Source organism: Arthrobacter sp. QXT-31 (genome assembly GCF_001969265.1).
Classification (GTDB): domain Bacteria; phylum Actinomycetota; class Actinomycetes; order Actinomycetales; family Micrococcaceae; genus Arthrobacter.
In genome coordinates, this window is record NZ_CP019304.1 from 1,708,516 (window position 1) to 1,933,867 (window position 225,352).

Here is a 225,352-nt window from a genome sequence, read left to right on the forward strand (position 1 = left end):
CCCGCACCTACTCTTTCGAGGCGATCACCACGGCCATCCGCCTGATCCTCGCCGGGGCCCGCTTCATCGCCACCAACCCGGACGCCACCGGGCCGTCCAAGGAGGGCCCGCTACCGGCAACCGGCGCCATCGCCGCGCTCATCACCAAGGCCACCGGCCGGGAACCGTACGTTGTGGGCAAGCCGAACCCGATGATGTTCCGCTCGGCCATGAACCAGATCGATGCGCACTCGGAAACCACGGCGATGATCGGCGACCGCATGGACACCGACATCATCGCGGGCATGGAGGCCGGGCTGCACACGGTGCTGGTGCTCAGCGGCATCACGCAGCGGGACGAAATTTCCTCCTACCCGTTCCGCCCCAACCAGGTGCTGGCCTCCGTCGCGGACCTCAAGAACCAGATCTGACCAAGAACCAGCTCTGACACAGGCCGCGGCTGGCGGCATCAGAACGGGGTCATCTTCCCGCCGCCTCCGGGCAGCGGGAAGATCTCGTTCTCCAGGTCCTCGAGGATGGGCCGGTACACGAACGGGTTCCAGCCCGGACTCGCGTGTGCCGGCAGCGCCCCTGTGGTCTGCCGGTCGGACGAGACCATGTTGGCGGCGAACGTGCGCGCCCACGAATCGCGGGCTGTCCGGTAGTTGACGGTCTGGTCCCGCTGGTTTCCGATGTAGGCCATCCGGGTGTCGCCGATTTGGCCGGCGAAGCGCGTGGCATCGAAGTGATAGATATAGGCCGATTCCGTCTGGATCAGCACGCTGGAGGGGGCGAGCGGGGACAGCTGCTCCAATGTCTGGTTGAGGATCTGGCGCCAGGTGCGCTCGTCCTTGTGGGCCACCCTCTCCCCCAGCTCGTAGCCACCGCGCAGCACCGACGGGATCCGGAAGCCGCTTTCATAGAGGAAGACCACGCCGTCGAACCAGCTCTGGTCCAGGACGTCGAACTTGCTGTAGGGGCTGCAGTCGAGCACGATCAGTTCCACCTTGACGCCGTGCAGCTCTAGCAGCCGGGCGGCCACCTGGGTGGCCACCATGCCGCCGAAGCTGTGTCCGTAGAAGTAGAGCGTGCTGAGGTTGTTTGCGCGGACGTGCTCGATCACCGCGATGACCAGCTGGTCGATGTCAAGTCCCAGGTTGGAGTATCCGGCCGCCGCGAGCTGGCCGCGGAGCCTTAGGCTGCCGCGGAGCGAGTTGAGGATCCACTGGGCCTCTTCCCAGCTGGTCTTGTAGCCGGGGAACAGGATCCAGCTGGCGTTCGGGAAGTAGCTTTGCGCGAAGTCGTCCTCGACCACGAGGATCTTGTGGACCTGCCGCTCCTCCTGCACCCGCTTGGTGAACAGCATGTCCGCGGCGAGGACCGTGGAGGCGCCGGCTCCGGTGAGGAAAGTCCGGCGGGAGAACCGCTTCAGGTCCGCGGCGCGCCGAAGCAGCCGGGCTGCGTCCCCGCCCGGCGCCTGATGCTGGCCCGTCTGGCCGGCGGCCCCTTCATATGGCACTGAACTACCCTAGGCACAGGCCGGCGGGGCAACACAAGCGGGCGTGTCCCCTGCTGACGCGGGTGGGCAAAAAGCGAAGCGGACGACGGCGGGAGGTCCCGCCGTCGTCCGCTGCAGTTCCGCTCCGGCCAGTTCAGTTCCGGACGGTTCCGTTCCGGATAGTTCAGTTCCGGACGGTTCCGTTCCGGCCGCTAAATTAGCTCAGTCCAGGCCGAGCTCGTCCTTGCTGAAGGCGTAGAGGTACGGCACGCCGGCTTCGGCTTCGATCTTTTCCTTGGCGCCGGTGTCGCGGTCGACGATGACGGCAACAGCCACGACGTTGCCGCCGGCGTTGCGCACACCCTCGACGGCGGTCAGGGCTGACCCGCCGGTGGTGGAGGTGTCCTCGAGCACCAGGACCTTCCGGCCCTCGACCGAGGGGCCTTCCACCTGCCGGCCCATGCCGTAGGACTTCTGGGCCTTGCGGACCACGAACGCGTCGATCGCCCGGCCGGCGTTGGCGGCGGCGTGCATGACGGCGGTGCCCACCGGGTCCGCCCCCATCGTGAGGCCGCCGGCGCACTCAAAGTCGATGCCGGCGTCGTCAATCAGGGACAGCATGACCTGGCCCACGAGCTTGGATGCCTCGTGGTGAAGGGTGATGCGGCGCAGGTCGATGTAGTAGTCGGCTTCCGCGCCGCTGGACAGGATGACCTTGCCGCGGACAACCGCGAGCTCCTTGATCAGTTCCAGAAGTCGGGCACGGGCAGCGGCATTGGACAGCGAGTCCGGGGTGGCAGTCATGGGTTCCAGTTTAGTCGGGCCGGCCACCTCCCCTGGCTTCGCCCCCGGACGGCGGGCGAAAGCAGGCGCGTGCTCGGGCAAGGGTCCGTGCGCGATCAGCCGGGGCAGCAGGCGCGTCAGCACGGGAAGGTGCTGGACCGCGTACAGCACCGCCGCCGGAGGCCCGGACCTCTTGCCGGTAAACAGCGGAACAAACACCCCGCGGTGCATGAGGCGCTGGACGGACTGGATGATGACGGTGGGCAGTTGCCGCCGCCGCTGCACCGCGGCAAGATCCTGCACCGTGACGTTGCGGCGCAGCAGGGCAGGCGCCAGCCGGGCGGCCGCGGCCACGGCGTCCTGGATGGCAAGGTTGATTCCCACCCCGCCCGCCGGGGACATCGCGTGAGCGGCATCGCCGATGCACAGCAGCCCGTCAACGTACCAGCGCCGCAGGCGGTCCAGGCGGACATCCAGCCAGTGCAGGTCGTCCAGGGACCGGATAGCGCCGACGCGGTCGGCGAGGTCCGGGCGCAGCGCGGCGATCCGATCCCGGAACCGCTCCACACCCTCGCTCTTGATCCGGGCGTCGGAGCCTTTCGGGGCGAAGTAGCCCATCTGGTAGTACGTGTCCCGGAAAAGGGCAATGACGGCGTCGCGGTCCCCGAACGCCGGAACGATGCCCGCCACCTCCCCCTTCTCCGATTCCGCCCGGGGCAGCTTGAACCACCAGGTATCGAACGGCACCGGGTATTCCTTCGACCTCAGGCCGGCCCTCTGGCGCAGCACCGAGTGCCGGCCATCGGTGGCCACCACGAGGTCTGCCCGCAGTTCACCCTCTGTCCCGTTCTTGGTGACGTACCGGATTCCGGCGACCCGGCCGCCGTCGGACATCAGGGAAGTTGCCTTGTGCTCCATCAGAAGCGTGAACGTGGGCTCCTGCTCAGCAGCGCGGGCGAGGAAATTCAGGAAGTCCCACTGGGGCATCATGGCGATGTAGTTGTAGGGCGGACGGAGCCCGCCGAAATTGCCCAGCGTGACCAGGCCGCCTCCGGGGCGCGGGAAGGCGACGTTGCGCAGCCGGCTCTGCGGCAGTTCACGGAACTCAGCGCCGAGCCCGAGTTCGTCGATGAGCCGGACGGTGGAGGCGTGGACGGTGTCGCCGCGGAAGTCCCGGAGGAAGTCGCCGTGTTTTTCGAGGACGGTGACCCGGACGCCGGCCCGTGCCAGCAAGAGTCCCAGCATCATGCCGGCGGGCCCGCCGCCCACCACCGCGCATCCTGTGCTCTCCATGAGCCATACGGTACGCCTCCCGCTGCACCCCGGAACAGAGACTCACAGCACAGAGCGCCAACAGAGACTTAAGCCCCTGATCCCGGGCGGAAACAGTTGAGCCTTGCTAATCCTGCTGACTAGTGTGGACCACATGCGCAAACTCCAGGCCAAGATCATCGAAGAAATGGGCGTTCAGCCCCAGATCGATCCCGCAGAGGAGGTGCGCAAGCGCGTCACTTTCCTGAAGGAGTACCTGAAGGCCACCGGCACCAAGGGCTTCGTCCTGGGCATTTCCGGCGGCCTCGACTCCACACTGGCCGGGCGCCTGGCACAGCTGGCCGTCGATGAGCTGCAGGCGGAGGGCACGGATGCGCAGTTCGTGGCAGTCCGCCTCCCCTACGGCGTCCAGCACGATGAAGAGGACGCGCAGGCAGCCCTGGACTTCATCAGGGCCTCCAGGGAATGGACGTTCAACATTTCCGCCGCCGTGGACGGCTTCGAGGACGAGTTCGAAAAGACTGTCGGCAACGGGATTTCCGACTTCCACAAGGGCAACACCAAGGCCCGCACCCGCATGATCGCGCAGTACGCCCTGGCGGGCGAGCACAACTACCTCGTCATCGGCACGGACCACGGCGCTGAATCCGTCACCGGGTTCTTCACCAAATACGGTGACGGCGGCGCCGACATTCTGCCGCTCTTCGGCCTGAACAAGCGGCAGAACCGCTCCCTCCTGGAACACCTCGGCGCTTCGGAGCGGCTATGGAAGAAGGTGCCCACCGCCGACCTCCTGGACGACAAGCCGGGCCGGACGGACGAGGACGAACTCGGCCTGACGTACGACCAGATCGACGACTACCTTGAGGGCCGCGAGGTGACCGAGGGCGCAGCGGCCCTGATCGAGGAGAAGTACCTGCGGACCCGGCACAAGCGCACTGTCCCGGTCAGCATCTTCGACTCCTGGTGGAAGGGCGAGGGCCCGGAGGAGCCCCGGGCGGGACTCTAAAACCCGCCGGGGATCCGGTGCGGCGGCGCCCGTTTGGGTCAGCCGTCCCTGGGCAGTCCACCTAGGGCAGCAGCAGGATCTTCCCGCGTCCGTGGCCGCCGCGGCTGATGTCCAGGGCGTCGGCGGCCTCGATCAGCGGCATGCGGTGCGAGACCGTGAAGGTGATCTGGCCTTCCGCGGCGAGCGTCGCCACCTCCGCCACCCGGTTTTCCAGCTGCTGGACGGCCGCCAGGCCTGCCGCCGCTGACTGCTCGCCCGGAACTGTCGTGACTGCACGGCCGTTCCCCTGGAGCAGCTCGGCGGTTGTCGCCAGCGAATCCTCGCTCCCCACCGTGTCCAGGACTGCCGTGACGGTGCCGGCGTCGTCAGAGACTGAACGCACCCGGTCCGCAAGCCCGGAACCGTATACCACCGGTTCGGCACCCAGTTCCCGCAGGTACTCCTGGTTGGCCTCCGACGCGGTGCCGATCACCCGTGCACCGAAGGCCTGCGCAATCTGGACCGCGGCCGAGCCAACCCCGCCGGCGGCTCCATGGATCAGCACCGTGTCCCCGGCTCCCAGCGCCAGCTGCTTCAGGGCCGAATACGCCGTCCCTCCGGCCACCGGGATGCACGCCGCCTGTTCGAAGTCCACCCCCGCCGGCAAGGGGGTCAGCTGGTCGGCCGGCACCACGGCTTCCGTCCGGTAGCCGCCGAGGAGTCCGTTCCAGATGACCTCGTCACCCACGCCGAATCCCTCAAAAGCGGGCCCGACGGCGGTCACCACACCGGCTGCCTCGCTACCGGGCACCACCGGAAAGTCCAGGGGGACCCACTTTTTCAGGTAACCGGCCACCAGTTTCCAGTCCGCGGGGTTGACGCTTACCGCCCGGAACTCCACCCTCACCAGGCCATCACCTGGCTCGGGGAGCTTTTCGGTACCCACCTTCAGGACCTGCGGATCACCGTACTCCTCAAAGTAGACCCGTGTGCTCATGGCTCTGGCTCCTTCGATGCTGTCCAGGCTTTACGAGGGGAGGAACTCTTCTGCAAGGGTAGGCATGCCCGGCAGGCACCACAACAGTTTTTGCACGGCTTCGAGGGAGGCGGCCGTCCGACGGCGGCCTGCGGCTACTGCCGCTGGTTCGGCCGCCGGCGATCGCCGCCCGCGCCCAGCCGGACTGTGAGCCGGTGGGCCTCCTCCAGCAGAAGCCGCCCCAGCAGTTCGCGCCGGTCCTCCCGGAACCGGGGCTCAATGCCGGTCAGCGACAGCGCCCACGACGGCCGACCGGCCTGGTCGAAGACGGCCGCACCCATGCCCCAGCTGCCCTCCAGCACCAGGCCCGGGTTCACTGAGTAGCCCCGCCGGCGGGTTTGCTGCAGGTTGTTCCGGACCACGTCTTCCGGGTGCCCGCTGGCGTATTTGCCGGCGTGGACGGCCCAGTCACCCAGGATCTGCTCCTGTTCGGGTTCGGGCAGGAAGGCCATTATCGCCGTTCCGGCCGAGGCTACGCCCAGCGGAAACCGGACGCCCTCATGCAGCACGAAGGATCGGACGGGGAAGCTGCCTTCCTCCCGCAGCAGGCACACGGTCTCGGCGCCGCGCCGGATGGAAAAGAAGGCGCTCTCACCGGTTTCCTCGGCGAGCCGGCGCAGGCTGGGCCTGGCGAGGTCCTCCAGCGGAAAGCGCGCCGCGGCCACCGATCCCATCAGCAGCGCTTCGGGACCCAGCACCCAGTTCCCGCTCAGGGGGTCGTGGTCGAGGAGGCCCTCGGCCGCGAGCGACGTGAGCAGGCGGTGCACGGTGGGACGGGTCAGCCCTGAGTCCCGTACCAGCTCCACGAGCGGGCTTCCCTCAGGCTTGCGTCCCACGATGCGCAGAAGGCCTGCAATGCGGCTCACGACCTGTGCGCCCTGGACTGGTGCCTGGTTCATGATCACTCCCGATGCTCCATATTGTGGACACTTCCCAGCCTACCGTCCACAGTGTAAAAGGGCGACGGTCCCGGGCTCCTGAATCCTTGACACCCACTCCGGCACCCGCATACGCTCCACAGGCAGAAGCAGCGTCCACAAAGTGGACTGCGCCACAGCTCAACGAGGAGATGCGATGTCCAAACTTAAATCCGGTGCCGCCGATGCCCTGAGCGATGTCCTGAAGGACGGGATCACCCTTGCCGTGGGCGGGTTCGGGCTGAGCGGCATTCCGGCCGATCTGATCGAGGCCGTACGGGATTCCGGGGTGCGGGACCTGACCGTGGTGTCCAACAACATGGGCGTTGACGGCAAGGGCCTGGGCGTCCTGATCGAGGCGGGCCAGGTCCGCAAGGTGATCGCCTCCTACGTCGGCGAGAACAGGCTCTTCGCCGAGCAGTACCTCGCCGGGGACCTCGAAGTGGAGTTCACCCCGCAGGGCACTCTGGCCGAGCGGCTGCGCGCCGGCGGCGCCGGCATCCCCGCGTTCTACACGAAGACAGGTGTGGGCACGCTGGTCGCAGAGGGCAAGCCGCTGGCGGAGTTCGACGGCGGGACGTACGTCCAGGAGCGGGCCATCCGGGCTGACGTCGCCCTGGTCCACGCCCACACCGCGGACACGGACGGCAACCTGATCTACCGCTACACCGCTCGGAACTTCAACCCGGTGGTTGCCACCGCGGGGGCCGTCACCGTCGCGGAGGCGGAGGTCATCGTCGAACCCGGCGCCCTGGATCCAAACCACATCGTCACGCCGGGCGTCTACGTCCAGCACCTGGTCCAGGCCAGCAACAGGGTCAAGGACATCGAGCAGCGCACCGTCCGCCCTGCTGGCGACCGGATCAGCGCTGAACTCGTCAACAACTAAGAAGGAGATTCCCGTGGCCTGGACCCGGAATGAAATGGCTGCCATCGCGGCCGAAGAACTGAACGACGGCGACTACGTCAACCTCGGCATCGGCATCCCCACGCTCGTCGCCAACAACCTGCCCGACGGCGTCCGGGTGGTCCTGCAGAGCGAGAACGGCCTGCTCGGCATGGGCCCGTTCCCGTACGAGGGCGAGGAGGACGCCGACCTCATCAACGCCGGCAAGCAGACCGTCACGGTCCTGCCCGGCGGCAGCATTTTCGACTCCGCCACCTCCTTCGGCATGATCCGCGGCGGGCACGTGAAAGTCGCGATCCTCGGCGCCATGCAGGTCTCCGGCACCGGGGACCTTGCCAACTGGACCATCCCGGGCAAGATGGTCAAAGGCATGGGCGGCGCCATGGACCTCGTGGCCGGAACCCCGCGTGTGGTGGTCCTCACCGAACACAACGCCAAGGACGGCTCAGCCAAGATCGTTTCCGAATGCACCCTTCCGCTCACCGGCGTCGGCGTCGTGGACCGGATCATCAGCGACCTTGCGGTTTTCGATCTGGAAAAGCGCGACGGCGGCCGGCAGCTCACCCTCACCCGCCTCGCCCCCGGGGTCACGGTTGAGGAGATCCGGGAAAAGACCGAAGCCGGGTTCAGCGTGGCCGCGGAGCTGCACGCCGAACCGGCCCGGCAACAGGGACGGCCGTAATTACCTTCGGCTGCTGAGTACTCTCAGCCCCGCCCGCGGATCAGCCGGGCGATCCCGGTGAAGCCCAGCCGCTCGGCGTTCTCCAGCGCGGTCCTGCCCTGCGGGTCGCGGATGTTGGGGTCCGCCCCGGCGTCGAGCAGCTGGCGGACCACGTCCTGCTGCCTGGGCCCGCCATTGTTCAGGAGGATGGCTTCCTGCATGGCGGTCCAGCCGAGGTTATTGACGTGGTTCACCGGGACCCCGGCCTCGATCAGGATCCGGACTGTTTCCACGTGTCCGTGCTCGCTGGCCGGGATCAGGGCGGTCCCGCCGAAGCGGTTGGTGCTCCTCACGTCCGCCCCGTTCGCAAGGGTCAGCCGCAGAACCTCATTGAAGCCCTCGGCGCCCGCGTACAGGAAGGCCGAATCCTGGATGGAGTCCTTGGCGTTCACGTTGCCGCCCTCGCGGATCAGCTGCGCCACGAGGGCCACGTCGTTGGCCTTCGCAGCCCGGACCAGCCGCTGGTCCAGCTTCTGCTGCTCGGCCGGGGACAAAACAGGACGGGTGGTGGGCGCGGAAGCCGGCGGAGCCGGCGTGGCATTGGCGGCAGCGGACGACGGCGCCGGGCTTGCGGTGCCGCTGCCCGGGCCGGTCCCGGTTCCCGCCGCCGGATTTTCCGCCGTCGGACTCACTGACTGGGGGCTGGCGGCACTGGAACTGCCGGCGGAGGGTGCCCCGGGGGCGCACCCCGCCAACAGAACAGCCGCTACCGCCAGGCCGGCGAGGGGAAGTGCGGCACCCGCCCGCCCGCCGTCGTACACGTCCCTTGCCACGTGCCGCAGCCTACTTGGCGGCGATCACGGCGGCGCCGGCCTCGGCGCACGCTTCATCCAGCTTGCCGTCCGGGGCGCCGCCGACGCCGATGCCTGCCACGGAGACGCCGTTCACCTTCAGCGGGACGCCGCCGGGGAGGAAGAGGGTGCCGGGAAGGTCAGCGATGCTCGGACCGGTGCCGCTGATCCGCTTGGCGAGTTCGCTCGTGGGGCTTCCGAAGGCAGCGGCCGTGTACGCCTTCTGCTTGGCGGATTCGATGGTGTGCTCGGCAGCGTTGTCACCGCGCAGGAGTGCCTGCACGGTGCCGAACCGGTCCACCAGGGCCACCGTGACGAACGGCAGCTTGTCCGCCTGGCACTTGGCAAGCGCCGCACCTACCGCCTTTGCCGACGCGCCGACGGTGATCCGGTTCTGGGCGACCACATTCTCATCGATCGGCTGGACGTCCGCGGCCGGCACGGCCGCCGGGGCTGCTGCCGGCTGCGCAGCAGGCTGGGCAGCCGCGGCTGAAGACCCTGATCCGGCGTTGGCGACGGCGGTGGCACCGGCGGTGATGACGAGGGCTCCGGCTGCCGCGGCGGCAAAAATCTTCTGGGACTTCTTCACGGTGGTTCTCCTTCAATGAGCGGCTTCTTGTGAGCGATCGGTGTGCCAAACAGCTACATATCCATGGTGGCCCCGTGCCGGTCCGGGCACATCAGGCCATCAGTTGGGGCTGGCTGGTCCTTTCAGCTGCCGCTATCAGCCAAAAGGTTGAGAGACCAGCAACGGCGCGGGCAATAGCATGGTTCGTAGCACGTCACCACCGGAACCGGACCCGCCATGCCCTCCCCAGCCCCTCCCGCCGCACCGGACCTGCCTCCCGCCGCCACCGGCCCTGCTCCCCCCGCCGCAGGCAGCCGGCTGGGACGGATCGACGCGGCGGTCCACCTCGGTTTCGCCGTCCTCATCGTGGCCTCCGCGGTGCGGTACGTGATGCGGCACGGCCCCGCGGACAACCTGCTGGTGCTCGCGCTGGCGGCCGCGGCCTGTGCCCTGTACGCCATCATCGCCGTGCTCGCCCAGCGCCGACGCCCCTGGGCGCTGTGGATGTTCGTCCTCGTGGCGGTCTGGGCCGTCCTGGTGGTCTCCGCGCCCAGCTTTGCCTGGTGCTCGTTCGCACTGTTCTTCCTGTGCCGCATCGCCTTTACCGGGGCAGTCGCCTATGCGGCGGCAGGAGCGACGGCGGCAGCCACCGCCGCGGGACTGTTCCGGCTCAGCGACGGCACGGACCTGGCCATGCTCCTGGGCCCGCTCGCCGTCGGCGTCCTGCTGACGCTCATCTACGACCGGATTGAGCACGACGCCGCCGAGCAGCGGCGCCTGCACCACGAGGTCTCGCTCGCCCAGGGACAGCTGGCCGCCAGCGAGCGCAGGGCCGGCACCATCGCGGAGCGCGAGCGCGTCTCGCGGGAAATCCACGACACCGTGACCCAGGGCCTGGCCAGCAGCCTGCTCCTGCTGGAAGCCGCAAACCGCGCCTGGCCGGAACCGGCGTCGCGGCGGGATCTCCGGCAGGCCAGCGAACTGCTGCGCCGGAACCTGTCCGACACCCGCAGTCTGGTCCACGAACTGGCTTCCCCGGGCCTCGACGCCTCGCCGCTGCCGGACGCCCTGCGGCAGGCCGCCCTCCAGTACGTGCCGGGCGCCAGGCTGCTGGTCACCGGCGAGCCCCGGCAGGTGGCGGCGGAGGTGCGCCATGCGCTCCTGCGGGTGGTCCAGAGCGCCGCCGCAAACATCAAGCTGCACGCTTCCGCCAGCACCGCCACGATCACGCTCGGCTTTCTTCCGGACGCGGTTACGCTGGACATCTACGACGACGGCACGGGCTTCGATCCGGCAGCGGTAGCACCGCCGTCGGACGCCGGAGGTTACGGCCTGCGGGCCATGCGGCAGCGGGTTGAGCAGCTCGGCGGCGCCTTCTCGGTGGAAAGCGCCCCGGGCGAGGGAACTGTTGTGGCGGCACAGCTGCCGGCACCGCCGCCAGTCAAGCTGCCGGCCAAGGGGGAAGAATGAGCGTCATCACCGTGCTTTTGGTGGACGACCACCTTGTGGTCCGAAGCGGGCTGAAGGCCCTGCTGGGCACGCAACCGGATATCGATGTGGTGGCGGAGGCATCCTCCGGCGAGGAGGCCCTGGCGGCCGTGGAGGAGCACTCACCCAACGTCGTGGTGATGGACCTGGCCATGGGTCCGGGCATGGACGGGATCGAGGCGATCAGGAAACTCCGCGAGCGCAACCGCCGGCAGGCTGTGCTGGTCTTCACCACCTACGATTCCGACGCCGACATCGTCCGTGCCGTGGACGCCGGGGCCATGGGGTATCTCCTCAAGGATGCCGCCCCCGAGGAGATCTTCGCTGCCATCCGCGGCGCCGTCCAGGGAAAGAGCGTCATGAGCCCGCCGGTGGCCTCGCGCCTGTTCCAGCAGCTGCGCAACCCGGACGAGGTGCTGACGCCGCGGGAGGCCGAGCTCCTGAGCCTCCTCACCGAGGGTCTCAGCAACCGGGAGCTGGGGCAGCGGCTCTTCATTTCGGAAGCCACGGTCAAGACCCACCTCGCCCACATCTATGCCAAGCTGGGCGTGGACACCCGGGCCGCGGCTATCGCCACCGCCATCCGCCGCGAGGGGATGCGCTAGCAGCGGGGGCTAGACTCGACCCTGTCCCAGCCCCCCTGCCCTCCGAGAGGAACAGCCATGCGCGCCACCATCATCCACGGCCCTGGAGACATCAGGGTGGAGGACCGCGACTATCCGGCCGTCCAGCTCCCCACGGATGCGGTGGTCCGGGTGACGGCTGCCTGCGTCTGCGGCTCGGACCTGTGGCCCTACCGCGGGGTGAAGCCGGTCCACCGGCCAACCGCCATCGGCCATGAGTTCGTCGGCGTGGTGGAAAGCACGGGCACCGACGTGTCCGCGCTCCGCGCCGGCGACTTTGTCATCGCCCCCTTCGTGGTCAGCTGCGGCCAGTGCCCGCAGTGCCGGAACGGGGTCACCGTGGCCTGCGAGCGCCTCGCCGGCTGGGGCGGAAAGGACGACGCCGGATTCCCGGTCAGCGGCGGCCAGGGCCAGGCCGTGCGAGTCCCCCTCGCCGAATCGACGCTCGTCAAGGTGCCTGGGGTCCGCGAACCGGACCCCAAGTTGCGCAACAGCCTGCTGACCCTCTCCGACGTCATGGCCACCGGCCACCACGCCGCAGTCAGCGCCCAGGTGGGCCCGGGCCGGACCGTTGTGGTGGTGGGCGACGGCGCGGTGGGGCTGTGTGGCGTCCTGGCCGCCAGGCGGCTCGGGGCCGAGCGGATCGTCGCAATGTCCCGCCGCGCGGACCGGCAGGCCATCGCCCGCGAGTTCGGCGCCACGGATATCGTGGCGGAACGCGGCGACGACGGCGTTGCCAAGGTCCGCGAACTGCTCGGCGGTGTCCTGGCCGACTCCGTGCTGGAGTGCGTGGGGACCAAGGAGTCGATGGAACAGGCGCTGCACTCCGTCCGGCCCGGCGGCGCCCTGGGCTTCGTCGGTGTTCCGACGGGCGGCGCGGAGATCCCGCTGCGCTATCTGTTCGACAAGAACATCACCGTGGCCGGCGGTATGGCCCCGGCCCGCACCTACATCCCCGAACTGCTCAAGGACGTGCTGTCCGGCGCCATCAATCCCGGGCGGGTGTTCGACGTCGAGATGCCCCTGGAGGACGCTCCGGAAGCGTACAAGGCGATGGACGAACGCCGGGCCATCAAGGTGCTGCTGACGCCGTAAAAAACGGTTGCGTACCCACGGGACCGGGTCTACCGTGATGCGCATCAGTTCCCACCGCCGTCGAGGAGCCGTCATGGCAGGGTTTGTGCAGATCATCGAATTCCAGACCTCACGCATCGAGGAGATCGAAGCGCTGGGCCGCCCGTCAAGAACCGAGGGAACCACACTCCCGACGTTCCGGCGCATCAGCGCCACAGCGGACCGCGACCGTCCCGGGACGTACTTCACCATCGTGGAATTTGATTCCTACGAGTCGGCGATGGAGAACTCCAACCGGCCGGAAACCTCCGACTTTGCCGCGAAGATGGCCGCCTTGTGCGATGCTCCCCCGGTGTTCCGCAATCTGGACGTCATGTGGGAGGACACCGGACAGAAGCAAGGCAGCACAACCTAGGCCGGGACGGTCCGCAGCGTCTCCGACGCATATTAATCGGCAGATTCTCCCGTTACAGCTGGGACTCCTGATGACGGCAGCTATTGCACGCCCGGCGGATGGCCCATAGGTTGGAGACAGCGGACAACAGTTTCCGTCTCTGCCTGCTGTCGGAGCAGGACCAGAAAAGGGTTACAAAGGAAGTAGCAATGGCAACAGGCACAGTTAAATGGTTCAACGCCGAAAAGGGCTTCGGCTTCATCGCTCCGGATGATGGATCGGCAGACGTATTCGCCCACTACTCGGCAATTGCCTCCAGCGGCTACCGCTCCCTGGATGAAAACCAGAAGGTCGAATTCGAAGTGACCCAGGGCCCCAAGGGTCCGCAGGCAGAGAACATCCGCCCGCTGTAACGGCTTTCCAAGACTCCCCTGTCCGTGCCTGGCACGCACAGGGGAGTCTTTGGTTTCTGCCCGGTAGAGTGCCGCCATGGATGAAAAAGCGACCCTGCACCACTACCTGCGGACCCGACGCGCCCAGCTCCTCGCCAAGCTCGACGGCCTGGGTGAATATGACATCCGCCGGCCAATGACGCCCACGGGAACGAACCTCCTGGGACTGGTCAAGCACGTGGCCAGCGTGCAACTGGACTATCTCGGCGAGGTGTTCGGACGGCCGAGCGGCCGGGTACTGCCCTGGTTCGCGGACGGCGCCGAGCCCGATGCGGACATGTGGGCCACCGCTGAGCAGACCCGAACGGAAATCGTCGAGCTCCATCACTTCTCGGCGGCGCACACCGACGCCACTATCGAAGCGCTGCCCCTGGACGCCCCCGGCGTTGTGCCCTGGTGGCGGGAGGAGCGCCGGAACGTCACCCTGCACCAGATGCTGGTGCACATGTGCGCCGAGACCTCCCAGCATTTGGGGCACGCAGACATCATCCGCGAATTCATCGACGGCTCCACCGGGCAGGGGCCCAACGACCCCAATCTGCCCGCGCGGGGCGCCGCGGAGCAGGCCGGCTACGTGGAGCGGCTGGAAGCGGCGGCACGGGAAGCCGCCGCACTTGCAGGGTGACCCGGCCCGGGTGGAACGCCCTAAACGAAGGCTGATTTTCCCGTCACGGCGCGTGCCACAATCAGCGAGTTGATTTCGTAGCTGCCCTCGTAGGTGTAGAGAATCTCCGCGTCCCCGAAGAGCTTTCCCATCTCGAAGTCGCTGCTGATGCCGTTTCCGCCCAGCAGCGACCGCCCCAGCGCTACGGAGGCGCGGGCCAGCCGGGTGGTGGTGGCCTTCGCCATGGCCGCCTGGGCCATTTCCAGCCTGCCCTCTTCCTGGATCCGGGCCAGCTGCGCCATCAGCGCCAGCGAGGCCGACGCATTGCCCAGGATCTCGGCGAGCTGCTGCTGGATGAGCTGGAAGCGGGCCAGCTCCTTGCCGAACTGGCGGCGCTGCAGTGAGTAGGACCGGGCGACGTCAAAGGCGGCGAGCTGAATGCCGGCGGCCTGCCAGCCGACCCAGGCCCGGGAATCTCTCAGGAGCTCGTTGGCCTTGGTGAAATCCGTGGCCCCCGGGAGCAGGTTGGCCTCCGGAATGCGAACGCCGTCCAGTTGGATGTCCGCGTTCTGCATGATCCGCAGCCCGATCTTGTTGCTGATCTTGGTGGCCGTGTATCCGGGGCGGTCCGTCTCAACGATGAAGCCCTTGATCTGCTGGTCGGCGGTGTCCCGGGCCCACACCAGCGCAAAGTCGGCGATGGTCCCGGCGCCTATCCACCGCTTGGCGCCGTCGATTACCCACTCGCCGTTCTCAAGCCGGGCCGTCGTGGCCAGTCCGCCTGCGATGTCCGAACCGTGCTCCGGCTCGGTCAGCGCGAAGGCTCCCAGCTGCGTGAACGCCCTCAGGCCCGGAAGCCAGCGCTGCTTCTGCTCCTCCGATCCCAGGGCGTCGATCATGCCCACGATCAGCTCGTTATGGATGCCCACCAGCGCTGACAGGGACACGTCGGCACGGGCCACCTCAACGTACATCAGGCCCTTGAACAGCGTGGAGGTCCCGTCCGTCTGCAGCCCGCCAAGTCCGTGCTTGCCCATTTCCGCGAGGAGACCGAACGGGAACTCCTCCCGGTTCCAGTACTCGATGGACTGGGCCCGGACCCTGGACTGCAGGAAGTCCCGGATTTCGAGGTAGCGGGTCCGTTCGGCCGGCGGAAGCAGATCCACAACATACATGAGGTCCGCATCGGCAAACGGCAGCGGCACACTAGCGGCGTCTTCAGTCGTGGCCATTGCGGGCTGTCCGTTGTCACGTCGTTGTGGCTGCACGGGCATACATCCCTTCGCTCTTCCAAACCCTTGGATGTCCTAGTATATATAGCACAGCGATGTGGATCACTAGGACGTGAACCCCCGGGTGAAAGGTGCCCCATGACAGTCACCGACGACTTCCGCGCCGCACGCGACCAGCTGCTCGCCTTGCGCCAGGACTACCGCCAGGCGAGGAGCCGCTTCGAATGGCCCCGGCCCCAGGAGTTTAACTTCGCACTCGATTGGTTCGACGCCATCGGGGCCGATCCTGCCACCGGCGGCAACCCTGCACTGGTGATCGTGGAACAGGACGGCTCGGCCACCCGCCGCAGCTTCACCGATCTGTCCGCACGGTCCAGCCAGGTGGCCAACTGGCTCCGCAGCCAGGGCGTGAAGCGCGGCGACCGCATGATCATCATGCTCGGCAACCAGGTGGAACTGTGGGAACTCGTGCTGGCCGGGATCAAGCTTGGCATCGTGCTGATCCCCACCACCACCCTCATGGGACCGGCGGACCTGAAGGACCGGGTGGAGCGCGGGGAAGCGGGCTGGGCCGCCGTCGGCAGTTCAAACCTCGGGAAGTTTGCCGAGGTGCCCGGCAGCTACCGGCTCATCGAAATCGCCGACGCCGGCAGCAGTGCCGCCAGCGCCCCCGCCAGCAGCGCTCTGCGGTACGCGGATTCTGCCGCCTCCCCCGCCGAGTTCCACCCGGACGCCCCCACCCAGGCGGACGATACCCTGCTCCTCTACTTCACCTCAGGCACCACTTCCAAGGCCAAGCTCGTGGAGCACACGCATACGTCGTACCCCGTGGGCCATCTGTCCACGATGTATTGGATCGGGTTGGAGCCGGGCGACGTGCACCTGAACGTGGCGTCCCCGGGCTGGGCGAAACACGCCTGGTCCAACCTGTTCGCCCCGTGGATTGCCGAGGCCTGCGTCTTCGTCTACAACTACGAACGCTTCGACGCCAAGGCCCTCATGGAGCAGATGGACCGCGAGAAGGTCACCAGCTTCTGCGCTCCGCCCACGGTCTGGCGGATGCTCATCCAGGCAGACCTTGGCCTCCTCAAGAACCCTCCCACCAAGGTTGTTTCAGCCGGCGAGCCGCTCAACGCCGAGGTCATCGGCCAGGTCCAGCGCGCCTGGGGCCAGACCATCCGCGACGGCTTCGGCCAGACCGAGACAACGGTGCAGGTCGCCAACACGCCCGGCCAGCCCGTGAAGATCGGCGCCATGGGCCAGCCCCTGCCCGGGTATGACGTGGTCCTCGTCGATCCGGCCACCGGGGAAGAGGCCGACGACGGCGAGCTGTGCCTGCGCCTGGACCCCCGCCCCGCCGGGCTGATGAAGTCGTACTACGGCGATCCGGAGAAGACGGCCGAGGCCTTCCGCGGCGGCTACTACCACACCGGCGACATGGCCAGCCGGGACGAGCACGGCGTCATCACGTATGTGGGCCGGGACGACGACGTCTTTAAGTCCTCCGACTACCGGCTGTCCCCGTTCGAGCTGGAGAGCGTGCTCATCGAGCACCCGGCCGTGGCGGAGGCCGCCGTCGTCCCCTCCCCCGATCCGCTCAAACTGTCCGTACCCAAGGCGTTCGTGGTGCTGGCGGCTGGCCACGAACCGGGGCCGGAGCTCGCCGAGGAGATCCTGCGCTATTGCCGCGACCACCTGGCGCCGTTCAAGCGCATCCGCCGGTTGGAGTTCGCCGAGCTGCCGAAGACCATCTCGGGCAAGATCCGCCGGGTCGAGCTGCGGCACAGTGAGGAGATCCGCCACGCGGACGGCGCCCGGCCCGGCCCGGCCGGCGCTGCCCGCGGCCTGGGCACGGAATACTCCGAGACGGATTTTCCGGGCCTGAAAAGCCAGGGCTGAGCCGTGGGCTCTCCACTGCCCCGTGACCCGATTGCCGCCGCGCAACGCAACTGGGAAATCCACGGCTGGGGTGACGTCGCCGCACCGATGGCCGCCATCACGGCAATCATGCGCACCCAGCAAATCCTGATGGCGCGGATTGAGGGGGCGCTGAAGCCGTTCGGGTTGACCTTCGCACGGTATGAACTGCTCGCGCTGCTCAGCTTCGCCAGGAGCGGCGCGCTGCCCATGAACAAGGCGAGCGCCCTGCTCCAGGTCCATCCCACCTCCGTGACCAACGCCGTCGACCGGCTCCAGACAGCGGGACTGGTGGTGCGGTCACCGCACCCCACCGACGGGCGCACCACCCTGATCGAACTCACGGCCGAGGGCCGAACGCTGGCAAAAAGGGCGACGGCGGTGCTCAACAGCGAGGTATTCAGCCAGTCAGGTTTCGGCGAACAGGATCTCCACCAGCTGATCCGGATCCTGCGCGACTTCCGCCACGGCGCCGGGGATTTTACCGACTGAGCGGGATTACGGAACGGCCGGCCCGGTCTTGCGGGCCGGCCTGATCCTGAGACTAACCGGCCCCTGGGGCTGCCGGTCCCCCTGCGGCTAGCCGCTCGGCACGCCATCCTTGTCCGCCCGGCTCTGCGCATGGTCTTCCGACCGCCGCTGGAGCTCCTGGACGAACGCGTCCAGCAAGGCCGCCTGCTCCGGGCTGTTGGCCAGCCGGATGAGGTCGGCTGCCGTGCTGGCCACCTTGATGTTGGTGTGCTGGCTGTACTGGGCCAGCAGCTCGAAGGCCGCCTCGGAGCCAATCCGCAGGATCCCCATCAGAATGCCCTTGGCCTGCTCGATGGTGCTCCGCGTGCCAAGCGCGCCTTCAACCGCTTCCCGCGCCGCCCGTTCGGTTTCCCAGTGCAGCGTGCTGGTCAGGTCCACGATGAACCCTTCAACAGCAACGAGCCCTCCGTTACCCGTGAGCGCCTCGCCGGCGGTGAGGACACGGTGTTCCCGCAGGCGCGCATCAATGATGCGGTGGTAGCTGCAGAAGAATCCGCCCGCTTCGCAGGCTGCCATGAAGATGTCGTGGCAGCGCTCCCTGTCATCGGGGTGCTTGTGTGCATAAAGAAGCTCCACGGTGGGCACGATCTCGCCGCGGCGGTACCCGTGGAGCGCGTACAGCTCGTCCGACCATTCAAGCCGGCCTGAAATGGCGTCGTAGTGGAACGTGCCGGCAACACAATCGGCTGGCCCGAGGGCACTCGAGTAGGCACGGACGGTTTTCGGAAGACTCATGGGACTCCCTACCCGGCCATCCCCTGGCACTGAACGGGCATGCGCTTGGGCAGCGGGTGCACGGCCGCGCGGGGGCGGGAGCCGGGGAGCCGCTCCGCCGGTGCCGCGGCCAGCTCCTTCACGTGTCCCATGCCCGCATATTCACGGACGGCGGCAATGCCCTCCACCGCGGCGGCTTTGCTGGGAAAAGGGCGGGACACGGCCATCACGGTGCCGTCCGGGGCGGTGAGCTGGAATCTGAATGAAGCGTCTGCGTCGGTGAAGAGTTCGAACATGCCAGCCATTAGCCCTCCTGGATCCGGGAACACGGCGTCCGGGACGCCGTCGTGCCGGAAGCAGCTGAAGTTTTTTCTCGGTTCCGCACCCGCGGATGAGCAGGGGCGGAAATTGAAGAATTTATGAAATTGTGAACTACTTCCCGCGCGTTGGCAAGGGTCCGCCCGGCCTCCGGCGCGCCTCCGTCCCTGTGCAGGACAGGTTCGCCAACAAAAGTTGATCCCGTTCGTCTGAGACAGACCGTTCTGTCTCTATACTTAGATCTGTACGTCTTGGGGGCATCAGTTTGGCGGGACGAGCAATGCCTGGCAAGGAACACTGGAAGGAATCCACAATGGGTGACATGCCCGACGGCGTGATCCACACCGAGGTGAAGGCGGACCTGTTTAAGTCCATGGGCCACCCTGCGCGTATCCTGGTCCTGGAAATGCTTGCCAGCGGTCCGGTTACCGTGAGCAGCCTCCGGGACGGCACCGGCCTCGAAGCCTCGAACCTTTCACAGCACCTTGGCATCCTGCGGCGCCAGCGGCTGATCGTCCCGTCCCGCAAGGATGGCCGCCTCTTCTACGAACTGACGTCCCCCGAGGTGCGAGAAGTCCTCGACGCCGCCCGCGGCCTGCTGGGCGCTATCCTCGACGGCGGCCTGCGCCAGAATGGCGGATCCGGTGCCGCCCCAGCCACGGCACCGGCGCCGTCACTGACGTCCGCGGCACAGGCCGCAGGCTAGCCGGAGACTTTTGCGCCGGAGGCTTTTAGGCGGGGTCGGCGACGGCGGCCGGTGCGGAATGCCCGAAAAGCCAGGCCGCGACGTCGCTCCTCAGCACGACGTGCGGGCTGCCCGTTCCGCTGACACTTCCGGCCGGAACATAGTAGCCGCGGCCGCCGCCGGGACCGCCGGCGGCACGGTCCAGTGCCTCCACGATCCTGCGGCTCAGATGCCCCTGCGGGCCGGTGGCGTGGATTTCTTCAAGCTCAGCGGCTGTGAGCCGTCCCAGTACAGCAGCGATATCGGCCACGATCGTTCCCCTTTGCGCGTTGCCTCGATTGACAGGCCTGCCTGCAATAACAGGGTGCCTGAAGTGCAACGCTAAGGCATGGCGATTAACGGCGGGTGAATTCGTGGCGGCAATTTGGTCAGTAAGGGCGATTTGGTCAGTACAGGAAGATATCGATCCACGTCCGGTTGTGCGCGTGGAGCAGCACCAGGAACAGCACGAAGTCGAAGAGCAGGTGCACGCTGACGATGTAAGACAGGGACTTCGTTACGGTGAAGATGCGGGCCTGCAGCAGTGCGAAGGGGTAGATGAAAAACGGCGCCCACGACTTGAATCCCAGTTCCCACAGGAACGAGGTGAACAGCACCGCCTGCAGCAGGTTGGCCTGCCAGTCGGGCAGGTGGCGCCGCAGCAGCGCGAAGCAGGTGCAGATGAAGAACAGCTCATCCCAGATGCCCAGGGCGTTGGTGCCGATGAAGAGCCGTGCGATGCCCTCGGGGTCGTGCACAGCAGGCCAGTTCATGTAGACGCCGGTCCGGATCATGTACACGGGCAGCAGGGCATAGCCAATCACCACGACGGCGGGCAGGTACCACTTCTCTGCCCGTGTCCACTTCTGCCCGGTCAGGACCGGGAACACCACCGCATGCTCTTTGGTGACGAACCGCGACACGGCGTAGGGAATCCCGACGGCCGCGATCATCGCCGAACCCATGACGAGCATGTGGGACGTGCTGACGTCGGTGGTGATGGGCACGGCACTGATGATGGCCACTCCGGCTGCAATCAGCGCGAGGTCGCGGCACAGCAGCCGGTCCACCAGCGCCGCAACCGCGAGTGCTGCGGCGAGCAGGGCGTAGCCCGGCAGGGGCTGGTGCAGGACGAACAGGACGAAGCCGGCCGCCGAGACCATGGCTGCCGGGACGACGCGCAGGGAGGTCCCCTGGGCGGTTCGTTCCCCGGTTAGCGGAGTGCTCACCGGTGCCTGAACTCCGGCTGGCGCTTCTCCGTGAAAGCAGCCATGCCTTCCTTCTGGTCTTCCGAGGCGAAGAGCGAATGGAACAGCCGGCGTTCAAACAGCACGCCCTGCGCCAACCCCGTCTCGAAGGCCGCGTTGACGGCTTCCTTTGCCAGCATGGCGGCCGGCTTCGACTTGGAAGCGATGACCTCCGCGGCCTTCAGAGCCTCCTCCACGGTGTCCGCGGCCGGCACCACCCGTGCCACCAGGCCCGAGCGTTCCGCCTCGGCCGCGTCGATGAACCGGCCCGTGAGGATCATGTCCATGGCCTTGGCCTTGCCCACCGCGCGGGTGAGCCGCTGGGACCCGCCCATGCCGGGAACCACTCCGAGGTTGATTTCCGGCTGGCCGAACTTGGCGTTATCCCCGGCAATGATGAAGTCGCACATCATGGCCAGCTCGCAGCCGCCGCCCAGAGCGAAACCTGACACCGCGGCGATCAGGGGGATGCGCAGGCGGGTGAGGTCCTCCCACCCGCGGAACCAGTCGGCGTCGTACATCTCCAGGTAGCCCTTGTCCGCCATCTCCTTGATGTCGGCACCCGCGGCGAAGGCTTTCCCCGAGCCGGTAATCACGACGGCTCCGACGCCGGGGTCGGTGTCCATGGCTGAAACCGCCGCCACGAGTTCTTCCAGGGTCGTCCTGTCCAGGGCGTTCAGCGCCTCGGGCCTGTTCAGGGTAACGAGGCCGACGCGCCCGCGGCGCTCCACCAGAATGTTCCCGTACTCGTGCGTCATCCATGCCCCTCACGTGGTTGCTACGTCCTGAAACTAAGCCTACTGTCCTGACTTGTCCCTGATGTCGGTGATGATGCCGGAAAAATCCCGGCCCGCCCCGCCCTCCGCCGCGAAGGCGTCGTAAATTTCGGAGGCCAGCGGCCCCATCCGCGCAGCCACGCCGGTGGACCGGAGGGCGTTCAGCGCCAGCCGGAGGTCCTTGGCCATCAGTGCTCCGGCGAATCCGGGCTGGTAGTCGCGGTTGGCCGGGCTGGTGGGAACCGGTCCCGGGACAGGGCAGTTGGTGGTGAGGGCCCAGCACTGTCCAGACGCGGCGGACGCGACGTCGAAGAGGGCCTGATGGGTCAGCCCGAGCTTCTCCCCGAGGACGAACGCCTCACTGACCGCGATCATCGAGACACCCAGGATGAGGTTGTTGCAGACCTTCGCTGCCTGGCCGGCGCCGTGCTCCCCGCACAGTACGGCGCGTTTGCCCATGACGTCGAACAGGGGCCGCACCGTTTCAAAGTCCTCCGGCAGGGCACCGACCATGAACGTCAGCGTGCCGGCCTCCGCCCCCACAACCCCGCCGGAAACCGGCGCGTCCACGGAGCGGTGCCCGGCGTCGAGGGCCAGCCTGGCGGCTTCGCGTGCTTCGTCGACGTTGATGGTGGAGCAGTCCAGGAACATGGTGTTCGGTGCCGCGGCGGCCAGCAGTCCCTGTTCCCCGCCGTTGCCCTGGTAGGCGTCCAGCACGTGCTGGCCGCTCGGGAACATCGTGAGCACCACGTCGGCTCCGGTTACGGTCTCCACCGCAGTCGCCGCGGTGGGGATGCCGTGCTCACGCGCAGCGTCCAGTGCGGCCGGCACCACGTCGAAGCCGATGACCTCGTAGCCTGCCTTGACCAGGTTGACCGCCATGGGACCGCCCATGTGGCCCAATCCCAGGAAGGCAACCCGCGGTTTGGCTGTATCAGGCCCGTTCACTTCATCAGGCATGGTCCGACTCCTTTTCCCACAGAACCAGTTCCCGGTCCCCCAGCGGCGCAAAGTACCGCTCGACGTCCTCTGTGCGCACCTCCTGCAGTGTGGCCGGCCGCCACTGCGGGTTGCGGTCCTTGTCCACGACCTGTGCCCGGATCCCCTCCCGGAAGTCAGGGCCGCCGAGGCAGTGCAGTCCCACCCGGTATTCCTCCGCGAGCACTTCGTCCAGGCTCAGTCCGCGTGACCTGCGCAGCGAGGCAAGGGTGACCTTGACGGCGGTGGGCGATTTCGCCTCGATCGTGTCTGCGGCGGCCGCGGCATCCCCGCCCGCGGCCCGCAGCCGCCGGACGATCTCCTCGGCGTCGTCGGCGGAATAGCAGGCGTCGATCCAGTCCCGCTGTGCTTCCAGTTCCGAGGGGGGAGCCGTTTCGGCAAAGCGTGCGACGGCGGCTTCCGCGCTTTCGTGTTCCAGCGCCGCCGCGAGCTCCGCGAGCCTTCCGGACGGGACGAAGTGGTCGGCAAGCCCCAGGAACAGCGCGTCCGCCCCGCTGAGGTGGGCGCCTGTGAGGGCGGCATGCGTGCCCGTCTCCCCCGGTGAGCGTGAGAGCAGGAGGGTCCCGCCGACGTCGGGCACAAACCCGATGGTGGTCTCCGGCATCCCGCTCCGGGTGCGTTCGGTGACGATGCGCAGGGAGCCGTGCGCGGAGATGCCCACGCCGCCGCCCAGCACCAGCCCGTCCATGAACGCGACATACGGCTTGGGGAACCGCGCAATCAGCGAGTTCATGCGGTATTCGTCCGCCCAGAAGCGTGCCGTTTCGTCGCCGCCGGCAAGAATGTCCCGGTAGATGGCCACAATGTCCCCGCCCGCGCACAGGCCGCGGTCGCCCGCGCCCTGGACCAGCACGGTGGCCACGGAGTCGTCGTCGGCCCAGGCGGTGAGCTGCTCCAGGATGGCGGCGACCATGCCGGCCGTGAGCGCGTTGACTGCCCTGGGTCGGTTGAGCGTGACCACCCCCAGCCTGCCCCGCTGCTCGAAAAACACGTCCTGGTCGAACAATCCGTCTTCTTCAGGAAGCTCCCCTTGTGCAGAGGTCGCTGCCGGGTCTGCCGGCATTCCGTTCGGGGCAGGTTCAGTCATCAGCTTCCTTCCGGCATGATGAAGCTGGCGCCCTGCCGGATGCCGGAGGGCCAGCGCGAGGTCACGGTCTTGGTCTTGGTGTAGAAGCGGAAGGCATCGGCGCCGTGCTGGTTGAGGTCCCCGAACCCGGATGCCTTCCAGCCACCGAACGTGTAGTAGGCAATGGGCACCGGAATGGGGACGTTGATGCCCACCATGCCCACCTGCACCCTGCTGGCGAAGTCACGCGCCGCGTCGCCGTCCCGGGTGAAGATGGCCACCCCGTTGCCGAACTCGTGCTCGCTGCAGAGCCGGAGGGCCTCGTCGTAGTCGGACGCGCGGAGGACGCTGAGCACCGGGCCGAAGATCTCCTCGCGGTAGATCTTCATGTCCTTGGTGACGTTGTCGAACAGGGTGGGGCCAATCCAGAAGCCGCCGTCATAGCCGTCCACGGTCAGGCCGCGGCCGTCCACCAGGAGCGAGGCCCCGTCCTCTTCGCCGGACCTGATGTAGCCCTCGATCCGCTCCTTGGCCGCCGGCGTCACCACCGGACCGAAGTCCGAGTCCTTGGCCAGGCTGTGCCCCACCTTCAGGGACTTGATCCGCTCCTGCAGCCTCGCCACGAGGTTGTTCGCGGTTTCCTCCCCCACAGGGACAGCCACGGACACCGCCATGCAGCGTTCCCCGGCCGAGCCGTAGCCGGCGCCGATCAGGGCGTCGGCGGCCATGTCCAGGTCCGCGTCCGGCATGATCACCATGTGGTTCTTGGCGCCGCCGAAGCATTGGGCCCGCTTGCCGTGGGCCGCCGCCGTGGCGTAGATGTACTGGGCGATCGGGGTGGAACCCACGAAGCCGATGGCCTGGACACGCTCGTCCTCGAGCAGCGCATCCACGGCTTCCTTGTCGCCGTTGACCACATTGAAGACGCCGTCCGGGACCCCCGCCTCGGAGTAGAGCTCCGCGAGCCGCAGCGGCACGGACGGGTCGCGTTCGGACGGCTTGAGGATGAAGGCGTTGCCTGCCGCCAGCGCCGGTCCGGACTTCCACAGCGGGATCATGGCGGGGAAGTTGAACGGCGTGATGCCGGCGACCACGCCCAGTGGCTGGCGCATGGAGTGGACGTCGATGCCTGCGCCGGCGTCATCGGAGAACTCGCCCTTGAGCAGGTGCGGGGCGCCGGCGGCGAACTCCACCACCTCGATGCCGCGCTGGATGTCGCCCCTGGCGTCCGCGAGGGTCTTCCCGTGTTCGGAGGACAGGAGGGCGGCGAGCTCATCCATGTTCTGGTTCACGAGGTCCACGAACCTGAGCAGGATGCGGCCGCGCCGCTGGGCGTTCATGGCACCCCACTCCGGCTGGGCTTTTTCGGCGTTGGCGACAGCGTTCCGGACCTCTTCCGCGCCGGCCAGCGGCACCTTGGCCTGGACCTCTCCGGTGCAGGGATCATAGACGTCGCTGTACCGGCCGGACGTGCCATCGACCCGCCGGCCGCCAATGTAGTGGGAAAGTTCGCGAACCATGGATGCTCCTTTGCATGACCCCGGTCATCTCTGGTGCTGAATCTACTCGGACTTCCTACTAAATTCCAGAGTCCCGGGGCGAGTGTGGGCAGCCGTGGCGGGCGTTTGCCGGGAGTCCCATCGGCGTCCAAGTTCGGTAAGTTAGGACTGTGAAGATAGCTACCTGGAATGTGAACTCGCTGCGTGCCCGTGCCGACCGTGTGGAGGCGTGGCTGCAGCGCTCCGACTGTGATGTCCTGGCCATTCAGGAAACCAAGTGCAAGGACGACAACTTTCCGTGGGAGCTCTTCGAGCGCATGGGCTACGAGGTGGCGCACTACGGCGTCAACCAGTGGAACGGGGTGGCAATCGCCTCCCGGGTGGGCCTGGACGACGTCGAACGCGGCTTCACGGACCAGCCGCATTTCGGCAAGGCGGGCAAGGATCCCGTCCAGGAAGCCCGCGCCATGGCCGCCACCTGCGGCGGCGTCCGCGTCTGGAGCCTCTACGTTCCCAACGGCCGCTCCCTCGACGACGAGCACATGCCCTACAAGCTCAAGTGGCTTGATGCCCTCAAGAACCACGCGGCCGGCTGGATTTCGGAGGACCCGTCCGCTCAGGTAGCGCTGATGGGCGACTGGAACATCGCCCCCACGGACGACGACGTGTGGGACATCGACCTCTTCCTCACCCAGGGCTACACTCACGTCAGCGAACCTGAGCGCGCCGCGTTCCACGCCTTCGAGTCCGCCGGGTACTCCGACGTCGTCCGCCCCCACACCCCGGGTCCGGGCGTCTACACGTACTGGGACTACACCCAGCTGCGGTTTCCCAAGAAGGAGGGCATGCGGATCGACTTCGTGCTCGCCTCGCCCGCGCTCGCCTCGCGGGTTTCCGGAGCATCGATCGACCGCGAGGAACGCAAGGGCAAGGGCGCGTCCGACCACGCACCGGTGATTGTGGAACTGACCGACTGATAGGGGCTGACGGCTGATGACAGGCAGGCATTCATGACGGGCAACCTCTACCGCGGCCAGGCCGGGTTGCCGTTTTCCTCCACGCTGCGCGTCTATGAGCCACTGGACGCGTTTCCCGAGGACCAGCGCGCCGCCATCAAGTCAGCCGGCGAGCGCGCGGTGTCCCGCGCCGCCGTCGAGAACGCGGAGCTGCAGGCTTCGCTGGGACGGATCACCCGGCCCGGCGGTGATCCGTTCCCCACGGGCCGGACCGATCTGGTGCGGGTCACCCGTGCCCCCGGGGTCCCCGTGGAGGGTGCCGCCAAGGAAGGCGAGGAGGAAGCGGCCGACGGCGTGGCGCTGCTTTACTGCCCCAGCCAGCTGGTGCTTCGGGCCGGGCTGGCGGCCAACGCCCTGATCGAAGGCATCCACGGGCCCCTGGCCGAGCTGCTGATCCCCGAGGAGCAGCGGGACAGGCACCAGGAACGCATCGACCAGGTCAACGCGCGCGACGGGATCACCCGGGTGCACACCCGCGCCTCCACCTGGGGCATCCCGTTCAGCTGGTTTTCGCTGTTCCTCGAATCAGACCCACAGGACGTCGTCGAGGCAGGCGGCAAGATCCTCACCGTGCGCGTGTGGGCACCGATCTCCGACGCCCTCGACCGGGTGCGCTACGCCGTCGCGAACCTGGCTCTCGCCGCTCCGGACCTGGACATGCTGGACGACCTCACGCAGCTCACCGAATGGCTGGAGCTCTTCCATGCCGACTCCATGGTGGAGCTGGACTACGGCGCGGTGGCGGACAAGGTCTACCCGGACGACTCCCCCATGGACGTGCGGCTGGGCATCGAGTGCCTCGCCGAAGGGGACATGACGGGCGCTGCCGCCGCCTACCGCCGGCTCGCTTCGCGCTGGATCCCCATCCGCCAGCTGGCCCGCGCATCCTAAGCCCCGACGGTCAGGAAGAGCGGGGCGGCGCCGTCGTGCGCCTGACGATCAGGCGGTGGGGCGCGACGGAGGACCGCACCGAATCGGGGATACCCAAGAGTTCGTCCAGCAGCATCTTGGTGCCAAGCTCGGCCTGCTCGTCCGGCCGCTGCCCCACGGTGGTGAGGCCGATGGCGTCGGAAAAGTCGTGGTCGTCGATGCCGATCACGGACAGGTCCTCGGGAACCCGGACACCGACGCGGTTCGCTTCGAAGATGACGCCCATGGCCATTTCGTCGGACGCGCAGAAGATGGCTGTCGGCTTGGCGCCGGGCTGGGCCCAGAGCCGGCGGAATGCCTCCTGGCCGCTGCGGACGGTGAAGTCACCCCACTCGTCCCACTCGGGCCGGACTTCCAGGCCCGCAGCCGTCATCACGTCCTGAAAGGCAAGAATGCGGACCCGGGGAACGTCGAAGTTGAGGTCCGTTTCGTCGTCGCCGTGCAGCAGTGCGATGTCCCGGTGGCCGAGTTCGATCAGGTGCTTGACGGCGGTGGAGGCCGCCGCGTAGTCGTCTATGCCTATGTAGGCACATTCCTCCACGTGGCCGCCCACCACCACCAGCGGAATGTCGATCTTCTGCAGGTGCTCGAGCTCGTCGCGGGTCAATGCCATACACAGGACCAGGAGGGCGTCGATCTGCTTGTAGACCATGGTCTTGCTGAAGAGCCGCTCGCGGTGGCTGCCGTGGCCGCCGAGGTTGAAGAGGGAAAGGTTGTACTGCCGGGCGTGCAGTTCACGGTCCGCGCCCTCGATGGCTTTCGAGAAGAACCACCGGCTCACAAACGGGGCCAGCACGCCGATGGTCTTGGTGCGGCCGGTGGCCAGGCCCGACGCCGAGGACGAGGCGACGTAGCCCAGCGCGGTGGCCACCTCGAGGATCCTTTCCCGGGTTGCCGGCGACACGCGCGGCAGGCCGCGCACGGCGCGGGACACGGTTGCCGTGGAAACACCTGCGGCCGCGGCCACGTCCTCGATGCTGACTCCTGAGTGGCCACCGCGCTGTGCCCTTTCAGTAGTGCGCGCCACGATGTCCTCTCTATGTCCTCATGCGGATTTCCGCCATATTCTCCCGGCGGCAAGAATCCATTTTAGTCCGGCCGGAGTCACTTGCGGCGGGTGGCCGTGCGGGCGGGGAGGCGCCGGCGGAGCCTGACCATTCCGTACAGTGCAAGCAGTGTGGCCAGCAGCCCCAGCGCCCAGCCGAGGGCGGGCTGCGCCGTCACCTCCATCCAGACGGTGACGACGAGCAGCACCACGGCCCAGAAGCCGAGGAATCCGATGATGATGTCGAAGTCCTCACCCGACCGGGCGCGCTTGGGTGCGGCCCGTTCCGGCTCCCGGTGCTGTGGTGCTGCTCCGTGTGTCACTTGACGGCGCCCGCCGTCAGGCCAGCCACAATCTTGCGCTGGAACACCAGCACCAGGATGACCAGCGGAATGGTGACGATGGTGCCGGCAGCCATGATCGCCGTGTACGGAATCTGCTGCGGCTGCGCTCCGGCGAAGTTGGCGATGGCCACCGTCACCGGCTGGGTCGCATCGCTGGAGAGCTGGCTGGCGATAAGGAATTCATTCCAGGAGGAGATGAACGCCAGGATCGCCGTGGTGAAAATGGCCGGCGCGGCAAGGGGCATGATGACCTTGCGGAACGCCTGTCCCTGCGTGCAGCCGTCCACGCGGGCAGATTCCTCCAGCTCCCAGGGCATTTCACGGAAGAAGGACGTCATCGTGTAGACGGTCAGCGGCAGGACGAACGAGATGTTCGGGATGATCAGCGCCTGGTAGGTTCCCATCCAGCCGATGTTGGTGAACAGCTGGAACAGCGGGGTGATCAGGGCAACGCCGGGGAACATGGAGGCGCCAAGGATGAAGCCGAGGACCATGTACTTGAACCGGAAGTTCAGCCGGGCGAGCGCGTAGGCCGCGAAAACACCGATCAGCAGCGAGATGGCGGTGACCACCACGCCGATGAAGATGCTGTTCAGCAGGGCCTGGCCGAAGCGGTTGCCGAACGAGGTGTCAAAGGCCGTGATGAAGTTGTCCAGTGTCACGTGGCTGGGCAGGATCGAGGTGTCGTACGTGAAGCCGACTTCACGGAACGCCACCACGACCATCCAGTACGCAGGTGCCAGGCACCAGATCAGGATTACCGCGGCGCTGATATAGGTGCGGGCATGCGCCAGCTTCTCCTTGTTCTGGGCCTTGCGGCGGCCCCTGTCCTGCGCCTCACGCAGGCTGGTGGCGGAGGATGTCGCGGCGGTCATTTCTTCCCCTTACCGGTGGCGCCGCTCTGCTCAACAACATTTGCGCCGAGGAAACGGACAAAGATGAAAGCGACAATGAAGATGATGATGAAGGTGATGGTGGACAGCGCCGCCGCCGAGTTGAATCCTTGCCTGATCTGGTTGATGACCAGGATGGACAACGTGGTGGTGTTGTTCGCGCCGCCCGTCAGGATGTACGGCAGGTCGAACATGCGCAGGGCATCCAGGGTCCGGAACAGGATGGCCACCATCAACGCGGGCTTGACCAGCGGGAGGGTGATCATCCGGAACCGCTGCCACGCCGACGCACCGTCCACCTTGGCAGCCTCGTAAACCTCGGCCGGGATCATCTGGAGCCCGGCGAGGATCAGCAGCGCCATGAACGGAGTGGTCTTCCAGGTGTCGGCGATGATGACTGCCCACTTGGCCGGCCACTCGCTTCCGGTCCAGAGGATGCTCGTGTTGAAGATCTTGTTGGCGATGCCCTGGAAGTCAAAGATGAACAGCCACAGCTGTGCGGTCACCGCGGTGGGAATGGCCCACGGCACCAGCACCGCAGCACGGACCAGGCTGCGGCCCTTGAACGTCCGGGCCATGATCATCGCCATCCAGAAGCCGAGCACGGTTTCCAGGGTGACGGTGATGATGGTGAAGATGAACGTGGTGCCGGTGGCGGTCCAGAACTGCGCGCCGAGGGTGCCGGGCGGGCATGCAATGGTGCCGCCGGCGGGGGCGGCACACTGCTGGCCGAGCCAGTTCACGTAGTTCTGGATGCCCGCGGGTCCGCCGGCCGTGAAGAGGCCTGTGGCAGGGTCCAGGCCGGCGTCCTTCTGGAAGGACATCACGATGGCGCTGATGATCGGGTAAACGATGACGACGGCGAGGGCGATGATGGTCGGGGCAAGGAGCCATGCGGCCCACTTTCCCTGGCTCAGGATCTTGTTGTCCTCGCCGACGCCCTTGGGACCGTGGTGGATCGGGGTGCCGCCCGACGCCGGTGCCTTGACCGGCGTCGAGCCTACTTCGGTAGCCATGGCTGAACTACGATCCTGCACCGGCGGTCTCGATGGACTTCTGCATATCAGACAGCGCCTGATCCACAGACTTGTCGCCCTTCAGGGCAGCGTACGAGTTCTCCTGGATCGCCTGGGTGACGGCCGGGTAGAACGGGGTTACCGGCCGCGGCACGGCGTTTTCGATGGAGGTCTTCAGGACCGGCAGGTACGGAAGCTTCTTCACCAGTGCGGCGTCGTCATACAGGCTCGTGAGGACCGGAGCGAGCGAACCCTGGGTGGCGTAGAAGCGCTGGGTCTCCTCGGAGGTGATGAACTTCAGGAAGTCCAGGGCCGTTGCCTTGTTCTCGGAATAGACGCTCACGCCGACGTTGTGCCCGCCGAGGGAGGAAGCACCGGGCCCGTCCTTGCCGGGAAGTGCAGCCATGCCCAGCTTGTCCTTGACCTTCGACGAACCTTCCGTGACGGCCAGGTTGTAGACGTACGGCCAGTTGCGGTGGAACAGCAGGTTACCGGACTGGAAGGCGCGGCGGCTCTCCTCTTCCTGGTAAGTGATCGCTTCCTTCGGGATGCTGCCATCCTTGAAAGCGTCAACGAGGTTGGACAGGCCTTCCTTGGCCTCAGGCGTGTTCAGGCTCGGCTTTCCGTCCTTGTCCAGCACGGACCCGCCCGCGGAGTTGATGGCCTCGGAGGCATTGACCGTGAGGCCCTCATACTGCTTGAACTGGCCGGAGTAGCAGCCGATGTTGTTCTTCTTGGCGATGTCGCACATCTGCATCATCTCGTCCCAGGTCTTGGGCGGAGTGGGAACGAGGTCCTTGCGGTAGTAGAGGATGCCGCCGTCGGAGTTCTGGGGTGCTGCGTACAGGGTGTCCTTGTAGGAAGCGCCGGCCACCGTGGACGGCAGCATCGCTGAAGTATCGATTGCCATCTTGTCCTTGAGCGGCTGGAGCCAGCCCTTCGCCGCGAACTCGGCGGTCCACACGAGGTCAACGGACATGACGTCGTAGCCGGCGTCCTTGGCCTGGAAGTGCTGCACGAGGTCATCGTGCTGCTGGTCTGCCTGGTCCGTCTGCTCCTTGAAGGTCACCTTCTCGTTCGGGTGCGCGGCGTTCCACTTTTCCACCAGCGGACGGACGACGTTGCTGTTGTCCTTGCCCTGGACGTAGGTGATGGGACCGCGGCCATCCAGGTTGTTGGCAGCATCGCCGCCGCCGGCACCGCCGCCCGTGGTGCCGCCCCCGCCGCCGCCACAGGCGGACAGTGTCAGGGCAAGCACGCCGGCGGTCGCGACCGGAAGTAAGAACTTTGGCGTTTTCATGGGCTGGAGACTCCTCGCTGAGTGACATGGAAATCAATCGTGCGGTTGATGTGGTGACTGTCACACTAGTAACGTTGCCCGAAGATATGCAAGCGTTTACACAGAATTGTTACCGGAGAGGCAACCATGACCCATCGCCCGATCAGCACACCGGCTTCCGAGACAGCAACGTGGTGGGCCAACGCCGTTGTCTACCAGATCTATCCGCGCTCCTTCTCTGACGGGAACGGTGACGGCATGGGTGACCTGCCCGGCATCACCGCACGCCTGCCCTACCTGCAGCAGCTCGGGGTCGATGCGGTCTGGCTTTCGCCGTTCTACAAATCCCCGCAGGCCGACGGCGGATATGACGTCGCCGATTACCGGCAGGTGGATCCGGCCTTCGGCACGCTCGCGGATTTCGACGCCATGCTGGACGAAGCCCACAGCCGCGGCCTGAAGGTGATCGTCGACCTGGTGCCCAACCACACCTCCGATGAACACGTGTGGTTCCGGGAAGCCCTTGCGGCGGAACCCGGCTCGGCCGCCAGGGAGCGCTACATCTTCCGGCCGGGGAAGGACGAGGTTGCCGGCTCCGGCGACGGAAACATCGCCCCCAACAACTGGAAGTCCATCTTTGGCGGGCCGGCCTGGACGCGGACCACGAATGCCGACGGCACGCCCGGGGACTGGTACCTGCACCTGTTCGACACGAAGCAGCCGGACCTCAACTGGGAAAACCCGGAGGTCTGGGAGGAGATGCGTTCCGTGCTCCGCTTCTGGCTGGACCGGGGTGTGGACGGCTTCCGGGTGGACGTGGCCCACGGCATGGTGAAGGAAGCCGGCCTTCCGGACTGGGAGGGCGTTGCGGCCATGGTGGAAGGTTCCGCTGAAGCAGCCCATTTGACGGATCCTCCGGGCGCGCACGGAGAGGCCGTTGAACCGCATACGGCGCACGTGTCCCCGGCCCCTGTGTCCCAGTCCACGCTGTCCCCGGCCCCTGACTCCGGTGGCGCCGGGCACGAGCCCGTATCGCCGCTGTATCCGCCGTCGCCCTTCTTCGACCAGGACGGCGTCCACGACATCTACCGGGACTGGAACCGGGTCCTGGCCGGGTACGACGGCGACCGCATGCTGGTTGCGGAGGCCTGGGTTGAACCGGCTGAGCGGCTGGCGCGGTACATCCGTCCGGACGAGATGCAGCAGGCCTTCAACTTCGACTTCCTCCTGGCCGGCTGGGACGCGCAGCGGATGGCCGTGGCCATCGAGGATTCCCTTGAGGCGGCCGCATCCGTCGGTGCGCCGTCCACCTGGGTCTTGAGCAACCACGACACGGTGCGCCATCCGACCCGCTTCGGATTGCAGGACCCCACCACCTTCCCGAAGGGCATTGCCGCGGAGGACGAGCAGCCGGATGCCGCACTCGGACTGGCCCGTGCAAGGGCGGCCACGCTTGTGTCCCTCGCCCTCCCCGGCTCCGCCTACATCTACCAGGGCGAAGAGCTTGGCCTGCCTGAGCACACCTCGTTGCCGGCAGAGGCCCGCCAGGACCCGTCATTCTTCCGGACCAACGGCATCGAGCGGGGCCGCGACGGCTGCCGGGTGCCGCTGCCGTGGAAATCCGCGGCCCCCGGCTACGGCTTCGCAGCGTCCTCCGCGGTGCCGGCCCCGGCCGCCCCATGGCTGCCCCAGCCCGAGGTGTTCGGGGATCTCGCTGCGGACCGGCAGGAAGGGGTCAAGGGCTCGACGCTGGAGCTGTACCGCTCCGCGCTCACGGCGCGGCGGAGCCACGGACTGGGATCCGGAACATTCTGCTGGGCGGACAACCACGACCCCGAACGGGGCGTACTGGCCTTTCACAACCGCGATGTCCTGGTGGTCGCCAACACGGGCGCGGAGCCGACGCCGGTCCCCGACGGTTACCGGGTGGCGCTGTCAAGCGCTGAAGAACGGCCTGCCGGGGAACCTGGTGGCGGCGAGGCAGTGGTTGCCCCCAACAGCACGGCGTACCTGGTGGCCGGCTAACGCAGCCCAGGCCAATGGACCCGGCTAGCGGACCCGCTCAGCACGGCTGAAGCGGGTCCGCGCGCCTGCCGCGATGTGCACCAGGACCGGCGTCCGCTGGCCCACGACGGCACTCAGTGCGTCAACGAGGTCGGCCGCTTCGGCGGCGACAGCCTGCGGAGAAACACCGGGCCGCGGGTGCAGCCGGAGCTTCAGCGCCGGCTGGCCCTTGACGTCGTAGATTGCCACCGTGGCTCCGGCGAGGTCGGGACGGTCGGCCAGTGCGTTCTTCAGTGCCTGCTCGGCCACTCCCCCGCCGATCCGGATGTCGCCGGGAACCCCGCCGGGATCCTCCGCTGCCAGCAGGAGGTCGGTGCGGCCCTTGCCCTGCTGGGCGATCCAGGCAACCATGAGGCCGATCAGCAGCACCACGGCCAGGGCAAGCACGATCCACAGCCAGCTACCCTGCCGGCCGGGGAACTGCGTGCCTTCGAAGACCCCTGTCACGGTCTCCGAAACCCCTCTGGACCAGGAGTGCCACCACGCGGCGACAGCGGGGACGGCAGCCAGAAGCATCAGCAGCACGCCGATCACCAGGAGTTTGAAGCCCAGGATACCGAGGAGGATCCGGTTGAGAAGCCTGGGTGTGCCGGTCATGCGCCCACCACCCCGGAGGTGGACAGGTTGACGGTCACCTGCGGCATGGGCGTGGGTCCCATCGCCTGCAGTTCGTCCTCCACTGCCTGCAGGATGGCATTTTCGCTGACCGGACTGCCGGAGGTGGGACGGACATTCACCACCACCTGTCGCTGGGAGACCACCACCATGACCTGTTCCTGCGTGACGTTGGCCGCGATGCGGGCGCTCCGGGCGAGTGCCGCGGCGATGACTTCGTCATCAACAACCACGGCAATCCGCCGGTTATCCAGCAGATGCCTGGCCCTGCGCCCGGGCAGGACCGCACTCAGGAAAAAGAACAGGCCTGCTGCCGCAATGACGGCACCGGCGGCTCCGAGCAGCAGCGGCGGCACGCCCGCCGGGAGCGCCGTGATCCGTTCCGCAGCCGTCTGCGGATCGATGAGCCAGGGCGGCTGGCCGATGGCGCGCACGGCAAATTCCAGGAGCGCGTAAAGGCAGAGCGCGATCACCAGGGCTCCGGCGATGACTGCCGCGACGGCACGTGAGGAATGCGTCTCCCGGTGCAGGACGCGCCTCATGTCAATGGAGGCGGCGTGCGCTGCGGCGGAGCCGCCCTGTACCGGCTCCCCGCCGGCCTCGTGGTGCTGTTCGACGACGGAACTCACTGCACCCTGCCCCCTTCCGTGACGTGCGCCCCGCTGATGCGGATGTCCACCCTGCTCAACCTTGCACCGCTGAGCTCGGTGACCTTGGTGAGGATGTCCGTCCTGGCGTGCACGGTCCTTTCCCAGATGGAGCCGCCCAGGACCTGGATGCGTCCCGGGTCGCGGAGGACGGCGGAAAGGCTGGGGACCCTGATGGGGGCGACGAGCGACAGGGCCAGCAGGCCGTCGTCGTCCGCCCAGTCAGCCCGCACGTCATGGGCGTGGATGCCCAGGGCCTCGGCCGCGGCAGCTTTGGCCAGGCTGGTGAGCGCCTGCGTGCTGATCCTGTTGTGGCCGCTGTACTGGCGGCTGGGCGTGGGTAATTCGGCTGCCTGGCTCATGTCGGCTGCACCGTTCATGCGGGCTGCACCGTTCATGAGGACGAGCGCCGGCCGCTGATGGCATCAATGACGCTGCGCAGGTCCAGTTTCCCTTCTGCGGCGCGGCCGAGGAGCGCACCGATACCCATGAACAGCAAGGAAATCAGGAAGCCCCAGAGGCCGAACTGTAGTGACATGAACGCCACAAAGGCGCCGACTGCGATTCCAACCACCGTGGGGCTCACAGGACCGCCTCCCGCTCAGAGACCGCGGCGGGCGCACCGGTCGGCTTCACCGGCGGTGCGATGTAGACGTCGTTGATCTCGACGTTCACCTCGATGACCTGCAGGCCCACCAGTTTCTCGACCGCCGAATAAACGCTGGCCCGTACCTGGTTGGCCAGGGCATGCAGTGGGGTGCCGTAGACGGCCACAAGGGTTATGTCTACTGCCACCTGGGTCTCGCCGACCTCGGCGTGCACGCCGGCGGCATGATCGGAGCTGCCGACCGCGTCCCGAATGGCACCGAGCGCCCGTGAGGAGCCGGTGCCCAGGGAGTACACACCGGGCACGGCCCGGGCCGCGATCCCGGCAACTTTGGCCACGGCGGTCTCGGAGATGACGGTCCGCCCGCCGGCTGCGGCCGGCGTCAGGGCAGGGTCCGCGCGAACGGCGGCGGTTTGTGGATTCTGGTATTCCATCAGCACTCCCCTTCTGTTGAACACAACCCTATCCCTTAGGCCGGACAACGTCAGGGGCCCCCGCCGCAGCCCGCACCCGGGGGCCGCGGCCGGGCCCGTTGCCCGGGACCCTGCGGCCCAGCTAGTGGCAGTTCGCGGACAGCCAGCTGGTCACGGGGGCCATGGCGGCTTCGAACTGGCCGTTGGAATACACGCTCTGGTCGGTGAGGCCCGCCAGCGCCACATCCTTCAGCTGCGTGAAGTCCGCCTTCAGCGCTTCCGGCGCCCGTTCCGCGGTCTCGGCCAGTTCCGCCTTCTTCTGCTCCAGTTCTGCAGTCTTGCCCTGTGCAGCGGAAAGCGGCAGCAGGGACGCGCCCGTGGCCTGGGTGGAGATGGCGTCGCACGCCTCGGCCGCCGAGGCGTAGCCGCCATACGGACCGGACGCCGCGCTGTCCGACGCCGTGGGGGCGGCGCTGCCGGCCGCCGTCGTGGTTGGTGAAGATGCCGACGGCCCATTGCCGGAGGCAGGCGCGGAGCAGGCGGTAAGTGCCGCTACGGCAAGAAGGGCGGTGGCGTACAGCGGGCGGGCAAGATGTTTCACAGTTTCCATTCCTGGAGTGGTTTCGCCGCCTTCGGCGGCCTGGCTGGGCAGCCGAAGAACGCCTGCCCCCGTCCCCCGGCGTGCGAGTCTAGCCCGGCCGGCTGGCCTCTTTCCAAGTTGACAGGCCGGGTGCACTTTGCAGTCGGTTCAGGTTTTGGCCCCGTATATATGGAATGCAGACGCAGCAGAAGGCGCCCGGACCGGGTCCGGGCGCCTTCCGTCATTGCTTCAGCCTGTTATTGCTTCAGCACGGTCTACTTGTAGAGGCCGTTGCCGCCAACGTGGACGTTGGTGGGCAGGTAACCGAACGGGCCGAGGCCGTTCTTGCCGAAGGTCCGGTCAACCTTGGTGACGCCGTCCCGGAAGTTGATCTTCACGGTGGGCGACAGGGAGCCGCCGCGGACGCCGTTCACGTTGTCGATGAAGGACTGGACCAGGCCGCCCGGCTGCACGTAGTGCGAGTAGGCCTGGAACTGGCGGCCGTTCTGCTGCTGGGAGATGGTTCCGCTCGGGTTGTTGGCCGGCAGGTTCAGGTCGGTCGGGGACCCGAGCGCCAGGCCCGAGTTGTTCACCGGAAGGTAGTCGGAGCGGACGCCGTCGCCGACGAAACCGTAGACGCCGTCCGGGCCGCGCATGCCGTCGGCATAGGTGAACTGGTGGCTGATCGTGTACAGGTAGTACTTGTTCTTGCCATCCTCGTTCTGGATGAAGATCTGCGGGCGCTCAGTCTGGTCGTTCACGCAGTTCGCGGAGAGGATGGGCGGCAGGAACTTCCACTTGGTCAGGTCCTTGTTCTCGGCGACAGCCAGGCCCACGTTGCCGGTCTGGTAGTAGGCACCGGAGGAATTGACCTCGTTCAGGGACTCCGCGTTCGGGTCGCCCGGCCGGTAGCCCAGGTCCTCCTTCGTGCAGCGGTGCGAGCCGCGGTTGCCGGCGGTGTTGCCCTCGAAGACCATGAAGGTCTTGCCCGGATGCGCCGGATCGGCGAACGTGTACGGGTCGCGGAACGCGAAGCCCGGGTTCTGCTCCTTCGTCTGGTACATCTTGCCGTCCGGTTCGAGCAGCTTGGTGTGCTTGAAGCCGTCGAAGGTCACGCCATTCTTGTCGGCGTGGATGTTGCCCAGTGCCTTTGCAATCGCGGCATCGGGGGCAATCCCGCCACCGCCGGCGTTGCGCTCGGCCACGTCATGGAAGGTGGTGGCCGTGTAGAACACGTTCACCTGGTTCCCCTGCATCAGGCGCGTGGAACCGGACCATTCGGTGTTGCCCACTGAGGCACCGTCCACGAACAGGTGTCCGCCGTAGTTCCACTTATCCTTGGCCGGGTCAGCGTTGGTCTTGCGGTAGAAGAAGCCGATGCGGGCGTTCCAGTGGCGCTGGTCGAAGTTGTATCCGGCATGACGGTCCGCGACGAGGGAGAAGATGACATCCCAGCCCTTGTAGCTGATCTGGTTTGCATGTTCGTCCGTGAGGGACCAGGTGTCCCAGACCCAGACATCCTCGTTCATGGTCGGGAAGTCCTCAGGGATCTCCGGCATGGTGACGTCGGGGCTCATGGAGTTCTGGCCCGGCGTTACGGTCGGGTCGCTCTGCGCCATGATCTGCTTGGCGTCCGCACGGGTCCATTTGGACGTGAAGTCCGACGCCGGGTCGTAGGCCTTCTGCGTGTGGGGCGTCGGCAGGGGGAAGCCCGGAGTCGGCGCCGGCAGCTGGCTGCTCGACGGCGGATCAGACGGCTCGTTAGCCTGCGCCGAGGGAACGGCGAGGAACGCCGTGGCGGCGACAGTGGCCGCCAGAGCTGCGGCGGCGGGTCGCCACCGCAGCATCCGGGGGGTGTTGGGGTGCTTGTGCATGTTGTGCTCTTCTCGCGGAGTTATTTCGTGGAAGACGGGCAGCTGCCCTTTCCCCCGCACTCCGGAGACCCCGCTGACACGGCAGGCGTCATCGAGGACGCCGTTGTGTCGAGGGAAAAGCAGGGTTTGGGTAGGACCCCGCATTGGGCGAGTGGAAATGTCATACATTTCGCGGCCCACACTCAACGCTAGACAACGTTGTCAGCCGAGTTCAACACGGTTTTGGGCAGAAGCCCCCGGGAGGTGCCCATCTGATGCAAGCGCTTGCATCTCGTTTGCGCGCGCGTGCCTCAGTTCAGGTTTGGAATCAAATGGGCCTTCATCAACGCGTCATCAATGGCCTTGGTCACACGCTTCCGGCCGTACCCTCCCCGGCCAAACGGGGCACTATGACACGGAACACGCCAGCCGCCGTCGTGATTTTCGGCGCGGCGCCCCAGAGTGACACGACGGCCCGCCGCCGGCAGCCAGGGTCCAGCAGACGGGCGCCGCCCGGCCGAACAAAACGGGGCACTCCGACACAAACACGCCGGCGGCCGTCGGAATTTACGACGGCGCTACCCCCAAAGTGCGTCAGGACGGCTCGCCGGGGGCAGAGAAAGGCGGAACGGGAAGAAAAGGAGGATACGAAAAAACCCCGCTGTTCCAAGTGGAACAGCGGGGTTTAGCTGGTGGCTCCGACCGGCGTCGATCCGGTGACCTTTCGATTTTCAGTCGAACGCTCTACCAACTGAGCTACAGAGCCTAGGTGACGTGTCACCATGACGGCCGGAATTTCTTCCGGCAATCAAAGCGACCCTGACGGGACTTGAACCCGCGACCTCCGCCGTGACAGGGCGGCGCGCTAACCAACTGCGCTACAGGGCCTTGCTATTTCTTGCTTTCCGCGGTATCTCTACCGCGTTTTTTCAAGGACTCCAGCCTACCAGACTTTTTTGCCTGCTTTGACCACTTCCTTGCGTACCCCCAACGGGATTCGAACCCGTGCCGCCGCCGTGAAAGGGCGGTGTCCTAGGCCGCTAGACGATGGGGGCTTGGACTCGATCTGGCTGAACAAGGGCAAAAATAAAGGGCCGAAGCCTTTCGTTCTTGTCCTTTCGTGTTCCTCCGAACCGGACGTCTAAAACTATAGAGCCTAGGCAGGGAATATCCAAAATCGGGGCTACGGCCACCCAAACGGCAGGCGAATGCAGGCCCGCCAGAATGGCAGTTTCTTGGTGAGACATGACCGATTTCCGCCAGCCATGGGACGGGCAGCGGAACTAGATTGGCACCATGGCATCTTCCGCCGGCACAAGCCCCCTGCAGCCCCACTCCGAACTGAACACGCACCAGCCCCGGGGGCGCGTGAGCCCGCTGGGGGTCGCCGCCGTCGTGGTGACCGTGGTCCTCTGGGCCTCAGCCTTCGTGGGCATCCGCGCCGTGGGCCCAAGCTTCTCCCCCGGAGCCCTGACGCTGGGGCGGCTGGCGATCGCCGCCGTCGTGCTGGGCGCGGTGGTGCTTCCCAAGCTGCGGGTGCTGCCACGGGGACGCGAGTGGTGGCCAATTCTCGCCTACGGCGTCATGTGGTTCGCCGGGTACAACGTGGCGCTCAACGCCGCGGAGCATTCGCTCGACGCCGGAACCAGCGCGCTGCTCATCAACGTGAACCCCATCCTGGTGGCCGTGATGGCAGGCATCATCCTCAAGGAGGGTTTCCCGCGCTGGCTGATCATCGGCAGCCTGGTGGCATTCGGCGGCGTCGCGGTCATCGCCTTGGGTTCGGGGACGCGTTCGACGGCGGACGTGGCAGGCGTGCTGCTTTGCCTCCTCGCTGCTGCACTCGCCGCCGTGAGCGTCATCATCCAGAAGCCCGTCCTGCGCAAGTTTCCGGCGGGGCAGGCCACGTGGTTCGGAATCATGGTGGGCCTGATCTGCTGCCTTCCCTTCGCCGGTCAGCTGGGGCAGGAACTGCAGGCCGCCCCGCTGCCGGCCACCCTTGGCCTGGTCTACCTGGGCATCTTTCCCACTGCCATCGCCTTCACCACCTGGGCCTACGCCCTGTCATTGATTGATGCCGGCAAACTCGCCGCCACCACGTACCTCGTGCCTGGCACCACGGTGCTGATCTCATGGCTGGTGCTCAGCGAAATCCCCAGCGCCTGGGGGCTCGTGGGCGGTGCCATCTGCCTTCTCGGCGTGGGCCTGACCCGGCGCAGATCCCGCTAAAGTTTTGGTATGCCCGCAAACCTGCCACCCGGCCTCCCGATCGTGCCGCAGGGAGACGGCGAACCTTCGGGTTTCGACATGTCCGAGGCCGACTTCGAAGCCGCCGTCAGCGACGCCCTGGAGCAGCTTCCGGCCGAGGTGGCGCGGGCCATGGACAACGTGGCGGTGTTCATCGACGACGACTACGTTCCGCAGCCCGGCGAGGACCCGGACACCGTACTCCTGGGACTGTACGAGGGCGTTCCGCTGACCGAGCGCGACTCATGGTGGGATGCGGGTTCCCTGCCCGACCGCATCACCATCTACCGCCAGCCGATCCTGGACATCTGCTCCTCGCGCGAGGACGTGGTGGATGAGGTGGCGGTCACGGTGATCCACGAGATTGCCCACCACTTCGGAATCGACGACCAGCGGCTTCACGAACTCGGTTGGGACTAGCCTTGTAGGCATGGGACACGACCACAACCACGCCCACAGCCTTACGGCCACGGGGAGGCATCGCAGCCGGCTGATGGCGGTCCTGGCCATCACCCTCTCCGTGATGGTGATCCAGGTGGTCGGGTCCCTGTTGTCAGGTTCCCTCGCCCTGCTGGCCGACGCGGGCCACATGCTTTCTGACGCTGCCGGTGTCTTCATCGCCCTGATGGCCGCTTGGATCGCGGCGCTGCCGGCCAGCCATCTGCGGACCTACGGCTACCAGCGGGCGGAAGTGCTGGCCGCGCTTGCCAACGCCCTGATCCTGGTGGTCGTGTCGGCAGTCATCTTTACCGAGGCGATCCGGCGCATTGGCTCTGCGCCCGAGGTGCACACCGACATCATGCTGTACGCCGCCGTCCTGGGCGCGGCCGCGAACCTCGTTTCCCTGCTGATCCTGCGCAAGGCCCAGCAGGAAAGCCTCAACGTCCGCGGCGCCTACCTGGAAGTGCTCGGCGACCTGCTCGGCTCGTTCGCCGTGATTGCCGCTGCCCTTGTAATCAAGTTCACCGGCTATCTGGCAGCGGACACCATCGCGTCCGTGATCATTGCCGCGATGATCCTGCCCCGGGCCTGGCACCTGCTCCGCGATGTGGTCGATGTCCTGCTGGAGGCCACCCCGAAGGGCGTGGAAGTCAGCATGATCCGCGAACACATCCTTTCGGTGACTGGCGTGGTGGCCGTCCACGACATCCACATCTGGACCATCACGTCAGGCGTGCCGGTGTTTTCCGCCCATGTGGTGGTGGAGGACGAGATGCTGAACGCCAAGGGCACGGACCAGGTCCTGGACAAGCTCACCAGCTGCCTGGGCTCGCATTTCGACACCGAACACTGCACGTTCCAGCTGGAACCCGCCAGCCACTCAGAGCACGAATCGCGCCAGCACGCCTGACGTTTCGCTGGCGGTTTGCGCTTTAGCCGTATTGCAACACGCCCAAGCGCCTCCCGGCGAATGACACTGCTGTTGTTTATGTTATTGATGTGACCAGTGTTGCCAAAGTGGCAATTGGGCACCTAACCTCAGAGGGCTGGGCATCTCCTGGGGCGCATTTCCGTGCTGCCTCCCGTTCCGTTCGCCCCGCCCTGACTTGCGAGGTTACGAATGGGTTTGACCGGCTCTGGCCGCACGACGGCGGTCCTGTGCACCGCCGTCGTCCTCTTTGGAACCCTTGCGGCACCCGCACGCGCTGACCGGGCACTTGCAGTAACGCCCTCGTTGGTCCTTGCGGCAGCAGCCCTGACGGTTCCGGCAGCGCCGGAGACACCCTCCCCCGCGGACATCGCTGCCGCCAAGTCCAGTGAAAGTGCGACGGCGGCAAAGGTTTCCGACATTGAGGGCATCCTCGCCGACGCCGCGGCGGCGCAGGAGGTCACGTTCGCGCGTACCCTCGAAGCCAACAACGCCTACAGCAATGCCCTCGTTGAGCTGAAGACGAGGTCCGAGGCCGCCGCGGTGGCCACGGCAAGGGCCGCTGCCGCGGACAAGGAACAGTCCAGGAGCCGGAAGGCCGTGGGGCAGCTGGCCGGGGACCTGTACCGGAACGGCGGCCTCAATCCGGAGCTGAGCGGACTGGTCACCGGAACGGGCGACGTGCTCGCCAAGGCTGCAACGCTGCAGGCCCTGACCGCCGGCCGAAGCAGGGCCTTCGCAGAAGCCGAAACCACCGCCGCCGCTGCAGAATCACTCACCGCCGCTGCCGCCGACGCGCAGCGCGCGGCAGACGACGCCGCAAAAACCGCCGAGACCCTCAAGGCCCAGGCGGACCAGGCCAATGCAGCCCAGGCGAAGGCGGTGGCGGATGCCAGGGCACAGCGGACTGTCCTCGTGGGGCAGCTCGCCACGCTGCGCAACACGACGGCGGCACTGGAGTCCGCCCGCGTGGACGGCCTGGAGCGCCAGCGCCAGCAGGCCCGCCTTGCCGCCGTGACTGCTGCCGCCGAACGTGCTGCCGCAGCCCAGGCCGTGGCGGACAAGGCAGCTGCAGGAAGCGCTGAGGCGTCCGGCGGCGGGACTGCGCCGTCGGTGGACCGGGCCGCTTCAGCGCCTGCAGCGACGCCGGCCCGGCGGGATCCTGCCCCTGCCGCTCCGGCCCCAGCCGATCCTGCCCCGGTGCGCCCGGCTCCCGCGCCTGCGGCTCCGGCCCCGGCTCCCGTACGGCCGGTCCCGGCTCCCGCGCCGGCACAGCCGGCACCCGTACGGCCAGCACCTGCCCCGGCCCCTGCTCCGGTTCAGCCGGCTCCTGCTCCGGTTCAGCCCGGCCCGTCTCCTAGCGGCTCCAACCAGGCGGCCATTTCCGTGGCCATGGCCAAGGTGGGCTCGCCGTACTTCTACCAGTACGGCGGCAACGGCGCGTACGGTTTCGACTGTTCGGGCCTGGTCCAGAACGCGTTCGCAGCCATCGGAAAGCAACTTCCGCGCACCGCTGCGGAGCAGTTCGCCCAGGCGCCCGTCCACGTTCCCCTGTCCCAGGCCCAGCCCGGGGATCTCCTGGTCTGGGGATCCGCCCCGGGTTTCTACCATGTGGCGATTTACCTCGGCGGCGGCAAGGTGGTCCAGGCGCTGAACCCGTCCGCGGGCATCACCGTCACGGAACTGAGCATGATGGCCGGCATGCAGCTGCACCCGGTCGCTGCACGGTACTGATCCCAGCCGGGCTGATCCCGGCCCGCTGATCCCGGCCGGACTGATCCCGGCACAAGACGGAAAACCCTAGGACAGCACGTCCTTGCTCACGAACCTGCCGTACGCGAGTGCCCCGAAGGCCGCGATGTAGCCGGCCTGCAGGAGCGCGTTGTCACCGAACGAGTCCCAGCCGATGGGCTGGCGGAGCAGGTCTGCGAAGCCAAACCAGTAGTGCGTGAACAGCCACGGGTGCAGCCACTCCAGCTGCGGCAGCTGGTCGAGCACCTGGGAAACAACAGAGAGAACGATGGTCGCGGCCATGGCGCCCACGGGCACGTCGGTCAGCGTGGACAGGAACAGCCCGATGGCCGACAGCCCCAGCAGGGACACGGCCTGATACGCGGCGATCAGCAGCATCCTGACCAGCGCCTCCTCCGGTTCCACGAGGTCGCCCGAGAGCAGCGCCACCGGCCCCACCGGGAAGAGCGCCCAGCCGATACCCGCGCCGGCGAGCGCCACGGCCAGCGGGGCGGAAAGGCAAAACACCGCCGCCCCGGCATATTTGACCAGCAGCAGCCGCACCCTTCCGGCCGGAGCCACCAGCAGGTACCGCAGCGTGCCCAGTCCTGCTTCCCCCGCAATGGTGTCGCCCGCGACCACGCCGATGGTCAGGGGCAGGAACAGCGGAACAGATACCAGCATCGCGGTGACGGCCACGAACAGCCCGTTTTGGCTGATCCGGTCCAGGAAGGCCGGCCCCCTCCCCGGGGGAACAGTTGAAGAAACACGGACGACGACGGCAATCACCACCGGGATGGCAGCCAGTGCCAGGAGCATCGCCTGCGTCCTGCGGCGGCGGAACAGCTGCTTCAGCTCCGAGGCGAGCAGCGAGCCGCTGGATGCCCGGCGCCGGGTCCCCGGCGCGGGCACGTTCCGTACCGGCAGTTGCTCGGCTGCCGGTTCCTGTTCCGCCGGACGGTCACTGTGCGACATCGAAGCCCTCCCCCGTCAAAGCCACGAAGCGGTCCTCCAGGCTGCCGCGCTCCACCATGAACCCGCGGACACGCACGCCGTCCGCCACAAGGGCAGCGACGATGGCTTCCGGTGCCACGCCTCCATTTGCGGGCGGTTCGCCGGCCGGCCCCGGGACTTCTCCGCCTACAGGCAAGCTGGAGGTGATGACGGCGTCCGCGCCGTCCGGATGCCCCACCACGGGGGACAAACCAAAGTGCGCCAGAACGCCCGAGGCTGTACCGGCGTCGGGCGTCACCAGGCGGAGCTGCGCGGTACCGGCCTGCCGCAGTTCGGGCAGCGGCCCCTGGGCCACCAGCCGGCCGGCGCTCATGATGGCCGCATGCGTGCAGATCTGCTCCACTTCGGCGAGCAGATGGCTGGACACGAACACGGTGGCGCCGTCAGCGGCGAGGGACCGCACCAGGTTCCGGACCTCCCGCGTGCCCTGCGGGTCCAGCCCGTTGGTGGGTTCGTCCAGGACCAGCAATTCGCGCCGTGCCAGCAGCGCGTTGGCGATTCCCAGCCGCTGCTTCATGCCGAGCGAGTAGGCCCGCACCTTCTTGCGGGCGGCGTGGGAAAGCCCTACACGTTCCAGCGCTTCAGCCACCCGTGCCCGGCGCGTGGCCGGTGCCGCATGGCGGTCTGCTGCATCCAAGCGGTGCAGATTTGCCGCGCCCGACAGGAACGGATAGAAGGCCGGGCCTTCCACCAGAGCCCCGACCCTCGGCAGGACCTCATCCAGCTGACGGGGCATGTCCAAGCCGAGGACCCTGACCTCCCCGGCAGTCGGGGCGGCGAGGCCGAGCATCATGCGGATGGTGGTGGTTTTGCCGGAACCGTTGGGGCCCAGAAAGCCGAACACGGAACCGCGGGGCACAGCGAGGTCGATGCTGTTCACCGCCAGCTGGTGGCCGAAGCGCTTGCTCAGCCCCTGCGTTTCTATGGCAGTTGCGGAACCCGGACCGCGGCCAGCGGCTGTCACTTCGCAGCTGCGGCGGCCTGGAGCCGCTCCAGGGGGACGGAACCGACAAAGGTCCGGCCGTCGTCGGTCAGCAGGACGTTGACCAACGACGTGGAGATCGCCCGGCCCCCCTCGACGGTCACGGTGGCCTGGCGCAGCAGCGGATCGTTGAGCAGCTTGCCCACCGACTGCCTGCCGGAGTCAAGGGACGGGGAGGACACGGGCGGGGCCGGGATTCCGACGATCCGTTCCCAGCCGGTGCCCGTGACGGTGGGGGTGTGCTCGCGCAGCTCCTTGTCAGCCGGGTCCTTGTGTCCCCGGTTCCTGTTGGCCGGATCCCTGTCAGCCGGATCCTTGTGGCCCATGTCCTTCTTGTGGGACGGCACTGCAAGTTCCTTCACCGAGGCACCCGGCGGAGGAGAGAAGTTGAAGAGGCCTGCGTCGGGAGCCCCAAGCGTCAGGCTGGAGAACGCGGTCCGGAAGGCAGGCTCCTGTTGCCCGCGCGCCCGTACCTCCACGCTCAGCGGCATGCCGTTCTCACCGTCCACGGCGAGGGCCACGGAGCCCACCAGGGTCACATCCGAGCGCGGCGTGAGGACCAGGTTGTATGCCGCACGGCCTGCCACCTCGGTGTCCTCGGCCACCGCCACTTCGGTGCTGCTGTCCAGCTTTTCAAGCATTTTCGCGGCCAGTTCCTCCGGCGTTGCCACGCCCGCCGGCATGTCATGCTTGCGGGATTCCTTCGACGCCGCTGCCGGAAGCGTGACGTGTGTGGCCGTGTTGTCCTTGGAGTTGTACAGCCACAGCTCGTTGCCCTGGCGGACGGCGTCGCGCTCAGCCATCCGGTCCATCACCTGGATGCGCACCTTGGTTGGTCCGTCGACGTAGACCCTGGCGCTGTGCGGCCCGGTCAGCAGCTCAGCGAGGGAACCCGTGGGGGCGCCTGAAGTGGGCCCTACCTGTGGAACATCGGGCAAGCCGAGTTCGGAGGACTGCTCCAGCGTGCCGGAGAAGGACGTGGTCTTGTGTTGTTCGATCATCGCCAGGACCTGGGCCGGCGTCTTCTCCGGCAGCGGGTCGCGGGCACTCGCAGGCAAGGACCCCGCCAGGACTCCGGCAGCAATAACAGCAGGTACGGCCACGGCAGGCGCCCACCGCAGCCAGATGGCAGTCATGTCAACTCCGCTCCGACGTCGCAGGTCATACCCTCAGGTTACGCCTCGGCACCTCCTGTGGCAGCCCCGCGGCGGAGTGTCCGTTTCCCCATGCAGCCGCCGGTGGGTCAGACTGGGTATGACGCCGTCTTCCAGCTTCCAGGAGCCCGTAGCCAATGCGCATTCCCGGTGCCACATCCAGTCCCGCCGATGAACTGACAGGCATCGTGGGCTTCGCCGCCCAGTCGATCGAATCGCTCGGGGAATGGGGTGTGGGCCTCTTTACGCTCCTCGAGACGGTGTTCCCGCCGATTCCCAGCGAAGTGATCCTTCCGCTGGCCGGGTTCCTGACCCGGCAGGGATCCCTGAACCTGGCCCTGGTCTTCGTGACCAGCACGCTGGGGGCTTATCTGGGCGCCCTGGCGCTGTACTTTCTTGGCGCGAAGGTGGGTCTTGAACGTTCGATCAGGTGGCTGTCCAAGCTGCCGCTCATGGACCGGGAGGACTTCGAACGCGCCGAGGACTGGTTCCGCCGCCACGGCAGGTCTGCAATTTTCTTCGGCCGGCTGCTGCCGGGGGTCCGCAGCCTCATTTCGCTGCCGGCCGGTGCCGAAAGGATGCACCTGGGCACCTTCAGCCTCTTCACCATCGCGGGCACCGCCATCTGGAACGGGGCGCTGATCGGCCTCGGCGTACTGCTGGGGCGGCAGTACGCGATGGTTGAGCAGTACTCCCGCTACCTCAACTTCGCCGTCTACGCGGGGCTGGCCATCTTCGTGCTGTGGCTTGTGGTCCGGCGCATCCGCCGCGGTAAACCGGCGCCGGACCGGCAGTAGCCGCGGTTCACAGCACCGCCTTTTTGGGGCCGCCACCCTGTTCAGTTGCCCGGATCAGTTGCCCAGAGCCGCTGCTCACTTGCCCGGCACTGCAGCGTCCGGTACGACGGTGCCCGGCACCGCAGCGCGCGGCACCACGGTGCCGGCGCCGCCGTCGACCGTCACTTCCTGGCCGGTGCTGAGCAGTGAGGTGGCGTCAGCGACACCCACTACAGCCGGAATGCCATACTCCCGCGCCACCACGGCACCATGGGAATTGGGGCCGCCCATCTCCATCACCAGGCCGCCCGCCGTCAGGAACAGCGGGGTCCAGCCCGGATCGGTGGACGGCGCCACGAGGATCTCCCCGGGTTCCAGGTGGGCGCCCACGGGGTCCAGGATGACGCGGGCCGGCGCTGTCACTGTTCCTGCCGACGCCGGGCTGCCGGACAGTGCCCCGGCGGCGGTTCCGCCGTCGGTAAGCAGCGTTTCGGGTTCCGTTCCGTCGGAGAGCAGCATGCGGGGGATGTGGCGCCGCTCCAGTTCCAGATAGTAGGGGCCCTGCCGCTGCGCCACGAGATCCTGCATGTCGGCCCCGTCCAGCGCCTGGTGGGCTTCGGCAAAGTCCAGGAAGAAGATGTCGTCCGCCCGGGCGAGCCGCGTCTGCTCCGCCAGGACCGCGCCCACTTCGGCCAGCTGTTTCCGGACTTCGGCCAGGGCGAGGACGATCTGGAACTTGGGAAGTTCGCGCAGCCCGGCGAAAAGCCGCGCACGGCGAAGCGCTGCCCTGACCGTCACGGCGCGGAGGCGTCCCCTGGAACGGGCCTCGGCCACCAGCCGCTCGATTTGCGCCTCCGCTTCGGCTGCCGCCTTGCTGAACTGGCGGTCGGGGGCACGCTCGGGATCCTCCAGCCGGAGGTAGTTGGCCAGGACACCCAGGATATGCGCGGGGTCGTCCCGCCAGCGGGGCATGCCGACGTCGATCTCGGCCACCGCCCGGTGCCCGTACCGGGCCAGGAACCCGGCCAGTCCGGCCTGGGCCGCGGCGGGCAGCTCGCCCGCGGCGAAGCGGTGGGCGAGCACGGCAGGGGCATGTCCGGTGAGCACGGCCACCGAGTCCGGGTCGGACTTAATGCTGGTCGCGACGCGCCACAGCTCGAGGTCCATCTCGGTTGTCACGTTGTTGGGCAGTCCGCGGAGCACGGGCTGGAGGTCAGTGTTGCTGTTTGACCCGGCACCATCTTTGCCCGCACCAAAGAGTTTGCCCGCTCCCAGGAGCTTCCCGGCCAGGCCCAGCATGGCGAAGCCGAGGCCGGCCAGCGGGAGCACGGCCGGAAGGTTGGGAAACAGCCGCGAGAGTATGTCCTCGGCGTGGTCCAGCCGTTGGCGCGGGGAAGCGCCGCGGGGCAGTTCCAGCGTGGCGTTGAAATCGGCGGTGAAGCGGTTCAGCCGTTTAAGCGCCGCCTCCGGACGGACCAGCGCCCGCAGCGCTGCCTCCGGGATGCGGAACCGGACAGCGACGGGGACTACGTGCCTGAGCAGGTCCCATGGCGTACGGCGGGTGATGGAGAGGCGGGGATCGTCGAACACGCTGCGGAGGACTTTGGCGGAACGTGCCTCCATGATGTCAAAGACGCTGGGGATGATCCGGCGGCCGACGGTGCTCCGCGCGGCGGCCGTCAGGTCGACAAAGATGCGCTGGCCGGCTTCGACGTAGGGCGGCGGCCCGCCGCGGCGGTCCGGGACGTCAAAGCCCGCGGCGGCAGCAACCGAGGAGCCGATTTGCCGCAGGGCGGCAAGTCCCATCGGGGTCAGCGGCCGGGTGAGGCCCTGGGCGAGGCTGAAGCACAGGTAGACGCGCAACTCATCCCCCGGGCCGCGCCGGGCCGGGGCCTTCGACGGCACGGGGTAAAGCGTGGTGATCGGCCTGGACTGGGTCAGCCAGAGTCTTCCGCCGCCGTCGAGCGCCCATTCCGTGTCCTGCGGGGCGCCGTAGTGCGCCTCGGCCTTGCTCCCCAGCGCAGCCAGCTCCCGGATCTGCGCGTCGGTCAGGCACGGTGTGTCCGCCCGGGCCTGGTCTGCCCCTGCGCCATGGTCAACGTGCTCGGTGCCTCCCCCGGGCAGCGGCCGGACAACCGTCCGTTTATCCCCCAGCCGGCGCTGCAGGATGGCTCCGGAGGCGGTGTCCACCACGAAATGGTCCGGGTTGACGGCGCCCGACACCACCGCCTCGCCGAGCCCGGGGCTGGCGTCGATCACAGCCTCCCGGCGCCTGCCGGTTACCGGGTTGGCAGTGAACATCACGCCCGCCGCCTCCGCATCCACCATGCGCTGGACGACGACGGCGAGGGCTACCGTTGCGGGGTCGATGTTTCGGCTGGCGCGGTACGCCACCGCCCGGTCAGTCCACAGCGACGCCCAGCACTTCCGGACAGCGTCCAGCAAGGCAACAGCATCGATGACGTTCAGGTACGTGTCCTGCTGGCCGGCAAAACTGGCGAAGGGAAGGTCCTCGGCCGTGGCCGAGGACCGCACTGCGACAGGAACGCCGTCCAGCGCCCGGTAAGCCGCCAGCACTTCCCCGGCGACCGCCGTCGGCAATTCCGCCGACGTGATCAGGCTGCGGGCCCTGGCGGCCAGGCCCGCGAGGGCGTCCAGGTCGTCGGCCGGCGTGTCCCGCAGGGCTTCATGCACCTCGGCGAGCCCGAGCGGCCCGACTGCCTGGACGTAGGCCTCGGTGGTCAGGCAGAACCCCCCGGGCACGGGGAGGCCAGCCGCCAGCAGCTCGCCCAGGTTGGCGGCCTTCCCGCCAACCTGCGGCAGCATGGAGGCGCTGAGGTCCCCCAGGCCGAGCACCAGCCCGCTCATGTGTTACGAAGCGCCGAGCATTGGTCCGAAGCTGGCACGGTCGGCGAGGCGCGGGTCTTCCCGGTCCGGAACCACCATCACCGGGCTCTTGGCATGATGCAGGACGCCGTCCGACGTCGAACCCAGGAGCATGCCGGTGAAGCCGCCGCGGCCACGGGTTCCCACCACTATCAGCTCAACGTGCCGGCTGGCCTCCACCAGGACATCCACGGGCGAACCGTCCAGCAGCCGGGTCTCGATGGCCAGGCGCGGGAAGTGGCTCTGCAGCCAAGCCACCCCGGCCTTCAGCTGGACCTGGATATCGGCGAACAGCGCTTCCCGGTCCAGCGGGGCGGGAACCCACGCAAGCGATCCGCTGTATTGCGGTACAGCGCAGATCACCCGCAGCGGCGCTCCCAGGCGTTCGGCCTGCTCGGCGGCTTCCAGGACGGCGACGCGCGCCTGCTCGGACCCGTCCACGCCCACCACTACTGTCTTTTCCACAACGCCGTGGCCGGCCTTGGCCTGTTCCGCCCGGATATGTTTGTCCTGCGTCGTCTCGCCCAGCCGGTCAGAGCAGATCAGCGGAACCGTCACCGTGGGGCACTTGGCATGGGCCGGAAGCGCGCTGCTGACGGAGCCGAGGAGCCGCCCTACGAATCCTCCCCGCCCGCGCGTCCCGAAGACCAGCAGTTCGGCGGTTTCAGAGAAGTCGAGCAACACGCCTGAGGCGTCTCCGTTCTCGACCGAGGCGCTGACGTCGATGTTGTAGCCGGAGACCTTGTCCACGGCATGCTGCAGTATGGCCTCGGCCCCCTCGCGGATCACGGAGTCGTCCACGGTGGCGTAGCCGCCGTCGAGCCCGGATGCGGCGAAGATGGGCACTGAATAGGCGGTGACTATGTGGAGGGGGCGACGGCGGCGTTCGGCTTCCCGGGCAGCCCATACGAGTGCGCACTGGCCGTGGTCCGAACCATCAACGCCGACGACGATTCCTTCGGGTCTCGCGTGCCGGGCACCGCCATCCCGTGCCGGGTCGGGATGCAATTCGTGTGCGTCCATTCGGTCCGCCTCCTCGCGATACTGCCTGATGATGCGGCTAGTCTGCCAGAAGCGGCCTCGCTAACCGTAACCGGCAGGCCGTCCGGATCCCGGTTTCGCACCGCCTGCCTTAATGCCAATAATTCTCGGTTGGCGACTTCTTAGCAAGCGGGCCCGGCATGGCTCCGCCGGGCCTCCCGAAAGACCTTTTTCCGGTGCTTCCGCGCGCATGTTCCGCGGGACTTTCGATGGGCGGATGACGCCGTGCAAAGCCCTGCAAACCAAAGTTTCCGGAGGGGTATCCAGCGACCAAAAAATTCTGTAGTGTCGAGGCACCATCCATCCGGATTGTCCCTCGGGGGCCGTCCGGAGATGTCGTGTGTCTGCTTGCTGGGGCAGTGGACGGTGCATGGGCAATGATGCCCTGCGCTTCGAAATTCTCGAGGAGGAAGTTGTAGTGTCAAGCATGCCTGGTCTCAGCGGCGCAGAACGGACCACCACTGTGGTCATCGGTACCGGACTTCCCGGTTTGGCCATTGCCACCGAACTCCGGCGACGGGGTGTTGATTCAATCATCGTCGACCGGCTTGAATCCCCCGGAATCGGCCAATCGTTCCAGAAACCAGCGCCGCAGCGGCGTGACGACACCGAGGCAGCGTCGATCCAGGAGCGGAACGAAATCCTCCGGCACCTTCGCAACTACGCCTCGAGCCACCACCTGGACATCCGCAGCGACACCTCGGCCGTAATGCTGGACAAGATGGGGCCAGATGCGGAGGCCTCACTCCACCGCTGGGCCGTTCATACCCCGGACGGCGTGCTGCTGGCCGACCACATTGTGCTTACCCGCTGTGCCCACAGCCAGCTGCGTCGCATGCTGACGGACCTCGGCATCTCCATCGGCACCAACCTGGTCGCCACCATGCGCGCCATCGGCATTTACCTGGTCGGCGTGGGTGAGCTCATCACGCCCACGCCGAAGGAAGTGCTGCGGCAGGCCAAGGTGGTGGGCCGCGCCATCTCGGCGAAGGTCTACCCGGATAGCGTGCCGTCAGTATTGACCGGAAGCTTCCCGGCGCTGCCCGCCGCGGCCATCTGAGGCGCTGAAAGCCCGACGGCGGCCGGGTCCGGGTGCGGCGGGGCCTACGCCCCGCGCCCTCCCGGGCCGTGCGCGCCGTCGTTGTCGCCGGCGCTGAGCTTCCGGCGGGCCAGGACGCCCAGGATGACGAGCAGGCCGAGGGCCACGGCGGCGAATATGACGATGCTCCAGGGGAAAGGCTCCGCGGAATCCGGGGCTGTCTCGGTGGCCTGGGTCTGCCCCGGCTGGGGTGTGCCGGCAGTCGCGACCGGCGCCGTTGTCGCGGCTGGCGCCGTCGTCGCGCCTGCGGCAGCGGCCGTGGCGGTGAAGGCAAACGTGCCCTCGATCGGATGGGAGTCCGAGCTCACCACACGCCACACCACCGTGTATTTCCCGGCAGGTGCACCCTCCCGCAACTTCTGCGAAGCGACGTTGTCCACGATCTCCACCTTGCCGTCAGCCCAGTCGGTTCCGGCGGCATCGGTCACCTTGACCTGGGAGCCGAGGCCCAGCGGGATGTTGTTGAACGTGATCGAGACCTTGTCAGGAGCCGTTGCCACGGTGGCGCCGTCAGCCGGGCTGCTGGATTCGGCGGCATCGTGCGCCGAAGCGGGCACCGCCGTCAGGAGCCCCGCCGTCAGGAGCAGGGAAACGGACGCGAGCGCGCCAAGGAGGGCGGACAGCAACTGGCGGGTGAAACGCATGGGCAGACTTCTCCTAGTGTTGACTTCCTTACAGACTAGGCGAATTTGCTGGGTCGGCACCTGGCAACCTACTAGGATTCAACTAACCCCCACACTCTCACCGGAGGACTAATGCTTAAGCAGGGCTCTGCACTGGACCGGTATTTCAAGATCACAGAAAGGGGGTCCAACCTCTCCCGCGAGATCCGCGGAGGTTTTGCCACCTTCTTCGCCATGAGCTACATCGTGGTGCTGAACCCCCTCATCCTGTCCGTCGCGGACTCCTCCGGCACCACACTCGGTTTCCAGGCGGTGGCTGCCGTCACCGCCTTTGCCGCCGGCATCCTGACCATCCTCATGGGCGCCTGGGCCAAGCACCCGTTCGCCATGGCCACGGGCCTCGGCGTCAACGCCTTCGTGGCCGTGACGGTGGCCACCAACCCCGGCCTGACCTGGCCGGACATGATGGGACTCGTGGTCATCTCCGGCATCACCATGATGATCCTGGTCCTGACCGGTTTCCGGACCGCCGTGTTCCGGGCCGTTCCGGACGGGCTTAAGACCGCGATCGTGGTGGGCATCGGGCTGTTCATCGCCCTCATCGGCCTGGTCAACGCCGGTTTCGTCCGGCGCGTTCCGGACGCGGCCGGCACCACCGTTCCGGTGGGGCTCGGCTTTGACGGCAAGCTCCTGGGATGGCCGACGCTGGTGTTCGTATTCGGCCTGATCCTGACCATCGCCCTGCTGGTGCGCAACGTCAAGGGCGCCATCCTGATCGGTATCGTCGCCTCCACCATCCTGGCGGTCATCCTCGAGTTCACGCTGCACATCGGCCCCAGCTTCGACGGCAAGAACTTCAACCCGCAGGGCTGGTCCCTGGTGGCCCCCCAGTTCACCGAATGGGCGGCCCCCGACCTGTCCCTGATCGGCAAGGCCAACCCGATTGGCGCCTTCGACAACCTCGGCGTGGTGGCCGCCGCCCTGCTCGCCTTCGTAATCCTGCTCAGCATCTTCTTCGACGCAATGGGCACCATGGTGGGCCTGGCCAACGAGGCCGGAACCGTGGACAAGGACGGCAACATCCCCAACGTTGACCGCGTGCTGCAGGTGGACGCGCTTGGCGCCATCGTCGGCGGCGGCGCCTCAGTCTCCTCCAACCAGATCTACGTCGAATCCGGCGCAGGCATCGGTGAGGGCGCGCGGACCGGCCTCGCCTCGATCGTCACCGGCCTGCTGTTCCTCGTGGCCATGTTCTTCACCCCGCTGATCAACCTCGTGCCGTTCGAGGCCGTGGCCCCCGCCCTGGTGGTGGTCGGCTTCATGATGGTGGCCCAGGTCGGCAAGATCCATTGGCAGGACTGGGGCATCGCGCTGCCCGCCTTCCTCACCTTCACGCTGATGCCGTTCACCTACTCAATCGCCAACGGCCTGGGCGCCGGCTTCATCTCCTACGTCCTCATCCGCACCTTCCAGGGCCGGGCCCGCGAAGTGCACCCGCTGATGTGGGCCGTCGCGGCGGCGTTCGTCCTGTTCTTCGGCATCGGACCGATCGAGCAGGCACTCGGCATGGAATAGTTCCTCCCCTTTCGCCCAGATGGCACCTGGCGGCGGTGTTTCTTCCAGACACTGCCGGCAGGTGCCATCTCGCGTTAAGGGGCGTTTCCGGCATTCCAGACATCACGACGGTGGCGCTGCTGGCTTTCGCTGTGTCCGTGCGGTGAGCTTGAAGCATGGACTTTCCCGCGCTCTCAGTTGACGTTCAACCCCGCCCCTGGACAGGCCGCTACGACGGCGACGGCGAAGCCCACCTCCGGTGGTGGCAGGCCGTCACCCCTCATTCACAGACCCGGCAGGACGGCAGCCCCTTGCGTGCGGATCCGCCCGTCAGGGTGACGCCGTCGGCTGACGCTGACGCTGGCATTGGCGCTGCTGCCCGCCCCGCCGCGATCCTCGGCTTCTGCAGCGACGAGGGCGTGCGCCGGAACAAGGGCAGGACCGGGGCCGCGGCCGCCCCGGCGGCCATCCGCAGTGCGCTCGGCCCCCTCGCCTACCACTCCGGGCGCCCGGTCGCTGATGCGGGCGACGTGGTGGTCCGCGGCGGCGAACTGGAGGCCGGCCAGGCCCGTGCGGGCCTCGCCGTTGCGGCGCTGCTCGACGGCGGCCGCCTCACCATGGTGCTCGGCGGCGGCCACGAAACCGCGTACGCAAGCTACCTTGGCGTGGCAGGGTCCCGGGCGGTCCGTGACGGCCAGAGGCTCGGCGTGCTCAACCTTGATGCCCACTTCGACCTCCGGGATGAGGCGGCCCCAAGTTCGGGCACGCCGTTCCTCCAGATGGCCCGCGCGGAAGCGGCCGCAGGGCGCGAACTGAACTACGCCGTCGTCGGCATTTCCGAACCCAACAACACCCGTGCGCTGTTCAGCACCGCCGACAAGCTGGGGGTGAAGTACCTGCTGGACGAGGAGTGCACCGCCGGCGCGGCCGAGGCGTTTGTGGCGGATTTCCTCAGCGGGATCGACGTCCTCTACCTGACCATCGACCTGGATGTGCTTCCGGCTGCGGTGGCCCCGGGGGTCAGCGCCCCGGCCGCGTACGGCGTTCCGCTCCCGGTGATCAGCGCCGTGTGCCGCCAGGTGGTGGCCAGCGGCAAGCTGCTGCACGCGGACGTGGCAGAGCTGAACCCGGCCTTCGACATCGACAACCGGACCGCCCGGGTGGCCGCGCGGCTGGTCAGCATCCTGCTCGGCTAGGGACAGCCGGCCAGCGCCTAATCCATGGGGCGCCTAATCCCTGGGCCACGCCTAATCCCTAGGCACGCACCTAATCCCTGGGTTTGGGCTTAGGTGTCGGCTTGGCGGGCGCCTTGGGCTTCGCCGCGGGCTTGCTGACGATCGACGCCGGCGGCTTCGGGAAGGCCTCTGCGGGGTACAGCCGTGCCACCTGGAGCATGTAGTTCGCCCACTGCGGCCCCGCGATCATGTAGCCGTCCACTCGGTCGTAGCGCTTGCCGTTGATGGTGATGTTCCGGCCCGGCCGCTGCTGGCCCTCGAGGGCGTCCCCGAAGAACGAGGCCGTGGCCAGGCCTGTGGTGTAGCCCAGCACCCAGGTGGCACCGTTGCTGTTGTTGGTGCCCGTCTTGGCTGCCGCCGGCACGGTTCTCTGCACCTTGGGGTTGATGTAGATGCCGGAGCCCTTGGTGAGCATGTCCTGAAGGGCCTTGTTCACGCCGCGTACCACGTTCTTGTTCACGGTGTTGCTGCACTGCTGGGCTTCGGCAGGAAGCTTCTTGCCGGCCATGTCCGTCACCCCGGCGAGCACCATCGGCGCACAGTACCGGCCGTCGGCGGCGAAGGTGGCGAAGGCGTTGGCCATCGTCAGGGGGGCCACTCCGGTGCCGCCGAGGAGGTTGCCCAGCTGGTGCATGTTGACGGGCGTCCCGTCCAGCCCGCTGCGGAGTCCGACGGCGTTGACCATGTTCTGGATTCCGCAGAAGTCCAGCTGGGCGGCTTCGGCGAAGGTGGCTGTGTTGATGGAGTTGTAGAGCCCGTAGTCAGCCGGCATCTTGCGGTAGTAACCCGCCGAGGCGTTTTGGAGGTCGTCGGCCGTTTCAAGCCCTGCCCGGCGCTGCTTAGTGCTGTAGCCGCCAGCCACCTTCCCGCACGAGGACCGCCAGCGGAAACCCAGCGGGTACTCGCGCTTCGAGGCGTCCACCACCGTGGTCATGGTCTTGCCCTGGTGCAGCCACTCGGCGAAGGTGAAGGGCTTCATGGTGGATCCCGGCTGGAAGCCGCCGGCACCATTGAGGTCGTTTCCGTTCGCGTCCTTGGCATCCACGTTGAAGTTCAGCTGGGTGTCGAACTTCCCCGGCTGTGGCAGGTACACGGTGTTCTGCGCCATCGCCAGGACCTTGCCTGTGCCCGGCTGAACCGTGACCAGCGAAGCACCCCACTTGTCCGGGTTGGCGCCGGCGGTGGCGTTCACCTGCGCCTGTGCCTTGGCCTGCAGCCGGCTGTCCAGCGTGGTGGTGATGGTCAGTCCGCCGCGGAAAAGCCGCTGTTCGCGTGCCTCGGTGTCCGCGCCGTAGGCCGGGTTGTTCAGGAAGAGCCGGGTCACGTAGTCGCAGAAGTACGGGGCCATGGTGGCCGCGGCGCATCCCTGCCGTGAGGGCTTGACCTTCACCCCGACGCCGGAGGCCGCGGCGGCCGCATGCTGCTTCTTGGTGATCATCTTCTGCTTGAGCATTTCACCCAGGACCTGGTTGCGGCGCACAAGGGAGTTCTTGGGATTGGCCACGGGATCATAGAAGCTGGGGCTGTTCACCAGTCCCGCGAGCAGTGCCGACTGGGGCAGGTTCAGCTTGCTGGCGGGGACGCTGAAGAAGTACTGGGCCGCTGCCTCGATGCCGTAGGCGCTGCGGTTGAAGAAGACGATGTTCAGGTAGCCCTCGAGGATCTGGTCCTTGGTGAACTTCTTCTCCAGGGCCATCGCAAGCCGCATCTCGCGCAGCTTGTCCCCCATGGTCTTCTGCCCGCTGAGCACCACCTGGTCCTCACGGCCCTCGGAGATCAGGGACTCGTTCACAATGTTGGTGACGTACTGCTGGGTCAGCGTGGAGGCGCCCTGCCGCTCGCCGCGGGTCAGGTTGCTGGTGAGCGCACGCAGCACGCCCTGCGTGTCCACTCCGCTGTGCTCATAGAAACGGCTGTCCTCGATGGCGACGACGGCCTTCCGGACGAACGGGGACATCTGCTTCAGGGGCACGCGGACCCGGTTCTCAGCGTAGAACGTGGCGAGGAGCTTGCCGTCGGCCGTCAGCATGCGGGTGGTCTGCGACGGGGCAGGCACCGCGAGCTCGGTGGGCAGGCTGTTGAAGTAGGAAATCGACCTGCTGACCGAGGTGCCGGCCAGGGCAGCTCCGGGCACCAGGAAGCCGGCCACGAGGACCCCGCACAGGCAGCTGACAATCACGAACCCCAGCAGCTTCGCCAGGGCAAGGGCCGTACGGGATATCAGTCTTCTGCCTGCCATGATCCAAGCTCACCACACGACGGGACGGAAAGCAGAATATTTGCAGGCTCCGGCTGCGGTCCGCAGGTAGTCCATCAGACAGGGGTGTGCGGGGCTTTTCCCTCGTCGCCGAATTTCTCGGCCGCCTTGCGCTCCCGGAGCCGGTCCAGGCGATTCATAACGGGCGCAGTGGTGGCCCCGTGCAGCACCACGGACATAGCCACAACCAGCCCGATGATGCCCCACAGGTACTCCGCCTGGTCGCCGAAGCCGCCATGGGCGAGCGCGTAGGCAAGGTAGTACAGCGACCCGATGCCCCGGATGCCAAAGAAGGAAATGGCGATCCGTTCCCGGGGACCGGTCTTGCCGCGGGCCAGCGCCAGCCAGCCGGACAGCGGACGGACCAGGACCAGGAAAACCAGCGCCACGCCCACCTCGGCCCAGCCGACCTCGGCCAGCAGGCCACGCACTATCGCTCCGCCCAGGAGGACCAGGATGACCACCGTCAGGAGCCGTTCGAGCTGTTCCACGTAGGAGTGCAGGATGCGGTGATAGCCGTGGGTCCGTTCTGCCGCCCTGATGGTGACCGCGCAGACGAACACAGCGATGAAGCCGTAGCCCTCGAGCATTTCCGTGACGCCGTAGGCCAGGAAAGTGGCGGCCAGCGCAACGAAGCCTTCGGAGTGGTTGGACAGCCTGATGCTGTCGTGCCGGGCGGAGAAGAAAAGCCGGGCCAGCGCCTTGCCCGTGCCGTAGCCCAGGAGTACGCCCATTCCGATGCGCCACAGGACGTCCACGCCGAACCACTCCGGAAACCAGGCTGACGGCGCCGTTCCCACGAGGCTCATGGCAATGGCCAGGTACACAAAGGGAAAGGCGAGGCCGTCATTCAGTCCCGCCTCCGAGGTCAGGGCAAACCTGACCTCGTCCTCCTTGTCGGTGTCCTCCTCCTCGTCGGCCGGCTCACCGACCTGAACCTCGGAGGCGAGGACCGGATCGGTGGGGGCCAGGGCGGCGGCCACGAGGAGCGCGGCGGCGAGTCCGAGTCCCAGCAGCCAGAGCCCCAAAAGCGTCAGGCCGAGGATGCACAGGGGCATGGCGATGCCGAGCATCCGCCACGTGGTGGCCCAGTTCCGCCGGCCGACCGCGCGGTCCAGCGCCAGCCCGGCACCCATCAGGGAGACGATCACGCAGATTTCAGTGAGATGCAGCGTCAGGTCCGGGTGGGAAAGGGGGCTGGGGTTGGGAAGATCCCGGAGCAGGCCGAAAGCGGCGGCCCCGGCACCGAGGAAGACCATCGGCATCGAAACGGGGAGGTTCCGCAGCGCCTTGGGCAGGATGGCGGCGACGAAAACGGCCACGCCCGCCGCGGCGAACATGATGCTGGCAGCTTCGAACACGGTCACCTCCTGCGCCGTCGGTCTCACAGACTTGACCCACATTAGCGCGCGGAGCAGGAAAGAGGGCGCCCTTTCTGCTGCCAGGACACAAGGGCGCGCTGCAGCGGAAGGCAGAATGGTTGATACGACAACTATCGTCAACTTTCCTGTCAAACGACAGTCATCTGACCTTTCCGAGCGTCGGCGGTAGAATGGGTTACTGCCCCCCGGCAAGAATCAAAGAAAGTCAGTACATGAGCACAGCAACCATGGAGCGCCCAACCGCTCCGGCGAACGTGATTCGCTCCGCGGATGTCCGGTCCATCGACCTGGCCTTTACCAGTGCCGACCAGGTCCACGATGGCCTGGAAAGCGCGGTGGAGACGCTGATCGCCACGGCCGCCCAGGAAGGCACCTGTGGCATTAAGGTCACGCGCCTTGAGCCAGGCCGCTACACGGTGGCCCTCGACGAGTCTGTTCCCTTCGGTGAAACACACGAGGACATCGCGGCCTAACACGCGAAAAAGCCCCCGATCCTGGAATCAGCCGGCCGTAAGGCCGAATGATCCAAGGTCGGGGGCTTTTTATGTTCGCGTACCACCGCGCGGCTTAGCCAGCGGATTACATCCGGCGCACCTGCACGCCGTCGGACTTCATGAAGAGCTGCGACTCATGTGCCCCGGCGGAGACGAGCCACAACACGTTTCCGCTCCGCGAGACCTCCTCCACCTCGCCTGCAGCAATAACGTGCGCATGCTTGATGATCTCGACCCGCTCGCCCACCTGCAGCGCTCCCCAGTCGGAAACCGTTGCTGCGTGTGCGATACGTTTGGACAGGACTGCCCCGCGTGCTTTCATTTGAACTTCTACCCCTTTGTGGATGTTCTTTTTACGCCACAGCATCTTTGATGTGACTTTCACTACACCATTAGTTCTACTACACTCGCAGATTCTCTGCCCGGCGCATTGCGCAGTATTTCGGCACCGCCGGCAAATGTTTGCCGGCGGTGCACATTGTTCACCGTCAGGCGAGATTTCCGACGGCGAATTCGGCTGCCGTCCGCACGGCACCGGAAGCAACCAGCAGGTCGGCCGCCTCCAGCTCGGGTGAAAGGAACCTGTCCGTGCCGGGACCGCCGACGACGGACCGCAGCGCTTCGAGGACCGCAGCCCCTGCGGGCCCGGGCGTCAGCTCTCCCCCGGACAGCTGGGTGCGCAGGTCGATCGCCCGTGCCGAGGTCACCAGCTCGATGGCGAGCACGCGGCGCAGGTTCTCCACGGCCTTCCGGAGCTTGCGGGCCGCGTGCCAACCCATGGACACGTGGTCCTCCTGCATGGCAGAGCTTGGGATGGAGTCGACCGATGCGGGGACAGCCAGCCTCTTGTTGTCCGAGACCAGCCCGGCCTGCGTGTACTGGGCGATCATGAGGCCCGAGTCGACGCCCGGATCGGCGGCCAGAAACGCCGGCAGGCCGTGGGAGCGTGCCGGATCCAGCATGCGGTCCGTCCGCCGTTCGGCGATGGAGCTGAGGTCGGCGACGGCGATGGCCAGGTAGTCGAGGACATAGGCCACCGGGGCACCGTGGAAATTGCCGTTGGAGCTGACCCGGCCGTCCGGCAGGACCACCGGGTTGTCGATGGCGGCCGCAAGTTCACGGGATGCTACGAGTTCGGCGTGGTCGACGGTGTCCCGGACGGCGCCTGCAACCTGGGGGGCGCAACGCAGCGAGTATGCGTCCTGGACCCGGGAGTCGCCCACGCGGTGTGAGGCGACGATGGCTGAGTCGGACAGCACGCGGAGCATGTTGTCGGCACTGGCCGCCTGGCCCGGGTGCGGCCGCAGGGCGGCGTGCAGTTCGGGCAGGAACACCTGGTCCGTGCCGAGCAGCGCCTCGACGCTGAGCGCAGCGGTGATGTCCGCCGTCGTCAGCAGCTGCCGCAGGTCGGCGATGGCCATGAGGAGCATGCCCAGCATGCCCTCGGTGCCGTTGACCAGTGCCAGCCCTTCCTTTTCAGCCAGGGTGACCGGCTCGATGCCGTGCGCGGCAAGCAGTTCGGCAACTGTCCTCTGACCGGCGCCGCCGTAGAGTTCGCCGTCGGGGCCGGTTGCTTCACCCTCGCCCATGAGGACCAGGGCACAGTGCGACAGCGGTGCGAGGTCGCCGGAGCAGCCCAGCGAGCCGAATTCCCGGACCACCGGGGTGATGCCGGCGTTGAGCACGTCCACCATGGTCTGCAGCACTACGGGCCGGACACCGGTGCGGCCGGATGCCAGCGTCTTGGCGCGGAGGAACATGATGCCGCGGACAACTTCGCGTTCCACCGCGGGGCCCATGCCGGCGGCGTGGCTGCGGATCAGCGACTTCTGCAGCTGGGTGCGCAGCTCACCGGGAATGTGGCGGTTGGCCAGTGCACCGAAGCCCGTGGAGATGCCGTATGCCGGCACGTCGCTGTGGGCCAGTTCGTCGATGTGCGCGCGGACTTTGGCAACGGTGCCCAGGGCTTCCTGGGAGATGGTCACCTTGGCGTCATGGCGTGCGACGGCGACGACGTCCTCGGCCGTGACACCGCTGGCCCCGAGGGTGACGGTGAGCGGTTCGTGGGTTGGGGCCACGCGAACAGGGTTCCCTGGCCGAGCGTACGAGGTTAGGGAGTTCGTGGGGATAGTCATTGTGATCTTCCTAAATCTGAGGGTTTGAGCCGGGTCCCCTCATCGATTGCTCCGTTATGGCCCTTTTCCGGGCTCAAAACGGCGGCTACGGAGCAATCGATGGGGGTGGGCTTGTTTAGCGCGACTCGTTCATGGGGATGCGGACGCCGCGTTCCTTCGCGACCTCGACGGCGCGGTCGTAGCCGGCGTCGACGTGGCGGATGACGCCCATGCCGGGGTCGTTGGTGAGGAGCCGCTCGAGCTTCTCGGCGGCGAGGTCGGTGCCGTCGGCGACGGAGACCTGTCCGGCGTGGATCGAGCGGCCGATGCCCACTCCCCCGCCGTGGTGGATCGAGACCCAGGTGGCGCCGGAGGAGGTGTTGATCAGGGCGTTGAGCAGTGGCCAGTCGGCGATGGCATCGGAGCCGTCGGCCATGGCCTCGGTCTCTCGGTACGGCGAGGCGACGGAGCCGGAGTCCAGGTGGTCGCGGCCGATCACGATGGGGGCCTTGACCTTGCCTTCCTTCACGAGCTGGTTGAAGAGCAGGCCGGCTTTGGCGCGTTCGCCGTAGCCCAGCCAGCAGATGCGGGCCGGCAGGCCTTCGTATTCCACGCGCTCCTGGGCGGCATCGATCCACTTGTGCAGGTGCTTGTTCTCCGGGAACAGCTCCTTGATGGCTTCGTCGGTGACGCGGATGTCCTCAGGGTCGCCGGACAGTGCGACCCAGCGGAACGGGCCGAGGCCCTCGCAGAAGAGGGGGCGGATGTAGGCCGGGACGAAGCCGGGGAACTCGAATGCACGGCTGTAGCCGCCCTTGCGTGCTTCGTCGCGGATGGAGTTTCCGTAGTCGAAGACTTCGGCGCCGGCGTCCTGGAACTCGACCATGGCCTGGACGTGCTTGGCCATGGAGGCCTGGGCCTTCTTGGTGAAGCCTTCGGGGTCGGCCTCTGCCTCGCGGTGCCATTCGTCCACCGAGATGCCCTCGGGCAGGTAGGACAGGGGGTCGTGGGCGGAGGTCTGGTCGGTGACGACGTCGATGGTCAGCTCGCCGGCCTTGTGGCGGCGGAGCAGCTCGGGGAAGACCTCGGCCGCGTTGCCCACGTAGCCGACGGACCAGCCGCGGCGCTCTTCCTTGGCTTTCAGGACCTTGGCGATGGCGGCGTCCAGGTCGGTCTCGACCTCGTCGAGGTAGCGCTTGCCGGCGCGGCGGCGCAGGCGGGTCTCGTCGACGTCGACGATCAGGCAAGCGCCGTCGTTCAGGGTAACGGCGAGCGGCTGGGCGCCGCCCATGCCGCCGCAGCCGCCGGTCAGCGTCAGGGTGCCAGCCAACGGGCCCTCGGTGGAGCCTTCAACGGCAGGAGCCGGGTGGCGTCCGTCTTCGGTGAGTTTGCGTCCGACAGCGGCGAAGGTCTCGTACGTGCCCTGCAGAATGCCCTGGGTACCGATGTAGATCCAGGAACCGGCCGTCATCTGGCCGTACATCATCAGGCCCTCGGCCTCGAGCCGGCGGAACTCGGGCCAGTTGGCCCAGTCCCCGACGAGGTTGGAGTTGGCCAGCAGCACACGCGGGGCCCATTCGTTGGTGCGGAAGACACCCACCGGCTTGCCGGACTGGACCAGCAGGGTCTCGTCCTTCTCCATGGTTTCCAGGGTGCGGGTGATTGCGTCGAACGCTGCCCAGGAGCGCACGGCCCGGCCGGTTCCGCCGTAGACCACCAGGTCATCGGGGCGTTCGGCGACCTCGGGGTCGAGGTTGTTCATGAGCATGCGCAGGGGCGCCTCGGTCTGCCAGGACTTGGCGGTGAGCTCGGTGCCGCGGGCTGCTTTGACCGGGCGGGCACCGGTGGTGAAATCGGCGGGTGCCATGGTGGCTCCTTCGTGTTGCGGGAATCTGGTGGTTCGCTGTGGTGTGTTGCGGATTCTTCGTTGAGCGGGAAGTGCTTCTGTATCAACTAAAGCCCCTCGGGACGGGGCCAGACAGGGGTTTCAAGGGGGTGCTGTCCGGTATCCCAGACTCATACGGCTTACCTCGGATGCCGATGGCGAAGCCTATTTCGCCGGACGCCCATGGATGCGCACGGAGAGCTCATCGGCGACCTTCTGGACCCTGGTGGCGAGCACCGGCCACTGGTCCTCCGGCAGCTTGTCCTCCAGAAACGTGACGGCTACTGCCGCCGTCGGCCATCCCAGGTGATCCGTGACGGCGGCGGCGATGGAACCAAACCCCGGCGTCACCTCCCCGTGTTCCGTGGCGTAGCCGCGCTGCCGCACCTGGTCCAGGTGCGAGGACAGTGCGGAGTACTTCATGATGGCGCCCTCCACCTCATGCCGGGCGGTGAAGGCGGCGGCGTTCGGATACAGGGCACGGACCTGGGATTTGGGCAGCGCGGCAAGGATGGCACGGCCGCTGGCCGTGAGGTGGCTGGGCAGCCGGACGCCGACGTCGGTCACCAGGGATGGCCGGTTCTTGGCCCGCTCCTCCACGATGTACAGCACGTCCCGTCCGTGCAGGACGGCCAGATGGGCACTTTCGCCAAGGACGTCAACGAGTGATGCCAGCATTGGCCGCCCCAGCCGGGACAGTGGCTCCTGCCGCGAGTAGGCGGAGCTGAGTTCGAAGGCGCTGATGCCGAGGCCATAGCGCTGCTCCTCATGCAGGTGCAGGACAAAGCCGTTCGCCTCCATCACGCCCAGGAGGTGATAGACGCTTGAGCGCGGCAGCCCGAGTGCCGCGGCGATGTTCGACGCCGCCATCGGGCCCCGTTTGGAAGCCAACAGTTTGAGGATCCGCAGCGTGTTTTCGGCGGCCGGAACCTTCGCTTTGACCGCTGATTCCGGCCGTTTTGCCGCCGCTGCTGTCAGCGTGCCCGCCATGTGCCCTCCAGGCCTTGTTGGTGACTGTCTTTGCGGATCTCACCGGAAAGGTGTCCGGTATCCCGTACTTAAGCTTGCGCCACTTTCTGCCTCACTCACCCGCCGCTGCACAGAGGCCTGTCTGGGATACCGGACATTCCTCCGCTGATGATCCCGCTTACTCCCGTGCAGCGGTAGCGTTTGCGCATGGGATTTCCGCTCGAGGGCAAAATAGCTCTGGTCGCAGGGGCCACACGAGGGGCAGGACGGGGAACCGCCGTGGCCCTGGGCGAGGCCGGTGCGCTGGTGTACTGCACTGGACGCACTACCAAAAGCCAGGCCTCGGACTATCGCCGGCCGGAGACCATCGAAGAAACCGCAGCCATGGTGACTGCGGCCGGCGGGACCGGGGTCGCAGTGGCCGTTGACCATCTCAGCGCCGCGGAGGTGGAAGCGCTGGTCCGCCGCATCGATGACGAGCATGGCCGGCTGGACATCCTCGTGAACGACATTTGGGGCGGCGAGAACCTTGTCGAGTGGAACAAACCCCTGTGGGAACACGACCTCGAGGGTGGCTTGCGGATGCTGCATGGCGCCGTCGACACGCACCTGGTCACCAGCCACTTCGCACTGCCGCTCCTTACCCGGAGGCCGGGAGGACTGGTCGTGGAAATGACCGATGGAACGCGGGAGTACAACGCCGCGCACTACCGGCTCTCCGTGTTTTACGACCTCGCCAAGTCCGCCGTCCTGCGGCTCGCCTTTAGCCAGGCCGAGGAGCTGAAGCCGTTCGGCTGCACGGCTGTGGCACTGACGCCGGGCTGGATGCGTTCGGAAATGATGCTCGAACACTACGGCGTGACCGAAACGAATTGGCAGGAGGCTTCCGCCACGAATCCGCACTTCGCAGCCATCTCGGAAAGCCCCCGCTTTGTGGGGCGTGCGGTCGCCGCCCTCGCCGCCGACCCCGAAGTACACCGCCGAACCGGCGGTTCCTTCTCCTCCGGCGGGATTGCACAGGAGTACGGCTTCACCGACGTCGACGGCTCGCGGCCCGACTGCTGGCGCTATCTGGAGGAGATCCAGGAAGCCGGGCTGCCGGCGGACGCCACGGGCTACCGCTGAGGGGGGTGGGGTCCAGCCGGGCGGACCTTCCCAACCCGACAGTCTGAAATCAAAGACACCAACAGCCCGTGAGTCTCATCACAGCCTCCTCGGGCATGGTCTGCTGGATAGCGATCCCCCTCCCCAATGACGAGAAGGTATTGGCATGCAACAAGCCCAACCCACAGACGAAATGGTGCCCGAAAGCGGAACCAGCCCCGCCGCCGGAACGGCGCGCGCCGCCGTCGCCACCGCCGTAGGAACCGCGGTCGAGAACGTCCTGAACCGCGGGCTCAACGTCCGCCACATCCGCTTCATGGCGCTGGGCTCCGCCATCGGCACCGGGCTGTTCTACGGCTCGGCCTCGGCCATCCAGAAGGCGGGACCCGCGGTGCTGTTCGCTTACATGATCGGCGGCGCCGCCGTCTTCATGGTGATGCGCGCCCTGGGGGAAATGGCTGTTCGGCACCCGGTCTCGGGCTCCTTCGGGCAGTACGCGAGCCGCTACCTTGGGCCCCTGGCAGGCTTCGTCACGGGCTGGACCTACGTCTTCGAAATGGCAATCGTGGCCATCGCCGACGTCACCGCGTTCAGCATCTATATGGGCTTCTGGTTCCCGGAGGTGGAACGGTGGGTCTGGATCCTGGCCATCATCTTCCTCCTCGCGGCGTTGAACCTCCTGAGCGTGAAGGTGTTCGGCGAACTCGAATTCTGGTTCACGCTGGTCAAGGTCGCGGCCATTATCGCCATGATCGCCGGCGGCGCAGCCATCCTTGCGTTCGGCTTCCAGAACGGCGACGCCTCAGCCGCCCCGGGCCTAGGCAACCTGGTGGAACACGGCGGCCTGTTCCCGAACGGCTTCGAGGGGCTCCTGGCCTCGTTCGCTGTCGTCATGTTCGCTTTCGGTGGGATCGAAACCATCGGCATCACGGCCGGCGAGGCCGCCGACCCCAAGAAAGTGATCCCGAAGGCCGTCAACACGGTGCCGGTCCGGGTCCTGCTCTTCTACGTGCTCACCCTCGGGGTGCTCATGAGCCTCTTCCCGTGGAATGAGGTGGGCAGCAACGGGAGCCCGTTCGTCCAGATCTTCAGCGGCCTCGGCATCCCGGCCGCGCCGCACATCCTCAATGCCGTGGTGATCACCGCCGCACTTTCCGCCATCAACAGCGACATCTTCGGGGCCGGCCGGATCCTCTTCGGCCTGGCCCAGCAGGGGCACGCACCGCAAAGCTTCGGACGCGTCTCACGGCATGGCGTGCCGTGGATGACCGTGGTGATGATGGCCGGAATCCTGCTCGTGGGAGTGGTCCTGAACGCGGTCATCCCGGAAAATGTCTTCCTGCTCATCGCCTCGATCGCAACCTTCGCGACTGTCTGGGTATGGGTCATGATTCTTTCCTCCCACGTGGCGATGAAACGGGAGATCTCCCGCAACGGCCTGCCGGCGTCGGACTTTCCCTCCCCGCTGTGGCCTGCCGCTTCCATCCTCGCCATCGCCTTCATGGGGCTCGTGATCGGAGTGCTGGGCTTCTTCGAGGACACCCGCGTGGCACTCTACGTGGGGGCTGCGTGGCTGGGACTGCTGGTCGTCGCCTACCGGCTCTGGGTCAAAGGGAACGGACGACGGCGGGCCCACCTTGAGGATGAGACCTCACCGCTGCCGGTGGTCGCCAGCGGCCAAAACTGAGTAGCATTTTCGTGAAAAATGCCGCAGAGGGCTGAAATCGGCAAAAACAAGTAGTAAAAAGGGAACAAGACAGGTACTTAATGTTTGTTACAAGAGTGACCCATGTGATAAATGAGGTAGATGTTACGCATGTGACGCATGTGATTCCCTCCTACAGTGGACTACACGGTGCCAGCCGGCTGGGGACCTGACCCCGGATGATGAACCGGACCCGCGCCGCCAGTGATTCGACGATTGGTCACACTGTGAAGGAGTGGTCCTCATGTTGGAAATCCAAGCCGGGGCGCCGGCACAAACTGCTCACTCCGGGAAGTCGCCCGGCATCCTGGCCCAGACTCTGAAATGGGCACGCACGGCCGCCGTCCCCTACAGGATTGGCGACGTCCTGGTGGGTGACGACCCGTTCAACGGCAGGCGCGAAGGCACCGTCGTGGTCAAGAACGGGCGGTCGATCGGAATCCGTTCCTCCGGCCGGGTGTACTTCTACGATTACCGGCAACTGAGGCGGCCGGACTAGGCGGGGCATCCCGCCAGTCCAGCCAAGCACCAAGGAGCCGATCCCATGTCCATCGCCAACCTGCCCACCGCGTACCTCACCATCGCCGAGGTTGCCGAAGCCCTGCGGCTGTCCAAAATGACCGTCTACCGGATGGTCCGCGCCGGAACGCTGGCGGCGGACCGGTTCGGCAAGTCCTACCGCGTACCGGAATCAGCTGTGGAGGAGTACATCCGGGTCTCAGGCAACCCGCTTACGGAAAACCCGCCGGGCCCACGCAGCTGATGCGCCGCGCGTCCTGAACGCCGCGGAGCGGATTCTGAATACAGGAGCGAATTCTGAATACAGCGTCTCGGGTTCGCCAACGGTGGCCCGCCGCCAGCCACGGCGCTACCATCAGGCATGCTTCCGCTGCAGAACCTCTTGGCCTTTGCCCTGGTCTCCGCACTGCTGATCTCCGTCCCGGGTCCCAGTGTCCTGTTCGTCATCGGACGCTCGCTGGCCCTGGGGCGGCGGGGCGGGCTGCTGAGTGTCCTGGGCAATGCGGGCGGGGAGCTCGTGCAGATCGCAGGAGTGGCACTTGGACTCGGCGTCATAATGGCGGAGTCAGTACTGCTGTTCACGGTGGTGAAGTTCGCCGGCGCGGCCTACCTCATTTACCTGGGAATCCAGGCAGTTCGGCACCGTCGCGGCAGCCCGGCAGGGCCTGACCCGTCCCGGTCCGCGACCACCCGGCGGATTCTGGGTGAAGGCTTCATTGTCGGGGCCACGAATCCGAAGTCCGTGGTGTTCTTCGTGGCGGTCCTCCCCCAGTTCGTCGACCATGGCGCAGGAGCCATCCCCGTCCAACTCGCCCTGCTGGGCGCCACCTTCCTGGCCATCGCGCTGGTCTCGGACAGCATCTGGGCCCTCGCCGCCGGAACGGCCCGGCAATGGTTTGCCCGTTCACCCCGCCGGGTGGCTGCTGTCACCACCACGGGCGGGGTGATGATGATCGGTCTCGGCGGCACCCTCGCCCTGACGGGGTCGAAGAGCTGACGGGTGGGGCGTCACCGCGCCGACCAGCCCCCGTCCATCGTGTAGCTGGCCCCGGTGACCATTCCGGCGGCGTCCGAGGACAGCCACCCAACCAGCGAGGCCACCTCCTCGGGCTCCACCAGCCGTTTCACCGCGGACTCGGTAAGCATCACCTTCGCCAGCACCTCCGACTCCGGAATCCCGTGGACACGCGCCTGGTCAGCGATCTGCTTCTCCACCAGCGGGGTGCGCACATAGCCGGGATTGATGCAGTTGGACGTGACGCCGTGTTCGCCGCCTTCAAGTGCCGTCACCTTGCTCAGCCCCTCAAGGCCGTGCTTCGCCGAGACGTAGGCGCTCTTGAACGGGGATGCCCGGAGGCCGTGGACCGATGACAGGTTGATAATGCGCCCGAAGCCGTTGGCGTACATGTGCGGCAGCGCGGCACGGATCAGTAGGAAGGGCGCCTCGAGCATGAGCGCCAGGATCCGCCGGAACGCCACGGGATCGAAGTCCTCGATGGGGCTGATGCGCTGGATCCCGGCGTTGTTCACCAGGATGTCGCAGTCCAGGCTCAGCGCGGCCAGCGCCTCGACGTCCAGGAGGTCAACAGCCCAGGACGTGCCGCCCACCTCATCGGCAAGGCGTGCCGCGCCGGCATCGTCGACGTCGGCCACCACTACTTTGGCTCCCCTGGCCGCCAGTTCCCGCACGCATGCCGCGCCGATGCCGCTGGCACCGCCGGTGACCAGGGCCTTGCGGCCGTTCAGGTTCTTTTCTATGTCCGGACCTTGTGCGTCCACAGTCTGCTCCTCCAAGTGTCCACGTTGACACGTGCCGCACGCCGTCTGCTTCCAACGCGTGCAGCACTTCCGATTCACCCGAGTATTCCTGCAGAAGGAACGCGGTTCAATGACTAATCAGGCACTGGATTCGTGCAAAATTGCAGACATGGATGCCAACCCGGACGACCTGCTGGTGCTGCTCGCCGTCTCCCGCTCCGCAAAATTCACCACCGCCGCCCAGGTCCTGGGCCTGAACCACACCACCGTTTCCCGCCGGATCGCCGCACTGGAAAAGGCCCTGGGCGGCCGTGTCCTCGCCCGCGCCTCCGGGGGCTGGGAGCTGACCGAACTCGGCGCCCAGGCCGTGCTGGTGGCTGAGCAGGTGGAGACTGCGGTGCGCGCGCTGGGACCGTCCGGCCGCCCGCCTGACCCGATTACCGGCGTCGTACGCATGACCGCGACCGACGGCTTCAGTGCGTACATCGCCGCTCCGGCGGTGGCAAGGCTGCGGAGGGATCATCCGGGGCTCAGCGTGGAGATCGTCACCGTCACGCGGCGCGCGCTCCAGCAACGCTCGGGGCTGGACATCGAGGTGGTGGTGGGTGAGCCGCAGGTGCACCGCGCCGAAGCGTTCCGCCTGGGCGAATACGAGCTCGGGATGTACGCCTCACGTTCCTACGTCGAGGCCAACGGAATGCCGGAGTCGGTGGAGGCCCTGACCTCCCACCCGCTCGTGTACTTCGTGGACTCCATGCTGCAGGTGGACGACCTCGATGCGCCGCGGCGGCTGGTGCCGGCCATGCGCGACGGTGTCAGCTCCACCAACGTGTTCGTGCACGTCGAGGCCACCCGGGCCGGTGCCGGGGTGGGGTTCCTCCCCTGCTTCATGGCCGACCGGCACGCGGACCTGGTCCGCCTGCTGCCCGAAAAAATCGCCGAACGCCTGCCCTACTGGATGGTCCTGCGGCCCGATTCGATGCGCCGCCCGGCCGTCGCTGCCGTGGTGTCGGCGCTGCGCGATCAGACCAGAGCGCACCGGGCGTGGCTGCTGGGGCAGGGACGCGGCAGCTCAGCCGCTGAATGAAGCCGGCGGCCCGGGCTCCGTGCCGGGCCCGGTATCAGCAGGAGGCCGGGGATCGTGCCGGACCGGGGCTCCGGCGGCGAAGGCCCGTACCTTGGCGTCGTTCCAGATGTGCGCAGGCACGGCGCCGCCGAGGAGCCGCCGCACGAGCCGGGGATCGTCGTCGAACGGCTCGTCGCTGCCGGCCATGATCATGTTGCCGTAGCGGCGCCCCTTCAGCATGGCCGGATCCGCGATGATGATGGTGTGTTCGAACGCGGCCGCGATGGTGGCCGCATCCTCCCGCGCATTCTTCAGGTCCGGGCCGTCCCCCGAATTCACCACGTACATCCCGCCGGGGGCGAGCACCCTCCGGACATGCCCGTTGAACTCGGCCGTGGTCAGCGGAAAAGGCGTCACGGCGCCGGCGAACACATCGCGGATGATGAAGTCGCGGGTGTCCGGGGTCAGGGTTTCCGTCACGGCGCGGGCTTCCCCGACGCGCAGCCGCAGCAGCGGGGCCTTGGGCAGGTCGAACCAGCCCCGGACGTATTCGGCAAGCTTCCCGTCCAGTTCCACCACCACCTGCCGGGCGTCCGGATAGGCGGCATGGAAGTAGCGGGCCAGTGAACAGGCTCCGCCGCCCAGGTGCAGGCCCCGCAGCCTGGGCTTGGTTTCAGGAGCCCAGCGGGATTCGATGAGGGCGGAGATCCAGCGCATGTACTCGAAGTCCAGGAACAGCGGATCGGCAAGGTCGATGTGCGAACTCATCACGCCGTTGATGCGCAGGAGCCAGCCTGTGGAGTTGTCCTGGTCCGCGATGAGCTCGCAGTCGCCGGTGTCGATGTAGTACACGCCCTCAACCGGGCCGTCTGCGCGCGCTCCACCGGGAGCCTCCAGCACAGCGGAGGGCGCCGCGCCCTTCCTGGAACCGGACCTGCTGCCTGACTTGGTGCGCCGTGCCATCAGTTCTCCGCCGCTTCCGTCATGCCTTTAAGCCTAGTTGACCGCAGACTGCCGGACGCCCGGGTGCTAGGCCTCCGGCACGGGCGCACCCTGGCCGTTGCGGATGCGCTGGACCATGGCCGTGGTGGAGCGCTCGGCGACGTAGTCGAGGATGGTGACTGTGCCGCCGTAGGCCTCCACCGCTTCGGTTTCGGCCAGCATCTCCGGCGTGTAGTCCCCGCCCTTGGCGTAGATTTCCGGGCGCAGCTGCTCGATCAGGGGAATCGGCGTCGCGGTATCGAAAACCGTGACGTAGTCCACGCAGCTCAGGGCGGCGATCACGGCGGCCCGGTCTGCCACGCTGTTGATGGGACGGTCCGGCCCCTTGAGCTTTCGTACTGAGTCGTCACTGTTGAGTGCCACCACCAGGATGTCACCCAGCTGTTTGGCCTGGTTCAGGTACCGGGTGTGCCCCCGGTGCAGCACATCGAAGCAGCCGTTGGTCAGCACCACGCGCTGGCCGTCGCTGCGGTGCGCGCGGATGTGGCGTTCCAGTTCATCGGCGGCCAGCGCGGTGTCCGCGAAGCTTTCCAGGTAGCGGCCCAGTTCGTCCGTGCCGCAGACCGATGTCCCCGGAAGGTGGACCACCACGTCCGCGGCAGCCTGCGCCAGGTCCAGGCTGGCCGTCAGCGGCAGCGACGCGGCCCGCGCGAGGGTCAGGGCCGCCACGAACGTATCGCCCGCGCCTGAGGCCTGCTTCTCGGTGGCGGGCCGCGCCCAGGTCCGGTGCGGGTTTCCGGCGGACGGAATCAGGACGGTCCCGTCCCGGTCCAGTGTGACCACGACGGCGCGTGCACCGGTAGCCTGCAGCAGCTCGCTGCTGTGCTGGGTCACCACTGCCGCACGTTCGGGTCCGTTGCCGAGCCGGAGGTCCAGCATCCTGGCCGCCTCCTGCGCGTTGGGGGTGACCAGGTCCGGCGCCAGCGCTGCCCACGGGCGCGGATCGTGGGCGTCCACCACCACCAGGGTGTCCTCCCCGCGCCGGGCCAGGGTTTCAATGAGCCGGTTCCGGACCGGCTCCGCAAGGACGCCCGTTCCGTAGTCACAGATCACCACCGCGTTCTGCTGTCCGACGGCGGCCGGAACGGCCGCCTCGAACGCCGCCAGGGCGTCGGCCGGGACAGTTGCCGCGGAGTCGTCGAAGCGCAGCAGGACCTGGCCGCCGCTGCTGATCCGGATCTTTGTGGTGGTGACCATGTCCGGGTGCTCGGCCAGCAGCGCCGTGTCCACACCGGCCGCGTCCAGTTGGCGCCTGAGCTCCGTGCCGGCGTCGTCCGTTCCGACGATTCCGGCCACGCTGACGCGGGCCCCCAGGGCAGCCAGGTTCATGGCGGTATTGGCCGCACCGCCGGGGGCAAAGTCCCGCCGGGCGATGTCCACCACGGGAGCCGGAGCCTCACGGCACATCCTGTCGATGGTTCCGCTCCACCAGCCGTCGAGCATGAAGTCGCCCACAACCGTGATGGCCGGAGCCTCCTCCGCCAGCCTGCGGGGAAGCCAGGCTGCCAGGCCGCGCTGTTCTGAAAGCACTGGTTCTGGGAGCACTGGCTCTGACAGCACCGGTTCAGAATGCGTTGTGGTGCTGTCGTCCCCGGCGGCTCCCCCGGTGCCGGGTGCCGTGGCGGTCATGATGCTGCCCCGGCTTGCACGGCACCGGCTGAAGAGCCCGCTGCCGGCGGGGGTGGCGCAATGTGCACCACCTTGACCCGGGTGAATTCGTCCAGGAGCTCGGGTCCGTAGCCGAAGCCGTGCCCGCTCTCCCCGCGGGGCTGGGCAGAGCCGCCGGGCGCACCGCCAAATACCTCGTTGACCTTGATGGTCCCCGCCGGCAGTGCAGCGACGGCCTGCTGGGCGTGGGCGATGCTGCCGGTCAGGACGGTGGCAGCCAGTCCGTAGCGGCCGGCGGCGGCGAGGGCGAGCCCCTCCTCGAAGCTGTCCACCACGCGCACCGGGGCCACCGGGCCGAACGTTTCCTCGGCCATGACGTCCATGGTGTCGGTGCATTCCACGAGGACTGTGGCCGGGTAGAAGGCGCCCGGCCCGTCCGGAACGGAACCGCCCTCCACGGCCCGCGCCCCAAGGCCCAGCGCCTCGGCCACGTGCCGCTGGACGGCGTCCCGCATCCGCGTGTCCACCAGCGGCGCGAGCCGGTTTCCGCTGTTCCGCTCCCGGGCCTGCCCCGCGAGGGCCTGGCAGAACTGTTCGGCAATGGACCGGTGGACGTAGATCCGCTCCACCGACGTGCAGATCTGTCCGCTGTTGCTGAAGGCCCCGATCGCCGCCTGCTCCGCTGCCCAGGCCGGATCCACATCCGCATCCACCAGCAGCGGATCGTTGCCCCCGTTCTCCCTGATGACATAGGCGCCTGTCAGCACCGCGGCCCGCGCAATCCGTTCCCCCGTCTCGCTGGATCCGACGTGGGCGAACATATCAACGTCGGGCTGCTGGGTGAGGAGGGTCCCGACGTCGGCGCCTCCGGTCAGCGTGACCAGCACGTTGGGCGGAAACACCGGTGCCAGCGCCTCCCCCAGGCGCTTGCCCACATGGGGGCAGCGCTCACTCGGCTTGTGGATCGCGGTGTTTCCGGTGACCAGGGCAGCGCCGATGAGTCCGCACGCCACTGCCACAGGATCGTTCCATGGCGTCAGCAGGACGGCCATGCCGCGGGGCTCGGCAATGGTGTAGTCGGCTGCCAGCGGGTTTCCGCGAAGGCTGTGTCCCCGGTGCAGGGGGCCAAGTTCTGCGTACTGCTCCAGCGTGGATACGCCTGCCGCTATGCCGGCAAGAGCCTCTTCCACCGGGCGCCCGGTCTCCTGCGCGTTCAGCTCCGCCAGCTCCGCAGAGGCAGCATCGAGGGCCGCAGCCGCGGCGCGCAGCAACTTTCCCCGCTCTGCCGGTGGTGTGGCTGCCCAGCCCGGCTGGGCGGCACGGGCAGCCGCCACGGCTGCCGTCACATCCTCGGGCCCTGCCACGGAAAGGCTGCCGACCATTTCACCGGTTCTGGGATTCAGGATGGTGAGCACGTCTTCCGCATGGGCCAGGTCGTTGGCGATCGTCGATTGCATGTGGCTCCTCACTGTGGATTTGGCCTGTGCCTTTCGGGGTGGTCGTTTCACCCCTCTCTGAGGTGATCCGTACCCGGGCGCCGGCGGGTTTACACGCGCCGGCAGCAGGAGTTTTCAGAGCTGGCAATACACCGCCGATGCACCGTATGGTGGGCCCACTGGACCCGTCCCGACCTGAACTGTCCGGAGCCGAGAGGGCTGACACCATGGAACTTTTCAACGCCGACTTCGGCGGAGCACGCATCACTGGCCAAGGAATCGGCCCGGTCCTGGAGCCCTTCAGCGGCGTATCGCGGATAGCCGTGCTCCGGGGCGGCGGCCTGGGCGACCTGATGTTCGCCCTGCCCGCCGTTGCTGCCCTGAAGGCCGCCTATCCCGGTGCCACCGTCACCCTGCTGGGCACGCCGGTCCATGCGGAGCTGCTGTCGCAGACGGCGGGGCCGGTGGATGAGACGGTGATCCTGCCGTTTTCCGAGGGTGTCCGCCCGGGGCCGGAGGACGACGGCGAGCTCGAACGGTTCTTCGCCGACATGAGCACCAGGAACTTTGACCTGGCCGTCCAGCTGCACGGCGGCGGACGGTACTCAAACCCCTTCCTGCTCCGCCTCGGCGCCCGGCACACCGTGGGCACTAGGACCCCGGACGCGGTTCCGCTGGAACGGACCGTGCCCTATCTGTACTACCAGCACGAGCCGCTCCGTGCCCTCGAGGTGGCAGGATTTGCCGGTGCACCCCCGCTTGGGCTGGAGGCAAGGCTTGAGCCGCTGCCGGAGTTCAGGCAGCAGCTCGCGCAGGACCTGGCCGTGGAGAGCGGCGCATCCGGGAACGGGCGTGTGGTGGTGATCCATCCGGGTGCGACTGATCCGCGTCGCCGCTGGCCTGCCGAACGTTTCGCCGCGGTGGCCCGCAGGGCCGCCGACGACGGCTTCCAGGTTTATGTGGTGGGCGACCGCAGCGAAAAGGAACTGGCGGAAACGGTGGTGGAGCTCGCCGTCGAACACGCCCCTGACGGCCGCCCGGCCGTCGAGCCGAATGCGGGCCGGCCCGCCGTGGAATCACTGGCCGGCAAACTCAGCCTGGGCGAGCTCGCGGCACTGCTGGCGGGCAGCAGCGTGGTGGTGGCGAATGACAGCGGACCGCGCCACCTGGCCCAGGCCCTGGGCACACCGACGGTGGGCGTCTACTGGGTGGGCAATGCCATCAACGCCGCACCGCTGGGCCGCAGCCTGCACCGGATCCATCTCGGCTGGGCCACCCGCTGCGAGGTGTGCGGCGTTGACATGACGCAGGTGGGGTGGACGGCCCCACGGTGTCCCCATGACGAGTCCACCGTGAAGGCCGTCGAACCCTCAGAGGTTTACGAGGATGTCCTGCAACTCACGGCCACGAGCCCTCTTCTTCATGGCAGATAAGCATTTCACGGACTTCGCAGCCCGTGGGCTGCGACAGTGCGAACAGGATCGCCTGGGCCACGTTGCCGGGGTCGTTCAGGCGTGAGTCGTCCTGCGGTTTGTACTGCTCGGCACGGTCATCAAAGAAGCGCGTCTTCATGCCGCCGGGGATCATGGTGGTCACGCCGATTTCGCCGCCCGTCTCGGCCGCCAGCGAGTGGCTGAAGCCCACGACACCGAACTTGGATGCGCAGTAGGCGGTGGCCTCCGGCAGTGCACGCTTGCCCAGCGTGGACGCGATGGTGACCACCCGTCCACGGGACGCCTTCAGGTAGGGAAGGGCTGCCCGAACGACGGACACCGTGCCCATCAGGTTAACGCCGATGACACGTTCCCACTCCTCCGCGGCCACGTCCTCCAGCTTGCCGCAGCGGTCGATGCCGGCCGCGGTGACCACCGCGTCCAGCCCGTCGAGGGTTTCCGCCGCCTGCTTCACTGCCTCGGTCACCGCAATCCGGTCCGAGACGTCCACTTCAAACGCCTTCGCCGCGGAGACGTTCCGGATGTCCCGGTCGAGGACCACCGGGGTTCCGCCGGCTTTCAGTACGGCATCAACGACGGCGGCCCCCAGCCCGGAGGCACCGCCCGTTACCAGGACCCGGCCGGGCCGGAAAGTCGATTCAGTCATGGTTTTCCTTTCGCTTGGGACAAATTTCAAGTTTTCGACGGCGGTTCAGCCGGTCTTCGCCGGCTGAAGCGCCGGTTCAGCTGACCTTCGCCAGGGCGTCCGCGAGGATTGACGTGGACCGTGCCTGGTGGAAGGGCACGGTGACACAGCGGCCGCCCCAGCTTTCGACCAGGCCGGCCTCGGGCAGGTCCGACGCGCGGTAGTCGCCGCCCTTCACCCAGACGTCGGGCCGCAGGGTTTCCAGGCAGGCCTCCGGGGTGTCCTCCCCGAAGACCAGGACGGCATCGACACATTCCAGTGCCAACAGCAGTTCCGCCCGGTCCTGCTGGCTGACGATGGGCCGCTGCTCGCCCTTGATCCGGCGCACCGACTCGTCCGAGTTCAGGCATACGATGAGGCAGTCGCCAAGGTCCCTGGCGGCCGCCAGTGTTCGGGCGTGGCCGGCGTGCAGCAGGTCGAAGCAGCCCCCGGTGGCCACGACGGTTCCGCCGTTGGCGCGCACCCGCCGGGCTAGATCCAGGGCGTCTTCCTCGCGGCTGTGGTGCCAGACCGGCCGGTGACGGTCCGGCAGGGCGGAAACCCCGCCGGCGCCGAGGAAGGCGGCCGCTTCGCTGATCGCGAGTTCCGCGGCGTCGCCCAGGCTGCGGCCCTCCGCCAGGTGGACGGCGAGGCTGGCCGCGAGCCGGTCGCCGGCACCGCAGGGATCGGTGACCTCGGTGCGGGGGGCCGGGATGGTCACGGGCGGGGTATGGCGCTGGGTCAGCAGGCCGCCCTGGTCCCCCATCGTGACGAGAACCGCCTGGCTTTGCCAGTTGTCGAGCAGTGTTTTTCCGACGGCGGCAATCGCCGCAGGCGTGGCGGTCCCGGAATCCGCGGCCTTGGCGGCTTCGGACAGATTGGGCGTCACCACCGCGACGCCCGGCACCGGTACGGCGCCGGACGGGTGCGGATCCCATACGATCGGAATGTCGCCGGCGCGGGCCCCGAGCAGCTCCCGGATCTCCGGGTTCGCAGCAACGCCCCGTCCGTAGTCGGCCACGATGATCACATCGGCCTGGCTCAGGGCCCTGAGCATGCCCGCGGTGGCCGCCGGCACCTCCGGCCGCTCGCACCCTTCGTCCACCCGCACCACCGGCTGGCGGCCCGCCCGGACCCGGGTCTTCACAGGCGTTCTGGTGCCGGAGGGCCCGGAAACCACCCGCACGCCGGCGAGCGCGCCTTCCAGCGCCAGGGAGGCGTCGTCGTCGGAAAGCACCGTCACCAGGGTGACGCCGTGGCCGTCCTGGGCCAGCATCCGGGCCACGAGTCCTGCGCCCCCGGCGCGGCGGCGGACGTCCGAGACGTCCACCACCGGGACCGGCGCGTCGGGGGACAGCCGGGTTGCTTCCCCGGAGAGGTCCACGTCCAGCAAAACGTCGCCCACCACTGTGATCCTCACGCGCGATCACGCTCCGGCCCGGGAACGCCCTGGCCCCTGCGGGCCACCTCGGCTTCGAAGGCGCGGCAGATGGCGTGCAGTGCTATCAGGTGCCCTTCCTGCGCGTTGGCCGAGACGGCATCAATGGCCACCACCTCATCGCAGCAGGAGGCCAGCGGGTTTGGCGCCGGCCCCGTCAGTGCCCATGTGGTGATGTTCAGCCTGGCCGCCACCTCGGCTGCCCGGAGCAGGTTGGGGCTCTGGCCGCTGGTGGACAGCAGCACGAGGATGTCCCCGGACCGTCCGTGCGCACGGACCTGCCGGGCAAACAGCTCCGCATAGCCGTAGTCATTGGCGATGGCCGTGACGGCCGAACTTTCCGCATGCAGGGAGATCGCGGAGAAGGGCATCCGCTCGCCGTCGAACCTGCCCACGAGTTCCGCGGTCAGGTGCTGCGCCTCGGCCGCGGATCCACCGTTCCCGGCGGCCAGCAGCTTCTGCCCGCTGAGCAGGCGCTGGGCCAGCTCCACGCCCCAGGCTGTCAGCGTCTCGGCCTGGTTTTCCAGGGACCGCAGTGCGGGAAGGACGTTCTCCAGGTGCGTCCGCACTGCTTCCCTCGAACCGGCCTCCTCTTTCAAGCCAGCGCCTTTTAAGCCAGCGCCGGCATCCTGCCCGGCCGTGTCCGGGGACGGGGCCCTGTCTTGAGAGGTCAGAGCGTCCGGAGCGGGCAGCTGGTCGGGAGAGGAAAGGCCGGCCGGAGTGCCAACCCGGTGCATGGCAGGAAGCTCAGCCTCCCGCAGGGATTCCGGAGTCACAGTGCCGCTCCTTCCATCGGTTCGAGGGTGCCGGTCGCCGCGGTGCCTGCGATCGCCAGCTGGTAGGCCTTTTCGGTTTCGGCGGCCACTCTGTTCCACGAGTAGCGCGTCTTCGCCCTCCGCTCACCGGCGCGGCCGAGCTTCGCCCGAAGCTCCGGACTGGCCAGCAGGGTGACGAGGGCTTCGGCGATGGCTTCGGGGTCCTTGGGCGGCACATGCAGCCCGGTTCCCTGGTGCACCACGGTGTCCGTCAGGCCGCCCACTGCAGCGGCGACCACCGGAACACCGCAGGCCATGGCCTCCAGCGGAACGATGCCGAAGGGCTCGTACCAGGGCGTGCAGACCACGGCATCAGCGCTTCGGAACATGCTTGGCATGGCCTCTCTGGCCACTTGTCCCCGGAGCTCCACATGGTCCGCCACACCGAGCTCCCGGGCAAGCTCCAGCAGCCTGCGCGCTTCCGGGTCCTGCCCTCCGGCATCCGCTCCGCCGCCCACGATGAGCAGCTCGACGTCGGTGAACCCCGCTTCCAGCAGGTACGGCAGGGCCCGGATCACGAGGTCCACGCCCTTGCGCGGGACCAGCCGCCCCACGGAAAGGATCCGGTGGGAGCGGGAAGGGGTGTCGGCCGGGCCGTCACTGGAGAAGACGTCCAGGTCCACCCCGCAGGGAGCAATGGAAACCCGGCGGGTGTCTATCCCCATCGCCCTCAGCTCGAACACTTCGTCGGAGCAGGTGGCCACGATGCGGTCAGCCGACCTGCCGACGGACGGCTCGAGGAAGCGCCGTTCAGCGGGGCTGGTGTCAGCGGCGCCCTGGTGGCGGCGCTTGACGGTGCCCAGCGCATGGAAAGTCTGTACTACCGGGACCCGGAAACCGCCCGGCTCACGGCGTGCGGCATCGAGCGCCGCCACACCGGACATCCAGAAGTGGCCGTGCACCACGTGCGGCGGCGAGTCGCCCCAGTCCTGGACTACACCGTCCGCCAGTGCACCCATGAAGGGGAGCAGCTCGTCCTTGGGCACATGCTCGGCCGGCCCGGCGTCCACGTGCACCACCTCGAGCCGGGGATGCACCCGCACCCTTTGCGGCAGCTCGGGCGCGTCACGCCTCGTGTAGACCGTGACGCGGTGGCCCCGCCGGGCCAGTGCCGACGACAGGGCGGCAACATGGACATTCTGGCCGCCCGCATCCACTCCGCCGAGCGCTGCCAATGGACTGGCGTGTTCCGAAATCATTGAGATCTTCAATGGATATTCCCTTCTCGCGCCGCGGACAGGGCATCCGGTCCGGACCCCTTTACAGCTGCATCCCCCGACGCCACCCCTTCCGCGCACTCCCCGCCCGGCCTCCCATCATGATGTGGGCGCGCCGGTTCCGGAAGTAAAAGTCCCCCGGGTGCCACATCAGCCAGCACCTCATCCCAGTCGGTCAAGAAACGCTCGAGTCCATACCGCTCCAGCGCGGCCTCCCGCGCAACCTTGCCCCGCCGTCGGGCTTCCTCCGGGTCGTTGACCAGCAGCCGGGCACACCGCCGCAACTCCTCCACGTCAGTGGAGAGGCAGCCCGCCTCCGCCGGCACGGCGCGGCCAGCCTCAGTGGTGTCCAGCGCAAGGACCGGCATGCCGAGGTGCATCGCCTCCAGCAGCGCCAACCCCAGCGAGGTCCAGCGGAGCGGATGCAGGTAAACCCGGCAGCGCGCCAGCTCACGGTGGAGCTCCGCGGTTTTCAGATCGCCCCGCACGGTGAGGCGCGGCGCCGGAATGCCCGTGGCCTCCGCCAGCCCGTCACCGCCCATGCCAAAGACCTGAAGCGGGGCCGCGGTGGCGAAACGCGGCAGCAGATCGGTGCCGGTCACGCGTCCGCGGCGTACCGGTTCATTCACCACGACGCCCAGCTCCGGGACTTCGCCCGTGTAGAGGTACCCGGGGTCCGCGATCCCGTGCTCAATAACCTTCGTTGGCGCGCGGCCGCTGTCCCAGAACAGCTCGTTGAAGTGGGTCACGTGCACGATCGGGATGTCGCTCTGCTCCCCGAGCGGATGGACGGTGAAGGGGACATCACCTTTGGGCGTGTTGTGTTCCACGTAGACGGCGGGAAGGTCGACGCCGGGCCGGCGGCCCAGGATGCGCGTGACCTCCGCGGCCTCATCCGGCCGCTGGAGCACGACGGCGTCGATGCTGCCGGCGTCCAGCTCCGCCAGTGCGACCTGCCGCACCGAAGCGGGCCAGTCCCGCCCCGCCCGGCCCAGCCCCCAGGGCCCTCCCTCAGGCAAGACAGGCAGGAGGTACTCGTGCCGGCCGCGGACAAACGCGTCCGTCCACGATCCGTGCACGTGCCACAACAGAATTCTCATCGTTTCCGGACCTTTCTCCGTGTGCTGAGCGAGGAGACCCCGCTCAGCAGGCGTTCGACCGCGTCCACCACCTGCTCCGGCGAAACAGAGCTGAGGCAGGGATGGCCCGGTACCGGACAGTCGCGTGCACGGCTGAGCCGGCACGGCGCGTTTTGGTCTCCCAGCAGTTCCAGCGGAACGCCATACGGCGCCCACCGCACTGCCGGGACAACCGGGGAAAACAGGCTCACCACAGGGGTTCCGACGGCGGCAGCAAGGTGTGCGGGCCCCGTGTTTCCGCTGACCACCACCTCCGCGCCGGCGAGGACGCCCGACAGCGTGGAAAGGTCTGTCCGCCCACCCAGATCGATGGCGGAGGGTCCGGCGACGGTTGCCGTCAGGGCGGCTTCACCCGGGCCGCCGGTAACCACCACCCTGTGGCCGGCACCCTCCAGCAGTTCCACGGCCGCCGCATGGTGCAGGGGTGGCCAGGCCCGGGCAGGGACCGTTGCGCCGGGGTGGACCACCACGTACGGGCCGTCCCCCACCAGGTGCCGGACGTCCGGGGGTTCCTTGACCATGAGCTTTCCGTCGTCACCGGTCCTGAGCCGGAATCCTGCCGCCTGGGCAATGCCAAGCGCCCGCACGGCTTCCGGCTGCTCCTCCGGAAAGTCCTCGCCCGGCTTGAGCCGCACGTCCAGGAGCGATCCCGGGTAGTCCGTGGAGGCCCCGGTGATGCGCTCAACGCCGGCCAGCCGCAGGAGGAGCGCCAGCGGAAGCGGCGACTGGTGGAAGGAGGTGAGGATGACCGCTTCGGTGATGCGGGAATTCCGGACGAAGCCCACCAGGGAGTCCAGGTGCTCTCCCGTCACCGGCGGAGCCGGGTTGCTGATCCATGGCGCATCCCAGGCAAAGACGTCGGCGACGTTGGGCAGCAGCGAGGCCGCGGACTTGCCCTGTGGCCCGCAAAGCACGACGACGTCGTTGGGACTGCCGCCGTCGGCCCGCCGTCCGTTCGCCACGGCCCGGACTGCCGGGCCGGCCAGGAGTACGTCACCGACGCTGTCCAGCCGGGCCACGAGGACCCTGCTCATGCCGGTCCTCGAAGCACTGATTCATGAAGTACTGGTTTCCGAAACACTGATTCTGGAAACAACAGGGCAACGGCCTGCTCGAGGTCCGCGGCGACTTCGGGGGCGGCCTCGACTTCCTCGGCACGGGTTTGCGGCGTGGGAACCAGGACGCCCCTGGCGCCGGCAGCCGCGGCCGCCTCGACGTCGCTGCCGATGTCGCCGATGAACGCCGCCTCCGACGGGTCAATGCCGAGCCGGCGGCAGGCGCTGTGGATCATGCCCGGTGCCGGCTTCCGGCACACGCATCCGTCATCGGCTCCGTGCGGGCAGACCTCCCAGACGTCGAAGGGCCCCAGCAGGTCCTCCACCCGCGCGTTCACGCTGTCCACCTCCTCGGCGGTCAGCAGCCCGCGGGCAATACCCGACTGGTTGCTCAGTACACCGGTTGCCAGGCCCATGCTGCGCAGCCCGTCGAGGACCCGCCGCGCACCTGGATACGGCTCGACCCGCGCGGGGTCACCGTTGTACGGCACGTCAACCACGAGCGTTCCGTCCCGGTCGAACAGCACAGCCTTGAGCGTAGAAGCGTTACTTGCCATATCCCCTCCGTTCCCCGGAGGGCAGAGACCTAAACAACCGGCCGGGCACTTCTTCTCGGCTAGACTCCTCGAAAGGCGGCCCGGCAGGGCCGGTCCAAGGAGGAGAAGAACGGCAGTGGAAGCACGGAACGGCAAGCACGAACAACCTGTCCTGCTGGTCCTGCGGGCACTAAAGCTCGGTGACCTGCTGGTTGCTGTGCCGGCGCTCCGCGCGCTGCACCGCGCTTATCCGGAACACCGCCTTCTCTACGCCGCCCAAGGCTGGCTGGAAGAGGCACTGGAACTCGTGGGCGGGTACGAACTGCTTCCGACCCATGGCCTGGATGTTCCAATTCCCATCGATGCAGGCAAGGTGGATATCGCGGTAAACCTGCATGGCAGCGGACCCGAAAGCGAAGCCCGGCTCGCTGCCGTCCGGCCCCGGACGCTCATTGGCCACCGGACCCCGGAACGGCCGGGCCCGGCATGGATGGAGGACATCCACGAGCGTGAGCGGTGGACCAGGTTGCTGCAGTGGCACGGCATCGACGCAGAACCTGACGATTTCCGGCTCCTCCCGCCAGCCGTTCCCGGCCCCTGTCCCGGCGCCACTGTACTGCACGTGGGGGCCGCCTACGGCAGCCGGCTATGGCCCGAGCACCGCTTCGCCGAGGTCGCCCGCGCGCTCGCCGACGATGGGCACGAGGTGGTGTTCACCGGAAGCACGGGAGAACGGCCGCGGGCGCTGGACGTGGCCCGGCTGGCCGGCCTTCCCGAGACGCAGGTGCTCGCGGGCAGGCTGCGGCTGGCCGAGTTCATGGCCGCCATCGCGGAAGCCCGGCTTGTGGTGTCGGCGGATACCGGCGCGGCGCATCTCGCCTCTGCCTACTCGCGGCCTTCAGTGGTGCTTTTCGGCCCGGCTCCGGCCGAGGTGTGGGGGCCTCCGCCCGGCCCGCACATCGTGCTGACCGACGCCCAGGCACGCCGTGGCGACACATTTGCCGCCACCCCTGATCCGGCCCTGCTGGCAGTCACCGTGGAGGACGTCCTGTCCGCCGTCGGGCAGCTCCGGCTCGCCTGACCCCCGCAGGTCCTGCCGGCGGGCCAGTCGTGCCGCCGGCGGGCCGGTCCTGCCGCTAGCGGGCGCTGCCGGTGCTGCCGGCGCCCGCCTCCCCGCTGCGGCCCTCCTCATCGAGCAGCCTGCGCTGCAGCCATACGAGGATCCGGGACAGGCGCCGGGACACCTGCATCTGGGAAATGCCGAACCGCTTGCCCAGCTCCACCTGGGTCTCCTCGCGGAAGTAGCGCCGGTACAGCATCTCCCGGTCATCAGGCTCCAGTTCCTGGATGGCCTGGTTGAGGCACACGAGTTCTTCGAGGTGCTCTATCGGCTGGTCGGGCGAGACCAGCCCTTCGCCCATGCTCGGCCCGCCCCACGGATCGGGGCTGTCCAGCGAGTCGGGATGCATGCTGCTTGCCGCGGCCTGGGCCTCCCGCACGTCGGCGGCGGTGACCCCCAGTTCCTCCGCCAGTTCCTGCTCCGACGGAACGCGGCCCAGCGACTGGGCCATGTCAGGGGCGGTGTGCAGCATCTGCGTCCGGACGTCCTGGACCCGCCGGGGCGGCCGCACGGTCCAGCACCGGTCCCGCAGAAACCGCTTGAGTTCGCCGCTGATCGTGGGCGCGGCGTACGCCGGAAAGCTTTCACCCTTCTCCTGGTCGAAGCCGCGGGCAGCCTTGACGAGGCCCAGATAGGCCACCTGGACCAGGTCCGAACGCTCCCGTCCGCGGGCAGCGTAGCGCGAGGCAAGCGACTCCGCCAGGTCCAGGTAATTGAGGACCAGCTGGTTCTCGAAGGCGTCATGCAGGCGGCCCGTGGGAGGCCCCTGCGGGGATGGCCCGCGGGGCGGGCCGGTCACGGAGTAAGAAGGCGGAGTTTCTGGCATTGTCGTGGGTTCCTTCGATCGAAAGGTCGAGAAAGCCTGCGGCAAGACTTAGAAGAAGGAAATCATAAGCGTGCTTATTACACAATGCTCCCGAGGCTATAGGCTCGAAAGAAGCAGCAAGGTTACGGCCGCCGTCGGACGGCCTGGCCGGAACGTTCAACAGCACCGGCAACGGTAACGGCAAGAGAGGCATTTCATGCGTATCGCGATCACGGGCGCCAGCGGCAATGCAGGGACGGCGCTGCTGCGCAGACTCCATGAGGCCCGAGCGGAATGCCCGGGCGGGCTGGAGCTGGTGGGCATCAGCCGGCGCGCCCCGGACAGCACGCGGCTGCCCTACGCCGGCGTCGAGTGGCACACCCTTGATGTGGGCGACGCCGGTGCGAAACAGGAACTGGCCCGGGCCTTTGCAGGGGCCGACGCGGTGGTGCACCTTGCCTGGCAGATCCAGCCGAACCGGGACCTCCCGCAATTGCACCGCACCAACGTCACCGGCACGGCGAACATGCTGGCAGCGGCCAGGGAAGCCGGCGTCAGCCACATTGTGTGCGCTTCGTCCGTGGGGGCGTACAGCAAGGCGCCAAAGGACCGCCGGGTGGACGAATCCTGGCCGGCAGGAGGCATTGAGGGCTCACATTACAGCCGGGACAAAGCGGAGCAGGAGAAGCTGCTGGACGAGTTCGCGGCGGACAATCCCTCGATCGCCGTGGCCAGGCTGCGCCCCGGGCTCATCTTCCAGGCCAAGGCCGGCAGCGAAATCGGCCGCTACTTCCTCGGGTGGATTCACCCCAGGTTCGTCCCGCGCCGGCCGGCACTGCCGATTTTGCCGATTCCCGAGGAACTGGTCTTCCAGGCGGTGCATGCCGACGACGTCGCGGACGCCTACTGGCGCGTGCTCAGGAACAGGGCCAGCGGAGCCTTCAATGTGGCCGCAGAACCTGTGATCACGCCGCAGAACCTCGCCAGGCTCTTTTCCGCCAAGCGGATCCTTCCGGTCCCCGTCCGCGCGCTCCATGCCTTCGTTGATGCAACCTGGCGACTGCGGCTGCAGCAGACCGACTCGGGATGGGTGGAGATGGCGGCCGGCGCGCCGATCATGGACACCCGCCGGATCCGGGAGGAGCTGGGCTGGGAGCCGCACACGGCGTCGCTGGAAGCCGTCCGCGAGGTGATAGACGGCATGGGCAAAGGCGCCGGCGTGCCGGAGTCTCCACCGCTCAAACCCCGGCGCAGCCTCCTCGGCCTCATCCGCCGGGGCTAAGACCCGGAGGGGCGCCCGCCCGCGGACGGCCCGCGGACGGCGGCCCACCCGCGGGCCTGCTGGGGCCCGCCCGCGCCTACTGGCGTGGGGTGTCCCGCCGGGTGGGGTCCGTCGTGGCGTCGGCATTGGAGCGGCGGGCATCAACATCGCGAGTGTCAGCGTCGCGCGTACCATCGGTCCGCATATCGTCGGCGCGCCCGCCCATGTCACGGTCGCGCATGTCACTCTCACGCATGTCCCGGTCGTCGTCGGCCCGGGCGTCAAGGCCCCGCCCGTCACCCCTGCGGGCATCGGCGTTCCGGGCATCGGCGTTCGCACGTGCGTCGTCGCGCCGGTTACCGTCCGCGTCCACGTCCGGATCCAGGGCGTTCGCCTTGTGCTGGTGCTTCTCGGCGTCAGTCCGGAACTCCTGTGCAGCCGCCTGCTTCTGCTCCGCCTCCTGGCGAAGCCGTGCGGCTTCAACCTGGGCTTTTTCGGCGTCGGCCTTGGCGTGCATGGCGCGGGCTTCGTTTTCGCGCGCCTCGAGGTCGGCGTTTTCAGCTTTGCGGCGGATCTCGGCGGCGTGCTGGCGGTTTTGTTCATCGCGCTTCTGCCGGAATGCCTCCTTGCGTCTGCGGCTGGACATCAGAAGCACCACGATGAGCGCGATGACGACGATTGCAACGACGATCCAAATCCAGGCAGTTGGGTCCACTGCGGATCCACCTCTCTCTTTTCCAGCACGGTCACTATCCGGCAGGGGCTCTGCCGTCCGCGCCCGGTATGTGGCTTCCGGAGCGGACAGCGGATTGAACTAGCGGCAGTCAGGGTACTTACGATCTAATAGTAATCATGCTTACTATTTATGGCGAGTAATTGCCGGCAAATGCCCGGCAACCCGACATGTTGGAGAGGTATCAGCCATGACGGAGAATCAACAGCCGCAGGGCGAGGGAGCTCCCCCACCCGAGGACGTTGAAGGCACAGGCCAGGAACAGGCCCGCAAGGGTGGCAGCCGGGGTCCCGCCCAGGACCCGAATCCACTGGCTTCCGCGCAACTGGCGGAAAGCCCGCAGTCGGAGACCCGGATTGCGGACGATCCGCTTGCCGGGAAGCAGCCGGCCGACGCTCCGCTGGGCAGTGATCCGCTCACCCTGGACCGCCGGAACCCTTCCAGGGCGCCCGGAGCATAGGAAGAAAACTTGATGGACCTGCCGCAGGACCCCCGCCCAAACCCCTGAGCCCAAACCCCTGACAGCGGGCGGGATACCCACCACGGGCGTCCTGCCGGCGAACGAAAGGATGCTTCATGGCCACCAAAGAAGCCCCGGAAACCAGCACGGCAAAGGCCGGCAGTGCCCCTGCCCCCGATGACGCCCGAAAGCCTGACAGCCCCACGGACGTTGACAAGCCGTCGTGGAAGTACATTTTCCGCAAGACCATGCGCGAGTTCACGAACGACCAATGCCCGGACCTCGCCGCCGGGCTTACGTACTATGCGATTTTTTCGATGTTCCCGGCACTGCTGGCCCTTGTTTCGCTGCTCGGCATCTTCGGCCAGGCGGAAAAGACGACGGCGGCACTCCTGGAAATCGTGCAGGGGGTGGCACCGGGGCAGGCAGTGGAGATGATCCGCGATCCCATCCAGGAACTGACCACCTCGCCTGCAGCCGGCTTCACCCTGATCATCGGCCTTGCGACGGCGATCTGGTCCGCCTCCGGTTATGTGACGGCCTTTGGCCGCGCGATGAACCGGATTTACGAGATCGATGAGGGCCGCGGCTTCGTCAAGCTCCGCGGCACCATGCTGGCCGTCACCGTGGCCTCGCTGATCATCGTTGCGCTGCTTGCGGCCATGCTGGTCATCAGCGGCCCTGTGGCCGAAGCCGTCGGCAATGTCCTGGGCCTCGGCGGCGTGGCCCTGACCGTGTGGAACATCGCCAAATGGCCCGTCATTGTTGCGCTGGTCATTGTGGTCATTGCCATCCTCTACTACGCCACCCCGAACGTGCGTCAGCCAAAGTTCCGCTGGATGAGCCTTGGTTCGCTGATAGCCCTGCTCGTCTTCGTAGTGGCCTCTGTGGGCTTTGGGTTCTACGTGGGAAACTTCAGCAACTACAACAAGACCTACGGCGCGATCGGCGGCGTGATCGTCATGCTCCTGTGGCTCTGGATCCTGAACATGTCCCTGCTTTTCGGTGCCGAGTTCGACGCCGAAATGGAGCGGGGCCGTCAGCTGCAAGCGGGCATTGAGGCCGAGGAAACACTCCAGCTTCCGCCGCGCGACACCAAGAAGAGCGACAAGCTCCAGGAGAAGGAAGAGGAAGACATCCGGTTGGGCCGCGAACTGCGCGAGAAATACAGCGAGCAGGGCAACGGCCAGAACGGCAACGGCCAGGACACCAGCCGCCAGGACGGCCGTGGCGGTGCCACCTCCCGCGGGGGCAACGACAACAGCCGCTGAAGGAAGTGACGTTACCCCGGGCAGCTGCCTGCAGGCAGCTGCCCGGCGGCGTCTCCGGCCTCAGCCGCCCGTAGGGCCGCAGCCGTCTCCACGCCCAGGACACGGAGGTAGGCACCAAAACCGTGCGGTGCCCGGGAGGCGGTCCGTCCGGAAGTCACCACACGCATGCTGTCCGTGGCGGTAATGGCAAAACCCCTCCTGCGGAGCCGCTCCACAAGGGCCCGGTCCTCTGAGGAAAGCAGCGGCGGAAATCCGCCGGCCTGTCGGTAAGCCGACGCGCGGACGCCCAGGTTTGCGCCGTAGACATTCCCGTGCCTTTCCTCCCGCGGGTGCCGGAGGTGCCAGCTGCGCAGAAGTTCCGGATCCATGCCTTCGGAGTCCGGCTCTACGGATCCCAGCACCGCATCCCAGCCGGCATCCGCGAACTGGAGCTGGCGCACAAACCAGTCCTCCGGAACCTGCGAGTCGGCATCGGTGTTTGCCAGCCACGTGCTTTCAAGGAGTTCGCTGCCGAGGTGCCGGATGGCGGCCGCCACTCCCGCAGCCCTGCTGGCCCCGGCGTTGCGAAACCGCCGGCGCACCACCCTCACCCCCGCATGAGCCCCAGCGAACCGCTCCGCGATCTCCGCCGAACGGTCGGTGCAGTGGTCCAGGACCACCGTGAGTCCCACGGCCACGGACGGCCGTTGCCGGGCCAGCGCCTCAGTTGCGGCGGCCAGCGCGGAAAGGGCGGCCCCCAGGTGGTACTCCTCGTTATGGACCGGCATCACTGCTTCAACCCGGCAGATGAGCGGTGGGAAACTGTCAGGCGTCACGCTGGTCCGGCGCGATGAAGGTTTCGAGCACAAAGTCGCGCTCGCGGTAAATGCTGGCAGACGGCCACCGTAGCTGGCTCCGTGCCAGCGCGTGGACGGTGTCGCCGTCGAGCTCCCAGCCGGCAACCGGATGCCTCCAGTGGCAGAGCAGCAGCGTTCCGCCGGGAGACAGGGACCCGGAGATGCGGCTGAACAGCTCCTCCAGTTCGACGGCCGGAAGGTAGTAACCCATCTCGGAGACCACAATGAGGTCAAAGCTCCCCTCCGGCCACTGTTCCGGGAGGGTGAGCTGCCTGGCTTCGGCGCCCGGGTACCGGGCGAGCCGTTCGGCGGCGCTGGCCACGGCCGTGCCGCTGCAGTCCACGGCAAGGAACCGCCCGCAGCGCTTTGCCAGTTCCTCGCTCAGGGTGCCGATCGAGCAGCCGGCCTCCAGGCCGGCGTCGTACTTCTGTTCAGGGAGGGCGGCGAGGGTCAGGCTGCGTTTGCGCTGCTCATACCAGCTGTCCTGGTACCTCCACGGGTCCTCGGTGCTGCGGTGCAGGGCGTCGAAGACGGCTTCGGCGTCCCGGGCGCTTCGCCGCCCGGTGACCGGCGGCCGCCAGGCGAAGACTTCAAAGGGCCGGGAAAAATGTGCAAGGAACTGTTCTGACAGCAGCACCTCGTCCCCAGGCTGGTCGGAGAGCGGCAGCAGCTGGGAGGTGTGGGCGTGCAGGGCAGCACGTTTGGCGCGCTGTTCGCCGGGGCTCAGGGGCAGTCGGTTCCAGTTCCGCCAGGCCGTGTCCTCCGGCGTGGCCCACAGCCAGTACCAGATGGGGTATTCCAGCAGCCCGTGGCTTCCGGCTTCGGCGGCCTCCGCCGCCACGGCTCCCAGGGTGTCGTGGTCGATGTGCCCGTCACCGCGGTACGGGGCAACAATGACCAGGCCGCCCTCAGCTGCCCCACGCTGGCTGATCATTTCCGCCAGCCGTTCGGCAATGACTGCGCGGTTCTGCGCCAGCCCGCTGTCCGGAAGGTCCAGGAACTGCCAGCTGTCCGCCAAACCCAGCGCCGCCATGGCAGCCGCGAATTCCTCCCGGCGGACGGCGGCAAGCTGCTGTGGCGTCGTGGTGGGCGAACCGGGGTGGGACGCCTCCCCTGCTGAACACAGCAGCACCTCAACGTGGGCGCCGGCGGACGTCAGCCGGGCAAGCAGGCCTCCGGCTCCAAGGGATTCGTCGTCCGGATGTGCAGCCAGGACGACGAAATCCATCCGTGCCAGTTCCGCCGGATCCAGCGGAAGTTCACCGATCGCGGCGAGTCCGCTGTTGGCCCAGGCCTGCTCATCCGTTCCGTCATCCGCGTGCGAAAACGTCACCATGCGTGCTCACCCTTGAGGGTCAGCGCACCCAGCTGGGCGTCGTCACGCGTGGCGTGGTGCTGCCGCACGTAGAGGGACAGGTCCGCCATGCACTTGCCGTACCGTTCGTCGAAGGCCAGTGGCCCGGGCCCCAGGTTTTGGCTCACCAGGAGCTGGACGCGTTCGACGGCGGCAGCAACAGTTCCGCGGACACGGAGCGCCTCGCTCCACGCACCAACAGCCCCGCCGCTGCTGGCACCGCCGCCGCCCGGTTCGGCGCCGCTGTTCGCCCGCGGCGCGGCATCCACGGCGTCGGCTGCCCGGGCGAGGTACTGCAGCGTTGAGGCCAGGATCCGGTCCACTTCGCCCAGGGCTGCGAGGGCTACTTGGTCGGGCTCGCGCTGGGATCTGGCTCCCCGCAGGAGTGCAGCCTGGAAGTGCCGGCCGAGCGCCACGGCGCCGCCCAGCCAGCACGCGGCAACGCCCATGCCGCCCCAAGCAAAGCCGGGGCGCTCGAAATACCAGCCGTCACCGCCAAGCTGCACGGCCGGAACCCGGTCAAAGTGGACTGTTCCGCTGGGGATTTCGCGAAGTCCCCGGCTGGTCCATTCCGGCACGTCGCATGTGACACCGGCGGCCCTGAGATCAACGGCAAAGGCAGCCCGGCCGCCCGCCCCGGTGTGCGCTGTCACGACGGCGTGGTCCACGAACTGCGCCAGCGAGCACCAGGGCTTGGAGCCGCTCAGCTGCACGCCGCCCTGATTCCCGCCGCGTTCAGCGGAACCGGATTCAGCGGAGCCGGGTTCAGCAGAAAGGTCAGCGGCTTCAGCCGTCAGCCTCGTGCCGGGGGCCTCGGCCGCGTAGACGCCCCACGTTCCCGTAAAAGTTTCCGGAGTTCCCGCCTGGGACAGGATGGCACCGGCATCCAAATGCGGCTCCAGAACCCGGGCGGCCGCCACGTCCACCGCCGCGACCGAGGCCAGCAGCTCCCAGAGGCGGGCAGTCCGCCCGTCACCGGGCTTCGGTGCGGAACGGCCGGCCTGCTGGGCGATGGCCAGGAGGGCAGGGATGTCCCCGACAGCCGAAACAACCCTGTCCAGCAGCGGCTCAATGTTCAAGGCAGGTTCGGTGCCCGGTGCGGCTTCGGCTTCCGGCACAGGTCCGACGCCGGCCTTCCGGGCCGGCGCCTCGCTGAAGCGGACGGGGTGCCACTGGCGGTGCGGACTGTTCATGCAGTATCCGCTGAGTGTCCGGGGCGCCGGGTCATGGCCGTGCTATCCCTTTTCCGGTTCGGTGACCGACGCTGAGGCGGGCATCACTTCCGCGTTCACCATCCAGGCCAGCTGCTCCAGCCGGGTGATGGCCGCGTGCAGGAGGTCCGCGCTCGTGGGATCTTCTTCATCCACTTCATCGTGAACATCGCGCATCGTCTTGACCGTCTGTTCCAGCCTCGCGGTGATGAGTTTGACGGTGTCCTTGGTGACGGTCAGGCCGGCAGGATACTGGTCCAGCCGCGTGCCGGACGAGACGGTGGCACTGCGGCCGTCCGGAAGGGCATGGATGGAGCGCATGCGCTCGGCCGTCTGGTCGGCGAGGAGGCGGGCACTGTCCACGATTTCATCCAGCTGCAGATGCAGGTCGCGGAAGTTGGTGCCCACCAGGTTCCAGTGCGCCTGCTTGCCCTGGACGTGCAGCTCGATCAGGTCGGTGAGGACCTTCTGGAGATTGCTGGCCAGAGTCTCGGATGCTTTCATGTCTTCCTCCGCTGCCGTCACCAATGCATGTGCATGCCTGGCTGGCCAGGCAGCCCGCCAGGATGATTCCCAGCATACTTATCTCTTGCGCCGCCTTATGTTTTGGGCCGAGCCCTTTGTGGCGGGGACATGCGCCTCAGCGGCCAGCGGGCCACAGCACCGTTGCCTGCAGCGATTCCAGCGGAACACTCCCGTAGGCCCGTGAATCGATGGATCCGGACCGATTGTCACCCAGGACGAACACGTGCCCGTCAGGCACCGTGACGGGGCCAAAATAGGTGCCGTCGATGCGGCTGTGGTCAATCCCGGGCTCGGCCTGCGGCACCCCGTCCACCACCAGCACCGAATCCTCGATGGCAACGCTCTGGCCCCCGAAGGCAATGGCGCGCTTCACCGCGGGGTTACCGTCTTCCGGGCTGGTGAACACCACCAGGTCTCCGGCCCTGACCGGCCCCAGTAACGGCCCCGGCTTGAACATCAGCACCACGCTGCCCTTGGGCAGAGCCGGCGCCATACTGTCAGAGCTGACCGTCACCGGCTCCACCAGCCACAGCCGGGAGGCGAGAAGACCCACGGCCAGCAGCAGCACGGTCGCGATTGTCTTCCCCCGGAAACCCTGGCGGGCAGTGCCGGCAGAGTTTCCGGGGATGGCATTGCCGTCAGGGGCCGCCCCGGTTCTCGGGCCCGCGCTCGTTTTTGGGTCGGCCCTGTCTTTTGGGTCGGCCCTGTGTGCCGCTAGCCGTCCCATTGGGCCGGTGCCGCCGTCATGGGGTCGTTGGACTGGCTGACCACGGTCATTACCGGGCCTCCTTCCGATAAAAGATGGTTTGAGACCGGCTTGCATGGGTCCAGCATGGCGGGGCGTGCTTGTAAAAAGCCGGACCGGGCGGGAAATCGTGGGGGTTATTGGGGACCACCCCCAATTGGGCCCCCTCAAATCGATGGTCGAATTCGCTTTCCCCAGCCAGAGCGCGAACAAATCCGGGGGGCAGCAGGGGGTGTACCCGGCTTTTGGCGCCGTGCAGCCACTTTTTCCCATCGGTTTTATCCGACCTTTGTCCAAGGTGAGGCGTCCACTGTTGACGCAGTTGGGAACGCATCTCCCGGCTTGGCCTTGTAGGTACTGGGGGCCATAAATCGAGTGTCCAATGAGGAGTTACCATGTCGCATTCAGCGATGAGGCTCACGATGCCTGACGGAGCCAAGCGCTCCCGGCCAGCGCACCGCAAGCCCAGCACCACCGCCGGGCGCATTGCCCCGGCCGTTGCCGGCGCACTGCTGGCAGCCGCACTGTCACCGCTCGGCGCTGTTCCCGCCAACGCTGAAACCGCCGGGATGGGTCCAGTCGACCCGGCAAACGGGTTCCCTACCTGGTATTCGGACGGCACGGTCAGGCTGCAGCTCTGCTATGAAGCAGGCAAGGGCTGCCTGAGCGAACCGCCCAATCCTGGCCAGGCGGTGTCCTACCCGGACAACTTCCCGGATGAGGCTTTCTGGTTCGCGGCGATGGCCGACGTAGGAACCGGCAGCTACGAGGCAGCCCTGGAAGCCGCCCACGCCAACGAGGCCGTGGTCGACGGAGACCAGATGGGCTTCGCCCGCCTCCGGTTCCGGTTTGTCAGCCTGCAGGCCGGCGCCTCGTACACCATCACCCACCCGTACGGCGAGGACACCTTGGTCGCCGATACGGCGGGCGAAATTAATGAGACGTTTGACTTGGGCGCCTGCGCCCCAACCCCCGACGCGGCCTGCAACTGGGCCGGCGTCGGCGCCGCCTTCCTGGGTGACTTTGGCCGGGGCACCACGGCAACGTTCCTCCGCCAGGATGGTGCCGCTCCCGGCACCCTGGGCGACATCAACACCGCACGCACCGTCACCGGCGCCCCCTCGGGCAACAACTTCGTGACAATCACCGGTCCGAACGCCGGTGGGCCCGGCGTCAACACTGCCACCACGAACCTCTTCACGGTGCAGGGCCTGATCGCTGAAGGTACCGAGACGGGTCCGTCCACCCCGGATCTGGCGGCAGCCAGCGACAGTGGCCGCTCCAACGCCGATAACGTCACCCGGATCACGACGCCGACCATCACCGGAACCCTTCCGGCCGGCGTCTCCGGTCCCGTTCAGCTCATCGTCAATAACGGCGCACCGACTGCCGCCACGCTGACCGGGTCCAACTACTCGGCAACCCTTGCGGCCCTGCCGCAGGGCCGCAACACGGTGCAGGCGCGGGTCGCGAACCCCGCCTTCGCCGGCGATCCCACCCAGCCGGAGTTCCTGACGTCGGCAACGCTGACCTTCACCGTGGATTCCGTTGCCCCGACAGCTTCGGTGGTAGCCCCATTCCCGTCCTCGCCCAGCCTGGACACCACGCCGTCGCTGAGCTTCACGAGCAACGACGCTAACGCACGGTTCGAATGCCAACTGCAGCCGACCAACGTGACGTGGGATCCCACCTGCGCCTCGCCGAAGACGTGGGATCAACAGGCCAGCGGTACGTACAACTTCCTGGTCCGCGCCACGGACGTTGCCGGCAATGTCAGTGCGCTGGCCAGCCGCACGGTGCAGATCGGCACCACTGTCACCGCCCCGTACCGCAAGGTGCAGGACTTCAACAGTGACGGCCGGGCCGATGTCATCTCCCGCGATTCCACGGGAACGCTCTGGCTCTACCGTGGCAACGGAAGCGGCGGCTTCCTTCCCCGGACCAAGATGGGCGCCGGCTGGAACGGGATGACGGCGATCATCAGCGCCGGCGACTTCAACGGCGACCGCAAGGCCGACGTCATCGCCAGGTCCTCAAGCGGCGTGCTGTACCTGTACCGCGGCAATGGAAGCGGCGGATTCCTCGGCGGTGCGCCGGTCGGCTCCGGCTGGAACTCCTTCACGGCCATCACCGCTGCCGGAGACGTCAACGGTGACCGCAAGGCGGACCTTGTAGCCCGCGACAGTTCCGGCAGGCTCTTCGCCTACCCAGGCGTCGGCAACGGCGGTTTCACCACCCGGATCCAGATCGGCAGCAGCTGGAATGGCCAGAACATTATCCTGGGCACCGACTTCAACGGTGACGCCAAGCCCGATATCGTCTCCCGCGATGCTGCCGGCAGCCTCTGGCTCTACCGCGGCGACGGTGCCGGCGGGTTCCTCGCCCGGGTCCAGCTCGGCGCCGGCTGGGGCGGCCTCAACACCCTGACGGCTCCCGGCGACTTCAGCGGTGACGGCAGGGCAGACATCATCGCCCGCGACTCAAGGGGCGGCCTGATCCTCTACCGCGGCAATGGTACGACCGGCATCCTGGGCCAGGCCGTCGTCGGTAGCGGCTGGAGCACGATGAGTTCCATCCAGTAGTTCCCAGCTCCCGGAGCAAGCAGCTCCCAGAGCACCCAGCAAGAAAGAGCACCGCCCGCGTACATCCTGTACGCGGGCGGTGCTTCTTTATGCTGGCAATGGCACCCTTAGCGCACCACCGCCAGCGCGAAGCCGTCCCAGCCCTTGGAGCCCACGGTCTGGATGACCGTGGCGTCCAGCCGGCTGTCCTCGCCCATCATCTGCAGCGCACCGATGATTCCCGGCGCGTTGACCTCATCCATCGAGGGGTCCAGCGGCACGCCCTCCCACACCACGTTATCCATCACGATGCTCGTGCCGGCCCTCCCCAGCCGCACGGCCCAGTCGAGGTACTGCGGATTATTTTCCTTGTCCGCATCGATGAAGACGAAGTCGAACGGGCCGTGCCCTTCGGCCTCCAGGGCGGCGAGGGTGTCCAGCGCCGCGCCAGTCCGGATCTCCACTTTGTGGCCGATGCCGGCCGCGTCCACATTGGCCCGGGCCACGTCGGCGTGCTTCTGCAGGTATTCGCAGGTCACCAGCCGCCCGTCGTCGGGCATTCCCTGGGCCATCCAGATGGTGCTGAAGCCGGCCAGGGTGCCGATCTCCAGCACTTTCCGGGCACCGGACGCCGCCACCAGCAGCTTCAGGAGCTTGCCGGCGTTCGGGGTCACTTCGATCGGCGGCATTCCGGCCTCTTCGGCGGACCGGACGGCACGCTGGACGGCTTGATCGGGGTGGACTACGACGTCGGACAGGTACTTTTCCATGGCCGTCCACTCGGGCCGGGGCTTGTGCTCAAACATGCGCACAGTCTTCCAGCAAGCTCCCTGCCCGGCTAGGCTTCCCTGTCAGTTGCCTTCGGCCGCGGTGCCGCCCAGGGCGCCCTCCAGGCGCTCGACCTTCGCGGTGAGCTCGCCGGAATAGCCGGGCCGGATGTCCGCCTTAATCACCAGCGACACCCTGCTACCGAATTTGCCCACGGCCTCGGTGGCGCGCTTGACGACGTCGAACACCTCATCCCATTCACCCTCGATAGTAGTAAACATGGAGTCGGTCTTATTGGGCAGCCCGGACTCCCGGACAATCCTGACGGCGGCAGCCACGGCGCCGTGCACGGATGCATCCCCGGCACCCGCCGCGGCGTAGGCAGGATCAGCGGGAATTCCGGACGGGGCGACTGAAAATGCAAGCAACATGGGTCCAGTCTGACACGGCGCCGGGTGCCGCCCGGTCTGTGGGCTGTGTCATATTCGGCGCTACCAACCGGTAACGGAGCCAGGCTGACACAGCGTTGCTAACCTTGGTCCATGAACCTCGTAGTAGAGCGCAAGCCACTGCGTGCCGACGCTGCACGCAACGTGGACAAGATCATCAATGCCGCCCGCGAGTGTTTCCGGCAGTACGGCCCGGACGTTCCGCTGCAGACCATTGCCGCAACCGCAGGCGTCGGTCCGGCGACGCTGTTCCGGAATTTCTCTGACAAGGAACAGCTGGTCCTGGCTGCCCTGAACCGCCAGCTCCGGCTCCACGTGGACCCGGTTATCGACGTCGCCCTGGCGGGCACCGATGCGGCCGAAGGCCTCTTCCGGGTCATCGACGCAGTAATGACAGCGGCCAGTGACAACGCCAACCTGCTCGGCGCCGTGGCCGGCAGGCGGGATCTGCTGACGGGCATCACCGGAAGCCTGATCGAGTCCGTTGGCGTCCTCCTTGACCGCGGCCAGGACCAGGGGACCCTGCGCGTGGACATCTCGCTGACGGACATGGTGCGGCTCCTGGCCATGCTGATCGGAGTGGTGGACACCATGGAGCCCGGCTCCGACGCCTGGCGCCGGCCCGCCGCCCTCGTTGAGGACGCGATCCGCGCCGAACGTCCCACCAGGGCCCTTCCCCCGCAGGTGCCACTCCCTTCGTCACAGTTCGAATAGCTCCAGTTCGAATAGTTGGCTGTGCGGGTCCGGCATATTCCGCACACCGCCCCTGCACAGTAAGCTAGGCACACCGGTGGGTTAGGAAGTCAGCCTCGGACAGTTCCATATACGGAGCACACCATGTCATTTCCTGCATGTGTTCAGCCAGCATGTATCCAGCTCAGACCGGCCGTGGCATCATGAACCGCTCACAGCTCGCGCACTTCATGAAACATTCAACGGATCCTGAAATCACTCTGGGTGCGGCCTCCACCGATGAGCTTGCCATCATCGTGGACGCGCTCTACCGGAACCTTGATACGCCGACTCCCGTGTTCGGCGCCCAGGACTGGTACGACCTCGCCACCGAAGAGCTCGCACGGCGGTCCGAGCCGGCCTCACCCGACGCCTACGGCGCAGCCTGAGCCGCTGCAGCCCGCGTCACTTTGCCAGAGCCCCTGACGGGCACAGCCCGCTAGGGCTGGGTGGACAGCGTGTGCAGGGCCGCGGCCAGGCATTCGCTCATGGCCTGCAGCGCGATCAGCTGCGCTTCGCGCACCTGGGGCTTGGGAGCGTTGATGCAAATGGCCTCATCCGCCGCCTGCGCCAGCGGGTTGGGAGCCGCCCCGGTGACAGCCCAGACGGTGGCTCCGGCGGCACGCGCAGCCACCGTGGCTTCCAGCAGGGCACGCCGGTGACCGCTGGCGGACACTGCCAGGAGAACATCGCCGGAACGGATGTGGGCCCGCACCAGGCTGGCGACCTCATCCGCGTGCCCCTGGGCAATTTCGACGGCGCTGACGGGGGCAGCGCCTGGTGACACTCCTGGCCTCAGCGCGATGACGGAAAACGGCTGGCGCTCACTCGCGTGACGTCCAAGCAGTTCCGCGGTGAATTGCTGCACCTCCGCCGCCGAACCGGCGCTTCCGGCAGTGACCAGGCGGTTTCCGGAAAGCAGCAGGCGGGCCAGTTCCTCGCCCCACTTGGCCAGGCGTGAGGACTCGTTTCTCAGGGACGCCACCGCGGGCCCCACCTGCCGCAGGTGCTCGAGGACGATGTCCACCGGGGCTTTCATTTCGAACGGCGCATCCGTGGCGCGGGTCCGGGACAGTCTGCTGACGGCCTTCATTTTGTACAACACCTCTTATTTAGAGCATACAGCCGCAGTGACCCACGTCACCCCTGGGCATTATTTCCCCGGAGGCACCCGGATACCAGATTTCCCGCTGCTTCAGCTCCAGCCGGCCAGCCGGAGCAAGGCAGCAGCCCCCGCCCCTGCCAGCACGACAACCAGGAAGGGTGCCCGCAGGAGCAGTGCCACAGCGGCCGCCGCCAATGCGCCCAGGCGGGCATCGAGAACCAGAGCCTGCCCGTTGGCCAGGGTGTTGACGATGGTCAGGGACGCCAGCAAACCGATGGTCATGGTCCCGGCGATCCGGGACGTTCTGGGGTTCTGCAGCAGGCTGGCCGGCAGAAGGTAGCCCACCAGCTTCCAGGCGTAGGCGAAAAGGCAGGCGAGCAACAACCACACCCACAGGCTCACTTGGCACCTCCCGGGCTGGTTCCGTTGCCCTTGTGACGCCCGCCTGAATGGTGGCCCGGGGCCGGGTGATGGCCGGCGTGCCGCTCGGTGTACGGGTCGATGTCCGGCTCGAGCCCTTCGTCCTGGCGGCCGTGGCTTAGCCAGCCGATGACGGCGGCCACCACTGCGGCAATCAGGATGGGAACGCCTGCAGGGACGAACGGCACAGCCAGCACGGTTGCCAGGGCACAGACGACGGCGATCGCCACCGGTTCACGGCCCTTCAGCCGCGGCCAGAGCAGGCCGAGGAAAGCCGCCACGGCTGCACCGTCGAGTCCCCACTGCTTCGGGTCTCCCAGCGCGCCTCCGGCCAGCGCACCCACCGCGGTGAAGACGTTCCAGAGCACAAAGATCCCAATGCCGGCGGCCCAGAAGCCCCTGCGCTGCTCGTCAGGATCCGACTGCCCGGTGCTGGTGGCCGTGGACTCGTCGATGGTCACGTGGGCGGCGGCGTAACGACGCCACCCCTTCGGCCGGAGCAGCACGTTGAGCTGCATGCCATAGATTCCGTTGCGCATTCCCAGCAGGGTGGCCGCCCCCATGGCCGCCAGGCCCGAGCCGCCGCCGGCCACCACTCCAATGAAGGCGAACTGCGAACCGCCGCTGAAAAGCAGCAGGCTCAGGGCCATGGTCTGCCAGAAGTCCAGGCCCGAGGTCACCGAAAGGGCGCCGAAGGACACACCGTAAAGGCCGGTTGCGATGCTGATGGACAGTCCGACGCGGACCGCCGGGGAACGCAGGAGGCTGGGGGGCCAGGTGATGGGCATGCCCCCACTCAATCACAGCGGCGGCCGGGACTGAGTGGGAGTGCCGGCTGCCAGGGCCGGCTGCCGGAGCAGGGCAAGGACCTGGCCCGGCCGGTTGGTGGTGATTTCCTGAATGCCGAGCTCCCGGCACAGGGCCACGTCATTCTCTGCGTCCACCGTCCAGACCCGGAAGCGGCGGCCGGAATCCAGCCACCGGCCCACAGTGCCCGGGTGCCGGCGCACGTAGTCGATGCCGGGTCCGGCGATGGCCACTTCGCCGTCGTTAAGGATCCGCTCCCCCTCCAGCTGCGCGGCCTTCATCACGTTGGCCACCGCACTGCCCGTGAAGGGACCCAGCCCCAGTTCTTCGCGAATTTCGGTGACATTGACGTCGTCCACCAACTGGCAGATGAACTGCGGGGGCACTTCCTTGAGCAGGTGGCGGACTGAATCCGGGCTGAAGCTCATGAACGTCACCCGGATGTTGCCCAGCCGGGACGTGCGGGCGTCCCATCCTTCCGCCCGCAGCAGCTCCAGCACCCGGTCCTCCAGCTTCAGCTGGTAGGGGCTGGGATGCTTCAACTCGATGGCCAGCCCGACCTCCCGCCCGGCGGCCCGGAGGAGGTCCAACAGGTCCGGCAGGGTGAGGAACTGTTCGGACCTGGGCCCGTAGGCCTCGGGGATCCGGACGCCCTTCCAGGAGCAAAAATCCAGCAGCCGCAGCTGGTCGACCGTCCGTTCGGCCACCGGACCTGTGCCGTCCGAGGTCCGGTCCAGGTTCGCATCGTGCAGCAGGACAACCTGCTGGTCACGGGTGAGGTGCACATCGCACTCCACACCGTCCGCACCGTCGGCGAGCGCGCGGAGATAAGCGGCGCGGGTATGCTCGGCGAAATCCGCGCTGGCACCCCGGTGGGCGTAGACCAGGGGACGGGCTGGGACTGACTCGTCGGCTGTCATGGTCACACGTTAGCCGACCGCCGCCGCCAAAGCGGGACTAGGCTTGGCACATGCAGGTGAACTCTGAACCAACCACCCAGCTGGCATCTCCCCCCGGTGAGGCAACCGCTGAGCGTCCGGGGCAGGACGGCCCGGCCCGGCCCGCCGTCGGACCCCATCAGCTCACGGCGGGCGACGCCGAAAAGGCGGCCGCCCTCCGCAGGATGAAACTGGTGGCGCTCTGCCTGCTGCTTGCCATGGCCGTGGTGTTCGTCGTGGCCTTCGCGCTGCAGAAGCAGTACCCGTGGCTGCAGTATGTCCGGGCCGCGGCGGAAGGCGGCATGGTGGGTGCCCTGGCCGACTGGTTCGCCGTGACGGCCCTGTTCCGCTACCCCATGGGGCTGAAGATCCCGCACACCGCCATCATTCCGCGCCGCAAGGACCAGATCGGCGCGTCCCTGGGCGAGTTTGTGGAGACGAACTTCCTGTCCGAGCAGGTGGTCCACGACAAGCTGGCCAGCATCAACATCGCCGGCAAGGTGGGCAGCTGGCTGTCGGGGCCGGGCGGCGCCGAGCGCGTGGCCAAGGAAGGGGCGGCCGTCATCCGCGGCACGTTCAAAGTGCTCAACGACGACGACGTGCAGGCCGTAATCGAGGGCATGGTCCGCAAGCACCTCCTGGCTCCCCCGTGGGGACCTCCCGTAGGACGCATGGCCGAGCGGATCTTCGCCGAGGGCCACCACCACAAGCTGGTGGACCTCCTCGTGGACCGGGCAGCGGACTGGGTTGCGGCCAACCACCAGACGGTCAGCCGGCTCGTCACCGAGCGCTCCCCGCAGTGGGTGCCCAGCTTCGTGGACGGCCTGGTGGGCGACAAGGTCTACATCGAGCTGCTGAAATTCACCCGCGCGGTCCAGGACGACCAGCAGCACCAGGTCCGCTTGTCCATCGACAAGTACCTGACTGATCTCGCCCAGGACCTGCAGCACGATCCCGCCATGATCGCCCGCGCGGAGGGCATCAAGGCCCAGGTGCTTGGCGATCCGGAGGTCCGGGAACTGGCTTCCCGCACCTGGGCGACCATCAAGGGCGCGCTGCTCAACGCCGTCGACGATCCGGACAGCGAACTGACCGTGAAATTCAAGGCCGCGGTCCGCGATTTCGGCACCCGGCTGGTCACCGACGAGGAACTGGCCGGCAAGGTCAACGCCTGGATCGGCGATGCGGCCGGCTACCTGGTCCGCACGTACCGGTCGGATATCGCCGGGGTGATCACGGATACGGTGGCCCGCTGGGACGCCGAGGAGACCTCGCAGAAAATTGAACTCCAGGTGGGCAAGGACCTGCAGTTCATCCGGATTAACGGCACCGTGGTGGGATCCCTCGCCGGCCTGGCCATCTTCACGGTGGCCCATCTGGCGTTCGGCTGACCGGCTCCTCGGGGAACCGCGCCGGCCGGGAGGCCGGTGCCGATCCCCTAGGAGAACCCGGCCCCTATGCGAACGGGGCCAGCTCCACCCCGGCTCCCTCCAGGCCGGCCCGGACGGCAGCGGCCATGTCGACGGCGCCGGGGGTGTCGCCATGGATGCACAGGGAATCGGGGTCCACCCGGACCACGGTCCCGTCCACCGCCACCACCTCGCCCTTGAGCGCTAGGCGCACTGCCCGCTCAACGATCGGCTCGACGTCGTGCAGCACGGCACCTTCCTGCGAGCGCGGCACCAGGGTGCCGTCCGGCAGGTAGGCGCGGTCCACGAACGCCTCGCGGAAAACAGGGTGCCCGGCGTCCTGGGCCTGTTTGAGCAGTTCGGACCCCGGAAGGCCCAGCACCGGCAGGCCGGGATCGTAGGCCTGGATGGCCGCCACCAGCGCCGAAGCCTGCTCGGCGTCGTGGAACGCCCGGTTGTAGAGGGCACCGTGCGGCTTGACGTAGTCCACCGTGGCGCCCACCGCGTGCGCCACTCCGTCCAGCGCCCCCAACTGGTACAGCACGTCGCCGAACAGCTCATCGAAGGACATGTCCAGGGAACGGCGGCCAAAACCGGCGAGGTCCCGGTAGCCGACGTGGGCGCCGACGGTGACGTCCAGCTCATAGGCGGCGCGGCAGCTGTCCAGCATGGTCACGGGATCGCCGGCGTGGAAACCGCACGCCACATTGGCGCTGGTGATCAGCTCGAACATCGCGGCGTCGTCACCCATGGTCCAGGAGCCGAAGGACTCCCCGAGGTCAGCGTTCAGATCCACCCGTACCGCCTTCCCTTATGCCGGATTCGCGTGTGCCGGCATCCCATGTGCCGGCATCCAGTGGGCGGCCAGCCGGCGATCCGGCGTCCGGGCCCTCTGCCCCTGCAGGCTTGAGCTCACCCGGGAGGGTGTCCGGCATCGGACCAAACGCCTCCTTGGCATTGGCGACGACGGTCCGGCCCATCATGAGGTTGCCGGCACCGCCCACCACTGCTCCGACGCCGAACGGCAGCGCACGCCCAAACAGTGCGGTTCCCTGCCGCTTCAGCAGGTTCCGGAGGAAGGCCTTCTGGATCCGTTCACGGATGAAGCCGGCGCCGGACGAGGACATCCTGCCCGCCAGCGCATTGCCCCAGGCCTGGCTTGCGCCCTTGCCCCTGCCCATGGCCTGGCCGCTGAGGGAACCGAGCAGCGCAGTCCCCTCCTCGCCGAGCATCACGGCCATCACCAGGGTGCTGGCCTTGTCCGGGTCCGTCATCCGGATCCCGTGAAGCTCGGCCAGCGAGGTGGCGTAGAGGGCCGTGGCCTCCAGGAACCCCACGGTGGCGGCGGCTGAGAGACCGAGGGACGCCAAGGTGCCCACACCGGGCACGACGGCCGTGGCCCCGACCAGCGCGCCCCCGCCCGTCACTGCCCGGAGATAGTCACGCTCAAGGATGTCCGCCAGCTGGGCGGCGGACGCCCGCGGATTGCGGCGCTGAAGCCGGCGGATGTTCGCGACCACCAGCGGGCGCTGGATCTCCACCGCCTTCAGCAGCAGGTTGTGTACGCCGGGTTTGGGATTGCCGTGGGCGTCGAACACGGCGTTGTGGGCTGTTTCGTGCGCGATTCTCATCGCGGGGTTGCGTCGCTTGGCCATCATCACCTCTACGTCGGAACAACCGGCGGCCGGAGACCGCCGTCTAGCCTTAACACTAGGGCACACCCCAACATACCAAGCATGCTGATCACTGGCCGCAGGCAATCCTTCACAAGCAGTCCCTCACGGGGTAAGCCCGTCACAGCGCCCAGGACTCGGCCAGCGCCATGTACGCGGAGGATGAGGGACCGCGCGGTCCGGGGTAGACCGTGGGGGCGCCGGGCCATTCGACCCCGAACTCGGAGAGTTTGCCTCCGCTGCACGGATGGTAGACGTTGCTCATCGAGGCACTGGCGGGCCCGAGCGGGAAGTCGGGGGCGGAAAACTGGCGGCGGTCCAGCACCCCCGAGATCTCGATGGCGGCCTGCCCTCCGGTTGCCCGGAAGCCCCGTTCCAGATCCAGTTCGACGTCGAACTCGTCCCCGGTGTGGCTGACCGCACCGAGCGGAAAACGCGCGGCCTCCGGAAGGAAGCGCGTCAGTTCGGTGGCAAGGGATGAGGCAAGGAGTTCGTTGGAGCCGTAGCTGCGCCAGCCCTGGAGCGTGGCCACCATGAGGACCGTCCCGCTTCCCCACCGGGACCAGTCGGCCAGCCAGAACGAAGCAAAGCAGCTGGCAGGCTCGCCGGCAATATGAACGCCGTTCCGGTCCACCGGGTGCAGGGCAAGGCCGAAGTTAGCGCCGATCAGCGCCACATTGCGCCTCCCCGGCCGTACCGGTGTGTTCCCCATGGCTAGAGCCTATCCCTCCCGGAGACGTTCCATGCCGCAGCGGCTGGCCTAAGATTGCCCTGTGCCACTCCCCCGCGCCCTTCGGCCCTTTTCCCACCGCGAGTACCGTGTCCTGATCGGTGCCCTGGCCATCTCCATCTTCGGCTCGGGCATGTGGGCCGTGGCCATGGTCTACCAGGTCATCCACATCGGCGGCGGCCCGCTCGAACTGTCCCTGGTGGCCGCTGCAGGCAGCGTGGGGCTCGTGGCGTTCGTCCTTGCCGGCGGCATCGCGGCAGACCGCTTTCCGCAGCGGCTGCTGATCATCGCCGTCGAAGGGATCAACCTCGTCGTCATCGCGGCGGTCAGTGGACTGGCGATGGCAGGCTGGCTGCAGCTCTGGCACCTGGTGGCCGGCGCCTTCGTCCTTGGCGTCGGGGCGGCCTTCTTCTTCCCGGCGTACTCCGCGATTTTGCCGCGGATCCTCCCGTCGGAGGACCTGCTCGCGGCCAACGGCATGGAAGGGACCCTGCGGCCCACGCTTCAGCAGGCGGCGGGCCCCGCAGTGGCCGGCGTCCTGGTGGCCGCACTGTCGCCGTCGCACGCCGTGACCGGCGTTGCCGTGTGCCACCTGCTGGCCTTCATAGTCCTGAACTTCCTCGGCCAGCATGCCCTCGAGGCCCCCGGCAGGGGGGATGGCGCCACGGGCGACGGGGCCAGCGAGGACGGCACAGCCAAGGCACCCGCAAAGAGCTCCTTCTTCGCCGACCTCCGCGAGGGCGTCAGCTACACAGTCCGGACACCGTGGCTGCTCTGGACACTGCTCTGGGCCTGCATCTCGGTGCTGTTCCTGATCGGCCCCATCGAAGTGCTCCTGCCCTTCGTGATCCGGGACCAGCTGGGCGGGGACAGCCGCATGTTCGGGTTCCTGCTGGCCATCATGGGCGTGGGCAGCGCCGTGGCCTCGCTGGTGACGGCATCGGTCCGGCTGCCGCGCCGCTACCTGACCCTCATGATGGTGTGCTGGGGAGCGGGCACGCTGCCGCTGGCGGCAGTGGGGCTCATGGACAGTTTCTGGCTGCTTGCCCTGGCGCTTTTCATCTTCGGCGCCACCGGCAGCGTGGGCATGGTCATCTGGGGAACGCTGCTGCAGCGGCGCGTACCGCCGCACCTGCTGGGGCGCGTGTCCAGCCTGGACTTCTTTGTGTCCCTGGCGCTGATGCCGGTGTCCATGGCGCTGGCCGGCCCCGCTGCCTCCGTCCTGCCGATCTGGCTCATCTTCCTGGTGGCGGGCGGAGTCTGCCCGGTCATAGCGGTGGTGGCACTGCTGGTGGCCCGGATGTCGTCGGACGAAATCGCCCATCCGCTCGAACGCCGGGACCCGCTCCCTGTCGAGGCCGAGACCGCCACCTGAGAGCGGAGGGCGGGCCCCGGCGCCACCAGCAGGGGCGCCGGGCCGCGGGTGCCGCCCGGCGCCACTTAGCGGGCGCGCACCACCGGGATGCTCGCCGTCGGCGGCCCGCTGGGGAACACCGACGGTTCGGGGACGTGCACCGGCTCCAGCGGAACGCGGACCGGCCGGGAACCCACAGTGAACCGGGCCCCGCGCACGTCGATGTCCAGCTCTCCGCCGTCGAGGACGGTCAGCGTAAGGGCGCCCTGGTCGAGTTCCACCAGGAGCAGCCGCCCCTGCAACCTGAGGTGGAAGCGCAGGCTGTCCCATTCCTCGGGCAGCCGCGGATCGAAGAACGGCACGGGGCCCTGGTCGCGGAGCCCGGCGAAGCCACACACGAGCGAGCTCCAGACCCCGCCGGTGGAGGCGATATGGACGCCGTCGATCGTGTTGCCGTGGGTGTTGTCCAGGTCGATGAAAGCGGCGTTCGTGAAGTGGTCCAGGGCAGCCTTGCGGTAACCCACCTCGGCGGCCATGATCCCCTGGACACAGGCGGAGAGGGTGGAGTCGCCCGTGGTGATGGGATCATAGAAATCGAAGGCCCGGCGCTTTTCCTCGGCCGTGAACTCCTGCCACTGCAGGAACATGGCCAGCACGGTGTCCGCCTGCTTCAGTACCTGATGGCGGTAAATCACCAGGGGGTGGAAGTTCAGGAGCAGCGGGTACTTCGAGCGCGGCGTCGTCCAGTCCCACGGCTCAAGGGTCATGAAGTCGTTGTCCTGCGAGTACACCTGGAAGTGCTCGTCGAAGGGCAGCTGGATCCGCTCCGCGGCGGCCTCCCACAGTTCCCGTTCCGCGTCGTCCACGGCCGGGTGGTTCAGCGCCGCAGCGGCCCGCAGGTTGAACCGGGCCATGACGTTCGTGTACAGGTTGTCGTTCACCACCGCCGTGTACTCGTCGGGCCCCGTCACGCCGTGGACATGGAACAGCCCGTCTTTGCCGAAGAAGCCCAGGGACGCCCACATGCGGGCGGTTTCAATCAGCAGGTCGGCCCCCATCCCCGCGCGGAACTCGGAATCCCCGCTGGCCCAGACGTACCGGTTGGTGGCAAAAGCAACGGCAGCGGCAATGTGGAACTGCGCCGTGCCGGCAGCGTAATAGGCGCTCGCCTCCAGCCCGTTGATGGTCCGCCAGGGGAACAGCGCCCCGTCCACGCTCAGCTCCTTGGCCCTGATCTTGGCGTCCGGGAGCATCTCGTGCCGGAACTCCAGAACCTGGCGCGCGCCGTCGGGGTTTGAATACGTAAGGTACGGCAGGAGGTAGATCTCCTGGTCCCAGAAATAGTGCCCGTCGTAGCCCGAACCGGTCACACCCTTGGCCGGGATGCCGGCAACGCCCGCCTTGGCGGTGGCCTGCGCGAGCTGGAAGAGGTTCCACCGGATGGCCTGCTGCAGTTCAGGCTGCGCGCCCACCTGGATGTCGGCGTTGGCCCAGTAACTGCGGTAGTGCGCTTCGCTTTCGGCAAAGACATCGCCGACCGGCTTCAGCCCGGCCTCCGCCGCAACCGCCGGGTCCTCCCCGGCTTCCGCGTCCGCAACGCCGGGCCGGCCCGTCAGGGCTCCCCTGGCCACGGCGTAGCTGACGCTCTTTTCCAGCCGGAACGGCTCATCGGCGGAGACCGCCAGCACGTAGCGGACGCTGCTGTCGTCCTGGTCCACGAGCGTATCGAACGGCTGGTGGCCCGCCGATGTCCAGTGATCGACGGCGATCCCCACCCGCTGCTTCGACTCCGCGGCCTCCCAGGAGAGGCGCAGCGAACCGTCGCCGCCCTCCATCCGGACAGGCAGCAAAACGCGGCCCGCGTGCCGTCCGGCCCGGCGCGGGTCGTGCGCGGAATGGTCCTCCACGGGCTGGTCCTGCCGGTTGATGACGGACGACGTGACGTCCACGGAGACTGCCCGGTCGGCGGAAACCTCCAGCGAGATGCCCAGGCTGCCGCGCGCTTCGAAGCCCACGGCCCGGCGCTCCACGGTGGTCACCGTGGCACCGGAACGGCACTGCCAGACGATGCTGCACTCGTAGATGCCGGTGGCAAAGTCCACGGACCGCCGGTAATCGAGCACTGCCGATTCAGCGAGGCTGAGCAATTCGCCGTCGATGATGACCGTGAAATTGTTGGCATCCGGTATGTAGAGGATGCGCTGGCCGGTGCGGGCGAAGCCGTAGGCGTTCTCCGCGTGCTTGATGTCCCAGATCTCGTGGAAGCCGTTGATGAAGCTGCCGGGCAGCTCGGCATCGGATGCGGCCCAGTGGGCACCCCGGACGCCGAGGTGGCCGTTGCCGAGGGCAAAGAGCGTCTCGAGCGTCCCGGCGTCGCCGGGTGCGTGGCTCGTCTCCACGAGCTTCCAGGGATCATTGGGGAAGCGGACGCGGTCGGCGTTGATGAGTGCCATGATGGCGTTCCTTAGACGGTCGAAATGGTGCTGGACGTTCTGCCGGGCTGGGGGACCCGGCACGGGAACTTCGGGGCTAGAGAAGTTCTTCGAGGTCGTTGACCACCAGGGTGGCACCGGCGTCGAGCAGCGTCTGCCGCCCCGCCCCGCGGTCCACGCCGATGACGGAGTGGAAACTGCCGGCCCTGCCCGCCTGCACGCCGGAGACAGCGTCCTCGACGACGACGCACTGCTCGCTGGGCAGGTCAAGGAGCCGGGCAGCGTACTCATAGGTGGCGGGGTCCGGCTTCCCGGGCAGCCCTGCCTCAGCCGCCGCGACGCCGTCGACAACCACCGGGAAAAGATCCGCCAGGCCGGCCGCCCGCAGTACCGAAGGGGCGTTCCGGGAGGAGGAGACGACGGCGACCTTCAGTCCACGCTCCAGCGCGGCTTCCAGGAAACGCACCGATCCCTCATATGGCTCCACCCCGGCGCTGACAATGTCGTTAAAGATCCTGTTCTTCCGGTTGCCCAGGCCCTGGACTGTGACGTTGTCCGGGTGGTCATCGGCCGGGCCCTCGGGAAGGGTGATGCCGCGGGACCTCAGGAAGTCCCGGACGCCGTCGAACCTGGGCTTGCCGTCGATGTGGTCAAAGTAGTCGCTCTCCCGGTACCCGTCCTTGTCGGGAACGGTTTCGAGGTAGCCGTCGAACAGTTCCTGCCAGGCGCGCTCGTGGACGATGGCAGTGGGGGTGAGCACACCATCCAGGTCAAAGAGGATGGCCGCGGCGCCGGTCCAATTGTTCGGCCGGCTGCCAGCGTTGGTATTCAGGGTTTCGGTCATGCTTTTCTCCGTGTCCTTTCGGGGGTTGGACAGCAATGTGTTGGGGAAACTACCACGAACGTGGTCGACGGTGACCAGGGGAGATGCGGCGTGCCTGCAGAACCTGCCGCCTGGAATCTTGGATTCAGCGCGACCTTGCTCTCAGCGCGACCTTCCCGTTCAGCCCGACCTTCCGCTAGGCGCGCCGCGTGCCCGAACGGTTCTGTTGGCTTGTTCTGCAGCCTGCAAAAGCCGGGGCTTCCTGCGGACCGGGCTGCGCTGCCCTGCCGGAAACGGCGGCGTTCCACTGCCCGCAGCGGAACGGCTGAAAGAAAACGGGTTATGTCCGGCGCGTGAATTCGCGCGGTTCCGCCAGTTGCACCGCTGCATTGCGGGCCAGGCAGAAGGCGCCCATGTGCGGGCGCAGGGTTTTTGGCCTATGTCCATGATGAAGGTGCAGGCGGTTGAGGGCAAGCCAGCGGAACGTCCGCGCAGGATGGGTGGCGCAAGGAGGCATGGCGCGGTCCTGCCCTTTCGAAACTCTTGAGTCGTTCTCTTCCAGCCCCCAACATCGGTGGACGGCTATGGCCGGCACCGGTCGAGGATGAGTGTAAACGCTTGCAGCTTTGCCCCGCAACTGTTTATAAGTCAGCTCAGGACGTAGTGCCGCAGGAACGCGCTGACGTCCACCATCTCGGCCTTGGACATGGCGTGACCCATGCCGGGATACGTTCGCGCGGTGAGCCGGGTGTGCGTGTTGAGCCACTCCTCGGTATAGGCGATTGCGTCCCCGTTGATGATCAGGTCAGCCTTGTCCCTTCCCCAGAAGAACGGGGGCCGCTCGTCGAGGGATTCACTGAGTGCCAGCAGGTCATTGTTGAGGACGAATCCGGAAAGCCCCACCACGGCAGGGAAGTCCCGCGGCCGCAGGCGCAGGAGTGTGGTCGCCATGGCCATTCCCTGCGAATACCCCAGCAGGCTCACGCTGGCGTGGTTAGACCGCGCCGAGTCGATCCAGGAAAACACTGAGTTGGCCGCCGAGATGACGTCGGCAAAATCGTTGGTCAGGAAGTAGTCCAGCAGGAACCATCCGTAGCCGTTGGCGATGGGCATGGGCGCGCGGAGCGCCGCGCAGGTGAACTCCTTTGGGAGATAGTCGAAGAGGTTGACCATCCTGGATTCGTCAGTGCCGTAGCCGTGCATCATTACCAGCAGCGGGGTGCCTGCACGCTCTTCCTCCGGCTTGGACCATACAACCGTCTCCATCCGATCAGCCTAGCGAGTCATCCAAAAACTCATGCGCGCCCTTGACCTGCGCTTTTGATTGAAAGTCGGGGTACCCGGATGTAGCCTGACGCTTGACAGCATGCTTAGCAATCGGCGCACGACAAACCGCACGGATCCGGATGTGAGAAGTCCGCGAACGCAAGGAGCACCTCATGAGAATCGGTTCTTCCATCTTCCTTATCGCCTTGGGCGCCATTCTCGCCTGGGCCGTCACGCCAGGCCTTATCCCCAACGTCGACATGACGCTGATCGGCTACATCCTGATGGCCGTCGGTGTCATCGGGCTCATCGCGTCCCTGGTCATCGCCTCCCCCGGCAGGAGGGGCCGGGTCAGTGAGACGCGCTCTGTCGTGGATCCGAACACAGGCGAGCGAATCACCCGGAATGAAAGCCGCGACAACGGACTGTAGAACCGCTCGGCAAGGACGGGCAGCAGCGGACTCGCCAAGCATGGCCGGGCCGGACCTTCGGGTCTGGCCCGGCTTTTGGTTTTCTGTGGTTTTTTCGTTGACAAACCAACATGAACGAAGATAAAGTCAAGTACTTGCAGATTTGTGACAGCCATCACTGAAGCACTGAAGAGCCGTGATCCACCACTACGCAACGGAGGGTATGTGTTTGCCGAGGAGCGCCAGCAGCAGATCGCCGGGCTTGTTGCAGCCAGCGGCCGCGCCAGCGTGACCGACCTCGCCGAGCGGTTCCGCATCACCACCGAAACCGTGCGCCGCGACCTGGCCGCTCTGGAATCGGCGGGCACGGTGCGCCGCGTACACGGCGGGGCCGTATCCGCCGACCGCTTCAGCACTACGGAAGAAAGCATCCTCGAGCGGACCATCCAGCGGCAGGCGCAAAAGCTGCGCATCGCCGAGGCCGCCCTCGACTTCCTCCCGAAGGGCCCCTCCAGCAGCATTCTCCTCGACGCCGGCTCCACCACCGAAGTCCTGGCCGACCTCCTCGCCCGCCGCGGTGCCGCAGCCCCGGCCAAGCCGGCCGATCCCGCCCAGGAGCTCCTGGTCATCACCCACGCCATTCCCATTGCCGCCAAGCTGGCCAGCACCCCCGGCATCGCCCTGCAGATTCTGGGCGGCCGGGTCCGCGGACTCACGCAGGCCGCTGTGGGCCAGGGCACGGTGGAAGCAGCCGGCAAGCTGCGCCCGGACATTGCCTTCGTGGGGACCAACGGCATCCACGCAAGCTTCGGCCTCAGCACACCAGACTCCGAAGAGGCCGCAGTCAAGGCCGCCTTCGTCCATTCGGCGCGCCGCATTGTGGTCCTGGCCGATTCGTCCAAGCTGGAAGCGGAAACGCTCGTCCAGTTCGCCTCGTTGAAAGATCTGGATACCGTGATCACTGACCGCAAACCCGGTTCTGAACTAGCAGCGGCCCTCGCCGAGGCAGGCGTGGAGGTGGTGGTCGCATGATTGTGACCCTCACTGCCAACCCCAGCCTGGACCGGACGGTGGCCCTGCCCGGCCCGCTTGAGCGCGGCGAAGTCCAGCGCGCAGTCTCCGTCACGCAGGAATCCGGCGGCAAGGGAGTCAACGTTTCCCGTGCCCTCGTGACGTCCGGCCTCGAGACCCTTGCGGTGCTGCCCGGCGCGGAGTCCGATCCCGTGCTAGCCGGCCTGCGTGAAGAGGGCGTACCGTTCGCGTCGCTGGCCATCCACGAACCGCTGCGGACCAATGTGGCCCTGACCGAGCCCGGCGGGGTCACCACCAAGATCAACGAGCCCGGTCCGGTCCTCGCCGAGGACACCCAGGAAGCGCTGATCAACCTGCTCCTGGAACGTTCACGGGGAGCCAGCTGGGTGGTCCTGGCGGGATCGCTCCCGCCGGGCGTGCCGGCTGATTTCTATGCCACCGTCACCCGTCGGCTGCGCAATGCCGACGCCGGTGCGGGCGTTCCGATGATCGCCGTCGACTCCTCCGGTGCTCCCCTGGCAGCGGCCGTCGCCGACGAGGCGCCGGCAACATCAACAGGAACAGCTTCCGGGAAACCGGACCTGCTCAAACCCAATGCCGAGGAGCTGGCGGAACTGGCCGCAGCAGCAGGGTCTTCCTCGGCAAGCACGGCTGAGGAACTCGAAGCGGATCCGTACGCTGCCGCGGCGGCAGCTGCCGCCGTCGTGCGTTCCGGTGTGGGGGCCGTGTTGGCAACGCTCGGTTCAAAGGGCGCTGTCCTCGTGACGGCCGACGGCGCGTGGCTGGCCACGCACCCGCCGGTCACCGCAGTCAGTACGGTCGGCGCGGGAGACTCGTCGCTGGCCGGCTACCTGCTGGCCGCCAGCCAGGGCGCTGCCCCGGCCGACTGCCTCCGCCAGGCTGTGGCGCATGGCGCCGCCGCCGCTTCCCTGCCGGGTTCCACCGTTCCGGCAGTCCACCAAACAACCCCCGACGCCGTAACCATCACGGCCCTCCGGAAGGATTGACAGTGACTCAGCTCATCACCGCGGACCTGGTCGAGCTTGACCAGAACCTGGGCAATTCGCCCGAGGACGTGATCCGCCACCTGGCCGGCCGTGTTGCCGCCAACGGTCGCGCGAGCGAAGTTGAAGGCCTCTTCACGGATGCCTTCGCCCGCGAACAGAAGACCGCCACCGGCGTTCCCGGCGGCATCGCCATCCCGCACTGCCGCTCGGCCGCCGTGACCGAACCCACCCTCGCCATGGCCCGCCTGTCCCAGCCCGTCGATTTCGGCGCCAAGGACGGCCCCGCCGACCTCATCTTCTTCATCGCCGCACCGGCCGGCGCCGACCAGGAGCACCTGAAGCTGCTGTCCAAGCTGGCCCGCTCGCTGATCAAGAAGGACTTCACGGGGGCGCTCCGCGCGGCCACCACCCGGGAAGAAATCGTGGAGCTCGTGGACAACGCCTTGTCGGACAAGCCGGCTGCTGCCGCCACACCCGAAACGGCTGGGGCCACGGCCGCCCCGGCAGCCACTGGCGCTGCTGCCGGAACTGCCGCCGGCGGGCCCAAGCGCCTCGTCGCCGTCACAGCCTGCCCCACCGGCATCGCCCACACCTACATGGCAGCGGACTCCCTCGTGGCCGCAGCCAAGGAAGTGGGCGTGGACCTGCAGGTGGAAACCCAGGGCTCCTCCGGCGCCAAGCCGCTGGACCCGGCCGTCATCGCCGCTGCAGACGCCGTGATCTTCGCCGTCGATGTGGACGTGCGCGGCAAGGAGCGATTCGCCGGTAAGCCGGTCATCAACGCGCCGGTCAAGCGCGGCATCGACGAGCCCGGCAAAATGGTCCAGGAAGCCCTTGACGCGGCGGACAACCCGCACGCGCACCGTGTTCCGCACTTCGGTGCCGAGGAGCAGGCCGAGCGGGAAGCCGCCGAAAAGGGCGAGCACATCGGCCAGAAGCTGAAGCGGGCACTGCTCACCGGCGTGAGCTACATGATCCCGTTCGTAGCCGGTGGCGGCCTGCTGATTGCGCTCGGCTTCCTGCTGGGCGGGTATGACATCACTGAAGTGGCCGACACCGTCGTCCTGGAGAACAACTTCGGTAACCTGCCCGAAGGTGGCCTCGCCATCTATCTGGGTGCCGTGATGTTCAAAATCGGCGCCCTGTCCATGGGCTTCCTGGTGCCGGCCCTGGCGGGATACATCGCCTACGCCATTGCGGACAGGCCGGGCATCGCCCCGGGCTTCGTCTCTGGTGCTGTGGCTGGCTTCATGGGCGCCGGCTTCCTCGGCGGCATCGTCGGCGGCCTGCTCGCAGGCTACATCGCACACGTCATCGGCAGCTGGGCCGTCCCGCGTTGGCTACGCGGCCTGATGCCCGTCGTCATCATCCCCCTGCTGGCCTCCATCGTCGCCTCCGGCCTCATGTTCATGGTGCTGGGCGGCCCCATCGCCGGCCTCACCGCTGGCCTGAACGGCTGGCTCTCCGGCATGACCGGCGCATCCGCCGTCGTTCTCGGTGGCATCCGCGGCCTCATGATGTGCTTCGACCTCGGCGGCCCCGTCAACAAAGTGGCCTACGCCTTCGCCGTCGCCGGCCTGAGCGCCGGCAGCGCCACCAACCAGGCGCCGTGGCAAATCATGGCCACTGTGATGGCCGCCGGCATGGTGCCGCCGCTTGCCATGGCGCTGGCAACCGTCCTGGACAAGAAGGTCTTCAGCCTGGCCGAGCGCGAAAACGGCAAGGCGGCGTGGCTGCTGGGAGCCTCCTTCATCTCCGAAGGTGCCATTCCGTTCGCAGCGGCAGATCCGCTGCGCGTCATCCCGGCCAGCATGGCCGGTGGAGCCGTCACCGGAGCGCTCAGCATGGCCTTCGGTGTGACGTCACAGGCACCCCATGGCGGCTTCTTCGTGTTCTTTGCCATCGGCAACCTCCTGATGTTCGCCGTTTCCATCCTGGCCGGAATGGTGATCACAGCCGTCATCGTGGTGGCCCTCAAACGTTGGGCTGCCCGCAAGGCCGTTGATACGGTGGAGTCCGTCCCGGTAACTGTCTGATCCCGCTGTCCTTCAGCACTCAACCAACAATGCAATTGCAAGGAGCAGAAATGTCCGAACGTACCGCAACCGTCGCCAGCCGTGTAGGCCTGCACGCCCGCCCCGCCGCCATCTTCGCCGAGGCTGCTGGCGAGTTCGACCTCGACATCACCATCGCCCGCGAAGGGGAGCCTGCCGACGAGGCCATGGACGCAGCCAGCATCCTTTCCCTCATGAGCCTTGGCGCATCGCACGGCGACGTTGTGGTGCTGCGGGCCGAGGGTGACGGCGCCGACGCCGCGCTTGACCGCCTGGTCCAGATCCTGGAAACGGATCACGACGCCGAGTAGGCACCGCACGCTTTACGGCCGGTTTCCGCAACAGCCCCTTATGGCGCTGTGCGGAGGCCGGCCGTTGCCGTTCCCGGGATGGATTGCCGCTGGGCGTGACCGAGGCGCGCATCGCCCCTGATCAGCGGCAGTTTCGATGTGAAGTAAGCAACCTTAGTAGTTTCTTGTTTTTGATTCTGCGTCCCACTAGCTTGGAACTGTGGCCAGCCGTTCGAATGACCGGCGGAACTGCCGGGCTGAAGGAGGATGACAGAGTGGAAACCTTGCAGGAAAGCGTTGAGGTCGAGGTACCAGTCAGCACCGCCTACAACCAGTGGACACAGTTCGAATCCTTCCCGAGTTTCATGAGGGGCGTCGAATCCGTCGAACAGATCGACGAGACCTCGCTCCACTTCCGCACCAGTGTGGCCGGGGTCAAACGCGAGTACGACGCGCAGATCCTGGAACAGACGCCGGACCGGTGCATTGCCTGGGTCAGCAAGGACAAGCCCCGCAACGCTGGGCGGGTGACCTTCGAGGAACTTGGCGAGGACCTCTGCCGCGTGAACGTGGAACTCGAATGGGAGCCGGAAACCCTGCTGGAGCGGGCCGGCGCCGCAGCCCACGTGGATGAGCAGCAGGTGTCCGCCGACCTTGCCCGGTTCAAGGAGTTCATCGAGGCCCGGGGCATCGAGACAGGCGCCTGGCGCGCCTGGGTGGACCGGGGCGAAGTGGACAGCCCGGGAGCCCGCTGACCCACTACACCGGCCGTTTCGCTGCGGCCGCGCATTCCATCACGGAGGACGCCATGCCAGAAAAGAAGAACCCCAGCCTGAAGGACCCCAAACTCTACGAAGAGCTCCGCGACGAAGGGGCCTCAAAACAGAAGGCGGCCCGTGTCTCCAACGCGGCAGCCAAGAAGGGACGCTTCGAGGTGGGCCGCAAGGGCGGCAAGGCCGGCGACTACGAGGACTGGACCGTGGACCAGCTCAAGGCAAAAGCCAAGGACATCGGCCTCAAGGGATACTCAGGTAAGAAAAAGAGCGAACTCATCTCAGCGCTCAGGAACTCCTGAGCGCATGCAGGTGCAGCCGCGCGGCGGAGCGCCCGCCTTGTCAGGCGCCCTTCCGCGCGGTCTTCGCCGTGGACTTGGTGGCGGTGCCGGTCTTCGCCGCCGCCCCGGACTTGGCAGCGGTACCGGTCTTGGAGGCAGTGCCGGACTTAGAGGCGGTGCCAGTCTTGGAGGCAGTGCCGGCCTTCGAGGCAGTACTTGTCTTCGACGGGCCGGCAGCCTTGCTGCGGGCGCCCGCGGTAGCTCTCTTGGTTGTGCCGCTCTTGGCAGTTTCAGCCTCCGAATCCCCGGCGTCCTTTTTGGCGGCGCTGCTCCGGCTGCCGCTGCTCCTGCCTCCGCCGGTGCTGCGCCCGCTGCGCTTGGCGGGTTCGGGCGCCTCTTCTTCAGCCGGCTCCTCCTCATCCGGTTCGCGGGCTGCCGCCCCTCCCCCGCGCTTCTTGTCGAGGCTGCGTTTGAGCGCTTCCATCAGGTCGATGACTTCACCCTTGCCGCCCTCCGCTTCGGCACCGAACGTCTCTTCCGTATCCAGCGCGTCGCCCTTTTCCAGCTTGGCCTCGATGAGCTGCCGAAGCTGCGCCTGGTAGTCGTCGGTGAACTGCTCGGGCTCGAAGTCGGACGCCATGGACTCCACCAGCGCTGCGGACATCTCCCGTTCCTGCGCGGAAATGCGGATGGAGGTGTCCAGGGCAGGAAACGCGGCCTCCCGGACTTCGTCCGCCCACAGGAGAGCCTGCAGCATCAGGACGTCATCGCGGATCCGCAAGGCACCCAGCCGCGTCTTGTCCCGCAGGGCGAACTGCACCACGGCCACACGCTCGGTGTCCTCCAGGGCCCTGCGCAGAAGCATGTAGGCCTTGGGCGACTTCGAGTCAGGCTCCAGGTAATAGCTCTTCTCGAACATGATGGGGTCGAGCTGTTCGGAGGGGACGAACTGCACCACTTCGATTTCGTGGCTGTTCTCCGCGGGGATGGCCTTGAGCTCGTCCTTGGTGAGGATCACTGTCCGGCCGTCGTCCTCGTAGGCCTTCTCGATGTCGGAGTAGTCAACTACCTCGCCGCACACCTCGCAGCGGCGCTGGTAGCGGATCCGGCCGCCGTCGGCGTTGTGCACCTGATGGAGGCTGATGTCGTGGTCCTCGGTGGCGCTGTAGACCTTCACCGGGACGTTGACCAGCCCGAACGCGATGGCGCCTTTCCAGATCGCTCTCATGAGAACAGTCAACAGCACACAGCGCCGGAGGTGAAGCCCCATGGCCGGCGGTAAGGAACGCGTAAGGGTCGGTGGCCGCGAACTGACCCTGACCAACCTCGACAAGATAATGTATCCCGCCACCGGCACCACCAAGGCGGACGTCATCGCCTACTACGCTGCGGTGGCCCCGGTTCTCATTCCCGCTGCCAGAAACCGCCCGGTGACCCGCAAGCGATGGGTGCACGGAGTAGGAACTGAGGACAACCCGGGCGAGGTGTTCTTCCAGAAGAACCTGGACGAATCGGCGCCCGGCTGGGTGCCCCGTGCCGCCATCACGCACAAGACCAACACCAACTACTATCCGCTGCTTAATGATCCGGCCACCCTCACCTGGCTGGCGCAGATCGCCTCGCTGGAGATCCACGTGCCGCAGTGGACGGTGGACTCCCACGGACGTTCTTTGCCGCCCGACCGGCTGGTCCTGGACCTCGATCCCGGGGAAGGCGCGGGCCTGCCCGAATGCGTGGAGGTGGCCAAACTGGCGCGGACCATCCTGCAGGACGTGGGGCTTGACCCCGTTCCGGTCACCAGCGGCAGCAAGGGCATCCACCTGTATGCAGTCCTCAAGGGGACGCAGAGCTCGGATGAGGTTTCCGCCTTCGCGCGGGAACTGGCCCGCGCACTGGAGGCCGACCATCCCGACATTGCCGTCAGCGACATGAAGAAGGCCCTTCGGACGGGGAAGGTCCTGGTCGACTGGAGCCAGAACAACGCAGCGAAGACCACGATCGTTCCGTACTCGCTCCGCGGGCGGCTGCACCCCACGGTGGCGGCGCCGCGGACCTGGCGGGAGCTGGGTTCGCCGTCGCTGAAGCACCTGGACTACGAGGAGGTCATGCGCCGGGTGGCGGCCGGCAAGGACCCCTTCGCGCCGATCAGTGCGGTCACCGGCCATCCCAGCCCAGCCCACCCCAGCCCCGTCCACACCAGGCCCGCCCACACTGCTGCCGACGGTCCGCGCGGGGGAGGCCATGCCGATCCCCGGCTGAACAAGTACCGGTCCCTGCGCGACCAAGGAAAAACGCCCGAGCCGTTCACCGCCGAAGAACACCACGCGGCGAAAGCCAACGGCGCCTCCGCGCAGGCGGGCAAGGAGATCTTCGTAATCCAGGAGCATCACGCCAGCCGGCTGCATTACGACTTCCGGCTGGAGCACGAGGGGGTTCTGGTCTCCTGGGCCCTGCCCAAGGGGGTGCCCGAGTCAGCGGACAAGAACCACTTGGCCGTACAGACCGAAGACCACCCCATGGACTACGCCGACTTTGAGGGTGACATCCCCAAGGGCGAATACGGGGCGGGCAGCGTGAGCATCTGGGACAAGGGCGTCTACGAGCTCGAAAAGTGGGTGAACGGAAAGGAAGTCATAGCCACACTGACCGGCCAGGAGGGCGGCGGGCTGGGCGGCACCAGGAAGTTCGCCCTGATCCATACGGGGAAGGGGCAGGGCGAGGAATCCCAGTGGCTCATCCATCTGATGGACAGGGTCACCGGCGTACGGAAAAAGCAGGTCGGCACCAAGGGACCGGCGGGCCCGGCCCGCGCTGCCGCGCACACCCGCTCCGCGCCCGCTCAGGCGGCTCCGGCCGCGGCCCCAAGAGGTGTCAGCGCCCTTCAGGAGGACCCGGCCCCCATGCTCGCCTCGGCAGGCACCCTGGCGGATCTGCACGGCAGCGAGTGGCTCTTCGAACTCAAGTGGGACGGGATCCGCGCGCTCGTGGTGGCGGACGGCGACCGGATCAGGCTCCTGAGCCGCAATGGCAACGACATGTCGGCCAGCTATCCGGAATTCACGGACCGGAGCTGCTGGCCGCCGCAGGACTTCATCGCTGACGGTGAGATCATCGCCGTCGGGCCGTCCGGCCGGCCGGACTTCGGGCTCCTGCAGGGAAGAATGAAGCTGACCAGGCCGGGCGACGTGAAGCGGGCGCGTGCCACCATCCCGGTGCGGATGATGCTCTTCGACCTCCTGGCCGACGGCGGCGATGACCTTCGCAAGCTGCCCCTGAGGAAGCGGCGGGAGCGGCTGGCTGACTTCTTCGAACCCGGCGAGTGCCCGGTGGAACTGTCGGAGACCCTGGACGACCGGGTGGAACACATCCTGGAAAGCGCCCGGGAACTGGGCTTGGAAGGCGTGATGGCCAAGCGGGCGGACAGCCGCTATGTGAGCGGGCAGCGGACCCACACATGGATCAAGCTCAAGATCGAACAGACACAGGAAGTGGTGGTGGGCGGCTGGCGGCCCGGCAAGGGCGACCGGTCCAACACCGTGGGATACCTCCTTGTGGGCATTCCGGAGGGCAAGACTCTGCGGTATGTGGGCCGTGTGGGAAGCGGCTTCAGCATGCGTGAACTGGAGGAGTTGCGGAAAAGGCTGGAGGGGCTGGCCCAAAAGACGCGGCCCTTCGATGACGTCCCCTCGGCAGACGCGGCAGACGCCCGCTGGGTCAAGCCCGACCTGGTGGGCGAGGTGACTTTCGGTGAGTGGACCGGGAGCGGCAAGCTCCGCCACCCTGTATGGCGCGGCTGGCGGCTGGACAAGGAACCGGCGGAGGTTGTGGTGGAGTCCCAGGGCCTATGAACCATGCGGGACATGGAAACAGCCCGGTGACACCCGAATATCAGGTGTCACCGGGCTGTTTCGGATTGCAGCAGGATCAGGACGAGTGCGGCATTTGCGGGCGGCTGGTCCGGTGGATGGCCGTCACGGCAGCACCCTGTCCCACGCGGCCGGGGCTTGCTCCGTGTTCCTTCGGGTGGCGGCGCTTGCCGTTGCCGTCCGGCCATTGCCTGCCCCCGCCCATGGCCGAGGTCACGGCCAAGGTCTCGGGAGTGGGCAGCGGCGCCCTTTCCATCGATTCCGCCAGATGCGCAGCGACATCCGGGCTGATGCTGCTTCCTTTATAGGAGTCGGCCATTTGTTCTTCCTTCCGCGATGAAATGAAGTGTTCCCCATATTGGATCCGTGATTCCGCCCTCGCCGGGAGCGAATCCCTGCTCCAGCGAAGAAGCCCGCCCCGGCGAAAAGCACTGCGGAGGCAGGATCCTGTTCAGGCGGAGTTGTTTGCGGCGGTGAACGCCGGGCACTGCGGCCAAAAGCGGAGCCGTCACTCGGGCCGCCATGGCGCGTCCATTACTCAAAGATCAGTGTTCCCATGGATCCACCTTAGGCAGAATCACGCCGCCCGGGAAGAGAATTCTCAGTCGTCGGCGCCGGTCCGGAAGGATCCTTCCCATACCGCCCTGGACCCTGATTCCCCAACGAGCACCACAGTGGCAACGGCACCCCCGCAGACCACCAGGGCAACCACGACGGCGGCAATCCCCGCGATGCGCGAACCGACGGCACCCATGCGCCGCCTCATCCCCTCCCCCTGCGTTCCGCCGTAGCGGAACCACAGCCACTCGGCCAGGGCCACGAGGAACACACCCACCACCCAGGGCAGCAGGGTCCCGCCAAGCTGCATGTGGGCGTTGATCTGCGGAGTGGAATCTACGCGGTCCAGCAGCCACGACCCGGCCGCGGTGGTGATGGGCACCAGGACGAGCGCCAGCAGGGCAATCAGCGGCGTCACGATCCCCAGCCGCCTCCGGGCAGCGGGCCAGAGCAGGCTCAGCAGCGTGCACAGGGCGGCCAGCGGAACGAAGACCACCGTGGCGTGGACGAGCAACACATGCATCGGCAGACCGCTGACCTCGTAGTCCATGGCGAACACCCCTGTCTGGAAATGTGAACTGTCTGGAAAATATGAACGGCCTGGAAACATTGCGCTACCCAATCAGACGAGCACGGCTGTTGAACGGTTCAACCGCTCCAGAATGGGGGCCCGATTCTCCTGGCGTGAGGCCGGCCAGTGCCCGTCCGACATGGCTGGAATCCTCCGGAAACCGGCCCCGAAAGCGCTGCTCCGGAAAAAGTTTTGATAACGATCGCCGCGGCTGCCGAAAATCCGCGGAATCCCGGGGCCGGAACGGCCAAAAGAAATCCCGCGTTGGGTCCCGTGGGACCCCCTAAACCGGGCGATCATACGGCACCAAACTCTGGAAGACCATGAAAATCCCGTAAAATTGAAGGCCTGCCCGGAGCGGGGCAGCTAAAAGTCGCAAGCAAATGACCTCCACAGGAGTTGCCCAAATGCCCACAGACCGAAGCACGACCGACTCTCCATCAGGCGCCAGGAACGCCAGCGGAACCAATCAGTCCGCACCCCACGGTGCGAAGAAACCCAAGCTGCTCGCGCGGCGCCGGCTCAAGGAATCCGACGTAAACGTCGTTGACCAGCCCATGCTCAAAAAAGCCCTCGGCGGCACAATCGTGGGCAACACCATGGAGTGGTACGACGTCGGTGTGTTCGGCTACCTGATCACCACCATGGGTCCGGTGTTCCTCCCGGAGGCCGACAAGACCGTCCAGACGCTGTTCCTCCTGGGCACCTTCGCTGCCACCTTCATCGCCCGCCCCCTCGGTGGCGTCGTGTTCGGCTGGCTTGGTGACAAGATTGGCCGCCAAAAGGTCCTCGCGGCCACACTGATGCTGATGGCGGCAAGCACCTTCGCCGTCGGCCTGCTGCCCGGCTACGCGCAGATCGGCATGTGGGCAGCGGCACTCCTGGTTGTGCTCAAGCTCGTGCAGGGCTTCTCCACCGGCGGCGAATATGCCGGTGCCACCACCTTCGTCAGCGAATACTCGCCCGACAAGCGCCGCGGCTTCTTCGCCAGCTTCCTGGACATGGGCAGCTACCTCGGCTTCGCCCTGGGCGCCGCACTGGTGTCCGTGCTGCAGCTGACGCTCGGCCAGGCCGCCATGGAGGACTGGGGCTGGCGCCTGCCGTTCCTGATCGCCGGTCCGCTGGGCCTTATCGCAATCTACTTCCGGAACAAGATCGAGGAGTCCCCCCAGTTCCAGGCCACCCTGGACGCCCAGGAGGAACTCGCCAAGGACGCTGCCGCAGGTGATGAGGCTGCAGCAAAGGGCCCCGTGGGCATCGTCAAGGCCTACTGGCGCTCCATCATCGTGGCCATGATCCTGGTGGCTGCGGCCAACACTGCCGGTTACGCACTGACGTCCTACATGCCGACGTACCTCACCGAGTCCAAGGGGTACGACCCCGTCCACGGCACGCTGCTCACCATTCCGGTGCTCGTCGTCATGAGCCTCTGCATTCCGCTGACCGGCAAGCTCTCCGACCGTATTGGCCGCCGCCCGGTGCTGTGGATCGGCGCGGTGAGCACCGTGGTCCTGGCTGCCCCGGCGTTCATGCTGATCGGTATTGGCACCGTCTGGTCTACCCTGGCCGGGCTGTCCCTGATCGCCTTCCCCGTGGCCTTCTACGTTGCGAACCTGGCGTCGGCGCTGCCGGCCCAGTTCCCCACGGCCAGCCGCTACGGCGCCATGGGCATCGCCTACAACTTCGCCGTCGCGATCTTCGGCGGCACCACGCCGTTCATCGTGGCTGCCCTCATCAACGCCACCGGCAACGACATGATGCCTGCCTACTACCTGATGGCCACCTCGGCTGTTGGTGCCGTGGCCATCTACTTCCTGAAGGAATCCGCCCAGCGACCGCTGCCCGGCTCCATGCCCAGCGTGGACACCCAGGCGGAGGCCCGTGAATTGGTGGCCACCCAGGATGAGAACCCGCTGATCGACCTCGACGAACTGCCGTTCGAGACCGTTGATGAACTGCATAAAGAGCTCGACGACGAACTGAACAAGGTGCCCGCCGGCACCTGACGTCGGTCCCCGCGTCCGGGTTAAAGGCCCGTCCCGCTTTGCTCCCCAAAGGGAGCAGGCAGGGCGGGCCTTCACTCTGCCCTTCCGTGGCGGCGTCATGCCGCCGGGTTCACCCGCGGCGGGTTGAGGGCCATATGTGACCCAGCCCGCGGCGGGATCTTCGCGGCGGTGCTACCTTCGTAGGGTGAAGGAGGTCGTGCCGGTGCAGTCTGTAGTGCACCACCTGCGGCAGCTGCACAGCCTCGGCCCCGCCAGCAACGACCACCTCTCGGCATGGCGCGTGGCCATCAGCGTGGCCGTTCCTTCCCTCGTCCTGCTGCTCCTCTGCCGGCCGGACCTCACCATTTACGCCGTGTTCGGGGCGCTTACCGGCATGTACGGCCGCAATGAGCCCCACCAGCTCCGGCTCAAACACCAGCTTCAGGCAGCGCTCGTGCTGCTATCGGGCGTGACAGTGGGCGTGGTGCTGTCGGTCAACGGCCTGCACTCGTGGTGGCTGGTCGGCATTGAAGCCCTCCTGGCCGGCGTGGGTTCCCTCTACTCGGACAAGGTCCATCTCCGGCCCAACGGCCCCTTCTTCGGAATCCTCGCGCTGGGTGCCTGCGCATCCGTGCCCGTCGCCGTGCCCTGGTACGCTGCCCTGCTCATCGCGGTCGGCTCCGCGGCCTTCTCAATCCTCGTGGGATTCGGTGGCTGGGTCCGCGGCAGGGCATGGAAACCCGGCGCGGCGCGGCCCTCGGCCAGCCTGCGCGGAGCCCTGCGCCGCCGGGCGGCCATCCACGCTTCGCGCCATGTGCTGGCCGTCGGTGCCGCCGGTGCCATCGGCGTCCTGTCCGGAAGCGGCCACCCGCACTGGGCGATGGCGGCAGCGGCGGTTCCGCTCGCCGGCGCGGACCTGCCCAGCAGCGTCCACCGCGGGATCCACAGGATCATGGGGACGTTCCTCGGGCTGGTGGTGGTCGCCGTCGTACTGCTTCCCGGGCCCTGGGCCCCGCTGCGCTTTTTCCCGGGGGCGGAGGCCGCGGTGCTGGCGCTGCTGGTGATCGTCTTCCAGTTCACCACCGAGCTGTTCATGACCCGGCACTACGGGCTGGCGATGGTCTCGTTCACGCCGGTGATCCTGCTGATGACCCAGCTGGCGGCGCCGGACGACCCGCAGGTGCTGATCACCGAACGCGCCGTCGAAACCGTGGTGGGGGCCGGCGTCGGAATTCTCGTGGTGGTGCTTATCCGCTCGCGCTTTATCCGCTGGCGCCGGAACCGAGGCCCGGCTCCTGCGGGCGGCGCGGCGGCCCGGCAATGAACCTGTCCGGCACCAGCCGGGCGACGGCGGCCACGATCTTGTAGCGCTTGGTGGGGATCGAGACGGCCTTCCCGCGCTCATTGTCCGCCAGCGCTTCACGGACCACGCGCCCTGGCCGCAGCCACGTCCAACCCGGTGCCACTGACTTGTCCATCCCCATCCGGTCATGGAACTCGGTATGGACAAACCCGGGGCAGACCGCGGTGACCTTCACACCCCGGGGCGAGTACGCGAGGTTCGCCCAGCGGCTGAAGCTGACCAGCCACGCCTTCGCCGCGGAGTAGGAGCCGCGGGGAAGGAAGGCCGCCACACTGGCCACGTTGACGATCCGGCCGGAGCCCCGCTCCAGCATGCCCTGCAGGGCGGCGTGGCAGAGCTCCATCGCCGTCTGCACATGCAGCTTCAGGTGCTTGCGCTCATCATCGATCGGGTTCTCATCGAAGTTGTGCAGCAGCCCGATGCCGGCATTGTTCACCAGCATGTCCACCGGCCGTGACGGGTCGGACAGGCGTCCGACGACGGCGGCCACGCCGCCGTCATCGGTCAGGTCCGCGGTCAGCACCTCAGCCGTGGTTCCGTACCGCCGCTGCAGCTCGTCCGCCGTGGCCTGCAGCCGGGCCGTGTCGCGGGCAACGAGCACCAGGTTGTTGCCCTGTTCGGCCAGCTGGCGGGCAAATTCGGCGCCCAGTCCCGCTGTGGCACCGGTGACGAGGGCTGTGGGTCTGGCGGTGTTCGGGGTCATGCCCACAGCCTAGCTGCCCGGGCCTGCGAAGTGGCCGGTGAAGTTGCCCCGCCCCGAAATCAGGCGAATGTGGCCAGCGGATTGGTGAGCCTGCCTGCCTTCTGGAGGCCGCCGGACGGGTCAGCCAGGTCGAGCATCTGCTGGTTGTTGCGCAGCTGCAGCCGGTTCAGGCAGGACAGCTCGAAGTCCGGGGCGAACAGATCGTGGCGGGCAAACTGGTCCGCGAGCTCCGGATGCCCGGCCTGGTAGTCGCGAACGGCTTCGGCCGCAGTGCGCCAAAACTCCTCGCCGCTCAGCACGCCGTCTTCCTCGAGGAGGGCTGCAAGGAAGCGGAAGATGCAGTCGAACACGTCGGTGAAGATGGACAGGACTTTATCGCCGTCGGGAATGTCCGCCTTGATCCGGGACACGTCCTCGGGCAGGTCGAGCCTGTCCCCCATCACCACTATCTCCTCGGCGATGTCCTTCATGATGGCCCGGACCGGCACGCCGTCCTCAAGGACCAGGATCACGTTCTCGCCGTGCGGCATGAACGCCAGCTCGTACCGGTACAGGCAGTGCACCAGCGGCACGAGGTACGCCTCGAAGTACTGCCGCAGCCACGCCGCCGGCTCCAGCCCGGACCGCTCAATCAGCGCCGACACCATGGGCCTGCCCGCGGCGTCCACATGAAGGAGCGAGGCCATGGTGGCCAGCTGCTGGCCGTCCTCGAGCAGCGGGAGCGGGCTCTCGCGCCACAGCGCGGACAGCATCTTCCGGTACGGCGACCCCTTCGCGGAGGCCGCCTCGTAGTAGCTGTTGTGGTAACCGATCGCGGCCACTTCGCGGATCATGGCAAGGCCCCGGCCCTGCAGCGTTTTGTCACCGGCAATGAGGTCCTGGAGCCAGTCATTGATGGCCGGCGTTGCCTTCATGTACTGCGGCGATAGCCCGCGCATAAACCCCATGTTCAGGACGGACATGGCTGTCTTCACGTAGGTCTTGTCCGGTGCCGTGGTGTTGAAGAACGTGCGGATGGACTGCTGCGCCTGGTAGCTGTCGGCCCCGGTGCCGAGGCGGACGATGTGCCGCTGGGCGATCTCGGCGGCGAACGTGACCGTCAGCTTGTTCTCCCACTGCCACGGATGCACCGGCATCAGGAAATACTGGGCCGGGTCGAGGCCAAGGGCAGCGAGTTCGGCGTCGAAGACGGCCACGGTGGCGGCCCCGAGTTCGGCTTCAAAGTGCCCGGCGTAGTCCAGCCCGGCGCTGGAGGTGAAGACCGCCTTGCTGCGGTGCACCGCGATCCACTCCAGCTGCACCGGAGCGCCTGCCTCAGGGGCAAAGGCACGGTAGTCGGCGATTCCGAAGCCCAGCCGGCCGTTGTTGGCCACAAAGCACGGGTGCCCCTCGGTCATGCTGCGTTCGATCGCCTGGAAATCCGTGGCGGCATCCGCTCCCCCGGTAACGCCGGCCACCAGCTCCGCCGACGACGGCTGGCCCATCCACTGCTTGAACGCGTGGCTGGAGAGCGTGCTGCTGATCTCCTCGAGGTAGACGGGAAGCATCTCCTCCCGGATGCCGAGGGTGCCGGAGAACTCGGTGACGAACCGCAGCGCATCCACCGGCGCGACCTGCCCGTCCCTGCTGCAGGTGATGGAGTCTGCATCCACGGACCAGTGGTCCAGCTGCAGGATCCGGGCGGCGAAACGGTATTCGGCGGTGCCGTCGTCGCTGCGGACCCGGTATGTGCTGTTCCCGAGCGGTTCCGGAACAAGGATCCGCTCGTGCGAGAACTCGGCGAGCGCCTTGCGGACCAGGTGCCGGTTGGCAACAGCCCAGCGTTCGGGCGAGAGGTGGTCTGCCGCGTTGCCTGCGGCCAGGACGGATTCAAGTTCAACGGTGGTCACAGTGCTGCTCCCTGATGAATGGGGGTTGAAGAACGGGCTGCGCGGGCGGACTCGAACGACTCCCGCGTGCAGAAACTCAGGAGGGCCTGCTTGTCCGGCAGGGTCACCTCGCCGGCGGGCTCAAAGCCCAGCCGGGCGTTGAGGACATGGATCTTGGTGTTGCGGGCGTCGGGCTCCACCACCACGCGGTCCACGCCGGGCTTTTGGAAGAGCCGGTCCAGGACCGATTCCATGACATCGGCGGTGAACCCGTTGCGCGGTGTCCCCTGCGGCGGAGCCACCAGCAGGTGCATGCCGATATCGCCGGGCTGGACGGCGTAGACGGCATTGAGCGGCGAGGAAGCCGGCAGGTACTCCTCCATCAGGAAGGCCGGCACGCCGTCGTCCATTCCCAGCAGCGCATGGTGGTGCCCGCTGGACTGGATCTTGGCATACTCCTCGGTGACGTCCTCGACCGTCGCGTTCAGCATCCCCCAGAACGAGGCGTACGGGCGGGTGACCCAGCCGTGGAGGAGCTGTGCATCCTCCTGCGGATCGAAGCAGCGGAACGTAAAGCTCATGCGGGCACTCCCATCTGCGCGGCTGCTCCGGCGGACAGACCAGCCGGCGCGGCAGCCTGTGCTGCGGCGCCGGGAACCGCACCGGGTGCGCCGAACTCCTGGAAGGCGATGCTGCGCTCCACCGGATAGACCTCGCGGCCCAGGATTTCCCGGAGGATGCACGAGTTCCGGTAGGCGGCCATGCCGAGGTCCGGCGTGACGAAGCCGTGGGTGTGGAGTTCGGCATTCTGGACGAAGATCTCGCCGGGCTCGACGCCGGTGCTGTAGTTGCGCTGCACGGCGAACCTGCCGGCGCCGTCCCGGGCAATGCGCTCCTGCACGCCGCCCAGAAATGCCGGCTCGCGGTAGGCGTAACCGGTGGCGAGAACCACCGCTTCCGTCTCCAGCGAATAGTCCGACTCCTGCTCGCCGTGCGACAGTTCCAGCGTGTGGGACCCGGTGGAGGCGTTCCAGGCGGCTCCGGTCACCGTTGAATGGGTGAGCAGCCGGGTGTCCACGATTCCGGAGAGGCTCTTGGTGTACAGCAGGTCGTAGATCGCGTCGATGAGATCCGAGTTGATTCCCTTGTAAAGGTTCTTCTGGCTCCTGATGAGCGAGTCGCGCCGCTCCTGCGGAAGGCCGTGGAAATAGTCGACGTACTCAGGCGATGTCATTTCCAGCGTGAGCTTGGTGTACTCGAGCGGGAAGAACCTGCCCGAGCGCGTGACCCAGTTGAGCTGGTATCCGTGCGTGTCGATGTCCTGGAGCAGTTCGTAGTAGATCTCCGCCGCGCTCTGGCCGCTGCCCACGATGGTGATGCTGCGCCGCTGCTGGAGTTCGCTTTTCCGGGCCAGGTAGTCCGCATTGTGGAGGACAGTTCCGCCGGCTGCCAGAATCCCGCGGCAGGCGTCCGGAACGTAAGGCGCTGTGCCGGTGCCAAGCACCAGCCGGCGAGCACGAAGCACCTCAGGCCCGGCCGGGCCGTTCACCGAAAGCGTGTACACGCCGTCGTCGAACGTTACTTCGGTGACGTCAGTGCCAAACCGGACCGACGGCAGCTGGCCGGCAACCCACTGGCAGTACTGGTTGTATTCGGCGCGCAGCGGATAGAAATTTTCGCGGATGTAGAACCGGTAGAGCCGCCCGGTCTGCTTGAGGAAGTTCAGGAACGAGTACGGCGACGTCGGGTCCGCCAGGGTCACGAGGTCCGCCATGAACGGTACCTGCAGATGCGCGGGCTCCAGCATCATGCCGGGATGCCAGTCGAAGGATTCGCGGCGCTCGAGGAACACGCCGTCCAGCCCTTCGACCGGTTCGCTCAGCGCGGCGAGGCCCAGGTTGAAAGGCCCGACGCCGATGCCGGCGAAGTCGTAGACGCGGCCTGTGTCTGAAGCCCTGAAGCTTGGGGTGCTGAAGTTTGGGGTGCTCATGCGTGTGCCTCCGTGCGTGCTGTGTAACCGGTAGCTGAACCGGCGAGCAGGGTTTCGCCGGTGCTTCGAAGGAGGCTGACGATCTCGAGGATGTCCTCAAGCGTTGCCTCGGCGTTGAGGAGCGTGAATTTCAGGTAGTGCCGGCCCGCGACCTTGGTGCCGGCCACCACAGCCTGCCCGGATGCGAACACAGCGGCGCGGATGGCCGGGTTCAGCTCGTCGGCAGCGTCCTCCGGAAGCCGTGTGCCATCTTCCAGGACCGGCCGGTACCGGAAAACCAGCGTGCTCAGCTGGGGCTCGGCCGCGAGTTCAAAGTCGTTGTCCGCTGCAAGAACGGAGCCCACCCGGGCTGCCAGGTCGATCGCCTCGTCGAGGAGCGCGCCCACAGCATCGGCGCCCATGATCCGGAGCGTCAGCCACAGCTTGAGGGCGTCGAACCGGCGGGTGGTCTGGATGCTCTTGTCCACCTGGTTGGGGATCTCGGCCCGCGCGGCGGTCTCGGGGTTCAGGTAGTCGGCGTAGTAGGTGACGTGGCGCAGCATTGCGCCCTCGCGCACCAGCAGCGCACTGGAGCTGACGGGCTGGAAGAAGGTCTTGTGGAAGTCAACGGTGACGGAGTCCGCCAGCCGGATGCCGTCCAGGAGGTGGCGGTGGCGGTTGGAGACCATGAGCCCGCCGCCGTAGGCCGCATCGACATGGAACCAAGCTCCGTAGGCTCCGGCCAGGGCAGCCAGGTCAGCCAGCGGATCCACCGCGCCGAAGTCCGTGGTGCCTGCCGTAGCCACCACCGCCATCGGAACCAGGCCTTCCTTGGAGGCCGTGGCCAGGGCGCTGGCCAGGGCCGCCGGATCCATCCGGTGGTCCGCCGCGCAGTCGATGGACACGACCGCGTCGAACCCGAGCCCCAGCATGGAGGCCGACTTCTGGATGCTGAAGTGGCTGTCCACGGAGGTGAAGATCCGCAGCTTCTCCAGCAGCAGCGGCAGGCGCTTCCCCTCGTTGGCCGGGTCCTGGCGGAGCTGCGCCACCGCGTGGTTGCGCGCGATGAGCAGGGCCTGCAGGTTGGACTGGCTGCCGCCGGAGGTGAACACGCCGTCCGCCTCGTCGCCCAGCCCGAGCCGCCCGGCGGTCCAGTCGATGAGGCGGCGCTCGATCATGGTGGCGCCCGCGCTCTGGTCCCACGTGTCCATGGATGAGTTCACTGCCGAGAGCACCGCTTCCCCCACCAGCGCCGGGATGACCACCGGGCAGTTCAGGTGTGCGGCGTACTTGGCATCGTGGAAGTACACGGCGTCGCGCAGGTACGTGTGCTGCAGTTCCTCGAGGGCGGCAGCGGTGTCCGGCAGTGGCTGCTCCAGGTCAACAGCGGCCACGCGGCGCTTCATCTCCGCGGGGCTGACACCGGTGAACGGCTGGGAGGTGCGCTCAAGCTTGGTGGCCACCGTGTTGACGCCCTGCAGCACCTGGGCCACGTAGCGCGGGGCGTTCCGTGCATTGAACAGCTGGTTGCTGGCGGCGAGGGCCAGTTCCACGCCCGACCCGAAGTCCATGCCGGCGGGCTCCTGGAGAGGTTCCTGGACGGGTGCCTGGGCAGGTGCCTGGGCGGCCGAACGGCCGGATGGCTGCTGGCTCGCTGGCTGTTGGCTAACTGCCTGCTGGCTGAATGGCTGTTGGCTGGGTCGTTTGGGGGCGCAGGTTCCCGTTCCATCATCGAAGTCCACGCGTGGTTCCTCCACGTCGGGCAGCAGCGTCATTGGGTCGTCCTTTTGTCGGCGTGATGTGAGACCGGCACCAGCCACTGGCGCCAAGCAAGGTAAACCTTACTTAGGTGCGCCTTTTAGTCAAACTTTTATGATGTAATTCCGAAAACCCGCGAAACGGCGGGGTTTTTTCTGCGTCACTCGTAGTCATTGACTTTCGTGAGGAGGCGGAAAGTCACATAATGTCCACCCGCGACAGCGGGGGGCGGCCGGGGTAGAGTTTCTGCACAGTGATTTCCGGCATAGCGACTTCTGGCACGGCGCTATCTGTCGAGAGGCGCCGGCTGCAGCAGGAAGCAGGGGGACATGTCAGGCAATGAGCATGATCCGTTGAATTTTCGGGAAGTGGATGCGCAGGGGAACACCACCGGCTACGGGCGGGTGGCGCCTGCCGGAGGCTTTGGCCAGGCAGGTTCCGGGCGCACAGGTTTTGGGCAGGCAAGCACCGGGCAGCCAGGCCCCGGACAGACAGGCACCGGGCCGCCGGGTCCCGTGCCGGGACAGCCGGCCCCCTACGAGGAGGCGGACCCGGGGCAGCGGAGCGGCCTGGGGGTAAACCCCTTCATCGCAGCGCTCTGGGTGTTCGTGGCGGTCCTGCTGGTGTCGCCCTTCGCCGTGTTCACGCTCGCGCAGGAATCACTGAACTCAAACACCGAGCCACAGATCATGCCCGTGAGCTACATGTGGATTACATTCGCGCCCCAGATCCTTTTCGCCGGGCTCGTGGGATTGCTCGGCCTGGTTTTCTGGCACGCAGCGCAATGGCAACGGAAGCGCGCGAAGCAGCTCCCGCCGTCGTAATCGTCCGGTTCTACCCGGCGGAGACCTCGCTTGCCAAGGGGTCGGCGCCGGGCTGCGCCTCCGGCGCGGACCCTTCCGGGGATCCGTCGTCCGGTCCGGCTCCAGCGAGGCGGCGCCGCCGAAGTTCGTCGGTCACCTGAAGGAACCAGAAGCGGGCACCAATGACAGGGCTGGGCGTGTCCAGGTGCCGGAAGAGCCCGTCCGCCAGGCGCGCCAGCGGGGCGTCCGGCATGGCCGCAAGGGTTGCGGCCGGATCCACTGCCACGTTCAGCGATCCGTCCAGGAGGCGGCACAGTTCCTCGTCGGACATCTCACCGGCCACGATGTCGTCACGGATGGCTTCGCCGTTCACCGCCGCGCCGGTCATCGCCCGCCTCCGGCCGGTCCAAAGCAGTGCTCGCGGAAGTCTGGAGTAGCGCGCAGGGGATACTCCATCCGCACCGGCGCACGCAGTTTTTGATTCAAGAGGTCCCCAAAAATGAGAGTCCGAAGGCCAACTGCTTAGCCCTGCCCGATCGTACGGAAATGTCCCCCCGGTCACAAGTTCCGCGGGACCCGCGCGCCGTGCGGAAGCGTCCGTCAGGTGCCCAGAAGCTTAGGGGCGGCCGCCTCAGGCCAGTCGATGCACTGCGTGTACACCTCGTGTTTGCGCAGATACCGGGCGGTAAAGGGGCAATGCGGAATGATCCGCTTTCCTGACGCCACAACGTCATCGAGGGCAAAGTGGACGAGCACCTTGGCCAGCCCCTGGCCCTGGAACTGCTCAGCCGTCTGCGTGTGGATGAAATCCACGTGCCCGGGCTTGTCCACGAACCTGACTTCCACCGCCAGCTTCCCGCCCACGTGCAGTTCGTAGCGGTGGAGCGCATCGTTCCGGAACGTGGTGACGTCCGGGGTGAAATGGTCCTCGGTGGCTGCCGTGTTCTCCGTCATGGTTCGACATTGGCACTTAAAGGCTGTGCTGGCAATGGCCGGGTGCCGCGCGCGGGAACACGTCCCAGCAACAGCACGGCCAGGGCGAAGCAGGCGGCGCCGCTGCCCAGGAGTCCCAGCGTCAGGCCGTTGAGGGCGGCGTCAGCCACCGGAACAAAAACGACGACGGCGGCGGTCACCACGGCGGCCGGTGCCCGGCCCCGTGAGTGCATGGCCGGCGTCGGCCGTTCCTCCAACCGCCCGAACACGAGCACCGCGGGCAGCAGGAGCAGGACCACCCCGAGGAAAACGAGCGGGCGCGACCACCACCATTCCGCGGTGCCCGAGGCGGGTTTGGGGAAGTCGGTCAGCAAAAGGAACCCGGCCATGGCTGCCAGCAGCGGCAGATGCCAGAGATAAACGGTCATCGCATGGCGGCCCGCAACGGCCACCACCGCACGGATCCAGCGCACGGCGGCGATGGCGGTCAGCAGGGCACGGGACAGCTGCAGCACCGCAGCCTGCGAGATGCCCAGCAGGAACAGGCTGAGGTTGGGCGGATTCAGGTTCACCAGCATGTTGTCGCGGTACAGGCCCAGCATCACCAGGACGAGCATCAGCAGGTTGCTGGCCGCCGCCAGCCCCACAAGCTGCGACCTGCTCCAGCGGTCCAGCCAGCCATCCGCTACAAGGAACCCGAGCTGCTGCACGGCGCACCACACGAACACCATGTTGATGTAGGCGAGCGTCGGGAAAGCGCCGCGGAAGCAGTCCACGGTCACCACCAGCGCCACCAGCCCCAGGAGCGTCAGCCACGGGGCACGCTGGTGCAGCCGGACCAGGAACGGGATGTTCAGCTGGGCCGCCAGGTAGGCCGCAAGGAACCACAGCGGCATGCCCGCCCCGCTGGCCAGCAGCTGCACCACCTGCGGATCCACACCGGCCAGCAAAGCACCCCAGAGGCCAACGAACATCACCGCCAGCAGGGCCGTCGCCGGGCGCACCAGGCGCAGCAGGCGGGACTGGACGAACTCAAAGCCGTTGCCACCACGGGCCTGCATGCGCCGCCAGGACTGCGCCCCGGTGATGCCTCCGGCTACGAAGAACAGCGGCATCACCATGAAGACCCAGATGACCGGCTCGAACCAGTCCTGCTCGGCCAGGGTGTTTTCGGTGGTCACGGTGCCGTCGGGGTGCAGCACCGGGCTGGTCATCATGCAGTGCCCCACTACCACGAGGGCAAGGCAGATAAAGCGTGCCAGATCGATGGCCAGGTCGCGGGCGGGCACGGTCACGTCCCGCCCGGTCCCGGGCTCCAAGGAATTCTTCATGGCGCCCCCACCAATGGAACTCGCTTACGTCGTTGTGTTTTCCATTGTGCTCCTGCTGGCCCGTCTATGGCGGGATGGAGTTTTCCGGGTCAGCGGCTGAGGATTGCCAGCGTGCTGGTGCCGAAGTCCTTCGCGGCGGCATTCCATTGCGCCAGCAGCCCCTGCAGGTTCTCGCCGTCGGCCCTGTACCCGGGAAGCTGTTCCTCGAGGGTGGCAAGGACGCCGGTGCGGAGCTCCGTGTTGAAGTTGACCTTGCCCACGTTCATGGCCGGGGCCTTGGCCAGCTCGTCGGCCGGGATGCCGGACGCACCATGGAGCACCAGCGGGATGTGGGTCCGCACGGCGATGTCCTGCAGGACGTCCCAGCGCAGCCGGGGCTCCCCCTTGTACTTCCCGTGCACGTTGCCCACGGCCACCGCGAGCAGCTGCGCCCCTGTCCGCGCCACGAAGTCCTCCACCTGGGCGGAGTCGGTGAGGCCGGCAACCTCGTTCCCGGCGGCCTCCCCTTCGGCCCCGAACGCCTTGTCCTCGTCGCCCGCCAGGCCGCCGAGCTCAGCCTCCAGGACCACGCCGGCATGCCCTTCAGCCTCGAGCGCGGCCCGTACAGCACACACCAGGGCGATGTTTTCTTCGTACGGAAGAGCCGAACCGTCCGCAAGGACAGAGTCCGCCCCGGCCGCGACGGCAGCGGTGATGACGTCTATGTCGGTGGCGTGGTCCAGCTGCACGGAGACCGGCACGGAGGCGGTGTCGGCCAGTCCCCGGAGGGCCGAGATGAGCCGCAGGCCATTAGCCGTGGCGGCAGTCTTGGGCGCCACCAGGAGGATGACGCCGCGCTGTGCTTCCTCCGCGGCGCTCACGACTGCCAGGGCCGTGGTGAAGTCGTAGCACGTGAACGCCGGGACGGCCGACCCCTGCTTGAGGGCGCCGACCACCAGCTCATCGAGTTGTGCCCGCATCAGCCCTCCCCGGTGGTGCGCTTGGTGGGGGCAACCACCTTGATGACGGCGGAGTCGTCCGCGGCGGCCAGCCCGTGGGCCTGGCCCAGCAGGTACAGCTGCTCGGCGGCGGCGGCAACGGGGGTCGCCAGCCCTGCACTGCGGGTCGCCTTGCCCACGATGCCCATGTCCTTGACGAAGATGTCCAGCCGGCTGAGCACTTCCGCGCCCTCCTCGGAGTAGGCCTCCAGGATGCGGGGTCCGCGGTTGGACAGCATGAAGGAGCCCGCGGCCCCGGCTTCGAGGGCGGCCAGGGTCTTGGCCTGGTCCAGGCCGAGGGCGTCGGCCAGCGCCATGGCCTCGGCGGCCGCCGCGATGTGGATACCGCACAGCAGCTGGTTGACGGTCTTCAGCGCCTGCCCGTCACCGGGCTTGTCGCCGACCACGGTCAGTGTGGAGGCGAGCAGCTCCAGGACCGGACGCGCCGATTCCAGCGCTGCTGGCTCGGCTCCGACGACGATCAGCAGGTCGCCTTCGCCTGCACGCTTCGGGCCGCCGGACAGCGGGGCATCCACGAGTCCGACGCCGAACTCCGCCAGGCGGGCCACGGTGGACGGGATGGCTTCCGTGCCCACCGTGCTGGTCAGGATGACGACGGCGCCGGGCTTCAGTACCCAGGCCACGCCGTTCGCGCCGAACAGGACGTCATCCAGCTGTTCGCTGTTGCGGACCGCCAGCAGCAGGGCGTCGGTGTCCTGGGCGGCGTCCCGGGCGGAAGCGAAGGTCTTCACGCCGGCCTCTTCGGCGAGGCGCAGGCGCGGCTCGGCGATGTCGAACCCGTGGACGGTCAGCTGGCTGGCGAGGCGGGATGCCATGGGCAGGCCCATGGCGCCCAGGCCGAGGACGGTGACTGTGTAATTCGAGGTCATGGTGTTCCTTCTAGAAAGTGTTGCTGAGCTTGCTGGTGACCTGGGCGAGTGACTCATCGTCACCGACGTTGCCGGCGAAAACGATGTACGGAATCCCCTTCGCCGGGCCGTCGACGGGCTCCCACAGGCTCACGATGCCGGGCAGCATGGGCCCGCGGACAATGGCGTGCCGGATCTCCAGCCCGTGAGCGGCAACATCCGAGGACGTGATGCCGCCCTTGGCGATGACGAACCGCGGCGGGAAGGTCTTCAGCGTCCGGTTCACCACGGCGACGACGGCGGCGGACACGGTCCGCGCGATCCGCAGGCTTTCGGCCGGGTCATCGGTTTTGATGAGCAGGCGGCTGGTGTGGACGATAACGTCGCCGCTGCGCAGCGCTTCGACGACGGTGTCCACCGTCTGGTCGAGGTAGGCGGGTGCCTCCTCGCCGAGGAGCTTCTCGACGTCGATCTCCACGATGCGGGCACTGCTGTGCCGGTCCGTGAGCACCTTGAGCTGCCGGGTGGTCACGCCCACGTGGGAGCCGACGACGATCAGGCCGCCGGCCTCGGACGGGGTGTTGCCCGCGTAGGCTTCCTCGCCACTGAGTTCAGGCCTGATGTCCTGGCCGATCCGGGCGCGCATGAACGGCGGGCCCACCCGGTACAGCAGCTTCTTGCCGCGGCGCTCGGCCTCTTCGAGTCCCAGGGCCAGGGCGCGCATGTCGTTTTCGGTGACGATGTCCACCACGATGGGGGTGGACGCCGTGGCCGGTTCAATCGCGTCAGCGATCGCCTTGGCAGACACCTCGGGCTGCCCGGTGGCGGAGCCGGCGCGGATGATGTTCAGGTCCAGCACAATGACGGACTCGGCGGCGAAGCGGCCCTGGGACTTCTCTTCCACATACTTGGCCATCTCGGAGTTGGCGAAGCCGAAGGTGGCGTCCTTGGCGAACTCGGTCTCGGCCACCGGGGTCAGTCCGCCGGCCTCCGGTCCGCGGGTGTAGTGCACGCCGCCGATGGTGATGCGGCCGGCGTCGGGGAAGGCAGGAACCATGACGACGCCGTCGGTCGCCTCGCCGCTTTCCGCCGCCACGGTGGCTGCGATGACATCCGGTTCCAGGGGAAAGTGTCCGCGCAGGGTCGAATCGCTGCGGCTCACAAAGCCGAGCCGGACCTCCCCTTGGCCGTCACGGGCCGCGGCGAGGGCGTTGCGGACTACCTCCTCATTGCGTGCAGCCGCTTCTCCCGGGTCAAGGCTGCGGGTGTTGGTCAGCACGTAGACGGCGGGCTTACCCTGATGGAGAGCCCACTGGAAGTCCGCAACTTCCCAGCGGGTGAGCACGGGCAGGTCTGCAACGGACTGCGTGCCGGTGGGGTCGTCGTCGAGCACCACCAGAACGCGCGGTGACGTGGCGGCGGTGGCGGCCACAGCGTCGGCGACCTGCCGGGCAGGGATCTGGAGTTCGGCGGGGAAGGCGGCCAGAACATCGGATTCGAGGGGCACTGTGCACTCCGTTGTGTCGGATCTGTCTAGGGACTGACGTGTCAGATGTCAGACATCTGGCGTTTGATGCTAGTGTGGCATAACGCACAGCACGTGCGCAAGTACACTTTTTGCACACATCCCCGGCCAATAAAGGCCGCACACGCTGAACGGAAGAAATGGCACGCAAATCACTGGTGGGTGTCGTCGCCGACGAACTCCTTGACCGCATCATCTCCGGGGAATTTCCGCCAGGCAGCAGCGTGCCGGGGGAACTGGAGCTCAGCGCACGCCACGATGTCAGCCGCATGACAGTGCGAGAGGCGATGAAGACCCTGGAGGCGCAGCGCATCCTTAGCGTGGAACGCGGCCGCGGCACGTTCGTGAACCCACTGAACCGCTGGTCGTCACTGGAGGCGGTGCTGCGGGCCGCCTCCGAGGGACAGAATGGCGCGGCCGCCGCGGTCCAGCTGATCGAGCTGCGGCGGATGCTGGAAACGGGCGCCTGCGAGCTGGCGGCGCACCGCATTACCGACGCCGAGCTTGACGGCCTCCGGGACTGTGTGGCGGACATGCGGAAGGCACACCAAAGCAATGATGTGGCCAGTTTTGTCGCAGCCGACCTCGCGTTCCATGACCAGATTCTGCACGCGTCCGAGAACGTGTTCGTGGCCGTGCTCTTCGAACCTCTGCACCGCGTTCTCGAAAAGGGGCGGACGGAGACCTCGAACGTGCCGGACATCCAGGAACATGCCATCGGGCACCACCAGAACATTTACGAGGCCCTGGCTGTAAGGGATCCGCAGCGCGCACGCAACGCCATGGACGCCCACATGCAGCAGACCCTCGACGACCTCAGAAGCTACGTGCTGGAAGTCCCCGAGGAATCATGTCAAGATGCCCGCCTGGGTTGATTCGTGGAATCATTTGATTTTGCCCGGATGGCGGGCTGCTTCTTGGGGGCTTGCTTGGCGGTGGTCAGGGTCAGGAGCTCTGTGCAGAGGGCCTGGATCTGGCGTTGGATGGCGGCCGGGTTCAGTGGCCGGTTTTCACGTTTCAGGCGGGCTTTGGTGGCTTTGGTGACGGTGCCGGTGTCGGCCAGGACGCGCTGGAACGGGGTGGCGGGCGCGTCGTAGGTCTTGGTGACCTTCGCGCCGGTCCGGACTTTCGCGACGAGTTTTTGCTGGGGTCCGAAGTGGTTGGTCAGCAGCCGCTGGAGCGCCCAGATCCGGTTCAGCAGTTCCAGCTCGCCGGGTGTGTCGTAGCGGTGGTAGCCGACGGTCTGACGGATGACGTGCCAGTTCTTCTGCTCGACATGGGCGCCGTCGTTCTTGTTCCCGGACCGGGACCGGGTGAAGGTCAGTTTCTCCTGCTCACACCAGCGGAAGAGTTCCCAGTTGATGAACTCCGAACCGTTGTCCGAATCGATCCCCAGGATCGGAAACGGGAACGCGGCGGTGGCGTCCTTGATCGCCGCGAAGACCCATTTCTGCGCCTTGTTCCGCACCGACCGGGTCTCCGTCCAACCGGTCGCGATGTCAGTGATATCAAGGGTGAAGCAGAACTCGCCCTGGTTATTGCCGCCCTCGTGGCCGACCAGATCGATCTCCACGAACCCGGGCACCGCATCATCCCACTCGGCCCAGGTCCTCACCGGAATCGAGTCCTTCAGCAGCGTTCCAGGTTTGGTGTGGGACCGGCCGCGGGGCTCCAGTTTCGCCCGGTCGGCCTTGAGCCGGCGGTCGATGGTCGCCGGTGAGATCGTCAGCAGCTGGGCCGCCGTGGCGGCGTCAATGCGGAGCTCTTTAAACCGCCGCAGCCGCGGGACCAGGTCCGGCAGCGCTGCTGCGAGGAGCCGCCCGCAGGGCGTTCCCTGGACCGCCCAGCAGAACCGCAGCGCCTCGATCACCGGTTCCCCGTACAGAGGCGGCCGAGTCGGCCTGGGCAGCACGGCCCTCAGTACCAGCGCCTGCCGCAGGGCCTTGCGGGCGTGGTCGCGGTGCCATCCCGTCGTCGCGCACAGCTCATCGAGAATCTGCTTCTTCACGGCCCGGTCCGAGCGGGCGTAGCGGGTGGCGATGACCTTCGTGACAGCCCTGCGTTCACTCATCGAAAGCTCCATGGCTCACAGTGCCGACACGGCAAACGCCACCCCGGCGGACACGCCGCTACGCGGGCATTCTCAAATGATTCTTCGAATACCGCTACGCGGGCATCTTTCATGAGTCAACGCGAAGTCTAGTTCCGCGGCGCCCCGTCCGATACTCTGCAGGAACGGCCCGCAGCCGGGTATGGATGGCGATCACGAGGAGCGAAGATGTCTAACAACACCTACAGCATTTCTGAAATTGTCGGAACCTCAACAGAAGGCGTCGACGCGGCCGTCCGGAACGGAATAGCCGACGCCGCCAAAACCCTGCGGAACCTGGACTGGTTCGAAGTCAAGGAGATCCGCGGCCACCTCGAGAATGGCCAGGTGGCCGACTGGCAGGTCACGCTCAAACTCGGATTCCGCCTGGAACGGGAGTAGATCCCGCCGCATAGTAACGGAGATCAGTGATGCGGCGCCGGCTGTTGTTCAGCGGCGCCGCATCACTTGCTTAATCCTGGCCGGCAGCGCTGCGCCGCCACACAGTGGGGACCCCGCGGAAGGCGGGAAACACCTGTCCCTCAAAGAAGGCATGGGCCTCGTCCGGCGAGCCCGCGGGTGTCCACATTCCCGACGCCGGGCAGTGGGTTCCGGTGGAAGCTGAGGGCGTCTGGCGTTCCCGGAGCAGTGCGATGCGTTTCATCGTTGAAGGTCATCCTTAGTTTTGGAGGGCGGGAGAAGTTCTCCCCCAAGGCTAGGAAAAGCGGCGCCGGGGCCCAATGGACGAATGGATAAAATACTCTGGTCCTGCTGGGCAGGGGTACAGGAGTTCCGGGTGTCCGCGCCAAGGCTGCCAAGCAGCGCCAGCGCATCCGCTGAAGGCGATCCCGGCTGGGCCGAATAGACGCGGAGCGTCTGGTCGGCGTCGTCCGGCAGCACCAGGTTTTCGAAGTTCAGTTCAAGGTCACCCACCTCGGGGTGGTGAAGGCGCACACTGCCCGCCGAACGGGTGGCCACCCGGTGCCCTGCCCACCACTGGCGGAAATGTTCACTCCGCACTGCCAGCTCCCCCACGAGCTGGTTGGCCTGGGCGTCATTGGGATGCCTTCCGACGTCGAGCCGGAGGGCGCCTGCCGCCTCCGCCGTCACCGTCTTCCAGTCGAGGAACAGCTCCCGCGCCCGGGGGTCAAGGACCAGCCACCGGGTGAGGTTCCGCTCGGCAGACGGCAGCTGCGGGAAGTCCGCAAACAGCAGGAAGGCCATCCGGTTACCGGCCAGGACATCAGTCCTGCGCCCGAGGACAAGGGCTGGCACGTCGCCCACGGCGTCCAGGAGTTGCCGAAGCCCGGACCGGATCGCTTGGACGGGCAGGGGCGACCGCGACGACTCTGCGCAGTGCTGGATGAGGTTCATCATGTGGGCCTGTTCGCCGGCGTCGAGCCTGAGCGCCCGCGCCACTGAATCCAGGACGGCACGCGACGGGTGGATGTTCCTGCCCTGTTCGAGCCTCGTGTAGTAATCCGTGCTGACGTCCGCCAGCCGGGCGATTTCCTCCCGCCGCAACCCGGGCACGCGCCTCGCGCCTGTGCTGCCAACGATGCCCACGTCCTCCGGTTTCAGCCGTGACCGCATTGCCCTCAGGAATTTGCCGAACTCGGCGCTCTGACCCATGGCCTCCATTGTGCCTGCCCCCGCGCACCGTTTCTACAACGTAGGTAGGACTGGTAATCCTAGGAAAAACAGGGAGAGCCATAGCTGCTGACTCCGGAGCCCGGGGTGCATAGGCTCGGAAGGAGCCCCGCGCCCCATCCTGGCGCCTGGCGTACCCAACATCACGGATTATCAAGCCGCACCATAAAGGAGAAGACATGCAGCAGACTCCCGAGCCCACAGTTCACGGGACGGGTACAGGTTCGGTCCCCCAGGCCCTTGAGATCCCGCAGGTCGTCCTCAACAACGGTGTTCCCATCCCGCAGCTGGGATTCGGTGTTTTCCAGGTACCCCCGGAGGAGACGCAGCGGATCGTCGAGGACGCCCTGGAAGCTGGCTACCGCCACATCGATACCGCGGCGGCCTACCGGAACGAGGCCGGGGTGGGCGCTGCGATTGCCGCATCCGGCATCCCGCGCGAGGAACTCTTCATCACCACCAAGCTGCGCAACGGCGAGCAGGCCAATACCCGGGAGGCGTTCGAGAACAGCCTAAAGGCGCTGGGGCTGGACTTCGTGGACCTGTACCTGATCCACTGGCCAGTGCCTTCCCAGGGCCTCTACACCCAGGCCTGGAAAACACTGGAAGAGATCCATGCCACCGGCCAGTCCCGGGCAATAGGCGTCTCAAACTTTCTGGACGAGCACCTTGACGCCGTCCTGGCCGACGCCGACATCGTCCCCGCGGTGAACCAGTTCGAGCTCCATCCGACCTTCCAGCAGGCCCCGCTGGCGGCCACGAGCCGTTCCCACGGGATTGCCGTTGAGGCCTACAGCCCGCTGGGCCAGGGTGCGGATCTGGACGCACCCTCGGTAACAGGCCTCGCAAAGGAACACGGCGCCACGCCCGCCCAGATCGTGCTCGCCTGGCACCTGGCAACCGGCAATATCGTTATTCCGAAGTCCGCCGACTCTGCACGGATGCGGGAGAACCTCGCGGCAGCAGCAATCCGGCTAACTGCGGAGGACGTGGAATCAATCAACGCGCTGGAGGCCGGATCCCGCATTGGCGCTGACCCTGCCGTGGCCGCGTTCTCCCAGCTCTGACCCCGCTTCCCGGCTCCAGCGAAAGGACGAACCATCCATGGAGTACACCCATCTGGGCCGTTCCGGCCTCAAGGTTTCCCGGCTTTGCCTCGGCACCATGAACTTCGGCCCGCAAACCGAGGAATCCGAAGCGCACGCAATCATGGACTCCGCCCAGGAGTCCGGCATCAATTTCTTCGACACCGCCAACGTGTACGGCGGGTCGGACCATCGCGGCTGGACAGAGGAGATCATTGGCCGCTGGTTTGGGAAGGGCGGCGAGCGCCGGGAACGCACGGTGCTGGCCACCAAGCTCTACGGCACCATGACAGACCGGCCGAACGAGTCAAAGCTGTCCGCGCTGAACATCCGGCGCGCCCTCGATGCCAGCCTGAAGCGTCTGCAGACGGATTACATCGACGTCTACCAGTTCCACCACGTTGACCGGAACACGCCGTGGGACGAGATCTGGCAGGCCGTTGAAGTGGCCATCCAGCAGGGCAAGATCCTGTACTCGGGCAGCAGCAATTTCGCTGGTTGGCACCTGGCGCAGGCGCAGGAAGCCGCCGCCCGCCGCAACTACACCGGCCTTGTCAGTGAGCAGTCGATCTACAACCTGCTGACCCGGAACATTGAACTGGAGGTCATTCCCGCGGCCCAGCAATACGGGATCGGGATCATCCCCTGGTCGCCGCTGCACGGCGGGCTCTTGGGCGGGGTGCTCAAAAAGGAGCACGACGGCGTGCGGCGGCTGGCCGGGCGGGCAGCGGAAACGCTGGAAAAGCACCGCGACCAGATCCTGGAGTACGAGGACTTCGCCGGGGAGCTCGGCCATGAACCCGGCGACGTTGCACTCGCGTGGCTGCTACAGCAGCCCGGGATTACCGCACCCATCGTCGGTCCCCGCACGCAGGAACAGCTCGGCGCCGCCATCCGGGCTTTGGACGTGACACTGAACGATGATGCGCTCAAGCGCCTGGATGGCATTTTCCCCGGCCACCGCACCGCTCCGGAGGACTACGCCTGGTAACCCGGGCCGCTTTCTGCCGGGCCCCGGAGTCGCCTGCTTAACGGGCGGGCGGCCGCTGGGGATCCTCCAGGGCAGGCTCGTCAGGCTCGCCGTCACGGCCGGTGGGTGGCCCCGGCTTGTCCTGGGGAGGAACTGCGGGTGCTTCCAGGGGCGGGTCCTCGTTGGGGTCGAACGGAAAGCCTGCGGGTGAATCATTTTCAGGCTGGTCCGGCGGATTCTGCTCCGGATCGGCGGGCGTCTCGCTCATGGTTTAGATCCTTTGCTGTCTCGGAGTAACTGCTGGACGGAAAGGCCCGTGCTCCCGCACGGGCCCGCTCCAAGCATTACCAGCGGCAGTCAACGTAAGTCCATAGTCACCAGGCTCCGCGGCGGGCGCCGACGCCGTTAGGCGGGGCAGTCGCTTCTGCAGGTGCCCCTCAGTTCACCATTTCGGTGCTGGAGTGCCGGCCGGTCCTCTTGCCGTCGCTTTGCTCCAGTTCCACGACGTCCCGGCCAAACGAAGCAGCCAAAGCCACCAGCGCCAGGACAACAGCGGCCATGCCGATTCCACCGGGTACGCCGGGCGTTAGTGCCAACAGCAAGGCGAACGGCTGAAAAGCGCCGATAAGCTTACGCAGCCTCTTCACAGGCAGCGTCCGCTTTAGTTCAGGCCGGAACCATCCGGCGACGACGAATGCGTACCACATCAGCCCGATGGCCAGGACCCACGGGCCCACGGCGGGAACAGCCGCACAGGAGAGCACGAGGACAAGGGCCGCATCAGTCTGGACATCCAGCCGGCCTCCCGCCGGGTTCGCGCACTCCAGCCGCCGTGCAACGGTCCCGTCAACCGCATCAAGAACGAATGCTGCCGCTCCCAGCACCACCAGCGGCATGCCGGGAGCGGTTCCGGTGAGCAGGGCGGGAACGGTTGTCGCCGCACAGCACGCCACCAGGACGGCGCGAAGCAGGGTAACGCGGTCCGCAGCCGTGGTCAGCAGCGGCCTGCGATTGAAAACGGAGGCCGCGGCATTTGCCATCACAACAAATCCGGCGCCCAACGCGGCGAGGAAATACGCTGTTTCAGCTTGGGCAGCGGTCAGGATCCAACTCCCGGACACAAGGAAACAAGCCATGGCAACGGCAACGTCCACCACAGCGCGCCTACTGAGCAAGACCTGCATGTGCCTCCTTGCGCTCATGGCAACAACAGGAGGCCCATTGGCATTCCCGACCTGACCTCGGGAGATAGCAAACGGGTCTGGGCAAACTGGCCCCGATAGGAAAGACTCTTCGGCATGGTACAAGCACCATTAATCGGGCTGAACGACGGCAACCGGATTCCCCAAATCGGCCTGGGCACCTGGCCGCTGAATGACCGGGAGGTGAGTGACGCCGTCGTACGCGCTGCGGAAGCCGGGTACCGGCATATCGATACTGCCGTGCGATACCGCAACGAGGCCGGCGTCGGATCCGGTATCCGGGCCAGCGGCCTGGATCGGAGCGAGTTCTTCATCACCACCAAGCTGGACGGGGAGTTTCAGGGTGGAGACCAGGCCATAGCCGGCCTGGAAGGTTCCCTGAAACGCCTGAACCTGGACTACGTGGACTTGCTCCTGATCCACTGGCCACTCCCCCGCCGCGGAGAATTCATCTCCACATGGAAAACTTTTGAGCGGCTGCAAAGGGAAGGAAAGGTCCGCTCGATCGGCGTCTCGAACTTCAAGCCAGCCCACCTGGAAGAACTGATGTGGGAGACGGATGTTGTGCCGGCCGTGAACCAGATCCAGCTCAACCCCTCGATAACCCGCTCCGCCGACTGCATCTACAACGAGCGGCATGGGATCGCCACAGAATCGTACAGCCCCCTGGGGGCGGGATCTGGGCTGCTGTCGGCCCCTGTACTGGCCAGAATCGCCGGCAAACACGGGCGGACAGTGAGCCAGGTGGTGCTGCGCTGGCACGTCCAGCAGGGTCTCGTAGCCATCCCCAAATCAGCTGACCCCCAGCGGATGAAGGAGAACATTGATGTCTTCGACTTTGCCTTGGATGACGAAGACCTGACCGCCATCAGCACCCTCGATGAAGGCCCCGAGGCGGGTGTGAATTCGGACGTCCAGGGCCATTGAAGAATAGCTCCGGACGCGGGCTTACCGCGGATCCTCCCCGCGGGGCGGCTGGAAGCCGACTGGCAATAAAATAGTAAGCATGATTAGTATTGAGCAGAAGGACGAAGCGTACCCGGCAACCCGGGTAACTCCTTTAGATGAAGAAGGAACGATAAAATGGGTTTTTTCGCATTTCTGATTCTTGGCCTTATTGCCGGAGCCATCGCTAAGGCCATCCTCCCCGGCCGGCAGGGCGGCGGCATTTTCATCACGCTGCTGCTCGGTGTGGTGGGCGCTATTCTCGGCGGCTTCATCGGCAGCGCGCTCTTTGGCGTGGGCGTCAACGAGTTCTTCTCGCTGTCCACATGGCTGCTGGCGATCGGCGGCGCTCTGATTGTCCTGCTGGTCTACGGCATGATTACCAAGCGCACCGCACGCTAGACGGAGCAGTGCGGAAACCGGCTCCGGGAACCTCCGGGGCCGGTTTCCCACCCCCATGGCCCGTACGGGCTGAACCAAAACCGAACAGATCCCCCTAAAGAGCAGGAGATCATCATGAAATCCAAACTTCTCTTCGGCGCCGGAATCGCTGCAGGCTATGTGCTCGGATCGAGGTCCGGCCGGGCAGCGTACGACAAGCTCAAAGCACGGGCCGCAGGAATCTGGGACAGCAAGCCGGTCCAGGACAAGGTCACGGCAGCTACTGAAGCGGTCAAGGAAAAGGCCCCGGAGGTCGGGGACCAGCTGGCGGAAGCCGCGCGCCGGGCGGGAACCGTTCTCGGCTCGGCCATGCACCGCGACACACACTCTGATGCTGCTTCAAGTGGTTCTGCGTCTGCCGGCACTTCTGCGGACAGCTCGCACGTGCCGGCCCACAGCACGCATCCGGAAACGGTGAACCTGGGGACCTCCGACGTGGAGACCGGTCAGGCCGGTGCCACCACCAACGTGAATCCGAATAAACAGTAGCTTCGGCTGCTGAAGCCTGCATCCAAGGCGGTGTGGGCAACAAGCAAAAATGTCAGCCCCCTCTGACAATCTTTTCCTGTGGAAGCTATCGGGGGAAATGCAGGCAGCGTCTCAGGCCGGGCAGCAGTGCCCGGCCTGAGTGCTGCCCCAATGCGCAGCGTCCACGCTTCCGGGCGTCCGGCTTTAGCCGGAACCGGCACCGCCGTTGCGGACACATCTTCGTCCGACGGCGGTGCTGCCGCCTCCCCTGACTTGAAGGCAAGCGTGGCCACGATCACGGCCTTAAATGTCAGTCCCCGCTGACAATCTAGACCTATGGAAGCTATCGGGGAGCATGGAGCGGACATCGCGGGCGGGACTGACGTCTCCGGCCTGAATGCTGCTGCTCCGCTGCGGGGCCGCGGGCTTCACAGCGTGCCGGCCGCGGCTTCCCCGTCCAGCGCCCGTATCGAGGGCACGTCCGACGGCGGCGCTGCGCTGGCAACTGCTGACCTGCGGGCGGGCCTGGTGCTCCTGGATTCCGCAGCCGCTGCGGCGGAGGAAGAGCTCGCCGCAGCCAGTTTCCCTGAAGCAGCCGACTTCGCAGAACTCACAGAACAGCTCTCCCGCCGCATCGAATACCTTCAGCTACAGGCTGCCGCGGCCGTGGAACGGACGCGGGCCGAGGCGATCAGCGCCGCCGAAGCAGCCAATCGCGCGGCCGGCTGGACCACAGGCTGGGGCAATGAACCCGAAACCGCTGCAGCCCCAGACGCTCAGCCCTCCGAGGCCGCCGCCGTCGGCAGCCCTGCTGAGGCCCCGTCTTCCGCTGACCCGCTGACGGTCCCTGCCCGCGCGGTGGCCTGGTCCCCGGCCGACGACGGGTCCCGCAACACGGTTGATTTCCTCCGCACCCGGCTTCGCATCAGCAGCGCCGAAGCACGCCGCAGGCTCGCCCTGGCCGGCGACGTGCTCCCCCGCACCGGACTCGCCGGCCGGCCCATGCCGCCCATACACGAGGAAACCGCGGCCGCGCTCACCGCCGGGATCATCTCCTCCCGCGCCGGCACCATCATCACCACCGCCCTGGACAAAGTCCGCCACATCCCCGATCCAGACGCGCTCGCCAAAATGGAACGCAACCTCACCCAAACCGCGATCGAAAACGACCAGGACTTCCTCACCCGCATCGCCCACCGCTGGATCGACGCCCTCGACCAGGACGGCACCGAACCCTCCGAAGAAAACCTCCGCCACCGCCAAGGCGTCTTCATCCGCCCCAAACGCGGCGGCCTCTACCACCTCGAAATCCACGCCACCACCGACCAATACGAAGTTCTCACCACCGCCATGAACACCGCCACCAACCCCCGCACCACCACACCCGACACCACCAGCGCCGCGGACAATAACGGAAGCGGCGCCGGCAACAACCTCCCCGACGGCGGCGGCAACGACGGCTATGGCGACGGCGAAAACACGGGCAGCGCCACCGCTGTCGACCTGGACGAGGCCTTCAACGCCCCTGCCCCGCTCCCGGATCTGGACCGGCGCACCCTGGCCCAACAACGCCTCGACGGCCTCGTCGGCGCCAGCAAGGCGGCCCTCGCCACCGGAACCCTGCCCGCCACCGGCGGGCTCCGCCCCCAGGTCATGGTCACCGTCTCCTACCAGGACCTCCTCAACAGCATCGAAGCCACCGCAGCCAATGGCCCCCGCTACAACAGAAACCGCGCCAGCACCCGGCCAACAAACAGCCCCGCACCAACAAACGACACCGGGCACACCACCACGAACCAGCCACCAGGCACCCCCGGCTGGCCGGCCACCGGTCCAGCACTCCTGCCGGGCACCTGGCAGGTCAGCCCTCCCGAACCGCTCGCAGCCACCACCCCGGACATCTGCCAAACCAGCGGTCCGGAATCGCCAACGGAAACCGGGCAAACCGGCGACGCCGGATCCTCGCCCGATTCGGCTACCGGCCAGGACAAGTGGCCCGGCGGCGAAAACCAGCCCGCCCCCGCCGACACGCTCTCCGGCATCAACCAGTCAGGCATCAATTCGCCAGGCATCAACTGGGCAAGCGCCGGGTTCAACGGCCAACCCGGCACACCCCCCGGCAGCGGGACCTTCACCTACACCGGCCCCGTCACCGCCTCCACCATCCGCAAAATCGCCTGCGACGCCGACATCATCCCCGTCCTCCTCAGCAGCCAAGGACGCATCCTCGACATCGGCCGCACCACCCGGATCTTCCCGCCCCACATCCGCAAAGCCCTCAACGCCCGCGACCAAGGCTGCGCCTTCCCCAACTGCACCATCCCCGCCACCTGGTGCGAAGCCCACCACATCACCTACTGGTCACAAGGCGGACCCACCAGCACCGACAACGGCGTCCTCCTCTGCACAGCCCACCACCACCTCATCCATAAAGAACAATGGAAAATCCACATCAAAAACGGCACCCCCTGGTTCATCCCGCCACCCCACATCGACCCCCGCCAACAACCCCGACAAAACCACCACCACAAAACATGAACACGCGGAATGACGCCGCGTTGAACGGCGGGCAGAGCCGGCCGGGCTAACGCTGCCACGGGCTGCCGGACGTTAAGTGCAGCCCAGACAGTGCTTACAGCTTGCCGATTACCACTGTTGCGTCCAGTTCAGCTGAGCAGGCGATTCGGGGGCCCAGTCCCCCACCGGCCATGGCCGCCGCAGTAAGAGGTGCCTGTCGCCGGCTGGTCTCGATGAGAAGGTGCCCGCCCGGACGGAGCCAGGCAGCCGCTTCCGCAATCACCCGGCGCTGGATGTCGAGCCCGTCCGGCCCTCCGTCAAGCGACACCCGTGGTTCATGAACGCGGGCCTCACGGGGCATGCTGCCGATGGATGCCGTGGGAACATACGGCGCATTCACCGCGAGAACGTCAACGTTCCCTCTGAGCCGGGCGGGCAGCGCCGCGTACAGGTCACCCTCATGGACCACGCCACCCAAGGGGAGGACGTTGAGGCGGGCACAACGCACGGCGGCGGGGTCGACGTCGGAAGCATGGACCTCAATGCCGGGCCACAGTTCTGCCAGCGCGGCGCCTACGGCTCCGGAGCCGCAGCACAGATCTACAACAACCGGCGCGGCGGACGAAACGGAATCCGCGGACGGCACGGGATCCGCGGGCGCAGTGCCGAGAAGTGAAGCAGCTTCGCGGACCAGCAGTTCCGTCCGGCGGCGAGGCACGAAAACGCCGGGCTCCACCCTGATCCGAAGACCGCAAAATTCAGCCCAGCCGAGAATATGCTCAAGCGGAAAGCCGTCGATCCGCCGCTGCACGGCGCTGATCAGCTCAGCGGGACCATGGCCCGCAGACAGGAGGAGGTCCGCTTCTTCTTCGGCAAAGACGCAGCCGGCGGCGCGCAGCCTGCCGATGACGGTGGAGCGGGAAAATGGCGATTCAACAGGCATGGAGGCGTCCTTCACTTGAATGATGGGCGCTCCGTGCATTCGTCCGGCTAGCCTCGGCGGAGCGGACGGCGGCGGGCAGGGAGAGCCCCAGCTGGCATTGCGTGGATTGTCCTCACCTCCCGGGTAGTGCTGCACTCAAAACTGGCACTGCAAAATTTATGTTATCCGACCCCGGATCCGGCAATTCTTGGCAGGATGGAACGATGACCCACAGCGGAAACCACACCCTTATCTGGACCGGCTCCTACACGGCGGACAGCGGAGGCCACGGAGCAGGCATCGGGGCCGTATCGTCCAGCGCTGACGGGACACTGACCTGGCTCGGGACAGCCGCAAAGGCGGATTCGCCGTCGTTCGTGGCAGTGCACCGCTCACTGCCGATGGTTTACGCCGTCGGGGAGAACGCCAAGACCGTCCAGGCGTACCGGCGCCGCGGAGAGTTCAGCCTCGAACCCGTCGGGGAGCCCTGGCCTGCGGGCGAAGCGGCCTGCCACGTCAACGTCGACCCCCATGGCAAGTTTCTGGTCGTCGCGTGCTGGGGCGACGGCCAGGTATTGCTCTACGAACTGGAGGACGACGGCGGCATCGCCCGCCGCCTTCCGGCGGCGCCATCCAGCGACCCGCACCGGGACGAGCGCCCCAGCCGGGCCCACGCCAGCCTGGTCCTCGCAGACGGACGCATCATGACCACGGACCTGGGCCACGATCTCCTCCGCGTATGGAACCGTGTCCCCGGGACTGGCCTGGTGCTGGACCATGAGCTGGTGCTTCCGAAGGACAGCGGGCCCCGCCACCTGGTGCAGCACCCGGACGGAACGGTCTTTGTGGTCTCCGAGTATTCCATCGAAGTCTTTGCGGTCCGGTCCGCCTCGGCAGCGGGAAAGTTCGAGCTGGCCGGCCAGGGGCCCGCTACGTCCGACGGCGCCAAAGAGGGTGATTCTGCCGCCGAAATTGCGTTGTCGGCGGACGGGCGGTTCGCCTATGTCGGAACCCGGGGAACCAACCGCATCAGCGTACTGGAAGTGACCTCATCCGCAGAGGGCAGCCTGCTCAGCCCGCTGGCCGATGTCCCCAGCGGCGGCGACTGGCCCCGCCACCACCTGGTCCGCGGCGAATGGCTGCACGTGGCCCATGAGCGGTCCCACGACATCACCACCTTCCGGCTGGACACCGCCACGGGTCTTCCGCATGGCCCCGTTCACCGCCTCGTTGCGGGTTCCCCCACGGCCCTGATTGTGGCAAGCTAAGCCGCAATCGACAAAGCCATTACAGCGTCAGTCATTTCCAATACGGCGTCATCACAGGGGGTGGTGGCCGGGCCTGCCTTGGCTGAGTCGGCAGTCTAACGCCGGGCCTCCCCGCCCGGACAAGCAGCGTTGCTTTGCGGAAGGTCTCACATGTTCACCGTCCCTCGCCTCCATCCGTCACGCCGTAACAGCGGGCCCACCAAGCCAGCCCTCGCAACCGTCGCAGCGGCGGGCGCGCTCCTCCTGCTCGCCACATCGGCCCCAGCTGCCCAGGCAGCCCTGCCAACCTCAGCTCCCGCCCAAGCGGCCGTCGCCGGCAAGAGCCCCGCGCCGCCGTCGGACCCCAAACCGTCTGGCACCAAACCCTCCGGCACTAAACCGGGAACAGCGGCCCATTCGCTCCGCGCTCCGGTCTCGGGCGAGAACTTCTACTTCGTCATGGCGGACAGGTTCAGCAACGCCGACGCCGGCAACGACGACGGCGGGCTGGGACCGGATCCGATGGTCTCCGGCTTCGACCCCACCCGCAAGGGCTTTTACAACGGCGGCGACCTGGCCGGCCTGCTCAACAAGATCGACTACATTCAGGGGCTGGGGACCACGGCAATCTGGCTGACGCCGAGCTTCAAAAACAAGGCGGTGCAGCGCGAGGACAACTCCGCCGGCTACCACGGCTACTGGATCACGGACTTCACCCAGATCGATCCGCACCTGGGCACCAACGCTGAGCTGAAAGCGCTTATCGACGAGGCACACTCCCGTGGCATGAAGGTCTACTTCGACATCATCACCAACCACACCGCGGACGTGATCGGCTATAAGGAGGGCGCCCGCACCGGCTACATCTCCAAGGACAAGGAGCCATACCGCACCGCAACGGGCGAACCCTTCGATGACCGGGATTTCGCCGGCAGCGCGGGCTTCCCCAAGCTCGACGCCGGGACCTCCTTCCCGTACACGCCCGTTCTTGATCCGGCGGAACAGAACCTCAAGGTTCCTGCCTGGCTCAACGACCTGACGCTCTACCACAACCGCGGCGACACCACCTTTGCCGGCGAAAACGCCTACTACGGCGACTTCTTCGGCTTGGACGACCTGTTCACCGAGCACCCCACCGTGGTGGCCGGCATGACGGAAATCTACGAGACGTGGATCCGGGACTTCGGCGTGGATGGTTTCCGCATCGACACCATGAAGCACGTCAATGACGAATTCTGGCAGCAGTTCGGTCCGGAGGTCCTGGCCTATGCGAGGGAGCAGGGCAAGGACGAGTTCTTCATGTTCGGCGAGGTCTTCGACACGTCCAAGAGCTTCACCTCCCAGTTCACCACCCGCAACAAGATGCAGGCCGTGCTCGACTTCCCGTTCCAGGATGCAGCCCGGAATTTCGCCTCGCGCAGCCAGGACGCGAAGCAGCTCAAGGACTTCTTCGCCGCGGACGACTGGTACACCGATGCCGATTCCAACGTCTACCAGCTGCCCACCTTCCTGGGGAACCACGACATGGGCCGGATCGGCAGCTTCATCAGCACCGACAACCCGGACGCGGATGACGCCGAACGCGTGGCCCGCGACCAACTCGCCCATGAGCTGATGTACTTCTCTCGCGGAAACCCGGTGGTCTACTACGGCGACGAACAGGGCTTCACCGGCCCCGGCGGGGACCAGGACGCCCGCCAGACGCTGTTCGCCAGCAAGGTGCCTGACTACCTCGATGACGACCTGCTCGGCACCACCGCCACGCACGCCACCGACAACTTCAATCCCGGGCATCCCCTGTACGCCAAGATCAGCGAGCTCGCGGCGCTGGCCAAGGAGCATCCCACACTCCGGAACGGGGCGCACCAGAACCGGTACGCCTCCGACGGGGCAGGCATCTACGCGCTTTCCCGCACGGACGCCACGGACCAGCGCGAGTACGTGGTGGCGCTGAACAACAGCGAGGAACCGCAGACTGCCGCTTTTCCCACGTACATCGCCAAGCGCAACTACAGCCTCATCTACGGCGATGCCGCCGGCGAATCCAGAACTTCCGCCGACGGCAAGTTGACCGTCACAGTGCCGCCGCTTTCCGCCGTCGTCTACCAGTCCTCCGGCCGGATTCCCCGTGAGAAGACGCCGCCTGCCGTCGCGCTGCAGCCCCCGGCCTCCGCGGCCGCCACGGGCACGTCCGCCGGAGACAACGGGCGGATCCAGGTGACGGCGGACGTCCACGGCAGCTCGTTCTACGAGGTCACCTTCGAGGCCAGGATGCCCGGCGGCCAGTGGGAGCGCGTGGGCACCGACGACACCGCACCCTACCGCGTGTTCCACGACGTCACGGCGCTCGATCCGGGCACTGCGGTGGAGTACCGCGCGGTCGTCCTGAACAATGCAGGCCGCTCGTCGGTCAGCGCTGCCCGCTCCGCCGTGGTGCCGGACCCGGTGCTGACCATCCAGCAGCCTGCCGAGGGCAGCACCGTGGAGGGAGACGTGGAAGTGGTGGCCACGGCGGATCCGGAAAGGGCAAGCCGCGTGGTGCATTTTGAGCGCAGTATCGCGGGCGGACCATGGACGGCCATCGGATCCAATGATGAGTCGTCGCCCGCCTACACGGTCATCGACGGCCTGGCGGCGCTGGACCTCGCCGATGGAACCGAAGTGCGGTACCGGGCAAAGCTCAGCGGATCAAGCGTGGTGAGCGACGTACGGACGGTGGTGGTCGGCGCCACGCCGCAGCCCGACTCGGTCACCGTGGCGGGAAGCCTGAACAGCGAGATGGGCTGCCCGGGTGACTGGCAGCCCGAGTGCAGGGCCGCATTCCTGGCCTTCGATCCGGCTGACCGCCTGTGGAAGCTCACGGCCGACCTTCCGGCCGGCCGGTACGAATTCAAGGCCGCCATCAACGGCTCCTGGACTGAGAATTACGGCCAGGACGGCGCCCTGAACGGCTCCAACATCGTGCTGGATCACGACGGCGGCCCTGTCACCTTCCGGTACAGCCACACCACGCACCTGATCACGGCCGGCTAGGGACCGGGGCTCCCGCCTGCCGGGCGGGAGCCCCGGACGTCACTGCCGCATTGCGTCTTCGACAGCCGAGAGCAGGGAGTTGAACCGCTCGTCTTCCTCCAGGCTGTCGATCAGCACGGGGTCCCCGTCGGAGTTGGCCAGCGGCACCTGCCAGTTGGGGTACTGGGCCGAGGTGGTCCCGGGCTGGTTCTGCACCCGGCGTTCGCCGACCGCGTCCACCAGCGCCACGCCGAGAAGGACCGACGGGGTTTGCGCGAGCAGGCGGTGCAGGGCCTCGATCCGCTCCTGTTCGCTGCCGGCATCGCCGGACGGAAGCAGGCCCCGCTGCCTGAGCAGGTCCATCATTTTCTCCAGCTTGGCATTGTGCTCCAGGCGCTCGTCCTCGGCCGAGCGCTGCAGCAGCCCCAGCTCGTTGCGCAGCGTCACGTGGTCCCCGGCGAGGTAGCCGGCGGTTGGCGGGAGGTCGTGCGTGTTCACGCTGGAGAGCGCCTGCAGCCGGTACTTTTCGGGCGGCAGCGGGGCGTCGCCGTCGTTCTCAAACCACAGGATCGACGTGCCCAGGATGCCGCGTGCCGCGAGGTAATCCCGGACCCACGGCTCGAAGGTGCCGAGGTCCTCGCCGATGACCACGGCTCCGGCCCGGTGCGCCTCCAGGGCAAGAATGCCGATCATGGCGTCGTGGTCGAACCGGACATAGGCGCCGTCCGCCGGGGAGTTTCCTTCCGGCACCCACCAGAGCCGGAAGAAGCCGAGGATGTGGTCCACCCGGATGCCGCCCGAATGCCGGAGCACCGTGGCGAGCATCTCCCGGAACGGCTTGTAGCCGGCTTCTGCAAGCCGGGTGGGGTGCCACGGCGGCTGGTGCCAGTCCTGCCCCAGCTGGTTGTACATGTCCGGCGGTGCGCCGACGCTGACGCCGGGCGCGAGGACGCCCCGGAGCGTCCAGGCATCGGAGCTCTGGAGGTCCACGCCGACAGCGAGGTCGTTGACCACGCCCAGGCGCATGCCGGCCTTGCGGGAGGCGGCCTGGGCGGCCTCGAGCTGTTCGTCGCAGAGCCACTGCAGCCAGCGGTGGAACTCGATCCGGTCCGCCAGTTCGCCCCTCAGTTTCTCCGCGAACGGCGAGCCGAGCGCAGCTGTTGGGTCGATCCACAACGGATCATCGGCGTCGAGGTCCTCACGGATGGCGCACCAGAGGGCAAAGTCGTCCAGGCCGGCGCCGGCCAACCGGCAGTACTCCTCGTACGCCCGCTGCCGTGAGGGCGAACGGCTGACACCAGATATCAGCTCAAGCGCTGCGAGCTTGGCGGCGTAGACCTTGTCCCGGTCCAGCCGCGTGGCGTCCTTGTTCAGCTTCCGCGACTGCTTCATGAGGCTGTGGACGAGGGACTGCTTCTTCGGATTCAGGTACGCCAGCTCCGGAATGGCCTCAATCCGGAGGTACAGGGGGTTGAAGAACCGGCGGGTCGACGGGGAATACGGCGACGGCTCCAGGGGCGGCACGGGATCAGCCGCGTGCAGGGGATTCACCAGCACGTAGTCGGCCCCGTGCGCGCCCGCCACCGCCGCCAGCTCGGCGAGGTCGGCAAAATCGCCCACACCCCAGGACCGTTTGGAACGGACGGAGTACAGCTGCGTCGCCAGGCCCCAGCCCCTGCGCTGCTCGAGGCCGGCAGCCGTGGCCAGCCGGGCGGGAGTCACCACCAGCGTCGACTCAGCGGCAACCCCGGCCGCCTCCGCATGCAGCGTATGCCAGCCGAGCCCGGTGTTCTGGGGTACGGCGAATGTGGCCCGACCCGTCAGGATGCCGTCCACTTCACGTGGCTCCGCCCATTCGTCCTCCTGGACGGCGTCGAGCCGTCGCCCGTCCTCGGTGACGGCCCAGACACGGACGGATGATCCGTGCGGGACATGGACGAACACCTCCCCGGGTGTCCCCTCCTGAAGCACGACGGCGGGCGGCAGCATCCGCCGCCAGGGCGCCAGTTCCGCTTCGGCCAGTTCGTGCTCAATGAGCTGGTCAGTGTCCGCGTCGACCCCCAGCGCGGCCAGGACGCGGATCAGGGTACCGGCCGCGACCTCATACGGTTTCCCGTCCCACCCCTGGTAGGTGGTGCCCACACCGTACGCCTCAGCCAGCCAGCGCAACAGTTCGGGATTGACCGCGGTGTTGGCTGCCGGTGCTTCATTGCCCAGCGGCGTTTCAGTGGGAGAGCTTTCAGGGGAATGGGTTCCAGGGGAAATCCCGTGCTGCTGGCTGGGATCCTTCATATGTCCGCCTCGTCTGCTGTTATCGGCCCGAAACTAACGCTGCTGCCCGTCGCGGCCGGCCGCTTTCAGCGCCCCCGCAACTGCTGGTTCCGATTATTGCAGGCTGCGCCGGTTCCATGGCTCAAGCCGGAGCGACTCAAGCGGCAGTGCAGGCCTTCTGCAGTTCCTGGACCGATTCGCCGGGAACCTGGTCGCCGGCCTGCGCGATCGCCTTCAGGGGAACGGTGATTTCGGCCGGCACGCCTGCCGTCTCCGCGCCGGCGACAAGGCCCGTCAGTGCAGCCTTGTCCGAGGCGCTCACCAGGCCGTCCTCGATCAGCTTGCAGATCTGGCCCTTCACCTGCTCGGCCGCCGCGTTGGCAACCTGGGACGCCGCCGAGCTCGCCGCGTTCTGTGCTGCTTCCTCAGCCTGGGCGCAGCCCGTCAGCAGGACGGCGGCGGAAAGCATGGACATGGCGAGGAGGCTGCGTTTCATGTTTCCACCCTAACAAGGCCGGTTTCGACGCAGCTCAACACTCCGTTCCTGACAACGGTGTCTGGGCGCAGGGAGGTTCATTCTCAGGGGAACGAACACTGGAAATTCAGGCGCAGGGATCCGTTGACTTGTCTTGCGGACATCCCCTAGCGTTCCACTCACTGACAACGTTGTCTAACGCCCGGGAGTTTGAGGTAAGGGCAGAAGGCACGCGCGATGAAGGGCGACCCCAGCACAATGCATCAGAAAAAAATCGGCAGCCTCCAACTATGTACCGCGCTGACCGCGGCAGGGCTCAGCCTGGCCGCGGTTCTGGCCGGAGCAGGAACAGCCGCGGCCGCAGGGACTGCCGGCGACGAGCAGTTCCGGCCGGCCTACCACTACACGCCGCAGCAGAACTGGATGAACGATCCCAACGGGATGGTGTTCTACAAGGGCGTCTACCACCTCTATTACCAGCACAATCCTTTCGGCAACCAGTGGGGCAACATGTCCTGGGGCCATGCCACCTCTACGGACCTCGTGCACTGGAAAGAGCAGCCACTGGCCATCGCCACGGACGACCAGCAGGACATCTTCTCCGGCAGCGTCGTGGTGGACAAAAACAACACCTCGGGCCTCGGCACAGCAGAGAACCCTCCCCTGGTGGCCATCTTCACCAGCGCCTACAAGGATGCCTCGCCCTACAGGGGGCTGCAGGCGCAGTCCCTCGCGTACAGCGTGGATGAGGGCCGGACCTGGACCAAGTACAGCGGCAACCCGGTACTCAACCGCAACTCCGCCAACTTCCGCGACCCGAAAGTGTTCTGGTACGACTCCCCCGGCGGGGGCGGCTACTGGGTGATGGCCGCCGTCGAAGCCACGGAGCACAAGGTGGTGCTGTACAAATCCGGCAACCTCAAGGACTGGACACGGCTCAGCGAGTTTGGTCCGGCCAATGCCACGGGCGGCCTGTGGGAATGCCCGGACCTGTTTCCGCTTGCCGTCGACGGCGACCCCGCGAACGTCAAATGGGTGATGGTGGTGAACATCAACCCCGGAGGCGTGGCCGGAGGCTCGGCCGGGCAGTACTTCGTGGGCAATTTCGACGGCACCACCTTCACGTCGGAAACCACGAAGCCCAGTGGCGCGTTGCCGGCAGGCACATCCCTGGCAGGCTTCAATGACGGCACGTACAACGGCTGGACGGTCAGCAACGAACCCGGCAACCTGAAAGAGGGGCCGTTCGCCGGAGCCCCGGCCTCCGGCACGCTCGCCGGCCAGAACCCCGTCACCGGCTTTGCCGGCGCCGGGCTGGTCAATTCGTTCAACGACGGCGACTGGCCGGTGGGATCAATGGACTCCCCCGAATTCACCGTGGACAGCGACTACCTGAACTTTCTCGTGGGCGGCGGCCAGCACCCGCGGGTTTCGGACAAGCTGGACAACACCCCGCCGCCCGGGGACCTGCTGTTCAAGGGCTTTGAGGTCCCGGACGGATCCACGCTGGCCGACGCCGGATGGGCAGGAACCGGGGACCTGGAACCCCGGTTCCAGCCGGCAACCGCCGGAGGCGACTTCTATATCGGTGCCAAACGGATCAACACGTTTGAGACGGGCGGGGCACCCGGCGACGACAGGCAGGGAACCCTGACGTCGCCGTCGTTCACGGTAAACCGGAACTTCATGAGCATGCTGGTGGGCGGCGGACACCGCACGGCAGGTTCCGGGCAGACGCTGGAAGTCCAGCTGCTGGTGAACGGCACCGTGGTGCGCACCCTCGCCGGGGACGACGCGGGCGCCCTGAACTGGAAGGGCTGGGATGTGTCCGAATTCGCGGGACAGCAGGCACAGCTGCGGGTCGTGGACCAGGCCACAGGCGGGTGGGGACACCTCACACTGGACCACGTCATGCTGACGGACCAGGCCGCAGTGCCCCGTTCCGACGAGACCACCGTCAACCTCGTGGTGGACGGCAAGGTGGTCCGGACGGCCACGGGGGCCAACAGTGAGGTCCTGGACTGGGCTTCGTGGAACGTTGCCGAGTTCCGGGGGCGGCAGGCCAGCATCCGCGTCGTGGACAACAACCGCTTCGGCTGGGGTCACATCCTGGCGGACGAGTTCATCGCCTCGCCGCGGCCGGCCACGCCGAGGCTGCAGACCTATGACTGGCTGGATTATGGCCGGGACTACTATGCGTCCGTGTCCTTCAGCAACATGCCTCAGGACAAGCGCGTCATGCTCGGCTGGATGAACAACTGGGACTACGCCAACAGCATCCCCACCTCGCCGTGGCGCAGCGCCATGTCGCTGCCCCGCGAAGTGGCACTGACGCAGACGGCCGACGGTCCGCGCCTGACGCAAAAGGCGGTCCAGCAGGTGGATGGCCTGGGCACAAAAGAAACCTACGCGGAAAAACGCGCCCGGAACATTCCGGCCGGCACCCATCCGCTGCCGGCCGCCGCGTGGGGCGACGTCCAGCGGATCGACGTGACCTTCTCCCCCGGCTCAGCGTCGAAGGCCGGGATCACGGTGCTGGGGAACGGCGGCAAATCGACCGTCATCGGCTATGACAAGGCCGCCGGAGAGCTGTACGTGGACCGGAGCAACTCCGGCAGCACGGACTTCCATCCGCTCTTTGCCTCGGTTGAGGCCGCCCCTGTGACCGTGGATGGCAGCGGCAACGTGACGCTGCGGATCTATGTCGACCGGTCCTCCGTGGAGGTCTTTGCCCAGAACGGCCTGCGCACCATCACGGATCAGGTCTTCCCGGAACAGGCCGCTTTCCAGCAGGACGCCAACCAGGTGGCGCTCTTTGCCGAAGGCGGCACCGCCCGGCTGAAGTCGCTGTCTGTCACGCGGCTCAGCCAGTCCATGTTCCAGGCAGCCCAGTTGCCGGCCAGGAACGGGAAGTAGAGGCCAGGCTGCAGCCGGTCTAGTGGACCGGCTGCAGCCAGGTCAGCACCGAGCCGTCCTCCTCGATATGGTCCGCGAGCTCCCCGTTGAACCGGGCGCCGTAATCGGCGGTGATGTGCTCCTGGAACGCTGCAGCGTCCTGATAGACCTCGAACACGAAATACTCCCTGGGATTGTTTTCCCGGGTGTACGGCAGGAAGAGCTGGTTGCCCGGCTCGCTGCGAACCTGTTCGGTGAGCTCGCGCATCATCTCGGCAACGCGTGCTTCACTGCCGGGCTTGACCGTGAATTCGGCGTAGAGCGTCTTGGTCATGGGTTCTCCTGTTGGTGAGTGTTGGCGGGCAGGGGTCTAGCCAGCCGGAAGGTTTATTCAGCCGGGCGGTTCATTCAGGCGGTCGCAGTTCGCCGGACCCGCGGGTAATGAGCTCGGAGGGGACCACGTAGGTTTCCGGAGCGCTGTGGTCACCGTCGATCCTGGCAAGCAGGCGCTCGGCGGCCAGTTTCCCGATCCGGTCGGGATGCTGCGCGATAACGGTAACGCCCGGTTCCATCATGTCCGCCAGAGTGAAGTCGTCGAAGCCGACGAGGGCAACGCGCTTGTTCAGCCCGAGCTCCTTCAGGGCCCGCATCACGCCGAACGTCACGAGGTTCTGGCTTGAGAAAATGGCCGTGGGCGGGTCTTCGCCCTTGAAGAGCTCCAGGGTGGCAAGGCGTGCCGACTCCTCGTCGTGCAGCCCTTCGCGGACCGGAACCGAGGACGCCGGTATCCCTGCGCGGCCGAGTTCCTCGGTGAAGCCGCGGCGCCGCTCACGGGCCGTCTGGATGTCGGCGCGGTCGCCGAGGTACGCGATGCGGGTGTGGCCGTGCGAGATCAGGTGGGAGGCGGCCTTGGCGGCGCCGACAGCGTTGTCCGTCACCACCGCGTCCGCCTCGATCCCTACGGGTTCGCGGTCGATGAAGACGATGGGCAGGTCGCGGGAGTGCTCGGGAATGACATAGGCCTGGCTCTTGGCGATAGGGGTGAGCACCAGCCCGTCCACGCGCCTGCCGAGGAACGCCGTCACCAGCGCCCTCTCCCGCTCGGCGTCATCGTCCAGGCTTGCCGCGAAGACCGCGATTCCGCGGACAGCCAGGGCATCCTCCATGGCGCGGTGGATCTCGCTGCTGAACGGGTTGGCGACGCTCGGCAACAGGAGCCCGATGGAGAGTGTCTGCCGGCCGGAGCGGCGCAGGCTGCCTGCTGCCATGTCCAACTGGTAATTCAGCTGCTGCGATGCGCCAAGCACGCGCTGCCGGGTGGCTTCCGAAACGCCTGGCTCGTCGTTCATCACCCGCGACACCGTCTTAATCCCGACGCCGGCCAGCGCGGCGACGTGGCGCATGGTGGGCCGGCTCTTCGCCCCCTCGGGCTGGTAACGATTCGACATCGTTGTCATTAATCCATCCTTCATCAATGCATTTGCCTTGACTCTACCTTGTGACGTTGGTTACATGACTCCTGACAACGTTGTCAGCACGGACCAGTTTCAGCACGGACAGTTAAAGACCAGTTACACCAAATGCCCCGAAACCAGGAGATTCAATGTTGAGTTCCAAAGCCCCGCGGACATTCACCCACCGCCTGCTCGCCGCCGGTGCAGTCCTGACCCTCGGCACGCTCAGCCTCACCGCCTGCGGCGGCAGTTCCACCGCCAACTCCTCCGCCGGAGGCTCCTCCTCGGAAAAGGTCGGCGTTTCCCTGATCGTGAAGACCACGTCCAACCCCTTCTTCGTCTCCATGCAGGACGGAGCAAAGAAAGCCGCCGAGGCAGGCGGCGTCGATCTCAAGCTCGCCGCCGGCAAGGCCGACGGTGATGAGGACACCCAGATCCAGGCCATCGAAAACGCCATCTCCAAAGGCGATAAAGGCATCCTGATCACGCCCAACGGCCCGTCCGTCGTCGACGCACTGAAGAAGGCCAAGGACGCCGGCCTGTTCGTCATCGCCCTGGACACTCCGCCGGACCCTGCAGACGCCGCGGACATCACTTTCGCCACGGACAACTTCGCCGCCGGTGAGCTGATCGGCAAGTGGACGGCGGCGCAGCTGGACGGCAAGAAGGCCACCATTGCCCTCATCGACCTGTTCGACGACAAGGTGGTCTCGGTGGACTACAACCGCGACCAGGGCTTCCTCACCGGGCTCGGCATCGACACCGCGGACAAGAAGAAGAACGGCGACGAAGCCAAGACCGGCAAGTACACGGGCGGCAAGGGCGGCGACTACGAGATCGTCGGCAGCCAGGCCTCCCAGGGCGCGGAGGACGGCGGGCGCACGGCCATGGAGACCCTGCTCGCCAAGAACCCGAACATCAACGTCGTCTACACCATCAACGAGCCCGCCGCTGCAGGAGCCTTCGAGGCGCTGAAGTCCGCCGGCAAGGAAAAGGACGTCCTGGTGGTCTCGGTCGACGGCGGCTGCACCGGCGTCGACAACGTCAAGTCAGGAATCATCGGCGCCACCGCCCAGCAGTACCCGGTCAAGATGGCCGAGCTCGGAGTCAAGGCCATCGTCGACCTCGCCAAGACCGGCCAGAAGCCGTCCAACTCCGAAGGCCTGGACTTCTTCAACACTGGAGTGGAACTCGTGACGGACAAGGCCGCCGACGGCGTCAAGAGCATCACGACGTCGGACGCGTCCCAGATCTGCTGGGGCAAGTAGCCGGACATGACAGGAGCAAACATGACCCAGCAACAGACGGCCGGTCCGCCCGCCACCGGGCACGGCGACCTGGCCGAGGAATTCCTCGACCGCCAGACCACGCTCGGCCGGGTCCGCAACGTCCTCCACCGGTATCCCGCCCTCAGCCCGGCCATCGTGCTGCTCGTGGCGGTGGTGGTCTTCGGCCTCCTCAACGACCGGTTCCTGCGGTTCGAAAACCTCTCCCTGATCACCCAGCAGGTCTCCGTGGTGGGAACCTTGGCGATCGCGCAGACACTCATCATCCTCACCGCGGGAATCGACCTTTCCGTCGGTGCCGTCATGATCCTCTCATCCATGGTGGTGGCGCAGCTCGCCGTGGGCGGCGGCATTCCCGCCCCGCTCGCCCTGCTGACCGGGCTCGTGGTGGGCCTCGGAGCCGGTGCCCTCAACGGCTTCCTCGTCACCAGGTTCAAGCTTCCGCCGTTTATCGTCACCCTCGGGACGCTCAACATCTTCATCGCCGTCACGCTGCTGTACTCCGGCGGTTCCACCGTCCGCGGCTCCAGCATGCCCGGCCTGCTCACCTGGACCGGAAGCACGTTCCCCCTGGGACCGGTGCGCATCTCCACCGGGGTGGTCATGATGCTCCTGCTCTACGTCGCGGTGGCCTTCATCCTGGGCAAGACGGCCTGGGGCCGGCACGTCTACGCCGTCGGCGATGACAAAGAGGCTGCCCGCCTGGCCGGCATTCCCGTCAACCGGGTCCTCATGAGTGTCTACCTCGCCGCCGGAGCCGTCCTGGCCATGGGTGCCTGGCTTCAGATCGGCCGGACGAACGCAGCCAGCCCGAACGCCGGGGTGGACCTGAATCTCGACTCCATTACCGCCGTCGTGATTGGCGGAACCAGCCTCTTCGGCGGCCGCGGCTCCGTCTGGGGTACCCTCCTCGGCGCGCTGATCGTGGGCGTCTTCCGCAACGGCCTGTCCCTGGCCGGACTCGACGTGCTGTACCAGACCCTCGCCGTCGGCGTCCTCATCATCCTCGCTGTGTCCATCGACCAGTGGATCCGAAAGGTGAAATCATGACCGCCACTGACATGCAGCCGTCCGGCACGGCGGTGCGGCAGCCGATCCTGCAGGCCAGGAACCTCGTCAAGACCTTCGGACGCGTGGTGGGCCTGGACGGCGTCAGCCTGGACCTTTACCCGGGCGAAGTCCTGGCGGTCATCGGCGACAACGGGGCCGGCAAATCCACCCTCATCAAGTGCCTCACCGGCGCCGAGGTGCCCGACTCCGGCGAACTGAAGGTGTCCGGGCAGGCCGTGCACTTCCGGCGGCCGCAGGACGCCCGCGCCCACGGCATCGAAACCGTCTACCAGAACCTCGCGGTGTCGCCGGCGCTGGACGTCGCTTCCAACCTGTTCCTGGGCCGCGAGGAACGGCTGGCCGGCCCGCTGGGCAAGCTCTTCCGCGTCCTGGATACCAAGGGCATGCGACGCAAGGCGAAGGAGGAGCTGACCCGGCTGGGCATCTCGACACTCCAGGATGTGACCGTGCCGGTGGAGAACCTGTCCGGCGGCCAGCGCCAGGCGGTGGCCGTGGCCCGCGCCGCGGCGTTCGGCTCGAAGGTGGTGGTCCTGGACGAACCCACCGCGGCCCTCGGCGTCCGGGAATCCAACCAGGTCCTGCAGCTGGTCCGCGACCTGCGGGACAGGGGGCTGCCGGTGATCCTGATCAGCCACAACATGCCGCACGTGTTTGACGTGGCGGACCGGATCCACATTCAGCGGTTGGGCAAGTGCGCCGCCACCATCACCCCGCAGTCCCACAGCATGACCGATGCCGTGGCCATCATGACGGGCGCCGCCACCGCCTGACCACACGCAACACCCAACCCACCCCAATACCCAGCACCAACCTCCGTCCGCGGGCCGAAGCCGGTCCGCGGACGGCTCCCTGAAAGGCCCCACCGTGATCCCCATCTCCAACGCAGGCACCAGCAGTTCCGGAACCGCCAACCTCGCATCCCGGACGGCAACGGCGGAAGTCATTGTCGTCGGTGAAGCGCTGGTCGATGTCGTTGCATCCCCCGACGGAACCGTCGAGCACCCCGGCGGATCGCCGTCGAACGTTGCCTACGGGCTGGGCCTGCTCGGCATCCGGACCGCGCTCCTCACCTCCATCGGCGACGACGACCGCGGCCAGGCCATCGAGGCGCACCTGCAGCGCGCCGGCGTCGCACTCCTGCCCGGCTCCAGGACACCGGGGAGGACGGCGACGGCCACCGCCACACTGGCTGCCGACGGCTCGGCCACCTACGACTTCGACATCCGCTGGGATTTGCCGCAAGCGGCACCGGCGTCCCTTCCCAAGGTGCTCCACACCGGCTCGATCGCCACCTTTCTGGCACCGGGGGCGGCGGCGGTTAGGACCCTCCTGGAACGGGCGCACCGCGAATGCCTGGTGACCTATGACCCCAACGTGCGCCCGGCACTGCTTGGCAGCCAGGCCGAAGCCCGGACGATGTTTGAAGAGCTGGTTCCGCTCACCGACGTGGTCAAGCTGAGCGACGAGGATTCCCGCTGGCTGTACCCCGGCCGGCAGCTTGAGGATGCTGCCGCCCGGATCCTGGAGCTGGGTGCGGGACTCGCGGTGGTCACCCGCGGCTCCGAAGGGTCGCTGCTGGCCACACCGGAGCTGCAGCTGGAGGTGCCGGCCGTCCGGTCCACGGTGGCGGACACCATCGGCGCCGGCGATTCGTACATGGCGGCGCTGATCTATGGGCTGCTGGCGCGCGGATCGGACGGCCTGGCCCCGGCCGTGCTGGAAACACTGGGCCGCACTGCCTCGAAGGCAGCCGCGATCACCGTTGGCCGGCCGGGAGCCAACCCGCCCACGGTGGCCGAGCTTCTGGCCGACCTGTCCGAGGACGCGGTTGTCCTTACCGGCTCTGCGGCGGGCGCTTCCGTACACTGACTCCCATGGCATGCCGTATCAGCGAACTTGTCCTCGACTGCGCCGACCCCGAACTGCTCGCGCGGTTCTGGTGCGAGGTGCTCGGCTACGTCGAACTTGACCGGGAGGACGGTGCGATCGAGATCGGCCCGCCCGACGCCGGGTTCGGCGGCCTGCAGCCCACCATCATCCTGAGCCCCAGCAGCGATCCGCGGAGAGGAAAGCTCCCGCTGCACATCGACGTCAATCCCGTCGACCGGGACCAGGACGCCGAGCTGGAACGGCTGCTCGCGATCGGAGCCCGTCCCGCCGACGTCGGGCAGACCGGCGACGAGCAGTGGCACGTCCTGGCCGACCCTGAAGGCAACGAGTTCTGCCTCCTGCGCCGGCGGTTGGAGCCCATCCAGTCCTAGGTGCGACGGGCTGCAACAGCCGCGGCACGCCGGCACCGGGCGCTTTTCCGCCGCCCCTGCAAACCCGCTGCACCCCACAGCAGCAGGAAGGCAGCCACCAGCAGCAGACCGGCATCACCCAGGTCTATGCTGCCCAGCCAGGCAGTTACGGGGTCCTCCAGCCTAAACGCCTCATTGAAAAAGCTGCCGAGGGTTATCAGGGCAACGAAGAGTGCGGACAGGGCCGAGAGCCCGGTGATGACGGCGTTGAACCCGAGCTTCCGCAAGGGATCGTGGATGGCCGATCTGTACATCCGCATCATGGCAACGCCATTCGTCGTGTCGCACAGGGTCATGGCTGCGGTGAAAGCGAGTGGCAGGGCCAGCAGCGCGGCGGGCGAAACGCCCACCAGGGAAGCCGCCGTCGTCATCATCAGGAGTCCGATGGTGGTGGCCGTATCAAAACCGAGCCCGAACAGGAACCCGATCACGTACACGTTCCTGGGCCGACGCACTTTTGACAGAGGCCGGGCCATAAGGCGGGCTATAAAGCCCTTGGCTTCGAGCTCGCCGGGCAGCACTGTTCCGCCGCCGCGGACCCTGCGGTAGGACCTGGCGGCACTGAGAAACGCCGAGCCGTTGAAGATCCCCATGGTTAGCAGGAAGAGGCCGGATGCGCCGCTGCCGATCAGCCCCAGGGCAAGGTTGCCTGTGCTGCCCTCGGTCATGAACCTCCCCGCCAGCGACACTCCCGAAACCACCAGGGCACCGGCCAGGATCACCACGGAACTGTGCCCCAGGCTGAAGGCGAATCCCACGCTTATGGGATCCTGCCGCTGGGCTACGAACTTGCGGGTGGAGTTGTCGATTGCGGCGATGTGGTCCCAGTCGTAGCTGTGCTTGATCCCGGCCAGGTAGGCCGTGAGCACGAGCCCGGACGCCAGCGGCTGCCCCGATGCTGCGGTGCCGGCAACCAGGAGCACGGCGGCGGCAAGGTGCAGCAGGCCCACCGCAGTGAACGTGGCCAGCAGGCGCGTCCGGAGCGGCAACTGCTCACGCTCGCGGTACATGGCGGCGACCTGGGTCAGGGCACGCATCAGTACTTCCTCAGGTTCAGGGGCGCCTGGCTGTACCAGCGCTGACGGAGAAGGTTGCCGCAGCCACCCAACAGGGCATTGAGTTTCTCGGTGCTATGGGACAGGGACCGGAGCACCAGCGCTGTGATGCCGTCCATTGTGGCACCGAGCGAAACCCCCGTGTAGGCGTCGAACCCTGCCGCCAGCCGGTGCAGTTCGTCAGCGAGCGCCTGGTCCACGCGGGCATCCACCACCACCAGCGAACCAAGGTGGCTGTAGCCTTCCATGAAGCCCGTGCCGGTGACGTCATCGAGCGGCGGGCGGACCAGCAGGTTGTCCAGGGCGAGCAGCCTGGTTCCCCCGTTTGCCTCGACGTGGATCTCGTTGCGGAGCCGCAACTCCTCGTACCGGAAGGAGCCCCCGTCGGGGGACCACCCCGGGGTGATGACCTCTGCCATTACCAGGCTCGACGTCGGGCGCACCGTGATGTGGGTGTTCTGCCGGTAACTCGCCTCCCGGTAGGCGATGACCTGGTCCGGCACCAGCTCCAGCCGGGACCCCTCGCCGAGCCGGACGGCCATCCGCTGCTCCGCGAATGAACCCGGAGTGCGGTAGATCTTCGTGGCGGACTGCGTGGTGAGCAGCAGGTCGGCCCCGTCCCCCACCTCCACATCCATCAGGTAGCGATCGGCTCCAAGGTAGGCGCCGCCCGGATTCACCACGACGTAGCAGACCTGCCCAGACTCGTCCAAGTAGTGAGGCCGCAAAACCCGCAGGGCGCCCCGGTGAAACTGATGCGCCGCAAAGGACCGGCCGGCACGCTCGGCGATGCGCAAAGCGAGTTCCCCCATTGGTGCCGGGCCCGCGGAGGCGGCGCGGCCGGCCGGTGACACTCTCGCCGTCGTGGTCATTCGGCCAGGTCGAGCATCAGGACGTCACGCCTTATCCAGTTGATGACGTGCTCGAGGCCTTCGTCGGTTTTGAGGTTGGTGAAGCAGAAGGGTTTGGTGCCGCGGAATTCCTTGGAGTCGCGTTCCATGATGGCGAGGTCGGCGCCCACATGCGGGGCGAGGTCTGTCTTGTTGATGATGAAGAGGTCGGACTTGATCATGCCCTGGCCGGCCTTGCGCGGGATCTTCTCCCCTTGGGCGACGTCGATGATGTAGATCGAGAAGTCGACCAGCTCGGGGCTGAAGGTGGCGGAGAGGTTGTCGCCGCCGGATTCCACGAAGATCACCTGCAGGTCCGGGTGCCGCTGCCTGAGCTCCTCGATGGCTGCCGTGTTCATGGACGTGTCTTCGCGGATGGCGGTGTGCGGGCAGCCGCCGGTTTCGACGCCGATGATGCGGTCCTCGGGCAGGGTGCCATTGGCGGCCAAAATTTTGGCGTCCTCGATCGTGTAGATGTCGTTGGTGATCGCGGCCATGGAGATCTCTGCGCTCATGTGGCGCGTGAGCCGCTCCACGAGTTGGGTTTTGCCGGCGCCGACCGGGCCGCCGATGCCGATCTTGATGGGTTCAGTCATCTTGTCCTCCTAAGTCAAAAGCACAGTTAGCTCATGAACATGCGGGCACGCTGGCGCTCATGCCTCATCTGCGAGATTTCCAGTCCGGGGCTGACCGCCCCGAAGTCGTCCGGCGCCAGGCGGGCGGCCCGCTCGACGGCGGCAGCAACGCCGTCGTGCGCTTTCCGCAGCACCCGCTGGCCCGCGGACTGCCCAAGCGGGATGGCCCGCACCGCATTTTGCGTCAGTGAAGTGACGGTCGCGAACAGATAGGCGGCAATCGCCTCAGCCGGCGGAACCCCCAGGGAACGGGCGACGACGGCGAAAGCCAGCGGCTGATGGCCGACGGCCCGGCCCGCGCTCACCAGCGCCCGGTACTCCGCCAGCTCCGGCGACGGAAACACCTCCACCCCGATTTCGATCAGCCGGTTGCCCATCTTGACGCTGGCCTCCCGCACCTGGCGCGGCAAAAGCTGCGCGGTCAGCAACCCATCCAGTTCAGCAACAGGAACGCCCTCGTACACGAACCGCATGGCCAACGCATCGGAATAGGTCAGCTGCTGCGAGAGAAACGCCCGCAGCCACCTCGCAAAAGACTCCTCATCGCGCACGAGCCCCCGCTCAATGTAGGTCTCAAACCCAAGCGAGTGGGCAAACGCCCCGGTAGGAAGCGCGGAATCAGTCAACTGCCGCAGCGCCAGCTGGTAACGGGGCACATCCGCCGGAGCCGGAACCGGCTCGAGGGAGTCAGTGCGTGTGTTCGGCATGGCGGAAAGGCACTGGCATCACGCGTTCCTGGCGGTCGTAGGGTGCTCCGACGTGTTTGAGATAGTCCTCGACAGTGTGGTCGTACTGGCACACCATGACCTCGGCACCGTATTCGGACGACGCTTCGAAAAACTGTGCCTGCAGGTGCCGGTTGCCGAGGGAATGCGCCACGATGCCCATTTCATGGATGGTCCGGGGTGCGATCACCAGAACGTCGGTGGGCAGCACGGAAATGACGATCACGTTGGTATCGGCCACGTGCAGCACGTCGCCGTCACGAAGTTCCGGCGAGCCGGCAGGAAGCCTGATGCCGATTTCCTTGCCGTGATCGGTGGTGACGCGCTGGATGCGCTTGACCAACTGGGTGCTCGGCAGCACCACCTTTTCACGGTGCATGCCGAAGTAGGAGTCCGCAGGCTCGTCGTGCAGGTTGCCGAGGATCTTGTCGATGATCACGTGAAGCTCCTAGAAGAGGAAGTACCGCTGCGCCATGGGCAGCACGTCCGACGGTTCGCAGGTGACCTCGTCCCCGTCCACCGTCACCCTGTACGTTTCCGGATCCACCTGGATGTCGGGCGTGGCGTCGTTGAACTTCAGGTCCGCCTTGGCCAGGGTGCGGATGCCTGAGACCGGCCGGATGATCTTCTCCAGCCCCAGCTCCCCGGGCACGCCCGCGTCGATCGCGGCCTGGGACAGGAAGGTGATGGACGACTTCTGCAGCGCCCTGCCGTGGGTGGCGAACATGGGCCGCATGGTGCGCGGCTGGGGCGTGGGGATGGAGGCATTCGCGTCGCCCATCAGGGCGTAGGCGATCTGGCCTCCCTTGAGGACCAGCTCGGGCTTCACGCCGAAGAACGCCGGATCCCAGAGCACCAGGTCCGCGAACTTGCCCTCCTCCACCGAGCCGATGGCATCAGCCATGCCCTGGGCGATGGCCGGGTTGATGGTGTACTTGGCCACGTAGCGCTTCAGCCGGAAGTTGTCGCTGTCTGCGCTTCCGTGGACTGCACCGGTCGGGTCCTTGAGGACTCCCCGCTGCTTCTTCATCTTGTCTGCCACCTGCCAGGTGCGCGTAATTACCTCGCCCACGCGTCCCATGGCCTGGGAGTCAGACGACGTGATGGCGAAAATGCCGAGGTCCTGCAGGACGTCCTCCGCGGCGATGGTCTCGGCACGGATGCGGGAATCGGCGAACGCCACATCCTCAGGGATGTCCGGATTGAGGTGGTGGCACACCATGAGCATGTCCAGGTGCTCTTCGATGGTGTTGCGGGTGTAGGGCAAAGTGGGGTTGGTGGAGGCCGGAAGCACGTTCGGCAGGCCGGCAATCCTGATGATGTCCGGAGCGTGCCCGCCCCCTGCGCCCTCTGTGTGGAACGTGTGGATGACGCGGCCGCCGATGGCCCGGATCGTGTCCTCAACGAAGCCGCATTCGTTCAGCGTGTCCGTGTGGATGGCCACCTGCACGTCATATTGGTCCGCCACCTTCAGCGAGGTGTCGATTGAGGACGTGGTGGAACCCCAGTCCTCGTGGACCTTCAGGCCCACCGCGCCTGCCCGGACCTGCTCGGCCAGCGGCTCGACGGCGGAAGCGTGCCCCTTGCCCAGCAGCCCGATATTGACGGGAAGCCCCTCTGCTGCCTGCAGCATGCGCTGGATGTGCCATTTTCCAGGGGTGACTGTGGTGGCCTTGGTGCCTTCAGCGGGCCCGGTCCCGCCGCCGACCATGGTGGTGACGCCGCTGCAGAGGGCAGTGGCCACCTGGCCTGCGGAAATGAAGTGGATGTGGCTGTCCACTCCACCGGCGGTGAGGATCTTGCGTTCCCCCGCAATGATTTCGGTGCTGGCGCCGATGACGATGTCCACGCCGTCGGAGATCTGCGGGTTGCCGGCCTTGCCGATCCTGAAGATGTGGCCGTCCTTCAGCGCGACGTCGGCCTTGTAGATGCCGGTGTAGTCGAGCACCACAACGTTGGTGATGACCGTATCCGGAACGTCCTCATCCCGCGTGGCCTGGCCGTTCTGGCCCATGCCGTCCCGGATGACCTTGCCGCCGCCGAACACCACTTCCTCGCCGTAATTGGTGAGGTCATTCTCGATTTCGAGGAACAGCCCGGTGTCCGCCAGGCGGATGGCGTCGCCCGTCGTCGGGCCGTAAAGGTCCGCGTACTGCCTGCGGGACAATTCGAAGCTCATCGCGCACTCCCGTCCTGGTCACCGGTGCCGCTGCCGTCGTCGAGGCGGCCGTTCACGGCGTTGCTGAGTCCGTGGACCTCACGGCTCCCGGCCAGCCTGACCAGCCGGACGGTCTTGCTGTCGCCCGGTTCGAACCGTGCGGCGGTTCCCGCGGGGATGTCCAGGCGGCGCCCGTAAGCGGCGTCGCGGTCGAATTCCAGCGCCGGGTTCGCCTCCGCGAAGTGGTAGTGCGAGCCCACCTGGACCGGCCGGTCGCCGGTGTTAAGGACGACGACGTCGATCGCCTCCCGGCCACGGTTGATGACCAGCGGTTCAGGACGCAGGACATACTCTCCGGGAATCATGGCCTCCCCTATCGGATGGGATTGTGGACGGTGACCAGCTTGGTGCCATCCGGAAAGGTGGCCTCGATCTGGACCTCGTGGATCATCTCCGGCACGCCCTCCATGACGTCGTCGCGGGCGAGCAGCGTGGTGCCGTAGCTCATGAGTTCGGCCACGGTGCGGCCGTCCCGGGCCCCCTCGATCAGCTCATAGCTGATGATCGCAACGGCTTCGGGGTAGTTCAGTTTGAGTCCGCGTGTCTGGCGCCTGCGGGCGAGGTCGGCAGCGACCACGATCATGAGCTTCTCCTGCTCACGGGGCAGCAAATGCATGGGGATCCCTTCAATGGCCTGCGGGACGGCGTGGGACCCAGACTAAGCCCCATTCGTTTCAGCCACGTTTCGGGAGTGTCAGGTCAGGCTCAGCGGCCGCCGCTGGCTGCGTCCCTGATTCGGGCGAGGATTTCGTCGCTCGACTGAACGGGCTGCCGGTACGTGGTGGACAGGATGCGCAGCATGTCCGCGGCGTCCTGGTTGTCCTCCGAGGCCATGGCGTCCTCCGCGTACGTAACCCGGATGTTGTGGGCGAAGGCGTCCGCAGCCGTCTGGGCGATGCAGTTGTGCGTGGAGACGCCGGCCAGCACCACTTCATCGGCGCCCCAGTTCCGCAGCCGGGACAGCAGGTCGGTGCCCACAAAGGCGCTGTCCCGCGTCTTGCTCAGCTGCGGCAGGCCGTCGGTGGCGAGGCCCGGCACAGCCTCCGCTTGCTTGCTCCCGCGGAAAATGAAGCCCTGGTCGTCGTCCAGCATGCTCAGCGTCCAGGTGGACTTGTCCCGCTCGTGCTCGGTGCCGACCAGCAGCGCCTTGTGCCCCGAGGCGGTGAACCCTTCCAGGAGCCTGTTGCAGGAGCTGACCACCCGCTCCTGCTGTTCTGCCAGTTCCGGCGCTTCGAAGAACGCATTCTGCATGTCGATAATGAGCAGGGCAATCATGAGTCACCTTTCCTTCCGCTGCCGGTTCTGGTGAGGTACCCGTCCGTGCACCCTGCGAAACCCGCACCGTTAAACGGTGGCCGCAGGCCTAAGGGGCGGAAGCACGGATCCGCAGCTCGAATTGCGCTTCCATATGCACACCACCGGAAGTCTTCTCGGTCCCCTCGATGCGGTCGATCAGCAGCTGCACCGACCGCTCGGCGATCTCGTCCATGCCCGGCGCAACCGTTGTCAGCGACGGTGACGAGAACCGCGCCTCATCAATATCATCGAACCCGGCCACGGCTGCATCCTCGGGAACCCTGATCCCCCGGATCAGCAGCTCATGCAGCGCGCCAAGAGCCAGCGCGTCGTTCAATCCGAAGACAGCGTCGAACGGCTGGCCGCCCTCGAGCAGGCGCCCCACTGCCGACGCGCCACCGTCACGGCGCCAGTCCGCGGGCACAATCAGGGCCGGATCAAAGTCGACGCCGGCCTCGGCCAATGCCTCCCGGTACCCGGCCAGCCGAAGGCCGGGCGAACCGAAACTGTCCGCGGGTGCGGCACCGATAACGGCAATACGACGGCGGCCTCCCGCCAGCAGGTGGGCTGTCATGGCCTTGGCCGCGCCCACGTTCTTCATGGTGACGAGGTCGAACCGCGGGTCGTCGATATGCTCGCCGAGCATCACGAGAGGTTTGGTTCCGCGCCGTGCTGCCGCCACAGCGTCCGCGTCGAGCACCAAAGGGGTGAACAGGAGCCCGTCCGTCAGCTGGCTCAGGGATCCGTGCAGGGCGCTGAGCTCGTTGGCCCGGGTCGCCGAGGACTGCTCCACCAGAACCCGGTAGTCCCGGGCCGCGGCCGCGGTCATGAGCTTGGAAGCAAGCTCTGCGTAGTACGGCACGGAAAGGTCGGACACCACCAGGCCCAGCATGCGGGACTTTCCGGAACGCAGGCTCCGGGCGGTCAGGTTGGCCTCATAGCCAAGCTCGGAGATGGCCTCGAGCACTTTCTGCCGGGTAGCCGGCCTGATGAACTCATAGTTGTTGAGCACATTCGACACGGTTTTCAGAGAGACTCCGGCCGCACGGGCAACATCGTTCATTGTCACGGCCATGCAAGGCACCTTTCGCGGCAGACCATCGTTCTCGCAAACATCTTTCGATACATCGTTGCAGACTGCTGGCCGGCCCGCCCGCCAAGAATTTCCCAAGGTGCGTCCCCGAACCTTTCTGCAAGGTCTCTTGGCTCTGGGGTTAGGCGACGGCACCTGGTCCCAGCGATAACCGGCGGTGTCCAGATAAGCGGCGGCCACCGGCGGGACCGGTCCGGAAGCGGTGGCCGCGCGGTGCCACCAGCCGGGGCGGCCACCAGGTGACGCGGCAGGACAGGTGGGGAAAATTGCGGCGGAAGGGGGCCGAATTGTTGCAGGGCGCAGGGGGGTCGATCGAGGGATTATCCCCGACGGAACGGCAGTTTGCTCTTGTGGTTTCCCACCATGCCCGCACTGCCCACCGGGGATCCGTTTCCCGGTGGGCAGACGGGGGTCTCGAAGCGGTTGGCGGCGCGGAGGGCCGGGGATCCGGCCTGGAGTTCGTAGCCCGTCTCGGCTCGGGACCCGTCCGCATTACTTCCGAGGTTATTGCGGGCGTGGACGGCGTGGCCGGGGCGGTCGTGCTCTCCACCTGCAACCGGTTCGAGGTGTACTGCGACGTCGCTCCGGGCGCGGATCCGGAAAGCGCCAGGAAGCGGGTACTCGCTGTCATCAGCACCTGCTCAGGTGTTTCCCCGGCCGAGCTCGGCCGGGCACTTCGCTGTCTGTCGGGCACCGCCATGGCCGAGCATCTCTTCGCGGTGGGCGCCGGCCTTGACTCGGCAGTGGTGGGCGAACGGGAAATTGCCGGGCAGCTTCGCCGCTCGCTTGCCTCCGCCCAGGACGCCAAAGCGGCCAGCAGCCCCCTGGTCCGGCTCTTCCAGGCAGCCTCCCGCACCGCCCGCGAGGTCGGATCATTGACGTCCCTGGGTGAGGCCGGCCGCTCCATGGTGTCCGTTGCGCTGGACCTTACCCTGTCCACGCTCGGACGCAAGGACCTTTCCGGCCTGTCCGTGGTGGTCATCGGCACCGGCGCCTACGCCGGTTCCACCCTGGCGCTCCTGGCGGCCAGGGCGTGCCCGGCGGTGTCTGTTTTTTCCTGGTCCGGACGGGCTGAGGCTTTTGCATCGGCACGGGGCGCCACCGCCCTGTACTCCGAGGACCTGCCGGACGCCATCCGCGGCGCGGATGTGGTGATCGGCTGCAGCGGCCGGGGACCACGGCTCAGCTCCCGCGACTTCCGGTCCTTCCGGCGGGACACCGCCGGCCCGCTCGCCGTCGTCGACCTCGCTTTAAGCCGCGACTTTCAGCGCGATGTGGGCGAACTGCCCGGGCTGGACCTCATCACGCTGGAGCATGTGCTGCTGGCTTCGCCGCCTGAACAGACGGCTGTGGTCCGCCAGGCGCGTGAGCTTGTCCGGCTGGCCGCTGCGAGGTTCGAGGAGGAAAGGCAGGCGCGGCTTCTGGATCCGGCGATCGTAGCGCTGCGTGACCACATGCAGTCGGTCCTGGCGGGCGAAGTGGCGCGGGTGAAGAACCAGCACGGCTGCACGGCCACGGCAGAAGCGGTGGAATTCGCCCTGCGGCGGGTGGTGCGCCAGCTCCTGCACGTGCCCACCACGAGGGCACGTGAGCTGGCCGCGGGCGGCCGGCATGAGGAGTACACCGCCGCCCTTGAGGCGCTGTTCGGGCTGCAGGTGCAACCCGGTGCTAACGAACCCAGTGCGAACGAACCCGGTGCGAACGAACCCGGCGCGAGCGAGACCAGGAGCCGGCAGGGCTGCCCGGAACGGAAGTGCCAAGAGGCAACGGGCCCTGAGGCCAGCCTCCCAGCCGCGAGCTAAGCCCCGGGCGGCTCGTCTGGGCTGCGAATACTGCGGGCCAAATTTCCTCTGGCAGCGGCTCCTTGGGAGGACTACGTTTGAACCAGCCTTCCAAGCACTCCCCGCCTGCCGGCACAGAGAGGAAGTCCCATGGCACCCCGGCCAACCGCTTCCCACCACGCTTACAAATCCCGGTGCCTTGTGGCCTCGGCGCTGCTGGCGCTCGCAGCAGCCGGGTGCACGGCGCCGGGGCAAAGCACAGTGCCCGGGCCGGGCACGACACCCGGTGAATCCACGGCCCCCGGACAAACCACAGCGGACGGCAGCGCCCGCGGCACGCCGCAGTCAGGTCAGCGTTCACAGGGCGGGGCCGCTAAGGGAGGGGCAGGCCTGGCTCTCCCGCAGGCAGCAGCGGACATCCCCACGATCGTCAGCAACGTCCAGCCTTCAGTGGTGACCATCTTTACCAGGGACGGAGGCCTGGGCAGCGGCGTCGTTTACTCGGAGGACGGCCTGATCCTCACCAATGAGCACGTGGTGCGCGGTAACACCGGCGTGGAAGTGGCCTTTGCCGACGGCAGGCGCGTTGCCGGCACCGTCCGCGCCACGGACCCAATCTCCGATCTGGCACTCGTGGAGGCAAAACGGACGGGACTGCCGGCCGCCAAGTTCCAGTCGGACCTTCCGCGGATCGGTGAACTGGCCGTGGTCATCGGGTCACCGCTTGGATTTGAGAACACCGCGACGGCAGGCATCATCTCCGGCCTGCACCGCGAAATTCCCGGCTCTGCCTCAAGCAGCCAGTCGCTGGTGGACCTGATCCAGACCGACGCCGCAATAAGTCCGGGCAATTCGGGCGGCGCCGTGGTCAACAGCAGAAGCGAGGTGATAGGCATCAGCGAGGCCTACATCCCTCCGTCCGCTGGTGCAGTCGCCCTCGGCTTTGCCATTCCGGCCGCCACTGCGGTCAAGGTGGCAGACCAGCTGCGGGAGGACGGTACGGCGGACCATGCCTTCATCGGGCTGTCGCTCGGCGAAATCACCCAGCAGATCGCCGACCAGTTGGGACTTCCGGACACCCGCGGGGCGCTCGCACTATCCGTTCCGGACGGCGGCCCGGCGGCAAAAGCCGGCATCCGGCCAGGCGATGTGCTCGTCAGGCTCGACGGCGACGAACTGGCGTCGCCGGAGAGCCTGCTCGCCGCGCTCCGCAGCAAGAGCCCGGGGCAGACCGTCACAGTGGAGTACCGCAGGGGTACGGAGACGCAGGAAACCAAGGTGGAGCTCACTGCCCGGCCGGCGCCCTAGGTGGATCCGGCTCCCTGTCCCGAACAGTGCACGGTCCCGGACAGTGCACGGTCCCGGACAGTGCGTGGGCGGATATAAAAAGTCCCCGGATTCCTGTTGCCAGGAAGCCGGGGACTTTCCACTCTTCGCTAAAAGAGTGGGCCCTGTGGGGATCGAACCCACGACCCACGGATTAAAAGTCCGATGCTCTACCAACTGAGCTAAAGGCCCAAACTGCCTGCTGAATGCGGACCTCAACAGCCTGCACACGCGAAACAGTTCCAGTCCATTTCTGGACGTTTAATACTGTACCGCAGACAATGGCGACTTCAGCACGGCGCCCCGCCGCCGCCGTCGAACGTGTCCTTTCCGGGAACCGGCAAAGGGTTTTGGGCAGGCATGGCTGCCGGATGTGGATGAGAGTGCACTGGATAAGGACGCTCGATTCCGGTTCCGTGCAGGAGTAGCGTGGGACCATGAGCCAGAAAGCAGGAACCAGCGGCCCGGGCGGGGCGGAGCGGCACCACAAACCGAAGCCTTTTGCGCCCATTGATTTTGAACCTTTCGCAGGCGGCGCCGATCCGGCGCGTGTCTCGGAAGCTGCGCACCTGGCCGCCCAGGCCCTGGTGCGCCATGGCCGGGACAGCGATGATCCCGTCATCACCAAACGGCTGGTCAAGCTGGCCGACGAGCAGGGCCTTGAGGCGATTGCGGAAATGTGGGCGGAAAGCCCGGCACGCTCGCTGCCCGGTGCGCTGTGGCGGCTGTACGCCCTGCGCGCGGCAACAGTGCAGGATCCCGAGCGCATCTCCGTTTATTTCAAGGCCGGCAAGGACACGGCGCAGGTCTCCCATGTGGTGGCCGGCGCGGCCGAACCGCCGGGCGCCGATGAAATGAGGAGCATGGCGGACGCGATCCTGTCCGGCGCCTTCGACGGCGACTTCGACGTTGCGCTGGAGCGGTCCGCCGCGTTCTGCCGTGTGGTGGCCCTGGGCCAGGCCACGCTCGCGGACGGTGCGGAGCATTCAAACGAGAGCCACGCACGCAAGCTGACGCGCAACTCACACCTGCTCGTGAAGACGGCAGAGGACCTGGAACATGCCGCCAACGCCTGGCGGCTGGGTGAGCTTGACTGACCCATCAGGCCCGATCTGTCAATGTTGACTTGGCCAAGCCAAAGTAGAACACTGAAACTGGTGCCGAACCGCGAAACCCCCGGGCTTCAACATTTAGCCGCCTAGAGCGGCCTACCGCCGAGAGGCGTATCCGGTTCGGCACCATTTTCATGCCCCAATGCAGGTGCCGGTAAAGTACTGACTAGCTGCGGCTCGGACGTCAAGTCAAACTCCCGCGGCGTCCCGCCCTGACCATCCTCCGGAGACCGGTACTCATGAAGCTGCGCCTTTTTCCCCAGGAATCCGCAGGCCTGAACCTGCTTGCGCAGCTGGCCCGGCAGATAGTCTTTGCCAGCGCCACCATGGCGGAAATCCTGGGCGCCCCGGCCACTGAGCACAACCGGCTGGTGGAGGATATGCACAACCACGAGGCAAAATCGGCCGAGCTGCACTTCGCCCTCCTGACGCACATGCGCAGCAGCTTCGTGAATCCGCTCCCGCGCGAGGACATGTACGCCCTCTCCCAAAGTTTGAACGAAGCCATTGAGAGGCTGGATGCGGCGGCCGAGCTGGTGGCGCTGTACAGCCTGGACCGGCTGCCGAAGCGCGCGGCCGACCAACTGGAGATCATCAGCCGCCAGGCCGAGCTGACAGCCGAGGCCATGCGCCGGCTGAACAACCTGGACGACCTTGAGGATTACTGGATCGAGGTCCTTCGGCTGGCCAAGCGGGCCGAACGGACGCACCGGATCTGGGTCGCGGACATGCTCAAGGACATGAAGTCCGCCCAGTACGCCCGCCACCGGGACGTCGCCAACCAGCTGGTCGACGTCACCAAGGACATGCGCCGGATCGCCACCCAGGTAGGCAGCATCATCGTCAAGGAATCCTGAGTGACGCTGGCCATCTTCGCCCTGGTGGTGCTCCTCACTTCGGCTTTTTCCTTTCTCAACGGTTTTCGGGACGTGTCCACGTCTGTAGCCCTGGCCGTGCGCACCCGCGCCCTGACCCCCACCGTGGCCGTACTGCTGGCCGCCCTGTTCAACCTCATCGGCGCCCTTCTCAGCGCCGGCCTGGCCGTGGCCATCAGCCAGAACTGGATTTCCCTCCCGCCGGGGAACAGCGGACTGACCATCATCGCCGCCGGCCTCGCCAGCGCGTGCGCCTGGGGGATTTTCCTCTGGTGGCGGGGCGTTCCCTCCTCCTCCACGCATGCCTTGGTGGGCGGACTCGCGGGGGCCGGAACCGCCAGTGTGGTGGTGGGCGGCAATTCAGTGGGCGGCGTGGACCAGTCGCTCCTGTTCCAGGTGGTCCTCCCCCTGATCTTCTCGCCTCTTATCGCCTTCATCGGCGCCTACCTGCTGGTGTTTCCCGTCACCTGGGCCGCGCGTTACACCCAGCCGAGCGTGGTCAACAAGCGGTTCCGGGCCGCCCAGTCCATCGCCGCCGGCGCCGTGGCCTTTGGCCACGGGCTGCAGGACGGCCAGCGGGTCAGCGCGGTACTCATCCTTGCGCTGCTGGCTGCCGGCTATTCCGACGGCGGCTCGATTCCCCTGTGGGTGGCGCTGCTGTCCGCGGCGACAATCACGGCCGGCACGATGTTTGGCGGCTGGCGCATCTCGCACACCATCGGCTACCGCCTGACCCGGATCGATCCGCTGCGCGGCGTGGTGGCACAAGGCTTTAGCGCGCTCATGCTGTTCGTTGGCGCCATCGGGCTGCACTGGCCCGTGTCAACCACCCACACGGTCACGTCCTCAGTGCTCGGTGCAGGGGAAAACCAGCAGTTCGCCACCAGCGACCGGAAGCTGGTTACCCGGATCCTGGCACTGTGGGTCCTGACTCCGGTAACCACCGCCGCCGGGGCATTCATCCTCGAACTGGCTCTCTCCCCGCTGATCAGCAGCTAAGCACAGCCTTTCACAACGATTGCTCCGTAGCTGCCTTTTTGAAGGTCCATTAGGGCAGTTACGGAGCAATCGATGTGTGGACTGGGCCCACGCCGGCGAGGGCCCCGGCCTGAGCTTGCGAAGGCTGGGAGCCGGTGGGTGGGCCCACAGCCGCAGGGGTCCCCGGGCGAGCGTGCGAGCCTGGGGTGCGGCTGGGGATTACCCGAAGCGGCCGGAGACGTAGTCCTCGGTGGCCTTCTGGCTCGGGTTGTTGAAGATGGTGCTGGTCTCGGCGAACTCGATGAGCTTGCCGGGCTTGCCGGTGCCGGCGATGTTGAAGAACGCCGTCCTGTCCGAGACTCGGGCGGCCTGCTGCATGTTGTGGGTCACGATCACCACGGTGTATTCGTCCTTGAGCTCGTTGATGAGGTCCTCAACGGCGAGGGTGGAGATCGGGTCCAGGGCCGAGCAGGGCTCGTCCATGAGGATCACCTGCGGCTCCACGGCGATGGCGCGGGCGATGCAGAGGCGCTGCTGCTGGCCGCCGGACAGTCCCGAGCCCGGCTTCTCCAGGCGGTCCTTGACCTCGTTCCAGAGGTTGGCGCCGCGGAGCGAGCGCTCCACCAGGGCATCCGCCTCGCCCTTGGAGATCTTCTGGTTGTTCAGCTTCACGCCGGCCAGGACGTTGTCCCGGATGGACATGGTGGGGAACGGGTTGGGCCGCTGGAACACCATGCCGATCTGGGAGCGGACCGTCACCGGGTCCACGCCGGGGCCGTACAGGTTGTCGCCGTCGAGGAGCACCTCACCCTCAACTCGGGCACCCGGCAGCACCTCGTGCATGCGGTTCAGCGTGCGCAGGAAGGTGGACTTGCCGCAGCCAGAGGGGCCAATGAACGCCGTCACGGACTTGGCCTCGATGTTGATGCTGACGTCTTCGACGGCCAGGAAATTGCCGTAGTACACGTTCAGGTCTTTGACGTCGATGCGCTTGGACATGATGTTCCTTAACTTGCTGGTATGAAATGAGTCTAAGTCGCGGCCGCACAGGCCCGTAAGGGCCGTCCGGCCTAGCGGCCCGTCTTCGGTGCGAAGATCCGGGCGATGAGGCGGGCGGCGAGGTTCAGCAGCATCACCAGGATGATCAGCACCAGGGCTGCGCCCCAGGCCCGCTGTGATGACGGATCGGGGTTGGACGGGGACGTTGGGTTCAGGATCTGCGTGTAGATGAACGTCGGCAGGGAGGCCATCCAACCGCTGAACACGTTGTTGTTGATGCTCGTGGCGAACCCGGCGGTCACCAGGATGGGGGCGGTTTCGCCGATGACGCGGGCGATCGCCAGGGTGACACCGGAAGCAATGCCCGAGATCGCCGTCGGAATGACCACCTTGAGGATGGTCCGCCACTTCCGGACGCCCAGGGCATAGGAGGCCTCGCGAAGCTCGTTGGGCACGATCTTCAGCATTTCCTCACTGGAGCGGACCACCACCGGGATCATCAGCACGGAGAGTGCGACGGCGGCCACGGCGCCGGTTTTGGTGCCGGGCCCCACGACGGCGAAGAAGAACGCTGCGGCGAAGAGGCCGGCCACGATGGACGGGATGCCGGTCATGACATCGACGAAGAAGGTGATGGCGCGGGCCAGCGGGCGGTCGTTGCCGTATTCCACGAGGTAGATCGCCGTCAGGAGGCCCACCGGCACCGAGATGACGGTGGCCAGCAGGGTGATCTGCACAGTGCCGAGAAGCGCGTGGTAGATGCCGCCGAGCACCGGCCCGGCACCTTCGGCCGCCCTGTTGTCGAACACGCCCGTCACGCCGTTCATCGACGTGCCGAGGAACCGGGGGTTGAGGAGGCCGGGAATGCCATTGACCAGGACGGTCCAGATGACGGAGATCAGCGGGAGCAGCGCCACCAGGAAGGCCCCCACCACAAGGCAGGTGGCAAGCTTGTCCTTGGCCTTGCGCGAGCCCTCAACGGCGGCGCTCCATCCCACGAGGCCGGCGGCAAAGAGAATGGCGGAGACGACTCCCCAGCCGAAGGCGTTGAAGCCGATCAGCGCGAGGATGGCGGCGCCGAGGACCAGCGCGATGCCCAGGACGACGTAGGGCGCGTACTTGGGCAGCTGGCCCTTGGTCAGGGCGGACCGCTTGCGGACCGGGGTCAGGGTGGAGGTCATTTAGTTGGCTCCCGAGAATTCTTTGTGCCGGCTGATGATCCACCGGGCGATCATATTGACGGCGAGGGTGATCACGAACAGGACCAGGCCCGCGGCAATCAGCGTGCTCACCTTGAGGCCGCTGGCCTCCGGGAAGTTCAGCGCGATCTCGGCGGCGATGGTCTGGTTGCCGGACTGGATCAGGCTGGCGGTGAGCGCGCCGGAGGACAGCACGAGCGCCACGGCCATGGTCTCGCCGAGCGCCCGGCCGAGTCCCAGCATGACGGCGCTGATGATGCCGGGGCGGGCGAAGGGCAGGACCGCCATCTTGATCATTTCCCAACGGGTGGCGCCCAGTGCAAGGGCGGCTTCCTCGTGCAGCTTGGGGGTCTGGAGGAAGATCTCGCGGGAGAGGGACGTGATGATGGGGATCACCATGACGGACAGCACGATGCCGGCGGTCAGGATGGTCTTGCCCGTGGCGGAGGCCGGTCCCTGGAAGATGGGCAGCCAGCCCATGTTTGCGGCCAGCCAGCCGTAGGCGGGCGAAATCTGCGGGGCCAGGAAGGCGGCGCCCCAGGCACCGTAGATAACGGAGGGGATCGCGGCCAGCAGGTCAATCACATAGCCCAGGCCGGATGCGATGCCGCGCGGAGCGAAGTGCGAGATGAAGAGGGCGACGCCGATGGACACCGGCGTGGCGATAGCCAGGGCGATGATGGCCGCGATGAGGGTGCCCAGGACGATCGGCCAGATGTAGGCGAAGAAGCCCTCCCCGCCCTGGATGTCCTCGGCGGGGGCTGTGAAGGCCGGAAGCGCCTGGATGACGAGGAAGAGCGCCACGCCGAACAGCACGGCAAGGATCAGGCAGCCTGCCGCGAGGGCCGCTCCGGAGAAGACTTTGTCCCCGGCGCGGCCTGCGCCTCGGGAGCTGGTCAGGGAGGTGGTGGTCATACCCGGCCCTTCGGTGTTGATGGTTCGTATTGAATCGTGCTGGAACCGCGCTTTACACGGCTAAGTTCCCCGCCCTGCTTGTCGGCTGGGCGGGGAACTTCGTCGTTCAGGTCAAACGCTACGACTTGACCTTGATGGATTCGATAGCCTTGGTGGCCTTTTCGGTCAGCGCTGCGGAAATCGGAGCCGACTTGGCGGACTCTGCGGCAGCCTTCTGGCCCTCTTCGGAAACTACATAGGTCTCGAAGGCCTTGACCAGGTCAACGGTTTCCTGCTTGTCGTAGCTGGAGCAGACGATGTGGTAGGAAACCAGGACCACGGGGTAGGCACCGGCCTCGGTGGTGGTGCGGTCGAGCTCGATGGCACCGCCGTTTTCGCCGCGGCCTTCAACCGGCTTGCCGGCGTCCACTGCCTTGGAGGCAGCTTCCGGGGAGATCTTGACGAACTCGGAGCCGACCTTGATCTCGGCGATGCCCAGCTTGCCTCCGACGGCGGAGTCATCGGCGTAGGTCACGGCGCCCGGGGTGTCGGTGACGGTCTTGACGACGCCGGAGGTGCCCTTGGCGTTCTCGCCCTTGAGCGAGGCAGGCCAGATGCCGTCAGCCTTGTCCTTCCAGACGTCCGGAGCGGCAGCCGAGAGGTACTCGGTGAAGTTCTTGGTGGTGCCGGAGTCGTCAGAACGGCTTACCGGGGTGACGGCGAGGTCCGGGAGCTTCGCGTCCGGGTTCAGGGCTGCGATGGCGGGGTCGTTCCACTTGGCGATCTCGCCGCGGAAGATCTTGGCTGCGGTGGGGGCATCCAGTTTCAGCTCGGTGATGTCCGGCAGGTTGAAGGCGATGGCGATCGGCGAGATGTAGACCGGGATCTCGATGGCGCCGTCGGGGCCGCAGACCTTCTTGGCCGATTCCAGTTCCTCATCCTTGAGGAAGGCGTCGGAGCCCGCGAACTGAGCAGAACCGTCGATGATGGCCTTGCGTCCGGCGCCGGAGCCGTCCGGGGAGTACTGCACGGTGGCGCCCTGGTTGGCGGAGGCGAAGTTGGTCTTCCACACATCCATGGCCGCGCCCTGCGCGGAGGAGCCGATGCCGGTCAGGGTGCCGGTGACCTTGGCGCCGCCAGCGGGGGCGCTGCCTTCCGGGGCGGTGCCCGTGGCATTGTCTGAACCACAGGCGGTGAGCGCGAGTGCGCCAGCGGCGATAACTGCGATTGCCGCGTGGCGGCCGAAGCGGAGTGCCTTCACTGGATGTACCCCTTCCAGGGTTTTTCGATGCGGTGCGGACCGGAGACGTCCGAACGGGAATTCGTACTTTCTGTACCTGCACTGAAGTTATGGGCCGCAGGTAACAAGTTTTGGGGTCCAAGGTGAACGCAGGGTTAACGAGGGCGGGCCATTGGCTTACAGATACTGCGTTGCCATTGCGTTGGATGCGCCACAGTCGTAGTGGTTTCGCCACAGGATTAACAACCTTAACTTGGGTCCCACGTGGCACCATTGGGACCATGGAGATCTCAGGGCCGCTGGACGGGCACCAACTGGGTGAGGGTCCGGACGCCGATGTGGACCTGTACCGCAGGCTGAGTTCGGACATCACCGCCGGGGTTGCCGTCGTTTCCACCCGGCTGCGGAACCGGGACTACGCGGCCACGGTCAGCGCCTTCCTCTCTGTGTCCTACGACCCGCCGACCATGCTGGTCAGCCTGTACGCGGAGTCCCGCATCGGCGAGGCCGTGGAGGAGGCGGGCACCTGGGCGCTGAGCGTGCTGTCCGGCAAGCACCAGGGCACGGCGGCCTGGCTGGCCAGCCCCGGGACGCCGCTGCACGGGCTGCTCGCACAGGTGCCCTTCCGCCGCGGACCTGCCACCGGATCTGCGGTCATCGACGGCTGCCTCGCCTACTTCGAACTGCGCACGGTTTCGGTCCACCCGGCCGCCACCCACCTGCTGGTTGTGGGTGAGGTGCTGGCGATGGGCAGCGGCGCGGAACCGTCCGAGGCGCCGGACCCGCTGGTGCACTTCGGCTCGGAGTTCCGCCGGCTGGCGCCGTGAAGCGTTCTGTCTGCGCACCATAACCGCAACCGTCCAGGGGACGGCGCGAAGGCGGGCGAGCAGCGTGGCGGCGAAGGGAGAAGACTGATGAGCAGCACAGCCGGCAACACCGCAACTGAACACTGAGTGAGGAGTGGAACATGGTTCCTGAAATCAACATCTGGGCGGTCCTGGTGGCGACGCTGTCCACCATGGTCGTCGGGTCGGTCTGGTACACGCCCAAGGTCTTCGGCAACTACTGGATGCGCGTGGCCAAGGTCTCGCCGAGCGGCAAAGCGAAAGATGCCGTCAAGCCCATCCTGATCACCCTGGCAGTGAGTTTCGTCAGCGCCCTTGTCCTGGCGGGATCGGTTGCCATCGCGCAGGAATTTTACGGCGGCAGCTTCCTGGGCAATTCGCTCATCACCGCCGTCATACTGTGGGCAGGCTTCACGGCGGCGCGCTTCATCACTCACGACGCCTTCGAGGGCCGCCCTGCCGGACTCACGGCACTGAACTGCGCCCATGAGCTCGTGACCTACCTGGTGATGGGCCTGGTCATCGGACTGTTCGGCGTCTAAGCGCGAGCGGACACTTGAGGCCCCCGTCTCCGCCGACCCCCGGAAGCGCGAACTGGGAGATACTACCCGCAAATCTCGGTTTTGGAGTCATTACCTGACAGTTCGCGCTAGTGGCGGGAGCGGAGGCGGGCCACGAGTGTCGAGGCGAGGAACGCCGTCGTCATTTCCAGGGCGATGACCGCCAGCAACACGGCGGCAGCGGGTCCCTCCGATCCGGCTGACCCTGCGGGAACCACCGGCGCTGCCGCTGTGTGGCTGTGGGCCGAGCCGCCCGGGGCGAGCAGCAGGAAACCGTGGATCGCCGCCATCGCGACGCCCGAGGCCATGATCCGGTGCAGGGCGGCGAGACTGCTGTGGCGCCACACGTGAGCGGCGCACGGCACGCAGACCGCCACCATCACGAGCATCAGTGCGTTGAGCCACAGTCCATGGTGGCTGCCGGCGGCCAGCCACACGTGGGCAAGGCAGGATGCGGCGGTCACCACGGCGCAGACTCGGGAGTGGAGGCGAGCGCCGGCCGCCCGGCCCTCCGCTCCCCCGAAGGGCCCCCCGACAACGCTGCCCGAGGCAGCTCGTCGGGAGATAGGTCTTCCGCCTACTGTTGCCGGAGCCACTGCTGCTGGGGCAACCGCTGGCGTGGCAACTGCTGCCGAAGTCATGCCGGGAGCCCCCGCAGCGGAATCCGCTCAGCCATGGCGGTGGTCGCTTGACGGATGGCAGTGGTTGGCCCCCTGGCCGGACGCCGGGACATCCAGGACCGGGCTGCGGTCGAAGAACCCTTCGGGGCGGAGTTTGAAGCCGACGGTGTCCACCGGCATGATCGGCCAGTCCTCGACCCGCGGGAAGTGGGTCAGGCCGAACGTGTGCCAGACGACGATGTCCTGGCCGTCGATGTCACGGTCCTGCGCGACATAGGCGGGCAGGCCCGCACCGCCGGAGTGCTGGTTGACGAAGTCGCCGGTGGGGTAGCGCTCGTCCTCGGCGAACCGGGTAACCCACAGGTCCTTGGTGGCAAACGCCGCCCGCCGGGCAATCGAAGACCCGGGGTCGGCCATCAGGGTGGGCTGGTTGTGGGCGTGCAGCTTGTAGCCCACGGGCTCGCCTAGGCGGTTGCGGGATTCGGGGTTGGAGATGATCCAGGTCCGGCCGGCGCGGGCATCGGCCTCGCGGACAGCCCCGGACTCGCGGGTGAGCACGGTGCGCTTCCGGGAGAAGGCGTTGCCGCGGGGGTTTCCCTCGCCCATCGGCTGGCGGACCACGTCCTCCTCCTCCACCCTGTTGGTGAAGCCGTCGATGGCCATGTCCAGGCGTGCGCTGAAGATGTGCTGGTGGAACGGCGCACCGAGCCCCGGCGCCAGCTGGGAGATGTTGTCCGAGCCGCCTTCCGGGAACGCGGACGTGAAGACGACGCCGGTGGCCTTGGCTTCGAATTCGATGGTGCCGTCAAGGTAGAGGTACCAGTAGAAGCCGTAGTCGTAGTTGCCGATGGTGGTGAAGAACGAGATCACCATGCGGCGGTTCCGGCGGGTGTAGTTGATGCCGGACCAGAGGTCGCTGTGCTTGGCCAGGATGCCCCAGTCCTCCTCGTGCATGCAGATGCCGTTGCGGATCTCGCGGGGGTTGCCGAAGGCGTCGCTGATGACGGGGCTGAGGTAGGTGATCTCGCCCAGGCAGTCGCAGCCCAGCTCGAGGGAGTTGGCGTACTGCCCCACCAGGTACTCCCCCGTGTCGAAGTAGTTCTGCCAGGACCGGATCGGGGACGGGTCGCCGTACGGGACCACCATCTCGGCGATCGACGCGCGGTTGATGATGGGCCGGAGCCGGTCACCGTCCCGGAAGGCGATGTTGTGCAGCACCACGCCCTCGCGGACGTCGAAGCCCACGTCAAGGCTCCATTTCTCCCACTCGATGTGGTTCCCGCCGGTCACCGTGAAGCTGGGGCCTTCGGGCTGGGTGATGCTGATGGGCTTCTGCGTGGTGCGGAGCGGGCCGGTCAGCTCGGGATCGGTGTAGTTGCCGTGCTCTGCGGGAACGGGGAAGACGCCGGTGTCGATTACCTGGGTGACTTCCTTGCTGACCACGTCCACGTAGGCCACAAGCCCGTCGACCGGGTGGGCCCAGGCGCTGTCCCCGGGGAACTCCTGCAGGAACGCGAGCCCGCGCAGGATCCGGCGGCCCTTCTCCTCCGGGTACTCGAACACGCCCGCGGACAGCGGCGCGACCCGGACCTTGCTGGCGTCCAGGTTCCGCGCAGCCAGCGCCTTCAGCCACCGCCCGTCGGCAGCCAGGAGCTGCTCCACCACTTCGAACTCCTCTTCAAGGACCGGGAGTTCACCGGTGGCAGCGGTATCGAGTTCGACGGCGGAGATCACCTCGCTGCTGGTGGCCGAGACGGTGACGTCCTGGGGCCGGGCGCCCGAAACGTCATGGATGAAGACCCGGAACCGCCGGTCCTCCGCAACGCTGCCGGCTTCCTCTGCGGGGTCTGTTTCCCGGGCAGGGCCGGTTTTACGGGCGGCGCCGGTTTTACGGGCGGCGTCAGTTTTGCGGGCAGGGTCCAGCAGCCCCAGGTAGGCAATGCGCTTCTCCGGGCCGAGGAGACCTTCAGAGCGAAGAATGCCCTGCACCTCGCTGATCTCCGCTGCTGAGGTAAGGCGGAACGGGCTGGCTGTTTCTGTGATGGAGAGCGTCATGGCGGCCTTTGTCAGGGACCCTGGCGGGTCTGGTTTTTATTTTCTATAGTTGTAGAGAATAAGCGAACGTAAGATGGCTCACAAGAGTCTGGGCGAAATATTTACCGGGGAGCGGCCGCGTGCCAAAGATTGTTGACCACGACGAGCGGCGGCTGGAACTGGTGGATGCCACCTGGCGGATCATTGCCCGGCTGGGCATCGAAAGTGCCACCATGCGGGAGATCGCCACAGAGGCGGGCTTCGCCAACGGCGCCCTCAAACCGTATTTCCCCACCAAGGACACCCTGCTGACGTTCGCGTTCGGCCACGTCTTCAACCGGACCAACCGGCGCATCGCCGAGGTCACCGCCGGGCTTTCGGGACTGGCGGCCCTGCGGGCCTTCTGCATCGAGGTGCTGCCGCTGGATGAGGAACGGATCAATGAGGCCCGCATCGTGATCCCCTTCTGGCAGAAAGCCATCAACGATCCGGACAAGGCGCAGATCCACCGGGAATCGATGCAGGAGTGGCTCGACTCGATCCGCCGCTACCTCGGGGAGGCGCGGGACAGCGGCGACGTGAGCACCGCCGTCGACGACGACAGCCTCGCCGGGCAGTTGCTCAACATGCTGCTCGGGGCCCAGATCGCGGCCGCGCTGCTTCCGGAGGGCCAGACACAGCTCGGCCTGGACGGGCAACTCGAGGGCTTCCTGGCCCTGCTGACCACCTAGCCTCTGAGGACAGCAATATCCGATCCACAACCAGGAGACCCGGCAGTGACCATCCCGCAGGAAATCGATACGCCGGAAATCATGATCGACGTCGACATCCTCGACCGGAATATCGGGCGGATGGCGTCGGCCGTCCGCTCGCGGGGCCTGGGCCTGCGCCCGCATGCCAAGACGCACAAGATTCCCGAAATCGCCCTCCGCCAGATTGCGGCCGGAGCCTCCGGACTGACGGTGGCAACCATCGGCGAGGCTGAAGTGTTCGCAGCTGCCGGCGTGCAGAACCTCTTCATCGCCTATCCCCTTTGGGTTTCCGCGCAGAAGGCCGAGCGGCTCCGGCGCCTGTCGCAGACGGCGCAGATCGCCGTCGGGGTGGATTCCGCCGAGGGGGCAACGGGACTGGGGACCAGCCTGGGAAGTGCCGCAGGCAGCGTGAGCGTTCTCGTGGAAGTCGACAGCGGGCACCACCGCAGCGGCGTTCTCCCGGAGGCTGTCACGCCGGTGGCCCAGGCGGCGGTGCGGGCCGGACTCAAGGTCGCGGGCGTTTTCACCTTCCCGGGACACAGCTATGCGCCGGGCATGCCGGTCGAGGCGGCCAGTCAGGAGGAGCAGGCCCTGAGCCTGGCGTCGGAAACTCTTGCTGCGGCGGGCTTCGAGGTCACCTGCCGCAGCGGCGGCTCCACTCCCACAGCGATGCTGACAGGGAACTCGGCCGCCACCGAGGTGCGCCCTGGTGTCTACGTCTTTGGCGACGCCCAGCAGCTGGAACTGGGGCGGTGCGCCGCCGAGGACATCGCATTGACGGTTGCTGCCACCGTGGTCAGCCACCATGCAACCGCTCCGGACGGGCCCGCGCGTTTCATCCTCGACGCCGGCAGCAAGGTTCTGGGCAGCGACCGGCCCGCGTGGGCCAGCGGCTTCGGGCGGCTGATGGACTACCCCGACGCCCGGATCACCGCACTGTCTGAGCATCACGCGACCGTCGAGTGGCCCGGGCCTGCTGCGGCGCCAGCCATCGGGGACCGGCTGCGCGTCATTCCCAACCATGTGTGCCTGGCGATGAACCTGGTGGACGAAGTCGCAGTGGTCAGGGGCGGCGCCCTCGTGGACCGCTGGACGGTGGCCGCCCGGGGAAAGAACAGGTGAGGGTCCGCTCTTGTTCACGGAAAATCTTTTTTCCCCATTTGTTGAAAAAAGATGACAGACCCGCAGCATCGCCGCTAACCTGAAATGACTGTGTCGCAGGACACAGTGTTGGGGACCCGTCAGCAGACAGCCAACCTGCATCAGGAACGTTCATGCCAGCAAGCACAGCCCGCCCCGCGGACCAGACCCTCACCTCCAGCGAGGCAACCTCCTTTGACCACTGGAGGCACCTCGTGGCGCAGTCCTTCGTGCCGCTGGCCGCAGAAACGGAACGGCCCGAGCAATTCCGCGGCCGCATGCGCTCCAGGGTGCTGGACCGGACGTGCATCGTGGAAGTGTCCGCTTCGGGTCACAGCGTCCACCGCACTCCGGCGCTTCTTGCCCAATCCGACCAGCGCTATTTCAAGCTCAACCTGCAGCTGGAGGGCACCGGGCTCCTCATCCAGGACAACCGCGAGGCCGTGCTCCGCCCCGGCGACCTGGCCATCTACGACACCAACCGCCCGTACTCGCTGGCGTTCGAGGAGCAGGCCCGCATGATGGTGCTCATGTTCCCGCACGACTCCCTGTCGCTGCCGCCGGAATATGTGGGCCAGCTGTCCGCCGTCCGCCTGGCCGCCGAATCCGGTGTGGCGGGCATTGTGGGGCCGTTCATCACGCAGCTTGCGGGCAACCTGGAGGCACTCAGCGGCCCCACGGGTTCCCGGCTCGTGGCCAACACCCTGGATCTCGTCTCCACCATGCTCCATTCGGAGCTCGACCTGGCCGCGGACAGCATGAAGCCGCAGGCCCTGCTGGCAACGTCAGCCCGTGACTACATCGAGGCAAACCTCGCCGACCCCCAGCTTTCGCCGGCCAGCATTGCGGCCGCGCATTTCATTTCGACCCGCCATCTGCACAACGTCTTCCACGAGTCCGGCAGCACGGTTGCCAGCTGGATCCGCAGCCGCCGGCTGGAACGGGTCCGCCGGGACCTCCGGGATCCGCTGCACTCCGGCACCTCCGTGGGTGCCGTCGCGGCGCGGTGGGGATTCCTGGACGCGGCCCACTTTAGCCGCACGTTCCGGGAGGCCTTCGGCTTATCCCCCAGCGACTGGCGCCGCGGCGCCGCAGCTTAGAAGCAGCCGGCTGCTAAATCAGGCCCTCCGCCTAAATCAGACCCTGCGCCTAGATCAGACCCTGCGCCAGCATGGCGTCCGCCACCTTGACGAAGCCGCCGATGTTCGCGCCGAGCACGTAGTTGCCGGGCGCGCCGTACTCTTCCGCGGTGGAGGCGCAGCGGTGGTGGATTCCCACCATGATGTCCGTGAGGCGCTCTTCCGTGTGCTCGAAGGACCAGGAGTCGCGGCTCGCGTTCTGCTGCATCTCCAGCGCCGAAGTTGCTACGCCGCCTGCATTGGCGGCCTTTCCCGGCCCGAAAAGCACACCCGCTTCCTGGAACACTGCCACAGCGTCCCGGGTGGAAGGCATGTTGGCGCCTTCACCGACGGCGAGCAGGCCGTTCCGGACCAGCCGGGCGGCAGCGTCGCCGTCGAGCTCGTTTTGGGTGGCGCACGGCAGCGCGACGGTGGCGTCGACATCCCAGACGGAGCCGGCCTCCACGTAGGAAACGCCGGAGCGGCGCAAAACGTAGTCCTTGAGGCGTCCGCGCTCCACTTCCTTGATCTGGCGGAGAAGGCCGACGTCGATTCCCGCCTCGTCCACGATGTAGCCGGAGGAGTCGGAGCAGGCCACCACCGAGGCACCAAGTGACTGGGCCTTGGCGATGGCGTTGATGGCCACGTTGCCGGAGCCGGAAACCACCACGCGCTGCCCGTCAAAGGACGAGCCGCGGGTCTTGAGCATCTCCTGGGTGAAGATCACCGTGCCGAAGCCGGTGGCCTCGGGCCGCACCAGCGAACCGCCCCAGGACGTTCCCTTGCCGGTCAGGACCCCGGACTCGTAGCGGTTGGTGATGCGCTTGTACTGGCCGAAGAGGTAGCCGATTTCGCGGCCGCCCACTCCGATGTCACCCGCCGGCACGTCGGTGTACTCCCCGATGTGCCGGTAGAGCTCAGTCATGAACGACTGGCAGAACCGCATCACCTCGGCGTCGCTCCGGCCGCGGGGATCGAAGTCGGAGCCGCCCTTGCCGCCGCCGATGGGCATGCCGGTGAGCGCGTTCTTGAAGATCTGCTCGAAGCCGAGGAACTTCACTATGCCGAGATAGACGGACGGGTGGAACCGGAGGCCGCCCTTGTACGGGCCCAGCGCCGAGTTGAACTCCACGCGGAAGCCGCGGTTGATCTGCACGCGGCCCTGGTCATCGGTCCACGGCACCCGGAAGATGATCTGCCGTTCCGGCTCGCAGAGACGCTCCAGGATGGCGGCCTCAAGGAACTCGGGGTGCCGGTCGTGGACGGGGCCAAGGCTTTCGAAGACCTCCCCCACGGCCTGATGGAACTCGGACTCGCCGGGATTCCGCGCCAGGACGGTATCCCTGATGGCCTCCAGCCGTGCATCCATGAATCTTTCCTTACTTCGACGGCCGGCGGCCTGGGAGTACATCGCCGGCCGCCCTACAGTTGAGCTTTCAACCTAACCGATTCGGCCCGCGAGCCGTTAAGCGGCCGGGCTAAACATGCCTTATTATCCGTATTATGACAGTAAGATTTCGTACTACGGAAATACGGGCAATGCGGTATGCGATGAAGGCTGATTGATGCCGTACCTTTGCCTTCTCCTCTCGGGTGCCGCACTGCTGATCAACGGCCTGGCAACGCTGGGCGCGCTCCCCCGCCGCGATGCAGCCGTATTTAGCCTGGTGATCGGCGGCCTGCAGCTGCTGTTGGGCGTCACGTACTTGGCCGTCGCGCATCCGGCCCTCACGCATCCGGGCAGCACAGGCCCGGACGCCCTCGCCGGGCATTTACAGCCGACGCTGCTTACGGCGTCGGGCATGTTCCTGTTCGGCCTGACCTACGCCTACGTCGGCCTGGATTTCCTGCTGGGGCTCGGATCCAGGGGCCTTGGCTGGTTCAGCGGAATGGTGGGCGCGTGCGGGCTCCTGCTCGCTGCGGCCTGGTTCAGCAGCGACCCGCTGCTGGCAGTGCTGTGGCTCTGCTGGTCCTACCTGTGGACGCTCTTTTTCTTCTCTATGGCGCTGGGTCGCAGCCGGCTGTCGCCGCTGATCGGCTGGTCGCTGGTTCTGGCCAGCCAGGCCACGGCAACGGCGCCCGCCCTGCTTGGCATGACAGGGCAATGGCCCGGCGACACCGCAACGGCGGGCGGGGCTGCTGCGTGCATCGCCCTGCTTCTGCTGCTGGCCGCCGGCCTTGCCAGGCGTGACGGCCGGCGCGCCGGCCGGCGGGACCGCCAACCCGCCGTCGTCGTCCCTAACGGGCCGTTGGAGACGACGACGGGCGGTTAGCCGCCGCCGGCGGCAGCCTCAGGGGGCGGGCAGGAGCTCGGTCCGCCCCCGCTTTTCCACTCCGGTTTCCGCCAGCACTCCGGCCACGAAGATCACGGGGACGGCAACCAGCAGTGCCGTGGCCGTTTCGCCGCTTCCGCCGATCAGGGACGTGAAGTTGCTGACCACCAGGTACAGGACCCATGCCAGGAGCAGCGAGGCAACGGCCGGCGCGATCAGGGTCTGCCAGAGCTGGCCAGTCACGCGTTCGCGGCGGAAAAATGCGACGACGGCCAGGGAGCAGAGCATGTAGAGCACCAGCAGTGCCGCAACAGCAAGCCCGCTGAACCAGGAGAAGAGCGTCAGCACGGGATCCATGCCCAGCACCGCGAACGGAGCCACGAGCAGCACGGCCACCGTCGTCTGGACCCAGGCTGCCGAGGCCGGCGCGCCGTGGGTGTTGGTCCGGGCGAGGACAGCGGGCAGCGAACCCCGCAGGGCAAGCGAGTGCAGGTAGCGGTTGATGCCGTTGTGGAAGGCGATGATGCCTGCCAGGAGCGACGTCACCAGAAGGACGCCCGCAGTGACGCCGGCCCAGGGGCCGAACAGCTCAACCAGGGGCCCGATCACGAAGGAGGTCGCATCTCCGGACTCCAGGGCAGCGCCGGCAGCGTCGATGACGTGCGAGGGCCCGTAGAAGCTCACCAGCATCCAGGTAATGAAGGCGAAGAACAGGGCGATGATCCCGACCGACAGGTACGTTGCCCGCGCCACTGTCCGGTGCGGGTCCTTGGCCTCACCCGAGTAGATGGCCGTTGACTCGAAGCCGAACATGGAGGCCACAGCGAACATGATCGCAACGCCGGGAGCTCCGCTGGCGATTGCCTCCGGGGAAAAGGACGCAGCCATGTTGAGCCCTTCCGGGCCGCCGCCCTTGAACAGAACGGTGAAGCCGAACAGCAGCAGAATCGCCACTTCCAGGCCCACCAGGAAAGCCAGGACGCGGGCGCCCAGCTCGATGTTCATCGAGCCCAGCACCTGCACGCCTGCCATGGTGGCGACGGCGAGGAGCCACCAGGGAACGGTCACGCCGGCCGAAGCCAGCAGCCCGGAAAAAGCCGCACCGTAGAGTCCGTACATGGCGGCCTGCACAGTGCTGTAGGCCAGCAGTGCCAGCCAGGCCGCGCCTGCACCGGTCTTCCTGCCGAACGCGGCGGTGATATAGGCATAGAAAGCACCGTTCGCCTGCACCTTCCGGCTCATGGCCACGAACCCGACGGCGAAGATGACAATGACGATGCCCACGATCAGGTAAGCGCCCGGTGCCCCGGCGCCATTGCCGAGGGCAGCCGCCAGCGGGGCTGCGCCGACGATGCCGGTCAGCGGGGCCTGGGCTGAAAGAACGAAAAAGAGAATGCCCAGAACGCCGATGCTGCCCGCGCGGAGTGCGGTGGACTGCTCCTTGCGCGGGCTTGCTTCTGCGGTCCGGGATTCGGAATTTGAAATACTCATTGGATCCTTCTTAACGGTCATGAGCGTTGGGGAGGGGTGCCGGCAAAGGCCTCGCACCGCGGATTCCAGCTTGGCAGTCCCCGGCCGCCGGGGCTTGTCTGGCAGCGATCAGTTGTTGTGCCTGAGCGCACATGCATGGCCGGAAGGGAAAAAGGAAACTGCCGGGAGGCGTTCGCGCCCCCGGCAGTTTTCACTTTTCAGCTGTGACGGCTCAGGCGTGATTGCCGACCAGTCCCTGACGGGCCGGCAGGAACTGTGCGAAGAAGGCGCCCAGTTCCGCCGTCGCGGTCAGCGGCAGGACATTCGCCACGTACTGGTCCGGCCTGACCACCACAACAACGCCGCCGCGGTCCAGGCCGCGAAGGTCGAAGATGTCGGCCTTCGGGTCCGCGCCGTAGACCTTCTCAAGGTTGGTCAGCCTGAACGGCCCCACCTCCGGCTTGAACACGGCCGGGACGGCGTTGATGTCGATGCCCCGGTGGTCCTGCTGGTAGACGACCTTCACATCGAACCAGGCATCGGCGTCGGCACCCTCCGGCGTCGCCGCGAGCGGGGACTCCGGCGAGCTCTCCAGCCAGTGCGCGAAGTCGGTGGTGGGCGACGGGGTGCCGGCTTCGGCGGCGTCGGCGAACACGTAGATGCGCCAGCGTCCGTCGGCCTTTGCCTGGTGTCCCAGCTGCAGCGGGTTGGTGTCACAGACGCGGAGCACGGGCGCGGACTTGAAGCGCTTGCCGACCGGGAAGCCAGTGGCCAGTTCCTGGTGCTTCGCCTCGGCCACGATCATTGACGGCGCGTACTCGGTCATGAAGCCGGCCGGGAATTCGGCGGTGCGCACGTAGAAGTCCTCCAGCTCCGAGGGGTCGCTGAACTCCTCGGGCTTTTTGGCCATGAGGGTTGACCATTCCTTGTCGAAATCGATCAGGTCCTTCGCAACGACCTGGCGCTCGGCCGAGTACGTGGCCAGCAGCGACTCCGGGCTGCGGCCCTCGAGCACGTGTCCGATCTTCCAGCCGATGTTGAAGCCGTCCTGCATGGACACGTTCATGCCCTGGCCGGCCTTGGCGCTGTGCGTGTGGCAGGCGTCGCCGGTGATGAAGACGCGCGGCGTGCGGCTGTTCCGCTCTTTGGGCAGGACGTCGTCGAACCTGTCGGTGAGGCGGTGGCCCACCTCGTACACGCTGTGCCAGGCAACGTTGCGGACGTCCAGGGTGTACGGCTGCAGGATCTGGTTCGCGTGGGCGATGATCTGCTCGATGGTGGTCTTGCGGATGGCACCGTTGTCGTCCTCCGGCACGACGCCGAGGTCGACGTACATGCGGAACAGGTGCCCGCCCTCGCGCGGGATCAGCAGGATGCTGCCGCCGTCGTGGGACTGGATGGCGCACTTCGTGCGGATGTCCGGGAAGTCCGTGGCGGCGAGGACATCCATGACGCCCCAGGCGTGGTTGGCCTGGTCACCGGCGAGCGTGCAGCCGATGGATTCCCGGACCTTGCTGCGGGCACCGTCAGCGCCGACCACGTACTTGGCCCGCACGACCCGCTCCTGGCCCGCCAGTTCGCCGGCGGTGCGGACCAGGGTGACGGTGACCGGGTACTCACCCGCGTCCGCCACCTCGAGGCTGCGGAACTCGTAGCCGTAGTCGGGGGTCATCCGCGTCGGCGAATAGGCCATGACCCGGGCGAAGTAGTCCAGCACACGGGCCTGGTTGACGATGAGGTGCGGGAATTCGCTGATGCCCATCTCGTCGTCGACCGCGCGGGCTGCACGGTAGATGTGCTTCGGGTTCTCCGGATTCGGCTTCCAGAACGCCATCTCGGTGATCCGGTAGGCCTCCGCGGTGATCTCCTCGGCAAAGCCGAAGGCCTGGAAGGTCTCGACACTGCGGGCCTGGATGCCGTCCGCCTGCCCGATCGCGAGGCGGCCGGGGCGGCGCTCCACGATGCGCGTGGTGATGTCCGGGAACTGGGACAGCTGGGCGGCGGCGAGCATGCCAGCGGGGCCGGAACCCACGATCAGCACGTCGACCTCGTCGGGGAGCTCTTCGGGGCGGTTGATGCCGACGCCGGCGGCCGGCTGGATGCGCGGGTCACCGGAAACGTAACCGTGGTGGTGGAACTGCACGGGTTTTCCTCACTTCACTGTGTGGGGGGCTTGCGCCAAAAGTCTGTGTTCTATATCGGAACAAGTGATTCGATATTCGAAACTGTGGTCTATGGTTCAGTACTGTACGTCACATCCGACCGGACCCACAAGAAGCTGCTTCTTTCCCCAACCGGGGGGGTTGACGAAGCCTCCGAAGCGGTCCAGTATTTTTCGTATACGATTTCGTACCTGATGAGGAGAGTGCTTTGGAGCAGGTCAACGGTGACACCCTGGCAGCGGCACGCAAGGTGATCGCAGTGCACATCAACTACCCCAGTCGCGCAGCCCAGCGCGGCCGGACGCCGGCGCAGCCCTCCTACTTCCTGAAGCCGTCGTCCTCGCTGTCCCTAAGCGGCACCGCCGTCGAACGCCCGGCCGGCTGCGAACTCCTCGGCTACGAGGGCGAGATCGCGCTCATCATTGGCAAGGCCGCCCGCCGCGTCGGGATCGAGGACGCGTGGAGCCACGTCGCCGCGGTCACGGCCAGCAACGACCTCGGCGTGTACGACCTCCGCTACGCGGACAAGGGCTCCAACCTCCGGTCCAAGGGCGGTGACGGCTTCACCCCGGTGGGCCCGGCACTGCTTCCGGCAGACGCCGTCGACCCCGCCAAACTCCGGATCCACACCTGGCACAACGGCGAACTGGTCCAGGACGACACCACTGAAGACCTGCTCTTCCCGTTCGCCCGGCTCGTGGCGGACCTCTCCCAGCTGCTCACCCTTGAAGAGGGGGACATCATCCTCACCGGCACCCCCGCCGGCGCCTCGGTCGCCGTGCCCGGCGACGTGCTGGAGGTGGAGGTCAGCACCATTGACGGCGGTCTCACCACCGGGCGGCTGGTCACCACTGTTGAGGAAGGTACGACGGCGTTCGCTGACTTTGGTGCCCAGCCCAAGGCCGATGACCTGCAGCGGGAAGAGGCGTATGGTTCGCGGGAGGCCGCCGGCCTTCCTGCCGACGCAAGTGCCGCCGTCGGACCTGCTCTCTCCCCCAAACTGAAGGCGAAGCTCGAATCTGTCTGCACCGCGACCCTGTCATCGCAGCTGCGCAAGCGCGGCCTCAACAACGTCAGCATCGACGGGCTGACCGCGACCCGGCCGGACCGCAAAGTGGTAGGCCTGGCCCGGACCCTGCGCTACGTGCCCAACCGGGAAGACCTCTTCAAGACCCACGGCGGCGGCTTCAACGCCCAAAAACGCGCCATCGACTCCGTCAACGAGGGCGAGGTCCTGGTCATGGAAGCCCGCGGCGAGAAGGGCACCGGAACCATCGGCGACATCCTGGCCCTGCGCGCGCAGGTCCGCGGCGCCGCGGCCATCATCACGGACGGCGGCGTCCGCGACTTCTCGGCCGTGGCCGCCATGGAACTGCCCACCTACTACTCCAACCCGCACCCCGCAGTGCTGGGCCGGCGCCACATCCCGTGGGACACGGACATCACCATCGCCTGCGGCGGCACCACCGTGCAGCCCGGCGACATCATCGTGGCCGACGCGGACGGCATCCTGGTGATCCCCCCGGCCATCGCCGAGGAGGTCGCCGACGACTCGATCGCCCAGGAACGCGAAGAGGTCTTCATCGCCGAAATGGTGGAGCAGGGCCACAGTGTGGACGGCCTGTACCCGCTCAACGCGGAATGGCGTACGAAGTTTGAGGAATGGGAAGTCATGGGAAGCAGGCAAGGCAAATGACTGAGACGGCCACCGCCCCTACAACGGCTGCCGCATCCGGCGTCGACGCCACGGCCTCCCCCGGCAGCAAGTCCGAGCAGGCCTACCAGGCCATCAAGGCACGGATCGTCGAGGGCACCTACACTCCCGGCTACCGGCTGGTCCTGGCCGCCATCGCCAAGGACCTCGGCTTTAGCGTGGTCCCGGTCCGCGAAGCGATCCGCCGGCTCGAGGCCGAGGGCCTGGTGAAGTTCGAACGCAACGTCGGCGCCACCGTCTCCGGCATCGACCCCACCGAATACCTCTACACAATGCAGACCCTCAGCATCGTGGAAGGTGCAGCCACCGCGCTGTCCGCCCCCTTGATCGGTGCGGCGGACATCGCCCGGGCCCGCGCCGTGAACGAGGACATGCGCGAATGCCTCCAGCACTTCGACCCCGTCCGGTTCACCCAGCTCAACCAGGACTTCCACAGCGTCCTGTTCGAACACTGTCCCAACCCGCACATCCTGGACCTCGTCCACCGCGGCTGGAACCGGCTCGCATCCCTGCGGTCCTCGACCTTCCGCTTCGTGCCAGGCCGCGCCAAGGAATCCGTGGAGGAACACGAGGCGCTCCTGCAGCTCATCGAAAACAACGCCGACGCCGACACCATCGAAAAAGCGGCACGGCTCCACCGCAGCGCCACCCTCGACGCCTACCTCTCCCAAACCAAGCACTAGTTAGGACTTCAACGATGACGACTCCTGTAGAAACAGCAGCCAAGCATTACGTTCCCGAGAACCTCCCCACCCACATCCAGCACTACATCAACGGCCAGTTCGTTGACTCCGTCGGCGGGAAGACCTTCGACGTCCTGGACCCGGTATCCAACCAGAACTACGCCACCGCCGCGGCCGGCCAGAAGGAGGACATCGACCTCGCCGTCGCCGCCGCCCGCGAAGCATTCGTCAGCGGCCCGTGGCCGAAGATGAAGCCCCGCGAGCGTGCCCGCGTCCTGAACCGGATCGCCGACGCCGTCGAGGCCCAGGAATCCCGCCTCGCCGAACTCGAAACCTTCGACACCGGCCTGCCGATCACCCAGGCCAAGGGCCAGGCGCTGCGCGCGGCGGAGAACTTCCGCTTCTTCGCGGACCTGATCGTGGCCCAGTTCGACGACGCCATGAAGGTCCCCGGCTCGCAGATCAACTACGTGAACCGCAAGCCGATCGGCGTCGCCGGCCTCATCACCCCGTGGAACACCCCGTTCATGCTCGAGTCCTGGAAGCTCGCCCCGGCCCTGGCCACCGGCAACACCGTGGTCCTCAAGCCCGCCGAATTCACCCCGCTGTCCGCCTCGCTCTGGGCCACCATCTTCAAGGAAGCCGGCCTGCCGGACGGCGTCTTCAACCTGGTCAACGGACTCGGCGAGGAAGCCGGCGACGCCTTGGTCAAGCACCCGAACGTCCCGCTGATCTCCTTCACCGGCGAGACCACCACCGGCCAGACGATCTTCCGCAACGCCGCCGCCAACCTCAAGGGCCTCTCCATGGAGCTCGGCGGCAAGTCCCCCTGCGTCGTCTTCGCCGACGCCGACCTGGACGCCGCGATCGACTCCGCCCTGTTCGGCGTCTTCTCCCTCAACGGCGAGCGCTGCACCGCCGGCTCCCGCATCCTCGTCGAACGCGCCATCTACGACGAGTTCTGCGAAAAGTACGCCGCCCGCGCCAGGAACATCGTGGTCGGCGATCCCCACGACCCCAAAACGCAGGTGGGTGCCCTGGTCCACCCGGAGCACTTCGAGAAGGTGGCCGCCTACGTGGAGATCGGCAAGTCCGAAGGCCGGCTGCTCGCCGGCGGCGGACGGCCGGAAGGCCTCCCGGAAGGCAACTACATTGCACCCACCGTGTTCGCCGACGTCGCTCCCGACGCCCGGATCTTCCAGGAGGAGATCTTCGGTCCCGTCGTCGCCATCACGCCTTTTGAGAACGACGACGAGGCGCTGGCTCTGGCGAACAACACCAAGTACGGGCTGGCGGCCTACATCTGGACCCAGAACCTCACCCGGGCCCACAACTTCTCCCAGAACGTGGAAGCCGGCATGGTGTGGCTGAACAGCCACAACGTCCGCGACCTCCGCACCCCGTTCGGCGGCGTCAAGGCCTCGGGTCTGGGCCACGAGGGCGGCTACCGCTCCATCGACTTCTACACCGACCAGCAGGCCGTCCACATCACCCTCGGCAGCGTCCACACCCCGAAATTCGGGGCATAGAACCCCGCAAACCCAACTAGCTCGCATTTGTTGTCGTTTTGAGGCTCCAAAACGACAACAAATGCGAGTCAGTTGGGAAAGAAACCCCACCTTTCAAAGAAGAGAGAACATCATGACCAACTTCGTTCCCACCCCCACCGTCCCGGCACCGGATATCGTCCGCTGCGCCTACATGGAGATCGTGGTCACGGACCTCGCCAAGTCGCGCGAGTTCTACGTGGACGTCCTCGGCCTGCACGTCACCGAAGAGGACGAGAACACCATCTACCTGCGCTCCTTGGAGGAGTTCATCCACCACAACCTGGTGCTCCGCCAGGGACCCGTCGCCGCCGTCGCCGCCTTCGCCTACCGGGTGAAGTCCCCCGCCGAGGTGGACGCCGCCGAGGCCTACTACAAGGAACTGGGCTGCCGCACCGAACGCCGCAAGGAAGGCTTCACCAAGGGCATCGGCGACTCCGTCCGCGTCGAGGACCCGCTGGGCTTCCCCTACGAGTTCTTCTACGAAACCGAGCACGTCGAGCGCCTCACCCAGCGCTACGACCTCTACTCCGCCGGTGAACTGGTCCGCCTGGACCACTTTAACCAGGTCACCCCGGACGTCCCCCGCGGCCGCAAGTACCTCGAGGACCTCGGCTTCCGCGTCTCCGAGGACATCAAGGACTCCGACGGCGTCACCTACGCCGCCTGGATGCACCGCAAGCAGACCGTCCACGACACCGCTCTCACCGGCGGCAACGGACCCCGCATGCACCACGTCGCCTTCGCCACCCACGAGAAGCACAACATCATCCAGATCTGCGACAAGATGGGCGCCCTGCGCATCAGCGACCGGATCGAACGCGGCCCCGGCCGGCACGGCGTCTCCAACGCCTTCTACCTCTACATCCTGGACCCGGACGGCCACCGCATCGAGATCTACACCCAGGACTACTACACCGGCGACCCGGACAACCCCACCATCACCTGGGACGTCCACGACAACCAGCGCCGCGACTGGTGGGGCAACCCGGTCGTCCCGTCCTGGTACACCGAGGCATCCCTGGTCCTGGACCTGGACGGCAACCCGCAGCCTGTGGTTGTCCGTGAGGAGAAGTCCGAGATGGCCGTGACCGTGGGCGCCGACGGCTTCTCCTACACGCGTAAGCCTGAGGACGCGGCAGCAGGCAAGGACGCAGTGGGCTTCAAGCTCGGAGCCCAGGTCTAGGCCATGCTGGACGCGAAGACGATCGAAGCCATCGCCGACGAACTGCTGGAGGCCAACCGGACCCGCACCCCGGTCCCCCGGCTGACTGCCCGCTACCCGGATATGACGGTGGAGGACTCCTACGCGGTGCAGAGGCTGTGGCGGCAGCGGAACGAGGAGGCCGGCCGGACCCTGGTGGGGCGCAAGATCGGCCTCACGTCCAAGGCCATGCAGGATGCCACCGGCATCACCGAACCGGACTACGGTGCCATCTTCGATGACATGGTCCTCGAAACCGGCTGCTCAGTGCAGTGGGACCGATATACGCATCCCCGGGTGGAGGTGGAGCTCGCCTTTGTGCTGAAGGACGGGCTCAAGGGCCCGGGCTGCACCATCTTCGACGTCCTCAACGCCACCGACTACGTGGTTCCGGCCCTCGAAATCCTCGATTCGAGGATCCAGATGGAGGGCCGGACCATCGTGGACACCATCTCCGACAACGCTGCCATGGGCGCCATGGTGGTCGGCGGCCGCCCGGTAAAGCCCGACGCCGTCGACCTCCGCTGGGTCTCGGCCATCCTCTACAAGAACCAGACCGTGGAGGAAACCGGCGTCGCCGCCGGCGTGCTGGACCACCCGGCCAACGGCGTGCACTGGCTGGCCAACAAGATCGCCGCGCACGGGGACAGCATGAAGGCCGGCGACATCATCCTCGCCGGGTCCTTCACCCGCCCGCTGTGGGTCTACAAGGGCGACACCGTCCACGCCGACTATGGACCCCTGGGGAGCGTCACATGCCGCTTCGAGTAGAAGACACGTTCCGGTCCGCCCTCGCAGGGCAAAAGCAAAAGGGTAGAACAGGCCGGCCGCTGGCCGGCATGTGGGTCTGCTCCGGCAGCCCGCTCATCGCCGAACTCTGCGCCGGATCCGGCCTGGACTGGCTCCTGGTCGACGCCGAGCACAGCCCCAACGGGCTCGAATCCATCCTCGCCCAACTCCAGGCCATCCACGGCTACCCCGTCCACACCCTGGTGCGGCCGCCCGTGAACGACACCGTCCTGATCAAGCAGTACCTGGACCTTGGCGTGCAGAACCTGCTCATCCCCATGGTCAACTCGGTCGCCGAGGCGGAAGCGGCGGTGGCCGCCACCCGCTACCCGCCGCAGGGTGTCCGCGGGGTCGGCTCGGCGCTGGCCCGGGCTGCCCGCTGGAACCGGGTCCCGGACTACCTCGCCCGGGCCTCTGAGACCGTCAGCGTCACCGTCCAGATCGAATCGACGGCCGCCGTGGAAGCGGTGGAGGACATCCTGGAGGTCGACGGCGTCGACGCCATCTTCATCGGCCCCTCCGACCTCGCCGCCTCCATGGGGCTGCTGGGACAGCAGGAACACCCCGAGGTGCGCGCCGCCGTCGAACACTGCCTCGCCGCCGCCAAAGCCGCCGGCAAACCGGCCGGCGTGAACGCCTTCGCCCCGGCCACCGCCCGCGCCTACCTCGACGCCGGCGCTTCCTTCATCCTGGTCGGCGCCGACGTCGCCCTCCTCGCCCGCGGCTCCGAGGCCCTCGCCGCCGAATTCGTCCGGCCATCCGACGGCGGAACCCCCGCCAGCTACTGACTCTTCCCTTCGTAAGGACTCCCCCCATGACAGTTACTTCTGCGCTGCCCCCTGCCATCTCACCGGAGCGGGAGGCCGCGCTGCTCGCCTCCGTGCCGTCCGGCCTGCTCATCAGCGGCCAGTGGCGGGACGCGTCCGACGGCGGCACGTTCGACGTGCACGACCCCGCCACCGGGGAGGTGCTCGCCACCCTCGCTTGCGCCACCAGCGAAGACGGCCTCGCCGCACTCGACGCGGCCGACGCCGCCCAGGCCTCCTGGGCGCGCACCGCACCGCGGGAACGGGCCGAAATCCTGCGCCGCGCCTTCGACCTGGTCACCGAACGCGCCGAGGACTTCGCCCTGCTCATGACCCTGGAAATGGGCAAGCCCCTGGCCGAGGCCCGCGGCGAAGTCACCTACGGCGCCGAATTCCTGCGCTGGTTCTCCGAGGAAACCGTCCGCGACTACGGCCGCTACCTCACCACCCCCGAGGGCAAGAACAAGATCCTCGTCCAGCACAAGCCGGTCGGCCCGTGCCTGCTCATCACCCCCTGGAACTTCCCGCTCGCCATGGCCACCCGCAAGGTCGCCCCCGCCGTTGCGGCCGGCTGCACCATGGTGCTCAAGCCCGCCAAACTCACCCCGCTCACCGCGCAGTACTTCGCGAAGACCATGCTCGACGCCGGCCTGCCCGCCGGCGTCCTCAACGTCGTCGCCTCCGCCTCCGCGTCGGGGATTTCGGGGCCGCTGCTGGCCGACCCGCGCCTGCGGAAGATCTCCTTCACCGGCTCCACCCCCGTGGGCAAGCGCCTCATGGCCGACGCCGCCGAAAACGTCCTGCGCACCTCCATGGAACTCGGCGGGAACGCACCGTTCATCGTGTTCGAGGACGCCGACCTCGACGCCGCCGTCGACGGCGCCATGGCCGCCAAGATGCGGAACATGGGCGAAGCCTGCACCGCCGCCAACCGCTTCCTCGTCCACGAAACCGTCGCCCAGGAATTCACCCGCAAATTCGCCGCAGTCATGGGAGCCCTGACCACCGGCCGCGGCACCCAACCCGCCACCCAGGTCGGCCCGCTGATCGACGCCGGCGCCCGCGACGATGTCCACGCCTTGGTCAGCGCCGCCGTCGACGCCGGAGCCGTCGCCGTCACCGGCGGCGCGCCTGTCGAAGGTGCCGGGTACTTCTACCAGCCCACCGTGCTCGCCAACGTCCCCAATGACGCGGCAATCCTCGGCCAGGAGATCTTCGGCCCCGTCGCGCCCGTCACCACCTTCAAAACCGAAGAGGACGCCATCCGGCTGGCTAACGCCTCCGAGTATGGCCTCGCTTCCTACCTTTACAGCCGCGACTTCAACCGGCTCCTGCGCATCGCGGAACAGATTGAGTTCGGCATGGTCGGGTTCAACGCCGGCGTCATCTCCAACGCCGCAGCACCCTTCGGCGGCGTCAAGCAGTCCGGCCTCGGACGCGAAGGCGGCTCCGAAGGGATCGCCGAATACACCACCACCCAATACATCGGCATCGCCGACCCCTACGCCAACTGACACAGCGACGTGTCCACCCGTCCCCACAGCAAGGAAAAACATTGACTACTGTCCAGCAGGGGCAGCGCAGCCCGGCAACGGACCGCCGCGTAGCGTTCGCCACCATCATCGGGACCACCATCGAGTGGTACGACTTCTTCATCTACGCCAACGCCGCGGGCCTGGTCTTCGCGACACTGTTCTTCGAGCCCGCCGGCGACAACATCGGCATCCTCATTTCCTTCGCCTCGGTGGGACTCAGCTTCCTGTTCCGCCCGCTGGGCGCGTTCCTGGCCGGACACTTCGGGGACCGGCTGGGCCGCCGCGCCATGCTCGTCATCACGCTGATCATGATGGGGGCGGCAACCACCCTCATCGGCGTGCTGCCGACCTTCGAGACGGCGGGTGTTGTGGCGCCCATCCTGCTGCTGCTCCTGCGCATCCTGCAGGGCATATCGGCAGGCGGCGAATGGGGCGGTGCTGTCCTGATGGCGGTGGAACATGCGCCGCGCGGGAAGCGGGGCCTGTTCGGCGCTTTCCCCCAACTCGGCGTTCCCCTGGGCATGCTGCTGGCCGCCGGCGTCCTGGCCCTCATGTCCGGCGTGGTCTCCCCCGGCGCAGCCTTCGTGGAGTGGGGCTGGCGAATTCCGTTCCTGCTCAGCTTCGTCCTGATTGTGGTCGGTTTCATGGTCCGCCGCAGCGTGGAGGAAAGCCCGGTTTTCGAGGAGATCGCACAAAAGAAGCAGCAGACCCGCGTCCCGATTGTCGAACTGTTCAAGAAGCACTGGCTGCTGGTCATCATCGCGGCCCTGGTTTTCGCCGGCAACAATGCCGCGGGCTACATGACCACCGGCGGCTACATCCTCAGCTACGCCGCCAACCCTGCCGGCCTGGCCATGGACCGCACCGAAGTACTCCTGGCAGTCACCGCCTCCGCTGCCCTGTGGTTCGTCTTCACACTGATCTCCGGCTACCTGGCAGACAGCATTGGCCGCAAGAAGACCTACCTCATCGGCTACGGCTGCCTCATCGTCACGGTGTTCCCGCTGTTCTGGCTGGTGAACACCGGCAACATCTGGGCGCTGTTCCTTGGCCTTGCACTGTTCACGGTCGGGCTCGGCCTTACCTACGGGCCGCAGGCAGCCCTCTACAGTGAACTGTTCCCGGCCTCCATCAGGTTCTCCGGTGTCGCCATCTCCTACGCCCTGGGTGCCATCATCGGCGGCGCCTTCGCTCCGATGATCGCCACCGCCCTGGTCCAGGCCACCGGGACAACAGCCTCCGTGTCCCTCTACCTGCTCATCGTGGCGCTGCTTTCCACGGCGGCGGTGCTGGTGATCCGGGAACGCAAGGGCATCGACCTGGGCATCAACAACCAGGCCGAGCAGGAGGCCGGCGCCACCATCTTCGACCGGAGCAGAATCCCGGCGACTGAGACAGCCAAGGCCGACGCCAAGGTCTAGCCCTGCATAGTTAGCGCTGGATTGTCAGCACTGCACAGTTCGCCCCGAGTCAAGGGTCCTGCACCCAAAGACAAGCCACGGGCGGCGTGGCCGGACAACACTTGGATATGCCCGCCTCGCCGCCCGGCTGAGCGCACCTTCCTACTCGAAGTGGAGTACCTCTTGGAAACCTACGATGCCCTCCTCGCGTCCGTCACCGCCGGTCCCGGCCAGGAGAGCCGGACCATCTTCGACCCCGCTACCGGCGGCGTGGTCGGCGAGGCACCGGTCCACACCATCGAAGACCTCGAAACCGCGGTAGCGGCAGCGGCCGCCGCCCAGCCCGCCTGGGCCGCCCTGGGCCACGACGCCCGGTCCGCCGCGCTGCTCAAGGCAGCCGACGCCGTCGAACGCTCCGCCGAGGAACTCGCCCAGCTCCTCTCCCGCGAGCAGGGCAAACCCCTCAACGGCCCCAACGCCCGCTTCGAAGTCGGCGCCTGCGCCGCCTGGCTCCGCGCCACCGCCGCCACCGATCTCACCCCCGAAGTCGTCGTCGACGACGGCGAAACCTACGCCGAACTCCACTACAAGCCCATCGGCGTCGTCGGCGCGATCGGCCCGTGGAACTGGCCCATGATGATCACCATCTGGCAGATCGCCCCCGCCCTGCGGATGGGCAACACCGCCGTCGTCAAACCCTCCAAAATGACCCCGCTCTCCGTCCTGGCCCTGATCAAGGTCCTCAACGAAGAACTCCCCGACGGCGTCCTGCACGTCATCTCCGGAGACCGCGAAGTCGGCGCCCGCCTCGCCGAACACCCCGCCGTCGGCAAAATCATGTTCACCGGCTCCACCGCCGGCGGCAAAGCGATCATCCGCTCCTCCGCCGATACCGTCAAACGCCTCACCCTGGAACTGGGCGGCAACGACGCCGGCATCGTCCTGCCCGACGCCGACCCCAAAACCATCGCCACCGACCTGTTCTGGGGCGCCTTCCTCAACACCGGCCAGACCTGCGCCGCACTCAAGCGCCTCTACGTCCACGACACCATCTACGACGCCGTCTGCGAAGAACTCACCCACGTCGCCAACAACATGCCCATGGGTGTGGGCCTGGACGAGAACAACGTCCTCGGCCCCCTGCAGAACAAGGCCCAGTACGACATCGTCGCCAACCTCGTCCAAGCCGCCCGCGACTCGGGCGCCCGGATCCTGACCGGCGGCAACCCCGACCCGGGCCAGCCCGGCTACTTCTACCCCACCACCCTCGTGACCGACATCGACAACACCAACCCCCTCGTCACCGAAGAACAGTTCGGCCCGGCCCTGCCCATCATCCGCTACAGCACCATTGACGAAGCGGTGGAGATGGCCAACGCCCTCGACGTCGGACTCGGCGCCTCCGTCTGGTCCCCCAACCTCCCCGCCGCCCGCGAAGTCGCCGCCCGCATCCAGGCCGGCACCGTCTGGATCAACAAACACGGCGCCGTCGACCCCCGCGTCCCCTTCGGCGGAGCCAAACAATCCGGCTACGGCCTCGAATTCGGCGTCGAAGGCCTCAAGCACCTCGGCGTCCCCCAGGTCATCAACGGCTGACCCCTCCACCGGAACAGACCGCACCGGTACAGACAGGGGGACGGCCCGCGGCGCGGCGGCTCCGGCAATAGACTGAAGCCATGTCCCAGACCGGAATCGCCGCCAGCAGACGCTTCCTTCGCGGCCGGATCCGGACAGGGATGGTCCGGAGCCGGAATTCACTGGTTCCCGCGATCCAGATGACCTTCGGTGCGGTGGCAGCCTACGCCTTCGCTGAGTACGTCCTGGGGCATACGGGGCCGCTGTTCGCGGCCACGTCCGCCCTGATCGCGCTCGGCTTTTCCCGTGATCTGCGCATGCGGAGGGTGATGGAGGTGGGGCTGGGCTGCACCATCGGCATTGCCGTGGGTGACCTGCTGCTTCACTGGCTCGGAGCAGGGATCTGGCAGGCCGCCGTCGTGCTTTTGGTCTCCATCCTGCTGGCCCGCTTCCTGGACAGCGGCAACATCTTCACCACTCAACTGGCCCTGCAGTCGCTGCTGGTGGTGCTGCTGCCGGCACCCGCCGGCGGACCGTTCACCCGCAGCATCGACGCCGTGGTGGGCGGCGTGATCGCGTTGCTGGTCACCATCGTGGCGCCCAAGGATCCCCGGCGGGAACCGCGCAAGGACGTCCAGAAGCTGCTCCATGAACTGGCGGAGGTGCTGCGGGAATGTTCCGTGGCCCTGGTGGAAAGCGATTCCACCAGGGCGTGGCATGCCCTGGTCCGGGGCCGGAACAGCCAGCCGCTGGTGGATGCGATGCGGCACTCCCTGCGGGCGTCCAGTGAGGTGGCCACGCTGGCGCCCGCTTACCGGCGGCACCGGGACGAGCTGGACCGGATGGAGCAGTCGCTTGAGTTCATTGACCTTGCCCTGCGCAACAGCCGCGTCTTCGCGCGCCGGCTCACGAGTTCCATCAACCACGCCGCACTGTCCGACGAGGCCACCGAGAACATCGCCGACGTCCTGCAGGAAACAGCGGCGGCCGTCGACGAGCTCTCGCTCGGACTCGCCGAAGTCCAGGAGGGCGCGCGCCACGCGCACCTGCGGAGCGCGCGGCAGGACCTGGGCGAGATCGCCGGGCGGCTGCACCCGCGGATGCTTGAGGTGCAGAAACTCGAGGGTGAGACAGTGGTGATGCTGTTCCGGCCGCTCATGGTGGACCTGCTGGAAGCGGCAGGCGTCGAGTCCCGCGAGGCCCGCGACCTCCTCCCGCCGCTGTAACTCTTGGGCCCACGACCGCCGGGTTCCCTGACCGAGCTTGCGAGGTTAGGGGGCGGTTGGGGACGGCCGTAGGGTTCCCTGGCCGAGCTTGCGAGGTTAGGGTGCGGCCGGGGATGTCACAGCCCCCGGTTAGGGTGGAGCAATGGCTACAAAGACTTCCCGGGTTTCCAAGGCGCCGGGCTATAAATGCGCGGAATGCGGCTGGACCACGGTCAAGTGGGTGGGCCGGTGCGGTGAGTGCCAGGCGTGGGGCACCGTTGAGGAAACCGGCGTCGCGGTGGCTCGTACGACGGCGGCCACTACAGTTCTGGAGCCCGCCCGCCCCATTGCCGACATTGACGCCACGACGGCCGCCTACCTGCCCACCGGCGTGGACGAGCTGGACCGTGTGCTCGGCGGCGGCGTGGTGCCCGGCGCTGTCATCCTGCTCGCGGGCGAGCCCGGCGTGGGCAAGTCCACGCTGCTGCTGGATGTAGCCGCCAAGTTTGCCCGGACCGGGCAGAGCGTCCTGTATGTGACGGGCGAGGAATCGGCGGCCCAGGTGAAGCTCCGGGCCGAACGGATCAGCGCGATCGCCGACACCCTGTACCTGTCCGCCGAAACCGACTTGGGCCAGGCGCTGGGCCAAGTGGAGAAGGTGGAGCCGAAGCTGCTGGTGGTGGACTCCGTCCAGACACTCAGCAGCGCGGATGTGGAAGGCAGTGCCGGGGGTGTCTCCCAGGTGAGGGAGGTGGCTGCCTCGATCATTTCGGCGGCCAAGCGCCGGAACATGACCACGCTGCTGGTGGGGCACGTGACCAAGGACGGTTCCATCGCCGGTCCCCGCCTGCTGGAGCACCTGGTGGACGTCGTGTGCCAGTTCGAGGGCGAGCGCCACTCCCGCCTCCGCCTGCTGCGGGCGGTCAAGAACCGTTACGGGCCCACCGACGACGTGGGCTGCTTCGACCTCACCGAGGACGGCATCATGGGCCTCGCCGACCCAAGCGGGCTGTTCGTCACGCGCACCAAGGAACCCGTGTCCGGCACCTGCATCACCGTCACCATGGAAGGCCGCAGACCGCTGCTTGCGGAGGTGCAGTCGCTCATGGCCGAGACCCAGAACTCACAGCCGCGCCGGGCTACGAGCGGCCTGGACAGTTCACGGGTGGCCATGCTCCTGGCGGTCCTGCAGCAGCGTGCCGGCTGCCCGCTGCAGAAGGACGATTCCTACGTGGCCACGGTGGGCGGCGTGAAGCTCAGTGAGCCGGCCACCGACCTCGCGGTGGCGCTGGCGGTGGCCTCCGCGAAGCACAAGAAGCCCTTGCCGCAGCGCCTGGTCGCGTTCGGCGAGGTGGGGCTGGCCGGCGAGGTCCGCCCCGTCCCGGGCATCAACCAGCGCATCCATGAGGCGCACCGGCTGGGCTTCACCCACGCCGTGGTTCCTGCCAGCCCCACCGGTCCAGGCCAGGTCCCGGCAGGCTTTTCCGTGAGGGAGGTCGGGCACCTGACCGAGGTCCTGGATCTGCTCAGTCTTAAGGCAGGAGGCTAGCCCTAAACCAGGAACTTAGGCGCGGGTGACCACGAGCGCCGCGCTGTGCCCGCCGAAGCCGAAGGCATTGACGAGTCCCGCCGTCGCAGTGCTCCCGCTGACGGTACCGGTGATGACGTTGAGGTCCACCTCGGGGTCAAGGGTGGCCACGTTGTAGGTGCCCGGCAGGTCACCGGTCCGCAGTGCCTGCAGCGTGGCGATGGCAGCCAGCGCGCCCGCACCGCCGAGCAGGTGGCCGGTGAGGGACTTCGTGGAGGTCACGGGGACCTGGTTTCCGGCAATCTCCTTGATGGCTTGTGCCTCCAGCCGGTCGCCCACGGGCGTCGACGTGGCGTGCGCGTGCACGAACCCGATGTCAGTTCCGGTGACTCCGGCGGAGGCGAGCGCCTTCTGCATGACCCGCACCTGCATGTCCGGATCGGCTGCCACGATGTCGTTCGCGTCCGAGGTCACTGCTGATCCGGCAATGCCGCCCAGCACCTCCGCGCCGCGGGCACGTGCGTGCTCCGCGCTCTCCAGCACCACGATCCCGGCGCCTTCGGACAGCACGAACCCGTCGCGGTCCCGGTCGAACGGCCGCGAGGCCTGCTCCGGATCCCCGTTGCGTGTGGAGAGCGCCCTGATCTGGGAGAAACCGCTGATGATGAGGTCGTTGATGCTGGCGTCAACGCCGCCGGCAATGACGACGTCGGCCGCCCCGGACCTGATCATGTCGGCGCCTTGGGCAATTGCTTCGGCCCCGGACGCGCAGGCGCTGACCGGGGTGCGGGCACCGCCCTTGGCGCCGAGGTCGATCGATACCCACGCCGACGGCCCGTTTACCATGAGCCGGGTCAGGGTGTGCGGGGAAACCTTGCGCGGGCCGCCGTTGTCCAGCTCCCTGACCTGTGCGAGCACGGTGTCCATGCCGCCGTAGGCAGATCCGATGACGACGGCCAGCCGCTCCGGGTCGACGCCCGGCTTGCCTGCCTGTTCCCAGGCCTCGCGGGAGGCCACGAGCGCCAGCTGCCCGCAGCGGTCCATCCGCTTCAGCTCGCGGGTGCCCAGGAATGCGCCAAGGTCGGCGGTGACCCGGCCGGCGATGCGCACCGGCAGGGCCTCTGCCCAGCCCTCCTCCAGCGCCGCGATGCCCGACCGCCCGGCCAGCATCGCCTCCCAGGTCTCGGGGACGTTCGCCCCGAGCGGGTTGATGGAACCCATGCCGGTCACGACGACGCTGGCTGGTCCGGTTACAGGTGTTGCTGCAGAAGGCTGGCTTGTGGGCACGGCGATACCTTGCTTCGTTGGGTGGGTGACCGTTGGGGCAGCGGAGCCCCGTGCTGGCATTACTTTGCGGGGTTGTGCGTCCCGATCGGCACCAGCGTGAGGTCCGGATGGTTCTTCTCGATCCGGCGCAGTGCCCAGACGTCGTTGAAAAGGGCCAGGTACTCGCCGTCGGACCGGAGCAGCACCTCTGCGCCCGGCACGTTGGCCAGCGCAGGCATGGCGTCCGCCGTCGAAATCCTGGCCATGGAGTACGGAAGGCGCTCCAGCCGCATCGGCGCGCTGAAGTCGTGGGCCATGCGGTCCTCCACCACTTCGAACTGCATGGGGCCGACGGCGGCAAGCACCGGCGCCTGGTCACCGCGGACGTCGGAGCGCAGCACCTGGATGACGCCCTCGTGCTCGAGCTGCTCGATGCCGCGGCGGAACTGCTTGAAACGGCTGGGGTCCTTGGAACGGGCAACCTGGAAGTGCTCGGGGGCGAACAGCGGAATGGCCGGGAACTCCACGGCCTCCTCGAGGAACAGGCTGTCCCCCACCCGCAGCGACGACGCGTTGACCAAGCCCACGACGTCGCCCGGGTAGGCCTCGTCGATGACCTCTCGTTCACGGCCGAAGACCTGCTGCGCGTACTTCGTGGCGAACGACTTTCCGGTCCGGGTCTGGGTGACCACCATGCCCCGCTCGAACACGCCGGAGCAGACGCGGATGAAGGCGACGTGGTCGCGGTGGGCCTTGTTCATGCCGGCCTGGACCTTGAAGACGAAGCCGGAGAACGGGGACCCGACCGGCCGCGGCGAGCCGTCGATATCCGGCCGGGGCGCGGCCGGCGGGGCGAAGTCCACCAGGGCGTCGAGGAGTTCCTTGACGCCGAAGTTCAGGGCGGCGGAGCTGAAGAGGATCGGTGTGGCCTTGCCCGCATGGAAGCTTTCGACGTCGAAGGCGAGGTTGGATTCGATGACCAGGCCTGCCTCGTCGACGGCGTCAGTCCAGTTGTTGCCCTGGCTTTGCTCGGCTTCTTCCGGGGTGAAGTATTCGGTGATGGCGATGCTGGCGCCCGCGTTGTTCCGCTGGAAGCGAGCGAACCTGTCGTTGCGCAGGTCCCAGACACCGCGGAAGTCGCCGGAGATGCCCACGGCCCAGGTCAGGGGCATGGGCTGCAGGCCGGTGCGCTCCGTGATCTCGTCCATGAGGGCCAGCGCGTCCAGGCCGGGACGGTCCCATTTGTTGATGACGGTGATGATGGGGAGGTTCCGCTGCTTGCAGACCTCGAACAGCTTCATGGTCTGTGTTTCCAGGCCCTTGGCCGCATCCACGAGCATCACGGCACAGTCGACGGCGGCGAGCACCCGGTAGGTGTCCTCGGAGAAGTCCGCGTGACCGGGGGTGTCCAGCAGGTTGATCACGGTATCCCGGTAGGAGAACTGCAGGGCCGCGGAGCTGATGGAAATGCCGCGGTCCTTCTCCATCTGCATCCAGTCCGAGACCGTCTCCTTGCGGTTGGCCTTGCCGCTGGACGCACCCGCCGTGCCAATCACCTTGGCGTGCAGGGCCAGGGCCTCGGTGAGCGTGGACTTGCCGGCGTCCGGGTGGGAGATGACGGCGAACGTCCGGCGGCGGGAGGCCTGCTTGTGGATCTCGTGCACCCGGGCGGGGCTCTGCACTTCTTGGGACACGGGGCTACTTTCGCTGCGATCCGCGGGGGATCCGGTTGGGGAATGTGGCGGCGGAACCTGCCAGCCAAGGCTTCAAGTTTATCGCAGGGGCGGAAACCGCACCGAAAGGCGGGCCAAAAGTGCGCCCCAGCCAGCCGCCGTCGGACGCACTCCCGGTGCCCGTTCCGCAAGCCCCTGACGGGGCACTTTAAGGCTTGCCCGTGCGGATGCTGGGGTAATCTACCTCTAGGATGGTGCATGCGGGAGACCGAGTACTTTTGATCCTGCCGGCGAACTGTTGAAAACCGGCAAACCTGCAGGCCCCGCCTGCACCTTTGAAGGGAATATCTATGGCTCGCAGCCCTGAAGAATCGCTCAAAGCGACTTTGGGGAGGGTGGCCCCGGGGACCGCGTTGCGGGACGGCCTGGAACGCATTCTCCGCGGACGCACCGGCGCGCTGATCGTGCTCGGCTCGGACCGGACCATCGACTCGATCTGTTCGGGCGGCTTCGACATCGGCATCGACTTCTCACCGACCCGGCTCCGCGAACTGGCCAAGATGGACGGTGCCATCATCTGCGACAAGGATGCCGGCAACATCCTCCGGGCGGCCGTGCAGCTCGTGCCGGATCCCAGCATCGAAACCCAGGAATCGGGCACCCGGCACCGGACCGCCGAGCGCGTCGCCATCCAGACCGGCGTACCGGTGATCTCGGTGAGCCAGTCCATGCAGATCATCGCCCTGTATGTCAACGGGCTGCGGCATGTGCTCGAGGGCTCCGAAAAGGTCCTGGCCCGCGCCAACCAGGCCCTGGCCACGCTGGAGCGCTACCGTTCCCGGCTGGACCAGGTGACGAGTTCGCTCTCCGCCCTGGAGATTGAGGCCATGGTGACGGTCCGCGACGTGGCGGTGACCCTGCAGCGCCAGGAGATGGTGCGCCGGATCTCCGAGGAGATCTCGCAGTACGTGCTGGAGCTGGGCGAGGACGGCAGGCTCCTGTCCCTCCAGCTCGATGAGCTCACCGTGGGCCGCGGCCCGGGCAGCGACATCATCATCCGCGACTACGCAGGGCCGAAGGCATCCCCGGAGGACATCGACGGCGCCGTGAGCGCACTCCTGAACCTCGGCCCCACCGAGCTGATCGACCTCAGCAAGATCGCCGGGATCATCGGGTTTGCCGGCGGCGTCGAAACCCTCGACGCCGTGGTCCAGCCGCGTGGCTACCGCCTGCTCTCCGGGCTTAAGGCCGTGCCTAAAGCGGTTGCGGACAGGCTGGTGGACCACTTCGGCGGCCTGCAGCACCTCATGGCGGCAACGATTGATGACCTGATGACCGTGGACGGCATCGGTGACCAGCGCGCCCGCACTGTCCGCGAGGGCCTCAGCCGGATGGCCGAAGCCAGCCTGCTGGACCGGTTCCTCTAGATTCCCGTCGACTGCTCCTCCCCACCGGCCCCCTCGCCTCGCAAGCTCGGCCAGGGAACCCTGCCGGCGTGGGCCCAGCCCTTTTGGGCACCCACAAGGGCGTTTACGGAGCAATCGATGAGATCCGGCGGTCAGCCGAGCTGGAAGACCGTCGGCGGGCTGACCTTGGCGCCGAGCTTGGCGATGAACACGTAGTACCCGCTGCCGGCAACGGCACCGTCCGGCAGCTTCTCGCAGCCCTGCACCGACCGGTTGCGCGGCCACGGGAAGTTGGCCGTTTCGCTCTTGCCGGGCGCGAGGGTCTTGACGAGGTCGGTGCTGGCAGCCTGGCAGTCGGCGGACGAGAAGACCCGGTCCGAGCCGCTGGTGACCAGGAAGTCCATCTGCGACGTGCCGATGTTCACCTTGCACGGGAGCTTTCCGCCGTTGGTGACCGTGAGGCTCAATACCGGTTTTTCATCCGCGGCGTAGGACGTCTTGTTGGTGGCCGCCTTGACGGTCACGAGCTTCTGGTCGCAGGCGGGCGAGGCTGAGGGGGTCGCCGAAGGAGTGGCCGACGGCGTGGCGGACTGGGCGGTACCTGCGCCTTGCGTTGGGGAATCCTGCGCGGACGATACCTGCCGGGCGCCGCCGAGGAGGCTGGTCAGGGTGGTCACACCACCAGCGATCAGGCCCAGGACCAGCAGCAGCGCCACTCCGGCAAAGAGCCGACGGCGGCGGTACACGGCGGGGCTCGGCTTGCGGACGGCGCGGGACGCCGTTTTCCCTGACACAGTTTTCCCCTGTGCCGTTTTTTGTGCCGCCGGTTTTGGAGACCGGTTCCGGCCCGCGCCGGAGTTCGGAGTGTCTTGCCTGCCCATCTTTCTAGGCTAGGGAACGGCAGGGTTTCTGCGGCGCAACCACGCCGCCCCTGCCCCATCATGTCCAATTCGTGACCCTAATTCGGGTGACAACTGTCAGCACACTTACTAAAATTGAATCCCGGTTACCACTTACCGGGCCGAGTTGGAGAGGACGAAAGATGGTAGATCACGTGTCTGGCGGTCACCTCGAACGCGTCCTTCTGCCGCTGACGTTTGGCAAACATCAGAGCCAGGGGACTGAGTTCACGGTGCTTGCGGTTGAGATTTGGGACACCGGAATCGTGGTGAACCTGCATCTCGCATCAGTCAATGAAGACGAGCCGCAAACCCCCGAAATCGTTGTCCATGACCACTTTGGCACAGAGTACAAGCTGGACGAGGTGGCCACCGTGGGCACCCGCCAGCTGCAGTTCTTTGCGCCCTCTATACCTGAAGGAACGCGCAGCCTGACCATCCGCTCAGTGGATGCGGACAGTGCCGGCTTTGTGGTGGCCCTTGCTGTTCCGGCGCCAAACGGGCGCGGCGGCGAGACCCTGCACGGCCACGTCAGGCGGCTGCCCCCGCGGCAGGAGGGACTGCCTCCTGTGGAACAGGAAGCCAGCTGACGGCACCCGGGCGGGAACCGCCGTCGTGGTTTCCACTAGAGTATTGGCATCAAAACCACAACCGCTTACCCCGAACTAACCGAAATCCATTCCTCCCTGCACAGCTGGTTCGACGCCGAGGCGCGTGACTTGCCGTGGCGGTCCCCGGACTGCCCGCCGTGGGGTGTGCTGGTCAGCGAGATCATGCTGCAGCAGACCCCCGTGGTGCGCGTGCTGCCGGTATGGGAGGAGTGGATGCGCCGGTGGCCGGAGCCTGCCGCGCTGGCCCGGGAACCCGCGGGCGAAGCGGTCCGGGCCTGGGGCCGGCTGGGTTATCCGCGTCGTGCGCTGAGGCTGCACGGGGCGGCAGTCGCCATCGGGCGCGACCACGGCGGCACAGTCCCGTCGGACTATGCCGACCTGCTCGGCCTGCCGGGCGTAGGCAGTTACACGGCCGCCGCCGTCGCCGCCTTTGCCTTCGGGCGCCGCGAGACGGTGGTGGATACCAACATCCGGCGCGTTCACGCACGGCTCTTTTCCGGATCCGCCCTGCCCGCCCCGGCGCTGACCGCCGCGGAGATGCGGCTCGCCGCGGAACTGCTGCCCTCCGACGCCGGCCGTTCAGTCCGCTGGAACGCCTCGGTCATGGAGCTGGGGGCGCTGGTGTGCACTGCACGTTCGCCGAAGTGTTCGGCGTGCCCGGTGCGCGACCGGTGTGCCTGGCTCGCCGCCGGTGAGCCGCCGCCGTCGTACACCCCCAAGGGCCAGGCGTGGCACGGCACCGACCGCCAGGTCCGCGGCGGCGTGATGGCTGTCCTCCGGCTGGCGGACGCGCCGGTGCCGGCGGAGATGTTCCAGCAGGCCCCGGCAGACCTCGGGTTCGAAGCCGCCGGCATCGGCGTGCCGCTGGCAGCGCTGCACCGGCTGAACTGCGCTCCGGAACAGCTGGAACGGGCGCTGGCCGGGCTCCTGGCCGACGGCCTCGCCGAACTGCACCAGGGCGGGTACCGGCTGCCCGCGTAGCGGTGTATCCAGCCCCGTACGCGGCCACTGCAGGACGGGCTTTTGATCTCGAATTGGCAGTCGTTCCGGTCCCAGGGGTAACGATGTCTGTACCAGTTTTCCCCTGCGGGTCCGCTCGGTATCGTGCCGGATTTACCCTGAAGTATGGGCAAAACAGGGGTACTTTTGGCCACAATCACGACGACGGTGCTTCTCTCCGGATGCCATGTGTTCGAGGTGGCGTGCCCGGCGATCGCCCAGGCGTCAGGGGTGTCGGTAACGGTTGCGGCCAGCTACGCCCCGGCCGTAAAAGCCCTCCATCTCAAGGCGTGCCAGGACGGCTCGTGCAGGGAGGCTGAGCTGGAGCTGGCGCCGGGCTTCATTTCCGTGGATCAGGGCTGCACCGATGGCTCCAGGCCCGACGGCATCTGTTCCGCGACATCGGAGCCGGACAGAACCAAGCGGGGAATGCTCATGCTGGACGTCCTGACGGAGTCACCGATGGAAGTCACGGCCTCCGGAACGTCCATCGACGGAAGTCCCCTGCCGGTGCGCACGCTGCGCTTCACCCCGGCGGGCGGCTACCCGTTCGGCGAGCAGTGCGGGCGGTTTGTCTCAGCGTCGGTGGTGCTGGATGAGGCCGGACTCCGCCAGGACCGGTAGCTGTACTGACCCGGCCTGCGCGGCCTCAGGGTTCGCCGAAGCCGTCCCTGACCAGGCCCGCCACGTACGCCACGGCGCGCTCGGCGTCGGGCCCGTACGCTTCCACGTGGAGCACCGATCCCTTGCCGGCTGCCAGCGTCATCAGCCCCGTCATGGAGGCACCGTCCACTCCGTTCACCGTGACTTCGGCATCCAGCGCGGACAAGCCGCCGGCTATCTTGGCGGCCGGGCGCGCATGCATTCCGGCCTGGTTAACCAGCTCAAAGTCGCCGCTCGCATCCGGGGCAGCGGGCGCGGCAGCAGCACCGGCAGTCTGTCCGGCAGGGGCGCCGGCGGCGGGGGCGGCAGCAACAGCCGCGGCCCCCACGGCAGCGGGGGCAGCGGCAGGAAGACGCTCTTCGGCCTTGGGACGGGAGGCGGGATAGCCATGCGTGGCCTCGGCGGCCCGGCGAACAGCATGAACGCTTGCACCTCCCTGGGCCGCCACCGCAGCCGCCACGAGGCCCTCCACGATCGGGGCATCGGCGAGAAGCACCGGGGCGTTGCCCTCGGCGAACTCCATGGCCGACTCCGCCGTCATAACGGCCGAGCCGAGATCGGTCAGCACCACCACGCCATCACCTCCGGCCGCGGATTCCAGCGCAGCCATCACCTTTTCCATGCTGGTGCCGATCCTGCCATCGGACGTTCCGCCGGCCGGCACCATCATCACGTCCGGCGCCATCTGGGCAGCGAGCTCCACCGCGCCGTCGGCTATCTTGTCACTGTGCGAAACCACCACGATCCGCACCGTCATGCGGCAGCTCCCGCAGCGGCGCGGAGAATCAGGGCACTGGATGCCGCTCCGGGGTCCCGGTGGCCCGCGCTTCGCTCCCCCAGGTAGCTGGCCCTGCCCTTGCGCGCCACGAGCGGGTCGGTCGCGACCGCACCCGCCTCGGCAGCCTCCGCGGCGGCGATAAGGACTGCCAGCGTGTCGCCGTCGGCGGCGGCTGCTGCGGCTGCGTCAGCGGCCGGAGTCCAGGCATCAACCATCGTCTTGTCGCCTGCCTCGGCCTTTCCGCGGGCCACGATACCGTCGCGCGCCGCTGCGAGTGCTGCGGCGAGCGCCGAGGAGTCGACGTCAGCAGCATCCCCAAGTGTGGTTGCGGCCCGCAGGAACGCGGTCCCGTACAGCGGCCCGGCGGCACCGCCCACCTTCGACATCAGCGCCATGGCCGTCAGCTTGAGCGCCGCGCCCGGGGTTTCCGGAGGGTTTTCGGCGAGCTTCTCGAGCACCGCCTGGAAGCCGCGGTCCATGTTTTCGCCGTGGTCCGAGTCCCCGATGGCCCGGTCGAGCTCGATGAGTTCCACCCTGTGTTCCGCCATCGCCTGCGCTGACAGCGTGAGCCATTTGACGGCCCAGGTCACGTCCAGTCCCACTGCTACACGCCCCATCGCAGCGCCGGCGTGTGCACAGGCGCATCCCAGAGGGCCGTCATCTCGTCGTCAAGCCGCAGGACGGAGATGGAGCATCCCTGCATCTCGAGGGACGTGATGTAGTTCCCCACGAGGGAGCGCTCCACCGTGACGCCCCGCTCCGCAAGTATCTGGGCGGCCCGGCGGTAGACGATGTACAGCTCGCTCAGCGGTGTTCCGCCCATGCCGTTGACGAACAGGAGAACCTTCTCGCCCGACACCGTTCCGAGGTCGCTGAGAACCGGTTCCAGCAGGCGGTCGGTGATGCCGTCGGCATTTTCCAGGGCGATCTTGTGCCGGCCGGGCTCGCCGTGAATGCCGATGCCGATTTCAATCTCGTTGTCCTCGAGGTCAAAGCTCGGTGATCCGGCATGCGGCACCGTGCAGGCTGTGAGTGCCACGCCCATCGTGCGCACATTCCTGTTCACACGGTCGCCGATGGCCGCCACCGCATCGAGGTCGTCGCCGCGTTCGGCCGCAGCCCCGGCGATTTTCTCCACCAGGACAGTGCCGCCCACTCCCCTGCGGCCAGCCGTGTACAGCGAATCCTCCACTGCGACGTCATCGTTGACGAGTACGGTGCGGACCTCCACGCCCTCGGCCTGGGCCATTTCCGCAGCCGTCTCGAAGTTCAGGACATCTCCGGTGTAGTTCTTGACGATATGGACCACGCCGGCACCGGAGTTCACGGCGAGCGTCGCCGGAATGATCTGGTCCGGGGTCGGTGAGGTAAACACCGCACCGGGCACGGCGGCGTCGAGCATGCCGCGGCCCACAAAACCGGCGTGGAGCGGCTCGTGCCCGCTGCCGCCGCCGGACACCAGGCCCACCTTGCCGGCAACGGGGGCATCCTTGCGGGTGACGTACTTCGGGTCGGCGCTGACGGTCACGAGATCCGCATGGGCAAGTCCGAATCCTTCCACTGATTCATCCACAACAGCGCGGGGGTCATTGATGAGCTTCTTCACGGCTGGCTCCTGGCCTCTCGGTGCTTCATTGACATCGAACAGGATGTGCTTTGACCCTACTACCGGCACCGGTCCGGCGGTAGTTCAGCGCGCGGGCGTTCGCACCGCCGAGGGGACCCAGAAAAGGCTTGGAAGGGATACGGAAGGGACAGCCCCCAATGCGGTCCCTTCCGTCCCCCAGGAGTTTATCCAGCAAGTTTACAAAAGGAAAGGAATGTTACCCGCAGATATTGAACCGGACCTAGAGGGTCCTGATCATCCGCGTGTTGCCGAGCGTATTGGGCTTCACGCGCGCAAGGTCCAGGAACTCGGCCACGCCTTCGTCGTGCGAGCGCAGCAGTTCGGAGTACACCTGCGGGTCCACCGCCGACTGGTCTGCCATCACCTCGAAGCCGTGCCGCTTGAAGAAATCCACCTCGAAGGTCAGGCAGAACACGCGGGAGACGCCCAGGGCTGCGGCCTGCTTCAGGAGGCTTTCAACCAGGACGTGGCCCACGCCCTTGCCGCGCCAGGCATCGGAAGCTGCGAGGGTGCGGACCTCGGCCAGGTCCTCCCACATGACGTGCAGGGCGCCGCAGCCGATGACCTCGCCGGCCGCCGACTCGGCGATCAGGAACTCCTGCAGGCTCTCGTAGTACGCCACCGTCTCCTTGGCCATCAGGATCCTCTCTTCGGCGAGTGGCGCCACGAGTCGCTTGATGGCGGCCACATCGCTGGTCCGGGCCGGGCGGATGCTGAAGGAGGAGTCAGTCACAGCCCCATCTTACGGACTGCTGCACCCACGCCCCGGCTGGCAGGGACCAGCAGTGTCAGAGCCCCAGGTCGGCGGGCAGCGGAATGTCCTTGCCGAGGACGTTCCTGGCCAGGAAGTGTTCCACCACGCCGTACCAGACCTTGGCATGCTGGGGCTGCAGGATCCAGTGGTTTTCGTCGGGATAGAAGAGGAACCTGTGGCTGGTCTGCCCGTTGCCGTCGGCCGCGAGCCGGGACCTGGACAGCAGCTCGTACCAGAGCCGCAGGCCCTCCCCGATGGGCACGCGGTAGTCCTTGTCGCCGTGGATCACCAGCATGGGCGTCAGGATCTTCTCGACGTGCAGGTGCGGGGAGTTCTCCAGCGCCATTTCCGCCGTCATTTCCTTGAGCCAGTACTGCGATGCGTCCGTGGTGGGGCCGAACTGGTCCAGCGCCCACAGGCTGGCGTGGGTCACGATCGCCTTGAACCGGTCCGTCTGGCCGGCCACCCAGTTCGCCATGTAGCCGCCGAACGAGCCTCCCATCGCCGCCGTCCGGCTTTCGTCGATATCCGGCCGCTGCACCACTGAGTCCGTGATGGCCATGAGGTCCGTGTACGGCGCCTTGCCCCAGCCGCCCCAGCCCCGCTGGATGTATTCCTGGCCGTACCCCGTTGACAGCGCAGGGTCCGGCAGGAGAACGGCGTAGCCCCGGGCAGTGAGCAGCCACGGGTTCCAGCGCCAGGTCCAGGCATTCCAGGAGCCCAGGGGACCGCCGTGGATCCAGAGCAGCAGCGGCGCGGGGTTCCCGGCAGAAGCCCCGGCGGGCAGGGCCAGGTAGGCAGGCACCCGGGTGCCATCGGCCGCCGTCGTCTCCACCCGCTCCAGCGACCCCGCGGTCTGCGGCCGCTCAGCCGGCGACGGCAGCCGCGTGACGTCCCCGGTGGCGAGGTCGATCCTGACGGGCTCGGCCGGAAACTCGTAAGAGCTGCGCAGCGCGTAGGCGCTGCGCCCGTCGGGTGAAACGACCACGTCGGTGTAGGCCGCCGCATCCGGCGTCACCCTGGTGACGCTCCCCCGGGCGGCACCTGCCGCAGCGCTCACGCTGAAAACCGGCGAAGCGCCGTCGTCGTCTGCCGTGACCAGGAGTGCAGAGCCGTCCGGGAGCCAGGCCTCAGGGTGGGCCCACCGGTCCCAATCATGCGCCAGGGGCTGCAGGTCTTCCGGCCCGGCCCCACTGGACACGTCGAGGAGGTGGAGCTTGACCTGCGGGGCCTGCTGCGGGGTCGTGTCGCTTTCGCTGAGGACGGCGAGGGTGCCGCCGTCCGGGCTGACCGGTCCCGGGAAGTAGTTCATGCCTTCCTCGTCGAGGAGGATCCTCAAGTTGCCGGTGGCAACGTCAACCGCGGCGAGCACCGAGCGCAGGTCCGCCTTCGGCAGCGGCTTGACCAGGCTGGTGTAGATGGTCTTGCCGGCCGGGCCGACCACCGAGACAGCCTCGCGGAGCCGGGAGCCCACCTGCGGGGTGAGGTTGCGCAGCGTGAGGGGTGCTGCGCTGTCCACGGTGGCGGGTTTCCCTGGTTCCTGATCGGTCCCGGGCTCCACGGCGAAGAGCCGGGGCTGGGCAGGGCCGAGGTCAGCGTCCCAGTAGCGCACCGGGTATTCACTGTGCAGGATGGCCGCCACTTTGTTGTCCTTGCGGCTCTTGCGGCGCTCGGCGTCGTCGTCCTCGTCCCTGGAGCCGGCGAGGACGGTGGCGTTGACGAAGGCGGCGTTGGCGTCCCTGGCGGCCATGACCTTGTCCACGCCGCCTGGCCTGGAGAGCACCACGCGCGCCTCGCCGCCGCCGGCGGGGAGCACCCAAAGCGCGCTGACGGGGTCGCCGTCGGCTTCCTTCTCCGGATCCGGCCTGGCGGAGGTGAAGTAGACGTCGCCGTTGGCCGCGAACGCGGCGCCGGCTTCGCCCTTGGCGCTGCGGGTGATCCTCCGGGCCTGGTTCGCGCCTGCCGGGTCCACCTCCCACAGAGCCGAAACGTATTCGGTGCCCTTGCTGTTGAGCGTGGCGACGGCGGTCACCAGCCGCTGGCCGTCGGGGCTGAGGGCCAGGCCACTGACGCGGGGGATCGCCAGGTAGTGGTCGAGGTCATGGAAGGGGGTAGCCGGTTGCTCGCGCAGGGTCGCTGCATCTTCAGTTGACATGTGCTGATTCAACACCGGCTGTGCGGTGGATCACAGGCCGGTTCACTATTAGTGAAACAGTACTTTCAGAACTGCGCGCTCCGCCCCGTCGGCCATCTGACTGCGGCCCAACAGCAGGAGGCCCCGCCGGCCCCCTTTCGGGGGCGGGCAGGGCCTCTTGGCGCTGGAGTGCGGCTGTTGTCCTGGAGCTACGCGCTCGGCGCGATCTCCGGGATGCGCGGCTTGGCGTTTCCGGCGAAGGTGAACTTCGCGTCGTCGCCCTCGCCGTCCACGTCCACCACCACGATGTCGCCGGAGTGCAGCTCGCCGAAGAGGATCTTCTCGGAGAGCTGGTCCTCGATCTCGCGCTGGATGGTACGGCGCAGCGGCCGGGCACCCATGGCGGGATCGTAACCGCGGGTGGCCAGGAGCACCTTGGCTGCCTTGGTCAGCTCGATGCCCATGTCCTTGTCCTTGAGGCGCTTCTCGAGGCGGGTCACGAAC

Annotated in this window: 215 protein-coding genes, 4 tRNA genes and 1 pseudogene (2 of these 220 running past the window's edge); 94 read left to right on the forward strand and 126 right to left on the reverse strand. The window is 67.1% G+C overall.

All coding sequences use genetic code 11. The features are described 5' to 3' along the window. A protein-coding gene (locus BWQ92_RS07665; RefSeq protein WP_087872249.1) for an HAD-IIA family hydrolase crosses the window boundary here: on the forward strand, positions 1-410 show its final stretch. Its footprint begins 427 nt before the window's first position; only the last 410 of its 837 coding nucleotides appear in the window; its start codon lies beyond the left edge, outside the window; its stop codon occupies positions 408-410. A gap of 38 nt (positions 411-448) precedes the next feature. Here the strand turns inward: BWQ92_RS07665 and BWQ92_RS07670 are convergent, their stop codons facing one another. The 3 genes and pseudogenes from BWQ92_RS07670 to BWQ92_RS07680 form a co-directional block, all read right to left on the reverse strand. Continuing rightward, the gene (locus tag BWQ92_RS07670; RefSeq protein ID WP_076798994.1) at positions 449-1,498 is read right to left on the reverse strand and encodes a thioesterase domain-containing protein; all 1,050 of its coding nucleotides are present in this window, start codon (positions 1,496-1,498) and stop codon (positions 449-451) included. A 201-nt stretch (positions 1,499-1,699) separates the two neighbouring features. After that, on the reverse strand, positions 1,700-2,281 hold the full coding sequence (gene pyrE, locus BWQ92_RS23845; protein ID WP_172804346.1) for an orotate phosphoribosyltransferase: 582 nt from the start codon (positions 2,279-2,281) through the stop codon (positions 1,700-1,702). A gap of 108 nt (positions 2,282-2,389) precedes the next feature. Then, positions 2,390-3,553 (reverse strand): annotated as a pseudogene (locus BWQ92_RS07680) (FAD-dependent oxidoreductase); the annotation flags it as partial. Positions 3,554-3,686: 133 nt separating this feature from the next. On the opposite strand from BWQ92_RS07680, the gene nadE reads away from it, so the two are divergent. Then, the gene (gene nadE, locus BWQ92_RS07685) at positions 3,687-4,541 is read left to right on the forward strand and encodes an ammonia-dependent NAD(+) synthetase (RefSeq protein WP_076798995.1); all 855 of its coding nucleotides are present in this window, start codon (positions 3,687-3,689) and stop codon (positions 4,539-4,541) included. A 61-nt stretch (positions 4,542-4,602) separates the two neighbouring features. Here nadE and BWQ92_RS07690 read toward each other — a convergent pair whose 3' ends face one another. Then, a complete protein-coding gene (locus tag BWQ92_RS07690) occupies positions 4,603-5,517 on the reverse strand; it encodes an NADP-dependent oxidoreductase (protein ID WP_076798996.1) in 915 nt (304 codons plus the stop codon). 134 nt (positions 5,518-5,651) lie between these two features. Beyond that, on the reverse strand, positions 5,652-6,455 hold the full coding sequence (locus tag BWQ92_RS07695) for an IclR family transcriptional regulator (protein ID WP_076803581.1): 804 nt from the start codon (positions 6,453-6,455) through the stop codon (positions 5,652-5,654). A gap of 175 nt (positions 6,456-6,630) precedes the next feature. Here BWQ92_RS07695 and BWQ92_RS07700 point away from each other — a divergent pair, with 175 nt between their 5' ends. Continuing rightward, on the forward strand, positions 6,631-7,362 hold the full coding sequence (locus tag BWQ92_RS07700; RefSeq protein ID WP_076798997.1) for a CoA transferase subunit A: 732 nt from the start codon (positions 6,631-6,633) through the stop codon (positions 7,360-7,362). Between the two features lie 13 nt (positions 7,363-7,375). Further along, entirely contained in the window at positions 7,376-8,062 is a 687-nt protein-coding gene (locus tag BWQ92_RS07705; RefSeq protein WP_076798998.1) for a CoA transferase subunit B, read from the forward strand. Between the two features lie 23 nt (positions 8,063-8,085). Here BWQ92_RS07705 and BWQ92_RS07710 read toward each other — a convergent pair whose 3' ends face one another. Both BWQ92_RS07710 and BWQ92_RS07715 read right to left on the reverse strand, forming a co-directional pair. Next, entirely contained in the window at positions 8,086-8,874 is a 789-nt protein-coding gene (locus tag BWQ92_RS07710; RefSeq protein ID WP_442856750.1) for an ankyrin repeat domain-containing protein, read from the reverse strand. Positions 8,875-8,884: 10 nt separating this feature from the next. Then, positions 8,885-9,481 carry a GlcG/HbpS family heme-binding protein gene (locus tag BWQ92_RS07715; protein WP_076798999.1) on the reverse strand — a complete coding sequence of 199 codons (597 nt, stop codon included), beginning with the start codon at positions 9,479-9,481 and terminating at the stop codon, positions 8,885-8,887. A 216-nt stretch (positions 9,482-9,697) separates the two neighbouring features. Between BWQ92_RS07715 and BWQ92_RS07720 the strand changes: the two genes are divergently transcribed. The 6 genes from BWQ92_RS07720 to BWQ92_RS07745 all read left to right on the forward strand — a co-directional run bounded on the left by BWQ92_RS07720 (position 9,698) and on the right by BWQ92_RS07745 (position 14,116). Continuing rightward, positions 9,698-10,930, forward strand: a complete 1,233-nt coding sequence (locus tag BWQ92_RS07720) for a sensor histidine kinase (RefSeq protein WP_172804261.1) — start codon at positions 9,698-9,700, stop codon at positions 10,928-10,930. After that, positions 10,927-11,553 carry a response regulator gene (locus BWQ92_RS07725; RefSeq protein ID WP_076799000.1) on the forward strand — a complete coding sequence of 209 codons (627 nt, stop codon included), beginning with the start codon at positions 10,927-10,929 and terminating at the stop codon, positions 11,551-11,553. Before BWQ92_RS07720 ends, BWQ92_RS07725 begins: the two co-directional genes overlap by 4 nt. A 57-nt stretch (positions 11,554-11,610) precedes the next feature. Continuing rightward, positions 11,611-12,666 (forward strand): zinc-dependent alcohol dehydrogenase family protein, encoded by a 1,056-nt coding sequence (locus tag BWQ92_RS07730; RefSeq protein ID WP_076799001.1) that lies wholly within the window; start codon positions 11,611-11,613, stop codon positions 12,664-12,666. A gap of 73 nt (positions 12,667-12,739) precedes the next feature. Then, entirely contained in the window at positions 12,740-13,060 is a 321-nt protein-coding gene (locus BWQ92_RS07735) for a putative quinol monooxygenase (protein WP_076799002.1), read from the forward strand. Between the two features lie 188 nt (positions 13,061-13,248). After that, positions 13,249-13,452 (forward strand): cold-shock protein, encoded by a 204-nt coding sequence (locus tag BWQ92_RS07740; protein ID WP_003799085.1) that lies wholly within the window; start codon positions 13,249-13,251, stop codon positions 13,450-13,452. A gap of 76 nt (positions 13,453-13,528) precedes the next feature. Next, complete coding sequence (locus tag BWQ92_RS07745) at positions 13,529-14,116, forward strand: DinB family protein (RefSeq protein WP_076799003.1); 588 nt, start codon at positions 13,529-13,531, stop codon at positions 14,114-14,116. Positions 14,117-14,136: 20 nt separating this feature from the next. Here BWQ92_RS07745 and BWQ92_RS07750 read toward each other — a convergent pair whose 3' ends face one another. Continuing rightward, on the reverse strand, positions 14,137-15,327 hold the full coding sequence (locus BWQ92_RS07750; protein ID WP_076799004.1) for an acyl-CoA dehydrogenase family protein: 1,191 nt from the start codon (positions 15,325-15,327) through the stop codon (positions 14,137-14,139). 138 nt (positions 15,328-15,465) lie between these two features. Between BWQ92_RS07750 and BWQ92_RS07755 the strand changes: the two genes are divergently transcribed. Together BWQ92_RS07755 and BWQ92_RS07760 are read left to right on the forward strand one after the other, a co-directional pair. Beyond that, complete coding sequence (locus BWQ92_RS07755) at positions 15,466-17,226, forward strand: AMP-binding protein (RefSeq protein WP_076799005.1); 1,761 nt, start codon at positions 15,466-15,468, stop codon at positions 17,224-17,226. 3 nt (positions 17,227-17,229) lie between these two features. Then, positions 17,230-17,736 carry a MarR family winged helix-turn-helix transcriptional regulator gene (locus BWQ92_RS07760; RefSeq protein ID WP_076799006.1) on the forward strand — a complete coding sequence of 169 codons (507 nt, stop codon included), beginning with the start codon at positions 17,230-17,232 and terminating at the stop codon, positions 17,734-17,736. A gap of 87 nt (positions 17,737-17,823) precedes the next feature. Here BWQ92_RS07760 and BWQ92_RS07765 read toward each other — a convergent pair whose 3' ends face one another. Together BWQ92_RS07765 and BWQ92_RS07770 are read right to left on the reverse strand one after the other, a co-directional pair. Further along, positions 17,824-18,510, reverse strand: coding sequence for a PAS and ANTAR domain-containing protein (locus BWQ92_RS07765; protein ID WP_076799007.1), 687 nt, complete (start codon positions 18,508-18,510; stop codon positions 17,824-17,826). A gap of 8 nt (positions 18,511-18,518) precedes the next feature. Continuing rightward, positions 18,519-18,794, reverse strand: a complete 276-nt coding sequence (locus tag BWQ92_RS07770) for a YegP family protein (RefSeq protein ID WP_076799008.1) — start codon at positions 18,792-18,794, stop codon at positions 18,519-18,521. A 326-nt stretch (positions 18,795-19,120) separates the two neighbouring features. Between BWQ92_RS07770 and BWQ92_RS07775 the strand changes: the two genes are divergently transcribed. Continuing rightward, entirely contained in the window at positions 19,121-19,513 is a 393-nt protein-coding gene (locus BWQ92_RS07775; RefSeq protein WP_076799009.1) for an ArsR/SmtB family transcription factor, read from the forward strand. Positions 19,514-19,538: 25 nt separating this feature from the next. Here BWQ92_RS07775 and BWQ92_RS07780 read toward each other — a convergent pair whose 3' ends face one another. The 6 genes from BWQ92_RS07780 to BWQ92_RS07805 all read right to left on the reverse strand — a co-directional run bounded on the left by BWQ92_RS07780 (position 19,539) and on the right by BWQ92_RS07805 (position 25,139). Beyond that, positions 19,539-19,802, reverse strand: coding sequence for a hypothetical protein (locus BWQ92_RS07780; RefSeq protein WP_003799094.1), 264 nt, complete (start codon positions 19,800-19,802; stop codon positions 19,539-19,541). Between the two features lie 136 nt (positions 19,803-19,938). Continuing rightward, positions 19,939-20,760, reverse strand: a complete 822-nt coding sequence (locus BWQ92_RS07785) for a CPBP family glutamic-type intramembrane protease (protein ID WP_076799010.1) — start codon at positions 20,758-20,760, stop codon at positions 19,939-19,941. Beyond that, positions 20,757-21,536: an enoyl-CoA hydratase gene (locus BWQ92_RS07790; protein WP_076799011.1), complete on the reverse strand. Its 780-nt coding sequence runs from the start codon at positions 21,534-21,536 to the stop codon at positions 20,757-20,759. Before BWQ92_RS07790 ends, BWQ92_RS07785 begins: the two co-directional genes overlap by 4 nt. Positions 21,537-21,575: 39 nt before the next feature. Then, on the reverse strand, positions 21,576-22,514 hold the full coding sequence (mmsB, locus tag BWQ92_RS07795) for a 3-hydroxyisobutyrate dehydrogenase (protein WP_076799012.1): 939 nt from the start codon (positions 22,512-22,514) through the stop codon (positions 21,576-21,578). Beyond that, positions 22,507-23,640 (reverse strand): enoyl-CoA hydratase/isomerase family protein, encoded by a 1,134-nt coding sequence (locus BWQ92_RS07800; RefSeq protein ID WP_083706247.1) that lies wholly within the window; start codon positions 23,638-23,640, stop codon positions 22,507-22,509. Before BWQ92_RS07800 ends, mmsB begins: the two co-directional genes overlap by 8 nt. Further along, the gene (locus BWQ92_RS07805; RefSeq protein WP_076799013.1) at positions 23,640-25,139 is read right to left on the reverse strand and encodes a CoA-acylating methylmalonate-semialdehyde dehydrogenase; all 1,500 of its coding nucleotides are present in this window, start codon (positions 25,137-25,139) and stop codon (positions 23,640-23,642) included. The genes BWQ92_RS07800 and BWQ92_RS07805 overlap by 1 nt, the downstream gene beginning before the upstream one ends. 149 nt (positions 25,140-25,288) lie before the next feature. Here BWQ92_RS07805 and BWQ92_RS07810 point away from each other — a divergent pair, with 149 nt between their 5' ends. Then, positions 25,289-26,095 (forward strand): exodeoxyribonuclease III, encoded by an 807-nt coding sequence (locus BWQ92_RS07810; RefSeq protein WP_076799014.1) that lies wholly within the window; start codon positions 25,289-25,291, stop codon positions 26,093-26,095. A 33-nt stretch (positions 26,096-26,128) separates the two neighbouring features. Beyond that, entirely contained in the window at positions 26,129-27,025 is an 897-nt protein-coding gene (locus tag BWQ92_RS07815) for a hypothetical protein (RefSeq protein ID WP_076799015.1), read from the forward strand. A 10-nt stretch (positions 27,026-27,035) separates the two neighbouring features. On the opposite strand, the gene BWQ92_RS07820 is transcribed toward BWQ92_RS07815, so the two are convergent. From BWQ92_RS07820 to BWQ92_RS07840, 5 genes are all read right to left on the reverse strand, one after another. Continuing rightward, positions 27,036-28,091: a LacI family DNA-binding transcriptional regulator gene (locus BWQ92_RS07820; protein WP_076799016.1), complete on the reverse strand. Its 1,056-nt coding sequence runs from the start codon at positions 28,089-28,091 to the stop codon at positions 27,036-27,038. Positions 28,092-28,168: 77 nt separating this feature from the next. Continuing rightward, positions 28,169-28,432, reverse strand: a complete 264-nt coding sequence (locus BWQ92_RS07825) for a hypothetical protein (RefSeq protein WP_076799017.1) — start codon at positions 28,430-28,432, stop codon at positions 28,169-28,171. Continuing rightward, positions 28,429-29,328 (reverse strand): carbohydrate ABC transporter permease, encoded by a 900-nt coding sequence (locus BWQ92_RS07830; RefSeq protein ID WP_076799018.1) that lies wholly within the window; start codon positions 29,326-29,328, stop codon positions 28,429-28,431. The genes BWQ92_RS07825 and BWQ92_RS07830 overlap by 4 nt, the downstream gene beginning before the upstream one ends. Further along, positions 29,325-30,362 carry a carbohydrate ABC transporter permease gene (locus BWQ92_RS07835; protein ID WP_076799019.1) on the reverse strand — a complete coding sequence of 346 codons (1,038 nt, stop codon included), beginning with the start codon at positions 30,360-30,362 and terminating at the stop codon, positions 29,325-29,327. Before BWQ92_RS07835 ends, BWQ92_RS07830 begins: the two co-directional genes overlap by 4 nt. 7 nt (positions 30,363-30,369) lie before the next feature. Beyond that, positions 30,370-31,662, reverse strand: coding sequence for an ABC transporter substrate-binding protein (locus tag BWQ92_RS07840; RefSeq protein WP_076799020.1), 1,293 nt, complete (start codon positions 31,660-31,662; stop codon positions 30,370-30,372). Positions 31,663-31,788: 126 nt separating this feature from the next. On the opposite strand from BWQ92_RS07840, the gene BWQ92_RS07845 reads away from it, so the two are divergent. Beyond that, entirely contained in the window at positions 31,789-33,666 is a 1,878-nt protein-coding gene (locus BWQ92_RS07845) for a glycoside hydrolase family 13 protein (protein ID WP_076799021.1), read from the forward strand. Between the two features lie 24 nt (positions 33,667-33,690). On the opposite strand, the gene BWQ92_RS07850 is transcribed toward BWQ92_RS07845, so the two are convergent. From BWQ92_RS07850 to BWQ92_RS07895, 10 genes are all read right to left on the reverse strand, one after another. Further along, positions 33,691-34,302 carry a hypothetical protein gene (locus BWQ92_RS07850; protein ID WP_076799022.1) on the reverse strand — a complete coding sequence of 204 codons (612 nt, stop codon included), beginning with the start codon at positions 34,300-34,302 and terminating at the stop codon, positions 33,691-33,693. Then, positions 34,299-34,949 carry a DUF6286 domain-containing protein gene (locus BWQ92_RS07855; protein ID WP_076799023.1) on the reverse strand — a complete coding sequence of 217 codons (651 nt, stop codon included), beginning with the start codon at positions 34,947-34,949 and terminating at the stop codon, positions 34,299-34,301. Before BWQ92_RS07855 ends, BWQ92_RS07850 begins: the two co-directional genes overlap by 4 nt. Continuing rightward, a complete protein-coding gene (locus tag BWQ92_RS07860) occupies positions 34,946-35,347 on the reverse strand; it encodes a hypothetical protein (RefSeq protein ID WP_236783145.1) in 402 nt (133 codons plus the stop codon). Before BWQ92_RS07860 ends, BWQ92_RS07855 begins: the two co-directional genes overlap by 4 nt. 14 nt (positions 35,348-35,361) lie before the next feature. Then, positions 35,362-35,553, reverse strand: a complete 192-nt coding sequence (locus tag BWQ92_RS07865; RefSeq protein WP_003799126.1) for a DUF2273 domain-containing protein — start codon at positions 35,551-35,553, stop codon at positions 35,362-35,364. Further along, entirely contained in the window at positions 35,550-36,008 is a 459-nt protein-coding gene (locus tag BWQ92_RS07870) for an Asp23/Gls24 family envelope stress response protein (protein WP_076803586.1), read from the reverse strand. The genes BWQ92_RS07865 and BWQ92_RS07870 overlap by 4 nt, the downstream gene beginning before the upstream one ends. A 121-nt stretch (positions 36,009-36,129) precedes the next feature. Beyond that, positions 36,130-36,597 carry a hypothetical protein gene (locus BWQ92_RS07875; protein WP_236783146.1) on the reverse strand — a complete coding sequence of 156 codons (468 nt, stop codon included), beginning with the start codon at positions 36,595-36,597 and terminating at the stop codon, positions 36,130-36,132. Positions 36,598-36,842: 245 nt separating this feature from the next. Further along, a complete protein-coding gene (locus BWQ92_RS07880; RefSeq protein ID WP_076799025.1) occupies positions 36,843-38,441 on the reverse strand; it encodes a glycoside hydrolase family 68 protein in 1,599 nt (532 codons plus the stop codon). A gap of 669 nt (positions 38,442-39,110) precedes the next feature. Beyond that, positions 39,111-39,186, reverse strand: a tRNA-Phe gene (locus BWQ92_RS07885). A gap of 48 nt (positions 39,187-39,234) precedes the next feature. Further along, a tRNA-Asp gene (locus tag BWQ92_RS07890) sits at positions 39,235-39,308 on the reverse strand. A 94-nt stretch (positions 39,309-39,402) separates the two neighbouring features. Beyond that, a tRNA-Glu gene (locus BWQ92_RS07895) sits at positions 39,403-39,475 on the reverse strand. A 241-nt stretch (positions 39,476-39,716) separates the two neighbouring features. Between BWQ92_RS07895 and BWQ92_RS07900 the strand changes: the two genes are divergently transcribed. From BWQ92_RS07900 to BWQ92_RS07915, 4 genes are all read left to right on the forward strand, one after another. Then, positions 39,717-40,649 (forward strand): DMT family transporter, encoded by a 933-nt coding sequence (locus BWQ92_RS07900; RefSeq protein WP_076799026.1) that lies wholly within the window; start codon positions 39,717-39,719, stop codon positions 40,647-40,649. A gap of 9 nt (positions 40,650-40,658) precedes the next feature. Then, on the forward strand, positions 40,659-41,087 hold the full coding sequence (locus tag BWQ92_RS07905) for a metallopeptidase family protein (protein WP_076799027.1): 429 nt from the start codon (positions 40,659-40,661) through the stop codon (positions 41,085-41,087). A gap of 10 nt (positions 41,088-41,097) precedes the next feature. After that, positions 41,098-42,018, forward strand: coding sequence for a cation diffusion facilitator family transporter (locus BWQ92_RS07910; protein ID WP_076799028.1), 921 nt, complete (start codon positions 41,098-41,100; stop codon positions 42,016-42,018). Between the two features lie 210 nt (positions 42,019-42,228). Then, a complete protein-coding gene (locus BWQ92_RS07915; protein WP_076799029.1) occupies positions 42,229-43,770 on the forward strand; it encodes a C40 family peptidase in 1,542 nt (513 codons plus the stop codon). A gap of 66 nt (positions 43,771-43,836) precedes the next feature. On the opposite strand, the gene BWQ92_RS07920 is transcribed toward BWQ92_RS07915, so the two are convergent. The 3 genes from BWQ92_RS07920 to BWQ92_RS07930 are packed head-to-tail and all read right to left on the reverse strand — an operon-like array spanning position 43,837 to position 46,899. Continuing rightward, positions 43,837-44,742, reverse strand: a complete 906-nt coding sequence (locus tag BWQ92_RS07920) for an ABC transporter permease (protein ID WP_236783147.1) — start codon at positions 44,740-44,742, stop codon at positions 43,837-43,839. After that, complete coding sequence (locus BWQ92_RS07925) at positions 44,729-45,745, reverse strand: ABC transporter ATP-binding protein (protein ID WP_076799030.1); 1,017 nt, start codon at positions 45,743-45,745, stop codon at positions 44,729-44,731. The genes BWQ92_RS07920 and BWQ92_RS07925 overlap by 14 nt, the downstream gene beginning before the upstream one ends. Continuing rightward, positions 45,742-46,899 carry a LolA family protein gene (locus BWQ92_RS07930; RefSeq protein WP_076799031.1) on the reverse strand — a complete coding sequence of 386 codons (1,158 nt, stop codon included), beginning with the start codon at positions 46,897-46,899 and terminating at the stop codon, positions 45,742-45,744. The genes BWQ92_RS07925 and BWQ92_RS07930 overlap by 4 nt, the downstream gene beginning before the upstream one ends. A gap of 155 nt (positions 46,900-47,054) precedes the next feature. On the opposite strand from BWQ92_RS07930, the gene BWQ92_RS07935 reads away from it, so the two are divergent. Then, positions 47,055-47,714, forward strand: a complete 660-nt coding sequence (locus BWQ92_RS07935; protein ID WP_076799032.1) for a DedA family protein — start codon at positions 47,055-47,057, stop codon at positions 47,712-47,714. A 75-nt stretch (positions 47,715-47,789) separates the two neighbouring features. On the opposite strand, the gene BWQ92_RS07940 is transcribed toward BWQ92_RS07935, so the two are convergent. Next, positions 47,790-50,561 carry a PEP/pyruvate-binding domain-containing protein gene (locus tag BWQ92_RS07940; RefSeq protein WP_076799033.1) on the reverse strand — a complete coding sequence of 924 codons (2,772 nt, stop codon included), beginning with the start codon at positions 50,559-50,561 and terminating at the stop codon, positions 47,790-47,792. A gap of 3 nt (positions 50,562-50,564) precedes the next feature. Next, entirely contained in the window at positions 50,565-51,602 is a 1,038-nt protein-coding gene (locus BWQ92_RS07945) for a universal stress protein (RefSeq protein WP_076799034.1), read from the reverse strand. Positions 51,603-52,047: 445 nt separating this feature from the next. On the opposite strand from BWQ92_RS07945, the gene BWQ92_RS07950 reads away from it, so the two are divergent. After that, a complete protein-coding gene (locus BWQ92_RS07950) occupies positions 52,048-52,680 on the forward strand; it encodes an FAD-dependent monooxygenase (protein ID WP_076803588.1) in 633 nt (210 codons plus the stop codon). Positions 52,681-52,724: 44 nt separating this feature from the next. On the opposite strand, the gene BWQ92_RS07955 is transcribed toward BWQ92_RS07950, so the two are convergent. Continuing rightward, on the reverse strand, positions 52,725-53,363 hold the full coding sequence (locus BWQ92_RS07955; RefSeq protein WP_076799035.1) for a copper resistance CopC family protein: 639 nt from the start codon (positions 53,361-53,363) through the stop codon (positions 52,725-52,727). A 111-nt stretch (positions 53,364-53,474) separates the two neighbouring features. Between BWQ92_RS07955 and BWQ92_RS07960 the strand changes: the two genes are divergently transcribed. Continuing rightward, entirely contained in the window at positions 53,475-54,917 is a 1,443-nt protein-coding gene (locus tag BWQ92_RS07960) for an NCS2 family permease (protein WP_076799036.1), read from the forward strand. 155 nt (positions 54,918-55,072) lie between these two features. After that, the gene (gene hutG, locus BWQ92_RS07965; RefSeq protein WP_076799037.1) at positions 55,073-56,092 is read left to right on the forward strand and encodes a formimidoylglutamase; all 1,020 of its coding nucleotides are present in this window, start codon (positions 55,073-55,075) and stop codon (positions 56,090-56,092) included. Between the two features lie 70 nt (positions 56,093-56,162). Here hutG and BWQ92_RS07970 read toward each other — a convergent pair whose 3' ends face one another. Both BWQ92_RS07970 and BWQ92_RS07975 read right to left on the reverse strand, forming a co-directional pair. Beyond that, positions 56,163-58,370, reverse strand: coding sequence for a transglycosylase domain-containing protein (locus BWQ92_RS07970; protein WP_076799038.1), 2,208 nt, complete (start codon positions 58,368-58,370; stop codon positions 56,163-56,165). Positions 58,371-58,444: 74 nt separating this feature from the next. Then, positions 58,445-59,749, reverse strand: coding sequence for a cation:proton antiporter (locus tag BWQ92_RS07975; protein WP_076799039.1), 1,305 nt, complete (start codon positions 59,747-59,749; stop codon positions 58,445-58,447). Positions 59,750-59,982: 233 nt separating this feature from the next. On the opposite strand from BWQ92_RS07975, the gene BWQ92_RS07980 reads away from it, so the two are divergent. Further along, positions 59,983-60,243, forward strand: a complete 261-nt coding sequence (locus BWQ92_RS07980; RefSeq protein WP_172411585.1) for a hypothetical protein — start codon at positions 59,983-59,985, stop codon at positions 60,241-60,243. A 106-nt stretch (positions 60,244-60,349) separates the two neighbouring features. Here the strand turns inward: BWQ92_RS07980 and BWQ92_RS07985 are convergent, their stop codons facing one another. The 4 genes from BWQ92_RS07985 to BWQ92_RS08000 form a co-directional block, all read right to left on the reverse strand. After that, positions 60,350-60,586, reverse strand: a complete 237-nt coding sequence (locus BWQ92_RS07985; RefSeq protein WP_076799040.1) for a hypothetical protein — start codon at positions 60,584-60,586, stop codon at positions 60,350-60,352. Positions 60,587-60,752: 166 nt separating this feature from the next. Further along, a complete protein-coding gene (gene hutH / locus BWQ92_RS07990) occupies positions 60,753-62,399 on the reverse strand; it encodes a histidine ammonia-lyase (RefSeq protein ID WP_442856751.1) in 1,647 nt (548 codons plus the stop codon). A gap of 115 nt (positions 62,400-62,514) precedes the next feature. Further along, a complete protein-coding gene (locus tag BWQ92_RS07995) occupies positions 62,515-64,245 on the reverse strand; it encodes a urocanate hydratase (protein ID WP_076799042.1) in 1,731 nt (576 codons plus the stop codon). 183 nt (positions 64,246-64,428) lie between these two features. Then, the gene (locus BWQ92_RS08000) at positions 64,429-65,253 is read right to left on the reverse strand and encodes an IclR family transcriptional regulator (protein ID WP_076799043.1); all 825 of its coding nucleotides are present in this window, start codon (positions 65,251-65,253) and stop codon (positions 64,429-64,431) included. Between the two features lie 186 nt (positions 65,254-65,439). On the opposite strand from BWQ92_RS08000, the gene BWQ92_RS08005 reads away from it, so the two are divergent. The 5 genes from BWQ92_RS08005 to BWQ92_RS08025 all read left to right on the forward strand — a co-directional run bounded on the left by BWQ92_RS08005 (position 65,440) and on the right by BWQ92_RS08025 (position 69,557). Then, entirely contained in the window at positions 65,440-66,357 is a 918-nt protein-coding gene (locus BWQ92_RS08005) for an SDR family oxidoreductase (protein WP_076799044.1), read from the forward strand. Between the two features lie 145 nt (positions 66,358-66,502). Continuing rightward, positions 66,503-68,023, forward strand: a complete 1,521-nt coding sequence (locus BWQ92_RS08010) for an amino acid permease (protein WP_236783148.1) — start codon at positions 66,503-66,505, stop codon at positions 68,021-68,023. A 262-nt stretch (positions 68,024-68,285) separates the two neighbouring features. After that, positions 68,286-68,540, forward strand: a complete 255-nt coding sequence (locus BWQ92_RS08015; RefSeq protein WP_076799045.1) for a hypothetical protein — start codon at positions 68,286-68,288, stop codon at positions 68,538-68,540. A 45-nt stretch (positions 68,541-68,585) separates the two neighbouring features. After that, entirely contained in the window at positions 68,586-68,804 is a 219-nt protein-coding gene (locus BWQ92_RS08020) for a helix-turn-helix domain-containing protein (protein ID WP_076799046.1), read from the forward strand. A 117-nt stretch (positions 68,805-68,921) separates the two neighbouring features. Continuing rightward, positions 68,922-69,557, forward strand: coding sequence for a LysE family translocator (locus BWQ92_RS08025; RefSeq protein WP_076799047.1), 636 nt, complete (start codon positions 68,922-68,924; stop codon positions 69,555-69,557). Positions 69,558-69,568: 11 nt separating this feature from the next. Here the strand turns inward: BWQ92_RS08025 and BWQ92_RS08030 are convergent, their stop codons facing one another. Further along, on the reverse strand, positions 69,569-70,318 hold the full coding sequence (locus BWQ92_RS08030) for a 3-hydroxybutyrate dehydrogenase (protein ID WP_076803591.1): 750 nt from the start codon (positions 70,316-70,318) through the stop codon (positions 69,569-69,571). 169 nt (positions 70,319-70,487) lie between these two features. Here BWQ92_RS08030 and BWQ92_RS08035 point away from each other — a divergent pair, with 169 nt between their 5' ends. Continuing rightward, positions 70,488-71,405 (forward strand): LysR family transcriptional regulator, encoded by a 918-nt coding sequence (locus BWQ92_RS08035; RefSeq protein ID WP_076803592.1) that lies wholly within the window; start codon positions 70,488-70,490, stop codon positions 71,403-71,405. On the opposite strand, the gene BWQ92_RS08040 is transcribed toward BWQ92_RS08035, so the two are convergent. The 3 genes from BWQ92_RS08040 to BWQ92_RS08050 form a co-directional block, all read right to left on the reverse strand. Continuing rightward, positions 71,391-72,347, reverse strand: a complete 957-nt coding sequence (locus tag BWQ92_RS08040) for a spermidine synthase (RefSeq protein WP_076799048.1) — start codon at positions 72,345-72,347, stop codon at positions 71,391-71,393. The two genes, BWQ92_RS08035 and BWQ92_RS08040, sit on opposite strands and share 15 nt — an antisense overlap. 66 nt (positions 72,348-72,413) lie before the next feature. Next, on the reverse strand, positions 72,414-74,015 hold the full coding sequence (rfaE2, locus tag BWQ92_RS08045; RefSeq protein WP_083706248.1) for a D-glycero-beta-D-manno-heptose 1-phosphate adenylyltransferase: 1,602 nt from the start codon (positions 74,013-74,015) through the stop codon (positions 72,414-72,416). Next, positions 74,012-75,451: an aldehyde dehydrogenase family protein gene (locus BWQ92_RS08050; protein WP_076799049.1), complete on the reverse strand. Its 1,440-nt coding sequence runs from the start codon at positions 75,449-75,451 to the stop codon at positions 74,012-74,014. Before BWQ92_RS08050 ends, rfaE2 (BWQ92_RS08045) begins: the two co-directional genes overlap by 4 nt. A gap of 206 nt (positions 75,452-75,657) precedes the next feature. Between BWQ92_RS08050 and BWQ92_RS08055 the strand changes: the two genes are divergently transcribed. Next, entirely contained in the window at positions 75,658-76,863 is a 1,206-nt protein-coding gene (locus tag BWQ92_RS08055) for a glycosyltransferase family 9 protein (protein WP_076803594.1), read from the forward strand. Here BWQ92_RS08055 and BWQ92_RS08060 read toward each other — a convergent pair. The 7 genes from BWQ92_RS08060 to BWQ92_RS08090 form a co-directional block, all read right to left on the reverse strand. Further along, positions 76,829-77,530 carry an SDR family oxidoreductase gene (locus tag BWQ92_RS08060; RefSeq protein ID WP_076799050.1) on the reverse strand — a complete coding sequence of 234 codons (702 nt, stop codon included), beginning with the start codon at positions 77,528-77,530 and terminating at the stop codon, positions 76,829-76,831. The two genes, BWQ92_RS08055 and BWQ92_RS08060, sit on opposite strands and share 35 nt — an antisense overlap. Before the next feature lie 76 nt (positions 77,531-77,606). Continuing rightward, positions 77,607-78,968 carry a D-glycero-beta-D-manno-heptose 1-phosphate adenylyltransferase gene (rfaE2, locus tag BWQ92_RS08065; RefSeq protein WP_076799051.1) on the reverse strand — a complete coding sequence of 454 codons (1,362 nt, stop codon included), beginning with the start codon at positions 78,966-78,968 and terminating at the stop codon, positions 77,607-77,609. Next, a complete protein-coding gene (locus BWQ92_RS08070; protein WP_236783149.1) occupies positions 78,965-79,585 on the reverse strand; it encodes a D-sedoheptulose-7-phosphate isomerase in 621 nt (206 codons plus the stop codon). The genes rfaE2 (BWQ92_RS08065) and BWQ92_RS08070 overlap by 4 nt, the downstream gene beginning before the upstream one ends. A 173-nt stretch (positions 79,586-79,758) precedes the next feature. Beyond that, a complete protein-coding gene (locus tag BWQ92_RS08075) occupies positions 79,759-81,012 on the reverse strand; it encodes a glycosyltransferase (RefSeq protein ID WP_076799052.1) in 1,254 nt (417 codons plus the stop codon). Continuing rightward, entirely contained in the window at positions 81,009-82,118 is a 1,110-nt protein-coding gene (locus tag BWQ92_RS08080) for a glycosyltransferase (RefSeq protein ID WP_076799053.1), read from the reverse strand. The genes BWQ92_RS08075 and BWQ92_RS08080 overlap by 4 nt, the downstream gene beginning before the upstream one ends. Further along, positions 82,115-83,191, reverse strand: coding sequence for a glycosyltransferase family 9 protein (locus tag BWQ92_RS08085; RefSeq protein ID WP_076799054.1), 1,077 nt, complete (start codon positions 83,189-83,191; stop codon positions 82,115-82,117). The genes BWQ92_RS08080 and BWQ92_RS08085 overlap by 4 nt, the downstream gene beginning before the upstream one ends. Beyond that, complete coding sequence (locus tag BWQ92_RS08090) at positions 83,188-83,769, reverse strand: D-glycero-alpha-D-manno-heptose-1,7-bisphosphate 7-phosphatase (protein ID WP_076799055.1); 582 nt, start codon at positions 83,767-83,769, stop codon at positions 83,188-83,190. Before BWQ92_RS08090 ends, BWQ92_RS08085 begins: the two co-directional genes overlap by 4 nt. Positions 83,770-83,884: 115 nt before the next feature. On the opposite strand from BWQ92_RS08090, the gene BWQ92_RS08095 reads away from it, so the two are divergent. Next, the gene (locus BWQ92_RS08095; RefSeq protein ID WP_076799056.1) at positions 83,885-84,829 is read left to right on the forward strand and encodes a glycosyltransferase family 9 protein; all 945 of its coding nucleotides are present in this window, start codon (positions 83,885-83,887) and stop codon (positions 84,827-84,829) included. A 55-nt stretch (positions 84,830-84,884) separates the two neighbouring features. Here the strand turns inward: BWQ92_RS08095 and BWQ92_RS08100 are convergent, their stop codons facing one another. After that, entirely contained in the window at positions 84,885-85,694 is an 810-nt protein-coding gene (locus BWQ92_RS08100; protein WP_083706249.1) for a sigma-70 family RNA polymerase sigma factor, read from the reverse strand. A 196-nt stretch (positions 85,695-85,890) separates the two neighbouring features. Here BWQ92_RS08100 and BWQ92_RS08105 point away from each other — a divergent pair, with 196 nt between their 5' ends. Further along, positions 85,891-86,955, forward strand: coding sequence for an NAD-dependent epimerase/dehydratase family protein (locus tag BWQ92_RS08105; RefSeq protein WP_076799057.1), 1,065 nt, complete (start codon positions 85,891-85,893; stop codon positions 86,953-86,955). A gap of 76 nt (positions 86,956-87,031) precedes the next feature. Here BWQ92_RS08105 and BWQ92_RS08110 read toward each other — a convergent pair whose 3' ends face one another. Continuing rightward, positions 87,032-87,649, reverse strand: coding sequence for a hypothetical protein (locus BWQ92_RS08110; protein WP_076799058.1), 618 nt, complete (start codon positions 87,647-87,649; stop codon positions 87,032-87,034). A gap of 208 nt (positions 87,650-87,857) precedes the next feature. On the opposite strand from BWQ92_RS08110, the gene BWQ92_RS08115 reads away from it, so the two are divergent. Beyond that, positions 87,858-88,127: a hypothetical protein gene (locus BWQ92_RS08115; RefSeq protein WP_076799059.1), complete on the forward strand. Its 270-nt coding sequence runs from the start codon at positions 87,858-87,860 to the stop codon at positions 88,125-88,127. Positions 88,128-88,243: 116 nt separating this feature from the next. After that, positions 88,244-89,398: a YihY/virulence factor BrkB family protein gene (locus BWQ92_RS08120; protein ID WP_076799060.1), complete on the forward strand. Its 1,155-nt coding sequence runs from the start codon at positions 88,244-88,246 to the stop codon at positions 89,396-89,398. A gap of 11 nt (positions 89,399-89,409) precedes the next feature. Here BWQ92_RS08120 and BWQ92_RS08125 read toward each other — a convergent pair whose 3' ends face one another. The 5 genes from BWQ92_RS08125 to lepB all read right to left on the reverse strand — a co-directional run bounded on the left by BWQ92_RS08125 (position 89,410) and on the right by lepB (position 93,892). Further along, a complete protein-coding gene (locus tag BWQ92_RS08125; RefSeq protein ID WP_076799061.1) occupies positions 89,410-90,165 on the reverse strand; it encodes a glycosyltransferase in 756 nt (251 codons plus the stop codon). A 37-nt stretch (positions 90,166-90,202) separates the two neighbouring features. Beyond that, the gene (locus BWQ92_RS08130) at positions 90,203-91,570 is read right to left on the reverse strand and encodes a bifunctional PIG-L family deacetylase/class I SAM-dependent methyltransferase (protein ID WP_076799062.1); all 1,368 of its coding nucleotides are present in this window, start codon (positions 91,568-91,570) and stop codon (positions 90,203-90,205) included. Then, positions 91,564-92,781 carry an acyl-CoA dehydrogenase family protein gene (locus tag BWQ92_RS08135; RefSeq protein WP_236783150.1) on the reverse strand — a complete coding sequence of 406 codons (1,218 nt, stop codon included), beginning with the start codon at positions 92,779-92,781 and terminating at the stop codon, positions 91,564-91,566. The genes BWQ92_RS08130 and BWQ92_RS08135 overlap by 7 nt, the downstream gene beginning before the upstream one ends. Positions 92,782-92,823: 42 nt before the next feature. Further along, a complete protein-coding gene (locus tag BWQ92_RS08140; RefSeq protein ID WP_076799063.1) occupies positions 92,824-93,303 on the reverse strand; it encodes a Dps family protein in 480 nt (159 codons plus the stop codon). Positions 93,304-93,439: 136 nt separating this feature from the next. Beyond that, positions 93,440-93,892, reverse strand: a complete 453-nt coding sequence (gene lepB / locus BWQ92_RS08145; RefSeq protein ID WP_236783151.1) for a signal peptidase I — start codon at positions 93,890-93,892, stop codon at positions 93,440-93,442. 572 nt (positions 93,893-94,464) lie between these two features. Between lepB and BWQ92_RS08150 the strand changes: the two genes are divergently transcribed. Next, entirely contained in the window at positions 94,465-96,651 is a 2,187-nt protein-coding gene (locus BWQ92_RS08150) for a VCBS repeat-containing protein (RefSeq protein ID WP_083706250.1), read from the forward strand. Between the two features lie 107 nt (positions 96,652-96,758). Here the strand turns inward: BWQ92_RS08150 and BWQ92_RS08155 are convergent, their stop codons facing one another. Both BWQ92_RS08155 and BWQ92_RS08160 read right to left on the reverse strand, forming a co-directional pair. Continuing rightward, positions 96,759-97,436 (reverse strand): O-methyltransferase, encoded by a 678-nt coding sequence (locus BWQ92_RS08155; RefSeq protein WP_076799065.1) that lies wholly within the window; start codon positions 97,434-97,436, stop codon positions 96,759-96,761. 45 nt (positions 97,437-97,481) lie between these two features. Next, positions 97,482-97,829 (reverse strand): thiamine-binding protein, encoded by a 348-nt coding sequence (locus tag BWQ92_RS08160; protein WP_076799066.1) that lies wholly within the window; start codon positions 97,827-97,829, stop codon positions 97,482-97,484. A gap of 111 nt (positions 97,830-97,940) precedes the next feature. Here BWQ92_RS08160 and BWQ92_RS08165 point away from each other — a divergent pair, with 111 nt between their 5' ends. Next, a complete protein-coding gene (locus BWQ92_RS08165) occupies positions 97,941-98,561 on the forward strand; it encodes a TetR/AcrR family transcriptional regulator (RefSeq protein WP_076799067.1) in 621 nt (206 codons plus the stop codon). 209 nt (positions 98,562-98,770) lie between these two features. Beyond that, positions 98,771-98,968, forward strand: coding sequence for a hypothetical protein (locus BWQ92_RS08170; protein WP_236783152.1), 198 nt, complete (start codon positions 98,771-98,773; stop codon positions 98,966-98,968). A gap of 50 nt (positions 98,969-99,018) precedes the next feature. Here the strand turns inward: BWQ92_RS08170 and BWQ92_RS08175 are convergent, their stop codons facing one another. The 4 genes from BWQ92_RS08175 to BWQ92_RS08190 form a co-directional block, all read right to left on the reverse strand. Further along, on the reverse strand, positions 99,019-99,672 hold the full coding sequence (locus tag BWQ92_RS08175; RefSeq protein ID WP_076799068.1) for an SIS domain-containing protein: 654 nt from the start codon (positions 99,670-99,672) through the stop codon (positions 99,019-99,021). Between the two features lie 102 nt (positions 99,673-99,774). Further along, positions 99,775-100,086: an AzlD domain-containing protein gene (locus BWQ92_RS08180; protein ID WP_076799069.1), complete on the reverse strand. Its 312-nt coding sequence runs from the start codon at positions 100,084-100,086 to the stop codon at positions 99,775-99,777. Then, on the reverse strand, positions 100,083-100,892 hold the full coding sequence (locus BWQ92_RS08185; RefSeq protein ID WP_076799070.1) for an AzlC family ABC transporter permease: 810 nt from the start codon (positions 100,890-100,892) through the stop codon (positions 100,083-100,085). Before BWQ92_RS08185 ends, BWQ92_RS08180 begins: the two co-directional genes overlap by 4 nt. A gap of 12 nt (positions 100,893-100,904) precedes the next feature. Beyond that, positions 100,905-101,831: a glycerophosphodiester phosphodiesterase gene (locus BWQ92_RS08190; RefSeq protein WP_076799071.1), complete on the reverse strand. Its 927-nt coding sequence runs from the start codon at positions 101,829-101,831 to the stop codon at positions 100,905-100,907. A 50-nt stretch (positions 101,832-101,881) separates the two neighbouring features. Here BWQ92_RS08190 and BWQ92_RS08195 point away from each other — a divergent pair, with 50 nt between their 5' ends. After that, a complete protein-coding gene (locus tag BWQ92_RS08195) occupies positions 101,882-103,240 on the forward strand; it encodes a DUF445 domain-containing protein (protein ID WP_076799072.1) in 1,359 nt (452 codons plus the stop codon). A 64-nt stretch (positions 103,241-103,304) separates the two neighbouring features. On the opposite strand, the gene BWQ92_RS08200 is transcribed toward BWQ92_RS08195, so the two are convergent. The 3 genes from BWQ92_RS08200 to BWQ92_RS08210 form a co-directional block, all read right to left on the reverse strand. Further along, a complete protein-coding gene (locus tag BWQ92_RS08200) occupies positions 103,305-104,054 on the reverse strand; it encodes a LamB/YcsF family protein (protein WP_076799073.1) in 750 nt (249 codons plus the stop codon). Continuing rightward, entirely contained in the window at positions 104,038-104,913 is an 876-nt protein-coding gene (locus BWQ92_RS08205; RefSeq protein WP_076799074.1) for a hypothetical protein, read from the reverse strand. The genes BWQ92_RS08200 and BWQ92_RS08205 overlap by 17 nt, the downstream gene beginning before the upstream one ends. 139 nt (positions 104,914-105,052) lie before the next feature. After that, complete coding sequence (locus tag BWQ92_RS08210; protein ID WP_076799075.1) at positions 105,053-105,643, reverse strand: hypothetical protein; 591 nt, start codon at positions 105,641-105,643, stop codon at positions 105,053-105,055. Between the two features lie 61 nt (positions 105,644-105,704). Here BWQ92_RS08210 and BWQ92_RS08215 point away from each other — a divergent pair, with 61 nt between their 5' ends. Beyond that, positions 105,705-107,036, forward strand: a complete 1,332-nt coding sequence (locus BWQ92_RS08215) for an MFS transporter (protein WP_076799076.1) — start codon at positions 105,705-105,707, stop codon at positions 107,034-107,036. 65 nt (positions 107,037-107,101) lie between these two features. On the opposite strand, the gene BWQ92_RS08220 is transcribed toward BWQ92_RS08215, so the two are convergent. The 3 genes from BWQ92_RS08220 to BWQ92_RS08230 form a co-directional block, all read right to left on the reverse strand. Further along, the gene (locus BWQ92_RS08220) at positions 107,102-109,468 is read right to left on the reverse strand and encodes a glycoside hydrolase family 65 protein (RefSeq protein WP_076799077.1); all 2,367 of its coding nucleotides are present in this window, start codon (positions 109,466-109,468) and stop codon (positions 107,102-107,104) included. A gap of 76 nt (positions 109,469-109,544) precedes the next feature. After that, positions 109,545-110,291 (reverse strand): HAD family hydrolase, encoded by a 747-nt coding sequence (locus BWQ92_RS08225; RefSeq protein ID WP_076799078.1) that lies wholly within the window; start codon positions 110,289-110,291, stop codon positions 109,545-109,547. A gap of 627 nt (positions 110,292-110,918) precedes the next feature. After that, a complete protein-coding gene (locus BWQ92_RS08230) occupies positions 110,919-111,536 on the reverse strand; it encodes an alpha/beta hydrolase (protein ID WP_076799079.1) in 618 nt (205 codons plus the stop codon). A gap of 173 nt (positions 111,537-111,709) precedes the next feature. On the opposite strand from BWQ92_RS08230, the gene BWQ92_RS08235 reads away from it, so the two are divergent. From BWQ92_RS08235 to BWQ92_RS08265, 7 genes are all read left to right on the forward strand, one after another. Further along, positions 111,710-111,967, forward strand: a complete 258-nt coding sequence (locus BWQ92_RS08235; RefSeq protein WP_076799080.1) for a DUF6458 family protein — start codon at positions 111,710-111,712, stop codon at positions 111,965-111,967. Between the two features lie 204 nt (positions 111,968-112,171). Further along, entirely contained in the window at positions 112,172-112,978 is an 807-nt protein-coding gene (locus tag BWQ92_RS08240; protein ID WP_076799081.1) for a DeoR/GlpR family DNA-binding transcription regulator, read from the forward strand. Continuing rightward, entirely contained in the window at positions 112,975-113,985 is a 1,011-nt protein-coding gene (locus BWQ92_RS08245) for a 1-phosphofructokinase family hexose kinase (protein ID WP_076799082.1), read from the forward strand. The genes BWQ92_RS08240 and BWQ92_RS08245 overlap by 4 nt, the downstream gene beginning before the upstream one ends. A gap of 2 nt (positions 113,986-113,987) precedes the next feature. Beyond that, positions 113,988-116,021 (forward strand): PTS fructose transporter subunit IIABC, encoded by a 2,034-nt coding sequence (locus BWQ92_RS08250; protein WP_076799083.1) that lies wholly within the window; start codon positions 113,988-113,990, stop codon positions 116,019-116,021. 50 nt (positions 116,022-116,071) lie between these two features. Beyond that, positions 116,072-116,350, forward strand: coding sequence for an HPr family phosphocarrier protein (locus BWQ92_RS08255; protein ID WP_076799084.1), 279 nt, complete (start codon positions 116,072-116,074; stop codon positions 116,348-116,350). A gap of 254 nt (positions 116,351-116,604) precedes the next feature. Then, positions 116,605-117,084 (forward strand): SRPBCC family protein, encoded by a 480-nt coding sequence (locus BWQ92_RS08260; RefSeq protein ID WP_172411697.1) that lies wholly within the window; start codon positions 116,605-116,607, stop codon positions 117,082-117,084. A 53-nt stretch (positions 117,085-117,137) separates the two neighbouring features. Beyond that, a complete protein-coding gene (locus BWQ92_RS08265) occupies positions 117,138-117,404 on the forward strand; it encodes a DUF7218 family protein (protein ID WP_076799086.1) in 267 nt (88 codons plus the stop codon). Positions 117,405-117,444: 40 nt separating this feature from the next. Here BWQ92_RS08265 and ku read toward each other — a convergent pair whose 3' ends face one another. Then, a complete protein-coding gene (gene ku, locus BWQ92_RS08270; RefSeq protein ID WP_076799087.1) occupies positions 117,445-118,611 on the reverse strand; it encodes a non-homologous end joining protein Ku in 1,167 nt (388 codons plus the stop codon). Positions 118,612-118,651: 40 nt separating this feature from the next. Here ku and BWQ92_RS08275 point away from each other — a divergent pair, with 40 nt between their 5' ends. Next, positions 118,652-121,231, forward strand: coding sequence for an ATP-dependent DNA ligase (locus BWQ92_RS08275; RefSeq protein ID WP_076799088.1), 2,580 nt, complete (start codon positions 118,652-118,654; stop codon positions 121,229-121,231). 76 nt (positions 121,232-121,307) lie between these two features. Here the strand turns inward: BWQ92_RS08275 and BWQ92_RS08280 are convergent, their stop codons facing one another. Together BWQ92_RS08280 and BWQ92_RS08285 are read right to left on the reverse strand one after the other, a co-directional pair. Continuing rightward, positions 121,308-121,568 carry a hypothetical protein gene (locus BWQ92_RS08280; RefSeq protein ID WP_076799089.1) on the reverse strand — a complete coding sequence of 87 codons (261 nt, stop codon included), beginning with the start codon at positions 121,566-121,568 and terminating at the stop codon, positions 121,308-121,310. 282 nt (positions 121,569-121,850) lie between these two features. Continuing rightward, positions 121,851-122,357: a DUF2231 domain-containing protein gene (locus BWQ92_RS08285; RefSeq protein WP_076803600.1), complete on the reverse strand. Its 507-nt coding sequence runs from the start codon at positions 122,355-122,357 to the stop codon at positions 121,851-121,853. A gap of 428 nt (positions 122,358-122,785) precedes the next feature. On the opposite strand from BWQ92_RS08285, the gene BWQ92_RS08290 reads away from it, so the two are divergent. Together BWQ92_RS08290 and BWQ92_RS08295 are read left to right on the forward strand one after the other, a co-directional pair. After that, positions 122,786-124,384 carry an MFS transporter gene (locus BWQ92_RS08290; protein ID WP_076799090.1) on the forward strand — a complete coding sequence of 533 codons (1,599 nt, stop codon included), beginning with the start codon at positions 122,786-122,788 and terminating at the stop codon, positions 124,382-124,384. Positions 124,385-124,586: 202 nt separating this feature from the next. Then, on the forward strand, positions 124,587-125,687 hold the full coding sequence (locus BWQ92_RS08295) for an FUSC family protein (RefSeq protein ID WP_076803601.1): 1,101 nt from the start codon (positions 124,587-124,589) through the stop codon (positions 125,685-125,687). Here BWQ92_RS08295 and BWQ92_RS08300 read toward each other — a convergent pair. From BWQ92_RS08300 to BWQ92_RS08320, 5 genes are read right to left on the reverse strand one after another with little or no spacing between them, the layout of a single operon-like run. Further along, positions 125,626-126,429, reverse strand: a complete 804-nt coding sequence (locus BWQ92_RS08300; protein ID WP_076799091.1) for an SDR family NAD(P)-dependent oxidoreductase — start codon at positions 126,427-126,429, stop codon at positions 125,626-125,628. The genes BWQ92_RS08295 and BWQ92_RS08300 overlap by 62 nt on opposite strands. A 59-nt stretch (positions 126,430-126,488) precedes the next feature. Then, positions 126,489-128,318, reverse strand: coding sequence for an IucA/IucC family protein (locus BWQ92_RS08305; RefSeq protein ID WP_076799092.1), 1,830 nt, complete (start codon positions 128,316-128,318; stop codon positions 126,489-126,491). Further along, a complete protein-coding gene (locus tag BWQ92_RS08310) occupies positions 128,315-128,878 on the reverse strand; it encodes a GNAT family N-acetyltransferase (protein ID WP_076799093.1) in 564 nt (187 codons plus the stop codon). The genes BWQ92_RS08305 and BWQ92_RS08310 overlap by 4 nt, the downstream gene beginning before the upstream one ends. After that, positions 128,875-130,287: a lysine N(6)-hydroxylase/L-ornithine N(5)-oxygenase family protein gene (locus BWQ92_RS08315; protein WP_076799094.1), complete on the reverse strand. Its 1,413-nt coding sequence runs from the start codon at positions 130,285-130,287 to the stop codon at positions 128,875-128,877. The genes BWQ92_RS08310 and BWQ92_RS08315 overlap by 4 nt, the downstream gene beginning before the upstream one ends. Continuing rightward, positions 130,284-131,837: a pyridoxal phosphate-dependent decarboxylase family protein gene (locus tag BWQ92_RS08320; RefSeq protein WP_076803602.1), complete on the reverse strand. Its 1,554-nt coding sequence runs from the start codon at positions 131,835-131,837 to the stop codon at positions 130,284-130,286. The genes BWQ92_RS08315 and BWQ92_RS08320 overlap by 4 nt, the downstream gene beginning before the upstream one ends. Positions 131,838-132,353: 516 nt before the next feature. On the opposite strand from BWQ92_RS08320, the gene BWQ92_RS08325 reads away from it, so the two are divergent. Beyond that, the gene (locus BWQ92_RS08325) at positions 132,354-132,848 is read left to right on the forward strand and encodes a hypothetical protein (protein WP_076799095.1); all 495 of its coding nucleotides are present in this window, start codon (positions 132,354-132,356) and stop codon (positions 132,846-132,848) included. A gap of 10 nt (positions 132,849-132,858) precedes the next feature. Here BWQ92_RS08325 and BWQ92_RS08330 read toward each other — a convergent pair whose 3' ends face one another. The 6 genes from BWQ92_RS08330 to BWQ92_RS08355 all read right to left on the reverse strand — a co-directional run bounded on the left by BWQ92_RS08330 (position 132,859) and on the right by BWQ92_RS08355 (position 138,444). After that, on the reverse strand, positions 132,859-133,215 hold the full coding sequence (locus BWQ92_RS08330; RefSeq protein ID WP_076799096.1) for a hypothetical protein: 357 nt from the start codon (positions 133,213-133,215) through the stop codon (positions 132,859-132,861). Positions 133,216-133,427: 212 nt separating this feature from the next. Continuing rightward, complete coding sequence (locus BWQ92_RS08335; RefSeq protein ID WP_076799097.1) at positions 133,428-133,781, reverse strand: GNAT family N-acetyltransferase; 354 nt, start codon at positions 133,779-133,781, stop codon at positions 133,428-133,430. Then, entirely contained in the window at positions 133,778-135,091 is a 1,314-nt protein-coding gene (locus BWQ92_RS08340) for an acyltransferase family protein (protein WP_076799098.1), read from the reverse strand. Before BWQ92_RS08340 ends, BWQ92_RS08335 begins: the two co-directional genes overlap by 4 nt. Positions 135,092-135,180: 89 nt before the next feature. Then, positions 135,181-136,050, reverse strand: a complete 870-nt coding sequence (locus BWQ92_RS08345) for a class II fructose-bisphosphate aldolase (protein ID WP_076799099.1) — start codon at positions 136,048-136,050, stop codon at positions 135,181-135,183. After that, complete coding sequence (locus tag BWQ92_RS08350) at positions 136,050-136,958, reverse strand: NAD(P)-dependent oxidoreductase (protein ID WP_076799100.1); 909 nt, start codon at positions 136,956-136,958, stop codon at positions 136,050-136,052. The genes BWQ92_RS08345 and BWQ92_RS08350 overlap by 1 nt, the downstream gene beginning before the upstream one ends. 10 nt (positions 136,959-136,968) lie before the next feature. After that, a complete protein-coding gene (locus BWQ92_RS08355) occupies positions 136,969-138,444 on the reverse strand; it encodes a four-carbon acid sugar kinase family protein (protein WP_076799101.1) in 1,476 nt (491 codons plus the stop codon). 158 nt (positions 138,445-138,602) lie between these two features. Between BWQ92_RS08355 and BWQ92_RS08360 the strand changes: the two genes are divergently transcribed. Continuing rightward, positions 138,603-139,337 (forward strand): FadR/GntR family transcriptional regulator, encoded by a 735-nt coding sequence (locus BWQ92_RS08360; protein ID WP_076799102.1) that lies wholly within the window; start codon positions 138,603-138,605, stop codon positions 139,335-139,337. Here BWQ92_RS08360 and BWQ92_RS08365 read toward each other — a convergent pair. Continuing rightward, positions 139,316-140,533, reverse strand: a complete 1,218-nt coding sequence (locus tag BWQ92_RS08365; protein ID WP_216639975.1) for an integrase catalytic domain-containing protein — start codon at positions 140,531-140,533, stop codon at positions 139,316-139,318. The genes BWQ92_RS08360 and BWQ92_RS08365 overlap by 22 nt on opposite strands. A gap of 207 nt (positions 140,534-140,740) precedes the next feature. On the opposite strand from BWQ92_RS08365, the gene BWQ92_RS08370 reads away from it, so the two are divergent. Next, positions 140,741-140,953 (forward strand): dodecin, encoded by a 213-nt coding sequence (locus BWQ92_RS08370; protein ID WP_076799103.1) that lies wholly within the window; start codon positions 140,741-140,743, stop codon positions 140,951-140,953. A 70-nt stretch (positions 140,954-141,023) separates the two neighbouring features. On the opposite strand, the gene BWQ92_RS08375 is transcribed toward BWQ92_RS08370, so the two are convergent. Both BWQ92_RS08375 and BWQ92_RS08380 read right to left on the reverse strand, forming a co-directional pair. After that, positions 141,024-141,215: a hypothetical protein gene (locus BWQ92_RS08375; RefSeq protein WP_076799104.1), complete on the reverse strand. Its 192-nt coding sequence runs from the start codon at positions 141,213-141,215 to the stop codon at positions 141,024-141,026. Beyond that, complete coding sequence (locus BWQ92_RS08380; protein ID WP_083706446.1) at positions 141,212-142,183, reverse strand: helix-turn-helix transcriptional regulator; 972 nt, start codon at positions 142,181-142,183, stop codon at positions 141,212-141,214. Before BWQ92_RS08380 ends, BWQ92_RS08375 begins: the two co-directional genes overlap by 4 nt. A 263-nt stretch (positions 142,184-142,446) precedes the next feature. Here BWQ92_RS08380 and BWQ92_RS08385 point away from each other — a divergent pair, with 263 nt between their 5' ends. Together BWQ92_RS08385 and BWQ92_RS08390 are read left to right on the forward strand one after the other, a co-directional pair. After that, positions 142,447-143,268, forward strand: coding sequence for an aldo/keto reductase (locus BWQ92_RS08385; RefSeq protein ID WP_076803603.1), 822 nt, complete (start codon positions 142,447-142,449; stop codon positions 143,266-143,268). Between the two features lie 37 nt (positions 143,269-143,305). Next, complete coding sequence (locus BWQ92_RS08390; protein WP_076799105.1) at positions 143,306-144,277, forward strand: aldo/keto reductase; 972 nt, start codon at positions 143,306-143,308, stop codon at positions 144,275-144,277. Positions 144,278-144,314: 37 nt separating this feature from the next. On the opposite strand, the gene BWQ92_RS08395 is transcribed toward BWQ92_RS08390, so the two are convergent. Both BWQ92_RS08395 and BWQ92_RS08400 read right to left on the reverse strand, forming a co-directional pair. After that, positions 144,315-144,524 (reverse strand): hypothetical protein, encoded by a 210-nt coding sequence (locus tag BWQ92_RS08395; protein WP_076799106.1) that lies wholly within the window; start codon positions 144,522-144,524, stop codon positions 144,315-144,317. A 169-nt stretch (positions 144,525-144,693) separates the two neighbouring features. Further along, entirely contained in the window at positions 144,694-145,440 is a 747-nt protein-coding gene (locus tag BWQ92_RS08400; RefSeq protein WP_076799107.1) for a CDP-alcohol phosphatidyltransferase family protein, read from the reverse strand. 114 nt (positions 145,441-145,554) lie between these two features. On the opposite strand from BWQ92_RS08400, the gene BWQ92_RS08405 reads away from it, so the two are divergent. From BWQ92_RS08405 to BWQ92_RS08420, 4 genes are all read left to right on the forward strand, one after another. Then, positions 145,555-146,385: an aldo/keto reductase gene (locus BWQ92_RS08405; RefSeq protein WP_076799108.1), complete on the forward strand. Its 831-nt coding sequence runs from the start codon at positions 145,555-145,557 to the stop codon at positions 146,383-146,385. Positions 146,386-146,541: 156 nt separating this feature from the next. Next, positions 146,542-146,805: a GlsB/YeaQ/YmgE family stress response membrane protein gene (locus tag BWQ92_RS08410; protein ID WP_076799109.1), complete on the forward strand. Its 264-nt coding sequence runs from the start codon at positions 146,542-146,544 to the stop codon at positions 146,803-146,805. 114 nt (positions 146,806-146,919) lie between these two features. Next, positions 146,920-147,333: a hypothetical protein gene (locus BWQ92_RS08415; protein WP_076799110.1), complete on the forward strand. Its 414-nt coding sequence runs from the start codon at positions 146,920-146,922 to the stop codon at positions 147,331-147,333. 315 nt (positions 147,334-147,648) lie between these two features. After that, complete coding sequence (locus tag BWQ92_RS08420) at positions 147,649-149,850, forward strand: HNH endonuclease signature motif containing protein (protein ID WP_076799111.1); 2,202 nt, start codon at positions 147,649-147,651, stop codon at positions 149,848-149,850. Between the two features lie 94 nt (positions 149,851-149,944). Here the strand turns inward: BWQ92_RS08420 and BWQ92_RS08425 are convergent, their stop codons facing one another. Further along, positions 149,945-150,772: a putative protein N(5)-glutamine methyltransferase gene (locus BWQ92_RS08425; RefSeq protein ID WP_076803604.1), complete on the reverse strand. Its 828-nt coding sequence runs from the start codon at positions 150,770-150,772 to the stop codon at positions 149,945-149,947. Positions 150,773-150,975: 203 nt separating this feature from the next. On the opposite strand from BWQ92_RS08425, the gene BWQ92_RS08430 reads away from it, so the two are divergent. Both BWQ92_RS08430 and BWQ92_RS08435 read left to right on the forward strand, forming a co-directional pair. Then, the gene (locus BWQ92_RS08430; RefSeq protein WP_083706251.1) at positions 150,976-152,019 is read left to right on the forward strand and encodes a lactonase family protein; all 1,044 of its coding nucleotides are present in this window, start codon (positions 150,976-150,978) and stop codon (positions 152,017-152,019) included. 150 nt (positions 152,020-152,169) lie between these two features. Beyond that, complete coding sequence (locus tag BWQ92_RS08435) at positions 152,170-155,031, forward strand: alpha-amylase family glycosyl hydrolase (protein ID WP_076799112.1); 2,862 nt, start codon at positions 152,170-152,172, stop codon at positions 155,029-155,031. A gap of 39 nt (positions 155,032-155,070) precedes the next feature. Here the strand turns inward: BWQ92_RS08435 and malQ are convergent, their stop codons facing one another. Together malQ and BWQ92_RS08445 are read right to left on the reverse strand one after the other, a co-directional pair. Then, positions 155,071-157,302, reverse strand: a complete 2,232-nt coding sequence (malQ, locus tag BWQ92_RS08440; protein ID WP_076799113.1) for a 4-alpha-glucanotransferase — start codon at positions 157,300-157,302, stop codon at positions 155,071-155,073. A gap of 136 nt (positions 157,303-157,438) precedes the next feature. Further along, positions 157,439-157,777 (reverse strand): hypothetical protein, encoded by a 339-nt coding sequence (locus BWQ92_RS08445; RefSeq protein WP_076799114.1) that lies wholly within the window; start codon positions 157,775-157,777, stop codon positions 157,439-157,441. A gap of 237 nt (positions 157,778-158,014) precedes the next feature. Here BWQ92_RS08445 and BWQ92_RS08450 point away from each other — a divergent pair, with 237 nt between their 5' ends. Further along, positions 158,015-160,672, forward strand: coding sequence for a GH32 C-terminal domain-containing protein (locus BWQ92_RS08450; RefSeq protein WP_236783153.1), 2,658 nt, complete (start codon positions 158,015-158,017; stop codon positions 160,670-160,672). Positions 160,673-160,691: 19 nt separating this feature from the next. Here BWQ92_RS08450 and BWQ92_RS08455 read toward each other — a convergent pair whose 3' ends face one another. After that, positions 160,692-160,985, reverse strand: coding sequence for a putative quinol monooxygenase (locus BWQ92_RS08455; protein WP_076799116.1), 294 nt, complete (start codon positions 160,983-160,985; stop codon positions 160,692-160,694). 70 nt (positions 160,986-161,055) lie between these two features. After that, complete coding sequence (locus tag BWQ92_RS08460; protein WP_076799117.1) at positions 161,056-162,054, reverse strand: LacI family DNA-binding transcriptional regulator; 999 nt, start codon at positions 162,052-162,054, stop codon at positions 161,056-161,058. Positions 162,055-162,254: 200 nt separating this feature from the next. On the opposite strand from BWQ92_RS08460, the gene BWQ92_RS08465 reads away from it, so the two are divergent. From BWQ92_RS08465 to BWQ92_RS08485, 5 genes are all read left to right on the forward strand, one after another. Then, the gene (locus BWQ92_RS08465; protein WP_076799118.1) at positions 162,255-163,373 is read left to right on the forward strand and encodes a substrate-binding domain-containing protein; all 1,119 of its coding nucleotides are present in this window, start codon (positions 162,255-162,257) and stop codon (positions 163,371-163,373) included. A 21-nt stretch (positions 163,374-163,394) separates the two neighbouring features. Further along, on the forward strand, positions 163,395-164,441 hold the full coding sequence (locus tag BWQ92_RS08470; RefSeq protein ID WP_076799119.1) for an ABC transporter permease: 1,047 nt from the start codon (positions 163,395-163,397) through the stop codon (positions 164,439-164,441). Next, entirely contained in the window at positions 164,438-165,232 is a 795-nt protein-coding gene (locus BWQ92_RS08475) for an ATP-binding cassette domain-containing protein (protein ID WP_076799120.1), read from the forward strand. The genes BWQ92_RS08470 and BWQ92_RS08475 overlap by 4 nt, the downstream gene beginning before the upstream one ends. Positions 165,233-165,326: 94 nt before the next feature. Continuing rightward, entirely contained in the window at positions 165,327-166,331 is a 1,005-nt protein-coding gene (locus BWQ92_RS08480) for a carbohydrate kinase family protein (RefSeq protein WP_083706252.1), read from the forward strand. 5 nt (positions 166,332-166,336) lie between these two features. Beyond that, positions 166,337-166,723, forward strand: a complete 387-nt coding sequence (locus tag BWQ92_RS08485) for a VOC family protein (RefSeq protein WP_076799121.1) — start codon at positions 166,337-166,339, stop codon at positions 166,721-166,723. Here BWQ92_RS08485 and BWQ92_RS08490 read toward each other — a convergent pair. The 10 genes from BWQ92_RS08490 to BWQ92_RS08535 all read right to left on the reverse strand — a co-directional run bounded on the left by BWQ92_RS08490 (position 166,720) and on the right by BWQ92_RS08535 (position 174,656). Next, positions 166,720-167,799: a HoxN/HupN/NixA family nickel/cobalt transporter gene (locus tag BWQ92_RS08490; protein ID WP_076799122.1), complete on the reverse strand. Its 1,080-nt coding sequence runs from the start codon at positions 167,797-167,799 to the stop codon at positions 166,720-166,722. The genes BWQ92_RS08485 and BWQ92_RS08490 overlap by 4 nt on opposite strands. Then, positions 167,799-168,629: an urease accessory protein UreD gene (locus tag BWQ92_RS08495; RefSeq protein ID WP_157365283.1), complete on the reverse strand. Its 831-nt coding sequence runs from the start codon at positions 168,627-168,629 to the stop codon at positions 167,799-167,801. Before BWQ92_RS08495 ends, BWQ92_RS08490 begins: the two co-directional genes overlap by 1 nt. Before the next feature lie 56 nt (positions 168,630-168,685). Further along, positions 168,686-169,303 carry an urease accessory protein UreG gene (ureG, locus tag BWQ92_RS08500; protein WP_076799124.1) on the reverse strand — a complete coding sequence of 206 codons (618 nt, stop codon included), beginning with the start codon at positions 169,301-169,303 and terminating at the stop codon, positions 168,686-168,688. A 26-nt stretch (positions 169,304-169,329) separates the two neighbouring features. Then, the gene (locus BWQ92_RS08505; RefSeq protein ID WP_076799125.1) at positions 169,330-170,049 is read right to left on the reverse strand and encodes an urease accessory protein UreF; all 720 of its coding nucleotides are present in this window, start codon (positions 170,047-170,049) and stop codon (positions 169,330-169,332) included. Further along, complete coding sequence (ureE, locus tag BWQ92_RS08510) at positions 170,030-170,506, reverse strand: urease accessory protein UreE (RefSeq protein WP_076799126.1); 477 nt, start codon at positions 170,504-170,506, stop codon at positions 170,030-170,032. The genes BWQ92_RS08505 and ureE overlap by 20 nt, the downstream gene beginning before the upstream one ends. A gap of 9 nt (positions 170,507-170,515) precedes the next feature. After that, positions 170,516-172,246, reverse strand: a complete 1,731-nt coding sequence (gene ureC / locus BWQ92_RS08515) for an urease subunit alpha (RefSeq protein ID WP_076799127.1) — start codon at positions 172,244-172,246, stop codon at positions 170,516-170,518. Further along, on the reverse strand, positions 172,243-172,590 hold the full coding sequence (locus tag BWQ92_RS08520) for an urease subunit beta (RefSeq protein ID WP_076799128.1): 348 nt from the start codon (positions 172,588-172,590) through the stop codon (positions 172,243-172,245). Before BWQ92_RS08520 ends, ureC begins: the two co-directional genes overlap by 4 nt. An 8-nt stretch (positions 172,591-172,598) precedes the next feature. Then, a complete protein-coding gene (locus BWQ92_RS08525; protein WP_076799129.1) occupies positions 172,599-172,901 on the reverse strand; it encodes an urease subunit gamma in 303 nt (100 codons plus the stop codon). A gap of 89 nt (positions 172,902-172,990) precedes the next feature. After that, positions 172,991-173,560 (reverse strand): cysteine hydrolase family protein, encoded by a 570-nt coding sequence (locus BWQ92_RS08530; protein WP_076799130.1) that lies wholly within the window; start codon positions 173,558-173,560, stop codon positions 172,991-172,993. Positions 173,561-173,648: 88 nt separating this feature from the next. Continuing rightward, on the reverse strand, positions 173,649-174,656 hold the full coding sequence (locus tag BWQ92_RS08535) for a LacI family DNA-binding transcriptional regulator (RefSeq protein ID WP_076799131.1): 1,008 nt from the start codon (positions 174,654-174,656) through the stop codon (positions 173,649-173,651). A gap of 470 nt (positions 174,657-175,126) precedes the next feature. Here BWQ92_RS08535 and BWQ92_RS08540 point away from each other — a divergent pair, with 470 nt between their 5' ends. Next, entirely contained in the window at positions 175,127-176,476 is a 1,350-nt protein-coding gene (locus BWQ92_RS08540) for a glutamyl-tRNA reductase (RefSeq protein WP_442856764.1), read from the forward strand. Between the two features lie 129 nt (positions 176,477-176,605). Next, entirely contained in the window at positions 176,606-177,763 is a 1,158-nt protein-coding gene (locus tag BWQ92_RS08545) for a S1C family serine protease (protein ID WP_076799132.1), read from the forward strand. A gap of 137 nt (positions 177,764-177,900) precedes the next feature. Here BWQ92_RS08545 and BWQ92_RS08550 read toward each other — a convergent pair. Then, positions 177,901-177,973: transfer RNA gene (locus BWQ92_RS08550), tRNA-Lys, on the reverse strand. Between the two features lie 245 nt (positions 177,974-178,218). Between BWQ92_RS08550 and BWQ92_RS08555 the strand changes: the two genes are divergently transcribed. The 3 genes from BWQ92_RS08555 to BWQ92_RS08565 all read left to right on the forward strand — a co-directional run bounded on the left by BWQ92_RS08555 (position 178,219) and on the right by BWQ92_RS08565 (position 180,767). Beyond that, positions 178,219-178,878 (forward strand): hypothetical protein, encoded by a 660-nt coding sequence (locus BWQ92_RS08555; RefSeq protein WP_076799133.1) that lies wholly within the window; start codon positions 178,219-178,221, stop codon positions 178,876-178,878. Positions 178,879-179,132: 254 nt separating this feature from the next. Next, on the forward strand, positions 179,133-179,750 hold the full coding sequence (locus BWQ92_RS08560) for a nuclease PIN (RefSeq protein WP_076799134.1): 618 nt from the start codon (positions 179,133-179,135) through the stop codon (positions 179,748-179,750). Continuing rightward, positions 179,751-180,767 carry an inorganic phosphate transporter gene (locus BWQ92_RS08565; protein ID WP_076799135.1) on the forward strand — a complete coding sequence of 339 codons (1,017 nt, stop codon included), beginning with the start codon at positions 179,751-179,753 and terminating at the stop codon, positions 180,765-180,767. A 198-nt stretch (positions 180,768-180,965) separates the two neighbouring features. Here BWQ92_RS08565 and pstB read toward each other — a convergent pair whose 3' ends face one another. The 4 genes from pstB to pstS form a co-directional block, all read right to left on the reverse strand. Beyond that, a complete protein-coding gene (gene pstB / locus BWQ92_RS08570; RefSeq protein ID WP_076799136.1) occupies positions 180,966-181,745 on the reverse strand; it encodes a phosphate ABC transporter ATP-binding protein PstB in 780 nt (259 codons plus the stop codon). Between the two features lie 71 nt (positions 181,746-181,816). Then, complete coding sequence (pstA, locus tag BWQ92_RS08575) at positions 181,817-182,926, reverse strand: phosphate ABC transporter permease PstA (protein WP_076799137.1); 1,110 nt, start codon at positions 182,924-182,926, stop codon at positions 181,817-181,819. Further along, positions 182,927-183,859: a phosphate ABC transporter permease subunit PstC gene (pstC, locus tag BWQ92_RS08580; RefSeq protein ID WP_076799138.1), complete on the reverse strand. Its 933-nt coding sequence runs from the start codon at positions 183,857-183,859 to the stop codon at positions 182,927-182,929. A gap of 118 nt (positions 183,860-183,977) precedes the next feature. Further along, a complete protein-coding gene (pstS, locus tag BWQ92_RS08585; RefSeq protein ID WP_076799139.1) occupies positions 183,978-185,099 on the reverse strand; it encodes a phosphate ABC transporter substrate-binding protein PstS in 1,122 nt (373 codons plus the stop codon). Between the two features lie 260 nt (positions 185,100-185,359). Here pstS and BWQ92_RS08590 point away from each other — a divergent pair, with 260 nt between their 5' ends. Next, entirely contained in the window at positions 185,360-185,905 is a 546-nt protein-coding gene (locus tag BWQ92_RS08590; protein ID WP_076799140.1) for a flavin reductase family protein, read from the forward strand. 140 nt (positions 185,906-186,045) lie between these two features. Next, positions 186,046-186,465 (forward strand): DUF1761 domain-containing protein, encoded by a 420-nt coding sequence (locus tag BWQ92_RS08595; RefSeq protein WP_076799141.1) that lies wholly within the window; start codon positions 186,046-186,048, stop codon positions 186,463-186,465. 107 nt (positions 186,466-186,572) lie between these two features. Here BWQ92_RS08595 and BWQ92_RS08600 read toward each other — a convergent pair whose 3' ends face one another. Both BWQ92_RS08600 and BWQ92_RS08605 read right to left on the reverse strand, forming a co-directional pair. Further along, positions 186,573-186,947: a hypothetical protein gene (locus BWQ92_RS08600; protein WP_335633104.1), complete on the reverse strand. Its 375-nt coding sequence runs from the start codon at positions 186,945-186,947 to the stop codon at positions 186,573-186,575. A gap of 204 nt (positions 186,948-187,151) precedes the next feature. Then, a complete protein-coding gene (locus BWQ92_RS08605; RefSeq protein WP_076799142.1) occupies positions 187,152-189,158 on the reverse strand; it encodes a primary-amine oxidase in 2,007 nt (668 codons plus the stop codon). Positions 189,159-189,277: 119 nt separating this feature from the next. On the opposite strand from BWQ92_RS08605, the gene BWQ92_RS08610 reads away from it, so the two are divergent. The 3 genes from BWQ92_RS08610 to BWQ92_RS08620 all read left to right on the forward strand — a co-directional run bounded on the left by BWQ92_RS08610 (position 189,278) and on the right by BWQ92_RS08620 (position 192,129). After that, positions 189,278-189,868 (forward strand): TetR/AcrR family transcriptional regulator, encoded by a 591-nt coding sequence (locus tag BWQ92_RS08610; protein WP_076799143.1) that lies wholly within the window; start codon positions 189,278-189,280, stop codon positions 189,866-189,868. Between the two features lie 81 nt (positions 189,869-189,949). Then, positions 189,950-191,011 (forward strand): D-TA family PLP-dependent enzyme, encoded by a 1,062-nt coding sequence (locus tag BWQ92_RS08615; RefSeq protein WP_076803608.1) that lies wholly within the window; start codon positions 189,950-189,952, stop codon positions 191,009-191,011. A gap of 152 nt (positions 191,012-191,163) precedes the next feature. Then, positions 191,164-192,129 carry a helix-turn-helix domain-containing protein gene (locus BWQ92_RS08620; RefSeq protein WP_076799144.1) on the forward strand — a complete coding sequence of 322 codons (966 nt, stop codon included), beginning with the start codon at positions 191,164-191,166 and terminating at the stop codon, positions 192,127-192,129. 49 nt (positions 192,130-192,178) lie between these two features. Here BWQ92_RS08620 and gdhA read toward each other — a convergent pair whose 3' ends face one another. Next, a complete protein-coding gene (gdhA, locus tag BWQ92_RS08625; protein WP_076799145.1) occupies positions 192,179-193,516 on the reverse strand; it encodes an NADP-specific glutamate dehydrogenase in 1,338 nt (445 codons plus the stop codon). Between the two features lie 196 nt (positions 193,517-193,712). Between gdhA and BWQ92_RS08630 the strand changes: the two genes are divergently transcribed. Continuing rightward, positions 193,713-194,420: an AmiS/UreI family transporter gene (locus BWQ92_RS08630; RefSeq protein WP_076799146.1), complete on the forward strand. Its 708-nt coding sequence runs from the start codon at positions 193,713-193,715 to the stop codon at positions 194,418-194,420. 18 nt (positions 194,421-194,438) lie between these two features. Here the strand turns inward: BWQ92_RS08630 and BWQ92_RS08635 are convergent, their stop codons facing one another. Both BWQ92_RS08635 and BWQ92_RS08640 read right to left on the reverse strand, forming a co-directional pair. Then, positions 194,439-195,911 (reverse strand): APC family permease, encoded by a 1,473-nt coding sequence (locus BWQ92_RS08635; protein WP_076799147.1) that lies wholly within the window; start codon positions 195,909-195,911, stop codon positions 194,439-194,441. A gap of 211 nt (positions 195,912-196,122) precedes the next feature. Continuing rightward, entirely contained in the window at positions 196,123-198,033 is a 1,911-nt protein-coding gene (locus BWQ92_RS08640) for an FAD-binding monooxygenase (RefSeq protein ID WP_076799148.1), read from the reverse strand. Between the two features lie 227 nt (positions 198,034-198,260). Between BWQ92_RS08640 and BWQ92_RS08645 the strand changes: the two genes are divergently transcribed. From BWQ92_RS08645 to radA, 11 genes are all read left to right on the forward strand, one after another. Further along, positions 198,261-199,748, forward strand: coding sequence for a fumarylacetoacetate hydrolase family protein (locus tag BWQ92_RS08645; RefSeq protein ID WP_076799149.1), 1,488 nt, complete (start codon positions 198,261-198,263; stop codon positions 199,746-199,748). Beyond that, positions 199,745-200,449: a GntR family transcriptional regulator gene (locus BWQ92_RS08650; protein ID WP_076799150.1), complete on the forward strand. Its 705-nt coding sequence runs from the start codon at positions 199,745-199,747 to the stop codon at positions 200,447-200,449. The genes BWQ92_RS08645 and BWQ92_RS08650 overlap by 4 nt, the downstream gene beginning before the upstream one ends. Positions 200,450-200,463: 14 nt before the next feature. Further along, a complete protein-coding gene (hpaE, locus tag BWQ92_RS08655) occupies positions 200,464-201,978 on the forward strand; it encodes a 5-carboxymethyl-2-hydroxymuconate semialdehyde dehydrogenase (protein WP_076799151.1) in 1,515 nt (504 codons plus the stop codon). 112 nt (positions 201,979-202,090) lie between these two features. After that, positions 202,091-203,182 (forward strand): 3,4-dihydroxyphenylacetate 2,3-dioxygenase, encoded by a 1,092-nt coding sequence (gene hpaD, locus BWQ92_RS08660; protein WP_076799152.1) that lies wholly within the window; start codon positions 202,091-202,093, stop codon positions 203,180-203,182. Between the two features lie 3 nt (positions 203,183-203,185). Then, entirely contained in the window at positions 203,186-203,971 is a 786-nt protein-coding gene (gene hpaH, locus BWQ92_RS08665; RefSeq protein ID WP_076799153.1) for a 2-oxo-hept-4-ene-1,7-dioate hydratase, read from the forward strand. Continuing rightward, complete coding sequence (locus tag BWQ92_RS08670; protein ID WP_172804264.1) at positions 203,956-204,777, forward strand: HpcH/HpaI aldolase family protein; 822 nt, start codon at positions 203,956-203,958, stop codon at positions 204,775-204,777. The genes hpaH and BWQ92_RS08670 overlap by 16 nt, the downstream gene beginning before the upstream one ends. A gap of 26 nt (positions 204,778-204,803) precedes the next feature. Next, on the forward strand, positions 204,804-206,309 hold the full coding sequence (locus tag BWQ92_RS08675; protein WP_076799155.1) for an NAD-dependent succinate-semialdehyde dehydrogenase: 1,506 nt from the start codon (positions 204,804-204,806) through the stop codon (positions 206,307-206,309). Positions 206,310-206,350: 41 nt separating this feature from the next. Further along, entirely contained in the window at positions 206,351-207,751 is a 1,401-nt protein-coding gene (locus BWQ92_RS08680; protein ID WP_076799156.1) for an MFS transporter, read from the forward strand. Positions 207,752-207,913: 162 nt separating this feature from the next. Continuing rightward, entirely contained in the window at positions 207,914-209,326 is a 1,413-nt protein-coding gene (locus BWQ92_RS08685) for an aldehyde dehydrogenase family protein (RefSeq protein WP_076799157.1), read from the forward strand. 80 nt (positions 209,327-209,406) lie between these two features. Then, entirely contained in the window at positions 209,407-210,531 is a 1,125-nt protein-coding gene (locus BWQ92_RS08690) for an FUSC family protein (protein ID WP_076799158.1), read from the forward strand. A 142-nt stretch (positions 210,532-210,673) separates the two neighbouring features. Then, on the forward strand, positions 210,674-212,059 hold the full coding sequence (gene radA, locus BWQ92_RS08695; RefSeq protein WP_076799159.1) for a DNA repair protein RadA: 1,386 nt from the start codon (positions 210,674-210,676) through the stop codon (positions 212,057-212,059). Between the two features lie 15 nt (positions 212,060-212,074). Here radA and BWQ92_RS08700 read toward each other — a convergent pair whose 3' ends face one another. Both BWQ92_RS08700 and BWQ92_RS08705 read right to left on the reverse strand, forming a co-directional pair. After that, positions 212,075-213,325: a beta-ketoacyl-[acyl-carrier-protein] synthase family protein gene (locus BWQ92_RS08700; protein ID WP_257787664.1), complete on the reverse strand. Its 1,251-nt coding sequence runs from the start codon at positions 213,323-213,325 to the stop codon at positions 212,075-212,077. A gap of 59 nt (positions 213,326-213,384) precedes the next feature. Further along, a complete protein-coding gene (locus BWQ92_RS08705) occupies positions 213,385-214,998 on the reverse strand; it encodes a peptide chain release factor 3 (RefSeq protein WP_076799161.1) in 1,614 nt (537 codons plus the stop codon). 329 nt (positions 214,999-215,327) lie between these two features. Between BWQ92_RS08705 and disA the strand changes: the two genes are divergently transcribed. Next, positions 215,328-216,404 (forward strand): DNA integrity scanning diadenylate cyclase DisA, encoded by a 1,077-nt coding sequence (gene disA, locus BWQ92_RS08710; RefSeq protein WP_076799162.1) that lies wholly within the window; start codon positions 215,328-215,330, stop codon positions 216,402-216,404. 131 nt (positions 216,405-216,535) lie between these two features. On the opposite strand, the gene BWQ92_RS08715 is transcribed toward disA, so the two are convergent. After that, the gene (locus tag BWQ92_RS08715; protein WP_442856752.1) at positions 216,536-217,177 is read right to left on the reverse strand and encodes a hypothetical protein; all 642 of its coding nucleotides are present in this window, start codon (positions 217,175-217,177) and stop codon (positions 216,536-216,538) included. Positions 217,178-217,425: 248 nt separating this feature from the next. On the opposite strand from BWQ92_RS08715, the gene BWQ92_RS08720 reads away from it, so the two are divergent. The 3 genes from BWQ92_RS08720 to BWQ92_RS08730 all read left to right on the forward strand — a co-directional run bounded on the left by BWQ92_RS08720 (position 217,426) and on the right by BWQ92_RS08730 (position 219,516). Then, entirely contained in the window at positions 217,426-217,872 is a 447-nt protein-coding gene (locus BWQ92_RS08720; RefSeq protein WP_140416535.1) for a hypothetical protein, read from the forward strand. A 165-nt stretch (positions 217,873-218,037) separates the two neighbouring features. After that, a complete protein-coding gene (locus BWQ92_RS08725; protein WP_236783202.1) occupies positions 218,038-218,874 on the forward strand; it encodes an A/G-specific adenine glycosylase in 837 nt (278 codons plus the stop codon). A gap of 144 nt (positions 218,875-219,018) precedes the next feature. After that, positions 219,019-219,516, forward strand: coding sequence for a hypothetical protein (locus BWQ92_RS08730; protein WP_076799166.1), 498 nt, complete (start codon positions 219,019-219,021; stop codon positions 219,514-219,516). A gap of 25 nt (positions 219,517-219,541) precedes the next feature. Here BWQ92_RS08730 and dhaM read toward each other — a convergent pair whose 3' ends face one another. The 6 genes from dhaM to BWQ92_RS08760 all read right to left on the reverse strand — a co-directional run. Then, positions 219,542-220,312: a dihydroxyacetone kinase phosphoryl donor subunit DhaM gene (gene dhaM, locus BWQ92_RS08735; RefSeq protein WP_076799167.1), complete on the reverse strand. Its 771-nt coding sequence runs from the start codon at positions 220,310-220,312 to the stop codon at positions 219,542-219,544. Beyond that, complete coding sequence (dhaL, locus tag BWQ92_RS08740; protein WP_076799168.1) at positions 220,309-220,935, reverse strand: dihydroxyacetone kinase subunit DhaL; 627 nt, start codon at positions 220,933-220,935, stop codon at positions 220,309-220,311. Before dhaL ends, dhaM begins: the two co-directional genes overlap by 4 nt. 2 nt (positions 220,936-220,937) lie before the next feature. Next, the gene (dhaK, locus tag BWQ92_RS08745; RefSeq protein ID WP_076799169.1) at positions 220,938-221,939 is read right to left on the reverse strand and encodes a dihydroxyacetone kinase subunit DhaK; all 1,002 of its coding nucleotides are present in this window, start codon (positions 221,937-221,939) and stop codon (positions 220,938-220,940) included. A gap of 241 nt (positions 221,940-222,180) precedes the next feature. Further along, entirely contained in the window at positions 222,181-222,693 is a 513-nt protein-coding gene (locus BWQ92_RS08750) for an amino-acid N-acetyltransferase (RefSeq protein WP_076799170.1), read from the reverse strand. Between the two features lie 55 nt (positions 222,694-222,748). Beyond that, complete coding sequence (locus BWQ92_RS08755; protein WP_172804265.1) at positions 222,749-224,869, reverse strand: S9 family peptidase; 2,121 nt, start codon at positions 224,867-224,869, stop codon at positions 222,749-222,751. 188 nt (positions 224,870-225,057) lie between these two features. Next, positions 225,058-225,352, reverse strand: partial view of an ATP-dependent Clp protease ATP-binding subunit gene (locus BWQ92_RS08760; RefSeq protein ID WP_076799172.1) — the final stretch only. The gene runs 2,198 nt beyond the window's last position; the window shows 295 of its 2,493 coding nt (coding positions 2,199-2,493); its start codon lies off the right edge, out of view — the gene reads right to left on this strand; the stop codon is at positions 225,058-225,060.

Coding starts and splice junctions, on each gene's coding strand:
- pyrE (WP_172804346.1), bottom strand. CDS start 2,281: ATGACTGCCACCCCGGACTCGCTGTCCAATGCCGCTGCCCGTGCCCGA.
- nadE (WP_076798995.1), top strand. CDS start 3,687: ATGCGCAAACTCCAGGCCAAGATCATCGAAGAAATGGGCGTTCAGCCC.
- BWQ92_RS07690 (WP_076798996.1), bottom strand. CDS start 5,517: ATGAGCACACGGGTCTACTTTGAGGAGTACGGTGATCCGCAGGTCCTG.
- BWQ92_RS07695 (WP_076803581.1), bottom strand. CDS start 6,455: ATGAACCAGGCACCAGTCCAGGGCGCACAGGTCGTGAGCCGCATTGCA.
- BWQ92_RS07700 (WP_076798997.1), top strand. CDS start 6,631: ATGTCCAAACTTAAATCCGGTGCCGCCGATGCCCTGAGCGATGTCCTG.
- BWQ92_RS07720 (WP_172804261.1), top strand. CDS start 9,698: ATGCCCTCCCCAGCCCCTCCCGCCGCACCGGACCTGCCTCCCGCCGCC.
- BWQ92_RS07725 (WP_076799000.1), top strand. CDS start 10,927: ATGAGCGTCATCACCGTGCTTTTGGTGGACGACCACCTTGTGGTCCGA.
- BWQ92_RS07730 (WP_076799001.1), top strand. CDS start 11,611: ATGCGCGCCACCATCATCCACGGCCCTGGAGACATCAGGGTGGAGGAC.
- BWQ92_RS07735 (WP_076799002.1), top strand. CDS start 12,740: ATGGCAGGGTTTGTGCAGATCATCGAATTCCAGACCTCACGCATCGAG.
- BWQ92_RS07740 (WP_003799085.1), top strand. CDS start 13,249: ATGGCAACAGGCACAGTTAAATGGTTCAACGCCGAAAAGGGCTTCGGC.
- BWQ92_RS07745 (WP_076799003.1), top strand. CDS start 13,529: ATGGATGAAAAAGCGACCCTGCACCACTACCTGCGGACCCGACGCGCC.
- BWQ92_RS07750 (WP_076799004.1), bottom strand. CDS start 15,327: ATGGCCACGACTGAAGACGCCGCTAGTGTGCCGCTGCCGTTTGCCGAT.
- BWQ92_RS07755 (WP_076799005.1), top strand. CDS start 15,466: ATGACAGTCACCGACGACTTCCGCGCCGCACGCGACCAGCTGCTCGCC.
- BWQ92_RS07765 (WP_076799007.1), bottom strand. CDS start 18,510: ATGAGTCTTCCGAAAACCGTCCGTGCCTACTCGAGTGCCCTCGGGCCA.
- BWQ92_RS07770 (WP_076799008.1), bottom strand. CDS start 18,794: ATGGCTGGCATGTTCGAACTCTTCACCGACGCAGACGCTTCATTCAGA.
- BWQ92_RS07775 (WP_076799009.1), top strand. CDS start 19,121: ATGGGTGACATGCCCGACGGCGTGATCCACACCGAGGTGAAGGCGGAC.
- BWQ92_RS07790 (WP_076799011.1), bottom strand. CDS start 21,536: ATGACGCACGAGTACGGGAACATTCTGGTGGAGCGCCGCGGGCGCGTC.
- mmsB (WP_076799012.1), bottom strand. CDS start 22,514: ATGCCTGATGAAGTGAACGGGCCTGATACAGCCAAACCGCGGGTTGCC.
- BWQ92_RS07800 (WP_083706247.1), bottom strand. CDS start 23,640: ATGACTGAACCTGCCCCGAACGGAATGCCGGCAGACCCGGCAGCGACC.
- BWQ92_RS07805 (WP_076799013.1), bottom strand. CDS start 25,139: ATGGTTCGCGAACTTTCCCACTACATTGGCGGCCGGCGGGTCGATGGC.
- BWQ92_RS07815 (WP_076799015.1), top strand. CDS start 26,129: ATGACGGGCAACCTCTACCGCGGCCAGGCCGGGTTGCCGTTTTCCTCC.
- BWQ92_RS07830 (WP_076799018.1), bottom strand. CDS start 29,328: ATGACCGCCGCGACATCCTCCGCCACCAGCCTGCGTGAGGCGCAGGAC.
- BWQ92_RS07835 (WP_076799019.1), bottom strand. CDS start 30,362: ATGGCTACCGAAGTAGGCTCGACGCCGGTCAAGGCACCGGCGTCGGGC.
- BWQ92_RS07840 (WP_076799020.1), bottom strand. CDS start 31,662: ATGAAAACGCCAAAGTTCTTACTTCCGGTCGCGACCGCCGGCGTGCTT.
- BWQ92_RS07845 (WP_076799021.1), top strand. CDS start 31,789: ATGACCCATCGCCCGATCAGCACACCGGCTTCCGAGACAGCAACGTGG.
- BWQ92_RS07850 (WP_076799022.1), bottom strand. CDS start 34,302: ATGACCGGCACACCCAGGCTTCTCAACCGGATCCTCCTCGGTATCCTG.
- BWQ92_RS07860 (WP_236783145.1), bottom strand. CDS start 35,347: ATGAACGGTGCAGCCGACATGAGCCAGGCAGCCGAATTACCCACGCCC.
- BWQ92_RS07870 (WP_076803586.1), bottom strand. CDS start 36,008: ATGGAATACCAGAATCCACAAACCGCCGCCGTTCGCGCGGACCCTGCC.
- BWQ92_RS07875 (WP_236783146.1), bottom strand. CDS start 36,597: ATGGAAACTGTGAAACATCTTGCCCGCCCGCTGTACGCCACCGCCCTT.
- BWQ92_RS07880 (WP_076799025.1), bottom strand. CDS start 38,441: ATGCACAAGCACCCCAACACCCCCCGGATGCTGCGGTGGCGACCCGCC.
- BWQ92_RS07900 (WP_076799026.1), top strand. CDS start 39,717: ATGGCATCTTCCGCCGGCACAAGCCCCCTGCAGCCCCACTCCGAACTG.
- BWQ92_RS07905 (WP_076799027.1), top strand. CDS start 40,659: ATGCCCGCAAACCTGCCACCCGGCCTCCCGATCGTGCCGCAGGGAGAC.
- BWQ92_RS07910 (WP_076799028.1), top strand. CDS start 41,098: ATGGGACACGACCACAACCACGCCCACAGCCTTACGGCCACGGGGAGG.
- BWQ92_RS07915 (WP_076799029.1), top strand. CDS start 42,229: ATGGGTTTGACCGGCTCTGGCCGCACGACGGCGGTCCTGTGCACCGCC.
- BWQ92_RS07920 (WP_236783147.1), bottom strand. CDS start 44,742: ATGTCGCACAGTGACCGTCCGGCGGAACAGGAACCGGCAGCCGAGCAA.
- BWQ92_RS07930 (WP_076799031.1), bottom strand. CDS start 46,899: ATGACTGCCATCTGGCTGCGGTGGGCGCCTGCCGTGGCCGTACCTGCT.
- BWQ92_RS07935 (WP_076799032.1), top strand. CDS start 47,055: ATGCGCATTCCCGGTGCCACATCCAGTCCCGCCGATGAACTGACAGGC.
- BWQ92_RS07940 (WP_076799033.1), bottom strand. CDS start 50,561: ATGAGCGGGCTGGTGCTCGGCCTGGGGGACCTCAGCGCCTCCATGCTG.
- BWQ92_RS07945 (WP_076799034.1), bottom strand. CDS start 51,602: ATGGACGCACACGAATTGCATCCCGACCCGGCACGGGATGGCGGTGCC.
- BWQ92_RS07950 (WP_076803588.1), top strand. CDS start 52,048: ATGCCTGGTCTCAGCGGCGCAGAACGGACCACCACTGTGGTCATCGGT.
- BWQ92_RS07955 (WP_076799035.1), bottom strand. CDS start 53,363: ATGCGTTTCACCCGCCAGTTGCTGTCCGCCCTCCTTGGCGCGCTCGCG.
- BWQ92_RS07960 (WP_076799036.1), top strand. CDS start 53,475: ATGCTTAAGCAGGGCTCTGCACTGGACCGGTATTTCAAGATCACAGAA.
- hutG (WP_076799037.1), top strand. CDS start 55,073: ATGGACTTTCCCGCGCTCTCAGTTGACGTTCAACCCCGCCCCTGGACA.
- BWQ92_RS07970 (WP_076799038.1), bottom strand. CDS start 58,370: ATGGCAGGCAGAAGACTGATATCCCGTACGGCCCTTGCCCTGGCGAAG.
- BWQ92_RS07980 (WP_172411585.1), top strand. CDS start 59,983: ATGAGCACAGCAACCATGGAGCGCCCAACCGCTCCGGCGAACGTGATT.
- BWQ92_RS07985 (WP_076799040.1), bottom strand. CDS start 60,586: ATGAAAGCACGCGGGGCAGTCCTGTCCAAACGTATCGCACACGCAGCA.
- hutH (WP_442856751.1), bottom strand. CDS start 62,399: ATGACTATCCCCACGAACTCCCTAACCTCGTACGCTCGGCCAGGGAAC.
- BWQ92_RS07995 (WP_076799042.1), bottom strand. CDS start 64,245: ATGGCACCCGCCGATTTCACCACCGGTGCCCGCCCGGTCAAAGCAGCC.
- BWQ92_RS08000 (WP_076799043.1), bottom strand. CDS start 65,253: ATGGCGGGCACGCTGACAGCAGCGGCGGCAAAACGGCCGGAATCAGCG.
- BWQ92_RS08005 (WP_076799044.1), top strand. CDS start 65,440: ATGGGATTTCCGCTCGAGGGCAAAATAGCTCTGGTCGCAGGGGCCACA.
- BWQ92_RS08010 (WP_236783148.1), top strand. CDS start 66,503: ATGCAACAAGCCCAACCCACAGACGAAATGGTGCCCGAAAGCGGAACC.
- BWQ92_RS08015 (WP_076799045.1), top strand. CDS start 68,286: ATGTTGGAAATCCAAGCCGGGGCGCCGGCACAAACTGCTCACTCCGGG.
- BWQ92_RS08020 (WP_076799046.1), top strand. CDS start 68,586: ATGTCCATCGCCAACCTGCCCACCGCGTACCTCACCATCGCCGAGGTT.
- BWQ92_RS08025 (WP_076799047.1), top strand. CDS start 68,922: ATGCTTCCGCTGCAGAACCTCTTGGCCTTTGCCCTGGTCTCCGCACTG.
- BWQ92_RS08035 (WP_076803592.1), top strand. CDS start 70,488: ATGGATGCCAACCCGGACGACCTGCTGGTGCTGCTCGCCGTCTCCCGC.
- BWQ92_RS08040 (WP_076799048.1), bottom strand. CDS start 72,347: ATGGCACGGCGCACCAAGTCAGGCAGCAGGTCCGGTTCCAGGAAGGGC.
- rfaE2 (WP_083706248.1), bottom strand. CDS start 74,015: ATGACCGCCACGGCACCCGGCACCGGGGGAGCCGCCGGGGACGACAGC.
- BWQ92_RS08050 (WP_076799049.1), bottom strand. CDS start 75,451: ATGCAATCGACGATCGCCAACGACCTGGCCCATGCGGAAGACGTGCTC.
- BWQ92_RS08055 (WP_076803594.1), top strand. CDS start 75,658: ATGGAACTTTTCAACGCCGACTTCGGCGGAGCACGCATCACTGGCCAA.
- BWQ92_RS08060 (WP_076799050.1), bottom strand. CDS start 77,530: ATGACTGAATCGACTTTCCGGCCCGGCCGGGTCCTGGTAACGGGCGGT.
- BWQ92_RS08080 (WP_076799053.1), bottom strand. CDS start 82,118: ATGAGAATTCTGTTGTGGCACGTGCACGGATCGTGGACGGACGCGTTT.
- BWQ92_RS08085 (WP_076799054.1), bottom strand. CDS start 83,191: ATGAGCAGGGTCCTCGTGGCCCGGCTGGACAGCGTCGGTGACGTACTC.
- BWQ92_RS08090 (WP_076799055.1), bottom strand. CDS start 83,769: ATGGCAAGTAACGCTTCTACGCTCAAGGCTGTGCTGTTCGACCGGGAC.
- BWQ92_RS08100 (WP_083706249.1), bottom strand. CDS start 85,694: ATGCCAGAAACTCCGCCTTCTTACTCCGTGACCGGCCCGCCCCGCGGG.
- BWQ92_RS08105 (WP_076799057.1), top strand. CDS start 85,891: ATGCGTATCGCGATCACGGGCGCCAGCGGCAATGCAGGGACGGCGCTG.
- BWQ92_RS08115 (WP_076799059.1), top strand. CDS start 87,858: ATGACGGAGAATCAACAGCCGCAGGGCGAGGGAGCTCCCCCACCCGAG.
- BWQ92_RS08120 (WP_076799060.1), top strand. CDS start 88,244: ATGGCCACCAAAGAAGCCCCGGAAACCAGCACGGCAAAGGCCGGCAGT.
- BWQ92_RS08125 (WP_076799061.1), bottom strand. CDS start 90,165: ATGCCGGTCCATAACGAGGAGTACCACCTGGGGGCCGCCCTTTCCGCG.
- BWQ92_RS08130 (WP_076799062.1), bottom strand. CDS start 91,570: ATGGTGACGTTTTCGCACGCGGATGACGGAACGGATGAGCAGGCCTGG.
- BWQ92_RS08135 (WP_236783150.1), bottom strand. CDS start 92,781: ATGAACAGTCCGCACCGCCAGTGGCACCCCGTCCGCTTCAGCGAGGCG.
- BWQ92_RS08140 (WP_076799063.1), bottom strand. CDS start 93,303: ATGAAAGCATCCGAGACTCTGGCCAGCAATCTCCAGAAGGTCCTCACC.
- BWQ92_RS08150 (WP_083706250.1), top strand. CDS start 94,465: ATGTCGCATTCAGCGATGAGGCTCACGATGCCTGACGGAGCCAAGCGC.
- BWQ92_RS08155 (WP_076799065.1), bottom strand. CDS start 97,436: ATGTTTGAGCACAAGCCCCGGCCCGAGTGGACGGCCATGGAAAAGTAC.
- BWQ92_RS08160 (WP_076799066.1), bottom strand. CDS start 97,829: ATGTTGCTTGCATTTTCAGTCGCCCCGTCCGGAATTCCCGCTGATCCT.
- BWQ92_RS08165 (WP_076799067.1), top strand. CDS start 97,941: ATGAACCTCGTAGTAGAGCGCAAGCCACTGCGTGCCGACGCTGCACGC.
- BWQ92_RS08170 (WP_236783152.1), top strand. CDS start 98,771: ATGAAACATTCAACGGATCCTGAAATCACTCTGGGTGCGGCCTCCACC.
- BWQ92_RS08175 (WP_076799068.1), bottom strand. CDS start 99,672: ATGAAGGCCGTCAGCAGACTGTCCCGGACCCGCGCCACGGATGCGCCG.
- BWQ92_RS08185 (WP_076799070.1), bottom strand. CDS start 100,892: ATGCCCATCACCTGGCCCCCCAGCCTCCTGCGTTCCCCGGCGGTCCGC.
- BWQ92_RS08190 (WP_076799071.1), bottom strand. CDS start 101,831: ATGACAGCCGACGAGTCAGTCCCAGCCCGTCCCCTGGTCTACGCCCAC.
- BWQ92_RS08195 (WP_076799072.1), top strand. CDS start 101,882: ATGCAGGTGAACTCTGAACCAACCACCCAGCTGGCATCTCCCCCCGGT.
- BWQ92_RS08205 (WP_076799074.1), bottom strand. CDS start 104,913: ATGGCCAAGCGACGCAACCCCGCGATGAGAATCGCGCACGAAACAGCC.
- BWQ92_RS08210 (WP_076799075.1), bottom strand. CDS start 105,643: ATGGGGAACACACCGGTACGGCCGGGGAGGCGCAATGTGGCGCTGATC.
- BWQ92_RS08220 (WP_076799077.1), bottom strand. CDS start 109,468: ATGGCACTCATCAACGCCGACCGCGTCCGCTTCCCCAATGATCCCTGG.
- BWQ92_RS08225 (WP_076799078.1), bottom strand. CDS start 110,291: ATGACCGAAACCCTGAATACCAACGCTGGCAGCCGGCCGAACAATTGG.
- BWQ92_RS08230 (WP_076799079.1), bottom strand. CDS start 111,536: ATGGAGACGGTTGTATGGTCCAAGCCGGAGGAAGAGCGTGCAGGCACC.
- BWQ92_RS08235 (WP_076799080.1), top strand. CDS start 111,710: ATGAGAATCGGTTCTTCCATCTTCCTTATCGCCTTGGGCGCCATTCTC.
- BWQ92_RS08245 (WP_076799082.1), top strand. CDS start 112,975: ATGATTGTGACCCTCACTGCCAACCCCAGCCTGGACCGGACGGTGGCC.
- BWQ92_RS08255 (WP_076799084.1), top strand. CDS start 116,072: ATGTCCGAACGTACCGCAACCGTCGCCAGCCGTGTAGGCCTGCACGCC.
- BWQ92_RS08265 (WP_076799086.1), top strand. CDS start 117,138: ATGCCAGAAAAGAAGAACCCCAGCCTGAAGGACCCCAAACTCTACGAA.
- ku (WP_076799087.1), bottom strand. CDS start 118,611: ATGAGAGCGATCTGGAAAGGCGCCATCGCGTTCGGGCTGGTCAACGTC.
- BWQ92_RS08275 (WP_076799088.1), top strand. CDS start 118,652: ATGGCCGGCGGTAAGGAACGCGTAAGGGTCGGTGGCCGCGAACTGACC.
- BWQ92_RS08280 (WP_076799089.1), bottom strand. CDS start 121,568: ATGGCCGACTCCTATAAAGGAAGCAGCATCAGCCCGGATGTCGCTGCG.
- BWQ92_RS08285 (WP_076803600.1), bottom strand. CDS start 122,357: ATGGACTACGAGGTCAGCGGTCTGCCGATGCATGTGTTGCTCGTCCAC.
- BWQ92_RS08290 (WP_076799090.1), top strand. CDS start 122,786: ATGCCCACAGACCGAAGCACGACCGACTCTCCATCAGGCGCCAGGAAC.
- BWQ92_RS08300 (WP_076799091.1), bottom strand. CDS start 126,429: ATGACCCCGAACACCGCCAGACCCACAGCCCTCGTCACCGGTGCCACA.
- BWQ92_RS08310 (WP_076799093.1), bottom strand. CDS start 128,878: ATGAGCTTTACGTTCCGCTGCTTCGATCCGCAGGAGGATGCACAGCTC.
- BWQ92_RS08315 (WP_076799094.1), bottom strand. CDS start 130,287: ATGAGCACCCCAAACTTCAGCACCCCAAGCTTCAGGGCTTCAGACACA.
- BWQ92_RS08320 (WP_076803602.1), bottom strand. CDS start 131,837: ATGGACTTCGGGTCGGGCGTGGAACTGGCCCTCGCCGCCAGCAACCAG.
- BWQ92_RS08325 (WP_076799095.1), top strand. CDS start 132,354: ATGTCAGGCAATGAGCATGATCCGTTGAATTTTCGGGAAGTGGATGCG.
- BWQ92_RS08330 (WP_076799096.1), bottom strand. CDS start 133,215: ATGACCGGCGCGGCGGTGAACGGCGAAGCCATCCGTGACGACATCGTG.
- BWQ92_RS08335 (WP_076799097.1), bottom strand. CDS start 133,781: ATGACGGAGAACACGGCAGCCACCGAGGACCATTTCACCCCGGACGTC.
- BWQ92_RS08340 (WP_076799098.1), bottom strand. CDS start 135,091: ATGAAGAATTCCTTGGAGCCCGGGACCGGGCGGGACGTGACCGTGCCC.
- BWQ92_RS08345 (WP_076799099.1), bottom strand. CDS start 136,050: ATGCGGGCACAACTCGATGAGCTGGTGGTCGGCGCCCTCAAGCAGGGG.
- BWQ92_RS08350 (WP_076799100.1), bottom strand. CDS start 136,958: ATGACCTCGAATTACACAGTCACCGTCCTCGGCCTGGGCGCCATGGGC.
- BWQ92_RS08360 (WP_076799102.1), top strand. CDS start 138,603: ATGGCACGCAAATCACTGGTGGGTGTCGTCGCCGACGAACTCCTTGAC.
- BWQ92_RS08365 (WP_216639975.1), bottom strand. CDS start 140,533: ATGAGTGAACGCAGGGCTGTCACGAAGGTCATCGCCACCCGCTACGCC.
- BWQ92_RS08370 (WP_076799103.1), top strand. CDS start 140,741: ATGTCTAACAACACCTACAGCATTTCTGAAATTGTCGGAACCTCAACA.
- BWQ92_RS08375 (WP_076799104.1), bottom strand. CDS start 141,215: ATGAAACGCATCGCACTGCTCCGGGAACGCCAGACGCCCTCAGCTTCC.
- BWQ92_RS08380 (WP_083706446.1), bottom strand. CDS start 142,183: ATGGGTCAGAGCGCCGAGTTCGGCAAATTCCTGAGGGCAATGCGGTCA.
- BWQ92_RS08390 (WP_076799105.1), top strand. CDS start 143,306: ATGGAGTACACCCATCTGGGCCGTTCCGGCCTCAAGGTTTCCCGGCTT.
- BWQ92_RS08395 (WP_076799106.1), bottom strand. CDS start 144,524: ATGAGCGAGACGCCCGCCGATCCGGAGCAGAATCCGCCGGACCAGCCT.
- BWQ92_RS08400 (WP_076799107.1), bottom strand. CDS start 145,440: ATGCAGGTCTTGCTCAGTAGGCGCGCTGTGGTGGACGTTGCCGTTGCC.
- BWQ92_RS08405 (WP_076799108.1), top strand. CDS start 145,555: ATGGTACAAGCACCATTAATCGGGCTGAACGACGGCAACCGGATTCCC.
- BWQ92_RS08410 (WP_076799109.1), top strand. CDS start 146,542: ATGGGTTTTTTCGCATTTCTGATTCTTGGCCTTATTGCCGGAGCCATC.
- BWQ92_RS08415 (WP_076799110.1), top strand. CDS start 146,920: ATGAAATCCAAACTTCTCTTCGGCGCCGGAATCGCTGCAGGCTATGTG.
- BWQ92_RS08420 (WP_076799111.1), top strand. CDS start 147,649: ATGGAAGCTATCGGGGAGCATGGAGCGGACATCGCGGGCGGGACTGAC.
- BWQ92_RS08425 (WP_076803604.1), bottom strand. CDS start 150,772: ATGCCTGTTGAATCGCCATTTTCCCGCTCCACCGTCATCGGCAGGCTG.
- BWQ92_RS08430 (WP_083706251.1), top strand. CDS start 150,976: ATGACCCACAGCGGAAACCACACCCTTATCTGGACCGGCTCCTACACG.
- BWQ92_RS08435 (WP_076799112.1), top strand. CDS start 152,170: ATGTTCACCGTCCCTCGCCTCCATCCGTCACGCCGTAACAGCGGGCCC.
- malQ (WP_076799113.1), bottom strand. CDS start 157,302: ATGAAGGATCCCAGCCAGCAGCACGGGATTTCCCCTGGAACCCATTCC.
- BWQ92_RS08445 (WP_076799114.1), bottom strand. CDS start 157,777: ATGAAACGCAGCCTCCTCGCCATGTCCATGCTTTCCGCCGCCGTCCTG.
- BWQ92_RS08450 (WP_236783153.1), top strand. CDS start 158,015: ATGCATCAGAAAAAAATCGGCAGCCTCCAACTATGTACCGCGCTGACC.
- BWQ92_RS08455 (WP_076799116.1), bottom strand. CDS start 160,985: ATGACCAAGACGCTCTACGCCGAATTCACGGTCAAGCCCGGCAGTGAA.
- BWQ92_RS08460 (WP_076799117.1), bottom strand. CDS start 162,054: ATGCGCCACGTCGCCGCGCTGGCCGGCGTCGGGATTAAGACGGTGTCG.
- BWQ92_RS08465 (WP_076799118.1), top strand. CDS start 162,255: ATGTTGAGTTCCAAAGCCCCGCGGACATTCACCCACCGCCTGCTCGCC.
- BWQ92_RS08470 (WP_076799119.1), top strand. CDS start 163,395: ATGACCCAGCAACAGACGGCCGGTCCGCCCGCCACCGGGCACGGCGAC.
- BWQ92_RS08475 (WP_076799120.1), top strand. CDS start 164,438: ATGACCGCCACTGACATGCAGCCGTCCGGCACGGCGGTGCGGCAGCCG.
- BWQ92_RS08485 (WP_076799121.1), top strand. CDS start 166,337: ATGGCATGCCGTATCAGCGAACTTGTCCTCGACTGCGCCGACCCCGAA.
- BWQ92_RS08490 (WP_076799122.1), bottom strand. CDS start 167,799: ATGCGTGCCCTGACCCAGGTCGCCGCCATGTACCGCGAGCGTGAGCAG.
- BWQ92_RS08495 (WP_157365283.1), bottom strand. CDS start 168,629: ATGGGGGAACTCGCTTTGCGCATCGCCGAGCGTGCCGGCCGGTCCTTT.
- ureG (WP_076799124.1), bottom strand. CDS start 169,303: ATGACTGAACCCATCAAGATCGGCATCGGCGGCCCGGTCGGCGCCGGC.
- BWQ92_RS08505 (WP_076799125.1), bottom strand. CDS start 170,049: ATGCCGAACACACGCACTGACTCCCTCGAGCCGGTTCCGGCTCCGGCG.
- ureC (WP_076799127.1), bottom strand. CDS start 172,246: ATGAGCTTCGAATTGTCCCGCAGGCAGTACGCGGACCTTTACGGCCCG.
- BWQ92_RS08520 (WP_076799128.1), bottom strand. CDS start 172,590: ATGATTCCCGGAGAGTATGTCCTGCGTCCTGAACCGCTGGTCATCAAC.
- BWQ92_RS08525 (WP_076799129.1), bottom strand. CDS start 172,901: ATGCATTTGCTGCCCCGTGAGCAGGAGAAGCTCATGATCGTGGTCGCT.
- BWQ92_RS08530 (WP_076799130.1), bottom strand. CDS start 173,560: ATGATTGCCCTGCTCATTATCGACATGCAGAATGCGTTCTTCGAAGCG.
- BWQ92_RS08535 (WP_076799131.1), bottom strand. CDS start 174,656: ATGGCCGTGACAATGAACGATGTTGCCCGTGCGGCCGGAGTCTCTCTG.
- BWQ92_RS08545 (WP_076799132.1), top strand. CDS start 176,606: ATGGCACCCCGGCCAACCGCTTCCCACCACGCTTACAAATCCCGGTGC.
- BWQ92_RS08555 (WP_076799133.1), top strand. CDS start 178,219: ATGAGCCAGAAAGCAGGAACCAGCGGCCCGGGCGGGGCGGAGCGGCAC.
- BWQ92_RS08560 (WP_076799134.1), top strand. CDS start 179,133: ATGAAGCTGCGCCTTTTTCCCCAGGAATCCGCAGGCCTGAACCTGCTT.
- pstB (WP_076799136.1), bottom strand. CDS start 181,745: ATGTCCAAGCGCATCGACGTCAAAGACCTGAACGTGTACTACGGCAAT.
- pstA (WP_076799137.1), bottom strand. CDS start 182,926: ATGACCTCCACCCTGACCCCGGTCCGCAAGCGGTCCGCCCTGACCAAG.
- pstC (WP_076799138.1), bottom strand. CDS start 183,859: ATGACCACCACCTCCCTGACCAGCTCCCGAGGCGCAGGCCGCGCCGGG.
- BWQ92_RS08590 (WP_076799140.1), top strand. CDS start 185,360: ATGGAGATCTCAGGGCCGCTGGACGGGCACCAACTGGGTGAGGGTCCG.
- BWQ92_RS08595 (WP_076799141.1), top strand. CDS start 186,046: ATGGTTCCTGAAATCAACATCTGGGCGGTCCTGGTGGCGACGCTGTCC.
- BWQ92_RS08605 (WP_076799142.1), bottom strand. CDS start 189,158: ATGACGCTCTCCATCACAGAAACAGCCAGCCCGTTCCGCCTTACCTCA.
- BWQ92_RS08615 (WP_076803608.1), top strand. CDS start 189,950: ATGATCGACGTCGACATCCTCGACCGGAATATCGGGCGGATGGCGTCG.
- BWQ92_RS08620 (WP_076799144.1), top strand. CDS start 191,164: ATGCCAGCAAGCACAGCCCGCCCCGCGGACCAGACCCTCACCTCCAGC.
- gdhA (WP_076799145.1), bottom strand. CDS start 193,516: ATGGATGCACGGCTGGAGGCCATCAGGGATACCGTCCTGGCGCGGAAT.
- BWQ92_RS08630 (WP_076799146.1), top strand. CDS start 193,713: ATGCCGTACCTTTGCCTTCTCCTCTCGGGTGCCGCACTGCTGATCAAC.
- BWQ92_RS08635 (WP_076799147.1), bottom strand. CDS start 195,911: ATGAGTATTTCAAATTCCGAATCCCGGACCGCAGAAGCAAGCCCGCGC.
- BWQ92_RS08650 (WP_076799150.1), top strand. CDS start 199,745: ATGACTGAGACGGCCACCGCCCCTACAACGGCTGCCGCATCCGGCGTC.
- hpaE (WP_076799151.1), top strand. CDS start 200,464: ATGACGACTCCTGTAGAAACAGCAGCCAAGCATTACGTTCCCGAGAAC.
- hpaD (WP_076799152.1), top strand. CDS start 202,091: ATGACCAACTTCGTTCCCACCCCCACCGTCCCGGCACCGGATATCGTC.
- hpaH (WP_076799153.1), top strand. CDS start 203,186: ATGCTGGACGCGAAGACGATCGAAGCCATCGCCGACGAACTGCTGGAG.
- BWQ92_RS08670 (WP_172804264.1), top strand. CDS start 203,956: ATGCCGCTTCGAGTAGAAGACACGTTCCGGTCCGCCCTCGCAGGGCAA.
- BWQ92_RS08675 (WP_076799155.1), top strand. CDS start 204,804: ATGACAGTTACTTCTGCGCTGCCCCCTGCCATCTCACCGGAGCGGGAG.
- BWQ92_RS08690 (WP_076799158.1), top strand. CDS start 209,407: ATGTCCCAGACCGGAATCGCCGCCAGCAGACGCTTCCTTCGCGGCCGG.
- radA (WP_076799159.1), top strand. CDS start 210,674: ATGGCTACAAAGACTTCCCGGGTTTCCAAGGCGCCGGGCTATAAATGC.
- disA (WP_076799162.1), top strand. CDS start 215,328: ATGGCTCGCAGCCCTGAAGAATCGCTCAAAGCGACTTTGGGGAGGGTG.
- BWQ92_RS08720 (WP_140416535.1), top strand. CDS start 217,426: ATGGTAGATCACGTGTCTGGCGGTCACCTCGAACGCGTCCTTCTGCCG.
- BWQ92_RS08730 (WP_076799166.1), top strand. CDS start 219,019: ATGGGCAAAACAGGGGTACTTTTGGCCACAATCACGACGACGGTGCTT.
- dhaM (WP_076799167.1), bottom strand. CDS start 220,312: ATGACGGTGCGGATCGTGGTGGTTTCGCACAGTGACAAGATAGCCGAC.
- BWQ92_RS08755 (WP_172804265.1), bottom strand. CDS start 224,869: ATGTCAACTGAAGATGCAGCGACCCTGCGCGAGCAACCGGCTACCCCC.